Source organism: Oceanobacillus aidingensis (assembly GCF_042654105.1).
Taxonomy (GTDB): Bacteria; Bacillota; Bacilli; order Bacillales; family Amphibacillaceae; genus Oceanobacillus; species Oceanobacillus oncorhynchi.
The window spans coordinates 1-186,666 of record NZ_JBHSFT010000012.1 but is presented as its reverse complement, the minus strand read 5'-3'; the positions used below and the strand labels follow the sequence as shown (position 1 = coordinate 186,666).

Genomic DNA, 186,666 nt, shown 5'->3' with positions numbered 1-186,666 from the left:
TCACCGCGATGACACTCTCTATACTACCAAGGGGGATTCTTTTCTGTAAAATTGATTCTACGCTCATTTCCCCTCATATTTCTTCATTACAGGAATGCTTTCTAATAATAGGATAAAACATGACGTGACGTAAGGTTCAAGCTTCATTTGGAAGAGTGTAAAAAGGAAGAACGGTCTTTTACAATATGGACAGTTCATCTTAAAATAGAATTAACAGGAATAGAAAGCAAAGGAACATTTCAGGTATTTTCATCAGCATGGTTACCGTGGAGGTGATAAAACAGTTGAAGCTTATACATTATTCTGTACAGGAAACAGATACACTTTATGCAGTGAAGGCGTGGCTTCCGGAAGATAGGAGTGCCATTCCAATCGGTAAATTGGGACAATTCGATTTTCCAAAAGGATATTATGTATACGTAGGCACTGCAAAACGGAATATCCGTGCGCGGGTGGACAGGCATCTTCAGATGGATAAAAAGAAGCGCTGGCATATAGATTATTTACGCCCTTATTTACAAATTGAGGCTGTGCAAACGTATCCCGGTTTGGAAGGGGAATGCGGGCTTTTTCAGCGGTTGATGCGGGAAAATGCAGGAACAATGCCGGTAAAAGGCTTCGGATCATCGGATTGCAGATGTTTTTCGCATTTGTTTTATTCTGGTGAGGAAATGCCTGATTTTATTGGTCTTTAGCATCAGCAGCGGAATATTTAGGCAGAGAAAAGGCTGCTGCAGTCAATTCTATTCCTGCAGCAGCCTGTCTTTAATGTTCTCTCCGGGCAAAATCCACGAAACGAAACTTATCTGGACGATGCCTGGATTCGGTATATTGAAATAAGGTGGCATCGTCTAAATAGACATAGTTTTTAATCACCACGATATTATGAAAACCTTCTAAATCTAATAATTCACGGTCCTCCGCTGTTGGTTCTTCTACAATGATTTCTTTTTTGGCAAAGCTGATAATCAGTCCTAACTCATTTTCAAGATAGTTATAAATAGACGTTTCAGCAATGTCTTTGGAAATGTACGGAACCGTTTTTGTGATTAAATAATCCTTGTCCAAAATAATACGCTGTTCAGAGAAGGAACGGGTCCGGATAATTTCCCAGACTTCCTGGTTATCCTTGAGCTTTAATTGCTTCTGGATAAAATCATTTGCGCTGACTTTGGCACATTGATGAACAGTAGTAACTGGCTTTTCTCCCATTTTATCAGCTAATTCTTTAAAGCTGACTAACCCGGATACGGGAAAGTCAAATTTATTCCGTTCAATCACCGTGGATCCTTTCCCGCGGATTTTTTGAATATACCCGTTTTGAGCAAGCAAATTTAATGCTTTCCGAATTGTTTCCCGGGAGGTTTGATACTGCTCAGCTAATTCATTTTCCGAGGGAAGAAATTCATTTGCTTTGAACGTTTCTTTTTCTATTTTTTGGACCATTTCTTGATAAATAAGGACATATTTATTTCGCATCGCAATTAACTCCAGTTATTTCTTTAGATAGTAAACAACAGACTCATATGGCCGCAGTGAAATCTGATCTGACGCTAAAGATGGAGAATCGGTATAGTTTGACAGGATAATCTCGCTGTCTGTAAATGCATGATGAATCGATTCAGGTAAATCCAGCTCTGCTTCGTTTGCGTAAAAATTGTTTACTACTAATAGTTTTATATCCTCATTTTCTCTTATATACGCAAAAATTGCAAAGTCCTTTGGTAAAATCAGCTCATATTTTCCATCTGTTATCACTTGGTAGTCTTTTCGAAGCTGAATAAGCTTCTGATAGTGGTAAAAAATAGATGTTTTATCAGCCACTGCAGCTTCTGCATTGATTTCTTGATAATTATCAGGAAGACCGATCCAAGGAGTTCCTTCTGTGAACCCGGCATTGGCCGAATGGTTCCATTGCATAGGAGTTCGAGAGTTATCACGGGACTTTTGCTGCAGAATTTCAATAATTTCCTGATTAGATAAGCCTTCAGCTTTTTTTATTTTGTACATATTCAGTGATTCGACATCGCGGTATTGGGAAATATCTTCAAAACCAGGGTTGGTCATGCCGATTTCTTCTCCCTGATAAATATAAGGCGTACCCTGCATCATGTGCATCGTTGTTGCCAGCATTTTTGCAGATTCCTTATGGTATGTTGTATCATCTCCAAAACGGGAAACGATTCGCGGCTGGTCGTGATTACACCAGAAGAGCGCATTCCAGCCGCCGCCTTCTTGCATCCCGGTCTGCCAGTCGGATAGCAGCTGCTTGAGATAAAGAAAATCAAATGGTGCTTTTGTCCACTTATCCCCGTTTGGATAATCGACCTTTAAATGATGGAAGTTGAATGTCATATCCAGTTCTTCGCGTTCTGGATTTGTATATTTGATACAATCCTCCATGGAGGTAGAGGACATTTCCCCGACAGTGAGGGTTTTACGTCCTTTAAAAACTTCCTGATTCATTTCATGAAGAAATTCATGTACCCGCGGGCCGTCTGTGTAAAATTTACGTCCGTCTCCTGGTGGTACACTGCCATCATCGTCTGGAAAACGCTGGTCTTTAGAAATTAAGTTGATCACATCTAAACGAAAGCCATCTACCCCTTTATCCAGCCAAAAATTCATCATTTGATAGACATCGTCGCGGACTTTTTCATTTTCCCAATTGAGATCTGCCTGGGTAACATCGAAGAGATGCAGATAATAAGAGCCGGTTGCTTCATCATATTCCCATGTGTTGCCGCCAAATTTGGACTCCCAGTTTGTCGGCAGCTCGCCAGGCTTGCCATCCTTCCAAATATAATAGTTTCGGTAAGGGTTATCCTTCGATTTTCTGGATTCCTGGAACCATTTATGACTGGTGGATGTATGGTTTACAACGATATCCATAATTATTTTTAAACCAAGACGATGTGCTTTTTCCATCATTGTTTCAAAGTCTTCCATGGTTCCAAATTCTGGTTGAATTGCATAGTAATCAGCAATATCGTATCCATTGTCTTTTTGAGGAGAAAGGTAAATAGGGGTAAGCCAAATGACATCAACCCCCAGTTCTTTTAAATAATCGAGTTTTTCTGTAATTCCGTTAATGTCGCCCATTCCGTTGCCTGTCGTATCGTTAAAGCTTTTTGGATAAATTTGATAAACGACGGATTTTTGCCACCATTTTTCTTCCATAATCAACCTCCTAAATGTTGCTGTGTTTCAATTATTTTTATATGAATGGAGGAGGGAGAGAGGCTCCCTCCTCACTTTATTTTTTACCTAAGCGTTTGTACGCGTCTACGCCCATTTTTGTTTTGGATAAAATCACTGTCAAGATGAATGGAATAACAATTGCTGCGACCATTGCTACAGCGAACATCAGCATATGCGGTACCTGAATAGATAAGATTCCTGGTATTCCGCCAACACCAATGGAGTTAGCCATGACACCTGAGCCGACTGAAATCACTGCTGCAACGGCAGATCCTGCCATACCAGCGAAAAGCGGGAACAGATATCGTAAGTTAACACCAAACAATGCCGGTTCAGTAACTCCCAAGTAACAGGAGATTGCTGCCGGGATGGTTACTTGCTGTTCTTTCTTATCTTTTCGGTTAAGATAAATCATTGCGACAACGGCAGAACCTTGGGCAATGTTTGATAAGGCAATCATCGGCCAGAGGTTTGTTCCCCCGAATTCACTCATCAACTGCAAATCAATGGCATTTGTCATATGATGCAAACCAGTAATAACAAGCGGTGCGTAGGCAAATCCAAATACCGCTGCAAATAACCAGCCGACTGCAGAAGTTAATCCGTCATATACAATATTTGAGATCCATGTACCGATTGTCCAGCCGATAGGGCCTAAGATTACATGGGCAATAATTACTGTTGGAAGTAATGCAAAGAAAGGTACAAAAATCATGGATACAACCTGCGGGATAATTTTTCGCAAGCCAATTTCTAAATAAGCTAATACAAAACCTGCTAAAATAGCCGGGATAACCTGGGCCTGGTAGCCAATCATTTCAATTTGGAAGAAGCCAAAATCCCAAACCGGTACTTCGGATGTTTCGACCACACTATAGGCATTTAAAAGCTGTGGAGAAATTAATGTAAGACCTAAAATAATTCCGAGTACTTGTGTCGTTCCCATCTTCCTGGAGATAGACCAGGTAAGAGCAACAGGGAGGAAATGAAAGATTGCTTCAGCAATCAGCCAAAGAAAATCATATAAACCTGCCCAAAATTGGGAGGAATCAGCCAAGGTCAGCGTTCCATTATTCAGCATCTCAATATCACCAATTACGTTTCGGAAACCTAGGATTAGTCCTCCGACAACCAATGCGGGAATAATCGGCGTGAATATATCTGCTAAATGAGATACTAGCCGCTGCATGATATTCATATTTTGCTTTGCAGCTTCTTTGACATCTTCTTTAGAAGTGTCACCAACCCCAGAAATTTTTGTGAATTCATTATAAAAGGAAGCAACTTCATTTCCGATAATTACTTGGAATTGTCCAGCCTGTGTAAAGGTTCCTTTTACCATATCAATATCTTCTATAGCTTCGACATCTGCTTTTTCCGGGTCATTTAAAACAAACCGCATCCTGGTAGCGCAGTGTGTGACCACAGATATGTTTTCACTTCCACCGACTTTTTCCAGCAGCTTCTTTGCGTCGCCAGTAAATTTACTCAATGTCTTACCTCCTCTTTGTATCTTGTATATACAAGTGTTATCGCTTACAGTTTAACTTGTATATACAAGTTTGTCAATAAGAAGTTGAAGGATAAAATGAAACTTCTTTCAGTGGGGGTTTTTTTATCCCCGCTGAAGATTAGTTGAACGAATCGAGCCGTTACTGGCTGTTGGATCTCCCACTTAGAATTTTTGATTTCCCTCCATTCTTGAAGTGGGAGTCTTACAAAACCCTTCGGTGGGTCGAGTAATCGCAGCTCCAGTCCCAGCCAGTTACACTGCGATAAATTGTTATCATTTTGTGAATCTTGTATATTGAAGGCAGGAAAACAGGGAGGGTAATTAAAGTGGATTCAAATAGGAGGGGGCATGATGGAGATGCAAGAAGAATATCTGCATGTCGTACGCAAAAGGTTTCAGAGTGTGAAGGAACTTGGCGATAAAACGATCAATCAATTGGCGGAAGAGCATATTCATTGGAGTTTGAATGAAGCATCCAACAGTATTGCTGTGATTGTAAAGCATTTGCATGGCAATATGGTATCGAGATGGACCAATTTTTTAACATCAGATGGTGAGAAGCCAACCAGAGACCGTGACCACGAATTTGAAGAGACAATATATTCTTTGCAAGAATTAAGAAACACCTGGGAAAACGGCTGGAAAGTCCTCTTTCAAGCATTGCATGAAGTAAGCGGTGATGATTTATTAAAGACTATTCTGATTCGGAGTGAAGAACACACAGTAATAGATGCGATTGAAAGACAGCTGGCTCATTATGCTTATCATGTTGGACAGATTGTTTATATAGGTAAACAAGTAAAAGGGGAGGACTGGGAAACACTGAGTATTCCTAGAGGGGAATCGGAAGCGTATTTAGAAGAAATGCGGAGAAAATATAAATAAAAGGCTTTTGGGTGGCTTCTTCTTGCCACTCAAAAGCTTTTTAGAGAGAGAACACTATATTTTGAATTAATGGAGTTCAGGCCAATAATCTTTATTCGCAATCAACATTTCATCAAGGACTTGTTTAGCTGCTCGCGCAGACGGTACGGTTTGATTTAAGGTAAATGCTTGTAAGGCTTTGTCATAGGAATTCTCAAAAAATGCATCCACAAGCAGTTTTTCTGCTGCAACCTGTGCTTCCATCATTCCTTTATGAAAATCATTGATAGGATGTAAAGCAAGCTGTTCTACACCGGTGGCGCCGATATAGGCAGGGACCTCTACAACTGCATCTTCTCTTAAATTTGGAATTGACCCTTTATTAGGTGTAATAACCATAAAACGTTTCGGTTCATCATTTAAAATCGCAACAGCTATATCTACAATATAGTTACCATGTTCACCAAAGTTGAAATGCAGAATATCTTCTGTTTCTCCATTTCTGATTTGTTCTGCCATTTTACGTGTGTTTGCTTCACGGCCCTCCATCACCATATTGGCTCTGGTGAAGTTTTTATCTTCATTTTCAACCATAAGATCGGGGAACCAGTAATATTCTAAATAATTATTAGGCAGTGCCTCAGGGAAATATTTCACCATGGCAGACATCAGTTGATACGTCTTCGCCCAATATCGATCTCCTTCATTAAATTCGGCAACGTCCATATTAACTTGACGCAGCTTGTCAATAATTTCAGGCATAACATCCCGTTTTAACGACGTATCATATATTTTGCTATACCAGCCGTAATGATTTAGACCATAGTAAGTTGGTATCCAGTTTTTTCTGTCGTACCCAAAGTTAGATGCAATGGTCTCTTCCAGGGATATGGTCATATCACACACATTTATCATATTGGCATCAGGATATTTTCTCCGTATTGCTTCGGAAATGATAGATTCCGGGTTCGTGTAGTTAAGAATCCAGGCATCTGGAGCATATTGCTGTACATAGCCTACAATCTCCAATATTCCGCCAATGGAGCGTAACCCGTATGCAAAACCGCCCAGTCCGCATGTTTCCTGGCCTACCAGGTCGTATTTTAACGGAATTTTCTCATCTTGTTCTCGCATAGCAAGACCGCCAACACGAATTTGGGAGAAAACAAAGTCCACATTTGTGAATGCTTCTTCTGGATTTTCTGTTACAACCAGCTTCATATCTTGTCTGTCCTTATCAATCAATAACTGATTGATAATTAACTTCATATCTTTATTTCTTTTTGGATTGATATCATATAACCGCATTTCTGTAATAGGAAATTTACTGCTATTACTTAATAGCGCAGAGACGATACCTGGTGTGTAGGTACTTCCGCCGCCGGCAATGGTTATGATTAAATTATCCTTCATTCTTTATTCCTCCAGTACATGACTAAACTTTTTATTCTGTTTCTTTTCCGAGATAATTATCTACATCCTCTTTGAGATTTTGCACAGATAATCCGATGATTACTTGAATGGCATTTCCGTTTTTAACGACACCTGATGCGCCGAGGCTTCTAAAATGCTCATCAGAAGCTATTTTTTCAGGATCCGTGACGAGCACTCTTAACCGGGTAGCGCAATTTGTAACATGCTCAATATTTTCTGGTCCGCCGAGAAGGTCCACATATTCACCAGCCAGATTCTTTTCTGTGGATTCTGCGCTTTTCTTTTCTTTATAGTCTTCTTTTCCATAAAGTTTGACTTCTTCATCAGTACGTCCTGGTGTTTTAATATTTAATTTCAAAATCATAAAACGGAATACAAAGAAGTAGATAAAGAAGAAGACGATACCAATGGCGATTTGGATTAAATAGGTCATCCAGTGATTGCTAAATAAAGGTATCCAGTTCATGGACATGAATTCCAGCAGTCCGCCGCCAAAATTTCCAGTGACGCCAAATATATACATCGTTGTAGCCAGAAAAGCATCCAGAACAGCTTTTACAGCAAATAATAATGGTGCAACAAAAATATACGTGAACTCAAGCGGCTCGGTAATTCCTGCCAAAACAGCCGTTATGGTTGCGGGTATTAATAATCCGGCGACCACTTTTCTTTTTCCTTTTTGTGCTGTTACATAGATAGCTAAAGCGGCAGCTGGTAAGCCAAATATATTGGAATTCCCCTGCATGGCGAATCCGCCTTCTGGGAATAGTTCTTTCAAGGAAGCAGTAGATTGGGCGAAATCACCCATATTTGCTGCCCAATTGGCATAAGTTCCGCCGTCAATAATAGCTGGTCCAAACTGGAATGGTCCGTAAATAAAATGATGTAATCCTGTCGGAAGCAAAATCTTTTCTAAAAAGATATAGAGCCATACACCGAAATTCCCCGCGTTAGCTAAAAATCCTTGAAGGGATGCAATCCCCATTTGGATGTAAGGCCATAACCAGGCAGTTAAGAAAGCAACCGGCAGCATAGCGAAGAAACCGATAATGACTACAAATGCAGACCCTTGAAAAATACCGAGATAGTCTGGCAGTTTCGTATCATAGTATTTATTGTGCAAATATACCGCAATAGCGGATATAATAATTGCACCAAGAATGCTGGTATCTAATGTTTTAATCCCTGCAATCTCTGCTAGCCCGCTGACACCGCCGGCCTCTTGGCTGAAATCAACATTAAAAAATCCAGGAAAGCTTGTTAACATCGCATTAATGAAATAATTAAAGGTGAGAAAAATGATAATTGTTTCCATTAACGCTCTGCCATTTGCTTTGACAGCCAATGCTACCGGAATGCCCATTGCAAAAATGAGGGGCATTTGATTAAATACGGTCCAGGCACCTTCTTCAATGATGAACCAAATCTTAGACCATGCAGTGCCTTCTTCTGCAAGACTGCCCATAATAAGAGGGTCATTAAAAAGTGTCGAAAAGCCTATGACAATCCCTGAAAATGCGAAAAATAAAACCGGAACAAACATAGCGCTTCCAAACCGTTGGAATTTCTGCATCATCTGTATTTCCCCCTAACTTAAAATAGTAATAGATAAAAGTTGTTACTTTTTCTGCTCCAAATAATCTAAATACGACCGGAAAAGCGCCTCAACCATAACGAAAAAGGTAGAAAATGTTGTAATCTCTAAAGCGAGATGGCTTTTTTGCGGATGAGCAAACGCATACATTCTTAAATCAGTTAATTGAGCAAGCTTGTTATTCTTTAAATCTGTAATTGACATCAATGGAATCTTTTTAGCAGCAATCCGCTGTGCAAAAGGAAGCATGGAAGGCGTATTGCCTGAAAGTGAAATAATAATAATTAAATCGTTTTCAGTTAAATCGTCCATTAATACATGAAAATCCATTTCGTCATCAATCACATGGACATATTTATTGAGTACCCAAAAATATCTTTTCAGTTCATTTGCACACAATTTTTGTTCTGTTCCTGTTCCGTATACAAATAAACGCTCGGATGATTCAATGGCTTCGCATATTTCTTCAAAGTCCCAATGCTGCAGCTGCTCAATATTCATTTGTATATCAGTGATGAGGCTTTTTTTATAAGACTTTTCTGAAGTCTCCTTTTGTTCCTGCCATTTTATTGCATATTTCATTTCGCTAAAACCCGCGAATCCAATCTTCTTAATAAATCTGGATATCGTTGATTTTGATGAATGACATGCATCAGCCAGTTCCCTGATGGTCATCTTCTCTACAGCTTCACGATGCTTCAGAATATAGGAGGCTATCGACTTATCTGTGGCATTAAATGTTTCATAATATTGGTTAACTGCTTCTTCTATTAAATCCATTTTTATCACTCCTGTAAGTCTTCCTTTACAAGGAGTATAATTTAAAAATCTGTATAAAAGCAATCACCTCACTATCCATAAATTTTTTCCTGCCGGCGATGGAAGGGGTTTCAACTGATTTTAATTTTAAATGCTGTTTTCAAGAACAACAATAGATGGAAGCGATTATGGATGCTTTTACTCATGCTGACACATGCGTTCATTTTCCGGGACATGTCCCAATGAAAAAAGCATTTATATGAAGCTGGGATTTTAGAGAGGATGAGAAATCCTTTTTAGAGCAGCTGATTGAAAATATTATGGTGGAGGGAACAGAGAGCGGCGTTTTTGAAGAAAATAATAAGAAGCCCCAGGAGGTTACCTTCACAGAGAGCTTCATTATATTCAGAGTAATATTTTGTTTATATTAAATATCTTCTATAAAATGTTCAGCGTACATATTCCAATACTTTTTAAATACGCGATTTTTCTTATTATCCCAATTAATCTGCTGATACATCCGGAAAGTAACGAGAATATCCTTATCCAATGAGGTAAATGGCCGCAGAATCAATTGTTCTGTTTGAATCTCCAAGATAACTTCACTCCCTTAATTATGTTCTTTACTCGCACTAAAGGTTATGAGAGAAGGGTCATTTTCTTGACCATAACCAATGTCATAATCGATGGAACTGAAACCGATATGTTTTAATAAACCTTCTAATTCCTTCAATCCATACCAGTAAAGAATGAAATGGGAGATTTCGGTTTTCTTTACAGCACCTTTATGCAGCAGTTCATATTTATGGATATAGGAAATTTTTTGTTCCAGCCAGTCGATGCCTTTGCTTATACTTGTAAATAATACCCCTGAATCCTCTGTTATAGGATAATTGCTTATTTCCATATCACCCGTTTGAAAGCCGATTGGCAATAAGGTATCAAAAATAAATAGTCCGTCTTCCTCCAGATGATGATAGATTCTTTGAAGGAAGGTATCGATTTGGTTTCTGGAAAGCAGACAAAAACTCCCTGAAGGCATAATGATGGTGCTATACTTCTGTTTTAAATCAAGCTGTATCAAATCTTGATTAAATAAATTGGTGTTTACTTGATATTTTTGCATATTGGTTTTGCACTGCGTCAGCATCTCTGGTGAGATATCTACGCCGTCTATGGCTATTCCTTCTTTTAAAAGGGGGATTAGCATTCTGCCTGTACCAACACCGGCCTCCAGTACCGAACCCTGTCTATTTTTTACTTTCTCAAGATAATATTCCATGTCGCCGTTCAATGAATGTCCAACTGGTTTGGTAACTTCATATAATTTTGTACTTAGTTCCCCGTACTCTTTGAACATACCTATCCCTCGATTCTGTCATATTCTTATTTCAAACTGCAGCATTCGTGAAGCATATATTACCATTCTATAATAAAATGGAGGAATAATCTAAAAAAGGATAAAAAGGCAGAAGTATTGCTAGTAATGTTATTCGAAAAAAGCTTGCCCTATATAACAAAGGCAAGCCATTCTGTGTTAAGAGGCACTTTCAACAGCTATTTGCAATGCGTCTATTGGATTGTCGATGCTCTCATCAATTTCATAAACAGTGTTTCCTTGCTGCCTGCGGATAACGGTTCCTGTTCGTCAAAATCGTCAATTTCAATTACTCCGCGCTCATCAGGCGCAGGAGGATAATTGGTTTCCAAATAATCTACGACATTCCGGGCAAGTTCTTCGCTGTTTTCGTATTTTCCGGTTGCAAATTCAGGGTCAGTTGGAGCATTTACCCGAATCAGCCATTTCCCTTCATTCCATGAAACATAATTGTGCCCGGTAGCTCCTTCTGCAAGAGCTTCGATGTCATGACCAAGATATATATTTGTCTGTTCTACTTCTTCATAGTTTTCAATTGCGTTAACTGCTTCCTGTTCACTGGAATAATCGGTTTCTTTTATGTTACTGTTAGAAGCGGCTTTGCTGTCTGTGTTTTCTCCCGCCCTAACTGTAGCTGTGTTATTTGCATCAGCGGATTCTGCGTCATTTTCTTCCGTACTATCCGTCTCAGAAGCAGTTTCTTCATCCGATTCCTGCTCCTGCTGTGAGGTGTCTCTTTCTGCCTGTTAAGCGCTCTGACATGCCCCCAGGATAAGTAAGAGTGCCATGCCTGGTGCTGCAAAATATGATTTTTTCAGTCTCATGCTGTATCACTCCTTCTAATGTATATATTTAACTTATTTTTTAAAATGAATCCTGAAGTTCAAGATTGCTTTTGACAAATAGACAAATAGCAAAATGTTAGGTTGAAAAAGTGATATACTGGCTGTAGCTTTCTTTTTAAGGAGGAATCGACATGGAAGCATTCTTTGATAATGCTTGCTCTAGACTAGGCACCTTTTTGGTCTGAGAGGTCTGAATATAGTAAGCCGGAATAAATAATGAATGATCTCTTTAGGCCGTAAGTTTTAATAAATAGCCTAATATAATGGAGTGAATTCGAATGGGAAAACAAGTAATTGAGCCGTTTTTAACAGTAGCGAATTATCGTTTTATAGAGCAGCAGGCACATAAAATTTTAAGAGCCTTAACCACCACGAAGGATAAAAATGTCATTCTGGCAGTACGCGGAATTGTAAAAGCAGATGTCATCGATTCCTTTACATGGTCTGAAGAAGAAGAAAAAGTAATCCAACCGTTGATAGATATAACAGACCGGACAGAGGGAGAAGCTTTTTTAGAACAGCTAACATCCTATATTGTTCCATTTAAAACAGTAGAAGCAAGTAAATTAAAAAGCTTATTTAAAAAGGAGAAAAAGTTGAAGCTTCCAACCCTTGAGGAGATGGATTTTCAGCACATTTCTTATTTAGCTTGGGATGATCCCGGGAAATTACGCAGATATATGGTGATAGAGCAAGATAGTGGGTTTAAAGCACTTAAGGGTACTTTTACACACCCTTCAACGAAAGGTATTTGTGCGCTTTGCAATCAGCACTCAGATGTTGTTCGTTTAACCACTTCCGTAAAAGGAGAGGTTCCCGGAACATTTACCAAACACTATAATTATATCTGCGCTGACAGTCAATTATGCAATCAGCAAGTAACGGATATAGAGAAGGTAAGAACATTCTTTGACAGAGTCACTAAGTAACTTTTATGAAAACAATTTAAAAGCAGACAGGTAAAGAAGGTGCGTACTTTCTTTGTCTGTCTTTTTTAAAGAATAGGAAAGTATATAAAAAATGCTGAATATAGCCGCTTTAGAAATACACTACGCTTTCCGTGGGCCCCGAGCTCATCTCCTCTAAAGAAGACTTGCTGATTGGCAAGCCGTCAGGCGCAGACAGAAGCATAGTCGCACTTATGCCCTACGGGTAGAAAAAAAAGAAAAACACTTTTTTCCTGCGGGGTCTTCCCACTGGGACTGGGACTGCGATTACTCGTCCCATCGAAGAGCTTTTGCGATTACTCGCCCCATCGAAGATCACTGCGCATTCCCACAAGAGTCTCCGTGTATTTCTTCCGCTAGAATTATGTTTTATTTCCTTGTAAAAAAGCAAATAAAACATAATTCCACTTGGATGAGAGCGGATGTTGTCGACTCCTGCAGGAAAAGCAACAGGTAGACCTGAGCAGGAAGCGATTTTCTTCCGAGGAGATTTAAGCGTTGCCCGCGGAAAGCGACTTCCCGTAGCGGACATCTGCTCGAAAAGAATACCATTATTTTAAAGACCAAGTGATTTTCTTGGTTTTTCTTAGAATGAAAACGCTAAAGAAAAGCCATTCCAGATCCTGTAACAGATCTAGAACGGCTTCAATTCGATTAATTACTTTTCAGAAGGGAATACATTTGAATATCAACAAAACCTTTGTTTACCTTTTCATATTGCCGTAATGTTCCTTCAAAGCTGAATCCCAGTTTTTTCAGGACTTTCACCGAATTCACATTTGCAGGCTCCACTTTCGCTTCGATCCGATTTATTCCCAAATTCTCAAAAGCTTCATGGATCAGTACCTGGATTGACTCAGGAGCATATCCATTTCCCCAATGCGCTTTCGCAATATCATAGCCAATCTCAACCCGGGCATTTTCAAGGTCGATAGCATTGAAGCCGCAGCTGCCGATAATTTCCTGTGAATCCAAATCAATCACACTGTAGCGGATGGCTTGATTGGTTTCAGCTAATTCATTCAATGTGTTAATCATTTCTATGGCCTGCGATTCGTGTGTGAAAGCAGAGATATTCATAAATGCTGCTACTGCCGGGTCAGACCAAATATGAAATAGAGCATTGGCGTCAGATGTCTGCATTTTTCTCAAGACTAATCTTTTTGTGAATAGTTCTTCTTTCAATACTTTTACCTCCAATAATCATTTAAATCTATTGTAAAAAGTATTGCTATCTGCGCATCATTCAGTCCCTTCAAGGTTTTCTGGTTAATTTACTTTTTCTTTTTCGGTTTTTCATCCAAAATCGATTTTAATTCTTCAATTTCTTCTTCAGACAAAGAATCTTCTTCAATAAACTGTACAAGCATGGATTTTACCGTGCCGCCATAGATTCGCTTGATAAAGGATTCCGCTTCGGCACGCTGGCACTCATCCTGTGAATAAAGGGGGTAAAAGGTATAGACCCGCTGTTCTTTATTTACACCGGCAACGCCTTTCTGCACTAACCGATCTAACAATGTGCGTACGGTTTTCGCCTTCCAATCTTTTTGCCCCTGCAGGGAGGTAATCACATCATTTGCTGTTTGCGGTGATTTTTCCCACAGGACATTCATTACTTCCCATTCTGCTTCAGAAATACTTGGTACTTTCTCCGTCATGTTCCTCACCCCGGTTTTATTCCTCATAAATTTGTTTATCTTTTAAAATCGCTAAGGTTATTTCTGTTGCTATACTTCCAGAGGCATTATCTTCGTCCTGTACATTTGTTGCGAAGAAATACGTGTTTGTTTCTGTTTCAACAAATCCGACAAACCAGCCATTGATATCCTTGCCGTTTACATTACCTGTTCCCGTTTTTCCGTAGAGAGCAGCACCGTCTTTTTGGTCCATTTGCAGGGCCTCTTTGACAGCTTGGATATGCTCTTCCTGAAAGTCAAAGCGATTGGTATAAAGTTCCTGCAACAGCTCTACCTGCTCTACTGGTGAAATTTTTAAAGTAGATTCCAGCCAGTATGGGTTCGTTCTGTCAGAAATATCCTGGTTTCCGTAATGAATCCGGCTTAGATAGGATTGAATGCTGTTTGCACCTAATTTTTGATCAAGCTGCTGGAAATACCAATTGACAGAACGGTTTAAAGCCGTCTCCAGATTTTGGTCCTGATTCCATTGGTCATAAGGCTGTTCTGTGCCATCCCATTCGATGGTGCTTTGTTCGGTTGTGATGATGTTTTCTTCTAATCCGAATAAAGCACTATAGATTTTATAAGTAGAATCAGGAGAAATCCGCAGTGTGCTCTGATCTTCATTATAGATATGGTATGCATCCTTCTGCATATCGTACAGAACAAAACTGCCCTCGTAATTTTGGAAATAAGAACTCAGGTCTTCCTCGTTTGTCTGCTCAGGCTTAAAGGAAGTATAACGATTATTGTCATTTGCCATTACAGAAGCAAATGGAATCTGCGTGATTACAAATAATCCAACCAGCAAAAAGATTCCCATGCTTTTGGCACGCTGTAATTTAGAGTCTGCTTGAAAGGAAGCAATCTCTACAATCCGTTTCTTTATCTGCTTTTTAGAGCCATTTAATTGATTTGCCAGCTTATTGTACGGAGGGCTGGAGGATTTATCGATAAAATGAATGATGGTATTTCCGTATTTTTTATGATTTTTGTCATCTAAAGACAACAGTACTGCGTAATCACAAGCAATTTCCCGGTCGAGACGCATTTCTTTAAATGCAATCCAAATCAACGGATTAAACCAGTAGATGATTTGAAAGAAAACCATCAGATAATTTGTAGGGATATCCTTGTATTTATAATGGTTTAATTCATGCAGGAAGATATGCCTGATATCATCCTCAGATAACCATTCTTCAAAATTCGCCGGCAGCACAACAAAGGTTTTACGCAAGCCGAATGTCAACGGGGAATGTACTTCATCGGAAACTCCCAATGAAATATTTTTTGAGATATTTAACTGCTGCTTCGCTCTTTTGAAAAGGTCAAGAATAGCTTTATTTTCCACCGCGGAAATAGATTTTCTTATTCCTTTTAATTTCAGCCATGCATGTATGGAAAGCCCGGTAAATACGAGAGCACCTGCAATCCAGATCCCGCCGGCAATTCCATTGAACAGATCCGTATTTGTCTGCGTTACAGTTACAGAAAAGTCCTGCATCCAATTTGTATTGGTTCCCCCGGATTCGGGCGCTGCAGTATTTATCGAAGCGGTACTTCCTTCGCTGGACGGGCCAGTAAATGAATGGAATAGGTTGCCGGCAGGAAGAAAGTGCGCAGGGATAAATGGAATGACCAAAGCAGCAAGCAATAAATACCATAGGTTATATTGCCATTTCGCAGATAATTGGCTTTGGAAAAGCTTTTTTATAAGCAAAATAAATCCGACTGTAATGGAAGAAATGATGAAACCTGTAAGAAGCGTTGTTACAAACATGCTTTTCGTCTCCATTCTTCATTTACGGTAATAATATATAAACAATTTACCGAAAGATATTTGACGTAAAGAAATACATCCATATTTCTTTCTGCATAAGTGCATCTGAAATTACATCTGTAATACGTTAAAGTTTAGCACGCTGAGGTAAAGTTATCAAACGTTGAATAAGAATGGAAAAATAGGAATTGACATATGAGGACTACATATGTAGTATTGTATTACAGTTGTAGTCAAAAAGAATGTTTAGGAGGAATTTAAACGATGTATATTCAAGGTGTTTTTAATAAAAAAGGATTGGCCTTATTGTTATTGATTGCTGTGATAGGGTTAGCAGGCTGTTCCAATGAAGCGGGAAACAGTGATAAAAATCCTGAAGCTGCGGAGCGTGAAACGCAAAGTGAAGAAGTTTTTAAAGAGCTGGAGGATGAATTTGATACAAGACTTGGCGTATATGCGATAGATACGGAAACAAATCAGACTGTTGCTTATCGCGCGGATGAAAGGTTTGCTTATGCTTCTACGTTCAAGGTCTTAGCAGCAGCTGCCATTTTACAAACCGCATCAATGGAAGACTTGGAGAAAGTCATTACGTATACGGAGGATGAGTTAGTAACTTATTCTCCTGTGACGGAAAATCATGTAGATGATGGAATGAAATTAAAAGAAATCATGGAGGCTGCTATTCGCTATAGTGACAATACAGCTGGAAATCTGTTATTGGAAGAGCTAGGAGGGCCGGATGGACTGGAAGAAAGGCTAAGAGAAATTGGTGATGAAACAATCGAAGCAGACCGGATGGAGCCGGATCTAAATGAAGCAGCGCCGGGAGATACCAAAGATACGAGTACACCCAAAGCACTTGCTGAAAGCTTGCAAAAATATGTGCTCAGTGATTTGCTCTCTGAGGATAAGCACGATTTGTTAATTGATTGGATGACCGGGAATGAATCTGGAGATACATTGATTCGTGCTGGCGTACCTGAAGGCTGGGAAGTTATCGATAAGAGCGGAGCCGGGGGCTATGGTACAAGAAATGATATTGCTGTGGTATGGCCGCCTGACCATCAAGCACCGATTGTTATCTCCATTTTGTCCAGTCGTGATACAGAAGACGCAGATTTCGATGATGCAGTCATTGCAAAAGCAGCACGAGGTGTCATCGAGCAGATGCAGAATGAAGAATAGGAAGGTGGAAGAATGAAAGGTTATCGAATGATTCTCCTCCTGCTGGTGATGCTGCTTTTGATAATCGTTGGATGCTCCAAAAAAGAAGAGCCGTCAGAGGTACTGGATGATTATCTTTCCAACTGGGAGAATAAAGATTTTTCTGCTATGTATGAACAGCTTTCTGACGAAGTAAAAAATAAAATAACAGAAGAAGCGTTTATCGAACGCTATGAAAATATATATGATGGGATAGAAGCAGAGAATTTACAAGTGACATCGCAGGTAGATTCCGAGGAGCAGTTAAAGTCTGATGGAGGTGTTATGACTCTTCCATATAAGGTAGAAATGAACACCGCTGCTGGTCCAATTGAATACAGGCACCGGCTGACATTAGAACAGGGAGATGAGGGAGCGTGGCTGGTTAAATGGAATACCTCACAGATTTTTCCGCAGTTAAGTACAGGAGATAAAGTAAAGGTCAACACGTTAGAGGCAGAAAGAGGAGAGCTGCAGGATAAGAATGGAAACGGACTTGCCGTTAACGATGATGCGAATGTTATAGGGGTTATCCCGGGCATGCTGGAAGAAGGAACCCAAACAAAAGAGAAGCTGGCGGAGCTCTTGGATATTTCGGTGGAAGAAATAGACCAGGCGCTGGATGCATCCTGGGTAACACCGGAAGTGTTCGTGCCAATAAAAACCTTGCCAATGGAAGAAGACGATATAGAAGCCTATGTGGAACTTCCAGGAGTAAGCTCCCGCGTGGAAACCGTACGTACCTATCCGTTGGGAGCTTCGACCGCTCATTTAACAGGCTATGTCCGGGAAATATCGGCAGAGCAGCTGGAGAAGCTCGATGGTTATGCTGCTGGCGATGTAATTGGAAACGCAGGGTTGGAAAAGGTATTTGAAGATAAATTACGGGGAGAAAAAGGCGCTCATATTTATATCAGCAATACAGATGGAGATGTAAAAGAAACGCTTGCCAAAAAAGAACCTGTCGATGGAGAAGATGTACAATTAACCATTGATGCTGCACTGCAGCAAGAAATATATAATCAGTTTGACGGGGATGCTGGAACCTCCATTGCGCTCGATCCAAATTCAGGAAAAGTATTATCACTTGTCAGCTCACCGAGTTACAATCCAAATGCTTTTGTAAGAGGACTGTCAGACGAGCAATGGGAAAAATGGAGTGAAGACCCGGATGAACCATTCTTAAATCGTTTTATTAGCCGTTATGCTCCGGGGTCTGTATTTAAAACGATAACTGCATCGATTGGATTAGAAACCGGCATTACCAATCCGGAAAAGGTCCGTCAGATTGACGGTCTTCATTGGACAAAGGATGATTCATGGGGAGATTATTATGTCACTCGTGTTCATGACAAAGCAGATGTCAATCTGCGAGATGCTTTTGTTCATTCTGATAATATTTATTTTGCGCAGGAAGCTTTAGAGATGGGGAAAGACAGCTTTTTAGAAGAGGCAGCTGCTTTTGGATTTGGCGAAGAAATCCCGTTCCCATTTGCTATTCCAGCTTCGAATCTGACGAATAATGGAGAAATCGATCATGAAGTACAGCTTGCTGATACAGCTTATGGACAAGGGCAGGTAATGATGAGCCCACTCCATCTTGCGTTAACATACACGCCCTATCTTAATGAAGGAAACATGCTATACCCTTCTCTGGTTGAAGCGGATGAACCTGAGGTTTGGAAGGAAAAACTTATCAGCGAAGAAACCGCTGATTTGGTAAAAGAGAATTTGATTCAGGTCGTCGAAAGCCCGGATGGTACTGCACACAGCACGTATATACCAGAAGCGGTAATTGGCGGGAAATCTGGAACAGCGGAGATAAAAGGAAGCAAGGAAGATGATAATGGAAACGAAAATGGCTGGTTTGTCGGATTTGAAGAGGACGATTCTGACATATTATTGGTAATGATGGTGGAAGATGTGAAGGACCGCGGCGGCAGCGGTTATGTGATATCCAAGGCGAGAAGTATTTTTGAATATATGCAATAAAGAATAAAAATGAGCATTCACCTGAATCCGGCAAAGAGGATTCAGGTGAATATGTTTTAGATAGGTTTTTTATTCCCCGCCTTCAAAAATGTCCTCCACCTTGTCCTCATCTGATCCACCTTCGTTATCATTTTTCTCTGTATCTTCTGATTCCGCTCCATCTTCATTGTCATTTTCTTCTTGACTTGGTTCTTGATTATCCGGTTCTTCATTTTCATCGTCCTGACATGCTCCAAGAAGAAGCATCAATGAAACTCCTAAGGCTGCAAGGTAAGATTTTTTCAATCGCATGATGTATTATCACTCCTTCTAATGTATGCTCTTACCCGATTTTAACAAAGAAAATCAGAAAAATTGCTTTTGTTAATAATTTGTAAAGGGATTTAGGTACAACATGTCATATTTCGTTTCAAATATGGACAAAATGTTCATATAGCTTTATTTATTTCTCCGTCAACTTCTTCATAAAAGTATCCGTATTTGTATAACTCAAGGACGCTTATCCCAAGGCTCTAATGTTCCAATAATTTTTATTTCCTGATTGTGAACAACAGCATCAATCACTCCATCGCTGATTTCCTGATGTGTTAGCCATCTGGAGTCTTCTTTCTCTAAAATAAATCCAAGCTGAATTTGTCTGTACTGGCAGCCTGGATATTTCTTTACAGCAGCATCTTTTATTTGATTTAAACTGGAGCTGCTCCCTAAGATGTGATAGAGTTTCCAAGCTGGAATTTCCTGTGCAACTTCATGACAGATAATATCTAACGCATGGTGCGCATCCGAATGAATCCATGCAATAACCAAATCGATTGGACCGTTCTGAAGGATGGCTGCTTTAATCCTTTCTTTCAGCCCCGCCCTATCTTTGTAGTTAACAAATAACGGGGTAATAGAGGAAGCCGCATCCGACTTGTTAAGTACTCTCTCCATTTTAGTCTGATTGCGTGCGATAATGGAAACTTTATCTGAATGATCAGCAAGCCATAAAGAAGCAGTGGATAACATTCCTGTTCCGCCGATAACCAAGGTGTGGGCAGGGAGGTCTTTCATTTTATTATGGATGATTTCCAGCCACGGATGCTTCCCGTTAAATTGCTGACGTAATGAATAATAAAGCCACTTTATTTCATTCTTTTTCAGAACGGGAAGCAGCCGTTCTAAATCTTTATGATCCTTCTCTCTGATAACAGAGCTGCCGCCCTTATATAACAATTGTATCTCTGGCTTTATATAGGGTATACCATCGTCTGTGAGTGCTCCAATCCTGCTGATAGACCGTTTGATTTGGTTCTCTCTTTTGTAAATCCATTCGTCATTCTCTGAATCTATTAGCATGATTTCGAATAACCAGCTTGTTCCCTGCTTCTTTCTGACCCAAAGACTGCCTGATGCTACGCTTAGGCTTTCAGAATCTTCCAGCTGTGTCAACATACTGTTATCAGCAATAAATAATTCATAGCTTTCTCCTAAATACTTTTTTAGTGCATCTAAATCTTCGCTTCTAATCAAAATATCCATATCGCCATGCTCTCTTGTCTGCTGTCCATAATGCAAATCAAGCGCCCAGCCTCCAGCAATCCACCATGACACAGAGACATCTTTCATCAGGTGATTTATTTCTTCCACTGTCAAAGCTTCCCAAGGATAATGCTGCAAAAAATCTCTCCTCTCCTTATATTTTCTAGCAGGACCTTTTATGTTTATTGTAAAAGCGTTTGCGCGAATCAGCAATGAAACCTATTCATTTTTCCTGCTAAATAAATTGTTATTTTCTGAAATTAATCTTTGTGTTACATTAAAGTGGGGGGAGTGGTAAAAAATGGACTTCGAAACGGAAGAAGTATCCACAAAAGAAGCATTTCAAAAAAAAAAAAAGAAATTGCTTCCATTAAGTATACGATTTTTTAGTGTGTTCTTATTTGCTTCCTTGTTGATGATGGTTATACGAAGTAATTATGCTAATGTAATTGATTATATTGGGCCACCGGTGATTGGCTTTTTTATATATTATTTTGTACAGTACGCTGAGGTAAAGAGAGCTTGCGGTAAAACAAGAAATAATTTTAGAAAAAGAAAATAAAGAAAGTTCAGAATGTATTTTATAAAAACGTTGACTTTGTATGCGCTTTCGTGTTATTTTAATTTTACGTAAACGTTTACTAAGGAAAATGGAACTGGAGGTAGATTATGAGCCAGGAAAACCTAATTGAACAAGAACCTGTTCATGAATCCAATATTAGGCGCCTTCCTTTTAAAGATTTAATGAAGAGAATTGGCCCGGGTATAATATTGGCTGGGATTGTTATTGGACCTGGAGCGATTACAACAGCTTCTATGGTAGGGGCGATGTATGGATACTCGTTACTTTGGATTATGATACCAATTGCTTTTATGGGTATATCTTTCTTATTAACAACATATAGAGTAGCTCTTTTGACTGGCATGCCAGCGTTACATGCGATTAGACATTATTTTGGCCCTTTAGCTGCTCAGATTGTTGGAATAACAACTTTTTTATCTTGTGTATTTTTTACTATAGGGAATATTTCTGGTACAGGTGCAGGTATGAATCTGCTATTCGGGATAGACTGGAAAATAGGTGCGTTAATTATGTTGGCCTTCCTAGTGTACTGTTATTTTTCTAAAGGTGTATATTCGAAAGTGGAAAAGATATCAATGTTGTGTGTTATTGGGTTAATATTGGCTTTTTACGCCACAATATTTCAAACTGGAGGACCAAATTTAGTTGAATTAGCGTACGGAATAAGCCATTGGACTTTTCCGGTTGGAAGTTTAGCTTTAGTATTAGGTTTTATTAGTACAAATGCTTCTATTACAACTGCGTTATATGGTACTTATTTAAGCAAAGAGAAAAAGTGGAAAAAAGCTGATTTATTTAATGGCGGTATGCTGGCTGATTCGATAGCGCATATAGCGGGAGTAATATTAGTGAGCGGCGCAATAGTTCTAGTGGGCGCTATTGTGTTATTTCCTAATCAAGTAATAATAAGCTCTCCTACGCAGCTAGCGGATATGCTAGTTCCTTTTATGGGAAGAGCTGCAAGTATAGTTATGGGACTTGCCCTAGTTGCTTGTGCGTTTTCATCACTTCTGGGAAACACACACAGATCAATTGTATTATTAAATGCAGGTTTTAATAAACCGACTGGCTTAGAAGAAAAAAGTGTCCGTTGGGGGTCTCTTGTTGTCTTGGTTATTTCTGCAGTTGTTAGTTTCAGTTATGGAGGGTCACCAATACAATTGATATATGTGGCAAATATAGCTACGGCTGTTGCTGCGCCGTTTGGAGGCCTTTTTATGTGTTTGCTTTTATATAACAAAGAAGTAAATAAAGGCTTGAAAAAACCAAAATTATTGCAAGTATGTATGACCATAAGTTATTTATTTTCTTTAATATTAATTACTTTTGTAATTATAGATGTAATTTCTAAAATATTCAGTTAATAAACGGAAGGATTTATATAAGGTCATTATTTATTATTGACAATATAATGAAACCGTTTTACCATTATTACGTAAACGTTTACGTTAAAAACAGGAGGAGATTATAATGAAAAATAAAGAAAAATGGAGTGGAGTATTTCCTGCAGTATTAATTCCTTTTAAGGATGATTATTCAATTGACGAACCAGAATTTCGTAAATTAGTTAGATGGGTGGCAAGTCATGAAGGTGTAAATGGAATAGTGGTTAATGGGCATACGGGAGAAATCATGACTTTATTACCGGAAGAGCGTGCAGAAGCAGTAAGGATAGCAGCAGATGAATTACAAGGGCGTATTCCAGTAATCTCTGGTGTTTCTGCAGAAGGGTCAATTGAAGCCATTCAACATAGTCAGGCAGTTGAGCAAGCTGGTGGGGAAGGAATTTTATTAATGCCTCCACATTCATGGTTACGCTTTGGAATGCAGCCGGATTCACCTGTTGAATTTTTTAAAGATGTAGCTGAATCGGTCAATATTGGAATTGTAGTCCATCAATATCCTACATGGACTAAACCATCATATACGACGAGTCAATTATTGGAAATGGCGAAAATACCTAATGTGGTCTCCTTTAAAATCGGTCAACGTGATATGGCACAATATGAAGTAGACGTAAGAGCGCTTAAGGAGCATGCGCCAGATGTTTCACTGTTAACATGCCACGATGAATATTTGTTACCGACACTTGTACAAGGTATTGACGGTGCATTAGTAGGATTCGGTTGCTTTGTTCCAGATTTGATTGCAGAACTGGTCAAACAAGTTAAGAATCAAAATTTAGCAGAAGCTAATAAAGTATATGATCGTATTTACGAATTAAAACAGGCAATCTATAAGATGGATGAACCTTCATCTACCTCACATTTAAGAATGAAAGAAGCAATGTATCAACGTGGTTTAATCAGCAGTTCTCTAGCTCGTCGTCCAGTATTACCATTAACTGAGGAAGAAAAACAAGAAATATCTGATGGACTTAAAAAAGTAGGGTTATCTGTAGAAGTATAAGTATTATTAATTAAAAATGTTTTATGATAAATAAAAAGCTAGTATGTTCCTGGAAAAAGAACATATTAGCTTTTACATATATCCCTATTCTATGAATTGGTGTAAGAATGTTTTATAATAAAAACAACAATCATTAAATGGGGGATAAGATAGTGACTGTCAGTATGAAAGATGTTGCATTAAAGGCAGGAGTTTCAATTGCCTCGGTTTCACGAGTCATAAGTGGAAAACCAGGTGTAGGCAAAGAAACTGAAAAAAAAATACGCGAAGTCATGGATGAACTAGATTACCGTCCTAATATGGGTGCTCGTGGGTTAGTTATGAAATCGACCGGAAATATTGCTATAGTAATACCCAGAGGTACATTTACTTTAAATAACCCTTTTTTTTCTACTGTACTAGAAGGTATTGCGAAAGGTTTAGATAAAACAGATTACAATATGGTGATGTCTTTTACTTCCCTGCAGCAAAAAAGGTTGCTGGAAACTCAATCAGTTGATGGAGTAATATTATTTGCTCCGAGATACAAAGAGTTGAAATTAGAATGGTTAGAAAGTATCGGATTGCCGATTGTAGTAATCGGTAGTTATTTAGAAGATTCGCCATTCCCTTGTGTACGGCCAAATGACGAGATGGGGACCAAAAAAGCGGTAGAAGAACTCTACAAATTAGGACACAGAAATATTGGTTTTATAAATGGGCCTATGGACTCTATGCATAGTGTGAAATGCTTGAGAGGGTATAAAAATACAATAGAGTCATTAAATATGGAATACACTAAAAATAATGTGTTTGAAGTGGGTGAATTTGAAATACAAGCAAGAAATCAGGATTTAGAAAAATTTTTAATTGAAAATTCAAGAATAACTGGATTTGTTTGTTCATCTGATTATTTAGCAATTGGTTTAATCAAAGCTGCCGGAAAAGTTGGTTTAAAGATACCTGAAGATTTATCTGTTGTTGGATTAGATGATGTGCCATTATCAAGCCATATTACTCCTGCGCTATCGACCGTGCATGTTGATTTGATTGGAATAGGAAAAAGAGCTTCAGCAATTTTAATTAATTTGTTAAAGGGTAAACAAATTCGCAAAAAAGAGATAGTTTTTGAAATGGATTTTATTTCAAGAGACACAACTGGAATTGTGAAGGATTAGTTTGAATATAATAATTAATTAAGAACGAACAGAATTTTCCCGGTGCTATTGTCATTTTACAAAAAACCTTTTTGTAAAATGACATGCTTAGCTCTATAAAAGAAGGTGTATGAAGATGACCGTTATAATAGAACGAGCAAATAACCTTGAATTATTAGTTGATTTTCTTGCGGATATGAATCATCAAAAGACCAATCATATTGGTTTCTGCGGAACAGATAAAGCGGATATTTTACAAGCGCTTAAAGAAGACTTTGTGAATGAGAAGGGAGAAGTTTCCTTTCTAATAGCTAAACGCAATACGGGAGAAATGATGGCTGCCTGCGGATTGGATATAGAGAATAACGAAGCAGAAGTCTGGGGTCCGTTTAATAAGACGGAAAGAATGGAATGGGATGTTCAGCTTTGGCAGCGGTTAATCGATCGATATCCATCTGTTCAGTATTTTTCCTTCTTTATTAACGAAGAAAATAGAAAGCAGCAGGCATTTATGAAACAGATTGGAGCAAAACAAGGAAGGAAACACTTATATTTAGTTATTTATCGGAACCGTTTTGAAAACGCTGATGAACGAAAATGCCGTTTCTTTACTGAGCCTGATTTTCCAGCATTCCGGCAGCTGCATGACAGCATTTTTCCAAATACATATTATGACGCAGAAACAATTCGGAACAGGTTAAACAAGAATAATGTACTGAAGGTTTTGAAGGATGATCATGGTGATTTCGTTGGTTATGCTTATTTTGAAATAAACAAAGAGCTTTCAGAGGCTTCATTAGAATATATTGCCGTAGCAGACAGGTATCAAAATAAAGGATTTGGAAGGCTTTTATTAAAGGAAGTGTTAACAGCTATATTTGCTTTTCCTAAAATAGATGAGATACATCTCACTGTGGATGCCGACAACCATCATGCGAATCATGTTTATGAAAAAATAGGATTTAAAAAGGGAGATACATTGATTCATTATAAAATTCAGTACTAGCGGATATACAGTGAGTAAGGAGTAAAAGCAGTCTTTTCCAGGAAAGGCTGTTTTTATTTATTTAAGAGACTGTTCAAAAAGGTAGGAATGACCTTCCGTTAATTCCTGCTTCGTTAAATAAGTTTAGAGGATATCACTATACAGGCCATTAGTAAAAATCACGGCTTTTTCATTTTAATAATCAAATTGAGATAGGGGGCCTTGTAGCGGGCTGCCTTAGCCGTCTTGTAAATAACAGGATGAAATACAAGATCATCCCCCGAATTAATCTTTCATCCCCATCAATTCCTTCAGTTCCTCTTCATTCTGTATTAAATCCTCTAATGTATATTCTTCCAGCACTTTAAAAAATTGAAATAACGCTTTATTCAAGACATGCTTCAAGGAGCATCCTGGTGAAATCACACAATGGTTGGTTCCTTTATCAAAGCATTCGAGTAAATTGAAATCACTCTCCAGCGAGCGGATCAATAATCCGATATTGATGTCAGCAGCAGGCTTAGCAAGACGAAATCCCCCATTTCTGCCTCTTACAGAGGTCAGTAATCCTCTTTTGGTTAAATCATGGACAACCTTTCTCAGATGCTCTGGTGAGATGGCATACACATCGGATACTTCTTTAATTGTCGAAAGTTCATCCCCTGACTTTAAACCTGCCAAAATCAAGACGCGCAAGGAGAAGTCTGTATATTTTTTTAAGTTCATGATATCTCTCCAATTGTTAATTGTTTCACATAATTGTAACATAAATTTGCTTTTGACACATTGAATTCACATTTTAACCGTATTAAAATAAAAGATGTATTCAAAATACATCTTTTAAATGATCAAGATAAAATGTACCTTGGTGCAATCGTCTGTAACCTCTCTGTTTCAAGGATTAAGGTGATTTATGAAGAGAAAACGGGAAGCAGCGGACGTGAATACCCCGATTGATTTAGCTAAAACTCTGTAAGAGGGAAGCAGCCCTCCATGGAGTGAATTTTCACTATTTAACAAAGGAGTGTTTTATAATGGCAACAACAACAGCGGGATTAGATCAAAAAACAATAGAAACAATAAAGGCAACGGTTCCTGTCTTGCAGGAGCACGGAGAAGCAATCACAGGACACTTTTATAAAATTATGTTAGAAAATCACCCGGAACTGAAAAATGTTTTTAATCAGACCAATCAGCGGAAGGGCGGACAGCCAAAAGCGTTGGCAAATACAGTATATGCAGCAGCGGCAAACATCGAGCATTTAGAGGATATCCTGCCGCATGTAAAACAGATAGCGCATAAACACACAAGCTTAAATATCAGACCAGAACAATACCCGATTGTAGGAAAATATTTATTAATTGCCATCAAGGATGTGCTTGGAGATGCTGCTACAGATGACATTATTAATGCATGGGAAAAAGCATATGGCGTGATTGCAGATGTGTTTATCAGCGTAGAAAAAGAAATGTATGAAGAAAAGCAAAATACGCCAGGAGGCTGGGTTGGATTTCGTGATTTTACAGTTGCTAAGAAAGTTCCGGAAAGTGAAGTCATTACCTCTTTTTATTTAAAGCCTGCAGATAACGGAAAGCTTCCACCTTATCAAGCTGGACAATATATTACTGTAAAAGCACAAATGGAAGGGGAAGCCTATGACCATTTACGTCAATATAGTTTATCCACTGCGCCGGGACAGGATTTCTTGCGAATCAGTGTGAAGCGGGAAGATGAGCATCATCCGGAAGGAATTGTATCTAATTATCTTCATAACCAAATAGAAGAAGGTGCTATTCTGGCAATTAGCGCGCCAGCTGGAGATTTTGTATTAAACGAAACAGAACAAAAACCACTAGTGTTAATCAGCGGAGGAGTTGGATTAACCCCATTAATGAGTATGCTGGAAACAGTGGTAGAAGAACAGCCGGAGAGAGAAGTTATCTTTATCCATGCGGCAAGATCTCGCGCCTATCATGCAATGAAGGATAAAATAGCCTCTATTGCAGAATCCAATAAACAAGTAACGCAATATACGGTTTATGCGGATAATACAGACGCAGGGGTATGTGATAAAGAAGGGCATATTGACTTGGATTGGCTAAAAACAGTTATTCCAACGGTGGACGCATCTTTTTATTTATGCGGTCCAAAAGGATTTATGGGTGCGATGCATGGTCATTTACGAGAAATGAATGTGGCAGATAATGATATTCACTTTGAATTATTTGCGCCAATGGATGAGATAGCGAATTAAACAATGGGAAGGCTGGTTGAAAAAACCAGCCTTTTCAACTTGATAATAAATTTTAGAGAACCTCCTCAATTGCCTTTGTTTAATCCTTTCCTTAACCAATAACATCTCCTCCAAATATAAAGGTCATTAAAGCACTGCTGACAAATCCAACAAGAAGGGCAACGATTATACGTTTTTTGAAATAAGGTTTATCTTCCGCTTTCCCGTCTATTTTGGTAAGAACAATGCCAATACCTAATGAAGCTGCTATCCCGGCGCTGATAAAATAGCTTACTGCATCCGGAAGCTGGAAATAACTTAAGAAAGTCGGAAAGACGAGCATTCCAACAAATAATATAAATAAAAACACAAGCACCCCTTTAAAGCTGATACGAGGTATTAATTTGGACTCTTCCATTATATTTTCCTCCCTGGGAGAGGAAACCTGCTGATTTCCTCTCTTGAATTTATTACGGAGAATCGTCCGTAAAGCTCCCGCTGAGTGACGTTTCGTCTTATGGAGCTGTATTATCTTCTTCCGTTTCTAAATCCACCATTTTTCGATCATAGACTTTAAAGAATGGGAAATAGATTGCTACGGATATCGCGATATTGACAAGAACCAGGAGGATAGCCCGCCAATCACCTCCCGTTGCCAGATAAGCGCCGATTGGAGCCGGCAGCGTCCAGGGGGCTCGTATAAATGTCGGCGATACCAGACCTATGGACGTTGCAAAATAAGAAATAATTGCAAGAACGATAGGTGTAATGATAAAAGGAATAATCAGTATCGGGTTTAAGACAATCGGCAGTCCGAAAATAACCGGTTCATTAATGTTGAAAAGGGCAGGTACACTCACTGTTCTGCCTAGATTTTTTAAATATTTTGATCGTGCAAATAAGATCATCACAATAACAAGACCAAGTGTGGCGCCTGAGCCGCCGACCCATATGAACCATTGGTATAAAGGCTCAGGGGCAACATGAGGCAGAACCTCTCCTGCGGCGGCGGCTTCTCCGTTATTTAACAAATATACTTCCCATACCGGACGTGCGACCGATCCGACAACCGAAACACCATGGATACCAAACGACCAGAAAAAGGTAATGAGAAAAACAGGGACTAATACACCAAATAAACTGTCTCCAGCTGTAACGAGCGGAGCGGCCAGCTTTTCAACAACTGTATGCAAATTCACTCCGATAACTACCGTAATAAGAGTCATTAATACGATAACGATGGCTACCGGAATAAGTGCTTCAAAGGATCTGTTGACAGATTTGGGGACGGCATCCGGTTAGATATGGGGTTTACCGGAAATGAAGAAGCAATGATGACATATAATCCTTATGAATTGAGCATCGAGATTAATATGAGTAATTCCAATAAATATTTGGAAAACCTGTTAAGCTATCAGCTTAATCTATCTAAATTGACAGGATGCCATAACTTTTACCCGCATCGCTATGCCGGGCTTTTCTATGAATTTTTATAGAATACAGCCAAAGATTTAAACAGCATGGTTTGAGAACAGCAGCTTTTGTCTCTTCCAATGCTGCTGCTTTTGGGCCTTGGCCAATTGTAGAGGGTCTGCCGACAGTTGAAATGCTTCGTGAATTGCCAATTGACGTGCAGGCAAAGCATTTATTTGCCACAAACGTTATTGATAATGTCATTATCAGTAATGCGTATGCATCTGAAGCGGAAATGGAGCGCCTCAGTGAGATAAACAAGGAGAAAATGATGTTTACTGTCGATACGGTTTCTGCTGCAAGTGATTTGGAAAAGGAAATTATCTTTCATGAGCCGCATTATTATCGGGGAGACGTTTCTGATTATATGATCCGTTCTACGCAGAGCAGAGTGAAAAATCGCGGGCTTTCCTTCCCGGCCCATCATACGCCGGATATAAAAAGAGGGGATATCATTATCGAAAGTGATTTATCAAAAAAGGAGAGAAAACTCCCTCTTCAAGCGCGTAGAGGTAAGGGGGAGATGAATCTCCCATGTACAAAAGATTGCTTTTGAGTGTCTCGACTGTCCAACATTGAATCGAACGAACGTTCCGGATCCATCCTTCTTCTGATATAATAGACAGGAGGAGGTAAGAAGCTATGAATGTAAAAAAAGCATTTTGTTTTCGTATCTATCCGAACAAAAAACAAATCACCTTCATCCATAAGACAATCGGCTGCTCCCGCTTTGTCCACAACTATTTTACAGGAAAACAAAAAGAAAAAGATCACTATTGGCATACGGTGAATGAAATGGTACAAAACGGACAGCTTCTTCAAAATAATTGGAAGGGCGAATTTTTCAATAAAAATAAGGCAATCAAAGCGGTTCCAGAATTGAAGAAAACGNGCCCTTCAAAAAGCCGTTGAAAACGTGAACGATTCCTATACACGTTATTACAAGAAACAGAACAAGGCTCCTCGTTTTAAATCAAAGAAGAACCCTATTCAATCGTATACAACCAAATATGTCAATGGAAATATTGCTGTATTGGATAAACATATCAAACTGCCCAAACTCGGGCTTGTCCGTTTTGCCAAAAGTCGGGAAGTGGAAGGGCGTATTATCAATGTAACAGTTAGGCGCAACACATCAGGAAAGTACTTTGTTTCGATTGTAGCGGAAACGGAAGTTGCATACGATGAAAAGACAGGTTCCTCTGTAGGCATCGATGTCGGATTAACCGATTTTGCAACTCTTTCCAATGGGACGGTGTATGAAAATCCAAGATTTTTCCAGACATTAGAAAAAAAGCTGGCAAAAGCGCAAGTGATTCTGTGCAGGAGACAGGTAGGCTCAGCAAATTGGCAGAAACAAAAACGAAAAGTAGCCCGGATTCATGAAAAGATTGCGAATAAAAGAAAAGATATGTTAGATAAAATCTCCACCGAGATAGTCAATAACCACGATATCATCGGGATAGAAGATTTGTCTGTGAAAAACATGTTAAAAAATCGAAATCTTGCAAAAGCAATTAACGATGTATCCTGGTCAGCGTTCCAAACGATGCTGGAATATAAAGCGGCCTGGTATGGAAAGCAGGTTGTTGTAGTTTCGAAAAGCTATCCATCCAGTCAGTTATGTTCTCATTGTGGACACCAAAACCAAGACGTTAAAGATCTTGCTTTGCGTGCATGGACGTGTGATATCTGTCAATGCCATCACCAAAGAGATAGGAATGCAAGCAGGAATCTTCGTAAAGAAGCATTGCGAATAACCGCAGGAACTTCGGGGCTAGCCTAATCCATAACTGACCAATGGGTCGGTGTTCTTAGGAATCTCCCACTTCAATCAATCGTTAAGGTTGCTAAGTGGGGGTAGTTCAAATCAACAGTATGCCGGAGAATTGCAGATTGCTTTAAAAGATATGGTCAATTCCGGTAAATCCAACGTAGTTGCAAGAATTAGAGAGGAAGAGATTTTCTTAATTGATTATTTAAAGCCATGGGAAAAGTTTGCATTTACGGCAAGAGCATAAGCGAAGAATGAAGGATATCTTATCAGATGTTTAGGTAAACAGTGTGACGGAGGCTGTGGCGCTTTTTCTGTTGTGTAGCATGAAAACTTTCGTAAAGGGGAGATGACATGAGTAAATTGGTTGCAGGGTTAATGTCCGGGACCTCCTTAGATGGTCTGGATGCGTCACTTGTAAAAATAGATGGTTATGGCACCGATACAGAAATCGATATTATAAAAAGCATTTCATGGCCCTATGATGGTGCTTTAAAACAAGAATTATTGGATGCTATGGACGTTGATAAATCAAATGTTGAAAAGCTGTGCAGCTTAAATGTGAAATTAAGCTATTCCTTTGCAGAGGCAGTTAAAAGGGTTTGCAGAGAGGCTGGGGTCAATTTAGAAGATGTTGATTTAATCGGCTCTCATGGGCAGACGGTCTATCATATTCCTGAAGCAGATGGCTCCAAGGTGCGGTCCACCTTACAAATAGGAGATTCCTCGGTGATTGCTTATGAAACCAAAACAATGGTTGTTTCCAATTTTCGAATGATGGATATTGCTGCTGGAGGGGAAGGTGCTCCCTTAATTCCGTATATTGACTGGTTATTATATAGAGATCAGCATAAGGGAAGAATTTTACAAAACATTGGCGGCATTGGAAACTGTACGGTTATGGAAAAGGATTCATCTTTAGAAACGATTTATGCATTTGATACAGGCCCGGGGAATATGATTATTGATGCCCTGTGCAGAAAATTGTTTCAGGTGGGCTATGATGCAGAAGGTGCAATTGCGAAAAAAGGAACGGTTCATCAAGCTATCGCAGCAGAATGGATGGAACATGATTTCTTTGCTCTTCAGCCGCCTAAATCAACAGGAAGAGAACAGTTTGGAGAAACGTTTACCTCTCGAGTTATCAAGAACCATAAAGATTTGCCATACGAGGATTTAGTAGCGACTGCCACCTATTTCACGGCATATTCTATTGCGGATGCTTATCAGAAATTTGTGTTTCCCAAAACAGATATTACAGACATTATTATCAGCGGAGGGGGAGGAAATAATAAGACATTAATCACAATGCTCCAGAGTTTATTGCCTTCTAAAAATGTGTACACAGCGGAACAGATAGGGATAACTGCAGATGAGAAGGAAGCAGTCGGATTTGCTGTTCTGGCGAATGAGACCATTCATCAGCAAAAAACGAATGTACCTAACGCGACAGGTGCCAGAGAGCCGGTTATATTGGGGCAGATAACGCTTCCTCCTTATGGAGTTAATCCAAATTTCCTTCTATAATAAATCTATACGATGCACAAGTCGAAAAATTAACAATGAAAGGTTTTATAAAATGAGAAATAATGATGGATTAATCCGAATTAGAGAAGCATTGAATATCATCAAACCAGCTGAAAGAAATGCCGCAAATTATATATTAGAGCAACCTGAAGAAGCAGTCCGGCTGTCGGCTGTCAATCAAAGAACTCTCTGAAAGAAGCGGATCCAGCGAAGCAGCTATTATACGCCTATGTAAGAACATAGGCGTATCCGGATTTCAAGATTTAAAGCTGCGAGTTGCTGGGAATTTGCAAACTAGTGAGCTGAGCAACTATCACAATACAGAAATTTCCTCAGGGGAAAAGGTAAGCTCCATTATGGATATCATTTCACAGAAAAACATACAATCTATTGAGCAGACATTGAAGATACTTGATTTATTCAGTGTGGAGAGAGCCATTGAAGCATTAAATAAGGCAAATCGAATTGATTTCTATGGAGCGGCTGCTTCACAGGTTATTGCACAGGACGCACAGCAGAAATTTTTAAGAATTAACAAATATTGTACCGCATTTGAAGATGCGTACTTACAGTTGACCTCCTCCGTTACATTAACAGAAAAGGATGTGGCAGTCGGGATTTCTTATTCAGGAGAAACAAAGCATGTCAATTCATCGATTGAAAATGCGAAAAAAAATAATGCAATGGTGATAACGATTACAAGGTACGGAAAGAATACTCTGTCTGAGATGGCTGATATTCCTTTATATGTATCCTCTGTTGAGTCAGAACTGGTTAGAAGTGCAGCAACTGCATCACGGATGGCACAGCTTAATATCATTGATATTTTGTTTACCGGCGTTGCTTCAAGAAGTTATGTCCACCTTATATTATCTTAATAAGACACGAGAAGTGTTGCAAAAGGAATTTCGGAATCCACATAAAGGGTGATGATAAATGTATATCTTGGGAATCGATGGCGGTGGAACGAAAACGAAAGCGTTATTGTTTCATAAAACAGAGGGGCATGTATGGGAAACGGAAGCAGAGGCTGCAAATCCCCACAGTACCAGCTATACTCATTCTGCTAAAGTCATCAGCCAAATCATAAGCGAGGCTTATGAACACAATCATTTTTCGGATAATACAGAGGTATCGTTAGGTTTGGGTATAGCAGGCTTAGGCAGAGAAGCGGACCGGAAAAAATGGGTCGAATACTTTCAAAAAACAACACCGCCTAGCTTCCCCATTAATGAAATCGTTGTGGAGCATGATGGAACCATTGCTCTTTATTCAGAAACATTCGGCGCAGATGGTATTGTGTCTATCTGCGGAACAGGAGCAATAACGCTTGGGGTGCATCAATCAAGGACTGCCCGGGTTGGCGGCTGGGGTCACGTGATTGGAGGAGACCCGGGCAGCGGCTATGATTTAGGCTCGCAAGCCTTGATAGCTGTATTCAATGAATTAGACGGGCTGGGACAAAAAACTGCGCTGACAGACCTTATTTTGGATGGAGAAGAAATCGTTTGTATAGAAGAATTGATTCCTATAATCTATCAACATTTTGAAAAACAGCGTGTGGCTGCATTCGCAAGCTATGTCTTTCAAGCGGCTGAAATGAAAGATGAAATCGCAATAACAATTATTCAAGAAACAGCTAAACAAATAGCGAATCGAGGTCAGGTGTTGTTTGAAAGGCTGTTTCAAACAACGGGCGAGGCTGTTTCATTTGTACTGGCAGGAGGCATTTTTCAAAATGATTTCATTGTCGAAAAGGTGAAAGCGGAACTAGCTGCAATTCCCTCATTAAATGTTTTGAAATCACAAAATTCCCCAGTGATTGGAAGTATAGCTCTTGTTCTAAAGCAGCAGGGCTATTTGCCGGAACAAATCAAACGAATGCTGTCAGATACAGGGAGAAGAGGTGCCATAAATGAAGGCTTATGAACGGTATTTAGAGGAATTAGTTACAAAGGATGAGATTCCTGCAGCTGTTTATCTTGTCAGGCATCATCAACAACAAAAAACGTTACGAAGTGCAGGCTCCTTTTTGAATAATGAAGGAAAGAGAATCCCTGTTACTACAGAGACTTACTTTGACCTGGCTTCTTTAACAAAAATTATGTGTACACTGCCGAGCATTCTATTTTTACATGAGCGAAATGAGCTGCATATAGACGATGCAGTAAATAAATATATACCCGCGTTTCCGCAAAAGCAGATCAGCATTCGCCATTTTTTACAGCATACCTCAGGTGTTTCAGCAGATTTATCTGTTAAAAACCGGTATCAGCAAAGAGACGTATGGAAGGAAATTTTAAACTGTACAGCAGTTCACCCGCCAGAGACTCAGGTTTTATATAGTGATATTGGCATGATTGTTTTAGGAAAAGTTGTCGAAGCAATAACAAACCAGCGGCTGGATATTTTTGCGGATAAGGAGCTGTATCAACCTTGGGGGATGAAAGACACAGGCTTTCTTCCTGACAAAATAGAAAAAAATAAGATTGCTGCGACAGAAAAAGTTTCCGGAAAATACGTTCATGGTGAGGTACATGATGAAAAAGCCTATCATTTGGGTGGCGTTGGCGGTTCAGCAGGTTTATTTTCTAATATTTCGGATGTAGCGACCTATGCTGCTTATTGGCTGTATCCAGAAAAGCAGTCGATATTAAGACCGGAGACAATGGCGTTAATCAAAGAAAATGTAATTCAAAATCGAGGTTTAGGCTTTGAAGTATTATATGATAAAACGCTTGGAACAACTTGTGGATCAGCCTGGTCCATCGGCTCGTTTGGACATACTGGATTTACAGGCACAAGTTTATGGATTGACCCAAAAGAAGAAATCGTTACGGTCCTGCTTACCAATATGGTGCACTATGGACGACAGCATCGATTGTCTGAAATCAGAAAAAAGTTTCACACGATGGTTTATGAAACGTTGCTTACCTAGTAAAAATTAACATTTGGAAAGGGAGTTAATATATGCTGACGGAGAAGAGAAATAAACATTCCTATCATTTACATGAACAATCTACCTATGACATCTTACAATTGATGAACGAACAAGATAAGAAGGTGCCTGAAGTTGTTGAGAACGTGCTGCCTCAAATAGAGAGGGCTGTAGAGCTAATGGTTGCAGCGATAGAAAAAGGGAATAAAGTCATTTATTTAGGGGCAGGAACAAGCGGGAGGTTAGGTGTTCTGGATGCTTCCGAATGTCCTCCGACTTTTGGCGTTTCCCCTGACGTCATTCAAGGTATTATTGCTGGAGGAGATGGCGCACTGCGTGTAGCTGTAGAAGGGGCAGAGGATGATGAACAGCTTGGCGGAAAAGATGTAGAGGAGGCTGCAGAACAAGGAGATGTCATTGTCGGTATTGCATCCAGCGGCGGAACACCCTATGTATTAGGTGCTGTGTATAAAGCCAAATCATTAGGGCTTTCAACGATTGGCATTTCTTGCAACGAGGATACAAAACTATCGCAGGATGCGGATATAGCTATCGAACTCCCCGTTGGTCCGGAGGTTGTCACAGGTTCTACAAGGCTAAAGGCGGGAACGGCTCAAAAACTTGTTTTAAATATGCTGTCCACAGCAACAATGGTGCGGACTGGAAAAGTCTATGAAAATTTGATGGTTAATTTGCAGGCAAAGAATCATAAACTGCGCAAGAGGGCAGTCTCTATTATCAAAGAGTTGACGCAGGCAGATGATAAGGAAGCTGCGCAAGTTTATGATAAAGCAGGTGGTAATACAAAAGCAGCTATTTTAATGCAGATGTTTGGCGTTGAGTTGGAAACAGCGCAGGAAAAACTGGACAAGTACAAGGGGAATTTTGTCAAAGCCATAGGAGAATTGAATAGTGTATAATATGTCCGAAAAAACCTTGAACCTGCAGATACATATGGTTATCTGCAGGCTTGAAATTCCAGATTCATACTCATATTCTCTGAAAATAGTTCCCTCAGCCGAAGTGCATCTACTTTATTCTCTCTGCATAGTCAGCTCTATCGGTTCATTATCATCCATCGTGGCTTGATATAATGTAATATTTCCATTCTGCCGCTCTGGTGTATCTTCATTAACCTGAAAATTTTCATCCAAAGAGACAGTCCAGGCAGCCTCGTTGTTTTTTTCTAAAACGATAGCAAGCGTTCCGAACTGATGGATATCGTCCCATTCAAAATGTTCGGATTCGCCATCAGCTGTGATAGAAATCCCTTCTGTATCACTGACCAGCTGTACGTTTTCCCCCTGCCAAGTACCGTGAAGCTCAGCACCTACATAATAGTAGCTCGTTCCGCCTCCGCGATCTCCATAGGTAGCGATAAATTGCTGCGTGTTGTTATCAACAGTTTGATACGTAACTGCCGCCGCATCATTAGCCAGCCATTCTACTTTAAAGTCTCCTTTTACTGGAGACCGCAGTCTTTCTTCCGGCCGACCAATAATACCGAAATAAGGCCGATAATAAACGACCTCAGTCGTCTGCAGATTTTCTTTAATAGATAAAACATTTTTCCGGTCGGGAGACAGACTTGTTACGCTTTTAATCAGGTTATTACTATTGAAGAGCATGATAAGCTGTACCACGATGAGAAGAAGTACAATACCTGAACCAATGATTTTCAACCTTCTTGTCGTGGAAATAAAAAGAAAAACCCCAGACGTGAGAAAACCCATACAGGCGATATTGATAATGTAAAAAAGCCTGTGATCAAGATAATCAATTAAACGGCTGGACCGGATAAAGAGGTAGCCCATCTGCAAACAGAAAAAGCCAATTGCAAGAAGTAATAAAATAGCACCAATGATTTTTTGCCACTTTCTATCTTTATTCTGACGCTGTTTCATCAGGATCCACCTCCTCTAAAAAGTCCCATGTTTCTCCATTGTCTTCAGATACAAATTTTCCTTTTACGAAACCGCCGGCATAATCGCCATTAGGGCCCTGGTTCACTAAAACAGTCAATTGGTCTTCTTCCTGTACGGGGGTTTCGGCGATAACAAAGACATGATTGTATTCCTCAGGAATATGAAATGCAGCTTCTTCCCAGTTATTTCCGCCATTTTGTGTCACATAAAGCATTGGTTCTGCGGGATCAATGGTTCCAAATGATAAAAAACCTGTTGATTCATCTACAAATCCGCCGTCTGCAATCATTCTTGATACTCCTGAATTATTGGTCTCCTCCCAAGTTTCTCCGCCGTCATGGGTTAGGAAGACGGTAGAAAATTCCTGAGACATCGTGCGATCACCCGAAACGATGACATAACCAAATTGATCATTTACAAAATCAACTTTTCTAAAACGCATTGCTGGAAAAGCATCGGTTATTTCAAACGTTTCCCATGTCGTTCCCTGATCTAAAGAATAAGTGAGAAAAATGCTTCGCAGACGTTGATTTGATGATTCTGCATGTAAGAAGGCAGCCCGGTCTTCCGTCAGTATATAGCTGTGCTCCATCAATTGTTGCTTGTTTCCTTGATATTCTCCGGAAAATAGCTGTTCTTTCTCGACTGGTACGTTCACCCAATCTTCCCCCTGATTATAGGTGAGACGCAGCTCATCGTTTTGCAAGGAATAACTAATGGAAGCTTCATAATCAACTGGGCGCAGGGCGTCAGCTGCTGGTCCTCCAGGTGCTGAAACAGTGGTATCGTCTATTTCAGAAAATCCTGGTGGAGAGGTTATAAAAAAATCAGATTTTTGGTAAACGAAAATACTGATGATAGTTAATAAGGCAATCATTAAAGCAGATATACCAAGTACAAAAGATTTCACGAAGAAGACTCCCTTTGGACGATTTATTTTTAAATGAAACATTCATTCTAAATTAGAACACAAAAAAGTATAACATAGTTAAAAAGATGAAATATATGTGTAACGAAAAAACTTCTTTTATTTTTTAACGGCTCTTCACCAAAATCTATGGGTGACATAGTAGATATAAATTTGCTGTAAGCGACCGCTACGGAAATACACTACGCTTTCCATGGGCCCCGAGCTCATCTCCTTTAAAGAAGACTTGCTGATTGGCAAGCCGTCAGGCGCAGACAGAAGCAAAGTCGCACTTATGCCCCGCGGGTAGAAAAAAAGAAGTTCGCTTTTTTTCTGCGGGGTCTTCACACTGGGACTGGGACTGCGATTACTCGCCCCATCGAAGACCATTGCGCTTTCCCATAGGAGTCTACGTGTATTTCCTCCGCTAGCTAGTTGCTTTTATCACATTTAATTATATTTTCCAACCATAGATTTTGGTGTTGATCCTTTTTAACAAAACTATTTTTCTTTCTGGAGTAGGTTATTTGTTAAAATAATAGCATGAAAAATATCGTGTAAGAGAGGGAAGGATTTCCGATTACACATACAGCAGTAAATGGAGGAGGAGCGGCATGCTATTACCTAAAAGTAACCAAGAACTGGATTTGCATGTAAGCAGGGTCGAATTAAAAGTAACTTCAATTTATAAGTTGCTCTATCAGTTAAATGATTTGATTCTCGGACTCGTCTTTTTGACTGGCAGCTTTCTGTTTTCAGTGACAATACAATGTTTGCCGGGACCGTTTTGTTTGTGATCGGAAGCATTCAGATGCTGGTACGTCCAATCATTTCGATTATCCATGATTTTCATCTGTCTAAGGTGAAACAAAAGCAGAAGCGGGATAAAAACATTTGACTGATGATATAGCAGCTAAACATGATTTTAACTGCTATATCATTTCTGTTCTTTAAAACCACTTTTTTAATTTGAAATAAATGATTAACCCCATGCTGATAAGCAGCATAACAACAAGCACTGCAACGTACCCATAATCCCATTGCAGCTCCGGCATATGCGAGAAATTCATGCCGTAAATACCGGTAATTAACGTGAGCGGCAAAAATATAACTGAAACGAGAGTTAATATCTTCATTACATTATTTAAACGGTATGAGCTTAACGAATCATAATTATCGCGGATATCACTGGTCATTTCCTGTGCAGATTTAATGATGTTCATTTGTTTAATAATATGGTCTTCAATATGATGAAGGTAGAGCTGCTGTTTCTTGGTTTTGGTGAAGGCTGTTTCATCTTTTAAATGCTGTATCAATTCCTGCATCGGCAGAATAACACGCTTTAATTTAATCATCACCGCCCGGATTTGAAAGACGTCCTCCATCAGCTTATTATCGGCTGTATCATTGACATGCCGATCTTCAAAGGAAAATACTTCATCTTCTACGTGGTACACGTATTCAAAATAGCTGTCCACAATAAAATCTAAAATAACAAAAGCGACATCTGCCGGAGTAAGAGGCTGGGACGGATAGCGTTTTTGAATTTCCTCTCCGATAGTGCCCAGCTTGTTTAGATCATCCTGATGATAGGTTACAAGAATATGATCTTTCATAAACAGGTTTACCGCCCGTGCGCGATAATCATCTGCATTAACAAGATGACAAACTAAAAAGTGGTATTCTGGGTATTCTTTCAGCTTGGGCCGTGACACTGTTTTAATCGTATCCTCAATGGCCAGCGGGTCAAAATGAAATTGGGTGGTAAGCAATTCACTTTCCTCTGTACTGGCTTGTACAAAATCATACCAAATAAAAAGGGCATCACTGGGAACCGTTGCATCACTTTCTGCCTGCTTCCATTCTTTTGAAGCTGTTTGGTAATGTATTGAGATGGGCATAATGAAACTCCTTTTTTGCACTTTTTAAAAGTATATAATAAAAGATAATTATATGGAAAGCGGGTAAAGTATTAATTTTAAAGCTGTGTGCCAAGGTTACGGTTATATTACCATCGATGAATTTAAGTAGACAGGAAGGCGGTAAGGGTTTATTGATAGTAGATTGATAACCAATTTTCAACTATCTAGGAAACTGCTATAATAATGAGAGCGTTTTCGAGATTTGATTAAAACGGAAGGGAGCATTATCATGTTTGAATTATTAATTACGTTAGTAGAAAGAGTTGGAATTATTGTAACAATAGCCTTTGTGCTGACAAGGTTTCGCTTCTTCCGGAAAATGTTTTATCAGGATCAGCTGAATCGTCAGCAGCATCTTACAGCTATTCTTTTTTTCGCCTTTTTTGGGATTATCGGTACATATACAGGGCTGAATGTAAATACGGACAGCCTGCAATTTAACCGTTGGGCAACGGACTTGATGTCAGAAGAAGCGATTGCAAACGCAAGGGTTATTGGCATCGTTATCGCTGGGTTACTCGGAGGGCCTAAGGTTGGTATTGGAGCCGGGGTGATTGCCGGAGTTCATCGCTTTACGCTGGGAGGGTTTACAGCAATAGCCTGTGGTGTTGCCACAATGATTGCAGGAATTATTGCAAGTCTGTTCTATAAGAAAAATAAACGGATTAAACTGCAAACCGCTTTTTTTGTGGGGGCGATTGCTGAGGCAGTACAAATGCTGGTTATTCTGGCTTTAGCCCGGCCGATAGAGCAGGCTTGGGCTCTAGTTAATTTAATTGGGCTGCCAATGATTTTAGCTAACGGCATCGGCTCAGTGCTTGTTCTGCTGGTTATTAAAAGTGTATTGAAGGAAGAAGAGAAAGCAGGTGCTGTACAGGCTCAAAAAACGTTGAGAATTGCAGATCAGACACTGACGCATTTACGTAAGGGCTTGCAAATAGAAGCAGCAGAGGCAGTTTGCCGTATTATTCATAAAGAGTTAAACACAAGCGCTGTATCCATCACAAATAAGACAGCTATCCTTGCACATGTCGGACTTGGACACGACCACCATCAGCAGGAAAACCCAATTCAGACAAAAATTACTGCAGAAACCATAGCAAGCGGGAAAATCAAAATGGCAACAGCGGAATCGATTCATTGTACAAACCCAGATTGTCCGCTGGAAGCTGTTATGATTGCTCCTCTTAAAGAACAGGGTGAAATTATAGGTACACTAAAATTTTATTTTCAGTCAGAAAATGACTTGACCAACGTTAATATGGAATTGATTACAGGGTTAAGCTCCATGATCAGTCATCAGCTGGAAATTGGTCAGGCAGAACGTGTATATCAGCTGGCCAAAGAAGCAGAAATAAAAGCGCTTCAGGCTCAGATTCATCCGCATTTTCTATTTAATACATTAAATACAATTGTATCACTTATCCGTCTTCATCCGGGGAAAGCTCGGAAAATGCTGATTTCCCTGTCTCATTTTATTAGGCAGAATCTATCCGCTACCACACAAAAAATAACGACTTTAGACCAGGAATTAAAACAGGTCCAGGCTTATCTGTCCTTGAATGAAGAAAGATTTAAAGATAAGTTAACGGTGAATTATCAAATTGATGAGAAGGCGCTATCGGAAGTGATTCCGCCTTTAACCCTGCAGCCAATCGTTGAGAATGCAATCATGCATGGGTTTAAAGATAAAGAAAGCGATTGTGTCTTAGAGGTTACGATGAAAAAACACCCAGACAGTGTTTATATCGGGATTAAGGATAATGGCATGGGGATGAGTGAAGAAGCAGCAAATCAAATACGTCAAGCACCGATAGATTCGACATCAGGAAATGGCTTAGCGCTTTACAATGTAAATCGGCGGCTGCGTATTCTGTTTGGCGAGGAAGCGTTACTTCAAGTAAGAACCAACGAGGAAGGGACCAATATTTATTTTGTCCTGTCGCATAAGGAGGAAGAGAAGCAATGGATCAGTTAATGCAAGTGCTTATCGTTGATGATGAACCATATAACCGGGAAGAATTAAAGCATTTACTAAGTGAATTCACGCAAATACAATCTGTTCAAGAAGCAGAATCAGGTGAGGAAGCTATCATGAAGACTATGCAGCATCAACCGGATGTTATTTTCTTAGATGTTGAAATGCCAAAAGTGAGCGGAATGGAAGTAGCGAAGGCGATACAAGAACTGAAAAAGCCGCCGCTGGTCGTTTTTGCTACAGCATATCCGCAGTTTGCTGCAGAGGCTTTTCGCTATGATGCTGTAGATTATTTATTGAAGCCTTATGATGAAGAACTGTTGAAAGAAACAATCGGGCGGCTGGAGAAAAAACGTGGTGTGAAAGAGCAGACAAATCAAGGGAAGGAACGTGGAAAGCTGGCGATAGAAGTGGAAGGAGATATTCACTATATAGATCTGAAAGATATTTTATATATGTCACGAATAGAAAAACGGACAAAATTAATCACAAAGCAGGGAGAATTTGATACCAAAATGCCGCTGAAAGAACTGGAAAATCGCTTGTTAGCGTATGGCTTTTTCAGAATTCATAAAAGCTTCTTAGTTAATCTGGAGCATATTCAACGATTAACTCCATGGTTTAATGGCGCTTATCATTTGCAATTAGAAGGAAGTAAAGACACGCTTTCCGTCAGCAGAAATTATATAAAAGCATTACGTGCTAAATTAGAAATCTGATGCTTTCTTTCCATGCATCTTAATTTCTTGAAAGAACATCATAACGCTTAAAAATAACCTTTTGTTCCTGATTTCCCCTTCTCCTGCTTTGTATATTTTATACTTATTGAAAACGTATTCATTGATGGTGGAAGAGGGGGAGAAAGTTTGTATACATTTCTAGCAGGAATTGTTTTATTAATTATCGGTTATTTTACGTATGGGAAATTTATTGAGAAGCTTTTCGGAGTCAAAGAAAGCCGGCCGACACCTGCCTATGTGAACGGTGACGGCATGGATTATATTCCGATGAGTACACCTAAAAATTCGCTGATTCAGCTTTTGAATATTGCTGGTACCGGGCCGGTTTTTGGTCCGATTATGGGAGCGTTATATGGACCGGCAGCATTTATCTGGATAGCAGTGGGATGCATTTTTGCAGGGGCCGTCCACGATTATTTAACAGGGATGATTTCTATCCGCAATCGGGGAGCGCATCTGCCGGAGCTTGCGAGCAAGTTTTTAGGAAAGGTTATGAAGCATGTCGTTAACGGCTTTGCAGTCCTTTTACTATTGCTGGTTGGTACGGTATTTGTTTCTACACCAGCAAGTCTGCTTCATTTGTTGGCGGACGGGCGTGTCGCCCTAGGTATCTTTATTGCATTTATTTTTGCTTACTATATTTTGGCTACGATGCTTCCAGTCGATAAAATTATCGGCAGACTGTACCCTTATTTTGGAGCATTGCTTTTATTGAGTGCAATTGGTGTTGGGATTGGTTTAGTAGTAACGGGAGCACCAATTCCAGAGCTTTCTTTCCAAAATTTTCATCCTGAAGGGGCAGCTATCTTTCCATTATTGTTTTTTACTATTTCATGTGGTGCTTTATCAGGTTTTCATGCTACACAAACACCGATTATATCGCGGACAACCAGAAAAGAAAAAGAAGGACGTAAAATTTTCTATGGCATGATGATTGCAGAAGGGATTATTGCAATGATATGGGCTGCAGCTGCCATGAGCATGTTTAACGGCTATAATGGATTGAATGACATTTTAGCGGCTGGCGGACCAGGAGCCATTGTAAGTGAAGCTTCCACTACGCTTCTGGGAGCAATTGGCGGAACACTAGCCGTGCTGGGTGTTATCATACTTCCAATTACTTCTGGAGATACAGCATTTCGCAGTGCGCGAATGATTATTGCAGACTACTTAAAAATTGGACAGAAAAAGTTCTCCAGCCGTTTGTGGATTGCCTTGCCATTATTTGCAGTATCGATGATTTTAACGCAAATTGATTTTGAATTATTGTGGCGCTATTTTAACTGGGCAAACCAGTCAACGGCAGTAATTGCTCTATTTGTTGGTTCGATGTATCTCTATATTGCAGGAAAAAATTATTTCGTCGCATTGATTCCGGGAACATTTATGCTGATTATGGTTATTACCTATATTTTGTCACAGCCAATCGGTTTTAATTTACCTATGAATATATCATGGGGAGGCGGCTTTATTGGAGCAGCGCTGCTAGTAGTTCTATTTTTTAAAGCAGCTGCAAAGGCACGTGCTAATAATATTCCGCTTGAAGTGGATGTCTCTGATTGGAAGCAAGCTTCTTAATTATAAAAAACAAGATGACTGGAAGCGGTTATCTTGTTCTTTTTTTATAAATTTTACAAATTCATTTCATTTTATTTAATTATTTGTGAATATTAACCATAATTATGAGGATATCCCTTAAAAATTAAAAGAATGCTTCTACTTCCCATTGAAATTATGTTACATTTAAACTAGGTAAAAAATTTCATGAAGAGGAGAGAGGATTTTGGATTTAGGGCAAAAACTTAAATTTTTACGAAATAAGCAGAATTCTACCCAGCATGAGATTGTTGAAGGTATTTGTTCTGTATCCTATTACAGCAAGATTGAAAACGGTAATGTCGTTCCTAATGAAGAGATTCTACAATTGCTTGCTGAACGGTTTGGAATCGCCCCTGAAGAATTAGTACAAATAGAAGAAGTGGTGAATGATCAGGTTGTTCAAGAAGCAGAGAATATCTATAATTTGATTAAAGAAGACCAAGCTGCAGCCAAAGAAGCTTATCAATCATTTTTGGAAGACTTCGAAAATTCATCAGATCCTGGTATCAGACTGCTGATCAGCTTAATAGAGTTGCGATTTGCTTTAAGATTTTCAACAATAGAGGAAATTGAAGAAAAATTTCAAGAGGCAGAATCTTTACAAGATTATAGTAATTTGAAGACGATGCCTTTATTTAATAGAGTTTGTGGCTTATACTATTATGAAACAGGTGATTACGATGCTGCATTAGAGTTATACCTGGGGCTGGCAAACTCTTTAAATTATCCGTATAAAGCAGATATTCACTATGAACTTTCTTTGGTTTACAACCGGAAAGGTAACATATATAAATCGATTAAGCACTTGGAAAAAGCTTTAAATGAGTATTTACAGGAAATGAACTATGATAAATGTACAGTTTGTTATTTTTTGCTGGGTATTAACTACTTTAAGATGGGCAATTATGACGAAGCGATTGATTATTATGATCGTATAGAGAAGGTTATAGAGGATGATAAAAATTTACTTCGGAAGGTCTATCATAATCTGGGACTGGCCTTTGAAAAAAAGAAGGATATTGAAAAAGCAATTGACTATTATCAAAAAAGTTTCTCCGTCTCTGTAGAAGAACAACATAGTATGAAAACAATATATGCCTTAGCAAAATTGTACTTGAGCATGGAGAATAAAGAAAAAGCGATGCAGTATATTACGGAAGGACAAGAAGTGGCAGAAAAAAAGGGATTGGAAGAGTATATCATTAAGTTTCATGTACTTCATTTACAGTTGAATGAAGAGAATATTAAAGAATACTTAGAAACCATTGCCATACCGTTTTTGGAAAAGAAAAATGATAAAGAGTTTCTAATACATTATAATGTATTGCTATCTAACTACTATTCTCAAAATAAGCAATATAAACAGGCTTATTTTAAGATAAAAAATGTTTTGGATATGAAAGGAGGGATTTGATGAAGAAATTATTAATTGCTGCATTAGCCGTATTCGCATTTTTCAGTGTAACGATGTCTGTAAGCGCTGCAGACGAAATCGAGTACCCAGATTCAACGCATAGCCTTGATCCGAAAGATTTTTAAGAGAGTATGTGAAGGATGAAAAGCTGTCTTGTACCATTAGATTGGTGGAAGATGGCTTTTTTTGCAGAGCAGATGAATTTGGATACTTTTTTAGGGAATAGATACATATCGTAAGGAAGCGTTGGAAGTTAGAGAGCGGTTTATCGAAAAAGAGATTGTTTTTATTTATATTTCATGGTAAATTAATAATATTTCCATTACAAATCGTAATGATTACGTTTTGGTGAATTATTTTATGGGGGCGTTTAAAATGGAAAGCTACATAGAAGCAAAACTTTTGAATAAGGTGATCAGCCGATTTCTCTCAAACGAGGAGCAGTTATTATATGAAAAAGTAATAAATATAGAAAATATGATTTCTGAAAAAGCACTAACACCCGAACATTTTATAGATTTAATCCGAGCTGAATCTCCTCATAAGCATGTAGCTGAAGCGTTCAATTTATCCTTACATGAACTTTTGGAAGTGTTAAAAGAAATAGAAATAAAGATAGAGAAAAGAACGAAAATGATAAAAGCAGAAGCACGTTGGCTTGATTGTACAAATGTTGTTTCGACTGCCTTTGAAAAAGATGAACATAGAAAATATTTTTATACAGAAGGATTGTAATGAAAGGTAATAGAGAAAAACAACTATTCGGAAGCGGATATGGGAATCAAATAGGGAGGAATCTTAAGAAAAAATTTTAACTTTTTCAACCGTAATGATTACGCTTTTGGGAAGGAGAGGAACAGGTATGTATAAATGGATAGTGATTGGTGGAGGAATCCAAGGAAGCTGTGTTGCTTCCCGGCTGCTTGAAGAGAAAAAAGCAGAGGTAAAAGATGTACTGATTATTGATCCACATAAACAGCCATTGGAAAGATGGCGCACAATCACAGAGAAGATTGAAATGAAATATTTACGCTCTCCTTTAGTACATCATTTGCATACGGATCCATACAGTTTAAAAAAATACTCTTCTGAAAACAATTATGCCTCGGGTTTGAAAGGACAGTATCAGCGACCGCGTTTGGATATGTTTAATCAGCACAGTATGGATTTGTTAGAAGAAACAGGCGTCATGGAATGTTGGCTGCAGGGAGTGGTAAACGGACTGTCATGGACGGAACAGGGATGGGAGGTTTGGGTGGAAGACGGACGTTGTTTCTTTAGTGAGAGAGTGGTGCTTGCTATGGGAGTGAATCATACCCCTCATTATCCCTCATGGATTGACTCGTATAAGGATCATAAAGCAATAAATCATGTGTTTGAAATGGATAGCAGCCTTCCGGAAACGGGGGATGTGATTGTAGTTGGCGGCGGGATGACAGCAGCACATCTTGCCTATGCACTTACACAAAAAGAATCTATTCATTCTGTCACCATGGTGAAGCGGCATCCGTTACGTGTTCACCATTTTGATAGTGATCCAGGATGGCTCGGGCCTAAGTATTTGAATAAGTATCATAAATTGACCAGCTATAAGGAACGAAGGCTGGTTATACAAGAAGCAAGGAATCGAGGTTCCATCACCAGAGATTTATATTTGAAATTATTGAAGCAAAAGAGAGCAGGAAGGCTGGATATTCATACAGGCTGTATTCAAAAGATTAGAGAAGACACGGATGGAAGTATGCAGCTGTTTATGGAAAATGAAGCAAAGCTGGAAGGAACCGCTATTTTACTGGCAACCGGTCCAGCCATTGCAATGCCGGGAAAGGAATGGTTAGATCCGGTAATTGAGCAGATGCAGCTGCCCTGCGCCCCATGTGGTTTTCCGATTGTTCCTAGATCGCTGGAATGGAAGAATGGTTTGTTTGTGGCAGGAGCGTTAGCTGAGTTGGAGATAGGTCCGGTTTCCAGAAATATTGCAGGAGCAAGGAAGGCTGCGGAACGGATTTTGCAGTTTGCTTAAGGAAATAGAATAGGGAGTTAGAACCGCCTCATTGCCTGTGGATTATTGTGTGAGGCGGTTTTTTTGGTTGGATGACGAGATGAAATTAGCTTTATTTTTATCATGTACCTAATGATAGCTAAAGATTCGCTTGAAAAATAATATACTTATTATTTACGCTTTTTCTTGCGATTAAATACAATTGTAGCTCCAATAATAGAAAAAATAAGCAAACCAATAAACCAGATAATCGTAATCCATACATTATTATGAAGGGGTGTTCCAGTGAGTAAACTGCGTAATGATTCTATAAATGGTGTCATTGGCTGATTCTCTGCAAAAGTATGGAGCCATTTAGGCATGGTTTCTGTTGGCACAAAAGCACTGCTTAAATAGGGGAGGAAAAGCATTGGAAATGTTATCGCATTAGCAGTCTCTACACTTTTTACAATAAGGCCAAACAGTACAAATAACCAACTAGCAGCGAACATAAATAATGCTAAAATACCGACAACTCCAAGCCATTCTAATAATCCAGCAGTTGGTCGGAATCCAATAATAACTGCTACGAGAATAGTAATGGCTGTAGCGAGCCCATTTCTAGCCATTCCTCCAATAACATGACCTGCTAATAAAGCGGAGGGAAGGATAGGCATCGTACGAAAGCGTTCAAATAAACCTCCAGTCATATCATCAGCAACTTCTACAGCAACAAGCGAACTCCCAAAAGCGACACATGTTACAATAACGCCTGGAACAACGTAATTTATATAAGATGTTCCTGTGTCTATTGCACCACCAAAAATATAAACAAACATAAGCATAAGCGCAATGGGGAGACCAATACTCATCATCAGTGATTCTATATTTCGGAAAATATGTTTTAATGTACGCTGTGTCATTGTCCAACTATCCAGAATAATCCAAGTCCATTTTGATTCATTCATAAAATTATCAGCTCCTTTCCTGTTATTCATACTTTTTGTTTTTTGTTATCTGCATAAATACATCATCTAAGGTTGGTTTACGAATACTTATCGAGGCAGGTTCAATTCCATTTTCATGAAGGAGTTGTAATTGTTCGCGCAAATTGTTTACGGATGATAACGGAACAAGAATAGTAAGATTCTTTTCATCTGCTTTTCCAGCCAAAAGCTGCTTGGCAATGGACCAATTTTCTTTTTGATTAGCAAGGTTAATTTCTAGTTTTTCCTCACCCACTAATTTTTTCAATGCTTCTGCTGGACCTTGTTCTACAATTTTTCCCTCATGTAAAATAGCAATTTTATCAGCGAGTTGATCAGCTTCTTCCAAATACTGCGTTGTAAGAAAAATCGTAACACCTTTATTGGAAAGTTCTTGGATAAGCTTCCACATGTTGTTTCGGCTTCTTGGGTCTAGTCCAGTTGTAGGTTCATCGAGAAAAATCACCTCTGGAGAAGCAAGCAGACTGATTGCGATATCGAGGCGTCGTCTCATTCCTCCTGAATATGTTTTTACAGATTTATTTGCTGCATTTACTAAATCAAACTGATGTAAAAGCTCGACGGTTCGTTTTTTTACTGTTTGTCTGTCTAAATGATTCAAGCGTCCCATCATCATAAGATTTTCTTTTCCAGTCAGTAATTCATCTACAGCAGCGTATTGTCCAGTTAAACTGATTCGTTTTTTTACGTTATCGGTATCTTTGCGTGTATCATATCCTCCAATCAGGACAGAGCCGCTAGTAGCGGAAATGAGTGTAGAAAGTATATGAACAGTAGTTGTTTTGCCGGCCCCATTTTCCCCCAATAAAGAAAAAACACTCCCTCGCTCTACTTCGAAGCTTATTCCTTTTAAAACAGAATGATTTCCGTATACTTTTTCTAAATCCTTCACTGAAATAACAGTTTCCAAACTAGAACCTCCTTTTTGTTGATTGACTAATTCAATCAATCAATAATTTATAATAAACTCCTCCTTTTGTCAAATCTTTTTTGGAGGAGTTTTGTTTTTAATTTTAGGGTTTGGAAGTCAGGGGAGAGGTTATCGTGTAGTAATCATTCTGAGCAAAATTTCTACTTTGCGCTCCATGTCCTCTTGCCAAAATGTAATATCATCAGCAATGACACCTGATAAAGTTGTAAGGAAAATCCCGACAAGTTCTTCGGAATCTTCTTGGATAATTTCTCCGTATTCTTGTCCTTCTTTTATAAGAGGTATAAGGAAATTGATATACATTGTCCCAAGACTATCCACATAATTTTTAACTTCTTGCGGAGTTTCTTCTTTATTATCCAAATTTTGTATAATTCGAAACACGTAACTAGAAGTGGAGTCTGTGGAGGAAAATGCATATAGAACAAATTTTTTAATTTTTTCAGATGGAGACAGGTCATCTTCTTTTAATTTTTCTAAAAAATTAGTTGATGTATTGACAGCAGTTGCCCATTTTAAGCTTTCATACAGAACTTCTTCTTTTGAAGAGAAATAATGATATATTAATCCATGGCTTACCTTTGCAGCTTTTGCTATCGTGCTTATTTTTGTCAGCTTAATGCCATTGTCTGCAAAAACTTGAAGTGCTGCACTCATAATCTGTTCTTTTCTTTCATGACGAATCTGTTCTAATTGATTTTCGTTTAAAGGTGCCATCAGCAGTGACCTCCATCTTCTTTTATTAAAGTAATTATTATAATTTAGCCAAAACCGGGTAAAGATAATCGCTCTTAAACATACGAACTTCAGAATCTACAAATACGCACTTATATAAATACAAACAGCGTACTCCAGATGCCCTATATAAACAAGGCTTCCAAACCAGAAAAGTGCTAACCTTCCTAATAACTTATATTCGTTTAGGTTAGCGCATAAACAAATAAAAATAAGGTGAAAAGTCCTTTAAATTAAAATGTTTAAGATAATCATACTTTATCATAAATTACTTGATGAAAAAAATTCATTAACTTTTTTCATCAAGTAATTTAAAAATAATCCCCTTATTAAATTTTAATAAATTATGAAAGAAAAGCTAAATTAATGTTTAAATTTTGTTTAAAAATAGAAATTGTCTCTTCTTTTCATTCGCAGAATTGCTATGATTGTTTATAAAGGAATAATTATGTTTAATTTAAGAAACAAACTTGAAAAGAAGAAGCAGCCATAAGGAAATGCATTAGATTATGAGGTGGAATAAATGGCACATATCCTATATATCGAAGACGAACAAGAAATCGGGCAATGGGGAACAGAGGACTTAACAGGAAGAGATCATCAAGTAACTTGGCTAACATCTGGGAATGAATTAGAAAAATATATAAATGATATAGATCTTGCCATTTTAGATATTATGTTGCCGGGACTTGATGGTTTCTCTATTGGTAAACGAATAAAAAAAGCAAACCCAGACACACCAATTGTGATGTTATCTGCGCGTTCAGCTGTGGAGGATAAGATTGAAGGTTTAAGCTTTGCAGATGATTATGTCACAAAGCCATTTCATCCAGATGAATTAGCTGCGCGAGTCGAAGCATTACTCCGCCGTTTCCAAAAGAAAGAGGACACGATTGAAATCGGACATCTGCAAATCGATACGAAATCATTGGTTATTACCAATAAGCATACAGCAGAAGAGATTTTGTTGACAGGAAAGCAATATCAACTGTTTCAATATTTCATTCGTCACCTGAATCAAATTTTGACGAAGGAGCAGCTTTATGAAGGCGTATGGGGAGAGCGTTTTATGGAAGGAGATAAAACGCTGATGGTGCATATTCGCTATTTGCGTGAAAAAATTGAAGCAAATCCGGCGAAACCAACAATTATTGAGACAATTCGCGGGATTGGATATCGGGTGAAAAAATGAAGCGGTTTTTGAAATCTTTATTAGCGAAATATATATTGATTATCCTCATTGCTATTTTTTTAATACAAGCAGCCTACTTCATTATCATTTTTGTTTTTTTTAATTTAGTAGATGATTCAGATTCACCGGAGGATGGGAAAAATACATTTACAGAAATAGAGGAGAAATGGCATCAGGAAGCCAATGCCGTAGTATCGGAAGACGATGTGAATCAACTATTTGAAGAGTGGCGGGAGGTCTATTCAAACGCATCTATGTTTTGGGTGAATGGGAACGGTATTTTGTCTGTACAAAGCAACCTTCAAGAAAACTTACCTGTGGAATGGGACGCAACTTATACTGCAGATTTCTTAAAAAGAAATTACAATAATGATCCATTTACTGTTGTTGCTTTTGCAGGAGAAAATGAGGAAGATGGCTTTATTGTCTTTCAACTGGAGCGGGAAGCGATGAAGCCTCAAGGACAACGCCTTTTTGATCAGTATAGCTGGGCTATTGTTATGTTAACGATAGGTGTTGTGTTTTTGTTTATTTTTATATCTCTATGGTTTTTCAGAGGAATTCGTAAACGTCTTGTCCACCTGCAAGAAGCAATGGAAATTCGAGATACAGATGGGTTACCGATTCCTATTGAAGAAAAAAAACAGGATGAGATTGGTGATTTAGAGAAGTCTTTTAATCAAATGGTACAGGAATTAAGAGAGAGCAGAGAGCGTGAACAAGAAGAGGAACAACTGCGTAAAGAACTGATTGCTAATTTGTCACATGATTTACGAACACCTTTAACTAAAATAAATGCACAGGCGTATACATTGCAGAAAATGAATTTGCCAAAAGAGGCAAAGCATTCCCTTAAGTTGGCGACAACCTCTATTGAAGATGTGGATAAATTGATCGAAAATTTAATGTCTTATACGTTGCTTATGGCGAGTAAATATAAGAAGGAATTAAAAGAAATAGATATGATGCGTTTTCTCCGCCAATATTTAGCGACCTGGTATCCGGTTTTTGAGAAGGAAAGGTTTGAAGTTGATATTGACATAGAACCTTTTGAACAAAATATGTGGAAAGTAGATTCATTGTGGTTCAGCCGGATTTTAGATAATTTGTTACAAAATGTGCTGCGTCATGCGGCAGATGGCAAATATATCGCAGTGCGGACAGAGTCAACAGGGCACAACGATGCCATTGTTATTATAGATAAAGGAAAAGGAATGCAGACGAGTACAAATCAAAACGGTGCTGGGATCGGTCTTTCTATTGTTGATATGATGGTAAAAGGTATGGACCTGGATTGGGAGATGGATTCTACGGAAGAAGGAACAACGATAAAAATTATTAGAGTAAAAAGAGCTGATGTTTAGGCCTTGTTTTGAGTAGAGAAATTCTCTTAAGGGAGAAGTGATAATGAAAAGTGCTTACGTATATTGGGGAAATGGAAAAGTAAAATTAACTTGGATACAAGTTAACGAACTTCCAGAAAAGGAATTGATAACAAGTGCACACGGTTTATGCTTCAATGATAATAAATTGCTCCTGATGAATTTAAATCACAGGGGCTGGGATATACCGGGCGGGCATATTGAAAAAGAGGAAGCGCCTGCAGATTGTTTTAAACGTGAAGCTTATGAAGAAGGCTATATTACAGGCAGTTGTTCGCTTTTAGGATATATCGCAGTAAATCATACCGAAAATATCGAATGGAATTCGGAAGGACATTACCCAAAAGTTGGTTATCAGATTTTTTATCGCATGGATGTGCAGCAAATTTATGAATTTAAAGCCGCTCATGAATCGAGAGATAGAATATGGATAAATCCGAAAGATATAAAAAAATATAATAAAAATTGGAATACATTACATCAAAGTATTTTAGATGTTGCAATGAAAAGAGACGGGTGATATAAACTGTCTCTTTTTTTGGCATTTCACCAAGCAAGATAACTTAAAAATTCCGGCTTTTTTAAACAAATTTTAAACAAAGCACATACTTTATTTTAACCTTCCATCTTTAACCTTGAAAGTAGAGGTGATAATCATGGAATATATCGTAGAAACAAAGAACTTAACAAAATCATTTGGAAAAGAAAAAGCAGTGTCAAATTTGGAAATGAAGATACCAAAGGGAGAAATCTATGGCTTCCTTGGTCCTAACGGGGCTGGTAAAACGACAACAATTCGTATGCTGTTAGGGTTGATGCGGCCAACTTCCGGTTCTGTTCAATTATTTGGCAAAGATATGAAAAACAACCGGATAGACATTTTGAAAAATGTGGGTTCGCTGGTAGAAAACCCTTCGTATTATCCGCATTTAACTGCCAAAGAAAATTTAGAAGCAAGCAGAAAAATTCTTCATGCACCAAAGGAAAGAATAAATGAAGTATTGAAGCTGGTCCGCCTGCATGGAGTTGGGAATAAAAAAGTAAAAGGTTTTTCCCTTGGAATGAAGCAGCGCCTCGGGATTGCTGCTGCCATGCTGCATCAACCGGAACTGCTCATTTTGGATGAGCCTACAAATGGACTGGATCCGTCCGGTATTATTGAAATGCGTGAATTGATTCAAAGTTTGCCAAAAGAATATGGGATGACGGTATTGATATCCAGCCATTTATTATCTGAGATTGACCAGATGGCTACAAGAGTTGGTGTTGTTTCGAAAGGGAAAATGATTTTTCAAGATTCTATCGAAAACATGCGTAAAATTGCACAAGCTTCGATTCAAATAAAGGTAAATGATAATGAAGCAGCTTGGCGTTCAATGCTTGCCAATGGACAAAAAGCCGATTTAGGAGAAGAACATATCAATCTGCAAGTGGAGGACGATGAACAGGTAGCTGCTTCCATTGACTACCTCGTCCAGCAAGGCTTCTCTATCTATCGGGTGCAAGGAGAAACACGGTCTTTGGAGAATATCTTCTTGGAGATGACAAAGGAGGAACATGCAGAATGATTTTTCCACTGATACAATCGGATTTTTTAAAGATAAAGCGTAAAGGTATGTGGTTGTTGTGTCTGATTGGCCCTTTGGGCGTGGTGGCATTGCAGATGGTCAATTATGGAGTGCGAAAAGATTATCTGTTTGAGCAGATGGATGATCGCTGGCTTTACTATCTTTTGAATATCAATACATTTACCCCGCTTGCGATTGTTTTGGGGATTGTGATTTTAACATCTTTTATGTCGAGTATTGAAGATGAAACCAATGCATGGAAGCAGTTAGTTGCTTTGCCTGTATCCAAACGGTCAGTATATCTATCTAAGTTTACGGTAATCAGCTGTATCTTATTTTTGTCTTCCGTCCTTTTATTCCTGTTTGTATTTGGTTACGGTCTGACATTGGGATTAGGAGAAGATATTCCGTATTTACGGTTAATGGAGTACAGTTTTTTACCTTTCTTTGCTGCGCTGCCGGTGTTAGGACTGCAGCTCTGGGTGGCTACGATAAGTAAAAATCAGGCTATCCCGGTAACTCTAGGCGTGATTGGTGTTATTTTTGCATATTCTGCTCCGCTTCTACCTGATTGGATGATGTGGAAATGGCCGGCTCTATCTAATGATTGGGGTCATACGTATATCAATGCCTTGTTAGGAATCGGCTTTGGAGTGTTGCTTTATTTGCTGGGAATGATTGATTTTAAAAGAAGGGACGTTAAATAAATGTTTTCCGTAATAAGTTCTGAATGGTATAAGCTGCGAAAGTCAAAAGTACTACTACTTCTATTAGTGGCACCGCTGATTGGATTATTTATTGGAATGTCCAGTCCGCTAGGCGATATAGGGGCACCCAATCCATGGTATGAAAAATTGATAATGATGAATTTTACCTACGCTGTTTTATTCCTGCCGTTAATTTCAGGGGTCTTAGCTAGTGTGATTTGCCGGTACGAGCATCAGGAAGGAGGTTGGAAGCAGCTGCTGGCGCTGCCAGTGACAAGGAGAAAAGTTTTTCTATCTAAATATCTATTGCTGCTGCTTCTGGTGTTTGCGATGCAATTATTGTATCTGGTCTCTATTTATCTGGTTGGAATGATAGAGGGGATCACTGATCCTTTTCCGATGGATATTGTCTGGAAAACGATTGTAGGAGGCTGGCTGGCCACTTTTCCATTAATTGCTTTACAGTTATGGGTTTCGATCGCATTTAAAAGTTTTGCCGCCCCATTCGCGATAAATGTTATTTTTACATTACCAACGATTTTAGTTATTAATTCGGAGCGTTTTGGCCCATATTATCCGTGGGGACAGCCATTTCTAATGATGAATATTGGCGGAAGTACAGGAGATGTCTTTTTTGTTCCCTGGAATCAAATATTAATGGTGATTGGCGGCAGTTTTCTATTGTTTTTCATTGGAGGCTATCTGTATTTCCAGAGAAAAGCGATTTAATAAGAAGAAACACAAAAGGAATGGCAGTCGTCTGCTGTTCCTTTTTCCATTATAATAGGGAGAAGGCAACGTTTTAAAAGAGAGGATATCTTAAAGTGCGAAACAGATATATTTATTGTGATTCATTTGGTAATCCTAATGAAGTATTAAAAATAACAGACAAAGAAATCACTCCCCCTGAAGCAGGAGAAGTACTTGTACGCATGTTAGCCAGACCAATTAACCCATCAGACTTAATCCCGGTAAGAGGAAGCTATTCACACAGAATTCCTCTGCCCTATATTCCGGGCTACGAAGGCGTTGGAGTTGTAGCGGATGTTGGTGCTAATGTCAGCAAAGAGCTAATAGGCAAGCGTGTTTTACCATTACGGGGAGAGGGGACATGGCAGGATTTTGTCCGGGTGCCTGCTGCATTTGCTGTACCTGTACCGGAATCCATTGATAAGATACAGGCTGCACAACTATATATTAATCCTTTGACGGCGTGGGTTACGCTGACAGAGATATTGAAATTACAGTCAGGTAGTGTGCTGTTAGTTAACGCTTGTGGGTCGGCAATTGGACATTTATATGCGCAGCTTGCAAGAGTTTTAAATTTACGTTTGATTGCAGTTGTGAGAAATGATAAACATACACAGAAGCTTTTAGAACTTGGCGCTTCTGAAGTGGTAGATATCTCAAGCCAATCCCTTTTTGAAATGGTGATGGACAAAACAAATGGAAAAGGAGCCGATGCGGCGATTGACTCATTGGGAGGCAGTGCTGGTTCTGATTTAGCTGGCTGTTTGCGCAATCAGGGACGTTTTTTGAGTATCGGCTTGTTGTCTGGACAGCAGATGGATTGGGGAGGCTTTGCAGATAAAGTGAAAATGAATATTTTTCATTTAAGACATTGGAATAAGGGGGTAAGCCAGGGGAAATGGCAGGGGGCCTTCCAGCAAATTTTGAGGCTTGTGGAGAAGGAAGAGCTGCTGCTGGGTATTGAGAAAGCAAATTATGATTTGGCAGATATAAAGCAGGCATTGGATACACTTACCGATGGCAGAAAGGGTAAAGTAATCTTATCCGGCAGCTGACGATGTTTTTCCGATAAAACCCGTTTCTTTTTTGTCGAGTGATTTACCGAAGAAGTCTCTATACTTGAATCAATGGAAGGAGGGAAAGGAAATGCAAAGCAGCATGAACGAAGCATTACAATATATTGAAGAGAACTTGGATACAGAAATCGATGAGAAAGAAATTGAAAAAATTACTGGTACGTCGATTTATCATTTCCGGCGAATGTTTTCTTTCTTGGCCGGGATGACTCTCACAGCCTATATTCGCAATCGGAGGCTTTCCAATGCAATGTTTGATCTGCTGCGGGAGGATGTTAATGTGACAGATATGGCTTTTAAGTATGGTTATCATTCTGTTGATGGTTTCTCCCGCGCATTCCGGGAATGGGCAAGATGTAAACCTTCTGAAGTGAAGCATCAGCAAAAGCACAAACTTAAAGCTTTTCCGAAACTAACCTTCCAACTAACGATTCAAGGAGGAGCAGATATGAATTATCGAATTGTGGAAAAAGAAGCATTTAAAATAATTGGTGTCAGTAAAAAAGTGCCAATGCAGTTTGAAGGAGTTAATCCGGAAATTGAAAAGCTGGCGCAAAGTATTACGGAATCTCAAAAAGGCAAAATGCATGAACATGCTAATCTAGAGCCTAGACAAGTAATTAATGCTTCGTATCATTTTGATGAAGGCAGAATGAAAGAAGAAGGATATTTAGAGCATATGATTGGTGTATTGACAGACGAAGAAGGACCGTTTGGCGGGCTGGATGTGCTGGAGGTACCTGCCCATACTTGGGCTATTTTCTCTTCACAAGGACCGTTCCCTCAAACGATGCAGGAAATATGGGCAAAAATTGCTGCTGAATGGCTTCCTTCCTCCAGTTATGAATTAGTGGAAGCACCTGAAATCTCTTTTGTAGAAGATTATAGCAATCTGGATAATGTATATAGTGAGATTTGGATGGCTGTAAAGAGAAAGGATTAGAAGGGACACAAATGTGAAAAACGAGGTGCTGCTTTAGAGCGCCTCGTTTTTCATAATGATGATATTTGTTTTGGAGATTCATAAAGGATGCTTCCCTTACGATATGTTAACCCTCCAAATTATAATCAACCCACATCCCGTAATCCGGAAATGTAAGCAGGGATGGATTTGGAAAAAGCAGCTGAACATCCTCGACATCATCACTGACTATTTCATAATAGACGGTTCCTTCCAGCGTTTCACCTGGACCAATTTTTCCCTCAGGTCCTTCATATAAATCTTCGACAGGTTGTCCATCGATTACAAGGTGATTAGAACTGTTTGCTCCTTGACCATCTACCAGGCCTTCTACATGCGGCTGTGGAAATTTATGATATAAAGTTACATCTTCATCAAGTTGATTTTCAAATGTCATATCAACAGCAAGCACAGATTCCGTTTCATCTCTTAAATCAAGATTTTCATTCCCTTCATTGATTTCCACATTGCTGATATTCACCTTGAAAAATGTATCTTCTCCATAATCGTTTAAATACATGTCTTCTCCAATATCATAAGTGCCAATCTGATCTCTGCGCTCATCCTGAGGAGTGTGGAAAACAATTTCAGGTATATCCTGCATGAAATTCCACATGAGTGCACCGGCATAGAGTGATTTTTCATCTGCCGCAACAGCTCCGACCAAATCCATGGATTCGCCTTCGTCTAAACTTTCCTGGAAAGACGCCAGCTGGTCAGTGAATGTATCGTTTTCAGGGTAACTTAAATCAAGGTCGAAACTTCCATTAAGAGCTGCATATTCCGGTATAACGTCCCCCATATTAATGGAACGATCCCCGATATTTTCTACGGTATAATCAACAAACGCAACAGCGTCATCCTCTGATGGGGAAGCGATACTTTCTTCAATAAATGCTTGATGATCATCTCCGTCCTCTATCCATATCTCATTAACGGTAATTTCTGCAGGGACACCAGAACTGTATCCCTCGATTTCAAATGTTTCTCCCATTTCATGATAGAACTCAGAACCTTCTGATTCATCATTTGTAGCTTCTTCCTCCGTACCGTTAGCCGCTGTATCTTCCGTCTCTTCATTTTGATCTGCTGCGGCGCTCGAGTCTTCATTGTTTTCATCGGAATTAGAGCTGCATCCAATCATCAAGACTGCGAAAGCAATGAATAAAAGGAGCGTTCGTAAAAAACCTGCTGTTCTTGCTGTTTTGTACATTGCCGTACTTCCTTTCTTAATAATTTTTAGAAATTTGAGCAAATAATCCTTTGTTCTTACCTTATCATTTAAAGACAATGGCATCAAATAATTCAAAAATATGTGAATAATATAATTATGTTATGGATATCCCAAAAGGGCAGTATGTGATAAAATTTTAGTATATAAAATGAACAGGAGCTGTTAGGCATGATTAAACATATCGTACAATGGAATCACCGTGAAAATTTTAGTGAAGCAGAGAAGAAGACCAATGCAGAGAAAATTAAGAACGAGTTAGAGAGTTTAAAAGAGAAGATAGATGGTGTTGTTTCTATCAAAGTCATTATTGATCCGCTGGCGACAAGTGACCGTGATATTATTCTGGATAGTGAATTTGAAACGGAAGAGGCGTTACAGCAATATCAAATACACCCGGAGCATGTCCGTGTATCCGAATTTGTAAAGGAATGCGTGCAGGATCGAGTTTGTGTCGATTATCAACTATAATCACGAATAGAAGCAGTGTAGAAAGGTTTTCTATGCTGTTTTTTCTGTGTGCAGCAAGGGTTACATAAAATGAATCTGAGAAAGGATGCAGTTGGATGAGTGACAAATGGCTAGAGTGGGCAAAGCAAATCCAGTCGTTAGCACAGGCAGGATTAACTTTCACAAATGATATGTATGATAAAGAGCGGTATGAACAGCTGCGTACCTTAAGCATCGAGATAATGAACGAATATACGGACCACAATTTTGAATCTATCCGTGATTTATTTGCTAATGAAACAGGATATCAGACTCCAAAAGTAGATGTGCGGGGCGTAGTTTTCAAGAATGACCGTATTTTAATGGTACGTGAAAAACATGATGATGCTTGGGCGTTACCAGGCGGTTTTTGCGATGTCGGTGAATCGCCAAAAGAAAATGTTACCAAAGAAATTCTGGAAGAAGCGGGGTTTCATGTTGAAGCCAAGAAGCTGCTCGCTGTTTTTGATACGAATAAGCATGCGCATCCGCCACAGCCTTACCAATATTATAAATTATGTATTCAGTGCGAGATTATCAGCGGGGAAGCCAGCTTAGGTATGGAGACTAAGGGGATTGATTTTTTTGCAGAGGATAACCTGCCTAATCTTTCATTAAACCGGAATACGGAAATACAAATCAAACGTTTATTTGAATTTTTAAGAGACCCGGAGAAACCGGCATTATTTGATTAATACCATACGGATGAAGCATTGCTTCTTGGGAAGAAGAGAATATTTCTGCTGTTCTAAATTTCTTGTAAAACACGTCCATGTCCTTTAGAATAGGGATGTTTTCTTATATGATGAGGCATGCACAGGAAGAAGAGAATTCCTGGCAATCCGAAAGTAAATGGAATAATCAAAAGTGGAAACATATTGATATAGAAGCAAAAAGGAGAGTAGACATGGACCGGACGAAATTAAGCTCGGAAAGTAATCGATTTATCGAAAAACTGCGGCTGTATTTATTTTCTCAAGGGATTGAGCAGTCGGATATTGAAGATGTTGCAGATAATCTGGCACAGCAGCTTTATGAGATGGAACAGAATAATGAGCCGATTGAACAAATTACCAATCAATCCCCACAGGAATATGTAGACAAGCTGAAAAAAGAAGTGGATGAAAAAAAGAATCCGTCGGTATCCTGGCTGATACCTTATATTCTGATCGGCGCGATTGTTTTTATGCTGTTTGGGGACGCCTTACGCGGGGTATTGTATGGAGAAATTGTAGCGTACAGTCTTTTTAGAATCCTGAGTACCGTTGTTATTGGGCTATTATTTATCATTGGTTCTGTATTTGCAGTGCGGTATACTTCTGGAAATCAGTTATCTGAATCTAAAAAATATGCCATGCTCGCTATTCCGGCAGTGATAGGCATGCTTTTATTTATAGCGGCTTATTTTATAGATGGTTATGTGGAAACGTCGCTTGTTACGATTCCATTCGCAGGTAGTATGATTTTATTAGGAGTTGTAACAGCAACGGCGATACTGCTCTCTGTTTGGGCGAAAACATGGATATTGCCCGTTATTTTAATAGCTTGGAATTTTCCGCCCTTGATTTTGGAAAATACACCGCTTGGAGTAGATATGCAAGCGTTTCTGGGTATTATTTTAACGGTGTTGATTGTAGGGGCTTATATTTATTTAGAGTTTCAAGAAGAAAAATAGCTGTAACCAGACATATTTTGTTAGAATGTAAGCAATGAAAGATAAGCAGGAATCAAAATAGATAAGAGGTGCTTGAAGTGAAGGGTTACTTGGCAAATGGGTTATTTTCAATGGGCGATCGTTATGTGAATGAACAGCTGGCAAAGGCGATTCGTGAAGCTGTTCCAGAGATAGATTTATATCTCCCGCAGGAAAATGCTGCAATTAATGATAAAACGGCTTATGCCAATAGTGAGATTATTGCAGAAGCGGATTTATCCAAATTGGAAAAGAGTGATATTTTAATCGCAGTACTGGACGGTGTAGAGATAGATTCTGGTGTAGCTGCTGAGATTGGTGCTTTTTCGATGTTGAAACGTCCGATTGTTGGTGTATTTACGGATACCCGCCAGCAGGGGAGAGATAATCAGAAAAAGATAGATGCGCTTGTGGAAGATGCTTTAGAAAATCAATTTGTTTATCGCAATTTATTTTTAGTAGGCTTAGTTAAGCGGAATGGTGTGATTACCTCTACGATAGAAGAGGCTGTGGAAGCTGTATTAGAGGTAAAGAATAGACAGCTATAATGCTTTTAGAGAAAATCAAAATTGTCCTTCATGCTGCTATGATGGGCGGGTTTGGTTTTCTCTTTTTTATTGATGTCCTCCATCCTATTTAATGAATAAACAGATAATGTTGAAGGAGAAGGGTTATGTCAAAAACGGAAAGAATCACCTTAAAGCTTTTATCCGAAGAATACATGGATCAGCTGTATCAATCCTGTTTCTAGGTATTGTAAAAACACAGGACAATTGTATTGTTATTGAAAGAAAGTAAAAGAATAGAATGAAAAATCAGTTCTTTTTCCCTGTTGATTTCCAATCTCGCTATGCTATTTTTAAAAGGAAAAGACGGGAGGAAGAAAATGAAAAAAATACTTGGTTTGATGACAGCGGGAATAATGGCTTTATTTGTACTGGCTGCGTGTGGAAATGATGAAGGTAATGAGAATAATGCTTCTGACAATGAACAGGCAGAGGAAAGTGAGCAGGCTGAAAGTGGCGAATCTGCCGTTGATGGAGAAGAGAGTACAGAAGAAGAGCAAGAGCAGGAAGAAATCCAGCCGGGCGATGTAGAATCAGATATATTTTCCGCGCTTGTGGCAGGTTCGGAGACGTATTCTGTTCAGGAAAACGGCGTTGATATTTTAGAAGATGGTTCTGTACATAGCCGCTTAAAGGTAAATCTGGAGATTGATGATGGTGACATTGATTTTGATTATATGAAACAAACCGCAGAGGATGATACGGAGATAATTGGAGAATTATTAGGGGAAGTGGAAGCCGTTGAAACAGCTGAACTGACGTGGTTATTTAATTACCATGGTCCGTTTTACACCTTTCAATTAGAGCGGGATGGCGATAAATTAATGGTTACGGAAGAAGATTTTAACGGAGACCAATTAAATGATCATATAGAATCGTATGTCCCTGCGTCAGAAGTAGAATAAGATTTAGATTATCTGCAAATATAGAATTCATTGCTCCGACAGGCGGGAAGACACCTTTTTCAAGCGTGTGAAAGGTATAGACTAAGTGAGGGGGAAACGAATATGAGTAACGTATTTACTGCATACGAAAGTACGATAGCCGCTGTTTCCGAACTGAAAAAAGTAGAGGAACAGACATTGAACACTCCTATAAAAGAAGATGCCTGGTCGATAAGAGAAATTATTGGTCATATGTATTATTGGGATGACTACAATCTTCATAATATGGTTTCCCAAATGCAGCAGGGAGCGAACCTGCCGGCATTTCCAGACCACGATACGCAGAATGAAAAGGCGATTCAATCACTTGAGGGAAAAACCGTTGATGAAATAATAGAGTTATTTATGGAACGGAGGAAGCAGCTGTTAGAGAAGATTAGAACGGTAGATAAAAATGATAGATTTACCATCGGAAGCGGAAAGCGGAAATTTTCAGCAGAGAGCTTCCTTAAAATTTTTACAAAACATGATGAGCATCATTTAAAACAGATAAAAGATTTTCTGGCTGCGGCTTAAGCGGCAAAAAGCGATCCGGCGGGCAGGTTGATTCATTGCTTGTTGGATCGCTTATTGTATGAAAACATTCATTTAAAGTTAGCATATACTTTCAGCTTCCCGATGGTTTCAAAGCCGAGCTTTCGATAAATACCCTCCGCTTCCGGAGAGGCTTGAAGGGTGCAATATTCAGCTCCTGCAGCTATAGCAGACTCTATCAGATGGTACATCAGCTTTGTACCCAATCCGCGTCCTCTTTCCCTTTCTAACACAGCAATATCATGAATTCCTGCTGTGTTTTCCGTAAACAATAATGAACCAATAGCAACCGGTTTGCCCCGGTAATAGCCAAGAAAATGCTGTGACTGTTTATAATCTGTAAAGCTATGCTGTGCAGCACGATGAAAATAATGATTGATTTGTATTTCTTCCTCGGTCTCCTCATATAGACTGGCCAGAATTGCACCGAAAGTAATCAGTTGTTCTGGAGCAGTAACTTTTTTAAATTGCATCGTTGAATCTTTATGAGGACCCCCAGGATGAAAAGCTGTCAAATCAGCAATCATTCCTAAATAATCCGTTTCGTATTCAACTAACCCCGCTTTTTTAAACATACTGGTTATCTCTGGTTGGTCTTCCCATCCCCATACATTCATGGGGTATCCTTTATTTTCATACATAGCTATGATTTTTTGAACATGTTCCTCTTGCGGGAGCGGGGTATCTTCGGATAAGGTAACGACATTAAAATTATAGGATGGAAGCTGGGCATCGATATATGTAAAGCCATGTTCTTCGTAAAGCACTGCTTCCTTTGTTTTTCTTGCTGCTGCTTTTGATTTCTCGGTTAAGTTATGCATCATGATTTGCTTCTGCTTTTTCTTATCCATCACGTCACTCCCTTTCCTGATAAAGCTTGCTTTTATTCTATCAATGATAAGTTTGCGGTGTCCATTAATCGTGAAAAGAAATCCAATCATCTCTCTTGACAATACCTATAAGGGGTATGTTATGATAGATATAGAATGTAAGGGAGGTTAGAAAAATGGCTAACGAAACAATTCAAGTTCAAGGTATGTCTTGTCAGCACTGCGTGAGTTCTGTTGAAGGAGCGGTAGGCGGTCTGGATGGCGTAGATACAGTGAACGTTCATCTTCAGGAAGGTAAAGTGGATGTTGCCTTTGATGAAGGGAAAGTTAAGCTGGACGATATTACAGAAGCAATTGAAGATCAAGGTTATGATGTTGTTTAAATAGGAACACATCTTGTCTAGATATTTTAATAAAGGTCGTGCGAGAGATTCCGCACGATCTCCTTTTTAAAGGATTACATACCCTGTATAGGTATGGGAGGCGGTTTGGATGGAAGCTAAAAAAGAAGTCACATTGCCTATTGAAGGAATGACCTGTGCGGCTTGTGCTACCCGAATTGAAAAAGGCTTGAAGCGGGTAGATGGTGTAGAAGATGCTAATGTTAATTTTGCAATCGAAAAATCGACGATTCACTATAATCCAGAGCAGACATCGGTAGCGGATTTTGAGAAGAAAATCGAGCAGCTGGGCTATCATGTCCAGCATGAAAAGCAGACCTTTGATGTTGAGGGAATGACGTGTGCAGCATGTGCGAATCGGATTGAGAAACGTTTAAACAAAATGGATGGCGTGACAGAAGCCAATGTCAATTTCGCATTGGAAAATGTGGCGGTTGAATATAATGAAAATCAAGTAACGTCCCAGGATATGATGGAGGTTGTGAAGAAGCTCGGATATTCCCTTAAACCTCAGGTATCCAAGGAAGAGACATCAAATCGGAAAGAAGAGGAGATTCGTCATCAGACCGGAAAATTTATCTTCTCCGCTATTTTGACGCTCCCGTTATTATGGACGATGGTGACGCATTTTTCCTTTACATCGTTTATTTATTCACCGGATATGCTGATGAATCCATGGGTGCAATTAGCGCTGGCCACTCCCGTGCAGTTTATTGCAGGGAAGCAGTTTTATGTAGGAGCTTATAAAGCATTAAGAAATAAAAGCGCGAATATGGATGTACTCGTTGCTCTAGGAACATCGGTAGCCTATCTCTATAGTATTTTTCTCGGAATAGAGTGGCAGATTCATGGCGCAGCTGGCATGCCTGAACTTTATTTCGAAGCTGCTGCGGTGATTATTACGTTAGTTCTGCTTGGGAAATTATTCGAGGTTCGTGCAAAGGGACGTACCGGTCAGGCAATTAAAAAGCTGTTAGATATGCAGGCGAAAACAGCCCGTGTTATCCGTGACGGGGAAGAGCTGGAAATTGCCATTGAAGAAGTAGCTGTCGGCGATCAGGTTATCGTCCATCCAGGAGAGAAAATACCGGTTGATGGCGCGATTGTCAAAGGCAAATCAGCTGTGGATGAGTCAATGATTACCGGAGAAAGTATTCCAATCGATAAAAATATTGGGGATACGGCAATTGGCTCTACCATCAATAAAAATGGCATGCTGACAATCGAGGCCACGAAAATTGGAAAGGATACCGCACTTGCACAAATTGTAAAAGTTGTAGAGGAAGCGCAGGGAAGCAAAGCGGATATTCAGCGAGTAGCAGACCGTGTATCTGGAATCTTTGTTCCTGTAGTTGTCAGTATTGCGGTTGTGACATTCCTTGTCTGGTATTTCTTGGTTGCTCCAGGAGATTTACGCGCAGCTTTAGTTCCTGCAATTACGGTCCTGGTTATTGCTTGTCCCTGTGCACTTGGGCTGGCGACGCCGACATCGGTTATGGCCGGATCAGGCAGAGCTGCGGAATTAGGCGTTCTGTTTAAAGGCGGAGAGTATCTAGAAAATACACGTATGATTGAAACAATTGTACTGGATAAAACAGGAACCGTCACTAAAGGAGAGCCTGCTTTGACAGATGTTGTTCCTCAAGGAGATATTACCAAGGAGGAGCTGTTAAAAATGGCAGCTTCTGCTGAGAAGCATTCGGAGCATCCGCTCGCAGAAGCCATTGTGAAAGGTGCAGAAGAAGAGCATATTGATTTAATCGAAACAACAGATTTTGAATCGGTGCCCGGAGCAGGTATTCAAGTAACCTGGGAGGGGGAACCTCTCTATATTGGTACACGAAAATTGATGAAGCAGCAAAATATCGAAATTGGTTCCATCGAAGAAAAAATGACGGAGCTTGAAGCAGCAGGAAAAACGGCAATGCTTATCGGTTATAGAGGTGCACTGGCAGGAATGGTTGCTGTTGCCGATACAGTAAAAGAAACATCGAAAGAAGCAATTGAACGTTTGCATGAACAAAACTTGGAAGTCATCCTGCTTACTGGAGATAATGAAAGAACAGCGCAGGCCATTGCCAAAGAGGTTGGTGTCGATCGTGTCATTGCAGAGGTCTTGCCAGATCAAAAAGCAGATGAAATTAAACGTCTGCAGCAGGAAGGCAAGAAAGTAGCAATGGTAGGCGATGGTATTAACGATGCTCCCGCCTTGGCAATTGCCGATATTGGAATGGCAATTGGTACAGGAACCGATGTCGCCATAGAAGCAGCAGATGTGACACTGATGCGCGGTGATTTACACAGTGTGGCTGACAGTATTGAGCTAAGCGCCAAAACAATGCGGAATATCAAGCAAAATCTATTTTTCGCCTTTGCCTATAATTCTGCATCTATTCCAGTTGCTGCGATTGGACTGTTAGCCCCATGGGTTGCTGGCGCAGCGATGGCGTGCAGCTCCGTATCCGTCGTGCTCAATGCACTCAGACTTCAGCGCTTGAAGCTGAAAAGGGAGGCGTAATCGATGTCGATTAAAAAATGGGTAAGTATCGGGATTATTTATGTATGTGCTGTAGTTATTGCATATGGTGTGATCACAGGGGATAATCCATTTGAAAGCAATGATTTAGAGCCTCATGATCATGCAGCAGCACAAGTTGTAGAAGTAAATTCAACTGATTTTATATAGAAATAGATAACAGCCTGTATTCTTTTATCGAGAATACAGGCTGTTTTTTTATTAGGAAGATGTCCAGCTTCCTCCGTTAATATGAATAGCTTGTCCAGTCATATAAGAAGCTTCCTTGGAGGCAAGCATCACATAAGGCCAAGCGTGCTCTGATGGCTGACCGGGCCGTCCCATTAAAGAATCTTGTCCAAATTGTTCCACTTTCTTTTCGTCAAATGAAGATGGAATCAACGGTGTCCATACAGGTCCAGGAGCGACGGTATTCGCTCGAATTCCTTTTTTAGCAAGACTTTGTGCAATACTTCTAGTGAAAGCAGTAATCGCCCCTTTGGTTGCCGAATAGTCCATTAATGTAGCATTTCCTTTATAGGCATTGATGGAAGAGGTATTAATGATTGAATCCCCTTGTCCCATATGCGGAACAGCTGCTTTCGTCAGATAAAATTGCGAGAAGAAATTCACGCGGAATACTTCTTCAAACTGTTCAGAAGGAATATCTTCTACATTTTCCTGGTCAAATTGGATGGCAGCATTATTGACTAAAATATTGATGCCGCCAAATGCTTCTACTGTTTTTTGGACTAAATCAATACAATGAGCTTCTTCTTTGATATCTCCAGGAAGAAGGAGACATTGGACGCCCTCTGCTTCGACTAGCTTTTGCGTTTCCTCTGCATCTCCGTGCTCATCTAAATAAGAGATGGCAACATTTGCTCCCTCTTTCGCGTATAAAATAGCAACAGCACGGCCAATTCCGCTGTCACCGCCGGTGATCAGCGCATGTTTTCCTCTTAGTTTATCTGTACCTGTATAATCTGTTGGCTGATGCGGGAGCGGGTTCATTTTCGATTCAATTCCCGGCTGCTTATCTTGTGTTTGTCTTGGTGTACTGCCTTTTTGCATTTCTGTCGGTTTCATCATACGTTCCTCCCTTTTTTCAGTTTCCAAGTATGTATCAACATTTTTCCACTTACGAGCGTTTTATAAACCTTTTAATTTGAAAGGCATATCAAAGAGATGAATAGAAGCTGCAAGTTTTTAAAATTTTAATTGTATCAAATTAGAAGAGAGCTGATTCTAGAGAGCGCGGAGCAGGAGTATTCTTTTCTTTTTAACTCATATCATCTTTTATACAATCAAAGCTCTTCGTGATAGCACTATATGATGATGTAATACATTTCATAAATATAAAATATTAAATTCTATATTTATGGAATATGTGTTAAACTAAAATAAATAACATACGAGGAGTGATCAAGTGGATGTTCTGCAAACAACAAGCAGAGAAAGAGAAACGTATCAAGTCAAGCTCCATTATTCTATTTTGTGGGAATGTGCGTTAGGAATTGCGGCAATAACAAATACCCGGCTGCTGGATACATTAGATAAGCCTAAAGAATATTGGATGCAGATAAGAGAATCTATTTCCGCAGCGTTATCGGAGGAATTGGAATTTGTTGAAAAAAATAATACGTGGAAAGCATTGCTCCAAATACTTCATCAGCAGGAATTTTCAAGTCTAGAAACGTTCGAGCAATATGTACAAGGTTTAACAGATACAGAGCTGAAGTTTATCTGCCTGCCTTTTGTCGGAGGTCATTATCAGACCGACCGGGAGCAGGCTGCGCAAGGAGAGACAAAGGCAGTCAAAGAGCTGATGCGTGTTACAGAACATAACCCGTTCTTTCCAGCATATATCGAATTTATCAGTACCTGTGAAGCGGAATCTTTAAAAAAGCATCTGACAAAGGTAATGAACAGCTGGTATCAAGAAGTAGGGAAGGAGAAACAGCAGGAAACCGAAGCAATTTTAGAAAAGGATTATCAATCAAAAAAAGAGAGGCAGCAGAAAGTGTCTTCGGAGGAACTAGTGCAATGGGCGACCGGCGGGGTGACTTATATACCTGAACCCAGTGTCCACACCGTCTTATTGATTCCTCAATATATTTATCGTCCGTGGAATATTGAAGCAGATATCGAAGGAACCAAAGTATTTTATTATCCGGTTGCGAATGAAAGTGTGTCTCCAAGCGATCGGTATATGCCGGATTATTTTCTCGTTCAGAAATATAAAGCATTAGGTGACGAGGTACGCTTGAAAATGGTTAAATTATTATCTGAACATCCAAGGACGCTGCAGGATATGACAGAAAGACTAGATATCGGGAAATCGACGATTCACCATCATTTAAAAATATTAAGAGCAGCAAAAATCGTAGAAATACGCGATTCCAAATATTGCTTGAAAAAGAATGTATTTTCCCTTTTAGCGAAAGAATTTGACTGGTATCTGGAAAAATGAAGGGGATAAAGCAGAAGGAAATGTCCATTTTTAAGAATAGATCTTTTCTGTCCATATGGATTGGCAATGGAATTTCAGAGCTAGGCGGTGCTTTTGGAACCTTTTGTAACTCCATTTTGATTTATCAATTAACCGGCTCGACCCTCGCCCTTGGGAGTATGTGGCTGTTATATTTTATCCCTTCTTTGGTGCTCCAATTATTTATCGGTCCGTTTATTGACCGCTGGAGCCGCAAGTGGATATTGATATTCTCCCAGATGGCAAGAGGCTTTGTCTTTCTTGTGCCGCTGTTTGCTTTATGGACAGATTCGCTTTTGCCATGGCATGTCTATTTCGTGCAGATTATCATTGGCTTAATTACACCGCTGTATGTTCCGGCAAATCAGGCAATCACGCCTTCCATCGTGGCAAAGGGGCAATTGGAAACAGCGAACGCCTATCTGGAAGGAACAGCACGGCTCATGACCTTTACCGCTCCTTTTTTAGGGGGAGTCGTGATTGAATATCTGGGTGTCTTGCCTACGATGGTTCTAGTAAGTACATTGCTTTTGTTAAGCGGTTTCACGTTGCTTTTTATCCAAGAGACGAGAATCCAGCAAAAAACAAGAGCGCCGTGGATAAAGGAATTTACAGAGGGTATCACTTACTTTTTTAGAAAACGGGTGATTGTCTGGTTAGGAATATTTCTTGGCTTTGTCCAATTTGGTGTTGGGGTGACAATGGTTACAACGCTTCCTTATATAACAGAGGAGTTATCTGGAAGCTACGCAGCATACGGTTATTTTATGGCCGGTTTTCCTGTTGGTTTTATCTTAGGTTCTATTTTGGTTGGTAAGATAAAGTATAAAAGCCGGAGAAAACTCATGCTCGGCGCTTTGTTTATCGGCGGGCTGACCTTTGTATTTCTATTTTTTAATACAAGCATTCTATTGGGGATTCTGACAGAGGTAATTGGCGGAGTAGCTATGGCTGTTTTCGCGATACATAATACGACAATCTGCCAAAAAATCATCCCGCATCATTTAATGGGGAAAATATTCTCTGTGAGGCTGTTAATTATTCGATGTATGATGCCATTAGGTGTCCTGGCCGGTGGTTACTTAAGTGATATGTGGGGCGTCCGGCCATTATATTTATTGATAGGGATGGTGATAAGCACCACTTCTTTATTGGGAATCTTGCTTCCATATTTTAAATTTATAGATGAAGATGCAGACAAAGAAAAAGAAGCTGTATGAAACGAGATTTTCATACAGCTTCCTTCCATTACTGTATGCTCTTCCTTCATTATTAGCTGGAATGCTTTACAGTTCGCGTATCGACTTATCCGCTAATTGCATCACCGTCATATCATCCATCGGCGGATTATGCAATCCGGCGCGGACATCACGGTAATAGCGTTCAAAATTATTTTTCAGCTTGAGGCTTTGCGCGCCGGCAACACGCATGGCAAGGTCTACACCTTGAACGGCTTTATTGGTGACAGACAGCTTGACTGCTCCTAATTCCGGGCCCATTGTATTTCTGGTTTCTTCATCGCCTTTATCCCACTTATCTGCAATGGCATGCAGGAAGTATTCAGATTCTAGTAAAAGAAGCTCTAAATCACCCAGTTTTTGTTTCACATTCGGCAGCTCGGAAATCGTCCCTTTGATACTGTTTGGTGAATAGCTTGTAGCAAAGGCGACAGCATCTTTTTGAGCAGCCTGTGCGATGCCGAGATAGCATGCCGGTATATGCAAGAGCCAGCCTGCTGGTTTTCTTTTCTGATTGGATATGATTTCAACGAGATCTTCTTTCTCTAAATGAACCTCTTCTAAAACGAGATCATGGCTGCCAGAACCGCGCATCGCAATCGAATCCCATGTTTCTTCTACGTTAACACCTTCCAAATCATGCTTTACCAGGAAGTTACCGACGTCATCTGTTCCATCAATAGAAGCACTAACGACAAAGTAAGTTAAGATTGGCGATAACGTCGTAAAGGTTTTTCGTCCGGTAATCACCCAGCCACCGTCTTTTTTGACAGCAGTTGTTTCCGGTTTGCCGCCGCGCGTCGGGCTTCCAGTTGCCGGTTCTGTTGCGGAATTGTTTAATAATGCACCATTTTCAACCACGTCCTTGATTACCTTCGTATACATCTGTTCGTCCCAGGGCTTGCTTTCCCCTAAATGTTTTATGATTCCCATATGCCAGCCGATAGATAATGCAGTGGAACCGTCTGCCCGGGCAATTATTTGCTGATAGGTAAGCAGTTCATCCAGCGGAATACCCGCTCCGCCATCTTCCTTAGGTACAGTGAGTGCCGGGTAACCGATTTCTTGCAAGTCTTTAAAGTTCTCATATGGAAAAGCGCCGTCGGGAAGCTCCCGAACACGTTCACCAAAGGGCTCCACTGTTTTGGATAAAAGCTGGACCCGCTCCTCTTTTGTTTTTAGGGCTGTTATAGAACTCATACCAGTATTCCTCCTTGAAAAAGACAAAGTATATTCATCAGATTTGTTTTATTTATATTATTTCATTGTTTGCAGAATAGTTCAATTATCTTGAATGGGCCGAAATATATTTTGCGCCGTAAGAGGCACGGTGGAGTTATTTAAAGGGGAATGCTTAACAATTAACTAAAATGGGGTAAACTTATAGAGGAGATATAAGAACGAGGAGTGTATACGATGAAACAAGATCCTAATCTAACCCCATTACCAGACGCATTTTATCAGTATCCGACCTTACAGTTAGCAGAAGAATTGCTTGGATGCATTTTAGTAAAGCAAACGGAGGAAGGAACAAGCGCTGGATATATTGTAGAAACGGAAGCATATCTGGGAAATGCTGACAGAGCAGCGCATGGATTTGGAAATCGGCGAACGAAACGGACAGAGATTCTCTATGCAGAGGCTGGAATGACCTATACGCATCTCATTCATAATCATTGCTTAATTAATGTGGTCAGTGCGGAGAAGGAAGTACCGGAAAGCGTATTAATTCGGGCAGTGGAGCCTTATACAGGAATCGATCTGATGATGGCCCGCCGTCCAGTGAAAAAATTTCAAAATCTAACAAGCGGGCCGGGCAAACTATCGCAGGCTTTAGATATTAATATGAGAGATTATGGACGGTCTCTCAAGGAGCCGCCGCTGTTTATTGCGGAAGGAAAAAAGCCGGAGAAAATAAATCGCGGTCCGCGGATTGGTATTGATAATTCTGGAGAGGCCAGAGATTATCCCTATCGCTTTTGGGTAGCCGGCAATAAATTTGTTTCTAAATAACCCTTAAAATTCCCGTTATCATTTGTACGATAACGGGAATTTTTATGTAGCGGTAGCTATTAATATTAAATTCAATTTATTATAGTAAGAAAATAAAAACAGATAACCTGATAGTCTAAACAAATCTGGGAATGGATGGTTTGAGGAAAATATATACTTACATTATAATAATACTAGGTTTTGAATAGGATATGGCAGCTTAAAATGGTAGGCTGGTCATGTTTATAATAGAGAATGTACACAGGGGAAGATTTGGTCTAAAAAATATGCAGAGGAGCATGCGGCATGAAACAGATAGACATTGCAGTAACGGGGATGGGCGCTGTCTCGCCATTTGGCATGGGAGTACCCGCGTTTTGGGATAATTTAATTGCGAATCATTCTGCGGTAAGGGAAATAACCGATGAAAATATACGAAAGTGGACAAAAGCAGGAGCTCGTGTACCTGATTTTGAAGTGTCTGATTTTCTATCTAAAAAGATTATCCGAAATACGGATTATTTCACCCAGCTGGCTTTGATAACAGCAGATGAAGCATTAAAGGATGCCGGATTGTTAAAAAATGATGGAGAATCCTTCATAGATGGGGTAGACCGAAATCGATTCGGAACAGCGATTGGAACAGCTTTTGGCGGGATTCAGTCGTTGGAGCAGGCGTCTGAAAAATTAGCGACGGGTAAAGCAAAAAGAGTCGGACCGCGTATGATTTCTAAATCGATTCCGAATGCAGCGGCAAGTACGATTTCGATTCAATACGGATTCCGCGGTCCGTCGAATACATATGTCACTGCATGTGCTGCTTCGGCTAATGCTATCGGAGAATCTGCTTACTGGTTTTTCCGTGATGATGTGGATTATATTCTTGCTGGAGGCGTGGATAGCTTATGGTCGAATGTCTTTTTATCCGGTTTAGGTGATGCGGGCGCATTGGCAGCAAAAGGTCCGGAAGATATTTCCACATGGTCCCGGCCGTTTGATGCAGCGAGGACAGGAATGGTTATGGGAGAAGGAGCAGGTTTATTTGTTCTGGAACCGCTGGAGCGTGCCAAAGCAAGAGGAGCGCATATATACGCAACGTTAAAAGGATATGGAGCTTCGAATGATGCGTATCATGACACCTCTCCTGACCCGGAAGGAACAAGCGCCGCTTTGGCAATCGAGCGGGCGCTCCGTTCCGCACAGTTAAAACCGGAGGAGGTTGACTATATTAATGCGCACGCAACGTCGACTCCGGCTGGAGATATTGCAGAGACGAAAGCATTAAAGATGATATTTGGAGAGAATTTGGATAACATGCCGGTCAGCTCCATTAAAGGCAGCGTCGGGCATTTATTAGGAGCGGCTGGAGCCATTGAAAGCATTGCATCGATTAAGGCAATAGAGACGGGAATATTGCCGGCAACCCTTCATTCAGAAAATAGGGACGAAGCGGCTCCGCTGGATATTGTTCCAAATGTAAGTCGCAAGCAGCAAATCCAGACAGCAATGAGCAATTCCTTTGGCTTTGGCGGACAAAATGGAATTGTGATTTGGCAGGCACCTCAAGGTTAATCGGGCAAAAGAGGAAACGAATAATGAAATGGAGAGATAAGAATGCTAGAAGAACGGCAAGGCCATGGAAGTGTAGTGGAGCGGCAGGCTGCACTGGAAAAGATGTATCCAAGCTGGGAGAAGCGGACGATTGCGACGCATTTTCATAAGCAGTGCCAGCAATATAGCGATAATCCTTTGATTATGATGCCGAATCAGGCTGTAACTTATGGGGAAACGTGGGAGCGGGCACGTGAATATACAAAGGCAATGCTGCATTTAGGCGTTAAGCCGGGGGACCATATCGCAGTTTTAATGGAAAATGAACCGGAATACGTCGCATTATTTGTAGCTTCCTCGATGGCAGGAGCAGTGATGGTCCCGCTGAATACGCAGCTGCAAAAGGAAGAATTGACCTATATGCTGCGTCAATCCGATACCAATTGGCTGATTACGCATCAATACGCTGGAAAACAGCATCATGCCGAAGGGTTAAAGAATATTGTTTCTGAACTCCAAGCGGATGCAGAGAGCCCTTTTACTAAAGCAGTTTGTATTCCCAACAAAGAAGCAGATGTACCGGAAATCTATATGACATGGGAAGTATTTTTACAAGGTGCACGAGCAGTGGAAGAGACGGCGTTAAACAAACGCTGGAAGGAAACAGATAATCCAGACACAACTGCAGCTATTATTTATACCTCCGGCTCTACAGGCTTGCCGAAGGGCGTGATGCTGACGGATGATATGCTGCTCCGTTCTGGTTTTGCAACGTGCTTAACCAGAGGATATGAGGTAGGAAGACGTATTTATGCTCCGCTGCCGATGTACCATGTTTACTTTCTGCAGGAAGGCTTGTTTGCCGCTTCCTTTGTAGGAGGAGGGATGGTGACCTGTCATGCGTTTCAGCCGCTTCAGTCACTGGAGCTGATGGAGAAATACCAGGTTCATGATTTTCTGGCTGTTCCATCGATGCTTGTTGCCTTATTAAATCGTCCGGAAGTAAAGCATACCAATCTAAAGTCTCTTTATGCGCTATTATGCTGTGCCGCTCCTTCGCCGGTCCCGTTATGGAAAAGAGCAGTAGATGAATTAGAAGTGACCGAAATTGGTACAGGCTGTGGCGCGACAGAAGCGGGCTCTACTACGATGCTGACTGAAATTGGAGCCCCGTTGGAGATTATCTCTACCACAGTCGGGAAAGTAAAAACAGCAGGATCTGCTGCTCATCCGGAGTTTGGAGATAAAAGTGTCACGTACAAAGTGATTGATCCCGATACAAGAGAAACACTGCCAAGCGGTTCTGCCGGCGAGTTAGCGGTGCGGGGAAATGTGGTAACAGAAGGGTATTATAAAAAGCCGGAAGAGACAGCTTTTGCCAAGGATGAGGACGGATATATCCGCAGCGGAGACCTGGGGACGATTGATGAACAAGGTTATATTCGGCTGTTAGGAAGAAGTAAGGATCTGTATAAAGTATCTGGAGAAACCGTAGCTCCCAAAGAGGTAGAGGATGTGATTTCCATGCACCCGGCAGTAAATCAAGTTTATATCGTCGGCGTGCCGGATCAATTAACAACAGAAACCGGTGCCGCGTTTGTGGAATTAAAACAAGGCGAAACGTGCACGAAGCAGGAAATCCGAAAGCTGTGCCGGGAGCATGTAGCACGATTTAAAGTCCCGCGTTATATCTGGTTTGTAGAAGCGGCGGATTGGCCGCTGACGGGAACAGGTAAGATACAGAAATTTAAACTGCAGGATATAGCGGAAGAAAAACGGAAGAAATAACGTGAAATCCCGATATGGCGGGGTTTACTGTTCATGAAACTGGGATGAAATAAACCTGCTGCGAAACCTGTTAAAACAGCTTTGAGCAGGTTTATTTGATGTGCTAAAGGAATTAAATTCCTGTACCTAAAATAAAAAATTGCGATTGATTGTAATTGTAAGTAACCTTGGAGTAATCGAAGGGTATTCCATTTGTCAGGTAGAAGATGCTTTCCATCGTGAGCTTAGGTTCACCGTTCTTTAATTTCAAATAACTTGCTTCCTGTTCAGTCAATTTGCCAGTTTGCATATACATATCAGAGAATCCAACTTTTAGACCATGTTATTTATGTAATTCCCTGAGTAATGGAACAATTATGGAAGGAAAGTTATGGCATGGCTTCCCAAACGAACTAATGTTTGATATAATTAAATTGCGAACAAAAGTTCGCTGAAGGTGTTTCATATGGCTAACTTACTCTGAGCTAATGGGATAATCCTTTTAAGAAATACATGGACAACCAAAAATTGAAAGGGTGATCATATTTGGGGAAAAATGATCGGAAAAAATCTGTATTTCTATTCGGAAAGCCAACCAAGAACAAATTGGAACGTTTGATAGAAACAGAACAAGCCTATACAAATTTGATGAATAGATTTATCAAAGAAATGGCTAATGACAGCAAGTACTACCTTGACTTAATGAATAATAACAAACAAGCCCCCAAGATTCGTGCACTTGAAAAAAGTGTAAGACACACACATCAATTAGGATCTGCTTATGGTCAAAATGCGATTGATCAGGCAGTTAGCCTGCTTCATAATCATTTCATGCAAATTAAAAATAATTTATATGGGTATATTTTCCACCATGATAAAGGTATAATTCCTTATGTATCGTTCATATCTCTTTTGAATGCTTCTGTTCAGGATGAAAATGAATTAGCTGTATTAAGGGCATTGCAGCAAAGCACCAAAAATAAGCAAGCTGCAAAAACTTATGAAAACGCATACATGATATTATCTAGGTTAACGGAAGAACAACGCACTTCAAAAAGGGAATACATCCGTGCGTTATTCTACGATAAACTGGATCATTGGAAACTTCCCTTTGTCCATAAGGCTACACTACAATTGGATTCGAGAGTTTCTAAAATCGAGAAATCCCATTCTACGACAGAAGATTTTGTTGTATCCTTAAAATTGCTAAACGAAAAAAAGTATGTGGAAATACCAGTCAGCACTAGTGAAAACAGTTTAAGGAGATTAAATCAATATAAAAATGGCTCCATGACTGCCAAAGTTGTGAATGGAAAAGTTAAAATCGGGATCCCTTTCACGAAAAAGGTGAACAAAAGAGCACAAGAGGAGCTGCTGGGAATCGATCAAGGAATCACGGATTTATTTTACACCAGTAATCACACCAAATATGGCTCTTTTTCCAGGATGGTCCATGTATATGAGGGATCGCTTGAGAAAAAGTTGGGCAACCGTTCTTCGTTAAGGAATAAATTAAGAGCGTATCAAAAACAATTAAAGAAAACGGATAACCAGTTTGAAAAAGAACTATTACGAAAAAAAATCAAACACATAGCCGATAATTTAAACGGTAAAAAGTCGCTCCAAAAAGAGCGCAGGCGCTATCATGCGGTTGTAGATTACGAGATAAGCCAAGCTGTCAAACGTCTATTTGAAGAAATCACAACGAACAGTTATTTACCTATATTTGAGGATCTGGATATTGTGAAGTTTGATCGGGGCAAGAAAGCGAATAAACGGGACAGCTTTTGGATTCGCGGGAAACTGATGCGAAAAATAACCGCAAAACTGGATTGGCATGGCTACCATTATAAAACAGTAGATCCTGCCTACACGTCGAAAATGTGCGGGAAGTGTCATCATGTTGACGAGGATAATCGTAAAGGCAAAACTTATACTTGTACCGTGTGCAAGTATAAGGCTGATGCGGATTATAACGCTTCCGTAGTCATAAAAAACCGTGCTTTGGATACGGAAATTACTGCTATCGTAGAAAAATATAAAAATAACACTAAAAAGCGGCACAAGGAACTTCGCGAATTATTATATAAACGTCACTGCAGCTATATGAAAAAGGTTCAATTCGTATAGCCAAATGAACCTCTTACCTTTCATTCGGGGAAAAGCTTCGAGATTGATGATAACGTATTTGTTATCCGCTGGCCGAAGATGCATCTGTATGACGATCGGGGAAGTTTGTGATGCTGTTTATGAACGACTTTCTTGAGTAATCAGAAGATGCCTGGTATTTCAATGCCCGGAGGTTCACTTTGGATATTATCCTATGTGGAAAAATTCTTGAACAAGAAAATTCCAGAAGTCATTCGTCCCTTGTTTGTACCGTTCTTTAGTATTTTGATTATGGTACCGCTCATTCTTCTAGTGATCGGACCAATAACAACAGGCGGCGCAAATGCGATTGCGGACGGATATAATTATCTGGTTGATGTATTCCCTGCACTTGCAGCTGCCATCATCGGCGGGTTTTGGCAGATTATTGTTATTTTCGGAGTGCATTGGGGCGTTACGCCAATGGTACTTTTCAACTTTGAACAATATGGAATGGATTCTTTCCAGGTCTATCAAACGATCGCCGTTGTAGCGCAGGTCGGAGCTGTTATTGGTGTGCTGCTTAAAACGAAAAACAGCGAAACCAAAAAGGTGAGTACCTCAGCAGGGATCACCGGTATATTCGGGATTACGGAACCAGCCATTTACGGGGTGACGTTGCGATTTAAGAGCCCATTTATTTACGGATGTATTTCCGGAGCGATTGGAGCGATTGTAGCGAGCTTCTTCAGACCAAGCTATTTCGCTTATGCAGGTCTGCCGAGCCCGATAACAATGGTAAACGCAATTAACAGCGAATATCCAATGTCTATCTGGGGGATTTTGATTGGGGCTGCGATTGCTATTGTTCTGCCAATTGTGTTGACGCAGATTCTGGGTTATGGTGAAGATACAGCAAAACAAGCAGATGAAGCACTTGCCTCTGATCAAGGAGAGTCTGAAAAGAAAGATGGATCAGAAAACACTGTTCCAAATGAAGAAGAAATTGCGGCTCCGTTAAGTGGAAAGCTAATGGCGTTATCCGAGGTTCCAGATGACGTATTCAGGGCTGGTGCTATGGGACAAGGGGTCGCTGTAGAACCATCCAGCAATGAAGTGGTCTCTCCGGCTGACGGCAAGATTGTTTTCATTGCCCCTTCCAAGCATGCGGTTGGAGTGCGTACGAACAGCGGTGTGGAATTATTGATTCACGTCGGTTCGGAGACAGTGGAATTAAACGGGGAGCCTTTTACAGTTCATGTGGAAGATGGGCAAAATGTCCAGCAAGGCGATAAGTTAATAACATTTAATCAAGACATGATCCGTGAAAAAGGACTGCCGACGATAACTCCTGTTATTATTACGAATATAGGAGAATATGAGGAAGCGATTGTAGAAGGTACAGCAGAAATAAATACAGGCGAAAGACTAATTAGTGTTGTTAAATAAAACGAAGGAGGAAGAACAATGAGTGAATTATCAAAGGATTTCTTATGGGGCGGTGCTTTTGCTGCCCATCAATTTGAAGGCGGCTGGAATGAAGGCGGAAAAGGACCAAGCGTAGTGGATGTACTGACTGCTGGTGCCAATGGTGTGCCAAGAAGAATTACGGATAAGGTAGAGACGGACGAATTTTATCCAAATCATGAAGCGGTGGATTTTTACCATCACTACAAAGAGGACATTGCGTTATTTGCAGAAATGGGTCTGAAATGCTTGCGTACATCGATTGGCTGGTCCCGCATTTTTCCAAAAGGGGACGAGGCGGAGCCAAACGAAGAAGGACTGCAATTTTATGACGATGTGTTTGACGAGCTTATGAAATACGGTATTGAGCCGGTAATCACCTTATCTCACTTTGAAATGCCATTGCACTTAGCGCGCGAATACGGCGGTTTTCGCAGCAGAAAAGTGGTCGATTGTTTTGTGAAGTTTGCGGAGGTTGTGTTTGAACGTTATAAAAACAAGGTGAAATATTGGATGACCTTTAATGAAATCAATAATAAAATGGATGTCCGTAACCCGCTGTTCCTCTGGACAAATTCAGGTGTCCTGTTAAAAGAAGGGGAAAATGCAAAGGAAGTGATGTATCAGACTGCGCACCATGAGCTGGTAGCAAGTGCATTGGCTGTTGCAAAAGGAAAGGAAATCAACCCGGCGTTTGAAATTGGAGCGATGGTTTCTCACGTGCCAATCTATCCATCTACTTCGAATCCAGAGGATATCATGCTTGCCGAAGAATATATGCGCGACCGCTATTTCTTCCCGGATGTACAGGTGCGCGGATATTATCCAAGCTATGCATTAAAAGAATTCGAACGTAAAGGCTACAATATTGTCATGGAAGAAGGAGACGATGAGATTCTCTTAAACGGAAAAGTCGACTACCTAGGCTTCAGCTATTACATGTCTACAACCGTAAGCAGTGAGGTGGAACCGGACGAGTCTGCAGAAAAAACGGATGGCGGCCTGCCACATGGGGTTGATAATCCATATATTCAATCCAGCGACTGGGGCTGGGCAATTGATCCGACAGGCTTGCGTTACACGCTGAATCGCTTTTATGACCGCTATCAGCTGCCGATGTTTATTGTGGAAAATGGATTTGGAGCGGTTGATACAGTCGAAGAAGATGGATCCATTCATGACGAAGCAAGAATCAATTATCTTGGCGCTCATATCGAAGCTTTAAAAGCGGCTGTGAATGAGGATGGCGTAGACTTAATCGGCTATACTCCTTGGGGAATTATGGACATTGTATCCTTTACAACCGGGGAAATGAAGAAACGCTACGGCATGATTTATGTAGACCGGGATAACGAAGGTAATGGAACCATGAAACGCTCGAAGAAAGATTCATTTGATTGGTATAAGAAAGTAATTCAATCAAATGGGGAAGACTTACATTACGAAAGATAAAATGATATAGTGACGAAAAAAGGGGCTTACTTAACTTGATGGGTTAGGAAAGTCCTTTTTTCTGTTGTAATGGCTATCTTTCACAGCCCGAAACGATTGACCTCTTAAATTTAAATGAAAAAAATATAATAAAAGCGTTTACAAGATGGAAATTACATGTTAGGATACTTGTATACAAGTATTCGAACTAACAAATTATATGTTTTGTAAGCCCTTTATTTCAGTGATATAAAAAGGGTGAATGGATTAAATAAATGGCAGAGGGATATGTCATAACAATACACAGTTTCTAATAAAAGATAGTGAGGGATGAATGTGAATCAACATAAATTTATGCTCGGAGTCGACATTGGCACAACAAGTACAAAAGGCGTTCTTTACCGGGAAACAGGTGAAATTATCGCGCAGAGTAATCAGGGATATGATTTGCATACGCCGGATGTACGTACAGCTGAGCAAAATCCGGACGATATTTATCAGGCGGTGCTTCATGTTATCCGAGAAACAGTAAAGGAATCAGAGATAGATAAAAAAGACCTTTCCTTTATTTCTTTCAGCAGCGCAATGCACAGTCTAATTGCAATGGATGAAGATAATAAAGCCATTACACCATGCATTACTTGGGCAGATAACCGCAGCTCGCATTGGGCAACGAAAATTAAAAATGAATGGAACGGCCATGATGTTTACCTGCGAACGGGAACCCCCATCCACCCAATGTCTCCGCTTAGCAAAATTACATGGCTGGAGCAGGAGCAGCCAGAAACAGCTGAAAAAACAAAGAAATACATCGGCATCAAAGAATATGTTTTCTATCAATTCTTCGGCGACTATGTGATGGATTATTCTCTTGGTTCCGCTACGGGGATGATGAATTTGGAGGAGCTTGCTTGGGATAAAGGAGCTCTTGAAATGGCTGGTATTTCAGCGGATAAACTCCCAAGACTTGTTCCTACAACAGAAAGCTTTACAAACTGTCATTCGGAGATTGCGGAGGATTTAGGCATTGCACCAGAAACGAAATTTATTATTGGAGCAAGTGATGGGGTGCTGTCCAATATTGGCGTAAATGCGATAAAAGAAGGAGATGTGGCGATTACCATCGGCACGAGCGGGGCTATCCGCACCGTTATTCCTAAACCGCGCACCGATCAAAAAGGCCGAATTTTTTGCTATGCATTAACGGAGGATCATTGGGTCATCGGCGGGCCGGTAAATAATGGCGGCATGGTGTTGCGCTGGATTCGTGATGAGCTTGCTGCAAGTGAAGTCGAAACAGCAAAACGATTAAACATTGATGCGTATGAAGTATTAACTGCTATCGCAAAGCAGGTGGAGCCCGGATCAAATGGATTGTTATTCCACCCGTTTTTGGCTGGAGAGCGTGCACCGCTTTGGAATGCGAATGTCCGCGGTTCCTTTATCGGTTTAACATTGAATCATAAAAAAGAGCATATGGTACGTGCTGCGTTAGAAGGCGTTATTTTTAACTTATACTCTGTTTTTCTGGCATTAGTGGAAGTAATGGATGTGCCGGTGAAATCGATTAAAGCAACGGGCGGTTTTTCAAAATCAGAATTGTGGCGGCAAATGATGGCTGATATCTTTGACCAGAATGTCATCGTTCCGAAAAGCTATGAGTCCTCCTGCTTGGGAGCTTGCTTACTGGGATTGTATGCAGAAGGGAAAATTGATTCCTTCGATGTAGTAGAAGAGTTGATTGGTTTTACACATGAGCATGAACCGAACCCGGATCATGTTTCAACGTATCAGGAATTAATGCCGATTTTTATCAATATTTCCCGTTCGCTTGAACAGGAATACGAACAAATTGCGGCTTATCAGGAAAAGAAATCACTGGAAAATAAACAGAATGAAGAATAGGAGCTGAGAATAATGGAAAATATTTATCCGCTTATTATTGTTGCGCTGGCAGTAGTGACACTATTGCTGCTAATCATGAAGTGGAACTTAAATACGTTTATTGCATTGATTGTTGTTTCTTTACTAACGGCATTGGCACTGGGCATGTCTCCAGGTGAAATTGTTGAAACGGTCCAAGGAGGACTTGGAGGCACACTTGGCGACATTGCGCTTATCTTTGTTTTCGGTGCAATGCTAGGGAAGTTACTGGCTGATGCCGGCGGTGCCCATCGTATCGCTTTAACATTAATTAATGTATTTGGTAAAAAACGAATTCAATGGGCTGTTGTTGTTGCTTCTTTTATCATTGGTATCGCATTGTTCTTTGAAGTAGGACTTGTTTTATTAATTCCGATTGTGTATCAGATTGCTAAAGAAGTTAAATTGCCTTTATTATATCTGGGTGTGCCGATGACGGCTGCATTATCCGTCACACATGGATTCCTGCCTCCTCACCCGGGCCCGACAGTAATTGCACAGCAATATGAAGCAAATATCGGCATGGTGCTGCTTATCGGTATTGTGATTGCTATTCCGACGGTGATTATCGCCGGACCGTTATTTACGAAAGTAGCTCAGAAATTGGTGCCGGATGCTTTTTCACGAATCGGCAATATTGGATCACTTGGAACGACAAAAACATTTGAAGAAGAAGAAACACCTGGATTTGGTATTAGTGCCTTGACTGCACTTTCTCCAGTCATATTGATGGCGGTTACAACGATTGTACAGCTGGTTCAGGAAATTGCCGGACTTGCAGATAATTTGTTTTTTGAAATCGCACGCGTCATTGGAGACCCGACAATGGCTCTCCTTCTCTCCCTGTTATTTGCGATTTACACGATGGGGATTGCACGTAAGATTCCGATGAAAACATTGATGAGTTCAGCAGAGGAATCCGTTCGCGGAATTAGTATTGTTCTTTTAGTTACTGCAGGCGGCGGTGCGTTAAAACAAGTATTGATTGACGGCGGTGTCGGTGATGCTGTAGCAAATATCTTCTCTGGTTCAAATATGTCGCCAATTCTGCTTGCGTGGCTGATTGCTGCTATTTTAAGGGTTTCCTTAGGTTCGGCAACCGTGGCAGCTTTAACAACTGCTGGAATGGTGATTCCGTTGATTGAAGGAACCGATGTGAATCTGGCGCTGATGGTGTTAGCTACAGGCGCAGGAAGTTTGATTGCTTCCCATGTAAACGATACCGGATTTTGGATTTTTAAGGAATACTTCAATTTATCGATGAAAGAAACATTTGCAACTTGGACGTTACTGGAAACGATTATCTCTGTATCCGGACTTGTATTTACGCTTTTAATAAGCTTAGTTATTTAAAACTTGGGCAAGCTGACAGTACAGGAATTCTGTCTTAAGCTTCGACTGAAATATTTGTGTGAAAGGTGTTCGGGCTCTCTTGATTTTATAAAGCGCTTGAACACCTGGCGAAAGGAATGGAATGAAAAAATGAATTCAATTGGCGTTTTTGGACTGGGAGTCATGGGAGCGAATCTTGCTTTGAATATGGCGAATAAGGGTGAAAAGGTCGCAGTCTATAATTATACACCTGATTTGACGGAAGCATTTCAAGAAAAGCATCCGCATGAGAATACAACAGCGTATTATGAGCTGACGCAGTTTATCCATTCGCTGGAAAAACCAAGAAAAATCTTTTTGATGGTAACAGCTGGAGCTGTTGTAGACTCCGTCATCAATAGTCTTCTGCCTTTGCTGGAACAGGGCGATATTATTATGGACGGAGGAAACTCTAATTTCCAGGACTCTAACCGCAGATACGGTTACTTAAAGGAAAAAGGTTTTCATTTTATTGGTGTGGGCGTATCCGGCGGTGAAGAAGGCGCATTAAACGGTCCTTCATTAATGCCAAGCGGAGATAAAGAAGCCTATCAGCACGTTGCTCCTATTCTGGAAAAAATTGCGGCACAGGTGGATGGCAAGCCGTGCTGTTCGTATCTTGGCAAAGAAGGATCCGGCCATTACGTCAAAATGGTGCATAACGGTATCGAGTATGCTGATATGCAGCTGATTACGGAAGCCTATCAATTCCTGCGGGAAAGGTTAGGGCTCAATGTCGATGACATTGCCGCTATTTTTGCAGAGTGGAACAAAGGCGAGTTGGAAAGCTATCTGATGGAAATCACAGCTGATATTTTGACACACGTGGATGAAGAAACCAAAAAGCCGCTGGTTGATGTTATTTTAGATCAATCAGGACAAAAAGGAACCGGCAAATGGACAAGTCAAAATGCGCTGGATACGGGAGTACCTTTATCTATTATTACGGAATCTGTATTTATGCGTTTCCTGTCCAATGTGAAGGAAGAGCGCATGATGGCAGAGCAGGAATTAGCAGGGCCAAACCAATTAGCAGATGCAGCTGACAAGGGTCAATGGGTCGAGCTGGTCCGGCAAGCACTGTTTATGGGGAAAATCATTACCTATGCGCAAGGATTCTATCAATATAAGCAGGCATCAGAGCAGTATAACTGGGATTTGCAGCTGGATGAAATTGCGCTGATTTTCCGCGGCGGCTGCATTATCCGTGCCGGTATTTTAAATGAAATCAGTAAAGCATTTAAGGAAGACAAAGAATTATCCAACCTTCTCCTGTCTCCATATTTCAAAACAATTTTGAATAACTATCAGGCATCGATGCGAAAAGTGGTTATCAAAGGAATGGAAACTGGATTAGCATTACCGTGCTTTAATGCTTCGCTGGTATATTATGATGGCTACCGTTCTGCCAAAAGCGGCGCCAACCTGATTCAGGCACAACGCGATTATTTTGGAGCGCATACGTATCAGCGTGTGGATAAAGAAGGTCATTTTCATACGGAGTGGTAAGCTAGGCTTTAGGCAGAAGCGTTTCGTTTTATTCTAAGCGTTCCTGACCAACTTCTTTTTCTCTAATGTATTTTTAAATTCTGAAGCAGACACGGTAAAAAATCTCTGTATCGATATTCCTTTTATTGAACAGCAGTCTGCATTTTTGTTCCGTACTGCGATTCATCCGCGGGGGCGGGAGCAGTATATGACAAACTATTAAAAGAGAGACATTCTAATAAAGTATTGCAGCGTAATCGAAATGCGCTGCAATACTTTTTTGCGTATCCGTGAAAATCGGTGCTTTTCAGGTACAGCAAAAAGGAATCATGAACGGAAGAGAAAGTCAGCTTGCTAATTAAGCTGCAATTATTTGAATATAGATGACCCATAGAAAGGTATGATATAATAAACTTGTTACTATAGTCACAAACTCTATTGGCAGCCGTTATATATAGAAATTTTAGGATGACAGATTCAATATTGTGCTAACTAGGAAGTGATTACGTGAATACACGATTACAAAAGATACTTGAGGCGCTGCGATTAGCACAGGAACCTTTAACCAGTTCGGATATAGCGTCCTTATTACAGGTCAGTTCTAAAACGATACGTAATGATATCAAAGTATTAAATGAACTTTTAAAGCCGTACGGGACACATATCGTATCTTTAAAAGGGAAAGGCTATCAGCTTACCATTCGGAATGAACGCTTATTCTATGAATTCATTCAGGAGCAAACAAATTACAAAAAAGATGATGTTCCCTCAAATCATCCAGATCGTGTCAAATATCTGATGGAGAAACTGCTGATGACCTCCGATTATATTAAAATAGATGACTTAGCAGAGCAGTTGTTTATAAGCCGCTCTACCCTGCAGCATGATTTAAAATATATCCGTGCTATACTGAAAGAGTATAAGCTGGCTTTGGAGCATAAGCCGTATCATGGGATTAAAATTATAGGCGATGAAACGCAGATCAGATACTGCATCTCTGAGTATTTGTTTAATCAACAATCTGTCTTAAAAGACAATATGGCTGACTGGTTAGGTATTTTACCTGAAGAAGAGTTAGAGATGATTAAAAACAGTGTATTGTTTAATCTGAGAAAGCATCATATTATTATTTCAGATATTAGCCTGCAAAATCTAATCACACATATTGCAATTGCTTGTAAGCGGATTCGTGAGAGTCATTCTGTTCAAATGATTCATCCTCATTTTCAAGAAATAGAGACATCAAAGGTTTTTTTAGTTGCTCAAGAAATTGCAAATGCTATTCAGGAAAAACTGTATATTTCCTTTACTGAACACGAGATTGCATACCTGGCGATTCATTTGCAAGGAACAAAGATTACCGATTCTTCGATTCATCATACAGAGGTTATTTCTGTTATTGATGATGAGATTCAAGAAATGGTCAAAGAAATGCTGAAACGGATTGATGCAGAATTTGGATTTCATTTAGCTGATGACAAAGAACTGCTGTTGGCGATGAGTCTGCACTTAAAACCAGCAATAAGCCGATATAAATTCAAGATGAATATTCGAAATCCAATGCTGGAAGAAATCAAATCGAAGTACCGATTATCTTTTGATGCAGCATTAATTGGAGCGCAAGCCGTACAAGAAAGAATGGGCATTGCAATAGATGAGAATGAAGTTGGTTACCTGGCGCTTCATATTGAGGTAGCGCAGGAAAGAAAAAAGAAGAATAAAGAAGACGTACCGGGCTGCTTAATTGTCTGTGCATCTGGCCTGGGCAGTGCTCAGCTTTTAATGTATAAACTGCAAAATGAGTTTGGGAATCAGTTAAATATTATGGGTACAACCGAATACTATAATTTATCCCAGCATTCGTTTGATAACATTGATTTTATTATCAGCACGATTCCGATTGAGAAAAAGATGCCAGTCCCTGTTATTCATATAAGCACGATTTTAGGAGAAACAGATTTAAATAAAATCAATCATTTTGTAATTCAGGGAGATGTTATTTCCAATACGTATCTGCGGGAAAAATATACGTATCTACAAAAGGGCTTTGCTGAGAAAGAAGAGGTTTTACGCTTTATCTGTGAAGCACTGGAATCTGATGGAGAAGTGGATGCGCACTATTTGGAATCGGTGCTTCAACGGGAGAGCTTTTCTCCAACGAGTTTTGGCAATATGGTTGCCATTCCTCATCCGATTGAACCGCAGACGGAGGATACATTCTGGTCAATTGTTACACTTCAAAAACCGATTCAATGGGGAGATAAGTATGTGCAATTAATTGTCCAATTAAATATCAGCAAAGATATAAAAAATGATTTAAAACAAATGTATGAGGGATTAATGGAACTGTTGGACGATAAAAATATGGTGAGAGAAATAGTGCAATGTAAGACGTATGAACAATTAATTGAGATAATCAAATAGAGTAGCACTAGAACACCCCGGGGTAAACACTGTCCGGGGTGTTTTCGTGCTATTCAAAACTTGGTGTTAGTTATTTCCTGTACCAGCGGAAAAAGAGTCTCTGTAATTGAATGCGCTTACATATTATAATTTAAGTAAGAAATTTATAAAGGTAAAAGCTAGATGAAAGGCATGAGATTGCTGTTTAAGTCCTTTATGAATTTCCTGACGATAGAAATAGAGCAAGGTGCTAAAAAATAGAATTTCATGGAGGAATGTAAAATGAAAAAAGCGTTAATTATTTGTGCAGGTGGTATGTCATCTTCTTTATTAGCAAAAAAAGCAACAGAATATCTAAAAGGAAAAGAGCATGATATTGAAGTGGATGCTGTTTCAGCGACAGAGGGCGGGAAGAAAATAGAGAATAGTGATTTTGATTTATTCTTAGTGAGTCCACAAACAAAAATGTATTATCAAAATCTGAAAAAGGCTGGCGATCGCGTTGGTAAACCAGTGGTAAATATTCCGCCTCAAGCGTATGTTCCGATTCCAATGGGGATAGAAAAATTAGGTAATTTAATTTTGCAGGAGCTGCCGGAATAATCATTCGTTATTAATAAATATTTATATTGCTTTATATCAACTATAAAGGGGGATATTCAATGAATCAGGAACAAATACAGAGCGTAGCCTTTGAAATCATTTTGCACAGCGGGTCATCGAGAACCATGATACATGAAGCCTTTGCAATGATGCGAAATAACGAATTTAAAAATGCTGCAGACAAGCTGGATGAAGCAAATGAAGAAGTATTATTAGCGCACCAGTCCCAAACGGCGTTATTGCAGCAGTATTCATCCGGAGAAACAATCAATATGGAAATTATTATGGTTCATGCACAGGATCATTTAATGACTACGATGACATTAAGAGAAGTTGCGTTAGAAATGTTATATCTATATGAAAAACTCGACAAAGATAAATGAGGGGTTTGAATATGAAAAACGATGCGAGGGCACAAATCGAACTAAATAGGAAAAAGCTAAGTATTAAATCGATGTACTTTAATCGGTATTTATTAGTTAGATATGTTTCCGCATTATTCTTTTTTACTAATTTATACTGGTTCATGTCATTGTTGATGAGTGATTCATCACTGTATTTTATCCCGTTGATATTAATGGTTGTATTGGTTATCAGTACCATCGAGCAAGTGAAAATATATGGTCATCATTCTAATATTGTCAAATATACAAAGTATTGCTTTACCATTTTACTTGTTACAAATGTGCTTTTAATTGTACCGGCATGCTTTACTTCATCATTCAATCAATTATTCCCCTTTCTTGTAGCGGAAGAGAAATCTAAAATATTGGTTTTAAGTATTTTGATTGCCGGTGTATTACTGAGTGCGTTGATCCTCTATCGTTTAAATCAGATTAAACATAATGAAGACAAGCATTATGAACGAATTAAAAGTTTTGAAAGGGCTGTCAATTAATAAAAAGAAATGAGGGAGTACGATGGCTTCAGAAAACGGAGAAAATAAAGTATTTGCTTTTTTGGAAAAATATTTGATGGGTCCCATGGGGAAAGTTGCATCTTTTCGTATTGTACGTGCCATTATGGCTGCAGGGATGGCTTCGATTCCGTTTGTAATTGTAGGTTCGATGTTTTTAGTGTTAAACGTATTGCCGCAGACACTTACATTTTTACAAGGCTTTTTCGATAATACATTTTTTAGAATCAGTGATTTATATATGTTAGCGAATAAAGCAACGATGGGAATATTAGCAATCTATTTCGGTCTTGTTATCGGTTACGAATATACAAAAATTTATGCCGAGGAGGAAGAGCTTAATCTAAGTCCTTTAAACGGAGCTTTACTATCTATGTTTGCCTTTTTCATCACTATTCCGGAAATCGTATTAGAAAATGGCATGATGTCTCTCGTGCATCAGATTGATGAAAATAATACAACAGTTCATGGATGGCAAATGGTTGAAGACGGTGTCAGCCGTCTAGGGGCGACAGGAATATTCACAGCAATTCTGATGTCTGTCTTAGCTGTGCAAATATACCGGCTCTGTGTGAAGAAAAATTGGGTTATCAAAATGCCTGAAGCGGTACCAGAGGGTGTATCCAGATCGTTCACTGCATTGATTCCGGCGTTTTTAGTTGCCTTTGCTGTATTGGTGGTCAATGGTATTTTAATTGCATTAGGCACGGATATATTTAAATTAGTAGCAATTCCGTTTGGATTTGTAGTGAATATTACAAACAGCTGGTTAGGTATACTGGTTATTTACTTTGTTGTGCATGCGCTTTGGATTGTAGGTATCCATGGAGCAACCATTGTATTTGGATTCTTGACACCAATCTTTCTTTCCAATATTCAATCTAATATCGATGGAGCGAACATTCCGCTGGCAGGAGAATTTAATAATGCGTTTGTAACGATTGGCGGATCTGGAGCAACATTAGGTTTATGTATATTTATTGCATTTATGGCAAAATCGAAGCAATTGAGTGTTTTAGGTAAAGCGGCACTTGCACCGGGGATTTTTAATATCAACGAACCATTAATATTTGGATTACCGATAGTTTATAATCCATTCTTAGCTATTCCGTTCTTCTTAGCTCCAATGGTATCAGCTTCCATCGGTTATTGGGCAATTAAATTAGGGTTTGTTGAATCGATTATCGCTATGATGCCTTGGCCTACTCCAGTTGGTATCAGCGGATTTATTAGTACAGGCGGAAGTTATATGGCGGCAATTGTTTCCGTGCTTTGTGCTTTTGTAGCATTTCTGATCTGGCTTCCATTCATTAAAATGTATGATAAGAAATTAGTTGATCAGGAAAAAGGGGAAGATGCGTTGATTTAATTTAGCACAAGAAATAATTTAACAAGAAATATTGTGAAGGCGTTGTCGTTATCGACTACGCCTTTCAAGTTTATCTTGCATTAGCCATTCAGCTTATATGTCTCATGTGCCATTGATTCCAAAATATAAAGCACAGGTACCTGTGTGGTAATATTTGCGTTCTCAAACCACTCTTCCGTTACATAGTAAGGGATATTGATATCTGATATTTTAGCAACCGTGGAGTGTTTGTTGTTGGTAATGCTAATAATTTTACTTCCTTCTTGTTTCATTTGATTAAGATGCGTAACTGCAAAATTTGTTTCTCCAGAGACAGATAGAGCAATGACAGTGCTATTATATCGCAGACTGGAATGGACCGGGAAAAGCGGGTCTTTAATATACATCGAAAATTTACCTAAGCTTGAAAAATACCTTGACCCATATTCGGCCAGGATCCCTGAGGTGCCTATTCCAATGAAAATAACACTATCTGCTTTACTTACCAGCTTAGCAGCTTCTTTAATGTCTTCTTCGATATCGCCCTTCAGTGTCCGATCAAAAAATTCTGTTACAGCATGCTGTGTATCCTTTAAAATTGTCTTTTTATTTTCTTCCAGATACATTTTCAGCTTTACTTTAAATTCGGAAAAACCTTCACAATTTATTTTTCTGCAAAAGCGCAGGATAGTAGCTGTGGATACATGGGTTTCATCAGCAAGCTCGCGAATGCGCATATAAGCAACCTTTTCACTATTTTTACTGATATAGTTATACAAAGAAGTCTCTAACTCATTGAATGAAGCAATCATCTCGTGTGTAAACATGATGCACACTTCTCCTTTTAATAAGAAATTAACTCTATAAACAAGTATAACACAGGTTGTTACATCCTTGTAACAAATGACTTCTCTTGTTATTAAAAACGAAATGCTTCCTTTCTATTTATATCTGATTAAATATTGGTACAATTAATATATAAGTTCAGTTTCTTCTTTAATAGAGTTAAATAGATTGAAATGTTTTTTAAAATTTTTGGAGGTGTAAAGGATGGCAAAAGGTATAAAAATTGCAACAATTGGTGGCGGATCAAGTTATACTCCGGAATTAGTAGAAGGATTTATTAAACGGTATGATGAATTTCCATTAAGTGAACTGTGGTTGGTTGATGTGGAAACAGGAAAAGAAAAGCTGGAGATTGTCGGAAACCTTGCAAAACGAATGATCAAAGAGGCTGGTCTTCCAATCGATGTACATTTAACATTGGACCGCAGAGAGGCTCTCAAGGATGCTGATTTTGTAACAACTCAATTTCGTGTCGGCGGTTTAGATGCACGTGCTAAGGATGAGCGCATTCCAGTGAAGTATGGTGTACTTGGTCAGGAAACAAATGGAGCTGGCGGACTGTTTAAAGGGTTACGTACAATTCCAGTGATTTTGGGAATCACAAAAGATATGGAAGAGCTTTGCCCGAATGCATGGCTGATCAACTTTACGAACCCGGCCGGCATGGTTACCGAAGCTGTATTACGCTACTCCAATATTGATAGAGTAGTCGGTCTATGTAATGTGCCAATTGGTATGGAGATGGGGGTCGCTAAATTATTAGATGTCGATCATTCACGAATTCGGATTGATTTTGCAGGACTGAATCATATGGTATATGGGTTAGAAGTTTATCTGGATGGAGTGAGTGTGAAGAAAGAGGTAATTGAAAAATTATCTGATCCGGAAAACTCCAGCTTTGTTAAAAATATTGATGGCATGGGCTGGGAGCCTGAATTTATTCAAGCGTTAGATGCCTTAACATGCCCATATCATATGTATTATTATAAATCGAAAGAAATGTTAGATAAAGCGATCGAAAGCTCTAAGACAGAGGGGACACGTGCTGAGGTTGTTCAGGCATTGGAAAAAGATTTATTTGAACTTTATAAAGATGAAAACCTTAGTATCAAACCACCTCAATTAGAAGAGCGAGGCGGAGCATATTATTCGGATGCAGCAGTTCGGTTGATTACATCTATCTACAATGACAAACGTGATATTCAACCAGTAAACACAATGAACCGTGGTGCCATTGCGAGTATCCCTGCTGAATCAGCGGTTGAAGTCAGCTGTGTGATTACAAAAGACGGTCCTGTTCCATTGGCAGTTGGAGATCTTCCTGTTGCTGCCCGCGGACTTGTACAGCAAATTAAGTCCTTTGAGCGTATTTCAGCAGAGGCAGCTGTGACAGGGGATTATAATAAAGCGGTACTTGCTTTAACAATTAATCCGTTAACGCCAAGTGATAAGATTGCGAAAGAAATTATTGATGAGATGATGGAGGCGCATAAAGCACATCTTCCTCAATTTTTCCAAGAAGAAGTAAGCGTGAATTAATACAGGTGCCAGGATTTGAAAGGTGAGAAAAAGTGCAGAGCAAAATGCTGCACTTTTTCTTGCATGAATGGATAAAAACAAATCTCCGCCACGTTGTAATAGTTGCGTAAAGTAAGGGGATATTCACATGATTAAATTAGTACTGACGGATATGGATGGAACGTTCTTAAATAACCGCGGTGATTTTAATAGAAATTTGTACAATGATGTAAAAAAGATAATGCGTGAAAAAGACGTTTTTTTTGCTCCTGTTACGGGCAAACAATGCGAGCGTGTCGAGGAACTGTTTGGTGATGATGTAAATGATTTATGGATTTTAGGAGATAGTGCCACACGAATTAAGCACAATGGTGAATTTGTTTATGAATCATTGCTGGGCAATAAATTAGGGTTGGAAATTATCCAGCTGCTTGAGGAAATAAGTCTGGAGCATACGATTATTGCATGCACAAAAGAGGCAGCAGTCGTTAAACAGGACATTTCACAGGAAGAAGCAGCAATTGTCAGAGGGTCCTATGCGCAGGTCAGGCAGGTTGCTGATTTTAAGGAAATAACGGATGATTTTGTTAAGATAACGATTCATGACCCTTCCTTGAATTGTTTTGAAACAAGAGAAAAATTAGCACCTTTTTTTGAATCAGCTTATATTGTGGCTTCCGAAGCAGCCTGGATTGATATTGCAGATGCAAATGTTCATAAAGGAACGACTGTCGAACAGCTGCAGCGGATGTTAAATGTTTCTCCGGAAGAAACGATTGCCTTCGGTGATGGTTATAATGATATAGAATTGATGAACAGGGCAACATATAGTTTCGCAGTTCGAAATGCAGTGCAAGAATTAAAAGATACTGCCAATTTTATCACGCGTTCTAATGAAGAAGATGCCGTGATGAGAACAATTATTCAATTATTAGCTTTGCAGGAAAGTACAAAGGTTACAGAGTAGAGGACATTTAAAGTCTGGGTTAGGCTGGACTACAATTATATAAATAGATGAGAAGGGAAAAGGGGCTGCTGTACGATCAGGTAACCGATTGTGCAACAGCCTCTTTGATTTATTTAAAATAATAAACCTTCTTTAAAGCAACGCAAATTGGGATAGCTATCAGAATGCCCAGGACACTTTGGACGATATCCCCAGGTATAGAAGCCAGTGGTGTAATCCAGTTTCCGTATAGAATGGACTCACCAATGTAATAAATAGCAATCATAAATGGAACAGAAACAATTGTCGCTGTCATGTTTAAAGCGATGCTATTTCCTTTGCGGCCTTGAAACCAGGCAATTTTACCAACGATGTAACCTTGCAGCCCGCGCGCTATAATTGTTATAGGAGTCCACAATAGCCAGCCCCCGATCATATCAAATAATCCCATTCCGATTGCTCCGGCCAAGGCACCTTTTTTTGGTCCGAATAAAATAGAGGCAATAAAAAGCATAGCTGTACCCATATGTACTAGCCCTCCATTTGCAGCAATCGGCAGTCTGAAATTTAGGAATGCGGTAGAAATAAAAATGAGTGCGATTAGCATAGAAGTAATGATTAAGTCTTGTGTTTTTTTACGTGTCATTAAATAAGCTGGTGTATTCTCCATATTTAAACCTTCCTTACTTGAATTATTTTTATTACTTTAGCAGAATATTGACCTATCTTTAAGTGTCAATTCATGAAAAAATAACAGGGTCAGTTAAACGATGAGCTGAAAACGATCATGTAATCTGAAATAAACGATCCGTTCCCGCCAATATCGCCTATTACCTTTAATGACAAGCCAATCTTCAAATGATAAAATAGAAAAAGTTTCAGTTCGTTCAAGGAGGTTCATATGAAAAAAGTTGCTGTGCTTCAAGATTTATCATCCTTTGGGAAATGCTCTTTAACTGCTGCAATCCCTGTTCTTTCCGTCATGGGTGTTCAAGCCTGCCCTTTGCCAACAGCAGTTTTATCTGCACAAACGGCTTATCCGAGTTATTTTTGGGAAGATTTCACTTCTAGAATGAACTATTTTACAGAGGAATGGGACAAGCTCGGGGAAACATTTGATGGGATATTTACTGGATTTGTAACTTGCGGAGAGCAAATTAAAAATATTTTTCATTTTTTAGATACGTTTTATACGAAAGAAACAAGGTTGCTGGTAGATCCGGTCATGGGGGATGATGGAGAAGTCTATAAGATTTTTACCGGGGGATTATTGGAGGAAATGAAAGAATTAGTGAGACATGCAGATGTGATTACACCAAATGTGACAGAATGCTGTTTATTGTCTGGATTATCTTATGAGAAGTTACATAGCTATTCAAATGGCAAGGATTATATACAAGCGTTGAAGGAAGCAGGAAATAACCTGCAGCAAGCAACGGGTGCTGAAGTCATTATTACTGGCGTGAATCCTCCGTCAATTGATTCAAAAGAGCAGTTTATCGGTAACTTGTATTTAGATAAGAATAAAACGTTTTACCATGAGATGGAGTATAACGGGAAAAGCTATTCAGGTACTGGCGATTTATTTGCTTCCGTCATGATGGGGAGCATCATGCGTGAAGATAGCCTGGAAAATGCTGTACAGCTTGCTGTCGCATTCCTCAAAGAAGCTATCCAGGATTCATCGAAAGAAAAGGTTCCTGAAATAGAAGGGGTCAATTTTGAAAAATATTTGGGGATGTTGATTGAAAAAAATACGTAAGGTATTTCTTCTTCATTTGCCTACTTTATTTAAAAAAGCGGCAGGATCACTGGTGATGCTGTCTGTGATAAATTCAGGCAAAGATAACGATTCCTTTTTCAGCTTTACCTGCAAAATAAGAATTTCAAACACAAAAAACCCCCGAAATCCATTCGGGGGTTTTATCGTTATTACAGCTCTTCGCCATTGGTCGCAATGACATTTTTATACCAGTCAAAGCTTTTCTTTTTCTTACGGCTTAATGTGCCGTTTCCTTCGTTATCACGGTCTACATAAATATAACCGTAGCGTTTTTTCATTTCACCAGTGGACGCACTGACAATATCAATTGGGCCCCAGCTGGTATAACCGATGATGTCCACGCCATCCTCGATTGCTTCTCCCATTTCGTTAAGATGTTTTTTCAAATAATCGATGCGATAGTCGTCGGTGATAGTGCCATCTGCATTTATTTCATCCTTCGCGCCAAGGCCATTTTCTACAACAAACAATGGCTTTTGATAGCGGTCGTACAGCTGGTTAGCTGTAATGCGGAAGCCTTTTGGATCAATGGTCCAGCCCCATTCCGATTTAGAAACATATGGATTCGAAACGGAACCAAAGACATTGCCGCTTGTAGCATTTTTTAGAACTTCAGGGTCGGTACTGGTTGTCCGGCTGGAATAATAGCTAAATCCAATATAATCCACAGTGTTGTCTTTTAAGATTTGCTCATCTTCCGGTTCCATTTTGATATTCAGGTTATGATCTTTAAAGAAACGTTTCGCATAGCCCGGGTATTCTCCTCGTGACTGCACATCAATGAAGAAGAAGGATTCACGGTCTTTTTCCATTGCTTTGAAAACATCATCCGGATTGCTTGTATATGGATAGAACATACCCGCAGCAAGCATACAGCCGATTTGTGCATCTGGAATAATCTCATGACATGCTTTTACCGCTTTGGCGCTTGCTACAAGCTGGTGATGGGCAGCCTGATAAAGTACTTGATCGCGGTTAGCTCCTTCTTTAAGGACGATGCCTGCTCCCATGAATGGAAGGTGCAGCAGCATATTGATTTCATTAAATGTCATCCAGTATTTTACTTTATCTTTGTATCTCTCGAAAATCGTAATCGAATATTTTTCAAATAAATCAACGAGTTTTCTGCTTTCCCAGCTGTTATACCGTTCAATCAGGGATACAGGTACATCAAAGTGTGCGATGGTTACAACGGGTTCAATATTGTGTTTACGTAACTCATCAAACAAATCATCATAAAATTGAAGACCAGCTTCATTAGGAGCTGCGTCATCTCCATTCGGGAAAATACGTGCCCATGAGATAGAGAGTCTAAATGATTTGAAGCCCATCTCTGCGAACAATGCGATATCTTCTTTATAGTTGTGATAAAAATCAATCGCTTCGTGACTAGGGTAGAAATCTTCTGGATTCGGCTTGAGATCGGTAATATGGCCTTCCATTATCCCTCTTCTTTTCTCTCCGGTAGGGAGTAAGTCAACGTTTGTCAGTCCTTTTCCATCTTCAAGATAAGCTCCTTCTACTTGGTTAGCAGCAATAGCGCCGCCCCATAGAAAACCTTCTGGAAATCGTTTGTTATTTGTCATGAAAATTCCTCCTTGCATTTTTATAAATATTCTTTTTACACTTTTGTAATAATTAATACATCTTCTTTCATTATTGTATCACCCGACACAATTTCAAGCTCATTATAAGCCTTTGTATTCGTGATGACGATAGGGGTGACGACAGAATATCCAGCCTGTTTGATTTGATTGATATCAAATTCAACCAGCAAATCTCCTGCTTTTACTGTATCCCCTTGCTTCATACGTGCTTCAAAGAATTTTCCATCTAATTCTACGGTATCCATTCCAATATGAATCAGAATTTCTGCGCCATTGTCTGTGGTCATACCGATAGCGTGATTCGTTTTAAAGAGTGTGGTAATGACCCCATTTGCCGGAGCATACATCCTGCCTTCACTTGGTTGGACCGCAACGCCTTTACCCATTGCTTCGGAAGCGAATACGTCATCAGGAACGGACGTTAATGGAATGATATCTCCATTTGCAGGGCTTAAAATATTTTCGTTTTGGACGGTAATCTCTTGATTGGTCTGCTTCACATCATCTTCAACCAATGCTTGGTCTTGAACTTCTTCTTGCATTTTTTCATCGCCGACGACCGCTTCGGTATTTTCTTTTTGATTAATACGTCCGAAGAAGTATGTTAATACGAAGGCAACGATAAATGCTACAATGATGGATACCAGCATACCCCAGAAACCGCCGTCAATGCCGTTTTCCGGATGGATAAATGTCGGGATTTTAAATACACCCAAAGGTCCTGCACTGTAAAGCGCTGCACCTGTCATAGCAATAATCGCACCACCAGCGGCAGATCCGATACAGCTCATAACAAATGGTGTTTTCAATGGCAGGGTAATCCCGTAAATCGCAGGCTCTGTTACACCAAAGAACCCGGAGATAAAGGCAGGGAAGCTGAGCCTTTTTAGTTTTTTATTCTTTGTTTTTATCCAGACAGCAAGTACTGCACCGATTTGTGCGAAGGAAGCAGCAAATGTCATCGCGATGAGCATATCAAACCCTTGCACAGCTAAGTTATTATAATAAATTGGAATAATACCCCAATGAATACCGAAAATAACTAATACTTGCCAGAACCCGCCGACAACGATACCGGCAATGACCGGGACGGCTTCATAGCCTGTTTGGATGGCATATCCAATGGATTGTGCCAGCCATGTTGCGATAGGACCAATAACAATAAATGTTAATGGAACAATGATAAGCAATGTTAAGAATGGCACGATAAACGACTTCACAACTTGCGGAATAATCGACGCAAACCAGCGTTCTATTTTCGCCGCAAAGTAAGTGGATAAAATAATCGGTACCACGGAAGCGGTATAGCTCATTAAGATAATTGGAATTCCTAAAAAGGATACTTGTACGGGTGATTCTAAAATCGTCCCGCTGAATAATGTCATGAATGGTTCGCTTTCTCCGATTCCTGCGAGGTTCGGGTGAACAAGCGCAGCAGCAATGGCCATACCAAGGAAAGGTGTGCCGCCAAATTTTTTCATGGCTGTGTAACCTAAGAATATAGGTAAGAATGTGAAGAAGCCATCACCAATCACATTCAGTATTTGCGACGTACCACTGGTATCTTCTAACCAGCCCAGCGCGATGAACATTGAGTTAAATCCTTTGATAATACCTGTTGCCATCAGTAAAGGAAGAACTGGGATGAAGATATTCGAAATAATATCGATGAAGCTGGAGAATAACCCTTTTTTCTCGTCATCCTTAGCTTCATTGTCATCTTCTTGTTTCTCATTTTCGAACCCGCCTACAGCAACGACTGCTTTGTAAACATCCGGAACATGGTTGCCGATGACGACTTGATATTGTCCGGAACTTTCCCGGACAGTGACGACATCCTCATGATTCTCTAATGCCTTTCGATCCGCTTTTTGGGAGTCCTTTAATCGGAAACGGAGTCTTGTCACACAGTGTGTTACGCTATTTACGTTCTCTGTGCCGCCGACTAATTCAATAATCTCTTTAGCTAACTGCTCGTACTTCATCTTTTTCCCCGCTTTCTAATTATATTTGAATGACTAATTGCAAATAAAAAACCTGAACGAATTAGAATAGACGCAAAGAGATTGCATCCTTCCATTCCGTTCAGGTTATGCCCAAAATAGGTAACATTCCTAAATTTGTATATACAATTGTGTTGTTAATTAACAACTATAACTTACCATGGCTTTTATAGGAAGTCAACAATTTTTTAAGCGTTTTTAATAATTGGTTACTTTTAGTATTATCTTGGAAGTTTGACGGTTGAAGAATGGAAAAAATGCTCTAAAGCTTTGATAAATGAGAAAGATATTCAGCCGAAAATACGCCAATATAGATTCCTTCAAAAGGAGTTATTCTCTTATCCGGAGTTTTTCACCATTTGTCGCGATTATATCTTTAATACTTATAAAATGAATTTTAAACTTCTTTTAATCTAGCGGCAGAGAAGGAGGGATGATTGAATATAAAAGCCGCGGTCCCTGAATGAAAGGAACCGCGACTTTTATATAACCTATTCTGATTTTCTAATCGTATAAGAATCAAATTCTTCCATTGTATCAGTGCGGTAAGATGTGATCGCAAATGTGTCTTCAGTAAAGCTGATATGAGAGAAGGTTGGTACATAAAATTGCTCTCTGAAAGCCAAGTAGTCGTATTCTTCTACTAAATCATAATACTTACTGCCGCTGGCAGAGCTGCTTGTTATATACAATGTTCCTTCTGGATTCACAGCAGCTGTCTGATTCTCATCTTCAAATTCAACATCTTCAACCGGTTCAAAGTTATGCATTTGATGGGTTCTGGCATAAGCATGATCATGCCCCATTAATACAACATCAATGCCTGACTCATCAATAGCAGGGACTAAAACATCACGTCGAATAGGCACGTCCTCACTCTCCGATTGTTTGCCGGCTGCGTAAATAGATTGGTGGAACATCAACACTTTCCAGTCAAATTCTTGATCGGCTGTCTCTTCCATTGTTTCTTCCAAGAATTGGACATGTTCTTCGTTATTCATATTATTGGCATTCAACACCAAGTATAAAACATTACCATAAGTGAAGTAGTAATCACTGCCTGCCTCATCTTCACCATATGACGTTAAATTGGGCTCATTAAAGTGATTTTTATAGTTTGGAGCAACATCATGATTTCCTACGGCGGATGCAGTTGGATAAGAAGCTAGAATCTCTGGCTCAAAATATGCATCATATTCACTTTCTTTATCTGGTGCATCTACAAAGTCACCTGCGTTTAGAATCATACTAGCATCTGGCGCAGTTTCAAACGCATGCGCTAATGTTTCTTCCCATCCAAAAACATCGGTTGGAATCGTGCCGGTACCAATCTGAGCATCTGCTAAGAAAATTGCCTCGTAACCATCCGCGATATCTTGTGTACGCAGTGGAAAGACTTGCGAGTAGCCGTCTTCGTTACCGACACGATAGAGGTAATCGGTATCACGTTCCACTTCGACAGTTGCTTTGTTAGTGTAATAATCTGTCTCTGTAAATTTCGTATAAGCTAGTTCTGTGGAATCTGCTTCATAAACAGTGGCATCTTCTATAGAGAATGCTTCAGGATCTGTTCCTTCAACAACTTCTACATATCCTGTTTCAGAGGATAAAGCATTCCAAGTGAAATTAATGCTGTCTTCGTCTGCCCCTGTATTGACAGAAACATTCTTCACAGCTTCACTGTCTGCTGCCAGCTCGGTCTCATCCGGATTAAGGATGACGTCCACTAATTCAAAACTGGCTTCGTTATCATCTGGGTCATACGCATGTAATTCAACAGCGATAGTAATGTTCATAAAGGTGTTGCCATCATCATCTGTTGTTGCTTCACTTAATTCATGCGTTATCATATCATTCTCTTCATCGTAAACTTCTTCATACTCACCGGGTACATAACCATTGGTAATACTTGAAACGTCATCTACAATAAAGGTTTCTTCAATAAATTCCCCATCAGCAACTTCTTCTTGTGCCCCGTATTCCATATTTTCAGAATAATTATCAGTTGGGATATTGTGGAACCCCCCTACAGGACTTCCGTTGATATACATTGTCATTGCATCATTGTAACGAGCGGTAATTTCAAGTGCATAAATACTCTCCGCTTGTTCTTGGGTTAGTGTGAACGTATGGCGTAAGAAGTAAGTACTTTTTGCTTTACTATCCTCCGTTGTCGCTAACACTTGTCCATCTGTTTCGGGGCTGGTACTAAATACAGTTCCTTCATAGGTTGGCCAATCTTCTTCTGTAAACTCCATTGGAATGGTGCCCCAGTCTAACCAGCCTTCAGGATATGCCCAGCCATTACGCTTATTCCAACCTTCATACCAAGTTCCGGCATTTGGGTCCTTGTCATCATCGTAATAGCGCCATTCCATATCTTCATCCACCACGTTAACAGTTTCCAAGCTTGTAATATCAGTATCAAATAATGACTCTAGCGAAGTGGCACTCTTATTCGTGGTCTCCGTTTTCTCTGCTGCTTCCGTTTCTTCTGGACTGTCAGTCTCTGCATCATCAGAAGATGGATTGGTGCAAGCTCCTAATACTGCTGCTATTGCCAATAAACCAATTAAAAAAAGAATTAACTTTTTATTCTTCATAGCTACCATCCTTTTTTATATTTTATATAATGAATATCTCTTTTGCTCAGAATAGCTTCACAAACGAAGGCTTGGCATTCAAAATGAATCTTACCTCCTTTCACAAGTAATTTTCTGCGCATGAATCTAGTCATCATCCTTTTTTGGATTTAAATGGAAGCGCTTTCCTTTTTTGGGAAGCGAACATAATGTTTTTTTTGAGACAAAAAACATGTAAGCTTTATCTGTTTGAATATAAGAAATGCCGTTCCTGACCAACCGTTACAGCAGTCGAGAAAACACGCATAAATCTTACAACATGGGTTTTAACTATTTAATCAAGGCTTATTTAGAGATACAACAGATGAAAGTGAAGAGGCGAATAATTCAGCCGTTTAATGTCTTTATGCACAACTTCCAAGATGATTCCTTATTCTGAGCTAATGAGATGATCATTTTTACAAATAAAAAACCTGAACGAATAAGAATAGACGCAAAGGGATTGCATCCTTCTATTTCGCTCAGGTTATGCCCAAATAGGTAACATTCCTAAAATTATATAAATTATTTTTAATTAACACATATAATCTATCACGACTACATCATGAAGTCAACAGAGATTCAAGCGTTTTCATGAGTTGGTCACTTTTATCGCTGTCTTTAGTTAATTTACTCAGTGGATGTGACAGAGTTAAACATTCTAGCCGCCATTATTTTTAATAACCCTTATTGCTATTTAGACAAATTCATCCAATCCAATTCAGGCATCCACTGCGTCATATGGGCTTGCATTTCAGAATAAACGTCATCAAGATTCTCTATCTGCTCCTTCGCTGTTTGTTCTAATGGAACAACTTGTATATCTTTCATGGTACCACCATCTTCTTCAAACTCCACAAAGGTCGGCAGGAAGCGGGGAGCCTCGACGTGTACTTCATCTGCCTTCTTCACCAAATCAAATTCAAAAATTCCGCCAATACGATTGTAAAACTGATATTGACCGGAAAGGAAGTTTCCTAAAGAATAAGCTACCAATGTCTGGTTTCCTTCTTTTCCTTCCAGCCATTCTATCGGCTGAAGAACATGCGGATGATGACCAATCACGACATCCACGCCAAGATCCGCAGTATACTGTGCTAAATCCTTTTGTTCCTGATTAGGCATTCGCGCTTCCTCTTCGCCAAAATGCAGACTGATAATTGTTGCATCTGCCAGCTCGTTTGCTTTTTCAACTTCTTGTTTGATCTGCTCCCGTTGGATCAAATTAACGAGATAAGGTTTTCCCTCTGGGATAGGCATGCCGTTCGTTCCATATGTATAACTTAGAAAAGCAACTGAAATGTTCTGATCTGTTTCTATTACTCTGATTTCAGACTGATCCTTTTTACTTTGGAAGCTTCCCGTGTAAAGCATTCCTATTTCTTGATAATAGGCAATGGCGTTTTGTATCGCTTCTTCGCCGCTGTCTAATGTATGATTATTGGCCATGGTGACGATATCGACGCCAGCATCCTGTAAAGCATCTCCAATTTCGACTGGACTATTGAAATTAGGATACCCTGATAAGCCGATAGATTCCCCGCCCATAATGGTTTCTTGATTGGCAACAGTGATTTCCGGTTCTCTTAAATAATCGGCAGTTTCAGCAAGCATCGGTTTAAAATTATATTTTTTCCCATCCCAGGCATCGTCGTATACACGGTCATGGATTAAAATATCTCCAATAGCGGAAACTGTAATTTGTGAATGAATCCAATCCGTTTCCTTCTCGCTCAGTGAGATGTTTCTATGAGAGTGGGGGCTGCTTATATTCGAATCAGTAGCGGGTGTACATGCTGTTAAAAGAAAAAGGGCGATGAAAAAGTAGGTTAGTTTATGCATAGAAGTCTCCGCCTTTAGCTGTTAATTAGATACATTCTACCACATAATTATTTTGAAACAAATAATGCTTTCATTTATAGAAAAGATTATAATGAAAGAACTTCCTTCTTCTTAGATAGTAGAAAGGTCAATGAGAACAGATGGAAAGAGGTGCGTGTATTTGATATATTTTATTGCTTCCATACCGCTATTATTTTTAATTCTATTTCTAATCAGTTATCTTCGGGACCCGCGTAAGTTGATTAACGGGTTTTTGTTTAATGGGTTTTTAATCACTTTCTTTTTCTTTTGCGCATTCTTTTATATTTACATCGATGGGCCTTATCAGTATATCGTGCTGGTTTTTCCTGCTTTACTTTTGATTTTGATGATTCCGTTTGGCGTGCTCGCATTAATAGCCGGGTTATTTTACAATGCCAAAGTGTTAATGGAGAAGGAGGGGAAACGATTCAGGAACTCCTTAACATTGATCATGGCCATAGGCATACTTACATTGATTATTTTCAATATGGTCAATCCGACACAGTTTTTCCCGGAGTATTTGCATCCGTTATTTGGAGGAGCCAGCTTGGTTGTTATCTATGTTTTCTTGCATATGTTTAACTTTTTAACAGCTTATGGACTGAATCAATGGAGCCGTCCAAAACGAAACCAAGATTTTATCATTGTGTTAGGAAGCGGCTTGATTAATGACCGGGTGTCTCCATTGTTGGCCAGCAGAATTGATAAAGCGATTGAATTTTATCATCAGCAGAAAAAAGTTACGGTTCCGCCGAAAATTATCTTTTCCGGGGGACAGGGCCCGGATGAAGGACTTCCAGAAGCCGAAGCCATGCAAAACTATGCTGTAGAAAAAGGAATACCAGTGGAAGATACGATTCAAGAAGACAAATCAGTCAGCACGTATGAAAATATGAGGTTTTCCAAAAGAATCATGGATAACTTGAGTGGAGAAGGAACGTACCAGAGTATTTTCGCAACGAATAATTTTCATTTATTCCGTGCTGGGATTTATGCACGAAAAGCTGGATTGGACAGCCAGGGGATTGGTTCAAAAACAGCATTTTATTATTGGCCAAATGCCATGGTCAGGGAATATATTGCTGTTGTTGTCATGGGACGCCGCCGTCATTTTATGGCAGTCAGCTGTATTATGGGCTTTGCGTTGCTTTTATCCATTATCAGCTATTTTTTTACCTGAGAACATACTTCATAAAAAAAGAAATCCAAACGTTATCAACATTCTTTCTACAGAATTTGAGATGTTTGGATTTCTTTTTTTATCAAAGAGAATTGGCCGTGAAACCCCTCATGAATGGGGGGACGCTTTATTTTTTCTCTGCCCAATCAGGAACTTTTATCCTGCTGAGAATTTCTATTTCCTTCTCGCGGTCATCCGTGTACGAGCTGACTTTCCTTAAATCGTCATCCACTTGCCCGGGATGGGTCATTACTTCAATTGATGTTCCATTTTCTTCGTGAAGAACATCAAATAAATCATCAGTGATTCCTTCTTTATAAAAACCAGTCCACAGCGTATCTGTCCAGCATATTTCCGGATGATCCGCTATGGAATCAACATAACGCACAGGAACATCGTATTCTTTGGCAAGCTGGATGACTAGATTTTTTAAAGGAGGCCAGCCATGAACGTGATGATGGCTGTCGATATGATCAAGTGGCAAACCTGTTGTTAAATAAGCATCCAGCTGTGCGCGCCATTCCAATTCGACTTCTGAAATATTCGGAGCTTCCATATCGCGATAGCCGCTGGTGAATCGAAAGGTGCCATCGGATTTAACGAGGTTTGGCACAGATGAATGAAGCGGTTTTCCCCAAGTTAATACAAGATGAATGCCAACCTTTAAATCGGGATTTTCCAGCGCCTTTTCGACAGCGTAATCGGTTGCAAGTCCATTCATCATTAAGGTTGTTGATGTTACGCAGCCGTCTTGATGCGCCTGGATGATTCCATCTGTCACTCCTTTTGTCAATCCGAAATCGTCTGCATTGATTTCTATTCGCATGAAAACCACTCCTGATAGATTTTTTAATTACTTCGAATAAGTACGTTCAATCGAGAAGTTTGTTTTATCTCCCCGAAAAAAAGATCTGGAAAACTCAACTTTATTTCCGTCTTTATCTTCCGCCAGTGTTTCAATGTAAAAGCAGGGCAGACCTTGCTCACACTCCAAAAATTTGCAAATTTGCTCATCTGCAAAAGCTATTTCGATATTTTCTGAGGTTTTCGCAATCCACACATCAAAAAATTCATTTAATGATTTATATAGAGAATGGCCGGCATGTTCTGCAGTAATCCCCGGAGCAACAGACCAGGGGACATAAGCTACTTCATACTGTGTAGGCTCTCCATTCGCTTTACGGACACGCTCAATACGTTGAATAGGATCCTGGAGATTCACATTTAGCTGATCAGATAATAATTCATTTGCAGCAACGACAGAAATATCTGATACTTCAATTTCCGGATGTTTCCCCTGGTCGGCTAATTGGTCACTATATCTTCTGACTGTCTGGGATAAAGCCTGTTTTACTTTCTTATCTGCAACAAACGTGCCCCGTCCTTGCTGACGAACTAAATATCCTTCTAATGTAAGCTGATTTAAAGCGGTACGAACCGTGGTACGACTGACATTAAAGCTCTTACATAATTCCAGTTCGGGAGGGATTTTCTCGCCGGGCTGATATTGATTTGTCTTAATACGATGTAACAATTCTTCTTTGATATAAGTGTGTAGCGATTGGTTTCTTTCCATAGATTCCGTACTCCTTTAGCGACACTTTTAAAAAATCATACCCTTTTAAGTGTAAAAGTACAAGGGATAAAGCAATGAATAGGACTAAAGACACGAAAAAGTGATTTTATCCATAGCATTCTTTAAGAAATCAGTATCTAAATTCTTATGAAAGTTTCTACTATAAAGATAGTTTACTAGATAATTGATAAAAACACAATTGTTACAACAATTATATTTTATTTTATATAGACAAATAAAAATTTGTATGATACATTTAAAACAGGTAATACAGATAAAACAATTAAAGCGATTACAAAATAGAATTAAAGGAGAAGTCGATTATGTCTTTAAAAGTAGTAATTATCGGTGGAGGTTCCAGTTATACGCCAGAAATTTTAGAAGGACTTATCGAGCGGCAGCCGACACTTCCTGTTTCAGAAATTGTTCTGGTGGATGTGGAAGCCGGGAAAGAAAAGGTAGCTACAATTTGTCAATTAGGAAACAGGATGATAGAAGAGGCGGGTGCAGCTATTGAGTTAACTTGGACGCTGGACCGGAGAAGTGCTTTAAAAGGAGCAGATTTTGTCTCGACACAGATTCGGGTTGGCGGATTAGCAGCAAGAGCCCAAGACGAGCGAATTCCGTTGAAGCATGGAATGATTGGGCAAGAAACAAACGGTGCTGGTGGAATAATGAAAGCGTTTCGAACGATTCCAGTATTAATGGAAGTAGCTAAAGAAGTCCAGGAGCTTTGTCCAGATGCGTGGATGATTAATTTTACCAATCCGGCAGGTATCGTTACGGAAGCGCTGCTGAATCATTCGGCACATAAAAAGGTTATTGGTGTCTGTAATATTCCATTTAATATGCGACATTCTACGGCTGAACTATTACAGGTCCCTCCTGAGGATGTATGGATTCAATTTATCGGGCTGAATCATTTTGTGTTTGGAGACAAGGTCTATGTCAGCGGAGAGGATCGGACAGAGGATGTATTCCAAAAGCTGCTTTCAAAAGAGTTTGATTACAGTCCGGCAAATATTATGCCATTAGATTGGTCAGAAACATTTATTCAATCTGCCAGACTGTTGCCGAATCCATACCATCAGTATTACTTTCAATCAGAAAAAGTATTGGAAAAAGATCTAAAAGCTTATGAAGAGAATGGGACACGTGCGGAAGTTGTTCAAGCGTTAGAAGAATCTCTGTTTGATCTATATAAACAAGAAAGTCTCCGAGAGAAGCCAAAAGAGCTGGAACAGCGCGGTGGTGCATTTTACAGTCAAGTTGCCTGCAGTTTAATGGATTCTATTTATAATAACAAAGAAGATATCCAAACGGTAAATACGTGGAATCATGGCACGATTCCTGATTTACCTTATGACGCAGTGATTGAAGCAAATTGCGTGATTACAAAGAATGGTCCGAAGCCGATTGCGATTGGGGAAATTCCTGCACCGATGCGGGGGATGATTCAAAATATGAAAGCAATGGAAGAGCTGGTAATCAAGGCGAGTATGTCAGGAGATTACAAGGACGCCTACAATGCCTTTCTGGTAAATCCGTTAATTCAAGATGAGAAAAAAGCAAAAGTGGTTTTAGATGAACTGTTGGAAGCACATGAAGATTACTTGCCACAATTTAAACGCTAGGGGGAAGAAAAATGAATAATACATTTATGCAAAAATTTATTGAAATTGCCGGCCGCATCGGCTCACAACGTCATTTAGTTGCTGTTCGTGATGGTTTTGTAGCGATTATGCCTTTAATTATTATCGGTTCGTTAGCCGTATTGATTAATAATTTCCCTGCCTTTGGAAGCTTTGATATGGTGAAGATTTTAAATAATATTTTTGGGGAAGGGAACTGGCAGACGCTGGGTGGAAGTGTTTGGAATGGAACATTTGCCGTAATTGGACTACTCATTTCCTTTACAATCGCTTATAATTTAGCTAAGTCTTATGAAATAGATGGATTATCGGTAGGTTTAATCTCTATTGCTTCCTATATTATCTTAGTACCAGAAACAGCAGATTGGGGATTGAATTTTGCCTGGCTGGGTGCGCAAGGATTATTTGTAGCCATTATTATTGCGCTGCTGATAACCGAGTTATTCCGTCTTCTGGTGAAGGCGAATATTACAATCAAAATGCCGGATGGCGTTCCGGAAGGGGTAACCCGTTCCTTTGCTGCATTGATTCCAGCAATGATTATTCTTGCATTAGTCGGTTTATTCCAGGCACTTATCAGTGTATTCGTAGGAATCAGCATGTTTGAGGTTATCTTTAATGCAATACAAGAACCGCTGCAAGGTCTGGGAAATACATTACCTGCAGCACTGGTTGTTTCGTTCTTAAATCATTTGCTTTGGTTCTTTGGTTTACACGGTACCAATATTATTGGATCGGTTATTGAGCCGGTTTATCTGCCGTTGATTGAGCAAAATGCAAGCCTTTTCCAGCAGGGGATGTCTGCGTTTGATGTACCGAATGTTGTGACCAAGCCATTTTTAGATTCTTTTGTCTTCATGGGAGGTTCAGGTACAACGATTGCGCTCTTGATAGCTATCTTTATTGTGATAAGAAGAGAAAAGAACCATCCATATCGGGAGGTCGCCAAGGTATCTGCTCCAGCAGGGTTGTTTAATATCAATGAACCGGTGATTTTTGGGCTGCCGATCGTTTTAAACCCAATTTTCTTGATTCCGTTCATTCTTGTACCAGTTACATTAACCGTTATTTCTTATATCGCGTTATCCACAGGACTGGTACCAAAAACAGTGGCTATTCTGCCGTGGACGACTCCACCGATTCTAAGCGGATATCTGGTAACGGGCGGCAGCGCCAGAGGAATTATTCTTCAGCTTATTAACCTGACTGTTGCGGTGGTTATCTATATCCCGTTCATTATGGCAGGCGTACGTGCGATGAAAGAGAAAATGGGAGGTCAATAAAACATGACAATGACAAAAGAAGAAGTGCAAATGCTTTCCTTTCAAATTATTTTACATGCAGGGAATGCCAAATCCGATGCAATGGAGGCGTTATTGCTAGCTAAAAAAGGGGAATTTGAAGAAGCGGCTAAAAAAATGGATGCAGCGGATGAGGCATTTGCAGAGGCGCATTATATGCAGACAAGCCTGTTGCATGACGAGGCGAATGGGAAAGCAACTCCGCTTTCCGTAATCCTGATTCATGCGCAGGACCATTTAATGAACGCATTAACGGTGAAGGATTTAGCCGTTGAAATGATAGATATGCATCAAAAAATAATTCGTCTGGAGGAGAAATAATATGAAAATACGTTTAGTTTGTTCAGCGGGGATGTCTACGTCGATGCTTGTAAAGAAAATGAAGGAAGCAGCAGAAGCACAGAATGTAGCTGCTGATATTGAAGCGGTTGCAGAATCGCAGCTGAAGAATCATTTAGATCAGTTAGATGTTGTTCTTATCGGGCCCCAAGTTCGCTATCTAGAGGGGAAAATCAAAGAAAAGGTAGAACCTCAAGGTGTTAAGGTAGCTGTCATTGATCAGATGGCATACGGAATGATGCAGGGGGATAAAGTTCTGAAGCAGGCCATTGAATTAAATGGAGAAAACTAGAATAGATATAAAAACTCGTATCTGCGTCTTTGCAGGTACGAGTTTTTGTGTTTGAAGATATTTTCAGCGTACCAGTACATTACCCTTCCGCTATAAACGATTACGTTCTATGATAAAGAAGCAGCTAAAAAAGGGGAAGGTACTTTTGTCACATTAAAACATAGATGAACAGCTTATTTTAAAATATAATGGAACAATAGCTATGTATTGGAAAAGATAGAAGGAGATACCTGAATAACGTTGCCTACATCGGGAAAGGTTGAAACATAATTTGAAAATAAAAAAGCAGAACTGAGGAGACAGATCATGAAGCCAAAAGCCATATTATTAGATTTAGACGGGACCTTACTGACAAATGAAAAAGTAATTTCGCCAAGAACAAAGAAAGTATTAATGGCAGCGCAGAGACAAGGGATACAGCTTGTTTTAGCATCCGGCAGACCATCAAAAGGGATGGAGGATGTTGCAAATGAATTAGAAATGAGTGCTTATCAGGGGTTGATAGTATCTTATAATGGAGCAAGAGTAGTTGAATGTGAAACAGGGAAAGAATTATTCAGCCAGCCATTGCCTGTCAAATACACAAAAGCTGTTTTAGAGCATCTGCGGAAATTTACAGTTAAAACAATGATTGACCGGGACGATTATCTGTATGTAGAAGATGTGTATGACAATGTGATTCATTATGAAGGAGAAGCAATCAATATTATTAGATATGAAGCCAGAGGGGCTGGACTGAAATTATGCGAGGTGGATGATCTAGCTGATTTTGTGGATTTTCCAGTACATAAAATTTTAGTAGCAGGAGAGCAGGATTACCTGCAAGCCCATTACCAGCAAATGCAAGAGCCGTTTCAAGGCGAAGTAACAGCAGCATTTTCTGCTCCATTTTATTTTGAATTCACGGACAAGGATATTGATAAAGCCAACGCGATTGAGCAGTCACTTTCTTCCTTAGGGGTTGCGGCAAAAGATACTATCGCATTCGGTGATGGACAAAATGATTATACGATGCTGCAGTACGCTGGCAGAAGTATCGCCATGGGGAATGCAAAGGATGAACTGAAACGTGCAGCAGATGAAATTACTTTAACGAATGAAGAGGATGGCATTGCGGTTGTGCTGGAAAAGTTAATAGACGAATGACTCCGGACAGGATGGTGAGCGGTGATGAGAAAAGCGGTAAAATATATTTTGGTATTTTTGCTGGGGATGCTGACTTATTTCATAATTTCAACCATTTATTTTGTCTTTTTCGGGTGATTTTATAATTTATCACGGAGAACCGCCCGTAAAATTCCCGCTGAATGAAGTTTCGTTTTATGGTCGCATGAGCGTTTGCAGTTAATTCTTACTGGGCATATGGTATAATAGATTGGTAGACAGAGTGTGTTTGCTGAAAAAAATAGGTGTATTTAACTAGGTGTGTATTTCATTTAGTGAAAGCAAACTCTGCCTTTTATAAGAAAAATTATAGAATGGGAGAGAGTTTCTATGAAGGCAGCAAGAATTTATGCCGAAAAAGATGTCCGTGTAGAGGATGTCGAAGTAAAAGAAGTCGGGGCAAAAGATGTGAAAGTAGAAGTAGCATGGACTGGTATCTGTGGTTCAGACTTACATGCTTATTCTCATTTTGTTGGTATTCCGACAGAAGAGCATCCAATATCAAAAAGACAAGCTCCGCTGACATTGGGTCATGAGTTTAGCGGAACGGTGACAGAGGTAGGCAGCAGTGTTACCTCGTTCAAGCCTGGCGACCGCGTTTGTATCGAGCCAAACCTTCGCTGCGGAGAATGCAAGGAATGCCGGGAAGGAAATTACCACCTTTGCAGAAATAGTAATGCCGCATTTATCGGCCTTGCTGATGATGGCGGGTTCGCAGAATACTGTGTCATGGAAGAACAATATTGTCATCAAATCCCGGATCATATGACATTGGAGCAGGCAGCGCTTGTAGAGCCGACTGCAGTAACCTATCATGGGGTTGAGATGGCAGGTGTGAAAGCAGGGGATGCGGTACTGGTTACTGGTGCAGGACCAATTGGCCTATTAACGGTTTTGTCAGCTCGTGCAGCAGGTGCGAGTAAAGTATTTGTCAGTGATGTTTCGAAAGAACGTTTAGCACTAGCGGAGACCTTTGGGTTTGTAAAAACATTAAATCCAGCGGAAGATGATGTGATTGGCACAATTATGGAAGATACGAATGGTGATGGTGTTGACGTGGCATTAGAATGTGCAGGCGTTCAGCCGACATTTGATACATGTCTGGAAGCTATTAAACGTACAGGTACCGTTTGTGTGTTAGCGATTTTTGGGAAAAATCCGGAAATCAATGCCTTTGCATCAACAATTAAAGAAGCTAACATTAAATTTTCCCTGGCATATTCCAATATCTACGATCGTGTGATTAATTTAATTGCCAGCGGACAAATCCCTGCTGAAAAAGTAGTGACGAATAAAATTAAATTAGATAATATCGTAGAAGAAGGATTTGACTTACTTCTTAACGATAAAAGTCAATCTAAAATTCTGGTCAGTGCAAAATAAGAGGATTTATAATTGAAAGGTCCACAGGCATGTCTGTGGACTTTTGCTTTTCATCTGTTATCGCTGTTCAGCCATCCGGAACCGCCAAAGCAGAGGTTTTTTATAAGAACCTGGTTGTTTAAAGGCTCACTTTATTTCTATATTGGGGTTTTGTTTTAATAAATGATGGATTAATGTCTGCTTATCTTTGGGAGAAATGGCAATAACCTTAAATGAATCGTAATTAATTTCAAGTTTGTCCATAGATAGAGCTGGAGCAGTAAATGGATCTTTCGTTTGCCGAATGCTGCGGATATCATCTATTTTTACTTTTTTCTTAAAAGGTCCGCAAGTTATTTTAAGTGTTTTTTCTTCAACCGTGTAATTGGTTTTGAACCAAATCCATAATAAAAGAATGCCAGTAAAGCCCAAGATGATTACTTTTATCCATTGCTTATCTAAAAATGCAGGAGTCATCCAAACACCGAAGTTTGGGAAGAAAACAGGCGGTATAATAAGAAGCAGAGCCGCTCCCCAGATAACAATTCTCATCCACCAATCTTTTTTTGACGGAAATACCATATAAGGTTCCCCCTTCCTACTACATCTACGTTTGTCAGGATGGTAAGTTTCATTTTTATTTTTTGTGCTATAAGAAAGGATAGTGCAAAGTTTCCTCCCTGTTTTAGTAAAGCTGTCTCATGTGAAGGGTACATTGAAAGCATTCGCGTTTTCCGTTTTCTAAAAAAACTAGATATGGAATTCACCCCAATTGGACGAGGGGATGTTTAGAATCGTTAACGGAAAAATAATGCCCCCATATAATCAACTCCCGCGTACAATCTTCTAAAATAAATATATGGCAAAGAACCCTATAAAACAGAATAGAGTGGTTGTTTTTTTACCGTATCTGTTTTATAGGGGCCAGTTTATGAAGCATGATTTATCTGCATTTTTTTTATTTAAACTTTTTTATTGCCACGGAATTAATTTACCTTCCAGCCATTTAAGAACTTTATTAAAGGTCAATCCTAGTAATGATAAAATCAAAACGCCGACCATCAGTTTTGATATAATCATCAGGTTTCCATAGTGGAGAACCATGGATCCAAGCCCCTCCTGAGCAGCAATCATTTCAGCAGATACAAGTAAAAGCAGGGAAGTCCCGGCAGCAAGCTTGAGTCCTGCAAAAATCATCGGCAATGCACCGGGAAGGATCACCTTGCGAATAACATTGAAACGGCTGGAACCGAATGTGACAGCAGCTTTAACCAAGAGCGGGTCAACATTCTTTACCCCGGAAAAGGTATTGATAACAACTGGGAAAAAGACCCCAAGCGCAATAATGGTTACCTTGGATAGCTCGCCAATTCCAAGCCACAGGATAAATAATGGCAGTAAGGCAATTTTGGGAATCGGGTAAATGGAATAGACAATTGGCGTTCCGATAGCATCAGCAGTTCGAAAGAAACCAAGAATTAACCCAACTAAAATACCGAAAACGGAACCAAGCGCATACCCCATTAGAATCCGGTATAAACTGGCGCTCAAGTTACTTATAATTTCCCCGTTAGTGAGCATTTCCCACCCAGTTGTTATAATCACTGACGGGGCAGGAAGAAAGAGCGGGGAAACAAATCCCAGCTGCGCAATCAGCTCCCACAATAGGAGCAATCCAAGGATACCTACAAAAGGAGTGTAGAAAGGAACTTGTTTATCGAGATAAGCAACACGGTTTTTAATGACTTTTCGATTTGTTTTTTGAGATGTTTGTTCTATTGATTTTTCCATAACGAATCACTCCTTCAAGGCTTTCTGGGCATCGTGCCGGATGAGCTCCCAAATCTCTTCGGAATAGCGGTTAAATTGCTGTATATGCTCTTCGCTATTTCGTTTTGTCTTTGGCAGATCAATATGAATAATTTGTTTTATTTGCCCGGGATGCCGGGATAAAACAATAACACGGTCGGCAAGATAGACAGCCTCCTGGATGTTATGCGTTACATAAAGCGTGCTTAGACGGGTGCGATTCCAAATGGTAAGTAATTCTTCCTGCATTAATGTCCTTGTCTGAGCATCGAGCGCAGAAAATGGTTCATCCATCAGGAGTAAATCCGGTTCTACAGCAAGAGCCCGGGCGATTCCTGCCCGCTGTTTCATCCCACCGGACAGCTGTTTAGGATAGGCATCTCTAAAGTCAGCTAAGCCGACCATATCAAGGTAGTGATTACCGATTTCCTTCTGCTCTTTTTTGCTTGCACCCCGTTCTTCCAGTCCATAGACAACATTCTGAAAAACGGTTCGCCAAGGAAATAGGGCGTTTTCCTGGAACACGATGCCAAGTGTTGGGTCCTGTTCGATTCCATCAAAGTATACATCACCGGAAGTAGGCGACAATAAGCCGCCTACAATATTCAAAAGCGTCGATTTTCCACAGCCGCTTGGTCCGACCAGTACGACGAATTCCTCTTCATTGATGGAGAAATTGATATCGTTCAATGCGGTCACTTCATTTTTTTTGGCATCGATAAATTTTTTTATAACATTTTCAATGACGATTTTCATACGGTCACTACTCCAATTCGTTTAAAGCTTGTTCAAGGAACTCGGTATTTACGATATCTTCGGCATTGACATTCGCATCTATTAAGTTTTCCTTTGCGTACCAGTCGATTTGTGTTTGGATATCTTCTGAGAGCAGTACGCCGTCCCGATCCATATAAGGCAGCCCGCTTTCAATCAATTGCGGCTCTTGATCTGTATATTCTGCAATAATATTAATGACTTCCTCATAATTTTCCCCTGGAACGATTTCCCCGTCTTCTTTGACAAGAACAGCATCATAATAATATTGGGTTGCTTTTGCATAAGCTTTCATGAAATTAACTGCCGTTTCCTCATCCTCTGCAAAGGCATTGGAGAAAAAGATTCCGGATGTCTGATAGTCAAAAGCATCGCCAATTTGTTCAATCACTTTCCCGTAGCCTTCTTCCAGCACAAGCGAAATGTTCGGTTCATTTAAAAGGACAGCATCTACTTGTTCACTTTCCAATGTTTCCATTAATCCAGGAATGCTGTTTAATGGAACAAGTTCCACATCATCTGTTGTCAGACCGTGTTCCTCAAGCAATCTCCCGGCCATGTAGTGGTAAGTCGACCCGGTTTGAGTAATTCCAATTTGTTTCCCTTTCAGTTCCTCAACAGATTCGATATCTGAATCATTATGTACTAATAATGCAGTGGAGGAATAGCCTTCCTGTTCTCTTCCTTTATCAGCTACGATTAATAATTCCTCTCCGCCCGCAACCATATTGTATAGGCTTGCAGTAATTCCCGTTGCACCGACGTCAATATCCCCGCCGGTTACGGCGACAGCAATTGGCTGTGCCGCATCGAACCAATTTACTTGAAGATCGATTCCTTCTTCTTCAAATAATCCGTGCTCTATTCCAATAAATAGTGGTGCTGAGCTCGTCAGTTTTAGCATTCCGAGTTCAACAGTAGTTAATCCTTCTGAGTCCGATTGCTGTGCATCATCCGAATTTGTACCAGATGCATTATCTCCACAGGCAGCAAGCAAAACTAGCAATGCTAAGAGTGCCATCCATAACAGACTTTTTTTCTTTCTCATTAATATTTCCCCCTTCATAATTAAGTACCAGCACTTGTCCGAATTTTTGAAAAACCGTATGTATACTTGATATATAGATAATAGAATAGCACAAATAAGTGCTTAATTCTATACGAATTTTTGGAAAATTACAGAAGGAAGATGCCTCTATTTATCGCCATGTAATAAAAATCAGCAAATCACGTAAGGAGCACGTCCATACGGGCAAGCTCTTTTTTCTATATCTTAAATGGAGGGAGGAATTCTATATGGCGAAGATTTACTTGGATCCTGGACATGGAGGAAGTGATACAGGAGCTGTAGGGCAAGGACTTCAAGAAAAAAATGTCACGCTGGCGATTGCTTTGAAAATACGAAATATCTTGAACAATCGTTATCAGGGGCATCAAATTCGGATGAGCCGTACGTCGGATCGAACCGTTTCATTGACTGCACGGACCAATGATGCGAACCAGTGGGGCGCAGATTATTTTGTTTCCATTCATATCAATGCCGGGGGAGGTTCTGGGTACGAAGACTTTATTCACTCCAGTCTTTCTAATCAAGGAGTAACCGGAAGATATCGGCAAATCATGCATGAAGAAGTCATGAAGCAGGTGAATTTTCAAAATCGAGGAAGAAAACAAGCGAATTTTCATGTACTGCGCGAGTCGGCAATGTCAGCTGTTTTAACAGAAAATGGATTCATCGATCATGCGGCAGATGCAGCAAAATTGAAATCGGATGCATTTTTGGAGCAAATTGCTTTAGGACATGCAAGAGGAATCGCGAGGATATTTCAATTATCCTCTAAAAGCAGCTCAGGGTCTTCCGGTAATTCCGGCGGCTCCAGTAATAACCAGGGAGGCGCTTCATCAGGTGCAGGCAAAACGAATTCCATTGTAGATTACTTGAAATCCGTTGGAACAGATTCCAGCTTTGCCAATCGTGCCAGGCTGGCTGGCTCTTATGGTATTCAAAATTATACGGGAACAGCTGCACAGAATACACGGCTATTAAATGCCATCCGATCTGGAGGGAATTCTGGTAATACTTCTACCGGTTCCTCAGCCAAACGTGTTCATTTGCCAGCATCTGCATCCACCTGGCGAACGTATCCGTTAAATGTTACTCCTGTAAAGAAAAACAGTGATTGGAGCCTTACACCGTCAGCTTTTGGAGGCTTGACTTATACGATTTTAGCAGAGCCGTATCCAAATGTCGTGACGATTCAAACAGGCCGGGGAAGACGTAATATTTATATTGGACCAGATACGAGCGCACGCAGATTATAAAATAAAACTTCATTCAGCAGAGACGTTGATTCTCTGCTGAATGAAGTTTTATTCTTCCTGATCTATAAAGTATTTTGAAACAGGTTCTAAATTGTCATCTAATTCATAAACAAGTGGAACTCCGGTAGGGATGGAAACATTTACAATATCCTCATCGCTGATATCTTCAAGGTATTTCATTAAACCTCTTAAACTGTTCCCGTGTGCAGCGATAATAACACTTTTCCCTGCTCTTACAGATGGTTTTATTACTTCCTCCCAGTAAGGGATAACGCGTTTGATGGTAGTTTCCAGACTTTCACCGAGAGGGATTTCATCTTCGGGTATTTCTTTATATTTTTGCTCATGTCCAGGATAACGTTCATCTTCTTTTTCTAAAAGCGGAGGAGCTGTATCAAAGCTGCGGCGCCAGATATGCACCTGCTCGGCTCCGTATTTCTCTGCCACTTTCTGCTTGTTTAATCCTTGTAAAGCGCCGTAATGCCTTTCGTTCAGCTTCCAGGATTTATGGACGGGGACCCACAGGCTGTCTGTTTCCTCTAAAACATAATTCAGTGTTTTAATGGCTCTTTTTAAATAGGATGTATAGGCCACATCAAAGTGGAATCCATGCTGCTTCAATGCTTGACCTGCATGCTTCGCATCTGCAGCTCCATGATCTGTTAAATCCACATCTGTCCATCCAGTGAAAAGATTGGCCAAATTCCATTCACTTTGTCCATGTCTGATCAGTACAAGCTTCATATATAATCCCTCACTATCCTTTTACATATAACATACCACTGTTTGGAAGGATTTACACATTATGCGATGGAATAACTTCTAAAAAATTTCTGAAAAAAACAGGAAAAATTTGCAGAAAGGAGAGAATACGATAAGCTAGTAAATAAAAGAGAGATGGAGGTTGCAGGTAATGGTAAAAGTTAATCCAATTGAACAGCTGCTGGATCAATTTGATACATTAATTTTAGACGGTGCATTGGCAACAGAATTAGAAAAGCTGGATTGTGATTTAGAGGATCCCTTGTGGTCAGCTCGTGTTTTGCTGGACGAGCCTGAAAAAATCAGAAAGGTTCATTATGCTTATTTTGAGGCGGGGGCAGATATTGCAATCACAGCAAGCTATCAGGCAAGTATAGATGGTTTTAAAAAGCGCGGAATAAGTGAAGCGGATGCGAGAGCACTTATGAAAAAAACAGTAGAATTAGCACAACAGGCGCGGGAAGATTACTGGATGGAAAAAAAAGAAGCATTCCGTCCCTACCCATTGATAGCCGGTTCTGTCGGGCCATACGGTGCTTATCTTGCAGATGGGTCAGAGTACATCGGGAACTACGGCGTAAGTGATTCGTTTTTATATGAGTTTCACAAGCCGCGTATAGAAGCTTTGGTGGAAGCGGGAGCGGATTTATTAGCGGTGGAAACCATCCCATCACTTCAGGAAGCTCGAGTTATCTGTGATGTACTGAAAGAATTTCCTGATATTTCTGCATGGATGACGTTTTCGTTGAGAGATGCGGTTCATATAAGTGAAGGAACGTCTCTGAAAGAATGTGCAGAAGTTTTAAACGCATGCAGCCAGATTGCAGCTGTAGGGGTAAACTGTGTGACCACGGAATTTGTTAGTGATGCCGTTCAAGCATTGCATGCCAGTACACAAAAACCTATTATCATCTATCCGAATTCTGGCGAACATTATAATCCGGAAACGAAAACATGGAATGGAGATAACGATGTACATATGGATGCCGCGGCTGCTGATTGGGCTAAAAAAGGAGCGAAAATTATCGGCGGCTGCTGCCGGACAGGACCAGAGGATATTAGAGGTATCCATAAGATATTGAGGGGAAATCAGTAGAAATCAGACTTCTTTTCATCATAAAAGCAACGGACAAAAATAATGGCTTTCCAAACAAGGAGAGCCATTATTTTTTATCCAATCCCCCCTTGACAATTTCAGTAATAAAATGTATAGTTACCTAGGTTAATAGTTACTCTTGTTAATTATGTGTGGAGGTTAGCAAATGGAAGGATTATTTCGGCATTATATACGTACACACCGGTTGTTAATGAAACATTTGAATGACCTTTTAGAAAAATATCAGCTTTCTTATTCCCTGTGGCAGGTTATTGTTTATTTAAAGGATAGCGGTACTTCAACGCTCGTTGATATTTCCAATTATTATCAAGTAGAAAAACCGGGTATTACCAGGCGGGTTCGTCGCCTGCAGGAATCTGGCCTGATTAAGGAAGTACCAAGTACCAACCGCAGAGAAAAAATTATTGAGCTGACCTCGGAAGGAAAGCGTGTCTATCAAGTATGCAGAGAAGAGATTACGGCATTAGAGCATAGCATTTCCGAAGGGTTGACAGAAGAAGAGAAGCAAATTGCTTTTCAATTTTTAATGAAAATCCAAGATAATATTTTAAGTAAAGAAGGGTTTCGTAGTGAGTAGTGAATCGAAGTTATGGACAAAAGATTTTATTATTGTGTCCGCAGTTAATTTTTTATTAACACTTGTTTTTTATCTGCTTGTCGTTGTGATGGGAGTATACGCAGCAGAAGAATTTAATGCAACTGCAAGTCAATCCGGACTAGTAGTCGGGATTTTTATTGTCGGTGCACTGATTGGACGCCTGTTTATTGGTCGTTATATTGAAAAATTTGGTCAGAAAAAAACACTGTTTATCGGGGTTATTATATTTATTGTAGCTACATCTTTATATTTCTTTAATTTTGGTATCGGCTTTTTACTCTTTAACCGATTTATTCATGGGATTGGACTTGGTTTTGGAAGTACGGCAACGGGTACGATTGTAGCGCAGATCATTCCGGCAGCACGCAAGGGAGAGGGAATCGGCTATTATAGTATGAGTGCGACCTTATCTACTGCATTAGGACCGTTTGTCGGTCTGTATATGAGTCAGCATACCAGCATGAAAGGAATTTTTGGGCTCTGTTTAGCAATTGGTGTTATCAGTTTCTTTACAGTCTTTTTTGTGAAAATCCCGGTTATTGAGGAAACAAAAGCGGAAAAAGAGATAGAAAAAGAGGAAGAAAAGCATTTTATTGCTCAATTTGTAGAGCCTAGAGCTGTGCCGATTGCAATTATCACATTGATTTTAGCTCTTTGCTACTCCAGTGTGCTGTCTTTCCTTAATTCCTATGCGATAGAACTGGATTTGGTAAGCGCAGCAAGTGTATTCTTCCTTGTTTATTCCATTGCTGTATTACTTTCCCGTCCTTTTACTGGCCGTTTAATTGATTTAAAAGGGTCAAATATTGTAATGTATCCTGCATTTGTCCTGTTTACGATTGGTATGATTGTTTTAGGGTTTGCACATAGCAGCTTTACACTATTATTAGCGGGTGTATTGATTGGCCTTGGTTTTGGTAATATGCAATCCTGTACACAGGCGATTGCAGTCAAACTGACGCCCCCGCATCGGATGGGGCTGGCAACATCTACTTTCTTCATCTTTTTAGATGGAGGATTAGGCTTTGGACCATATATCCTCGGATTTATTGCGCCAGCCATTGGGTTTAGCACGCTTTATATAGTGTTAGGCCTGGTTGTACTTGTAACAGCAGGGCTGTATACCATTTTACATGGCAAAAAAGCCGCTTCTGCTCAAAAGCAAGCATTAGCATATAAATAAAAAGAACCTTCATTCCAAAAAGAGACTCTTTTTGGAATGAAGGTTTTTTACATTAATATCTCAACTTTCACACATTAAAAAGTAACTTCATTTCCATAGAAACAGGAGTTGATCATTCCTTTGATAACACCCTTGACAAAGATATAGAAGGCGAAGTGTAAAGCGCCGCTGCGGCGGAAAGCGGAGTGGTTGTCCGGAGCGGAGCTATGCACCATCACCAATTTCAAAATGGCCGGATAGTTCACCAAAATGCAAGCACGGTAATGGAGAACATGTTCACCCTGGAATAGCAAGATATATATGCTTATTCTTAGGTGCGAAAGTTGAGTTAATATCTAGTATTTTTGAGACGGCTGCTAAAAACCATAATGACATCGAATTTGTCAACGATAGATTTTGGCGAAAAATGTTTTAAGTGTACTGTGAAAATTTGTAGAAAATATACGATAAAAGTCGGTTGCTGTTATGTAAGATAATAAAAGTAAATTGATTCCAATGGATTATGATAATAATATGAACTTTACTCCTTTTTCTTAAATTCAATGTATAATTATGTAAGGATCTATAGTATAATGAACTCAAGTAACCTTCTTACTGCTATATAAAAATGAATAGATTCTAGTTATATGATAAGTTGGTTTTCAAAATCAGATTTTAGAAAATTTAGTTATTTCATCTAGAACGTAAATAAAAGTGAAAGTAACAGCAGCAGACAATAGAATAGACTATATTTTAAGAGACATTTATTATATAAACGTAAATAAAAACATCGCAGTCATGTGTTATCAATTTATAACATAGAACCATTCCATATATATGCAATATATAATGATGGGTTACAGCGATGTTTTTTTATATCAATTTTATTTGTCTGCGCAGGAATATAGAGTTACTGTTACTTGGCAGTAAGATCATAGATTTTAATGTAGAAGGGGGCATGTTTATGTCATATCAAGATACCTATGAACAATGGAAGAATGAAGAGACTCTGGATAGAGAACTAAAAACAGAATTAGAGAGTCTTTTAAACAATGAAACAGAATTGGAAGATGCTTTCTCACACCCTTTAGAATTTGGAACTGCGGGTATGCGCGGAATATTGGGCCCGGGCATCAATCGGATGAACATTTATACGGTGAGACAAGCTACAGAAGGTCTGGCCCGATTTATGGAAAGTCAGTCAGAAGAGGATAAAAAAAGGGGAGTGGCGATTGCCTATGATTCCAGACATAAGTCTCCTGAGTTTGCGTTAGAAGCAGCAAGAACACTCGCAAACCACGGGATTCCGTCCTATGTATTCGAATCATTGCGTCCGACACCGGAGCTCTCCTTTGCGGTGAGACATTTAAATACATTTACCGGCATTATGATCACGGCATCCCATAATCCTGCAAATTATAATGGCTACAAAATTTATGGAGAGAGCGGTGGACAAATGCCGCCGAAAGATGCGGATGCTTTAACATCATATGTCCGTTCTGTAGAAAATCCGCTGCAAATAGATGTATTATCCGAAGAAGAAGCGAAAGAAAAAGGGCTTCTGACAATTATCGGAAAAGAAGTGGATGATGCCTATTTACAGGAAGTAGATACAGTAACGATTAATAGAGAGCTGGTAGCGAAAGAAGGAAAAGATTTAAAGCTTGTTTTTACACCGCTGCATGGCGCCGGAAAAATGCTTGGTGAAAAAGCGTTGGAGCAAGCAGGATTTACAGGATTTTCTTTCGTCCCTGAGCAAAGTATTGCTGATCCGGATTTTACGACTGTCAAATCTCCTAACCCGGAGGAACACTCTGCATTTGAATATGCGATTTCCCTGGGGGAAAAAGACGGTGCTGATTTGCTGGTGGCAACAGACCCGGATGCGGACCGCTTAGGTGTTGCTGTGAAGCTGCCGGACGAAACCTATAGAGTTCTCAGCGGTAATCAAATTGGAGCCTTGATGCTGGATTATATTTTAAAAGCGCGAAAAGATGATGGTACACTGCCAGACAATGCAGTGGCATTGAAATCAATTGTTTCCAGCGAGCTTTCCACTGCTATTGCTGAAAATTATCAAACTAAAATGGTTAATGTACTGACAGGCTTTAAATTTATCGCTGAAAAAATTCAGGCATATCAAGAGGACGGCTCGCAGACATTTCTGTTTGGTTTTGAAGAAAGCTATGGTTATCTGGTAAAACCCTTTGTCAGAGATAAAGATGCCATTCAGGCGCTGGTGTTGATTGCCGAAGTAGCTGCTTTCTACAAGCAAAAGGGCGAAAACCTTTACGACGCATTACAAACGATTTTTGAGGAATATGGCTATTATCAGGAAAAAACAATTTCTATTACCATGAGCGGTTTAGAAGGTTCGGCGAAAATAGCTTCCTTAATGAGACAGCTTCGTGAAGAATCTCCGATAACTTTTGGAGGGATAAAGGTTGTCAGCACAGAGGATTATAAATTACAGGAAAAAGTACATGCAGATGGTTCCGTAACTGCGTTGAACACGCCGCCCTCAGACGTATTGAAATATTTCTTGGAAGACGAAAGCTGGATAGCTGCACGCCCTTCCGGAACAGAGCCTAAAATCAAGTTTTATATCGGTGTTAAAGCTGGGAGTGAAGAAGCGGCTGAAGAAAAAATCAAAGCCTTTTCAGCAGCTATTTCGGAAATAACCAATGTAACCAGCTGAAAATCACTTCAGGGACAAGCTTCAAGAGGATGTTCAAAAATCATCAGCTCCTTTCGATGAGGGGAGTAATCGAAAGCATCGGCAGCTTTTTGAACACGCACTTCAATAGGTGGTGAATGAAGAAATGCAAACGAATGAGTATTTGGAATTGGAAACAGAAGATGCAATAAAAAGATTTCACTCGGGTGAGAACTTTTATAGTCAGCATGTTTTCGGATATCACCAGGAAGACCAGGACGGGGAGACAGGATTTGTCTTCCGTGTCTGGGCTCCGAATGCACAGCAGATATGGTTGGTAGGAACGTTTAATGACTGGGACGAATCCTTGCCAATGGAAAAAAATGAAGTATATGGCTATTGGGAAGTGTTCACCGGCAAGCCTTCCGAGAATGATTTGTATAAATACAAGGTGCGTCAGGCAGACGGCAGAGTAGTTTATAAAATTGATCCATTTGCCATTGCATTTGAGAAGCGTCCGGATAATGCAGCTGTGATTCATCATGTTCCGGAGAAAAAATGGAAGGATGGTTTATGGTACGGGAGAAAGAAGCGTTCTAATTTCTTTCAGCGTCCCATAAATATCTATGAGGTACATGCCAGTTCCTGGAAGCATCATGAGGACGGGACGCCTTACTCCTTTGCGGATTTAAAGGAAGAATTAATTCCATATGTCAAGAAAATGGGATATACCCATATTGAATTTATGCCGTTAATGGAGCATCCTCTCGGGGCGTCTTGGGGATATCAATTGATAGGTTATTTTGCTTTAAGCTCTTATTACGGCAAGCCGGAAGAATTTCAAGATTTTGTGGAAGCATGTCATAAGGAAAATATAGGAGTATTTGTGGACTGGGTCCCCGGTCACTGCTGTATTAATGATGATGCTCTTCCGAAATATGACGGCACACCTCAATTTGAATATGAGAATCCGGATCGGGCAGCAAATATTCGCTGGGGCTCTGTTAATTTCGATTTAGGTAAACCAGAGGTACAATCATTTCTAATCTCCAGTGCTCTATTCTGGTTAGAAATGTACCATATTGATGGAATACGTGTCGATGCGGTTTCCAGTATGCTTTATTTAGATTATGACGATGGGCCTTGGGAACCGAACCATGAAGGCGGGAATCGTAACTATGAAGGATACTACTTCCTGCAAAAGCTGAATGCAGTTGTCAAGCTGGCTCATCCGGAAGTGATTATGATTGCGGAGGAGAGTTCATCTGACACACAGATTACTGGATTAATTGAATCAGGCGCATTGGGCTTTGATTATAAATGGAACATGGGCTGGATGAATGATGTGCTGGACTTTTATAAAATGGATCCAGCTTTTCGGAAGGACCATTTTAACTTAATCACCTTCTCCTTTATGTATATGATGCAGGAAAACTATATCCTTCCGCTTTCTCATGATGAAGTTGTACATGGAAAAAGGAGTTTAATGCATAAGATGTGGGGAGACAGGTATAAACAATTTTCGCAATTGCGTAATTTATATACGTATATGATTGCTCATCCTGGAAAAAAGCTTTTATTCATGGGAAGTGAATGGGGACAATTCTTAGAGTGGAAGTACGATGAAGGATTGGAATGGCGTGATTTAGATGATCCAATGAACAACAGCATGCAGCATTTTACTACTAGTTTAAATGCTTTGTATAAAGAACAGCCGGCATTATGGGAACTGGAGGAAAGCTATGACACGATTTCAATTATCGATGCCGACAATCGAAATGATTCGGTTCTTAGTTTTATCCGGAAAAGTAAGAAAAAAAAGGATTTTCTGATTATTATTTTAAATATGACCCCTGTAGAGCGTCAGGATTTTCCGATTGGTGTTCCATACCAAGGGAGCTACAAGGAAATTTGGAATACAGAAATGCAAGAATTCGGCGGGACGTGGAAAGAGCATAATCCTGACCAATTAACGGAGGAAGTTCCTTTTAAGGAATATCCTTATCGTATTAAAACGGTTGTACCGGCATTGGGAGCGTTGATCTTACAGCCTGATAAAATAAAAATACCAAGAAAACGTCCATCTGCTAAGTAATTTTTCATCATGGGAAATATCATTTTTATTGGAATTTTTTGTATCCTCTAAAAATATATTATAGAAACACACCAGGTTTTACTTTTTAACGTAAATTTTTGAAGAAGTAATCGAAAGGGGGACAGGTGAAAGGCTGCTTTCACCGAATATATGAAAAATGAGATGCTAGCAATGATTCTTGCAGGAGGTAAGGGATCGCGATTAGGAAAACTGACAAAAAATATCGCTAAACCAGCTGTTCCTTTTGGAGGAAGATATCGTATTATTGATTTCACATTAAGTAATTGTGCCAACTCTGGGATTAAAAATGTGGGTGTAGTCACCCAATATCAGCCACTCGCTTTAAATAACCACGTAGACAATGGGACAAGCTGGGGGCTGGATGGAATTAATTCCGGCGTCACGATTCTTCAGCCTTATGCTGGTTCAGAAGGCGGTAAATGGTTTGAAGGAACTGCACATGCGATTTACCAGAATATTGCTTATATCGATGAGATGAACCCCGAATATTTACTTGTATTATCAGGAGACCATATTTATAAGATGGATTATGAAGAGATGCTTGAGACACACAAAGCAAATGAAGCTTCTTTAACAGTTGCCGTGCTGGAAGTCCCTGAAAAAGAAGCATCTCGTTTCGGAATTATGAATACAGACGAAAATGACCGGATTATAGAATTTGAAGAAAAACCGGAAAATCCTAAAAGTAACCTGGCCTCGATGGGAATTTACATTTTTGACTGGAGCCGGTTACGGGAGGTGCTGTTAAGCAGCTATTCCAAAGATGACCATATGCTGGATTTTGGCAAGCACGTTATACCCTCTTATTTAGAAGGCGGGGAGAATGTATTTGTCTACCGATTTGCTGGATATTGGAAGGATGTTGGAACCATTGATTCGCTCTGGGAAGCAAACATGGAATTTATTAATCCTGAAATGAATCTGGATATCCGGGATAAATCATGGCGTGTCTATTCCAGAAATACAATTTCACCGCCAAACTTTTTAACAGATACCGCTTCGGTGACAGACTCTCTAATCGTTGATGGATGCTATGTAGCTGGGCAGATTGAAAATAGTATTCTATCGAATGATGTGCAGGTAAAAGAAGGCTCGAAAATAACGGATAGTTTTATTATGCCGGGAGCAAGTATCGGCAGGGACGTAACCATCCATCGGGCAATTATTGGAGAAGGAGCGGTCGTGGGTGACAATACAGTAATTGACGGAACGGAAGAGGTCGGCGTAGTAGGCTATTCTGAAGTGATTGGAGTGACGATGGATGAGGGCTAATAAAATTTGTGCGGTTTTAGGGAATATTCAACGCTATAATGCTTTACTTCCATTAACAAATGAGAGACCACTGGCAACCTTGCCGTTTGCTTGTAAATACAGACTGATTGATTTTCCGCTTTCCAGCATTGTCAATGCGAATATAAATACGGTTTATATGATTTTTAATGAAGGAGAAACACAATCTGTATTTGATCATATCGGCGGAGGGAAAGAATGGAATTTAGACGGCGTGCATAATCGTTTCTTTATCCACCTCTATCAAGACTTTTTGAAATTAAAAGCACATAACCAAAGCTATTATCGTCCGCTGATCGACTATCTTGAAAAATCAAAATCAGAGTATACGGTTTATATGAGCAGTAAAATGATTTGTAATATCGACTTGCGAGCTGTTTTAAAAATTCACCAGCAGCAAAACAATGAAATGACGGTAGTTTATAAAAAGGTAGAATCTGAAAAAATATGCCAGACAGATGCTGTATTATCTCTGACAGATAATGGCCAAATTACCGAAGTGCGCCCATATATGGAGCATTTGCAGACATCCGAGCAGGAGAATCTCTGCATGGATATTTATATCGTCCAGACAGATTGGCTGATTCGGGAATTAAAAGAAGGACAGCAGGAAGGAACTCCCGCGGATATCCAAGATTTTCTGCGTAAAAAAATCCATACCGTAAAAAGCTCTACCTACGAGCATACGGGTTATTTAAGTAATATTTTTGATATCAATTCATACTATAATGCATCACTTGATATGCTGAACCAGCAAAAATTCAGTTCGCTTCTCTATTCTAATCAAAAAATATATACAAAATTAAAAAATGAAGTTCCAACCTATTACTCAGAGTCTTCTGAGGTGAATAACAGCCAATTTGCAACAGGATGTATCATTGAAGGAAAAGTAGAAGGATCCTCTATTTCTCGTGGAACAGTGATAGATAAAGGGACAGAAATCATCGATTCAATCATTATGCCAAGTGCAAAAATATGTGCCGGAGCCAGGGTGCAAAACGCTATCTTGGATAAGGAAGTTGTTGTGGATCCAGGGGTACAAATAATAGGGACAAGAGAAAATCCGGTAGTCATTGAAAAATATCAGCACGTAACCAATGATATCCTTGCGAATGGGGTAGCAGTTGGCGATATAGAGAGATAGGAGGAAAAATATGAAATTATTATTTGCTAGTGCAGAGTGTGCACCGTTTTTCAAAACAGGCGGACTCGGAGACGTTATTGGTGCACTCCCGAAAGAATTAGCAAAAAAAGATGTGGAAGTGGCAGTTGTACTGCCGCTTCACAAAAAAATGCCGGCTGCATATAGAGAGAACTTAGAGCATGTGACGTCCTTCTCGATAGACGTCGGCTGGAGAAGTCAATTTTGTGGAATCGAACGTTTAAAAATGGATCATGTCACCTATTATTTTATCGATAATCTCTACTATTTTGACCGCGATGATTTATATGGTTTTTATGATGATGGGGAACGCTTTGCTTTCTTTCAGATGGCTCTGATTGAAATGATGGAGGCAGTTGATTATATTCCGGATATCCTTCATGTACATGATTTTCATACAGCAATGGTACCATTTCTCTTAAAAGAAAAATATCATTGGATTGAAGCATATCAAAACATTCGAACCGTGCTGACCATTCATAATATTGAGTTTCAAGGTCGGTATCACCCGGAAGTGCTGTCTGATTTATTCGGAGTCGGCGACAGAAAATATCATGATGGTACCATTCGCTTCAAAGATGACATTAATTTTCTGAAGTCGGGTATTGTATATGCAGACAGAGTAAATACGGTCAGCCATTCTTATGCAAGAGAAATCCAGACTGCTGAATTTGGCAATGGCTTAGAAGGCATTCTCAGACAGGAGCAGGGAAAGCTGTCAGGTATTGTGAACGGGATAGACTATGAGATAAATAATCCGGAAACAGATCTGGCGCTCAAGTCTACCTATTCTTCCGCTGACTTATCAGGCAAAAAAGAGTGTAAGCAAGAATTGCAGGAACGAATGGGACTTCCTGTGAAGAAGGATGTTCCGGTCATTGCGGTGGTCAGCCGTCTGACACATCAGAAGGGTTTTCATCTTGTTTTGGAAGAGCTGGAGAATCTATTACAATATGATGTCCAGTTTGTTCTGTTAGGGACCGGAGATCCAGCCTTAGAGCATCCATTCCAGCTGATTTCTGAATGGTATCCAAATAAGTGCGCAGTGAACATTACATTCGATGTAACACTGGCTCAAAAGATTTATGCCGGCGCGGATATCTTCCTGATGCCTTCAAAATTCGAGCCATGTGGATTATCACAGCTGATTTCCATGCGGTATGGCACGTTGCCGGTGGTTCATGAAATAGGCGGATTGAAAGATACGGTAGAACCATATAATCCGATTGAAAAAACAGGGACAGGGTTTGGCTTCTCCTTATTTACACCATACTACATGATGGAAGCATTGAAAAAAGCAATCCATGTCTATCAGGAAGAGAAGGATGTATGGGACAGCCTGATTCAGTCTGCAATGGTACAGGACTTCAGCTGGGAGACGTCCAGTGAGCAGTACTATTTGCTTTATAAAGAAATTTTATAGGAAGCGGTGTGTGTTCAAAGAGCTCAAGAAATAATGCATGTTATTGAGTTTTTTGAACACCTTCTTATAGGCCCAAAACATAAACGCATCGGTTTAAGTGAGATGAGCAGCTTCTTCCCTAAAATGTAGTGTGTAATTACATTTTCAGGGAAGAAGAACTTTAAGCTAAACTTAGATAATGCAGAGAAGGAGCTTAATACATGGCTTTAGATAAGGAAATTTTCAAAGAAGAATTGAAACAGAGACTGAGAGAGAATTATGCAATGGAATTGGAGGACGCAAGCGAGCAAGAGATTTTCTATACATTAGGAGCGCTGGTAAAAGCACGTTATTCGGATGCATGGAGAGATACATGGAAGTATTATGTGGATAAAAATAAAAAACAGGTTTATTATTTTTCCATTGAATTTTTACCTGGCAGAATGCTGAAAAGTAATTTATTGAATCTGGGAATATTGGACACTGCAAGAGAGGCTTTAACGGATCTTGGTATTCATTTAGATGATCTGGCAGAAGTGGAAAAGGATATGGCATTAGGAAACGGTGGCCTTGGACGATTGGCTTCCTGTTTTATGGATTCGATCGCATCTGGCGGATTTCCAGGTAACGGAAATGGCATCCGGTATGACTATGGGCTTTTTAAACAACGCTTCGTAGATGGATACCAGGTAGAGCTTCCGGATGAGTGGCTGCAGAGCGGGAATATCTGGGAAGTTCGCAGAGAAAGTAAAGCGGTAGATGTCCGTGTCGGCGGGCATGTTTATTTAGCAGAGACAAACGATGGGAAATTAAAGCCGGTGTATGAGAATGAAAGAGTTCTCCGGGCCGTTCCTTACGATACCGGGATGGTAGGCTATGAAAATAATGTTGTCAACACACTACGGCTCTGGGCAGTAGAGATTCCTGATTCGGAAGAGGATAAATACCAAAGTATTCAGGGACGCAGAGAATTGGAGGATTTAACAGCTGTTCTTTATCCGGATGATTCCAATGAGCAGGGACGCTTAATCCGTTTAACACAGGAATATTTCTTTGTGTCAGCAGGCATCCAAAGTATTATCCGTCATTATAAAAAGTGGTTTCAAAAACCGATTTCCAAGCTCAGCGAATATGTTTCTATCCATATCAATGATACACATCCTGCTTTATGCGTGCCGGAGATGATGCGGATTTTGATTGATGAAGAAGAATTGTCCTGGGAACAGGCCTGGGATATTACTGTAAAAGTAATGAGTTATACGAACCATACCATTATGGCGGAAGCATTAGAGAAATGGTCCATTGATTTAATGCAGCGCACATTGCCGCGGATGTATCAAATTATGGAAGAAATCGATGCACGTTATGTGCAGACGATGCAGGAGCTGCACCCGCATGATTTAGTAGAACGTACGCGGATTATCCGTAACGGGCAGGTACATATGGCGCACTTATCTATTATTGGCAGCCATAGTACAAATGGTGTGGCCAAATTGCATTCTGATTTGCTCAAATCAGTTGTTCTGCATGATTTCTATATTATTTATCCCGACCGGTTTAATAATAAGACGAATGGAATTGCACAGCGCAGATGGTCACAAATTGTGAATGAACCGATGTCAAACGTGTTAGATGAAACGATTGGAAAGACATGGAGACAGGATTCTGGCGATTTGAAATTACTGAGGAACTATCAATCGGATCAGGCCGTTTTAGAGAAACTGGCAGAAGCAAAGAAAATAAATAAACAAAAATTAGCTGATTATATTTTGGGAACAACAGATATTGAGGTTTCCGCAGATGCCATTTTTGATGTGCAGATTAAAAGACTGCATGCCTATAAACGTCAGCTGTTAAATCTATTGCATATTATTAAGCTGTATCAGGATTTAAAAGAAAATCCAAGCTTAGAAATGCAAAAGCGTGTGTTTATTTTCGGGGCAAAGGCAGCGCCAAGCTATCATTATGCCAAAGTAATTATTAAATGTATTAATGAAACAGCGAATCTAATTAATAATGACCCGGATATCAAAGACCGGATTAAAATTGTTTTCCTGCCAAATTACAATGTCAGCCTAGCAGAGAAAATTATCCCCGCAGCAGACGTCAGTGAGCAGATTTCCCTTGCATCAAAGGAAGCTTCGGGTACGAGTAATATGAAGCTGATGCTGAATGGTGCGATTACACTTGCGACGCTGGATGGCGCTAATGTTGAAATCAGAGATGCAGTCGGCGATGATAATATTTATATCTTCGGTCTCACCGAGAAAGAGGTTTATGAATATTATGAGAATCAGGAGTACTCCGCCCAAAGGCTATATGATGAAAATGCCGTTATCCGCCGTGTATTAAATGCATTTATTGATGGTACGATTCCAAACATTGTTTATGAAGGACGTGAAATTTTTGATTCCCTCATAAAATATAATGATGAGTACTTCCTGCTGCGCGACTTTGATTCTTATGTAGAAGCGCAGGAAGAAATTGATAAAGCTTATGGAGATCAAACCTTCTGGCAGAAAATGAGCCTCATCAATATTGCGAATGCCGGCAGATTCTCCTCTGATGAGACGGTCAGCCGTTATGCAGAGGATATTTGGAAAATCGAGTCAAAAGATTCATTTGTTACTGAGAAAGGATAGTATTATGCCACATGTTTATTATAATTCATGGATAAGCGATTATAAAAAACCATTTGGAGCGGTACAGCCGAACGAAAAGATTACCTTTCAAGTGGATGTCCATGAAAGTCATAGAAGCGAAGTACAATTTATGGTTCGAAAAGAAAATGGGGCGCATGATGAAAAAGCTTATTTAATGAAGGGTATAGGCGATAATCGTTTCTCTTATAGCTATGCGCCTCATGAAGGAAAGGGTCTCTATTTTTACTATTTTGCTGTGAAGTGGAAGGATGATAAAGGGGAGGAAATGTCTGCTTTTTGGGGTGCGTCATCTGTAAAAGGGGAAGGGAAACTATATCATAATCTGCATGAGGTGATTCCTTACCAGCTGACCTGCTTTGAAAAAGAAGAAAATACACCGGATTGGTATCGGGAGGCTGTTTTTTATCAGATTTTTCCTGACCGCTTTTATAATGGCAATCCAGACGGGCAAGTAAATGCGCCAAAGCGGAATAGTTTCCTATATGGGGATACGCGTGATACACCGCTGTATGTGCGCGGTCAAAAAGGAGAGATTCTCCGTTGGGATTTTTACGGCGGGAATTTAGAAGGAATCCGGCAAAAGATACCTTACCTGAAGGATTTAGGAATCAATGCCATATATCTGAATCCCATTTTCCAAGCAGCAAGTAATCACCGTTATGATACGGCAGATTATATGAAAATCGATCCAATGCTCGGTGATGAGAAGCTATTTAAAGAAATCATAGAAAAGTTGCATGCGGAAGGCATTCATGTCATTTTGGACGGCGTATTCAGCCATGTAGGAAGAAATAGCATTTATTTCAACTATGATGGTACGTATGGAGAGGATGAGGGAGCCTGCCGAAATCAAGAGAGTCCGTATTATCCCTGGTTTACATTCACTGACTATCCGAATAAGTATGCGTCGTGGTGGGGGATTGATGACCTGCCGGAAGTGGATAAGTTTAATAAAGAATTTCAAGATTATATTTATCAGGATGACGGCAGTGTAATTGATAAATGGAGCAAACTGGGTGTAGATGGATGGCGTTTAGATGTAGCTGATGAGCTCCCGGATGAATTTATTGCCGGCATCCGTCATAAGCTGGAACAATATCCAGAAAAAGTGCTGATTGGCGAGGTTTGGGAGGACGCATCAAATAAGATTTCTTATGACGAACGTAGGCAATATATCCTGGGAAATCATTTGCATGGTGTAATGAACTATCCGTTCCGAAACACGGTCTTAGATCTGCTGCAATTAGAAAAAACGCCAAAAGAGCTCTGTCAGCGATTAACGCAGCTTCACGAAAATTATCCCAAGGATATTCTTTTTAATAATTTAAATAATATCGGGACACATGATACGAAACGAATCTATACATTTCTTGGAGAGGATAAGGCAAGGCTGAAGCTTGCGCTGAGCTTTTTATTGATTGCTCCGGGAATTCCTTGTATTTATTATGGGGATGAAGCTGGTGTGACAGGAGAACAGGACCCCGATAACCGTAAATTCTTCCCATGGGAGGATATCGACCAGGATATTTTCAAGCATTGTCAAAGGTGGATTACGGAAAGAAAACAAAACAGTACGTTAAAATACGGTGATTTTGTTCTTTTTCATACCGATGATATGTTAGGAATGCTTCGTTTTACAGATGAGGAATATACCATTTATATGATTAATCCGCATGATGAAGAAAAGACCTGTCATGCTGATAAGCTTCACTTCTTGCGGAAAGTACCATTAACCGAGGAAGTGATAAAGGGTATTTTGAAGGATGTCACGATAGACGGAAAAAGTGATTTCTTTGTAACAGGAAAAATATAGTTGTGTATTTAATAAAAGCAGGCTGTCTCGATACAGCCTGCTTTTAAAGTTATTAATCTACCTTTTCAAAGCCTTGTTCTTCCAAGGTTTCTACCGCATCATCCAAATTTAAATTCCCTTCTTCATTTTCTAGCAGTTCATCAAGCCCCGGCAGCTCTGAAATATCTACCACGGCGAAATCAATGGTAATTGTTTCAGTGAAATGATCTTCTTCAAAAGCGAGGCTATATTCCAGCCCCTCAATCCCTTGTAATGGTTCAGCAGAAGGGACAAGAAGCGCCTCTGCATCCTCTTTTGATTCAATGCCTCGGATACTATCATAAGAGGTGATGCTCTGACTGGATTGTTCAATGATTTCTCCATCATCAGCTACAAAGGTTGTTTCGATCGAATTATTGTCTTCCTCTAATTTATATGTTACGGTTTCCTGTTCGGAGCTGCAGGCAGCCAAGGTGAGAAAGGAAATCAACAAGACGAAAAAACCGGTCATTTTAAAGTTATTATTCTGTATCATCTTTGTTTCTCCTATTCTTATGTAATTAACTCAACTTTCGCACATTAAAAGTAACTTTATCTCTATAGAAACAGGAGTCAATCGTTCCTTCGATAACACCCTTGACAAAGAACAGAAGGTGAAGTGTAAAGCACCGCTGCGGAAAAACACTACGCTTTCCATGGGCTTGCGCTCAGCCTCCTCAAAAAAAGAAGTTCGCTTTTTTCTGCGGGGTCTTCCCACTGGGACTGCGATTACTCGCCCCACCGAAGAACATTGCGCTTTCCCATAGGAGTCTCCGTGTTTTTCCTCCGCTAGTAGGATATTCTGTACATGGAAAACACCTCACCAAAATGCAAGCATGGTAATGAAGAACATGTTCATCTTGGAATATAAGATATATTTGCTTATTCTTAGGTGCGAAAGTTGAGTAATTAAGCTAATCGTATCGAATTAGAATAGGAAAGTCAAAATCGAAATTCGTGAATAATAGACTAGTAAAAATAGTGGAAAGATAAAAATAAAGCCGTATCTGCGCTCAGATACGGCTTTACTTTCTTCCTATTCTTCTTCTACTACTTCTAAACCGTTATCTTCCAATTCGCTGACCATTTTTTCTAAGCTTAAATCTTCCTCATCAAAAGCATCTTCATCGATACCGAAGCCAAGCGTGTTCAGTTCTTCTGGGCCAGCTGTTGTCAGATCGATATTGATGGCTACCACAATTTCTTCTTCTTCATAAGTAAGTTCAACCTCTACACCATCTGCTTCATTTGCATCCTCAAATTCGGATTGAAGCATCTCATCCATAGACTCTGCTTCTTCCTTTGACTCGACTCCGATTAAGGCATATGGTATGGTCATTTCAGCTGCCATGGATTGAACTTCATCGCCCTTTGCCTCTAATGTAATTTCCTGCTGCTGCCCCATTTCTTCTCCTTGAAGCGTTACCGTTTCGTTAGATCCGCATGCTGCCAATCCAAAAATAGCAATCAATAAAACTAATAGTCCAGTAATTCTGAAATTTTTCTTTTTCATCTGTGTCATTGCTCCTATCCATGTCATTGCTCCTATCCATTTTTTAATACAGTTGCCATCGTACCGAATTAAACGATTAAAGTCAAACGAAAACCGTACCTCCGGGTACGGTTTTACTCTCAAACTATTCTTCTACTACTTCAAATCCTTGCTCTTCAAAATCGCTCACTGTTTCTTCCAGACTAATATACTCATCGTCTCCAGTGTCTGGGAAACTAGCGCCAGGAATACTGTTGATTTCTTCAATATCGGCAACAGTTAAATCAACAGAAATTGTTTGAGTTAATTCTTCTTCACCATAATCCAAATCAAATTCGATGCCATCGATATCCTCAAATGGTTCAAATTCTGAACGGAAAAGCTCATCCATCGATTCTGCTTCTTCCTGTGAAGCGGCACCTACCATAGAATAAGGAATGTTAGCTTTAACCGTTTGTTTTGTCATTTCATCATCTTTTGCATCCATGGTTACTTCCATGGTCATTCCCATTTGTTCCCCTTGAAGTGTTACTGTTTCTTCGTTCCCGCAAGCCATTAGTCCAGCTATAGCAATAAATAAAAATAATAATCCGGTAATTCTAAAAATTCTTTTTTTCATTATGAAATTTGCCCCAATCTATTTATTTGTAAAATTAGCGTACCGAATTAAACAGTCAAAGTCAAAGCAAATTGGATAAAAAATAAAGAATTAGACTATTATCCTGCGCTTGAAGTAGGTTTTATTTGCTTTTTTTGGATGTTCATTATGAAATTTGGTTTGTTTTGGATATTACTGGATTTAGCGGTTTAGAGGCTGGGATAAGCTTTACTTTATCATGAACTATTTTCAGTGAAACTTCCGTCAAAGGAGGTTCGTTTTATTAAGCTATTGTAAGTTCCTTTAATGAAAAATGAAGTATTGGTATTGGTTTGGTAAATTTCCCGATTTCATGAAAAAGATATGTTTTAATGTACTTGAATGAAGGGAGGAAAAGAATGAGTTATATCGAGTTAAAAGATATCACGAAGTCGTATCATGCGGGAAATAACATATTAGAGCAAATCAACTTAACAATCGAGAAGGGGGAATTCTTTGTATTGGTAGGGCCCTCCGGATCTGGGAAAAGTACCTTGCTGCGGATGATTGCCGGACTGGAGGATATTACAGACGGCGTATTGAAAATGAATGAAAAAGTAGTCAATCACCTGCAGCCGAAAGACAGAAATCTTTCGATGGTTTTTCAAAATTATGCTTTATATCCGCATTTATCGGTCGAACAAAATATCCTGTTTGGTTTGAAGGCGAAAAAGGTTTCTAAAGCGGAACAGCAGAAAAGGCTGAAGGAAACAGCAGAAATGATGGGATTATCGGAGCTTTTAGACAGGAAGCCGCGTCAGCTTTCAGGAGGACAGCGACAGCGAGTTGCTTTGGCCAGGTCGGTTGTCAGTGAAGCGCCGCTTTGTTTAATGGATGAGCCGCTATCTAATTTAGACGCTAAATTGCGTGCGCAGATGCGTGTGGAAATTAGAAGGCTGCAGAAGCAATTAGGCTTAACCTTGATTTATGTAACACATGATCAGGTCGAAGCGATGACGATGGGAGACCGGATTATGGTTTTAAATGATGGAGAAATCCAACAGGTAGGTAAACCAATTACATTATATAATGAACCGGCCAATTTATTTGTCGCTTCTTTTATCGGTTCTCCCAAAATGAATATGGGAAAAACGGAAATAAAGGATGTCTCGAATTTTCTTGTGAACAAGACACTGTCCTTTTCGGCAGATGTCAGGATGCAGAAGGCGTTTCAGGTACATAAAAACATCATCGCAGGAATAAGACCGGAGCATATCCAGCCGGCAATCCATCAGGAAGCAACGCATTCTTTAGAAGTGATTCATGTAGAGCAGTTAGGGAATGAGACATCGCTCGCTTTGGATGTCGGCGGCGAATTATGGACAGCAAAATGGCCGGGGCAATGGGATATCACAGCAGGTAACCAGCTGGAGGTGTATATATCGACAGAGCACCTGAGTTTTTTTGATGCACAGACGGAAGCATTAATTCGTCCAGCTTCCTTCAGCGGGCATGGGGAGGTTCAGGCGATATGACGAATATGACTGCGGTCATTACACAAGAGGACCAAGCTTTATTTGTGCGGACGAAGCGGAAACAGCGTTACAAGCAATTTATCAAAGGTATCCTATTTCTATTGCCATCCATTGCTCTTTTTTCTGTATTTTTATTCTATCCTTTGCTCCGGACAATTTATTTAAGCTTTTTCCTTACTGATGCGAGCGGGGCCACAACGGTATTTGTAGGATGGGATAACTTCGTGACATTATTTCAATCAACTATTTTTCAGCAAAGCATCAAATCGACGTTTCTATTTGTTCTTTATACAGTGCCGCTGACCATTGTGATCAGTTTATTTCTAGCTATTATTGCAAATGAAAAATTAAAAGGGATTGGCTTCTTTCGGACGATATTTTCCTCTACCATGGGAATCTCCGTAGCCGCGGCATCTGTATTCTGGCTGTACTTATTTCATCCGACAATCGGCTTTTTAAATATTATCATGGACACCTTTGGGCTGGAGAAGGTTGGCTGGCTGACAGACCCTTCCTGGGCACTGATTGCGGTAGCTGTGACAACCATATGGATGAATATCGGTTTTACCTTTTTGATATTGCTGGGCGGATTACAATCGATTGATAAATATCTTTATGAAAGTGCGGATGTGGATGGTGCAGGGTATTTTTATAAATTAAGAAGGATTACGATTCCCATGCTGTCACCAACCCTGTTCTTTGTTGTGACGGTAACAATTATCAATGCCTTTCAAACGTTTGGGCAGGTGGATATTTTAACGCAGGGCGGTCCGCAAAATGCAACCAATTTAATGGTCTACTCGATTTACCGGGAAGCCTTTACTAACTATCAATTTGGCTCGGCGAGTGCGCAGGCAATCATTTTGTTTATTATCATTCTATTAATGACAATCATCCAATTTAAATTGGGAGAAAGGAAGGTTCATTATCAATGAGAATTCCTTTCGGACGAAAAATTGTAACCTATCTTTTATTGATTGCTGCAGCATTTCTTGTTTTCACACCGACGATGATGGCTGTTGTCATGAGCTTTATGACAAATCAGGATATTATGACGGGAAGCTTGCCTTCTGCTTTTTCACTCGATAACTATCGTCGGGCATTTGAACAATTTCCGCTGCTGCATTATGTCATCAACAGCTTTTTAGTTTCGATTGCCATCATGATTGGCCAGCTGATTTTAGCCAGCTTAGCAGCGTACGCCTTTGTTTTTTTAGAATTTAAAGGCCGGGATTTCTTGTTTTATCTTTTTATCGCAACGATGATGGTGCCATTTGAAGCTTCGATTATTCCAAACTTCCATACGATTCGCGACCTTGGCTGGATTGATCAATATACCGGACTGACGATTCCATTCTTTGCGATGGCTTTTGGAACATTCTTGTTACGGCAGAATTTCAAACAAATTCCTAAGGAACTGCGCGAAGCAAGTCAGATTGCCGGTATGGGAGATGTGAAGTTTTATTTGAAAGTGGTCCTGCCGGTAGCGAAAACAAGCCTGATCACCTTAGGCGTGTATGGCTTTTTAACGTCCTGGAATATGTATCTGTGGCCGCTGTTAGCTACAACCAATGATAATGTCAGAACCGTACAGATTGGTCTGCGCCAATTACAATCACAAGAGCAGATGAACGATTGGGGAGTGATTATGGCGGGAGCGGTCATTGTCATTATTCCAACATTGATTTTATTATTTTTAGGACAGAAGAAGTTGCAGCGTGGTTTAACAGAGGGAGCGCTAAAATAAAAAAGAATGTGAAAAAGGAGTCGTTTTTTTGAAGAAAATGTTGTTATTCGTCGTTTTGAGTATGACTATTTTTATGGCAGCCTGCGGTTCCAATGATGCAGAAGGGTCTAGTGAAGCAACAGAAACAGAAGATGGCAAGCAAATCGTCACCTTTTGGCATGCAATGGGAGGTGCTTCACAAGAAGCGTTGGACAAAATTGTCGCATCCTACAATGAATCGCAGGATGAGGTAGAGGTCCGGGCGGAGTTTCAGGGAACCTATGATGAGGCATTAACGAAGTTTCATAGTGTAGCTGGGACAGATAGTGCGCCGACGATGATTCAAGTATTTGAGATAGGCACGATGTCGATGGTAAACAGCGGTCATATTGAGCCGATTCAAAAGTTTATTGATGAGGACGGCTATGATATGGGGCATTTAGAAGAGAATATCGTTAACTATTATAAAATAGACGATCAATTCTATTCGATGCCATTTAATTCTTCGACGCCGGTGATGTTTTATAATAAAGATGCTTTTGAGGAAGCTGGTTTAGACCCGGAAAATCCGCCTCAGACATTTGAAGAGGTAGAAGCAGCTAGTAAAGCTATTGTCGAATCAAATCCTGAGATGAAAGGTTTTGCGCTTCAGGCGTATGGCTGGTTATTTGAACAATTATTGGCAAACCAAGGAGCATTATTATTGAATGAAGATAATGGACGTTCAGGAGTAGCAACAGAAATCGGCTTTACCGAAGAACAAGGAAAATCAATCTTTGAATGGGTAGAGCGGATGAATACAGATGGAACATTTGCAAACTATGGCACCAATGGCGATAATATGCTGGCTGGATTCTTAGCAGAAGATGTATCGATGTTTTTGCAATCCTCTGCTAATTCTCGTGATTTAATCGATAATGCACCATTTGAGGTAGGCGTCGCGTTTTTACCGCATCCGGAAAATGTGGAACGGGAAGGTGTGGTTATCGGTGGAGCAAGTCTTTGGATGAGTGAGGGCAAGGAGGAAGCAGAGCAAAAAGCAGCGTGGGATTTTATGAAGTACCTGCAATCGCCTGAAATTCAGGCACAGTGGCATACAGATACAGGCTATTTTGCCATTAATCCGGCAGCTTATGAAGAGGAGCTGGCTGTAGAAATGCATGAAGAAAACCCACAATTAAAGGTGACAGTGGAACAGCTGCAAGCAACCAACCCATCTTATGCAACACAGGGGGCTGTCATGGATATGATACCGGAAGAACGTAAGATTATTGAAACGGCATTGGAGAGCGTATTTAATGGCGGAGATGTAGATACCACGTATCAGACAGCAATCGAACAATTGAATGCAGCCATTGAAACAGCAAATAAAGCTCGTGGAGAGTAATAAGTAACAGAGGAAAGCACGATGTAAGTAAGAGGTTCATTCAGCGGAGGTTTTGGGCTGAACAGAAGCAGGGAACCTCCGCTGAACAAAAGGATACTTCATGATAACAACTCAATTTTCAGGAGGGATTTTCTTGACAAAAGTATATGGACATCGCGGCATGATGGGATTATATCCGGAGAATACGCTGCTAAGTTTTGAAAAAGCACTGGAAGCTGGAGTGGATGGTTTGGAAATAGATGTGCACATGACAAAGGACGGTGAATTTGCGGTAATGCATGATGCTACACTAAATCGGACAACGAATGGAATTGGATCCATAGCAGAATATACCTTTTCAGAAATTCGGGAATTACATTGGAATCCAGCCTATCTATCCTCATTCCAGACTTATGATAAGAGCTGGGAGGAAGAAAAGGTTCCCTCCTTAGCAGAAGTCCTTCAGCTGGTTAGTCCATATCCAGATGTTGCATTGAATATTGAATTAAAAACGTGTAAAAATTTATATGAAAATATCGAAGAAAAGCTGCTAGACTATGTTGCTAAATATCCGGATGTAAAGAATCGTGTCATTTACTCCAGCTTTCATCTGCCTACACTGATTCGTTTACGTCATTATGACAGGGATGCCCGGCTGGCATGGATTATTAACCAGCCGATTTCCCACCCGGAGGATTATATTGATATTTTGGGTTTAGAGGCACTGCATGTTGAGGCGGATACATTTTTAAAGCATATTTATCATTGGAGTAAATGGAAGAGACTGCTGCGTGTGTGGACTGTCAATGATAAGGATACGCTGAAGCAATTACTGGACGTGAAAGTAAAAGCCATTGTGACAGATTATCCGGATCGTGCCATCTTTTATCGGTGTGAGCGCTATGCCATGGCGTAGTATCTTACTTACTTTGGTAATTGCCGTCTTTATAATATCTGGTTTTTTTGAAGCAAAGCCGCAGGTACTTAAGGATTCGGAAACATATGGTGCGGAGACATTATATGCAAGTGCAGCAGGAAGGCCTGAAGCAGTTTTAACTGATTTAGAGGTGATTGCCCATCGTGGTGCGAATAATTTCTTTAATGAACATACGCTGACTGCTTACGAAATTGCTTCGGAGGCTGATGCAGACTCAATAGAGATTGATTTACGGATGACCAAAGATCATGAATTAATCGCACTTCATGACACGACCTTAGATCGTACAACAACAGGAGCAGGCGTCCCAGAAGAATTTACGTTGAACGAAATCAAGCAATTCGATACCGTAGCCGTATTCGGGCAGAAAACCTATAAAGAGCCCGTCCCGACATTAGAAGAAATCGTTACGGCATTTAAACAGGAAGAGCATTATTATATTGAGACACGTCTGGTTGATGGGGAAACAAAAATGGAAGAACCGTTAATCAATCTGCTTCAGGAAAATGATTTGCTGGATCCAAAATATGTGAGCTTTCAATCCTTTTCTAAGGAGAGCTTGAAAAAATTGCAGGAATTCGCACCGGAAATCCGTTCGACGCTGTTATATGGCACAGATAAATTTGATTTAGAGGATGGGCTTGAAGCAGACGCAGATGTAATTGGAATCGAATCAAGAAATGTGACGAAATGTGTTGTTGATACGCTTCATCAGCAGGGGAAGGAAGTTCATGTGTTTTTTACGGATGAGCGTACGCAGCTTGTTGAACAGCAGCGTGTCATGATGTATGGAGTGGATGGGATTTTTACAGATGATATTGATTTTACGAAGCAGGTATTGAAGGAGTAGAGTATGTCATTATTTATATAGAACCTTGCAGAGTAGGCTATTTGACTTTGTGAGGTTTTTAAAATAGCCATTAGCTGCAGTACGATAAAAAATCACAGCTAACGGCTATTTTAAAAAATAAAAGCGAATTTACTTTTTTGTACAGGAATCCAAATCTCCGTTTTCATATCATGGATGCTTTTTACAATCTCGGGAGCTTCTGCAAGTTCATATCCCGATGTTGGAAACCAGTCTGTGTAAATTCTACTCCAAGTGCTTGTTAAGGCATGAGGCATCTCACCCTCCGCATCAAAAACAGCCCATTGTTGTTTAGGTATTTCTAACGCAGCGAGATGATCTGGAGCAGTTTGATTTGTTACAACAGCAATATAGTATTCCAAGGCTTCTTCGCTCTGCTCTGGACCGTGGCAGGTATTGACGGTGATATTTAGTATGCCGCTTAAATTCGGATCTTCTCTCTCAAGTGTTCCAAGTTTTGCATAATCTGCATCGGTAAGTGTATTCCAAAGAGTAGGGTTAAAATCTCCATCCTCTGGATACATGACTTCCTTATGCCCTACAATGTGAAAAGCATCTTTTTCGACAAAACGATATTTCATCTCAACATCTCCTTTAATAGAAATTTGGAAGGAAATCGGTGGATAAGCTTTAAGAGAAACTCCTGTCTGCTTTACTGTACTAGGCAAGGTATGGTGCAATTCCTGAAAGGCTCTGGAGAACGAATCAGGGGACTGGTAACCATATTTCAATGCTATATCAATTACCTTCATGTTATTCTCCTGCAGTTCTAATGCTGCCAATGTTAGTCGACGCCTGCGTACGTACTCGGATAAAGGGATACCGGCAAGAAAAGAAAACATTCGTTTGAAATGATGTTCCGAAAAACAGGCGATTTGAGCCGCATGCTGGTAATTGATTTTTTTATCTAAATGCTCCTCTATATATTCGATAGCAGCATTCATGGAATCAAGCGTATTCATGTGATAACCTCCTCTTCTCATTTTAAGGATACCAATTGAAATCAGCTGTTTCCCGACAATATGCGTTCCAATTTGTCGCAGGGTAACTGGTTGCAAGACTCCCATTTCAAGAAATGAGTAAAAAATTATATTTCTGAGTGGAAGATCCAACAACCAGTAACGGCCCGGTTTGTTCCTTTCAAATTCAGTGGGGAATGAAAGAAAACCCCTACTGAAGGAAGCTTCACTTTATCGGTAAGCCGGTAAAGCAGTATACTATTCAGAAAATGCTTCCGAATAGTGAACCACACCACTGGCATCCTTTAACGCACCCGGTGTTAACTCCAAAGCCATAAATGCTCCATCTGGAACATCGAATGGAGCTTGAATTCCCCATAGACTAGCTGGTTTAAAGCCGAAGCGGGAATAATAATCGGCATGACCAAGTACAATCACAGAGGGATATCCAGCTGCCTTTACCTTTTCTAATCCTTCTTTTATCAACATAGACCCAATCCCTTGCTTTTGATAGTCTGGATGAACAGAGACGGGTGCAAGAGCCAGCGATGCTGTTGTTTTTTCGTTGTTTTCAACCGTTATTTTTGAAAAAAGAATTTGGCCAAGGATGTTATTTTGTTGATTTACTGCAATGATAGATAACTCTGGAATAAAAGCGTTGGACGTGCGGATACGTTGTACAAGCAAATGCTCTTGTTGATCACTCATCTCTTCGTTTCGGAAAGCTTGTTCAATGAGCGCTTCTGTTTTTTGATAATCTGTTGATTGTTCTTTACGAAGGTTTATATTCAAGGAAATCCTTCTTTCTTATTATAATGGATTGTAGTAATGGCTTCTTGCTTATCTTACTATATAAGATGGAAATAATAAATGATGGTGAGGGACAGCGAAGATGGAAAACGAAAATACATTTACCGTACAAGTCCAAGTTTATTTAGATAATCTGTTTCATGAGATAAAGCAAATTACAGGAAATCAATTTGTTATAATTCAAAAGATAGTGTTATGATTTGAATTATTCCAATAAGAAGTAAAGTTTACGTTAAGAGGAGGAATAATAGATGAGCAATCAGTATCCTATTATCAATGGAGCAGAATCGTTTTATTTTGAAGGGAATCGTGCAGGGGTTCTAATAATCCATGGTTTTATTGGAACGCCTCAAGCGATGTATCCGATTGGAAAAGCTTTCGCAGACGCAGGATATACTGTTTGTGGACCGAGGTTAAAGGGTCACGGGACAGCTCCTGAGGATCTGGAAAAATATACATACCAAGATTGGATAGATTCTGTTGAGGAAGCATATAACTGGCTTAAAGAACGATGCGATAAGATTTTTGTTTGCGGTTTATCTATGGGAGGCACATTGACGCTATATACCGCAGCAAAGTACCCGCTTGCCGGGATAATTACCGTCAACGCAGCAGTGGAATTACCTGCAATGTATGAAAATCTCAAAGAGCGTTTTATTGCGGATGATGGACCAGATATCAAAAAGGCAGATGCTATGGAAATCACTTATGAAAAAATACCAGTTAAATCAATTAAAGAGTTAGAAAGCCTGATAAAAGAAACAAAGGAAAATCTGGAGAAAATAACCTGTCCTGCACTTATTTTTAGTTCCGAACAAGACCATGTTGTCTCACCTGATAATGCTCAGAAGATATTGGACAGCATATCTGCTAATTCAAAAGAAATCGTCACTCTGAAGGAGAGCTATCATGTAGCAACCTTGGATAATGATCAAGGTTTGATTATTGAAAAGTCTCTGCATGCATTGCAGTCATGGGAAGAAGATGGAGAATTATAACAATTTAATAAGGGATGACATCGAAGCTGATGTCATCCCTTTTGTCATCTTAAAAGTAAATGCTTCTGCACTTGCATCTAAGACGATTGTGTTTGATTCTGTCCTCCGCTAGCACCTTGATTCATTGCTTGGCCGCCGCTTGCAAGCATATCCTGAAGCGGTTTAGCAATATCCTGCATGGTGGAGCTATTCATGGAATTGGAAAGCTTTTGTGACATGTTTTGAAAGGAACCATTTTGCATTCCCATGCTTATACCATAGGCTGCCGCACCTGCTACACCTGCAGCGATCAGTGACGTGGTCATTCCTTTTTTATTATTCATCATTAATTATCATCCCTATCCATTTAGAATGTGAATCAACAACGATACTTAGTTTGGGATTAAATTTGAAAAATATACAGGGGTTTTGATTTTTAATTGGATATTTCAATAGCTGTCGTTAAAAAAAAGTTAAAGAAATAGCGAGTTTTCTGAACTAAAAAAGGAATTTAGAACATTTGTTTCTTTTGGAGGGCTGTGTTAATATAATTCAGAACTTATTTTCGATTCAGTCATTCAATGATACCAATGAAAGGACTTGATCACTTTGCAGATTCAAAACCCGCATGATAGAATTTTTAAAGAAACATTTTCTAATGTGGATGTTGCTAAGGATTTTATTACCTATTTTTTACCGCCCTCTGTGCACGAAACCATTGATGTAGCATCTATTCAGCCTCAAAAAGACAGCTTCGCCACGGAGAACCGTCCGTAAAACCCCCGCCTCGAAATAGAGAGTGAAAATAAATTCATTTAAGCGGGGGATAACGGACGCTAACTCCCTGAATCACTCAACTAACATTCTGTGGGAGAAGAGCGAAAACCCCACAGAAAGAAGTTTCGTTTTATCAGTCACGACCTTCAAGAATATTTCTCCGATTTGCTATTCCAGACAAAAATTCACCAAAAACCAGCCTACGTCTATTTTCTATTCGAGCATAAAAGCTATCATGATTACTATACTGCTCTACAGTTACTGCGATATATGGTGGAGATATGGGAAATCAAACGGGATAATAAAGAAGACAATAAGCTGCCCATCATTATGCCGATTGTGCTGTATCATGGCGATACGGATTGGTATGCCGGTACTTCCTTTCAACATCTGCTGGAAGGGTATAAGGATTTCCCGCCCGATCTGCAGAAATATGTCCCTGATTATGAATTTTTTCTATACGATGTATCTGGTTATAAAGACGAAAATGTCCAATTGAATGTGTTCCTGCGAATTATTCTGATGGTGTTTCGGGATATCCGCAAAAAGGATATCCACGCCGTGGTAAATACCATCTATCAGGCAGTCGATTTCCTGCGGCAGCTGCAGAATCAAACAAGGGCAATAGCGTACCTGAAGACGTTGTTTTATTATATTTTCCGTGTCCAGCGGCATCTTACCAAAAAACAATTTTATGATATAATCGACCATATAGGAAACACTTATCAAGAAGGGAGCGAATTGACAATGACATTAGCAGAGATTTTTCGGAATGAAGGAAAGGAAGAAGGCAGAGCAGAAGGAAAAGCAGAAGGAAAAGCAGAAGCAAAAGCAGAAGCAAAAGCAGAAGCATTAGCCAATACCACAATTCGATTAATCACAAAGTTTGTAGCTCCACCTTCAGAAGATATAAAGAAAAAGATATACGAACAGGAAATAAACACACTGGAAGCAATAGTGGATCACATAGATGAATTGAAAACCATAGAAGACGTCAAACAATACTTGAAATAGAAAAAACACGGGGGAAATCCGTGTTTTTTCTATTAACAACAAGGAAGAGAGCTCCCTGCCTCTTATCAAGTTTGCTGGATTCATTTGCTGAAAATAACTTTAGGAAGCTGCCTGTATCGCCGTGTTTTTGTCAGCAAAATGAATCGCGTGGTTTTGGCACAGAAAGACCGAATAGCGGGCGCAAATATAAAGCAAGGAAGGTACCTGCAAGAGCCATTACTCCCCAAATGTAACCATGTGCACTAAAGGAAGCAATGCCGCTGAAATAAGCGCCGACGTTACAGCCGAATGCAAGGCGCGCGCCATAACCCATCAGAAGACCGCCAATAATGGAAGCGGCAGTATTTCCTTTTGTAACTCTTGTAAATTTGAATAGGCCTCCTGCTGCGGAAGCGATGAAAGCTCCTAAGATGACACCGAAATTAAGAGCGGTTGTTGTATCTGCGAAAATAGAAGCATGGAGAGCTTCTGTATTTCCGGCCCAGTAGCCCCAGCTTTCCACATTAAAGCCAAGTGCTCCTGCTGCTTTTGAACCCCATAGTGTAAATGCAGCTGTCACGCCCCATGGGCTGTCACGAGTGAGCAGCGTAAGAGCGTTCAAAACAGCTAGTGCAGCACCCGCTGCGAAAAGAGGCCAGGAACCCCGGAAAATTCGTTTCCATCCCTTTTCGGAAGGGAGTGCCGCCATTTTAGGAGGCTTGCGTTTTTTCTCAATCAGAATAGTTATCCCGGCAATGATGGCAAAAATCAATAAAGAAACAACCCATGCTCCGCCGTAACCAAGCCCTGTTGAGGTTGCCAGAGAAAAAGGTTCTGCAGCTGGTAAATCGTCCATCCAGAATGTGGAATGGGCTGCACCAATAGTTGAGCCGACAATAAAAAATAACAGGGTAATAAACATAACAGTCCGGCCGCCGCCGACTGCGTAAAGTGTGCCAGAAGCACAGCCGCCGCCAAGCTGCATGCCGATGCCGAACATAAATGCCCCGACAATCAGGCTAATGCCGATCGGTGAAATATTACCGGCAGGTGTTCCTCCAAAAAAGGAAAACCCGAATGCTAAAATAGGTGCAAATAATGTACATGCAATAGCCAGCATGAACATATGCGCCCGCAGAGACTGGCCATTCCCTACTGAAGCTAGTCTCCGGAAGGCTGAAGTAAAACCGAAACGTGCATGAAACAATGTATATCCAAGCAGTAATCCAATCAATAACAACAATGGCTGAACGACATGCTGTGTGGCTGCTAAATAAATCGTCAAAATAAATGTAACAATGATTCCGCCAGCAACCAGTTTTTTCTGTGGAGGATTTAATTTTGGCGCATCTTCCACTTTTGCTGGTTGATCAGAAACCGGTTGTGCCAATGTAGACATTTAAAAACACCTCTAATTCCTATCAATTTAGTTTGTTATGATTTTTTAGTGTATGCCTCTTTGGAAAAAATGTCAATGGGTTATTAAAAATGATTGAAATGCACTTTAAAGCCGGGAAAGGTTTTAACTACTTTTTGAAAAATCGATAAAGAGAAGTGGAGTTTTGATGAAAATGTAGATAAGGTAGAGGATAAAATAAAAACATTTATAAAATGAAAAAGGGCCCTTCGAAATACATCATGAAAAACTGTATCTCGAAGGGTTCTTTTCATCATGAAGCGTTGAGAACAATTGAAAGAAAATACGGCAGCTCAATCAAACAAACGGTTTTACCAGTTTCCCTTCACTGCCAACCATTTTGATTTTAGAAGCAACCATTTCTATTGCCGCATCTTTTGCTTTTTGTAAATATTGTCTTGGGTCTAATTGGTCTGGATATTCTTTAAAATGATCAGCAATTGCTTGGGAATAAGCGTTTTTTAATTCGGTAGAAACATTTACCTTTGCCATACCGAGTGAGACACATTGACGGACATCTTTATCAGGCACAGCGGAACCGCCATGTAATACAAGAGGAACGTCGACAATCTCAGCAATTTTTTGGATACGGTCAAAATCAATATCCGGATCCCCTTTATAGATTCCGTGTGCTGTACCGATGGCTGGAGCGAGTGTCGGTACGCCAGTTTGTTCTACAAAGGCAACACATTCTTCAGGCACTGCTTTTTGAGCATCTTTCTCGTCTACCACGATATCGTCTTCTACGCCGCCTACTTTGCCGAGCTCTGCTTCAATGTTGACATGTAATGATTTTGCTAAATCCACTACTTCTTTGGTTCGCGTTACATTTTCGTCAAATGAATGCATCGAGGCATCGATCATAACAGAAGTATAGCCTGCACGGACGCATTGCTTGATCAGCTCATAGTCTGTGCAATGGTCCAGATGTAAGCCGACAGGAACATCAAAATAGTTTGATGCAGCAGTTGCCGCTTCGACAATATTTTTTGCGCCTAAGGATTTGACCGTTCCCATCGTTGTCTGCAAAATAACAGGGGAATATAATTGCGCTGCTCCTTCCACTACCCAGAAAATACTGTCAAAGGAATGGACGTTAAATGCGACAATGCCATAGCCTTCCTTTTTTGCTTTATTTAGCATTGGTGTTGTAGAGTATAAAGTCATTGAAATCTCTCCTCATTAGTTTATAGTTCTTCCAATGTAATCTGTTCTTTTATTGCATTTACATCGTTTATATCAATATGCGGGTACCAATATAAGCAGTTTGAAGCAGCAAAACTGCTTGCCTCTATGAGAGCAGTCTGGATTACTTTATTCGATTGAAACGCTTCTAACAATTTTCCTAGAAAAATATCACCGGAGGCCGTTGCATTTTTTGCTGTGATGTTTGGCAAAGTAATGCGATAGCATTTTCTGTGAATTTTTGCAATGGAGCCATCTCCTCCCAATGTAATAATAATATTTTCCAGTGCTGTATCATTCTTTAAGAGGGTAATGATTTCTTCCGTTGTTTCCGCTGTTTTGTTTTTTAACTCTAAATATTCCGATTCATTGACTTTTAGCAGCCATGGCTTCGCTTCGATGCTTTTGGATAGAGCTTCCCCGCTGCTGTCTATCACGCATTTTGCTCCTTTATCCTGCAAAGAAATAATTAAATCCCGATAAAATGATGAGGGTAATCCATCTGGCAGCGATCCGGAAAAGACAACATAATCTTCCGGTTTTACCGAATCCAGTAAGGTATCCTCAAATGCCTGTTTTTCAGATGTGGAGATAACCGGTCCTTTTTCATTAATTAAATGTGCGTGCCCTTTTTCGTTATCTACAATAATGGAACAGATACGCGTATTTTCTTTAATAGGTGTTACTGTCGTAGAGATATGCTGGTCATTTGCCAAGCTTTGCAAATGTTTGCCAATATATCCGCCTAAAAAAGCGTATGCTGTGAAAGCGCTGTTTGGATTTTGAAAAGAAAAAGAACGAATCACATTAAACCCTTTTCCTCCTAATAGCTCCTTCGCCTGATGTGACCTGCTGACACCGTTAACATCAAATTTCTCTAAAAAAATTGTTCGATCTAATGCGGGGTTCGGACAAACAACATGCAACAAACTATCACCTCATTTTCATGTTCGATAGATTTATCATAAATCCTAAAGCAAAAAAAAGCAAAGAAAAATTTAAATAAAGCAAAAAAATAATAAAAATATGTTTGCATTATTTTGTTTTATGTCTTATAATCAATTTAAAGCGTTTGCAAGTTATCCTTTAGGAGGTGTTTAGATGCTCTCACAAGATCGTCAAGAAATTATCATGCAGTATCTGCAAACAAATAAAAGCGTGAGAATTGCAGATTTAAGTAATGATTTAGGAGTAACTCGGGAAACCATCCGCAAAGATCTCTATGAAATGGAACAGGAAGGCATTGTTCGGAAGGTTCATGGGGGAGCGATACTTAATAAAGCCAATCTGGAGACAAAGTATGTAACGAGAAAAACAGTGAATGAAGAGGAAAAGAAGGCTATTGCTAAAAAAGCTGCTGAACTCGTGGAAGACGGGGATACCATTTATATAGACTATGGAACAACCGCTTTATACTTCTCCAGAGAAATAAATAACAAGAAAGATTTAACGATTATTACCAATTCGTTGCCGATTGCACAGGAGCTCATCGATTATTCTGATTTTGATGTCATTATTATCGGCGGGAATGTAAGGAAAAATGAAAACTCTTTATTTGGACCAATTGCTTATCGTGGGATTGAAAAGCTTTTTGTAGATAAAGGATTTTTTGGAATAGGCGGTTTAGATTTGCAGGCAGGCTATACCAATATGCATATGGGAGAGTCGGAAGTATCCCGGTTGATGATGAAACATAGCCAGCTAAAAATTATGATGGCTGATTTCTCCAAATTCCATTCTACTTCGATGAACCAAGTAGCTGCCATTGATGAAGTCGATATTTTAATCACAGACACAACATCTGATGCAGAAGCAGTAGAAACCATCAAATCACTGCAAACGAAAGTCTATACCGTTGAAGCGGAGAGGAGTTATAAAGATGAATAATTATCTTGATAAAGGTTTGATTCTTTTAAATAGCAGCGCAGATTCAACAGCTGCCATTTTTGAAGAGATTGGAAGCGTTATGATTACGAAGGGTTATGCCAACAGTGAATATGTCGAGGGATTAAAAGCAAGGGAAAAAGAATTCCCGACTGGTGTTCCGACAGGCGTAATCGGAGTAGCACTTCCACACACAGATGCAAGTTATGTAAATGAAAGTAAAATCGGTTTAATGACGCTGAAGGAGCCCGTTTCTTTTCGGATTATGGGGAGCGACTCTGACGAAATTGAAGTGAAAGTCGTCTTTCTGCTTGGGTGCTCTGATGGAGAAGAACATATTCAAGTATTGCAAAAAATAGTGGAGCTGGTGCAGCAGCAAGCATTTTTAGATCAGCTATTACAGCTTCAAACAGTAGAGGAAGCGTATCAATTACTGGAATCAAATTTAGATTTATAAATAAAAATATTATTTAACCAAAATTGGAGGAATTTAAAATGAAAAAAGTATTAGTAGCATGTGGTGGAGCAGTAGCAACGTCAACGGTGGCAGCAAATAAAATCAGAGCTTTATTAAAGGAAAATAACATTGATGCAGATGTATCACAATGCCGTGTAAGTGAATTAGGGTCGAAAGTCAGCGGTACAGATTTGATTGTAACCACAGCTAAGGTGGACAAGGATTACGGTGTTCCGGTTATTCATGGATTGGCATTTATCTCAGGAGTAGGGTTAGACAAAACAAAAAAAGAAATTTTAGAGGTTCTGCAGTAGAGCAATCTCTTTATTAAAAGGAGGAAATTCCGTCCATGCAAATCTTACAATATATATTAGATCTTGGGCCGACCGTAATGCTTCCATTAGTTATTTTTATATTGGGAATTTGTTTAAAACAAGGCATTGGAAAATCCCTTCGTTCCGGGATAACCATTGGTGTCGGATTTGTCGGGATTAATTTGGTCATTGGTCTCTTAACAGATAATTTAGGACCAGCTGCACAGGAAATGGCGGACCGCTTTAATTTAGGCCTTTCCGTGGTTGATGTCGGCTGGCCGGGAGCTTCCCCGATGGCATGGTCATCAACGATTGCTATGGTAGCTATTCCTGTAGCCATTCTTGTCAACGTGCTAATGCTTGTAACGAAAATGACCCGTGTGGTTAACGTCGATATCTGGAATATCTGGCATATGACGTTTACAGGAGCCATTATTTTGGCAGCAACCGGAAACTTCTGGTTTGCAATTATTGGTGTTGTTGTTCACTCTGCCTTTGTTTACAAGCTGGGTGATTGGTTTGCACCGACAGTGAATAAGCATTTTGGCTTGGAAGGGATAGCGATTCCGCATGGTTCTGGAACCTGGTCCGCTCCATTTGCAGTGGTCATTGATGCCATTATCGATAAAATTCCAGGTGTAAAAAAAGTGAATATTAATTCCAGTAAGATTGAAGAGCGTTTTGGGGTTGTCGGCGAGCCAGTCATTATTGGCGCTGTATTAGGTATCGTCATTGGATTTTTGGCAGGCTACCCTGTATCTGACGTGCTGCAGTTAGGTATTCAAATGGCTGCTGTTATGGTCTTGATGCCGACAGTTGTTAAATTTATTATGGAAGGTTTAATGCCGATAGCAGAAGCTGCGCAGGCTATATTAGACAAACGCTTCCAAGGACAGCAATACTATATTGGGCTGGATCCAGCATTACTATTAGGCAATTCCCAAGTAGTAGCAGCAAGCCTGATTTTTGTTCCATTAACATTGGTTATTGCTATTTTGATTCCTGGCAACCAAGTCCTGCCGTTTGGTGACTTGGCTACCATTGGATTTTTTGTATCGATGGCAGTAGGGATCCATAAAGGAAACTTATTCCGGACGGTTATTTCCGGAGCGTTTATCATGAGTATCACTATCTGGATCGCGAATATGATGGTAGGCGTGCATACGAAGCTGGCAACAGATACAGGAAATATTTCAAGCGGCCAAGTTGCTTCTCTGGACCAAGGCGGAGCACCAATCACATTTATTTTGAAAGAATTATTCCAGCTTCAAAATTTAGTCCCATTGTTAATCATTGGCGGAATTTATGTATTCAGTATTATTTTTACGTACGTTCAATTTAAAAGAGAGAAAATATGAGGGAAATTTTAGATAGGAGATGTCGTTGAAATGAAGGCGTTAGTGCTGGAAAGTAAAGCAAACTTCTCCGTAAAGGATATGGAAATACCAGTTATTAAACCTAATCAAGTGTTAGTGAAAGTAGCTTATGTGGGAATTTGCGGTTCCGATTTAGCCCGTTATTTTGATGGGAAGGTGCATCATTACCCGACCATTTTAGGGCATGAATTTTCAGGTGTTATTACGGAAACAGGAAGCGAAGTGCAGGGATTAAATGAAGGAGACCGCGTGGCAGTAGCTCCATTAGTTCCGTGTGAACAGTGTTCCAGCTGTGCGAGCGGCCATCCGGCGCTTTGCGAGAATTATAGTTTTATTGGTTCCCGAGAGCAGGGGGCAATGGCTGAATACGTTGCGGTAAATGCCAAAAATATCCTGACTTTACCGGATGAAATTACAGACCAGGAAGCGGCGTTAATTGAGCCATTAACTGTTGCTATCCATGGAATTGAAAAAGTCGATATTCACGCCGGGGCAAGCGCCGTTGTTTTTGGAGCAGGTACAATCGGCATGATGTCACTGCTCGCACTGCAGGCAAAGGGTGCAGGAGAGATAACGGTTATAGATATTGACAACGCAAAGCTGGAAATGGCGAAAGCGTTAGGAGCTACAGTTATCGTCAATTCATTAGAAGTTGATTTAGATGATTATTTTAAAGAAAATCAAAGACCGGAAATCGTAGTCGAAACAGCAGGGGTGCCGCAGACTCAGGTTCAGTCATTGAGTGTAGTGGAGAAGCTTGGTCAGGTTGTATATGTTGGCACAGCCAAGAAAGAGATTACATTCCCAGCAGATGTATTTGAAAGAATTCTAAGAGCAGAATTAAAAGTATACGGTTCTTGGATGTCCTATTCCGCTCCTTTTCCAGGATTTGAATGGACAGCAGCTTTACAATACATGAAGGATGGAAAAATCGATGTAAAAGCCTTGATTCATGAAGTGAACCCGCTGGAGGTCAAAGAAGAACCATTCCAGAAAATGATTGATCCGGATAATCATTCGATTAAGTTTTTATATGATGTAAGACAGTAGGAAGGAAGCCTTGAAGGGTACAGTTTCATTGTATCTTTCAAGTTTTTTTCGTCACCACAACTTTAAGATATAGAAACTCCAGAAGAAAGATGTACAACCAAATAGATGCGGCCAGCTTACTTAATAAATTAAATTAACTATGGTATGATATTTCTAAAACGATGAACGGAGAATCTGGATGCAGCGAGGCACTTTTCAATTAATGAAATCGGTCAACAAATCACTTGTTTTAAATAAAATTCGTACCTTTGAACCGATATCAAGAGCACAAATAGCGAAAGAAACAAAACTCACCCCGCCGACCGTCAGCAGCATTGTCAAAGAATTAATAGAGGAAGGGCTGGTGATCGAAAAAGAATTGGGAGCTTCGCAAGGCGGAAGAAAACCAACCTTGCTTTATGTGAACAGCAGTGCGTTTTACGTCATTGGAGTAGATGCAGGACCAGAAACAATCCGATGCATCCTTTCTAATTTATCCGGAGAAATTTTGGAGCAGTCATCTGCCATCATTCAAAAGCCGATAACCAATCAAGCCTTTATGACGATGCTAAAAGACGGTATTCACAACGTATTACAAGCCTCCTCTGTTGAAGACGATAAAATTATCGGCATCGGTGTAGCCATGCATGGGGTAGTCGAAGTTGAAACAGGCATCGCTTTATTTGCGCCGAACCTGGAGCTGAAAAATATTCAAATAAAAGCAGAGCTGGAGGAAGCATTCAATCTGAACGTCAAAGTGGAAAATGACGGCCGTGCCATGGCTTTAGGAGAATCCTGGTTTGGCGGTCATGCGAATGTGGAAAGCATGGTAGCTGTTAATCTTGGACGCGGTGTAGGTGCGGGTATCGTTATCAATGGGAAATTATATCATGGAGCACAGGATATTGCCGGCGAACTGGGTCATATGATCATCGATCTTCATGGAGAACGCTGTACCTGCGGGAATAGAGGATGCTTACAGACTTTTGCGACCGGATCAGCAATTGTTGCGTATGCGCATAAAAAAATAAAAGGTGCTTCCCAGGATGCAGATACAGCGGAAACTATCTATGAACGTGCGATAGCAGGCGAGCAAGAATATATCGAGGTTTTTCAAGAAATTGCGGAAATTATCGGCATTGGCTTGACCAATTTAATTCATATTCTGAATCCGGATAAAATTATTCTGGGCGGAGGCGTTATGAACAGCCGGGAAATAATGCTTCCTGTTATTAAACAAACGATTCATCAGCGTGCCTTGACAGGGAAAGCAAAGGAAACACAGGTTGAGGCGACGAATCTTTATGATAATGCCACGGTGCTTGGAGCTATATCCTTACTTTTGATTGAATTATTTAATCCAGTATAAAAAACGGACTGCATTTTATCAGCAGTCCGTCCGGTTTTTATATGAATGATTCACGTATCCAATGCCGCAATAAACCTGTCAAACGCAGCTTTTTCTTTAAATACCCCGGCATCTTCCAGTACCCGCTTGAATTTCAAGCCGAGTTCCTGTTGTAATATATCTTCTGCTTGTTCCTCGCTGGAAATCGTACCGTATTTATCTTTTATTTGATTGGCCCATTCCTGATGGTAGTCAGCGATATTACTTGGCTTTCCGCATAAATCATTTTTGATCTCCTGCAATTCATCCTTTAACCTTGCTGGAAGAACGGCAAGCCCCATGACTTCAATCAGGCCGATATTTTCTTTTTTAATATGATGGACATCTGCATGCGGATGGAAAATCCCCAGCGGATAGTCGCTGGATGTCCGGTTATTGCGTAATACCAGGTCCAGTTCATAGCTGCCTTCGCGTATTCTGGCAATTGGTGTAATAGTATTATGCGGTGTATCGTCCGTAAATGCGTGTACTGCTGCTTGTTCATCTGAATAATTTTTCCATGTTTGCAGAATATGATCGGCAGCTTCAAGCAAGGATGATTTATTCTCGCTCTGCAGCCGAATCACAGATAATGGCCATTTTAACACGGCTGCTGAGACGTGATCGAAGTCTGGAATCAAAAATGAAAAAGCATTTTCAGCATGCGTCATCGCGAATTCGTAATTTCCAGCCTGATAATGGTCATGGCTTAAAATAGAGCCTCCGACAATGGGCAGGTCTGCATTGGAGCCAATAAAGTAATGTGGGAACTTTTCCGTAAACGTAACCAGGCGTTCAAATGCTTGCTTATCGATTTTCATATCACGATGCTCTTCTGCGAGTAAAATACTGTGCTCGTTGTAATAAACATAAGGCGAATACTGAAAATACCAGTTTTCATCTCCTAACGGAACCTTGATTACACGATGATTTGCTCTTGCCGGATAACCAGTCCGTCCGGCATATCCCTCATTTTCAATACATAAAAGACATTTAGGATAGGAAATCGTCTGCTTAAGTGCGCGTTCTCTTTTGATTTGCTCCGGATCTTTTTCAGGTTTGGACAGGTTGATGGTAATATCAAGATTGCCATAACCTGTTTCCGCTTTAAAATGAATATTTTTACGGATACGGTTCATCTGGATATAGTTATTATTTTTGCTTAAGGCATAGAAATAATCCGTCGCTGCTTTTGGTGATGCTGCATATTTTTCTTTAAAAATAGCATTTACAACAGAAGGGCGGGCGACAAAGCAATTCATCACATTAGCTGATAGGATTTCCTTCGCATCAAAAACATCCTCAATGATGTGATTTTCTACCGCGTAGTCTACGATTTTATCGATCAGGTTAGGGATGGAATCTTCTGTCGGCTCTACTGTCTGATCCGGAAAATCCGCTATTTTTAGCAAGGACATGACTTGATTTCGTGCATAAATTTCATCGGAGCCTTCGATTAATTCTTTTTCTATCGCTTTGTCGATTAATCCTTGGATATCATGGTAAATCATTTTAAATCGTCTCCTCCTGCATAGCCATTTGGATTACTGCTGTGCCAATTCCATGCGTCTGCTATAATTTTTTCAATTGAGGTGCGGGAAGGCTGCCAATGCAATATTTCCTTTGCTTTATCAGAGCTGGCAATAAGAACACTTGGATCACCGGCACGGCGGCTGCTGATTTGGGAAGGAATTACTTTTCCAGTTACTTTACGAGCAGCTTCAATCATTTCCTTCACAGAAAACCCTTGATTGCTTCCGAGGTTGAAAATATCGCTTTGCCCGTTTTCTTTTAAATAATCTAATGCCAGAAGATGTGCTTGAATAAGATCCTCCACATGGATATAATCTCGTATGCAGGTGCCATCCGGTGTATCGTAGTCGTCTCCGAATATAGTGATTGCTTCACGCTGCCCAAGAGCTGTCTCTAAAATAATGGGAATCAGATGCGTTTCGGGAGAGTGGTCCTCGCCGATTTCTGCTGTCTCTCTTGCTCCGGCCACATTAAAATAGCGTAAGGAAACGTAACGGATGCCATGTGCATGTTCTGTCCATTTCATGAGCTTTTCCATTGTCAGCTTGGTTTCTCCATAAGCATTGGTCGGATTGGCAGGCAATTTTTCCGTTATCGGAATTGTTTCCGGTTCTCCATATGTAGCGGCAGTGGAAGAAAAGACGATTTTATCCACTCCGAATTCGACCATGGCCTGGAGCAGCACCTGCGTACCGTAAACGTTGTTATCAAAGTATTTAAGCGGATTTTCCATGGATTCTCCAACGAGTGAATTGGCTGCAAAATGAACAACGGCATCAATCGATTCTTTTGCAAAGACGCTTCGTAAAAAATCGATATCCCGGATATCTCCTTGGTAAAAAGAAGCGTCAGGGTGGATTGCTTCTTGATGTCCTGTTTCCAGACTATCCACGACGACGACATGCTCGCCGCGGTCGATTAATTGGTAGACGGCGTGAGAACCGATATATCCTGCTCCACCTAAAACGAATATGCTCATTTTATCTCCTCCTCCGTTACTTCTTTGGCGCCATCTGCAATAGAAGCAGTGTAAAATGTTGGTTCATAGCCGATTTTGTCCTGATAAATTTGCTTGAGATGATGTTTGAAGTCCCTTACTGCATCCTGATGGACAATAGCGATGGCACATCCTCCAAATCCGGCGCCGGTCATACGTGCACCAATGACGCCCTCCTGTTCCCAAGCCGCAGCTGCAATCGTATCTAATTCGATTCCAGTCACCTCATAATCCGATTGGAGCGAAAGATGCGATGCATTCATGAGCTGGCCAAAAGCATGTAAGTCGCCGTTACGCAGTTTCTCTAATGCTTCCAGTGTCCGCGCATTTTCATATACAATGTGTTTGGCCCGTTTTTGATTAACTGGATCTGTGATCAGGTGCTTCGCTGCTTCAAATTGTTCCGTCGATAATTCACCAAGGTGCTGGATGGAAAGTTCCTTTTGCAAATCCTGGAGCGCCTGCCGGCATTGCGCAAACCGTTCATTGTATTTAGAATCTGCCAAGGATCGCTGTTTATTGGTGTTGATAATGATAATCTCATAATCCTGTAAATGCATTGGTGCATAGCTGTATTCCAGTGTTTGGCAGTTTAAGAGAATGGCATGATTTGTTTTTCCCATCCCGACAGCAAACTGATCCATAATCCCGCTGTTGACCCCAATATAATTATTTTCTACTTTTTGCCCGATTTGAATCAGCTGAAGCCGGTCTATTTCCAAATTAAAAAGTCCTTCCAGCAATACACCGGTCGCTAATTCTAAAGAAGCGGATGAAGAAAGACCGGCACCATTTGGGATATTTCCATAAAATAAGATATCTGCACCGGACGTGATGGCATAGCCTTCTTGTTTCATATATTGGACCATTCCTTTTGGATAATTCGCCCAGCCGTGCGCTTTCTGGTAAGAAAGATGATCGAGGTCACATTCTATTATTCCGTTTTCAGAAGCGTTTAAAGAATAGAAACGTAATTTTTGATCATTTCTTTTTCTGGCAAGTGCGTACGTTCCAAATGAGATAGAAGCAGGCAGGACATAACCACCGTTATAATCCGTATGTTCACCAATGAGATTGATTCGCCCAGGGGCGAAAAAGCGGCGAGGGGCTTCGGATGTATCAAAAATCTGGTGAAATGCTTGGGTTAGATTTGTCATAAGGACCTCCTGATTTATATTTTTTATTGGTATGCTTATCCATATTGCAACTTTATTAATTTAATTAACTAAGTTCATTTTATAGTTTTTCCTCCTATTCTGCAAATGTTTCTATTAAAAAATTCATCAAATGAAAATAGATATCCCGAAGAAAGCTCCCTACGATAGAAATTATCGCAAGAAGCTTTCTTTTATTCTTTTACCGATCCTGCTGCAAGTCCTTGTACAAAGTGTTTTTGCAGAAGGAGGAACAGGATTGCCATTGGTAAGGTAGCAATAATTGCAGCGGCAGCAACTAAGTTTAAATTATTCGCATTTTCTCCAAAGAATTTGGATAAAGCAACTGTCATGGTTTGAACGGACTCATCCTGAAGGAAGAAAATCGCAAATTGATAATCATTCCAAATATACACACAAGCAATAATCAGAATCGAAGCAGTGATTGGTTTTAATAACGGAAATACAATTTGAAAGAAAATCCGAAATGTCCCTGCTCCATCGATTCGAGCCGCTTCTTCTAATGATTTTGGTATGGTAGACCGGATAAATCCAGCGTATAAAAAGATAGTTAAAGGCAGATAAGAAGCAACATTATTAAATATGGCAACCTGGTGTGTATTCATCAACCCTAAGTTGACTACTAATTGATACAGTGGAACTAACGCAGCCAAAGGCGGTACAACCATAATAGCGATAAAAAACATGTACATAAAACGATTCAGCTTTGTCTGTCTGCGTGCTAATGGATAGGCGGCCAAAGAACCTACAATAATCAATATGGCCGCTGCAAAAAATGTAATGATACCTGTATTTAATAGGGCATTCCCTAGATTTGCTGCCTCCCAGGCTTCCCTGAAATTAGACCAGCTAATATCGAAAGGGAAGACCCACTTTGAACTGAAGTCACTTTTTTCCTTCAGCGCAGTGGTGATTAGCACATAAAAAGGAAGAAAATGAAGCACCGTAATGAATAAGGCGAGTGTCGATAAAGCAATTTTTTTTCTATTTGAACTATAATCCATTATGCTTCAACCTCCTTGCGTCGGAAATAAATCAATGCAGATAAACTCAGGATGAGAATAATAACCATCATCAGAACACCTTGTGTAGCAGCATAGCCGGCATCTTCTCTTCCAAAATATAGATCGTACATAAACGTAGACATCGATTGAGATGAATTTCCGGGACCGCCGCCTGTTAATGAAATAATGACATCAAACAGCTTGAGGCCGCCGATAATGTTAATCACCATATTGATCGTAATGGAAGGCATCAATAAGGGAAACGTAATATTTTTGAACTTCTGGAAGGAAGAAGCACCATCAATTTCTGCTGCTTCATAAAAATCTCTCGATACACTTTGCAGTCCGGCCAGATAGATAATCATTGCGATACCTACGAATTGGAACGTGTTTACGAAAACAATAATCCATATGTTGATATCTACATTACCAAGCACATTGATTCTTTCTAATCCTAATCCAATCAGGACATCGTTTAAAGCTCCCCCTTGATAGGAAAAGAAGAAGTACCAGATATAGCCCATAATCAAAGGACTGATAATAACAGGCAAATAAACAATGGTTCGTGTAAGGGTCTTAAAATGGACACTTTGATTAAGTAATAAAGCATAGGCGAGTCCAAGAACATTTTGGAAAATGGTGCTGCCGATGCCGTATATTAATGTGTTGCGGACTACCGTCCAGGTATCGGGGTCAGTCAACATTCTTGTATATTGTCTAAATCCGATATAATCAAAAGTTTGTGAAAACCCGTTCCAGTTTGTAAATGAAATACGAATCCCGTTTAAGAAAGGATATACAATAAAAAAGACAACAAACAGGAGGGCTGGTAAATACATCCACCAAAGGGATGAATTTTGCTTCGTTCTTCCTATTTTTTTCGTACTTACCGTCATTTATATTCAGCTCCTATAAAAACAAATTGATTTCCAGCTCCGAACGCCACAAACTAAGAGATTTCCCGTTGTGCCCTACGATAAGTCATCATCAGTTCGTTACCTCATTGTGATTCCTTTATCTCTTTAAGTAATGGAAGTTCGACCAAGGTCGAACCACCCCAAAGTTCGGGGCGCAATCTCTACGCTTTTGTTATTTATTCAAAGCCCGCCTGTTCTATTAAACGTAAGTATTCATTTTTCATTTTTTGAGAGACGCCTTCAGGAGAAAGGGCGCCAGATAGTAACTCTTGTCCGCTCATTCCCAGTGGTTTCCACATGCCATTTGGTAAATAAACTCGATCAAAATATGGCTCTACCAAGATGTCATCATATTGCTCATAGTAATCCTGGTAATAGATATCAGCAGTAGCGTTGGTAAGTCCAGCTGCTAAAGAGGTTCCTTCTGCAACAGCTTTTACATTCTCAGGTCTGGCTAAAAAATCAATAAACTTTTTTGCTTCCTCAGGATGCGCTGTATCCTTCCAGATGGCAACCGTATGCCGCTCGCCGCCAATCCAGGTCGGGTCATCACCTTCATGGATAGCCGGTACAGGCATGATGCCCAGTTCGATATCCGGGTTTAACTCTTGAATCACATGGATAGGTACAGTTTGCATAACAAAAGCAATTTTGCCTTGAGCAAGTAATTGATTTTTTTCGTATGGTCTTGCAGTGAGCACGTCTATATTTAATAATTCTTTTTCATGCATTTCTAACAATTTTTCAGATAAGTAGTCATAAGGTTCCCAATCAAAACTGCCATCTAGTAATTCTTCACTGTAATCATGGTCAGGATGGGTGATAAGCAGTGGGCTGGCAAATTGATCATAGTACTGACCAAAAGCATTTTCATTAGAGCCCTCGAACCAAAGAGGCGCAATTTCTCCGTTGCTTTTTTCTTTTACTGTTTCTAAAGCTTCCATAAATTCATCAAATGTTTCTGGTACTTCAATATCGTACGCATCAAGAATCTCTTTATTATAAGTTAACCCATCCATTGCCTGATTGAGCGGGTAGGCGTACACCTTGCCTTCCTCATCTACAAAGTTTTGCTCCAGTGCGGGATCCATGTCGTCTACCCAGTCCATGTCCCGCAAATCCATGGTATATTCTCCATATCTGTTCTGGGCCCAGCCATGCGTATCGAATAAATCGGGCAAATCATTTGCTGCCATTCGAATTCGCAGCTGACTTTCATAGTCTTGTCCCGGCATATTTAAATTAATATTGATGTCCGGATATTCTGCTTCAAAATCGTTGACAACGCTCTGCATCGCTTCTTGCTCTGCTTCATTGGATACAGTAGAGAAAAAGGTTAACGTTACTTGGTTTCCCGGTTGTGTACTCTCCTCCGAATCGGTTTTATTTTCAGCATCATCATTCGAACAGCCTGCTATAATAAGGCCGGTCAGCATCAACAACAATAATGTTTTAAGGCATAATCGCATAAGGATACTCCTTTTATCAGTAATTTGAATCGGTACAGTTGCAAGGAGTACGAAATATTTCCTATAATAGATGAAATAGCGTACGCTTGCTATTAGTATGCTATGGATAGACCTAGATCTGTTCCGCCAAAAACGATTCTAGGTCTATTGCTTGTTTAGCAGGTAAGAAAGTATAAACTTTTTTACTGCATAAGTGTAACTAAGGTTGTCACCTAAAGGCTTGGTGACAACCAAGTTTTCTAACAAATTATGAAAAAATGCGTCTTGATAGAAAAATAGGTTTCCTTGATATATCGAAAGCTAGTTTGGAACATGCCGTGTTTTTGCTAGTGCACCGCAGCTTTCGCGCTGCACAAATGTGGTAGGGACATTCACTTTTAATGGAATGTCTCTGCCCTGTAATCGGTCAAGCAGCAGCTTTACGCTTGTTTTTCCCATCGTATCTGTTGGAACATGAATGGTTGACAACGGACAGCTGGCAAATTGGGCCATTTCTACATTATCAAAGCTGACAATAGCGACATCTTCAGGGACTTTTATTGCTGCTTCCTGTAAAGCTCTTAATGCACCTACTGCCATCGGGTCACTTGCAATAAAATAGGCTTCCGGTAAATTTCCTTTTTGGATGGCTTCTTTCATTAAACGGTAGCCATCAGACATCGTAAACTCTCCTACAAATACATGAGCATCATTATAGTTACCCAGTTCCTTCATTTTCTTTGTGAAAAATACATAGCGTTCATCCTCTATCTCCCGCTTTTCATTTGCTTTGATATGTTTTCCTTGCATTCCGCCGATATATCCAATATTGGTATAACCTAGAGAGAATAGATGCTCCAAAGCAATCCAAGTGGATTTCTCAAAATCAATTACAATAGAATCGAAACGATTTTCATCCGGAGAATGATCGACAAAGACCAGATGCTTGATTTGCTCATGGATTGTATCTACAAGGCTTTCATCGATTTTTCCAGCAATAATGAGACCATCCAGATGAACATTCAGCTGATGCAAATGGAAATCGCTCATCCGATAAACTTCATTAACTTCGATGTTGAAATGCTTGCATTGACTTTCAATACCATGTCTGATGGATAAGAAATACGGATCACTAAGTTCTTCCTCAAGGGACTGACACATCAGTATCCCAAATTTATAAGTCGGACTAGAGTTTTGAAGCTGTTTTTTTCTGCCGCGAACCGTTTGATAATTTAATTGATTAGCTGCCTCGATAATCCGTTGGCGTGTTTCTTCCGTTACAGATAAGGATGTGTCATGGTTTAAAACTCTTGATACGGTTGTAATAGAGACATTTGATTTACTTGCGATATCTTTAATTGTTGCCATAGGTTCCCCACCTTTTTTTACTAAACTTTACTATGCTAATATACTATCAGGTGAGTAAAACGCTTTCAATAAGGTGAAATACAAATAGAAAAAGCGTTTATGATGTTCTTGGAAAAACAAAGTGAATCAGCCTGTATACTACAAGAAAGCTTTTAAGATTCCCTCTCCTTACCATAGCAAGGAGAGGGAATCTAACTTATTCATACGCTGGAAGCCAATCTCCATGTGCTTCAATCAAATCATCACATAATGAGATAATGTCATCCATAGATAATTCCGCGGATGTATGCGGATCCAGCATTGCAGCTTGATAGATTTTTTCTTTCTTTCTCGTTAACGCAGCTTCTACGGTTAATAATTGAGTATTGATATTCGTCCGGTTTAATGCAGCGAGCTGTTCCGGCAAATCACCTACATACGTTGGTGCAATCCCACTTGCATCTACTAAGCAAGGCACTTCCACAACTGCATTCTCTGGCAGGTTGCTGATCAAACGTCCTGTATTTAATACATTTCCGCCAATTTTAAATGGCTTGTCTGTCTCCATCGCTTCAATAATATAAGAGCCATATTCGCGAGAGCGCTCATGTGTCAGGTTTTGGTCGTTTACTAAGTCATCACGCATTTTTTTCCAATCTTCAATCTGATTCACACAACGGCGCGGATACTCGTCCAATGGAATGTTAAATTGTTCGATTAATTCAGGATATTGACTCTTAATAAAGTATGGATGATATTCGGCATTATGTTCAGAAGATTCTGTAATATAATAGCCGAATTTATCCATTAATTCAAAGCGAACCATATCATCATGCTTTTCTTTTTGCTTCTCTTTCGCACGTTTCTTAATTTCCGGATAGAGGTCTTCACCGTGCCGCGTGATTTCTAACAGCCAGGCCATATGATTGATACCGGCGATTTTCCATTGCACATCATCTGTCGGCATTTCTAAAGACTTCAGCAGCTCGCTCGCACAAACCTGTACGCTATGACAAAGTCCGACTGTTTTAATGCCTTCCTTCAGCATGATATTCGTTAGAACAGCCATCGGATTCGTATAATTAAGGAACCAGGCATCCGGGCAAACTTCTTTGATATCACGTGCAAATTCCTGCATGACAGGGATGGTTCTTAAGTTACGGAAGATACCTCCAATCCCTAAGGTGTCTGCAATGGTCTGACGCAATCCATATTTCTTCGGGATTTCGAAATCTGTGATGGTAGCAGGATCATAACCGCCTACCTGAATCGCATTAATGACATATTTTGCGTCGCGTAATGCTTCTTTACGATCCTGATACGCTTTTACCGTAACCGTAGCATTCAAGCTTTTCTTCAGGTTGTTTAACATCATTTCAGAATCTTGAAGCCGTTCTTCGTTTATATCAAATAAAGCAAATTCAAAATCCTGCAACGCATCGACTGTCATGCAGTCACCTAATACGTTCTTTGCGAAAACGGTACTTCCTGCACCTAAAAATGTAATTTTGGACATAAGCTATTTCCTCCTAAAGTAGAATCAAAATGTAATATGAGAATGTCTTTCTACTGAATACATAGTTGCTTTCTTTTTAGTAAATACTTTTACTGAAAAAGAGTAAAAAAGAAACAAGGTCTCTTTTTGAGTACGATTAAATTGCTATTGCTTATGTACATATTAATAGATGCATAAAGCGTTTTCAACCGTAAAATAAATTGAAAACGAGTAATATATTGCTCTTTGTTAATCGGTGAATAACTGGTTAACTGGCATGATATCTGTGTTTTGCCGGTAATTACTTGGGGTTTCTCCGATGGTTTGCTTAAAAACTTTACTAAAATAATTACTGGATGTATACCCGACTTCTTTTGCAATATCCTCGATACTTTTCTTTTCAGTAATCAATAAGTGAAGCGCCTTTTTCATTCTGATTTTTGTCAGGTAACGGATCGGCGTCTCATTTATAGACTTTACAAATTGGCGTGTGAAATAATATTTGGATAAGCCGGATACGCTGACGATTTCATCTAATGTAATATCTTCACTATAATGATTCTCTATAAATTCGATTGCCTTTGAGATAGAAGGAGGGATTGCTTTAGATTGCTGCTGGTTATATTCTAAGTATCCGAGAAATTCCATCAGAAAAGAATAGGCGCAGGAGGAAGCCTCGTAGCCATGAGAAATCCCTGCCGTTTCTATTCTCTTTAAGGTATTAAAAATATAATTAACGGGGCTTGAATGAATGGACAATTGGAATAAATGACCATGCTTTTTCGTTATTTGCTGATATAACTTCGCTGCCTCTGTACCAGTAATGGTAAAGAAAATAAATTCCCATTCCTCTGCATCAGCAGGGAGATAATACCGATGATCGCTCGGAACATCAATAAAGAAAGCATCTCCTTTTGTTAATTCATGCGTGGTACCCCCGATGGATATTGCACCGTTCCCATGCAGCGTATATTGAAAGATAATAATATCCTTTTCTCCTCTTTCCAGCCCATGCCAGCTGTAATCAGCGGGGTTTTGATGATGTTCGAAGCCAATCGCATGCAAATCTGCTACGTTATCTTGATAAGCTCTTTGAAAACGAAATCCATATGAGTTGTGGCTGATATCTTTATACAAGGAAATACCTCCTTCATTTTTTACATTGTAACATGGGTTATCTTACTGGAGGATGAGTGACTGACAAATCTCTTGTTCAGAGAAAAACGAAATAACTTATATCTATCTGCCAAGTAACTGGTGAAGATAGGTAATAAATGATGATAGCCTAATGAAAAAAGAACCCATTTCTGATAGGGTTAAGAGTATAACCAAACTATCGGTAAAAAGGATATGGATAAGAATTGTTTTATTTAATGCAGGAAAGGCAGGACTAAAGATGAAGGAGTTATTCAAATCAAGCAATTGGTTTTCGGGTCTTCAATGGCTCTTTTTTATCAAAAACAGGAGAGAAAACTCCCTCTTCAAGCGCGTAGAGGTAAGGGGGAGATGAATCTCCTATGCACAAAAGCTTGCTTCTGGGTGTCTCAATTATTTAATATCGAATCGAACAGATGTTCCAAAATCATCCTTCTTCTGATATAATAGACAGGAGGAGGTAAGGAATCATGAAAGTAAAAAAAGCATTTCGTTTTCGTATCTATCCGAACAAAAAGCAAATCACCTTCATCCATAAGACAATTGGCTGCTCCCGTTTTGTCTACAACTATTTTACAGGAAAACAAAAAGAAAAAGACCGCTATTGGCATACGGTGAATGAAATGGTACAAAACGGCCAGCTTCTTCAACATAATTGGAAGGGCGAATTTTTCAATAAAAATAAGGCAATCAAAGCGGTTCCAGAATTGAAGAAAGCGCATCCCTTTCTCAAAGAAGTTGATAGCATTGCTCTTCAAAAAGCCGTTGAAAACGTGAATGATTCCTATACGCGCTATTATAAGAAGCAGAATAAGGCACCTCGTTTTAAATCAAAAAAGAATCCTGTTCAATCGTATACCACGAAACATGTCAATGGAAACATTGCGGTATTGGATAAACATATCAAACTGCCTAAGCTCGGATTGGTTCGTTTTGCCAAAAGTCGGGAAGTGGAAGGACGTATTATCAATGCAACGATCCGGCGCAACCCTTCAGGCAAGTACTTTGTTTCGATTGTAGTTGAAACGGAAGTCAGGCACTATGAAAAGACAGGTTCCTCAGTAGGCATCGATGTTGGAATAACTGATTTTGCAACTCTTTCCAATGGGACAGTGTATGCAAACCCCAAATTTTTCCGGACATTAGAAAAGAAACTGGCAAAAGCGCAGGTGATTCTGTCTAGACGACAAATAGGCTCAGCAAATTGGCAGAAACAAAAAAGAAATATAGCCAAGATTCACGAAAAAATCGCTAATAAAAGAAAAGACATGTTAGATAAGATCTCCACCGAGATAGTCAAAAACCACGATATTATCGGGATAGAAGATTTGTCTGTAATAAACATGTTGAAAAATCATAATCTTGCAAAATCAATTAGCGATGTATCCTGGTCAGCGTTCCAAACGATGCTGGAATATAAAGCGGCCTGGTATGGAAAGCAGGTTGTTACGGTAGCTAAAAATTATCCATCCAGTCAGCTGTGTTCCAATTGCGGACACCAAAACCCAGACGTTAAAAATCTCGCTTTGCGTGCATGGACGTGTGATAGCTGTCAATGCCATCATCAAAGAGATATTAACGCAAGTAGGAATCTTCGCAAGGAAGCATTACGAATAACCGCAGGGACTGCGGGGGTAGCCTAATCCATAACTGACCAATGGGTTGGTGTTCTTAGGAATCTCCTGCTTCAAGCAACCTTTAAGGTTGATAAGTGGGAGTAGTTCAATTGGATGCCAATTAATCGGGATATTTTTAAAAGGTATGCTGGGCATTCCTTTTGGTAACGAAGCCGAAAATGCCCAAATCGATTTAGCTATTTCGCTGTTGTCTATTATGATTGCAATCATAGTGGCTATTATTAGTATTAAAGCTCCAGCAAGCATTAAACGCTACGGGTTATTAATCGGAATAGTTATTGGTTGGATTGCATTTAATCTCACTTTTGAGCAACAGGGAGCGGTTAGCCAAACTGCCTCATCGAGTATGGCATTATTCCCGCTGGGTAAACCAACGTGGGATACGGGTATTGTTATAACGACAGTGTTAGCTGGACTGCTGAATACAGCGAATACGTTTGGAGCGTTAAAAGGGACGGATAGTATCTATCGTGCAGAGACAAGCGATTCCCAATACCGTTCCTCATTTACGATAACAGGGATTTTTACCGGGCTGTCTGGGGTGCTTGAGCTTGTCCCGTATGCGCCGTATGTCTCTTCCATTGGTTTTTTGAATCAGACAGGGATTATTAGGCGGTTACCTTTTATTCTCGGCAGTTTCATGTTCTTCTTAATGGGCATTATTCCACCAATCGGGCACTTTTTTTCTATGCTGCCGTTGAGTATAGGCAGTGCAGTATTATTTGTTTCTTATTTACAGCTGTTCAATTCATCATTAAGTTTCTTTCGTCAGGTTGAATTTAATACGCTCAATATTTATCGGTCGGCTGTTCCCTTATTTGTCGGTATCATTATTATGACCTTCCCTGCTTCATATTTCGATACCTTGCCTGACTTTCTTCGTCCGTTGTTAAGCAGCGGGTTATTAGTAGGTATTATTTTAGCACTTATACTTGAGAATGGTTTTGATTGGAATCGCACATAAGGACAGGTTATAGATAAAGAAGCGGTGAATAAATCAATGGACGTTTTTTAAGGAGCTGTCGCTAACTGAATGGTTTGTATGGGAAGACAGCTCCTTTGTTTAAGAAAATAATGTTTACAAAAGCCATGTTTCTAGCGAACAGCATGGGATAGCAGCATAAACTATTCAACTTAATAGCTTATTCAGGAGGGATTTTAATGATAGAAATCCTATTTCCCAGGCACTTTCACACCAGGTATAAACCATTCTGACTTAAAAGTTATCATATAGATTTCCTTGTCGAAAAATGATATACTATCAAAAATAATGATAGGGGTTTCATTTTATTTCCGAGATTATCTCTTTATTTTTTCGGAATTTTAAATCAAATGTACATAGGAGCTGGAGAGGTTTCGGTGATGTGGAGGGGATAACATGCTTTCATCCAGACAAAAGAAAATTTTAGAACGGTTAATTGAAGAAGAAGCGTTTGTTTCCTTAGCTGACTTGAATAAAGCCTATCAGCTTTCGCCGCGGACGATTCGGCAGGATTTACTTGAAATCGAGACGTGGCTGATGGACATTGGCGCAGGGTTTAGCCTGGAGAGACATCGCAAGTATGGGGCACGGCTGATTTTAGGAGAGAAGCAGAAGCAGGTGCTTCAGGAGGCAATGTACAAGCAGAAGGATTATTTAAGTGCAGTGCAGCGCCGGCAAGATATGCAAAAGCTTCTATTACTAAATTCATCTATCCATGTGGAAGAATTATGTGAGGATTACCAGATTAGTATGAATACGCTCCAGAATGATTATAATCAGTTAAAGACGGAAATGGAAGATTATCATTTAATGCTGTCCAGAGAGAATAAACAAATTTCGCTGGTTGGGGAAGAGAACAATAAACGCATGTTATTTTTAGATTTTTTGAAAGAACAGTGGACAGAGGAAGAGATACTGGAGCTGTATGTAACAAGGCGAATCTCCGCTTCCATGAATGAAACGGATTTAGAAGATATGATTTCAGATGTGGATGTTCATGGGGTAGTATCTTGGATTGAGCAGGTAGAGGAGCTAAGCGGGATTGCTTTTATCGATGCGAGTAAATACGAGCTGTTTCTGAATTGCGCTGTTCAATGGAAAAGAATCCAGTCAGGGCAATTTATTGCAGACTTTGATAAAGATGATGAATTAAAAATCTTTGAGGATGAAAAGTTTACTGCAGTACGAGAACAGTTTAGGCGATTAATGGGCTTGGAAGATGCATCTCTTCAGCTCTCCAATGAATTAGCTTACATATCCATGCATCTGCTGGGGGCAAGGCGTTTAAGCGGGGAAGGAGATTATTGGCTGAAGTGCCAGTCACTATCGCGGGAGATTGTAGAGACCTTCGAGCAGGCGAACCGCTTTCGTTTAAGCAATCGGGAGAATATTATTATTGCCCTGTCGACGCATTTGCAATCAGCAATGTATCGCATGAAGTATCATATTCATATTGATAATCCTTATTTCGATAATCTGGAAAAAGAGTATCGTAAATATATTGAACAAGTAAAAGCGTTTATTGAAAAAAATCCGCATTGGGGTTTAACGACACTTCATAGACATGAGATTGGTTTTATTGTAGTACACTTATGTGCCGGATTAGAGCAGGAAGCGTTTCTGCCGAGTAAACGAATTGCGATTGTCTGCAGCTCCGGCCTCGGAACATCCAGACTGCTTGAACGGACAGTAAGAAGATTGTTCCCGCAAGTATTTATAACAGGGCAATTTTCCGTAAAAGAGGCGTATGGGCTGACAGATAAAGATGCCGATTTGATTGTTACAACAGTTCCATTTACCCAGCAGCTGCAAGTCAATCATGTGAAAGTAAATCCGTTATTGTCGATAGCTGATCAGCAAAATCTGGAGCGGATTATTGGAAGAGGAACCTATCAGGCAAACACCGAATTGCCGATTGTCGAGACAGTAATGACTATCTATCAGTCTGTTAAAAAGCACACGGTGGTGTTGAATGAGGGAGAATTGTTCAATGATTTATACAGGTATTTCAGCGGGAATCAAGGGGCAATGAGTTCGGAGGTTACTTCATTAACGGCGCCTTCGTGTATCCATTTAAGAGAAAAAGTCTCTGATTGGAGAGAAGTATTATCTATATTGAATCAATCTTTAGTAAAACAAGATGTCGTGGAGCATACATATGAAACGGAAGTGGCTCAAATCATCAATGAACAGGAGCATCATTTTATCGTGGCGCCAGGCGTTGCTTTTCCTCATTTGAGCAGTACAGCGATTAAGAAAACGGGTTTTGCTTTTATGACGTTGGAGGAACCGATTTCTTTCGGCGGAACAGAGGAAAAAGTATGGTGGATTATTTTGCTTGCTGCCAAAGATAAAATCCAGCATGTCACTGCAGTGGAGATGATGCTGGAGGTTGTTAATTCGAAGGAGTTATTAGACAAGCTGCGCCATGAAAGAAATATCGACGTGGTATGGAAATGGATGTTGGAGTATGAGGAGGGTAGCAAATGAAAAAAGTGCTAGTTGTTTGTTCAGGCGGTTTAGGGACAAGCCTTGTTTTAAAGCTTCAAGTAAAACAGCATTTTCATGAATGGGAATTAGATGACGTCATTGTGGAACAATCGGATGTAAGTGCCGCCTCCTTCATGAAAGCAGATTTGATTATCGGGGCAAAGCAGGTGGTACAGCATTTGCAGGTAAAAGAAACAGAAATTCTTGGACTTTCCTTTATTGCAGATAGAGCCTTAGTAAAAGAAAGCTTGGAAAATGCAAATACTGTGAAGCGGTGGCGTGAACGTGTATGAATATTTTTGAAAGTTTTACAAGGGGGTTTATCGGGGAGCCTGCGATTTTATTAGGAGCGATAACATGTATTGGGCTATTACTTGCCAGAGCAGGTTTTTTTCGGGTTCTCAGCGGAACCGTGAAAGTAATGGTAGGGGTGACATTGTTACAGATAGGAGCATCTGCTGCCAATGTGTCCCTTTCCAATTTAGCAGTGATGATTCAAGACAGCTTTAATATGATTGGCATGATTCCGCATAATGAAGCGATAACGGCATTAGTACAGATTAATTACGGAAGAGAAATTGCGATAACCATCTCGATTGGAATGGTCGGGCACCTATTAATAGCACGCTTTACAAGATTGAAGTATGTCTTTTTGTCAGGACATCAGGTCCTTTTTATGTCCGCAGTGATTGTTGCTGTTTTACATGCTTCGCAATATGGCTGGTGGCTGTATATTTTCGGCGGCTTCGTGTTAGCGCTGATGATGTCCTGCATGCCTGCGCTGGTTCAGCCGTTTGTCAAACGTGTGACAGGGGATGACTCGATTGCGATTGGTCATTTTAATAGTGTTGGCTACTATATGACAGGTATGTTAAGCACCAGTCTATTTAAAAGAAAAGAAGAAAAAGCAGATTTTCCGAAATTCATCCGAAAACTGGAGCCTTTTATGTATGATCATGTGCTGATCATTAGTATATTTTCATTTCTGCTCTTTTTTATTGCGGCTATTTTTGCGCAAAGAGATGCGATTCAATACTTGTTTAATGATCAAAATTTTATCATTTTTGTGATTGTGCAATCTTTGTGGTTTACAGCTGGAATGTACTGTATTCTGACCGGTGTACGGATGATGATTGCGGAAATTCTGCCGGCGTTTGAAGGAGTCTCAAGCAGATGGATCAAGGGCTCCGTTCCAGCGTTAGATGCGCCGGTATTATTTAATTACGCTCCATTAGCTGCAATGGTTGGATTTATCCTCAGCTTTTTGGGCGGACTTGGTGTAATGTTTGGCATGGCCGCAGTGCAGTATACGATTATTATTCCAGGCGTCATTCCGCATTTCTTCTCCGGCGGCGCTGCGGGAGTTATTGCATATAAGTTACGAGGAATCAAGGCGCTGGTTTGTATGAGTATCGTGCATGGGATGGTTATTACTATTTTGCCGATTCCGTTGTTAAGTTATTTGCGGGATTTAGGTTATACGCGAACGACATTTGGAGATACGGATTTGCAGTTGATTGGGATTTTGATTGGGTGGCTGGTGCAGTAATAACTGAATTTAATATGTCCTCTTCTATTAAGCAGAGAAAAATGATGAAAATTTCTAACCTGCATAATAAAAGAGGATTTTTTGTTTTGTATACCTTAAGGCATCTATTTTAAATTACATAGTCTATAGTAAATATTCAATACCAATTTACTGCCATTTAAAAAGGAAATTAATTACTATTGATAGTGTAAGCGTGTACATATAGAGTTATATACATAATATAAGGAAGTAATGAAAACAAGGGAGTTAATTTAATGGCTAGAGCGGAAGAGTGGATAGGTTATTGGAAGTAAAGGTATGAGGTAACTGAAGCTTCGGCTTTTAGCATAATCCTGTAGCAATAAACCATTTAATAGACTGCTATTCTAAACAAAGAATACATATTAAAACAATATTTAAAGAATATATAGGGAGGGGGGACGTAATGAGAAAAAGTATTTGGAGGTTATCTCTATTATTAATCGTAAGTATACTAGCCGCTTGTGGAAGTGACGATTCTAGTGATGAGCCAGATGATAAGTTAGAAGGTAAAATAACGGTTTATGCTGGTTCGGATGAAGAGCGTGCTATCGAAACAATGAACCTTTTTACAGAAGAAACAGGAATTGAAGTTGATATGGTTCGGTTGTCTGCTGGGGAAATTCTATCAAGAGTTCGTGCGGAAAGTGCGAACACGCAGGCAGATGTCTGGTTTGGCGGACCGGCAGAAACATTTGAAGTAGCTAAGGAAGAGGAATTGCTTGAACCATATGTATCGCCTACAGCGGAATATATCTCAGATGAATACAAGGACGATGAAGGATATTGGACTGGAATGTTAGTTAATCCTTTAGGTTTTGTAGTGAATCAAAATTTCTTAGATGCCAATGGACTAGAAGCACCTACAACTTGGGAAGATTTACTTGATCCAGCGTATGAAGGGGAAATCGTTATGCCTCATCCAGCTTCATCCGGTACGGCTTATACAATACTTTATAATATATTGCAGTACTTTGATAATGAAGAAGAGGCTTATGATTATTTGGAAGCATTGGATGGACAAGTACAACAATATACAACTAGCGGGGTCGCTCCGGCGAGGATGGTGGGAATGGAAGAAGCGGGAGCAGGGATCTTATTCTACTATAATTCTGTTAAAAGTATGGAAGAAGGATTTGATAATTTAGAGCCTACTGTGGTTGATGGAGCAGGATATGAATTATTTGCAGTAGCTAAGATTGCAGATGCTCCTAACCCTGAATTGGCTGAGGCATTTATTGACTGGGTATTAGGACCAGCAGGGCAAGAAGCAGCACAAGATTTTGGAAACTATAATAATGTAACCCATCCAGAAGCTGCGGATGCGGAACAAGCTATAGAACTTTCAGATTATCATTTAATAGATTTTGATTTAAGCGATGCGGCAGAATCACGTGATGAGATTATTCAAAAATGGGAGAATGAAATTTATGATCAATAGTCATATAAAGAAAATGTAAGTTAATCACTCAAAGACATTGCTTTATATCTTATTAGAAATTTTATCTGAATGTTTGATGCAATATTCATAAGCTAAAGTTCTACCATTTTAAACGGAAATAATTTGGTGTGGAGCGTTCCATGAAATGATTATAGTCTTAAGTATAGTAATAATTAGAAAAGAGCATAAGAATTCATCTATCTTTTAGAGGAAGGAACTAAAAAAGGAGGCCAAAATGAGCTACCGTGCAATTTTTTTAGATATTGATGGAACGATTATAAAGCCAGACCACACTTACGATGCTTCAACCAAGGAAGCCATTCGGCAAGCAAAAGCAGCAGGTATAGAAGTATTTCTATGTACTGGCAGACCTTTAATGGATATTGTTAATTTGACAAATGACTTTGGAATCACCTCATCGATTACTTATAATGGATCCTATGCAATGCACGAGAATGAAATGATTTTTAAAGCTGCGATGCGTAAAGAGGATGTCGAGAGAATGATTTCTATCTCCTGCCAAGGAGAAAGTGAACTTGCGCTTTATACCACAGAAAATAATTATTTTACTTCTCTAAAGGATGCACACGTTATTTATTTTAGTAAAGTTTCGCAAATGAAGGAATTTAAACTGTTTACAGAAGATGTTGCTGATCAGATTGTAGCTGCGACGGCAATCAATGTGTTTGACAGCAAAGGAGATTTTAGTTTAATAGAAGGTTATCAGCTGTCTAAAGTTAATATCAAACATTCTACAGAGTCCTATGATCTAATTCGTACTTCCGTGAATAAAGGAGAAGCAGTTAAAAAAATGATAGCACATTTGAATCTATCACCTTCTGAAGTGATTGCTTTTGGTGATGGAATGAATGATAAGGAAATGCTGCAATTTGCTGGAGCAGGCGTGGCAATGGGAAATGCGGACTCGATGCTTGTTCCATATGCAGATTTTCAAACAACAACCGTTGAGGAGAATGGCATTTTTAACGGACTGAAGAAGCTTGGAGTTGTGAATTAAAGTAAAGAAAATGAAAGAAAGGAATTCATCGTATGAAAACTACAAAAAAGATAATACCGCTATTTTTATTTTTAGGATTGATTCTTGCTGCATGTGGTTCTGATGATACAGAAGAAACAGGTGGAGCAGAAAACGATGGTACATTGACTGTTTATGTCGGTCTCGAAGAAGAGCATGCCATTGCGTCAATTAATCAATTTACAGAGGATACAGGAATTGATGTTGATATGGTTCGTATGTCTACAGGAGAAATATTGGCTAAAATTCGCTCTGAGCAGCAAAATCCACAGGCAGATATTTGGTACGGCGGTCCAGCAGATACATTTGTTGCTGCGAAAGAAGAGGATTTACTTCAGCCATATCAATCCCCAGAGGCAGAAGCAATCCCTGAAGAATACCGGGATGAAGAAGGATATTGGACAGGGATTTATTTAGGACTTATTGGTTTTGCGACAAGCCAGGACTTTTTAGATGAACATAACTTGGAGGCACCTGCAAGCTGGGATGACTTATTAGATCCAGCATATAAAGATATGGTAGTCGTTGCTCATCCAGGTTCTTCAGGTACGGCGTATACGGCACTTTATTCTATTCTTCGTGCTAAAGGCAGTGATGATGCTGGTTTTGACTATTTGAAAGAGCTGGATGGTCAGGTTCAGCAGTATACAACGAGCGGTTCAGCTCCAGGGAGAATGGTAGGGATGAATGAAGTAGGAGCTGGAATTCTATTCTCACATAATATCATTAAGTTCCAAAAAGAAGGCTTTGATAATATCGTATTAAGTTTTCCAGAAGAAGGAACAGGGTATGAGGTTGGCGGCGTCGGGATTATTAACGGTACTCCAAATGAAGAATTAGCGCAAGAATTTATTGATTGGGCTGTAAGTGCGAATGCACAGGAAGTGGGTCAGGAAGCAAATGCATTTAATAATTTAACTCATCCAGATGCTGTAGAGCCAGAGGAAGCAGCTGACTTGGAAGAAATTGAATTAATTGATTCAGATCCAATCGAGGCAGGAGAACGTCGTCAGGAAATTCTTGATCGTTGGGAAGATGAAGTGAATAATTAAAACAAATCATAGTTCTATGTGAGTAAGGTCGAATGGTTCAACATTCTTATTTTAGAATTTGGACTTATTCGGCTTTTTTGTTGATGTTATTGGACATTATCTAATAGATGAAGCGTATGTATTTCCATCTTTCCACCTAATTTTTAGTGGATGAAGTTAGACAACGATTATACACAAACAGATTATAATGACATGTTTTATATTACTATACCAATTCTATGCCATTTCAAAAGGAGAATATTTGGTGTTGTTTATGTAAACGCATACAAATAAACTGAAAACATAAAAAGGGGGAGAATAACTTTGAAGAAATTGATGCAATTAATACTAATACTATTCGTTGTTTTTCTACTTGTTGCATGTGGGTCAAACGATTCAAATCAAGCTGACGGAGCAGATGAAGGGGATAGTCCAAGTGGAACGTTAACGGTTTATTCGGCTTTCAATGAGGATCATGCAATAGCGGCAATGGAGAGATTTCAAGAAGAAACAGGAATTAATGTTGATATGGTTCGTCTGTCGGCTGGAGAAATTTTAGCAAAGGTGCGTGCGGAAAAAGATAATCCGCAAGCAGATATTTGGTTTGGAGGACCAGCAGATACATTCGAAGCTGCAAAGACAGAAGATCTCCTACATTCATACCATTCAGAGGTTGCTGAAGATATTTCAGAAGAATACAAAGACCCAGAGGGAGATTGGACAGGGATATATGTTGGTGCTATCGGTTTTGCGACAAACCAGAATTTTTTAGATGAAAATAATTTGGAAGCACCGACAAGTTGGGATGATTTATTGGATCCCGCATACAACAATGAAATTGTCATGGCGCACCCAAGCTCTTCAGGGACTGCTTATACAGCGTTGTATTCCACGCTTCGTGCAAAAGGTGGAGATGAAGAAGGCTTTGCATATTTGGAGGAACTTCACCCACAGATTCAGCAATATACAACCAGTGGTTCAGCTCCAGGAAGAATGGTTGGCTTAAATGAAGTTGGTGCAGGAATTTTGTTTGCTCACGACATTATAAAGTTTCAGCAAGAAGGTTTTGATGACATTGTTCTTTCCTTTCCAGAAGAAGGAACAGGATTTGAAGTAGGAGCGGTTGCTATTATTGAAGGAGCTCCAAATGAAGAACTTGCACAAGAATTTATTGATTGGGCAGCTGGAGTAAGCGCACAAGAAGTCGGGCATGAGGCAAATAGCTTTCAGAGTTTAACTCACCCAGATGCAACGCCGCCTGAAGGAACACCTGATTTAGATGAGATTAATTTAATCGATTCAGATCCAAAAGAGGCTGGAGAGCGTCGTCAAGAGATTCTAGACCGTTGGGATAATGAAGTGAATAATTAAAATATAAAATAGCACAAATAATGATAAAAAAAGTATAAACGAAGAATCTATTTAAAAGTCACATCATTATAGAAGAAAAAATAAAAAAGAGAAAGCCAAAATATTTCAGAATCTTTAATAGAATTTGAAGTAGTTCGGCTTTCTTTTTGCCTAAAATATCACTATTTAACTTTAATATATTTCATAAAATATGAATCATACATGTATTTCCACCATACCAATTCTATACCGCTTCAAAAGGAATTCATTTGGTGTTGAATATGGAAGCGTATACAAATAAACTTAAGACATAAGAAAAAAGGAGGTAGTAACATTGAAGAAATCTATAAAATTATTATTTATATTATTAGTTGTTTTTCTGCTTGCCGCATGCGGATCAAATGATTCAGATGGAGCAGACGGGGAAGATAGTCCAAGCGGAACGTTAACAGTTTATGTTGGATTCCAAGAAGATCATGCGATTGCTGCGGTTGATAGGTTCCAACAGGATACAGGAATTGATGTCGATATGGTTCGTATGTCAGCTGGAGAAATCTTGGCAAAGGTACGTGCGGAAAAAGATAATCCACAGGCAGATATCTGGTATGGCGGTCCTGCAGATACATTTGAAGCTGCTAAAACGGAAGACTTATTACATCCGTATGACTCACCGGTAGCAGCAGATATTCCAGAGGAGTATAAAGATCCAGATCATTATTGGACAGGAGTTTATGTAGGTGCAATTGGTTTTGCAACAAATCAGAACTTCCTGGATGATAATGGTCTGGAAGCACCGACAAGCTGGGAGGATCTGTTAGACCCTGCTTATCAAAACCAAATAGTAATGGCGCATCCAAGTTCATCAGGTACAGCTTATACTGCATTATATTCCATTCTTCGTGCGAAAGGCGGAGATGAGGAAGGATTTGAATACTTAAAAGAACTTCACCCACAAGTTCAGCAATATACGACTAGTGGCTCTGCACCAGGTAGAATGGTTGGACTAAATGAAGTAGGAGCAGGAATTCTATTTGCACATGATATTGTTAAATATCAAGAAGAAGGATTTGACGATATTGTTCTTTCCTTCCCGGATGATGGTACAGGGTTTGAAATTGGAGGAGTCGGCATTATTGAAGGAGCTCCAAATGAAGAGCTGGCGCAAGAGTTTATCGATTGGGCTGCAGGTCCGGGAGCACAAGAAGTTGGACAAGAAACAAATAATTTCCAGAGTCTTACACATCCCGACGCAACTCCGCCTGAAGGGGCACCGAATTTAGATGAAATTAATCTATTAGATTCAGACCCGAAAGAGGCTGGGGAACGCCGTCAGGAAATTCTTGACCGCTGGGATAATGAAGTAAATAACTAGAGTCAGAGAACGTTGAAAAAAGGAGCCTCATCAGCTCCCTTTTTTAACATAAAAGGAGTGAAAGCTTTCTATGAAGGAAAATATACGTAAATTAGTCAAGCAGCCATTACTTCTTATATTAGTTGTATTGATTATGCTGACACTAATCATTTTTATTGCTTTTCCGATGTTTCAAATTTTTCTATCTAGTTTCCTCTCAAATGGAGAAATTAATTGGCAAGGTTATGAAAGGGTTTTTGCTGGAGGGCAGTTAACTAGTGCTTTAACGAATTCACTAGTATTAGCCATCATTGTTTCCATTTTATCAACAGCTATTGCTTATTTCTTTGCCTATACTTTCGCTTATATTGAAGTACCGTTTAAAAAAATATTTAACGGGATTGCTATTTTACCGGTTATTTCACCTCCGTTCGTTATTGCTCTATCAGCAATTTTACTGTTCGGAAGAGGCGGGTTTATTTCGGAAACATTATTAGGGATAGAAAATGCGAATATTTATGGCTTGCATGGTCTTATCCTAGTACAGACATTAACTTATTTCCCAGTTGCTTTCTTAGTATTGGCTGGATTGTTACGATCCATCAGCCCATCTCTAGAAGAAGCAAGTGATAATCTTGGTTCTACAAAATGGCAGACATTTAAAAAAGTTACATTACCTTTATCTGTACCGGGAATCGGAAATGCTTTTCTACTTGTATTCATTCAATCTATGGCGGATTTTGGTAATCCGATGACAATTGGTGGAGACTATAACACCGTTGCAAGAGAAATTTATATGCAGGCAGTAGGAAGTTATAATATGCAAGCTGGAGCTGCTTTGGCAATGGTTCTGCTGACAGTAACGGTTATCCTTTATGCAGTTCAAAAATTCTGGGTTGGAAAGAAGAGTTACGTTACGGTTACTGGAAAACCAACCTCAGCCAGGAAGATGGTTTCAAAAGGTGTCTTCCGGAGAATAATGATTGGGATTTGTTATGGTTTATCGGCAACCGTTATCTTATTTTACATTTTAGTTCCAATTGGTTCGTTTATTCAACTATGGGGTGTAAATTACAGCTTTACGTTAGACCATTATAGCTATGTATTTTCCATTGGGCAAAAAGCAGTAGTAGACACATTACAGCTATCGATTATTGCCACTCCAATTGGCGGATTATTTGCAATGATTCTTGCCTTCTTAATTGTTCGAAAAAGATTTGCGGGAAAGAAATTAATGGAAGGTATCAGCATGCTTTCGATAGCAATTCCAGGAACAGTAATTGGTATCTCTTACATTTTAGCATTTAACCAAGCTCCTTTGGCAATTACGGGGACAGCATTAATTATTATCGCTGCATTTATTGTTCGTGCGATGCCGGTGGGGATCAGGTCCGGAATTACTTCTCTCCAGCAGATAGACCCTTCCATTGAAGAAGCGGCAACGAACCTGGGAGCGAGCGGTTCCAAAACATTCTTTTCGATTGTACTGCCTTTGATTCGACCAGCATTTTTCAGTTCATTAGTATACACTTTCGTAAAAAGTATGACAGCGATGAGTGCTGTAATCTTCCTTGTTTCGGCAAGATATAATCTGATTACTGCTTCTATACTGGCACAGGTAGAATCGGGAAGAATTGGTGTTGCGAGTGCTTATTGTACATTACTAATTATCTTAATGATTGCAGCAATGTTAGTTTTAAATGGCTTAACTGCTTTATTTACAGGTAAGTGGAAATTAAGAAAAGACAAACAAACAGGTGCAGAAATTATTTCAAAAGACGCTGCTAATGCAGATTCTGTGAATGCTGCCTAAATACTTGGAGGGATAATACATGTCAGCAAAATCCGTAAAGTTAGAAAATGTAACCAAACAATTTACCGATGATGAAGGAAAAGTAATGACAGCTGTTAAGGAAGTCAGTTTGCATATTGAAAAAGGAGAATTTGCAACACTACTAGGTCCTTCCGGGTGTGGAAAGACAACCACATTGCGTATGATTGCCGGGTTTGAGGAATTATCGAACGGTGCAATTATGTTTGGTGAGGATAACGTTCAAAATATACCTGCAAATAAAAGAGACTGTACGATGGTATTCCAATCATATGCATTGTTTCCGCATATGTCTGTATATGAAAATATTTGCTATGGACTAAAACTGAAAAAGTTAAGTAAAAGTGAAATTGAAAAACGAGTGACACCTATAATGGATATTATGAACTTACATGTAAATAAAAACAGAATGCCAAACCAATTGTCTGGCGGTCAACAGCAGCGTGTTGCGCTTGCCCGGGCGTTGGTAATGGAGCCTGGAGTGCTGCTTTTCGATGAACCATTATCCAATTTAGATGCGAAACTTCGGATTACGATGCGTGATGAAATTCGCCGTATTCAGAAAGAACTTGGTATTACAGCAATTTATGTAACACATGATCAAAGTGAGGCGATGAGTTTGAGTGATCGTATTGTTGTTATGAATGAGGGTCGTATTGAACAAGTAGGACCACCGATGGAAATTTATCAAAAGCCAAAAACAAAATTTGTTTCTGATTTTATTGGTACGGCAAACTTTTTAGGAGGGGTTGTAGATAAGAAAGATTCGGATCGTCTCTTTGTAAAAACGAAACAAACCACCATCGAAGTTTTACAAAAGGATGCAGATACATTTCATGAAGGACAATCTGTTTCTGTTGTTGTTCGTCCAGAGGCAATCAATCTCAGTAAGGAAGGAACAGAGTCTGCGAAAGTTCTAAAGAGTGTGTTTATGGGACAGATACAAGAATATGAGCTAGATTTTAATGGTATTCAATTGTATGCGGTTGTTGCAGATCCAGGAGGGAAAGAAGTTTATTATGACGGCGATAGTGTGAACCTGACATTTTCACAACGCTCGTTGCATGTTGTACCAGCATAAGGTTAAATAGAAGGAGGGGGGAATTGCTATGCGAAAAATAACAATGCTATTGTTCGTAGTCCTTCTCCTTCTTTCTGGTTGCAGCAAGGCTGGGCAAAAAGAAGTATTACAGGTTTATACTGGAATGGATACAGCTTATATGATCCGAATTGCAGAGCAGTTTGAACGGGATACGGGTATCCATATTTCTTTTCAAAGAAAAAGTAATCTTGAAATTCTTCAATCATTGGAGAATGGAGAAGAGGAATTTGATATTTGGTATGGGGGATCGTCTTTTTTAATGGAAGAGGCGAAACAGCAAGGACTCTTGGAACCATATATTTCGGACTATAGAGAAGAAATTGACGAAATATATAAGGATGAAGAAGGGTATTGGACTGGAATTAGTGTAGGGGTCTTGGCCATTGTAACCAATCGTCAATGGCATGTGGAACAAGGGGTAAGTAACCCGCAGCGGTGGAGTGATCTGCAACGGGTAGAATATAAGAACTGGCTGACATTGCCAAATCCAGAATCAACAGAAGCAGGGTACCTTACGATTGCTCTCTTTGATGAATTATATGGAGATTTGCGAACAAGAAGTGTGCTGCAAAATATCAATCAAAATGTAACTGATTACACTTTGGCAGAAGATTCAACTGGAAGGTTTATAGGTTATAAGGAAAGTGCTGCAACGATTATGTTTGCTCACGATGCCATGCGCCTGAAGAATGAGGGATTTAATGAGTTGAATATTATCTACCCGACAGAACCGACAACGTATGAAGTCGAAGCCATCGCTATGACGACAGATGCCCAAAACCAAGAGGCTGCACAGGAGTTTATCGATTGGTCATTAACAAAGGAAGCACAGGAAATAGGACAAAGAATAGGAAATTATCATATGCTGACCAATGTGAATGCAGTAAATCCGCCACAGTCCGTATCGTTGGATGAATTATTGATTATACCTGTTGATGAGGAAGAAGCAGTGGAAAGCCGATCAAATTTAATTTCTGATTTTAAAGAAGTTATCCAATTTAGAGAGTAAGGGGGAAGATGCGAAGTGACAAATATAATTTTTGATTTACATACGCACCATGATAGGTGCGGGCATGCAGAAGGAAAAATAGAGGATTACATTAAGGCTGCAATAGATCGTGGTTTACATTATATTGGAATCTCAGATCACTCTCCTTATTTTTATTCGAAGGAAGATCAGCTATATCCGGGAATTGCAATGGCGAAGAGCGAACTGGATGAATACGTAAATGAAGTGTTGACGCTGAAAGAAAAATATAAGAATAAAATTCATGTGCTGCTTGGAATGGAGAGTGATTACTTTCCTGAATATGCAGATATGTATAGAAGCATTTATCAAAAATACCCATTTGATTATATCATTGGCTCTGTCCATCATGTTCACGATAAAAGTATTTTTCAAAAAGGCAGATGGGATTATTTAACAGAGGGAGAACGTCTCGAGGAAAAAGAAACCTACTACCATTCGATTCAGCAATCTGCCAAAAGCGGTATGTTTCAAGTCTTGGGACATATTGATGCGATGAAAGGATATTTATTAGATTTTCATGATGTCAAAACATCAGTGATAGAAGAAACATTAAAAGTCATTGCAGATGAAGGTGTTGCTATTGAAGTGAATACATCCGGTAAAAATAAGGATTGCGGCGGATGGTATCCTTCCCATGAAATATTAGAAAGGGCATGCCATTACGGTGTAGATATATCTTTTGGTTCAGATTCTCACGTACCTTCCAGAGTAGGGGATGATTACTTAGAAGTACAGGAAACTTTAAAACAAATTGGCTTTCAGGAAATGGTGTATTTTGTTAACAAGAAAAGATATACGGTGTCACTTTAATTGTGTGGAGTATGAAGAAACCCCCGCATACGCTCATTCTTTAGCGGATGCGGTTTTTTCTAAAATTAGGATGTTATCGTTCAAGAATATAAGATAACCTATTCAATCTGTTTGATGAAGATAAAAATAAAATAGTCTATATAAATTGAAGTAAGAAATTACACTTTTGTTTTCTTATAAAAATGACAAAATGATGATTGAAAACAGTAACTAGCGGAAGAAAAACACGGAGACTCCTGGAGCGACCGAGCATAGGTCGTGATATATAGCGGGTGGGATTCCCGCCGAGAAAGAACTAGCCATTCACTCGTAGCGAGTCTTGGA

The 186,666-nt window shown here is 39.8% G+C and carries 164 protein-coding genes and 9 pseudogenes; 113 read left to right on the top strand and 60 right to left on the bottom strand.

Going from position 1 to position 186,666, the window contains the following annotated elements:
• Positions 1 to 284: 284 nt before the first annotated feature.
• Positions 285 to 695, top strand: coding sequence for a GIY-YIG nuclease family protein (locus tag ACFO3P_RS09365; RefSeq protein WP_289584702.1), 411 nt, complete (start codon positions 285 to 287; stop codon positions 693 to 695).
• A gap of 70 nt (positions 696 to 765) precedes the next feature.
• Here the strand turns inward: ACFO3P_RS09365 and treR are convergent, their stop codons facing one another.
• The 3 genes from treR to treP form a co-directional block, all read right to left on the bottom strand.
• Positions 766 to 1,479: a trehalose operon repressor gene (gene treR / locus ACFO3P_RS09360; protein ID WP_289584703.1), complete on the bottom strand. Its 714-nt coding sequence runs from the start codon at positions 1,477 to 1,479 to the stop codon at positions 766 to 768.
• A gap of 15 nt (positions 1,480 to 1,494) precedes the next feature.
• Complete coding sequence (treC, locus tag ACFO3P_RS09355) at positions 1,495 to 3,180, bottom strand: alpha,alpha-phosphotrehalase (RefSeq protein WP_289584704.1); 1,686 nt, start codon at positions 3,178 to 3,180, stop codon at positions 1,495 to 1,497.
• Positions 3,181 to 3,256: 76 nt separating this feature from the next.
• A complete protein-coding gene (treP, locus tag ACFO3P_RS09350) occupies positions 3,257 to 4,693 on the bottom strand; it encodes a PTS system trehalose-specific EIIBC component (RefSeq protein ID WP_042531356.1) in 1,437 nt (478 codons plus the stop codon).
• A 372-nt stretch (positions 4,694 to 5,065) separates the two neighbouring features.
• Between treP and ACFO3P_RS09345 the strand changes: the two genes are divergently transcribed.
• The gene (locus tag ACFO3P_RS09345; RefSeq protein ID WP_042531357.1) at positions 5,066 to 5,599 is read left to right on the top strand and encodes a DUF1572 family protein; all 534 of its coding nucleotides are present in this window, start codon (positions 5,066 to 5,068) and stop codon (positions 5,597 to 5,599) included.
• A gap of 66 nt (positions 5,600 to 5,665) precedes the next feature.
• Here ACFO3P_RS09345 and ACFO3P_RS09340 read toward each other — a convergent pair whose 3' ends face one another.
• The 7 genes from ACFO3P_RS09340 to ACFO3P_RS09310 all read right to left on the bottom strand — a co-directional run bounded on the left by ACFO3P_RS09340 (position 5,666) and on the right by ACFO3P_RS09310 (position 11,449).
• Positions 5,666 to 6,991, bottom strand: coding sequence for a family 4 glycosyl hydrolase (locus ACFO3P_RS09340; protein ID WP_289584705.1), 1,326 nt, complete (start codon positions 6,989 to 6,991; stop codon positions 5,666 to 5,668).
• Between the two features lie 31 nt (positions 6,992 to 7,022).
• Positions 7,023 to 8,588, bottom strand: a complete 1,566-nt coding sequence (locus ACFO3P_RS09335) for an alpha-glucoside-specific PTS transporter subunit IIBC (protein ID WP_289584706.1) — start codon at positions 8,586 to 8,588, stop codon at positions 7,023 to 7,025.
• A gap of 42 nt (positions 8,589 to 8,630) precedes the next feature.
• Positions 8,631 to 9,386: a MurR/RpiR family transcriptional regulator gene (locus tag ACFO3P_RS09330; protein ID WP_042531364.1), complete on the bottom strand. Its 756-nt coding sequence runs from the start codon at positions 9,384 to 9,386 to the stop codon at positions 8,631 to 8,633.
• 406 nt (positions 9,387 to 9,792) lie between these two features.
• Complete coding sequence (locus tag ACFO3P_RS09325; protein WP_175297024.1) at positions 9,793 to 9,960, bottom strand: hypothetical protein; 168 nt, start codon at positions 9,958 to 9,960, stop codon at positions 9,793 to 9,795.
• Between the two features lie 15 nt (positions 9,961 to 9,975).
• The gene (locus tag ACFO3P_RS09320) at positions 9,976 to 10,725 is read right to left on the bottom strand and encodes a class I SAM-dependent DNA methyltransferase (RefSeq protein WP_193062637.1); all 750 of its coding nucleotides are present in this window, start codon (positions 10,723 to 10,725) and stop codon (positions 9,976 to 9,978) included.
• A gap of 212 nt (positions 10,726 to 10,937) precedes the next feature.
• The gene (locus ACFO3P_RS09315) at positions 10,938 to 11,075 is read right to left on the bottom strand and encodes a hypothetical protein (protein ID WP_193062639.1); all 138 of its coding nucleotides are present in this window, start codon (positions 11,073 to 11,075) and stop codon (positions 10,938 to 10,940) included.
• A gap of 245 nt (positions 11,076 to 11,320) precedes the next feature.
• Entirely contained in the window at positions 11,321 to 11,449 is a 129-nt protein-coding gene (locus tag ACFO3P_RS09310) for a hypothetical protein (protein WP_256705588.1), read from the bottom strand.
• Between the two features lie 417 nt (positions 11,450 to 11,866).
• Here ACFO3P_RS09310 and ACFO3P_RS09305 point away from each other — a divergent pair, with 417 nt between their 5' ends.
• Positions 11,867 to 12,517: a FusB/FusC family EF-G-binding protein gene (locus ACFO3P_RS09305; protein ID WP_042531369.1), complete on the top strand. Its 651-nt coding sequence runs from the start codon at positions 11,867 to 11,869 to the stop codon at positions 12,515 to 12,517.
• Positions 12,518 to 13,189: 672 nt separating this feature from the next.
• Here ACFO3P_RS09305 and ACFO3P_RS09300 read toward each other — a convergent pair.
• The 3 genes from ACFO3P_RS09300 to ACFO3P_RS09290 form a co-directional block, all read right to left on the bottom strand.
• A complete protein-coding gene (locus tag ACFO3P_RS09300) occupies positions 13,190 to 13,720 on the bottom strand; it encodes a GNAT family N-acetyltransferase (protein WP_084612891.1) in 531 nt (176 codons plus the stop codon).
• An 89-nt stretch (positions 13,721 to 13,809) separates the two neighbouring features.
• The gene (blaI, locus tag ACFO3P_RS09295) at positions 13,810 to 14,196 is read right to left on the bottom strand and encodes a penicillinase repressor BlaI (RefSeq protein WP_042531371.1); all 387 of its coding nucleotides are present in this window, start codon (positions 14,194 to 14,196) and stop codon (positions 13,810 to 13,812) included.
• Positions 14,197 to 14,212: 16 nt separating this feature from the next.
• A complete protein-coding gene (locus ACFO3P_RS09290) occupies positions 14,213 to 15,997 on the bottom strand; it encodes a BlaR1 family beta-lactam sensor/signal transducer (protein ID WP_193062641.1) in 1,785 nt (594 codons plus the stop codon).
• A gap of 264 nt (positions 15,998 to 16,261) precedes the next feature.
• Here ACFO3P_RS09290 and bla point away from each other — a divergent pair, with 264 nt between their 5' ends.
• Together bla and ACFO3P_RS09280 are read left to right on the top strand one after the other, a co-directional pair.
• Positions 16,262 to 17,185 carry a class A beta-lactamase gene (bla, locus tag ACFO3P_RS09285; RefSeq protein ID WP_289584707.1) on the top strand — a complete coding sequence of 308 codons (924 nt, stop codon included), beginning with the start codon at positions 16,262 to 16,264 and terminating at the stop codon, positions 17,183 to 17,185.
• Positions 17,186 to 17,197: 12 nt separating this feature from the next.
• On the top strand, positions 17,198 to 19,195 hold the full coding sequence (locus ACFO3P_RS09280; protein WP_289584708.1) for a penicillin-binding transpeptidase domain-containing protein: 1,998 nt from the start codon (positions 17,198 to 17,200) through the stop codon (positions 19,193 to 19,195).
• A 69-nt stretch (positions 19,196 to 19,264) separates the two neighbouring features.
• On the opposite strand, the gene ACFO3P_RS09275 is transcribed toward ACFO3P_RS09280, so the two are convergent.
• Together ACFO3P_RS09275 and ACFO3P_RS09270 are read right to left on the bottom strand one after the other, a co-directional pair.
• The gene (locus tag ACFO3P_RS09275; RefSeq protein ID WP_193062647.1) at positions 19,265 to 19,486 is read right to left on the bottom strand and encodes a hypothetical protein; all 222 of its coding nucleotides are present in this window, start codon (positions 19,484 to 19,486) and stop codon (positions 19,265 to 19,267) included.
• Positions 19,487 to 19,684: 198 nt separating this feature from the next.
• Positions 19,685 to 20,854: a short-chain dehydrogenase gene (locus ACFO3P_RS09270; protein ID WP_289584709.1), complete on the bottom strand. Its 1,170-nt coding sequence runs from the start codon at positions 20,852 to 20,854 to the stop codon at positions 19,685 to 19,687.
• Positions 20,855 to 21,017: 163 nt separating this feature from the next.
• Here ACFO3P_RS09270 and ACFO3P_RS09265 point away from each other — a divergent pair, with 163 nt between their 5' ends.
• The 5 genes from ACFO3P_RS09265 (at position 21,018) to ACFO3P_RS09245 (ending at position 25,850) form a co-directional block, all read left to right on the top strand.
• A complete protein-coding gene (locus ACFO3P_RS09265; protein WP_289584710.1) occupies positions 21,018 to 21,278 on the top strand; it encodes a hypothetical protein in 261 nt (86 codons plus the stop codon).
• Between the two features lie 107 nt (positions 21,279 to 21,385).
• On the top strand, positions 21,386 to 22,663 hold the full coding sequence (locus ACFO3P_RS09260) for an Nramp family divalent metal transporter (RefSeq protein ID WP_193062653.1): 1,278 nt from the start codon (positions 21,386 to 21,388) through the stop codon (positions 22,661 to 22,663).
• 106 nt (positions 22,664 to 22,769) lie between these two features.
• Positions 22,770 to 23,708: a dihydrodipicolinate synthase family protein gene (locus ACFO3P_RS09255; protein WP_042531385.1), complete on the top strand. Its 939-nt coding sequence runs from the start codon at positions 22,770 to 22,772 to the stop codon at positions 23,706 to 23,708.
• Between the two features lie 152 nt (positions 23,709 to 23,860).
• A complete protein-coding gene (locus ACFO3P_RS09250) occupies positions 23,861 to 24,865 on the top strand; it encodes a LacI family DNA-binding transcriptional regulator (protein ID WP_042531387.1) in 1,005 nt (334 codons plus the stop codon).
• Between the two features lie 115 nt (positions 24,866 to 24,980).
• Positions 24,981 to 25,850, top strand: coding sequence for a GNAT family N-acetyltransferase (locus tag ACFO3P_RS09245; RefSeq protein ID WP_289584712.1), 870 nt, complete (start codon positions 24,981 to 24,983; stop codon positions 25,848 to 25,850).
• 264 nt (positions 25,851 to 26,114) lie between these two features.
• Here ACFO3P_RS09245 and ACFO3P_RS09240 read toward each other — a convergent pair whose 3' ends face one another.
• Complete coding sequence (locus ACFO3P_RS09240) at positions 26,115 to 26,555, bottom strand: RrF2 family transcriptional regulator (protein ID WP_193062659.1); 441 nt, start codon at positions 26,553 to 26,555, stop codon at positions 26,115 to 26,117.
• A 308-nt stretch (positions 26,556 to 26,863) separates the two neighbouring features.
• Here ACFO3P_RS09240 and hmpA point away from each other — a divergent pair, with 308 nt between their 5' ends.
• The gene (gene hmpA, locus ACFO3P_RS09235; protein ID WP_193062661.1) at positions 26,864 to 28,084 is read left to right on the top strand and encodes an NO-inducible flavohemoprotein; all 1,221 of its coding nucleotides are present in this window, start codon (positions 26,864 to 26,866) and stop codon (positions 28,082 to 28,084) included.
• A 91-nt stretch (positions 28,085 to 28,175) separates the two neighbouring features.
• Here the strand turns inward: hmpA and ACFO3P_RS09230 are convergent, their stop codons facing one another.
• Positions 28,176 to 28,481 carry a hypothetical protein gene (locus ACFO3P_RS09230; RefSeq protein WP_289584713.1) on the bottom strand — a complete coding sequence of 102 codons (306 nt, stop codon included), beginning with the start codon at positions 28,479 to 28,481 and terminating at the stop codon, positions 28,176 to 28,178.
• 97 nt (positions 28,482 to 28,578) lie between these two features.
• A pseudogene (locus tag ACFO3P_RS09225) lies at positions 28,579 to 29,361 on the bottom strand (PTS sugar transporter subunit IIC); the annotation flags it as partial.
• A gap of 6 nt (positions 29,362 to 29,367) precedes the next feature.
• Here ACFO3P_RS09225 and ACFO3P_RS09220 point away from each other — a divergent pair.
• The 11 genes and pseudogenes from ACFO3P_RS09220 to murQ all read left to right on the top strand — a co-directional run.
• Positions 29,368 to 29,726: pseudogene (locus tag ACFO3P_RS09220) on the top strand (MupG family TIM beta-alpha barrel fold protein); the annotation flags it as partial.
• A 45-nt stretch (positions 29,727 to 29,771) separates the two neighbouring features.
• A complete protein-coding gene (locus tag ACFO3P_RS09215; protein WP_379542367.1) occupies positions 29,772 to 30,092 on the top strand; it encodes a phospho-sugar glycosidase domain-containing protein in 321 nt (106 codons plus the stop codon).
• A gap of 86 nt (positions 30,093 to 30,178) precedes the next feature.
• A pseudogene (gene tnpB, locus ACFO3P_RS09210) lies at positions 30,179 to 31,322 on the top strand (IS200/IS605 family element RNA-guided endonuclease TnpB).
• A gap of 88 nt (positions 31,323 to 31,410) precedes the next feature.
• Positions 31,411 to 31,557 (top strand): annotated as a pseudogene (locus ACFO3P_RS09205) (phospho-sugar glycosidase domain-containing protein); the annotation flags it as partial.
• A gap of 107 nt (positions 31,558 to 31,664) precedes the next feature.
• Entirely contained in the window at positions 31,665 to 32,837 is a 1,173-nt protein-coding gene (gene anmK, locus ACFO3P_RS09200) for an anhydro-N-acetylmuramic acid kinase AnmK (RefSeq protein ID WP_289584715.1), read from the top strand.
• A 52-nt stretch (positions 32,838 to 32,889) separates the two neighbouring features.
• Positions 32,890 to 33,030, top strand: a complete 141-nt coding sequence (locus ACFO3P_RS09195; protein WP_289584716.1) for a hypothetical protein — start codon at positions 32,890 to 32,892, stop codon at positions 33,028 to 33,030.
• Positions 33,008 to 33,073, top strand: a pseudogene (locus tag ACFO3P_RS09190) (hypothetical protein); the annotation flags it as partial. The gene ACFO3P_RS09195 and the pseudogene ACFO3P_RS09190, both read left to right, overlap by 23 nt.
• A gap of 120 nt (positions 33,074 to 33,193) precedes the next feature.
• On the top strand, positions 33,194 to 33,715 hold the full coding sequence (locus ACFO3P_RS09185; protein WP_289584717.1) for a MurR/RpiR family transcriptional regulator: 522 nt from the start codon (positions 33,194 to 33,196) through the stop codon (positions 33,713 to 33,715).
• A gap of 58 nt (positions 33,716 to 33,773) precedes the next feature.
• A complete protein-coding gene (locus ACFO3P_RS09180; RefSeq protein ID WP_289584718.1) occupies positions 33,774 to 34,766 on the top strand; it encodes an N-acetylglucosamine kinase in 993 nt (330 codons plus the stop codon).
• Positions 34,753 to 35,775 (top strand): serine hydrolase domain-containing protein, encoded by a 1,023-nt coding sequence (locus tag ACFO3P_RS09175; protein ID WP_289584719.1) that lies wholly within the window; start codon positions 34,753 to 34,755, stop codon positions 35,773 to 35,775. Before ACFO3P_RS09180 ends, ACFO3P_RS09175 begins: the two co-directional genes overlap by 14 nt.
• Positions 35,776 to 35,807: 32 nt before the next feature.
• Positions 35,808 to 36,695 carry an N-acetylmuramic acid 6-phosphate etherase gene (murQ, locus tag ACFO3P_RS09170; protein ID WP_289584720.1) on the top strand — a complete coding sequence of 296 codons (888 nt, stop codon included), beginning with the start codon at positions 35,808 to 35,810 and terminating at the stop codon, positions 36,693 to 36,695.
• A gap of 114 nt (positions 36,696 to 36,809) precedes the next feature.
• Here murQ and ACFO3P_RS09165 read toward each other — a convergent pair whose 3' ends face one another.
• Entirely contained in the window at positions 36,810 to 37,679 is an 870-nt protein-coding gene (locus tag ACFO3P_RS09165) for a hypothetical protein (RefSeq protein WP_193062676.1), read from the bottom strand.
• Positions 37,660 to 38,610: a WD40/YVTN/BNR-like repeat-containing protein gene (locus ACFO3P_RS09160; protein WP_193062678.1), complete on the bottom strand. Its 951-nt coding sequence runs from the start codon at positions 38,608 to 38,610 to the stop codon at positions 37,660 to 37,662. Before ACFO3P_RS09160 ends, ACFO3P_RS09165 begins: the two co-directional genes overlap by 20 nt.
• 611 nt (positions 38,611 to 39,221) lie before the next feature.
• On the opposite strand from ACFO3P_RS09160, the pseudogene ACFO3P_RS09155 reads away from it, so the two are divergent.
• Positions 39,222 to 39,505 (top strand): annotated as a pseudogene (locus ACFO3P_RS09155) (YrhK family protein).
• A 52-nt stretch (positions 39,506 to 39,557) separates the two neighbouring features.
• Here ACFO3P_RS09155 and corA read toward each other — a convergent pair.
• Entirely contained in the window at positions 39,558 to 40,508 is a 951-nt protein-coding gene (gene corA, locus ACFO3P_RS09150; protein ID WP_289584721.1) for a magnesium/cobalt transporter CorA, read from the bottom strand.
• 250 nt (positions 40,509 to 40,758) lie between these two features.
• Here corA and ACFO3P_RS09145 point away from each other — a divergent pair, with 250 nt between their 5' ends.
• The 7 genes from ACFO3P_RS09145 (at position 40,759) to ACFO3P_RS09115 (ending at position 48,283) form a co-directional block, all read left to right on the top strand.
• Positions 40,759 to 42,507 (top strand): sensor histidine kinase, encoded by a 1,749-nt coding sequence (locus ACFO3P_RS09145; protein WP_289584722.1) that lies wholly within the window; start codon positions 40,759 to 40,761, stop codon positions 42,505 to 42,507.
• Positions 42,495 to 43,226: a LytR/AlgR family response regulator transcription factor gene (locus ACFO3P_RS09140; RefSeq protein ID WP_193062686.1), complete on the top strand. Its 732-nt coding sequence runs from the start codon at positions 42,495 to 42,497 to the stop codon at positions 43,224 to 43,226. Before ACFO3P_RS09145 ends, ACFO3P_RS09140 begins: the two co-directional genes overlap by 13 nt.
• Positions 43,227 to 43,373: 147 nt before the next feature.
• Complete coding sequence (locus ACFO3P_RS09135; RefSeq protein WP_193062688.1) at positions 43,374 to 44,825, top strand: carbon starvation CstA family protein; 1,452 nt, start codon at positions 43,374 to 43,376, stop codon at positions 44,823 to 44,825.
• Between the two features lie 205 nt (positions 44,826 to 45,030).
• Positions 45,031 to 46,260, top strand: coding sequence for a helix-turn-helix domain-containing protein (locus ACFO3P_RS09130; RefSeq protein ID WP_193062690.1), 1,230 nt, complete (start codon positions 45,031 to 45,033; stop codon positions 46,258 to 46,260).
• Positions 46,260 to 46,385, top strand: coding sequence for a hypothetical protein (locus ACFO3P_RS09125; RefSeq protein ID WP_256705596.1), 126 nt, complete (start codon positions 46,260 to 46,262; stop codon positions 46,383 to 46,385). The genes ACFO3P_RS09130 and ACFO3P_RS09125 overlap by 1 nt, the downstream gene beginning before the upstream one ends.
• 250 nt (positions 46,386 to 46,635) lie before the next feature.
• The gene (locus tag ACFO3P_RS09120) at positions 46,636 to 46,995 is read left to right on the top strand and encodes a hypothetical protein (protein ID WP_379542362.1); all 360 of its coding nucleotides are present in this window, start codon (positions 46,636 to 46,638) and stop codon (positions 46,993 to 46,995) included.
• Between the two features lie 127 nt (positions 46,996 to 47,122).
• Positions 47,123 to 48,283: an FAD/NAD(P)-binding protein gene (locus tag ACFO3P_RS09115; protein ID WP_289584724.1), complete on the top strand. Its 1,161-nt coding sequence runs from the start codon at positions 47,123 to 47,125 to the stop codon at positions 48,281 to 48,283.
• 149 nt (positions 48,284 to 48,432) lie between these two features.
• Here the strand turns inward: ACFO3P_RS09115 and ACFO3P_RS09110 are convergent, their stop codons facing one another.
• The 3 genes from ACFO3P_RS09110 to ACFO3P_RS09100 form a co-directional block, all read right to left on the bottom strand.
• Entirely contained in the window at positions 48,433 to 49,209 is a 777-nt protein-coding gene (locus ACFO3P_RS09110) for an ABC transporter permease (protein ID WP_193062696.1), read from the bottom strand.
• Positions 49,210 to 49,231: 22 nt separating this feature from the next.
• The gene (locus ACFO3P_RS09105; protein ID WP_193062698.1) at positions 49,232 to 50,158 is read right to left on the bottom strand and encodes an ATP-binding cassette domain-containing protein; all 927 of its coding nucleotides are present in this window, start codon (positions 50,156 to 50,158) and stop codon (positions 49,232 to 49,234) included.
• 129 nt (positions 50,159 to 50,287) lie between these two features.
• Positions 50,288 to 50,896, bottom strand: coding sequence for a TetR/AcrR family transcriptional regulator (locus ACFO3P_RS09100; RefSeq protein WP_193062700.1), 609 nt, complete (start codon positions 50,894 to 50,896; stop codon positions 50,288 to 50,290).
• A 541-nt stretch (positions 50,897 to 51,437) separates the two neighbouring features.
• Between ACFO3P_RS09100 and ACFO3P_RS09095 the strand changes: the two genes are divergently transcribed.
• The 8 genes from ACFO3P_RS09095 (at position 51,438) to ACFO3P_RS09060 (ending at position 58,532) form a co-directional block, all read left to right on the top strand.
• Positions 51,438 to 52,106, top strand: a complete 669-nt coding sequence (locus tag ACFO3P_RS09095; RefSeq protein ID WP_193062702.1) for a response regulator transcription factor — start codon at positions 51,438 to 51,440, stop codon at positions 52,104 to 52,106.
• An 8-nt stretch (positions 52,107 to 52,114) separates the two neighbouring features.
• Complete coding sequence (locus tag ACFO3P_RS09090; protein ID WP_341172452.1) at positions 52,115 to 53,470, top strand: HAMP domain-containing sensor histidine kinase; 1,356 nt, start codon at positions 52,115 to 52,117, stop codon at positions 53,468 to 53,470.
• Positions 53,471 to 53,513: 43 nt separating this feature from the next.
• Entirely contained in the window at positions 53,514 to 54,008 is a 495-nt protein-coding gene (locus ACFO3P_RS09085; protein ID WP_193062706.1) for an NUDIX hydrolase, read from the top strand.
• 136 nt (positions 54,009 to 54,144) lie between these two features.
• Positions 54,145 to 55,056 carry an ABC transporter ATP-binding protein gene (locus tag ACFO3P_RS09080; protein ID WP_193062708.1) on the top strand — a complete coding sequence of 304 codons (912 nt, stop codon included), beginning with the start codon at positions 54,145 to 54,147 and terminating at the stop codon, positions 55,054 to 55,056.
• On the top strand, positions 55,053 to 55,763 hold the full coding sequence (locus ACFO3P_RS09075) for an ABC transporter permease (RefSeq protein ID WP_193062710.1): 711 nt from the start codon (positions 55,053 to 55,055) through the stop codon (positions 55,761 to 55,763). Before ACFO3P_RS09080 ends, ACFO3P_RS09075 begins: the two co-directional genes overlap by 4 nt.
• The gene (locus tag ACFO3P_RS09070; protein ID WP_193062711.1) at positions 55,764 to 56,492 is read left to right on the top strand and encodes an ABC transporter permease; all 729 of its coding nucleotides are present in this window, start codon (positions 55,764 to 55,766) and stop codon (positions 56,490 to 56,492) included. It abuts the gene before it with no gap.
• A gap of 95 nt (positions 56,493 to 56,587) precedes the next feature.
• Positions 56,588 to 57,568: a zinc-dependent alcohol dehydrogenase family protein gene (locus ACFO3P_RS09065; protein ID WP_193062713.1), complete on the top strand. Its 981-nt coding sequence runs from the start codon at positions 56,588 to 56,590 to the stop codon at positions 57,566 to 57,568.
• A gap of 91 nt (positions 57,569 to 57,659) precedes the next feature.
• Positions 57,660 to 58,532 carry an AraC family transcriptional regulator gene (locus ACFO3P_RS09060; protein WP_193062714.1) on the top strand — a complete coding sequence of 291 codons (873 nt, stop codon included), beginning with the start codon at positions 57,660 to 57,662 and terminating at the stop codon, positions 58,530 to 58,532.
• Between the two features lie 106 nt (positions 58,533 to 58,638).
• On the opposite strand, the gene ACFO3P_RS09055 is transcribed toward ACFO3P_RS09060, so the two are convergent.
• Positions 58,639 to 59,763, bottom strand: coding sequence for a DUF4352 domain-containing protein (locus ACFO3P_RS09055; protein WP_193062716.1), 1,125 nt, complete (start codon positions 59,761 to 59,763; stop codon positions 58,639 to 58,641).
• A 189-nt stretch (positions 59,764 to 59,952) separates the two neighbouring features.
• Between ACFO3P_RS09055 and ACFO3P_RS09050 the strand changes: the two genes are divergently transcribed.
• The 6 genes from ACFO3P_RS09050 to ACFO3P_RS09025 all read left to right on the top strand — a co-directional run bounded on the left by ACFO3P_RS09050 (position 59,953) and on the right by ACFO3P_RS09025 (position 63,989).
• A complete protein-coding gene (locus ACFO3P_RS09050) occupies positions 59,953 to 60,252 on the top strand; it encodes a Dabb family protein (protein WP_193062717.1) in 300 nt (99 codons plus the stop codon).
• 95 nt (positions 60,253 to 60,347) lie between these two features.
• Entirely contained in the window at positions 60,348 to 60,965 is a 618-nt protein-coding gene (locus tag ACFO3P_RS09045; RefSeq protein WP_193062719.1) for an NUDIX hydrolase, read from the top strand.
• A gap of 107 nt (positions 60,966 to 61,072) precedes the next feature.
• Entirely contained in the window at positions 61,073 to 61,945 is an 873-nt protein-coding gene (locus tag ACFO3P_RS09040) for an HAAS domain-containing protein (RefSeq protein ID WP_193062721.1), read from the top strand.
• A 77-nt stretch (positions 61,946 to 62,022) separates the two neighbouring features.
• On the top strand, positions 62,023 to 62,511 hold the full coding sequence (locus ACFO3P_RS09035) for a nucleoside 2-deoxyribosyltransferase (RefSeq protein WP_042531475.1): 489 nt from the start codon (positions 62,023 to 62,025) through the stop codon (positions 62,509 to 62,511).
• A gap of 338 nt (positions 62,512 to 62,849) precedes the next feature.
• Positions 62,850 to 63,434, top strand: a complete 585-nt coding sequence (locus tag ACFO3P_RS09030) for a hypothetical protein (RefSeq protein ID WP_193062723.1) — start codon at positions 62,850 to 62,852, stop codon at positions 63,432 to 63,434.
• 102 nt (positions 63,435 to 63,536) lie between these two features.
• Positions 63,537 to 63,989: a DinB family protein gene (locus tag ACFO3P_RS09025; protein ID WP_042531483.1), complete on the top strand. Its 453-nt coding sequence runs from the start codon at positions 63,537 to 63,539 to the stop codon at positions 63,987 to 63,989.
• A gap of 68 nt (positions 63,990 to 64,057) precedes the next feature.
• Here the strand turns inward: ACFO3P_RS09025 and ACFO3P_RS09020 are convergent, their stop codons facing one another.
• Positions 64,058 to 64,858, bottom strand: coding sequence for a GNAT family N-acetyltransferase (locus ACFO3P_RS09020; RefSeq protein WP_256705597.1), 801 nt, complete (start codon positions 64,856 to 64,858; stop codon positions 64,058 to 64,060).
• A gap of 155 nt (positions 64,859 to 65,013) precedes the next feature.
• Here ACFO3P_RS09020 and copZ point away from each other — a divergent pair, with 155 nt between their 5' ends.
• The 3 genes from copZ (at position 65,014) to ACFO3P_RS09005 (ending at position 67,924) form a co-directional block, all read left to right on the top strand.
• Positions 65,014 to 65,220 (top strand): copper chaperone CopZ, encoded by a 207-nt coding sequence (gene copZ / locus ACFO3P_RS09015; protein ID WP_042531487.1) that lies wholly within the window; start codon positions 65,014 to 65,016, stop codon positions 65,218 to 65,220.
• A 109-nt stretch (positions 65,221 to 65,329) separates the two neighbouring features.
• The gene (locus ACFO3P_RS09010) at positions 65,330 to 67,756 is read left to right on the top strand and encodes a heavy metal translocating P-type ATPase (RefSeq protein WP_193062726.1); all 2,427 of its coding nucleotides are present in this window, start codon (positions 65,330 to 65,332) and stop codon (positions 67,754 to 67,756) included.
• A 3-nt stretch (positions 67,757 to 67,759) separates the two neighbouring features.
• The gene (locus ACFO3P_RS09005; RefSeq protein WP_193062728.1) at positions 67,760 to 67,924 is read left to right on the top strand and encodes a hypothetical protein; all 165 of its coding nucleotides are present in this window, start codon (positions 67,760 to 67,762) and stop codon (positions 67,922 to 67,924) included.
• A 51-nt stretch (positions 67,925 to 67,975) separates the two neighbouring features.
• Here the strand turns inward: ACFO3P_RS09005 and ACFO3P_RS09000 are convergent, their stop codons facing one another.
• On the bottom strand, positions 67,976 to 68,842 hold the full coding sequence (locus ACFO3P_RS09000; protein ID WP_193062907.1) for an SDR family oxidoreductase: 867 nt from the start codon (positions 68,840 to 68,842) through the stop codon (positions 67,976 to 67,978).
• Positions 68,843 to 69,182: 340 nt separating this feature from the next.
• Between ACFO3P_RS09000 and ACFO3P_RS08995 the strand changes: the two genes are divergently transcribed.
• Positions 69,183 to 70,226 carry an ArsR/SmtB family transcription factor gene (locus tag ACFO3P_RS08995; RefSeq protein WP_042531493.1) on the top strand — a complete coding sequence of 348 codons (1,044 nt, stop codon included), beginning with the start codon at positions 69,183 to 69,185 and terminating at the stop codon, positions 70,224 to 70,226.
• Between the two features lie 20 nt (positions 70,227 to 70,246).
• On the top strand, positions 70,247 to 71,464 hold the full coding sequence (locus tag ACFO3P_RS08990; protein WP_193062730.1) for an MFS transporter: 1,218 nt from the start codon (positions 70,247 to 70,249) through the stop codon (positions 71,462 to 71,464).
• A 66-nt stretch (positions 71,465 to 71,530) separates the two neighbouring features.
• On the opposite strand, the gene ACFO3P_RS08985 is transcribed toward ACFO3P_RS08990, so the two are convergent.
• Positions 71,531 to 72,682, bottom strand: a complete 1,152-nt coding sequence (locus ACFO3P_RS08985) for an acyl-CoA dehydrogenase family protein (protein ID WP_193062732.1) — start codon at positions 72,680 to 72,682, stop codon at positions 71,531 to 71,533.
• A gap of 216 nt (positions 72,683 to 72,898) precedes the next feature.
• On the opposite strand from ACFO3P_RS08985, the gene ACFO3P_RS08980 reads away from it, so the two are divergent.
• The 3 genes from ACFO3P_RS08980 to ACFO3P_RS08970 all read left to right on the top strand — a co-directional run bounded on the left by ACFO3P_RS08980 (position 72,899) and on the right by ACFO3P_RS08970 (position 76,813).
• Positions 72,899 to 73,495 carry a DNA-3-methyladenine glycosylase gene (locus ACFO3P_RS08980; RefSeq protein WP_042531497.1) on the top strand — a complete coding sequence of 199 codons (597 nt, stop codon included), beginning with the start codon at positions 72,899 to 72,901 and terminating at the stop codon, positions 73,493 to 73,495.
• A gap of 285 nt (positions 73,496 to 73,780) precedes the next feature.
• Positions 73,781 to 75,046, top strand: coding sequence for a beta-ketoacyl-[acyl-carrier-protein] synthase family protein (locus tag ACFO3P_RS08975; RefSeq protein WP_193062734.1), 1,266 nt, complete (start codon positions 73,781 to 73,783; stop codon positions 75,044 to 75,046).
• 42 nt (positions 75,047 to 75,088) lie between these two features.
• Positions 75,089 to 76,813 (top strand): class I adenylate-forming enzyme family protein, encoded by a 1,725-nt coding sequence (locus ACFO3P_RS08970; RefSeq protein ID WP_193062736.1) that lies wholly within the window; start codon positions 75,089 to 75,091, stop codon positions 76,811 to 76,813.
• 112 nt (positions 76,814 to 76,925) lie between these two features.
• On the opposite strand, the pseudogene ACFO3P_RS08965 reads toward ACFO3P_RS08970, so the two are convergent.
• Positions 76,926 to 77,132: pseudogene (locus ACFO3P_RS08965) on the bottom strand (UTRA domain-containing protein); the annotation flags it as partial.
• A gap of 206 nt (positions 77,133 to 77,338) precedes the next feature.
• Between ACFO3P_RS08965 and ACFO3P_RS08960 the strand changes: the two are divergent.
• The 11 genes and pseudogenes from ACFO3P_RS08960 to celB all read left to right on the top strand — a co-directional run bounded on the left by ACFO3P_RS08960 (position 77,339) and on the right by celB (position 91,851).
• Complete coding sequence (locus ACFO3P_RS08960; protein ID WP_289584725.1) at positions 77,339 to 78,922, top strand: zinc ribbon domain-containing protein; 1,584 nt, start codon at positions 77,339 to 77,341, stop codon at positions 78,920 to 78,922.
• Between the two features lie 177 nt (positions 78,923 to 79,099).
• Positions 79,100 to 80,329: pseudogene (locus ACFO3P_RS08955) on the top strand (glucose PTS transporter subunit IIA); the annotation flags it as partial.
• A gap of 18 nt (positions 80,330 to 80,347) precedes the next feature.
• Positions 80,348 to 81,799: a 6-phospho-beta-glucosidase BglA gene (bglA, locus tag ACFO3P_RS08950; RefSeq protein WP_193062740.1), complete on the top strand. Its 1,452-nt coding sequence runs from the start codon at positions 80,348 to 80,350 to the stop codon at positions 81,797 to 81,799.
• 333 nt (positions 81,800 to 82,132) lie between these two features.
• The gene (gene gntK, locus ACFO3P_RS08945; protein ID WP_256706269.1) at positions 82,133 to 83,683 is read left to right on the top strand and encodes a gluconokinase; all 1,551 of its coding nucleotides are present in this window, start codon (positions 82,133 to 82,135) and stop codon (positions 83,681 to 83,683) included.
• 12 nt (positions 83,684 to 83,695) lie between these two features.
• Positions 83,696 to 85,054, top strand: a complete 1,359-nt coding sequence (locus ACFO3P_RS08940) for a gluconate:H+ symporter (RefSeq protein WP_042531511.1) — start codon at positions 83,696 to 83,698, stop codon at positions 85,052 to 85,054.
• A gap of 129 nt (positions 85,055 to 85,183) precedes the next feature.
• Positions 85,184 to 86,581 (top strand): decarboxylating NADP(+)-dependent phosphogluconate dehydrogenase, encoded by a 1,398-nt coding sequence (gnd, locus tag ACFO3P_RS08935; RefSeq protein ID WP_289584726.1) that lies wholly within the window; start codon positions 85,184 to 85,186, stop codon positions 86,579 to 86,581.
• A gap of 486 nt (positions 86,582 to 87,067) precedes the next feature.
• The gene (locus ACFO3P_RS08930) at positions 87,068 to 88,984 is read left to right on the top strand and encodes a BglG family transcription antiterminator (protein ID WP_256705600.1); all 1,917 of its coding nucleotides are present in this window, start codon (positions 87,068 to 87,070) and stop codon (positions 88,982 to 88,984) included.
• 261 nt (positions 88,985 to 89,245) lie between these two features.
• Positions 89,246 to 89,566, top strand: a complete 321-nt coding sequence (locus ACFO3P_RS08925) for a PTS cellobiose transporter subunit IIB (RefSeq protein ID WP_042531517.1) — start codon at positions 89,246 to 89,248, stop codon at positions 89,564 to 89,566.
• Positions 89,567 to 89,625: 59 nt separating this feature from the next.
• The gene (locus tag ACFO3P_RS08920; RefSeq protein ID WP_042531519.1) at positions 89,626 to 89,949 is read left to right on the top strand and encodes a PTS cellobiose transporter subunit IIA; all 324 of its coding nucleotides are present in this window, start codon (positions 89,626 to 89,628) and stop codon (positions 89,947 to 89,949) included.
• A gap of 11 nt (positions 89,950 to 89,960) precedes the next feature.
• Entirely contained in the window at positions 89,961 to 90,464 is a 504-nt protein-coding gene (locus tag ACFO3P_RS08915; RefSeq protein ID WP_256705601.1) for a hypothetical protein, read from the top strand.
• Between the two features lie 22 nt (positions 90,465 to 90,486).
• Positions 90,487 to 91,851 (top strand): PTS cellobiose transporter subunit IIC, encoded by a 1,365-nt coding sequence (gene celB / locus ACFO3P_RS08910; RefSeq protein WP_193062748.1) that lies wholly within the window; start codon positions 90,487 to 90,489, stop codon positions 91,849 to 91,851.
• An 80-nt stretch (positions 91,852 to 91,931) separates the two neighbouring features.
• On the opposite strand, the gene ACFO3P_RS08905 is transcribed toward celB, so the two are convergent.
• Positions 91,932 to 92,657 carry a MurR/RpiR family transcriptional regulator gene (locus tag ACFO3P_RS08905; protein WP_042531525.1) on the bottom strand — a complete coding sequence of 242 codons (726 nt, stop codon included), beginning with the start codon at positions 92,655 to 92,657 and terminating at the stop codon, positions 91,932 to 91,934.
• 223 nt (positions 92,658 to 92,880) lie between these two features.
• Here ACFO3P_RS08905 and ACFO3P_RS08900 point away from each other — a divergent pair, with 223 nt between their 5' ends.
• Together ACFO3P_RS08900 and ACFO3P_RS08895 are read left to right on the top strand one after the other, a co-directional pair.
• Positions 92,881 to 94,215, top strand: coding sequence for a 6-phospho-beta-glucosidase (locus ACFO3P_RS08900; protein ID WP_289584727.1), 1,335 nt, complete (start codon positions 92,881 to 92,883; stop codon positions 94,213 to 94,215).
• A 127-nt stretch (positions 94,216 to 94,342) separates the two neighbouring features.
• Entirely contained in the window at positions 94,343 to 95,161 is an 819-nt protein-coding gene (locus ACFO3P_RS08895) for an HAD family hydrolase (RefSeq protein ID WP_289584728.1), read from the top strand.
• Positions 95,162 to 95,270: 109 nt separating this feature from the next.
• On the opposite strand, the gene ACFO3P_RS08890 is transcribed toward ACFO3P_RS08895, so the two are convergent.
• Positions 95,271 to 95,810 carry an ECF transporter S component gene (locus ACFO3P_RS08890; RefSeq protein WP_193062754.1) on the bottom strand — a complete coding sequence of 180 codons (540 nt, stop codon included), beginning with the start codon at positions 95,808 to 95,810 and terminating at the stop codon, positions 95,271 to 95,273.
• A gap of 231 nt (positions 95,811 to 96,041) precedes the next feature.
• Between ACFO3P_RS08890 and ACFO3P_RS08885 the strand changes: the two genes are divergently transcribed.
• Positions 96,042 to 96,902: a pyridoxamine kinase gene (locus tag ACFO3P_RS08885; protein ID WP_289584729.1), complete on the top strand. Its 861-nt coding sequence runs from the start codon at positions 96,042 to 96,044 to the stop codon at positions 96,900 to 96,902.
• A gap of 170 nt (positions 96,903 to 97,072) precedes the next feature.
• Here the strand turns inward: ACFO3P_RS08885 and ACFO3P_RS08880 are convergent, their stop codons facing one another.
• The 4 genes from ACFO3P_RS08880 to ACFO3P_RS08865 form a co-directional block, all read right to left on the bottom strand.
• A complete protein-coding gene (locus ACFO3P_RS08880) occupies positions 97,073 to 98,509 on the bottom strand; it encodes a 6-phospho-beta-glucosidase (protein ID WP_042531541.1) in 1,437 nt (478 codons plus the stop codon).
• 35 nt (positions 98,510 to 98,544) lie between these two features.
• Positions 98,545 to 100,515 (bottom strand): beta-glucoside-specific PTS transporter subunit IIABC, encoded by a 1,971-nt coding sequence (locus tag ACFO3P_RS08875; protein WP_042531543.1) that lies wholly within the window; start codon positions 100,513 to 100,515, stop codon positions 98,545 to 98,547.
• 509 nt (positions 100,516 to 101,024) lie between these two features.
• Positions 101,025 to 103,136, bottom strand: coding sequence for a purple acid phosphatase family protein (locus ACFO3P_RS08870; protein WP_042531545.1), 2,112 nt, complete (start codon positions 103,134 to 103,136; stop codon positions 101,025 to 101,027).
• A gap of 711 nt (positions 103,137 to 103,847) precedes the next feature.
• Positions 103,848 to 104,996, bottom strand: a complete 1,149-nt coding sequence (locus ACFO3P_RS08865; protein ID WP_289584731.1) for a CapA family protein — start codon at positions 104,994 to 104,996, stop codon at positions 103,848 to 103,850.
• Positions 104,997 to 105,156: 160 nt separating this feature from the next.
• On the opposite strand from ACFO3P_RS08865, the gene ACFO3P_RS08860 reads away from it, so the two are divergent.
• Positions 105,157 to 106,197, top strand: a complete 1,041-nt coding sequence (locus ACFO3P_RS08860) for a YdcF family protein (RefSeq protein WP_042531549.1) — start codon at positions 105,157 to 105,159, stop codon at positions 106,195 to 106,197.
• A gap of 127 nt (positions 106,198 to 106,324) precedes the next feature.
• On the opposite strand, the gene chbG is transcribed toward ACFO3P_RS08860, so the two are convergent.
• The gene (chbG, locus tag ACFO3P_RS08855; RefSeq protein ID WP_042531551.1) at positions 106,325 to 107,023 is read right to left on the bottom strand and encodes a chitin disaccharide deacetylase; all 699 of its coding nucleotides are present in this window, start codon (positions 107,021 to 107,023) and stop codon (positions 106,325 to 106,327) included.
• Between the two features lie 27 nt (positions 107,024 to 107,050).
• Positions 107,051 to 107,773, bottom strand: coding sequence for a GntR family transcriptional regulator (locus tag ACFO3P_RS08850; RefSeq protein WP_042531552.1), 723 nt, complete (start codon positions 107,771 to 107,773; stop codon positions 107,051 to 107,053).
• Positions 107,774 to 108,096: 323 nt separating this feature from the next.
• On the opposite strand from ACFO3P_RS08850, the gene ACFO3P_RS08845 reads away from it, so the two are divergent.
• The 6 genes from ACFO3P_RS08845 (at position 108,097) to ACFO3P_RS08820 (ending at position 113,904) form a co-directional block, all read left to right on the top strand.
• On the top strand, positions 108,097 to 109,407 hold the full coding sequence (locus ACFO3P_RS08845) for a 6-phospho-beta-glucosidase (RefSeq protein ID WP_042531554.1): 1,311 nt from the start codon (positions 108,097 to 108,099) through the stop codon (positions 109,405 to 109,407).
• 11 nt (positions 109,408 to 109,418) lie between these two features.
• A complete protein-coding gene (locus ACFO3P_RS08840) occupies positions 109,419 to 110,708 on the top strand; it encodes a PTS sugar transporter subunit IIC (protein WP_084612899.1) in 1,290 nt (429 codons plus the stop codon).
• Between the two features lie 3 nt (positions 110,709 to 110,711).
• On the top strand, positions 110,712 to 111,047 hold the full coding sequence (locus ACFO3P_RS08835) for a PTS lactose/cellobiose transporter subunit IIA (RefSeq protein WP_042531556.1): 336 nt from the start codon (positions 110,712 to 110,714) through the stop codon (positions 111,045 to 111,047).
• A gap of 1 nt (position 111,048) precedes the next feature.
• Positions 111,049 to 111,357, top strand: coding sequence for a PTS sugar transporter subunit IIB (locus ACFO3P_RS08830; RefSeq protein ID WP_042531558.1), 309 nt, complete (start codon positions 111,049 to 111,051; stop codon positions 111,355 to 111,357).
• Positions 111,358 to 111,663: 306 nt separating this feature from the next.
• Positions 111,664 to 112,503 (top strand): Cof-type HAD-IIB family hydrolase, encoded by an 840-nt coding sequence (locus ACFO3P_RS08825; RefSeq protein ID WP_042531560.1) that lies wholly within the window; start codon positions 111,664 to 111,666, stop codon positions 112,501 to 112,503.
• Between the two features lie 348 nt (positions 112,504 to 112,851).
• On the top strand, positions 112,852 to 113,904 hold the full coding sequence (locus ACFO3P_RS08820; protein ID WP_042531562.1) for a 2,3-butanediol dehydrogenase: 1,053 nt from the start codon (positions 112,852 to 112,854) through the stop codon (positions 113,902 to 113,904).
• A 126-nt stretch (positions 113,905 to 114,030) separates the two neighbouring features.
• Here the strand turns inward: ACFO3P_RS08820 and ACFO3P_RS08815 are convergent, their stop codons facing one another.
• From ACFO3P_RS08815 to ACFO3P_RS08800, 4 genes are all read right to left on the bottom strand, one after another.
• Positions 114,031 to 114,465, bottom strand: a complete 435-nt coding sequence (locus ACFO3P_RS08815; RefSeq protein WP_042531564.1) for a PH domain-containing protein — start codon at positions 114,463 to 114,465, stop codon at positions 114,031 to 114,033.
• A gap of 390 nt (positions 114,466 to 114,855) precedes the next feature.
• The gene (locus ACFO3P_RS08810; protein WP_042531566.1) at positions 114,856 to 115,674 is read right to left on the bottom strand and encodes an ABC transporter permease; all 819 of its coding nucleotides are present in this window, start codon (positions 115,672 to 115,674) and stop codon (positions 114,856 to 114,858) included.
• Positions 115,675 to 115,680: 6 nt separating this feature from the next.
• Positions 115,681 to 116,448, bottom strand: a complete 768-nt coding sequence (locus ACFO3P_RS08805; protein ID WP_042531568.1) for an ABC transporter ATP-binding protein — start codon at positions 116,446 to 116,448, stop codon at positions 115,681 to 115,683.
• Between the two features lie 7 nt (positions 116,449 to 116,455).
• Positions 116,456 to 117,514, bottom strand: coding sequence for an ABC transporter substrate-binding protein (locus ACFO3P_RS08800; RefSeq protein ID WP_193062772.1), 1,059 nt, complete (start codon positions 117,512 to 117,514; stop codon positions 116,456 to 116,458).
• Between the two features lie 248 nt (positions 117,515 to 117,762).
• Here ACFO3P_RS08800 and ACFO3P_RS08795 point away from each other — a divergent pair.
• Positions 117,763 to 118,317: pseudogene (locus tag ACFO3P_RS08795) on the top strand (N-acetylmuramoyl-L-alanine amidase family protein); the annotation flags it as partial.
• Positions 118,318 to 118,836: 519 nt separating this feature from the next.
• Here the strand turns inward: ACFO3P_RS08795 and gpmA are convergent.
• Entirely contained in the window at positions 118,837 to 119,532 is a 696-nt protein-coding gene (gene gpmA, locus ACFO3P_RS08790; RefSeq protein ID WP_289584732.1) for a 2,3-diphosphoglycerate-dependent phosphoglycerate mutase, read from the bottom strand.
• A 169-nt stretch (positions 119,533 to 119,701) separates the two neighbouring features.
• On the opposite strand from gpmA, the gene mmuM reads away from it, so the two are divergent.
• The 10 genes from mmuM (at position 119,702) to ACFO3P_RS08740 (ending at position 135,529) form a co-directional block, all read left to right on the top strand.
• On the top strand, positions 119,702 to 120,646 hold the full coding sequence (gene mmuM / locus ACFO3P_RS08785; RefSeq protein ID WP_042531574.1) for a homocysteine S-methyltransferase: 945 nt from the start codon (positions 119,702 to 119,704) through the stop codon (positions 120,644 to 120,646).
• 166 nt (positions 120,647 to 120,812) lie between these two features.
• On the top strand, positions 120,813 to 121,244 hold the full coding sequence (locus ACFO3P_RS08780; protein WP_042531576.1) for a MarR family winged helix-turn-helix transcriptional regulator: 432 nt from the start codon (positions 120,813 to 120,815) through the stop codon (positions 121,242 to 121,244).
• Positions 121,237 to 122,448 (top strand): MFS transporter, encoded by a 1,212-nt coding sequence (locus ACFO3P_RS08775; RefSeq protein WP_289584733.1) that lies wholly within the window; start codon positions 121,237 to 121,239, stop codon positions 122,446 to 122,448. The genes ACFO3P_RS08780 and ACFO3P_RS08775 overlap by 8 nt, the downstream gene beginning before the upstream one ends.
• A gap of 943 nt (positions 122,449 to 123,391) precedes the next feature.
• On the top strand, positions 123,392 to 125,125 hold the full coding sequence (locus ACFO3P_RS08770) for a phospho-sugar mutase (protein ID WP_289584734.1): 1,734 nt from the start codon (positions 123,392 to 123,394) through the stop codon (positions 125,123 to 125,125).
• 124 nt (positions 125,126 to 125,249) lie between these two features.
• A complete protein-coding gene (gene glgB / locus ACFO3P_RS08765; RefSeq protein WP_042531582.1) occupies positions 125,250 to 127,178 on the top strand; it encodes a 1,4-alpha-glucan branching protein GlgB in 1,929 nt (642 codons plus the stop codon).
• Positions 127,179 to 127,328: 150 nt separating this feature from the next.
• Positions 127,329 to 128,471: a glucose-1-phosphate adenylyltransferase gene (locus ACFO3P_RS08760; protein WP_042531584.1), complete on the top strand. Its 1,143-nt coding sequence runs from the start codon at positions 127,329 to 127,331 to the stop codon at positions 128,469 to 128,471.
• A complete protein-coding gene (glgD, locus tag ACFO3P_RS08755) occupies positions 128,461 to 129,633 on the top strand; it encodes a glucose-1-phosphate adenylyltransferase subunit GlgD (RefSeq protein WP_042531586.1) in 1,173 nt (390 codons plus the stop codon). Before ACFO3P_RS08760 ends, glgD begins: the two co-directional genes overlap by 11 nt.
• A gap of 10 nt (positions 129,634 to 129,643) precedes the next feature.
• On the top strand, positions 129,644 to 131,074 hold the full coding sequence (gene glgA, locus ACFO3P_RS08750) for a glycogen synthase GlgA (protein WP_193062782.1): 1,431 nt from the start codon (positions 129,644 to 129,646) through the stop codon (positions 131,072 to 131,074).
• 200 nt (positions 131,075 to 131,274) lie between these two features.
• Positions 131,275 to 133,695: a glycogen/starch/alpha-glucan phosphorylase gene (locus ACFO3P_RS08745; protein ID WP_042531591.1), complete on the top strand. Its 2,421-nt coding sequence runs from the start codon at positions 131,275 to 131,277 to the stop codon at positions 133,693 to 133,695.
• A gap of 4 nt (positions 133,696 to 133,699) precedes the next feature.
• Positions 133,700 to 135,529: a glycoside hydrolase family 13 protein gene (locus ACFO3P_RS08740; protein ID WP_042531593.1), complete on the top strand. Its 1,830-nt coding sequence runs from the start codon at positions 133,700 to 133,702 to the stop codon at positions 135,527 to 135,529.
• Positions 135,530 to 135,581: 52 nt separating this feature from the next.
• On the opposite strand, the gene ACFO3P_RS08735 is transcribed toward ACFO3P_RS08740, so the two are convergent.
• The 3 genes from ACFO3P_RS08735 to ACFO3P_RS08725 all read right to left on the bottom strand — a co-directional run bounded on the left by ACFO3P_RS08735 (position 135,582) and on the right by ACFO3P_RS08725 (position 137,658).
• Positions 135,582 to 136,043 (bottom strand): DUF1307 domain-containing protein, encoded by a 462-nt coding sequence (locus ACFO3P_RS08735; RefSeq protein WP_042531596.1) that lies wholly within the window; start codon positions 136,041 to 136,043, stop codon positions 135,582 to 135,584.
• Between the two features lie 540 nt (positions 136,044 to 136,583).
• Positions 136,584 to 137,183 (bottom strand): DUF1307 domain-containing protein, encoded by a 600-nt coding sequence (locus ACFO3P_RS08730; RefSeq protein ID WP_379542361.1) that lies wholly within the window; start codon positions 137,181 to 137,183, stop codon positions 136,584 to 136,586.
• Position 137,184: 1 nt separating this feature from the next.
• Positions 137,185 to 137,658 carry a DUF1307 domain-containing protein gene (locus ACFO3P_RS08725; protein ID WP_042531600.1) on the bottom strand — a complete coding sequence of 158 codons (474 nt, stop codon included), beginning with the start codon at positions 137,656 to 137,658 and terminating at the stop codon, positions 137,185 to 137,187.
• Between the two features lie 377 nt (positions 137,659 to 138,035).
• Here ACFO3P_RS08725 and ACFO3P_RS08720 point away from each other — a divergent pair, with 377 nt between their 5' ends.
• The 6 genes from ACFO3P_RS08720 (at position 138,036) to ACFO3P_RS08695 (ending at position 144,030) form a co-directional block, all read left to right on the top strand.
• Positions 138,036 to 139,151 (top strand): ABC transporter ATP-binding protein, encoded by a 1,116-nt coding sequence (locus tag ACFO3P_RS08720; protein ID WP_042531602.1) that lies wholly within the window; start codon positions 138,036 to 138,038, stop codon positions 139,149 to 139,151.
• A 5-nt stretch (positions 139,152 to 139,156) separates the two neighbouring features.
• The gene (locus tag ACFO3P_RS08715; protein WP_084613020.1) at positions 139,157 to 140,086 is read left to right on the top strand and encodes a carbohydrate ABC transporter permease; all 930 of its coding nucleotides are present in this window, start codon (positions 139,157 to 139,159) and stop codon (positions 140,084 to 140,086) included.
• Positions 140,083 to 140,898: a carbohydrate ABC transporter permease gene (locus ACFO3P_RS08710; protein ID WP_042531606.1), complete on the top strand. Its 816-nt coding sequence runs from the start codon at positions 140,083 to 140,085 to the stop codon at positions 140,896 to 140,898. The genes ACFO3P_RS08715 and ACFO3P_RS08710 overlap by 4 nt, the downstream gene beginning before the upstream one ends.
• 37 nt (positions 140,899 to 140,935) lie before the next feature.
• Complete coding sequence (locus ACFO3P_RS08705; RefSeq protein ID WP_052485112.1) at positions 140,936 to 142,264, top strand: ABC transporter substrate-binding protein; 1,329 nt, start codon at positions 140,936 to 140,938, stop codon at positions 142,262 to 142,264.
• A 133-nt stretch (positions 142,265 to 142,397) separates the two neighbouring features.
• Positions 142,398 to 143,159 (top strand): glycerophosphodiester phosphodiesterase family protein, encoded by a 762-nt coding sequence (locus ACFO3P_RS08700; protein ID WP_226894742.1) that lies wholly within the window; start codon positions 142,398 to 142,400, stop codon positions 143,157 to 143,159.
• A complete protein-coding gene (locus tag ACFO3P_RS08695) occupies positions 143,146 to 144,030 on the top strand; it encodes a glycerophosphodiester phosphodiesterase (protein WP_052484963.1) in 885 nt (294 codons plus the stop codon). The genes ACFO3P_RS08700 and ACFO3P_RS08695 overlap by 14 nt, the downstream gene beginning before the upstream one ends.
• A 110-nt stretch (positions 144,031 to 144,140) precedes the next feature.
• Here ACFO3P_RS08695 and ACFO3P_RS08690 read toward each other — a convergent pair whose 3' ends face one another.
• On the bottom strand, positions 144,141 to 145,010 hold the full coding sequence (locus ACFO3P_RS08690) for an AraC family transcriptional regulator (RefSeq protein ID WP_042531612.1): 870 nt from the start codon (positions 145,008 to 145,010) through the stop codon (positions 144,141 to 144,143).
• Positions 145,011 to 145,265: 255 nt separating this feature from the next.
• Complete coding sequence (locus ACFO3P_RS08685) at positions 145,266 to 145,799, bottom strand: GNAT family N-acetyltransferase (RefSeq protein WP_042531613.1); 534 nt, start codon at positions 145,797 to 145,799, stop codon at positions 145,266 to 145,268.
• A gap of 269 nt (positions 145,800 to 146,068) precedes the next feature.
• On the opposite strand from ACFO3P_RS08685, the gene ACFO3P_RS08680 reads away from it, so the two are divergent.
• Positions 146,069 to 146,815: an alpha/beta hydrolase gene (locus tag ACFO3P_RS08680; RefSeq protein WP_042531615.1), complete on the top strand. Its 747-nt coding sequence runs from the start codon at positions 146,069 to 146,071 to the stop codon at positions 146,813 to 146,815.
• A gap of 77 nt (positions 146,816 to 146,892) precedes the next feature.
• On the opposite strand, the gene ACFO3P_RS08675 is transcribed toward ACFO3P_RS08680, so the two are convergent.
• On the bottom strand, positions 146,893 to 147,141 hold the full coding sequence (locus tag ACFO3P_RS08675) for a hypothetical protein (protein WP_042531617.1): 249 nt from the start codon (positions 147,139 to 147,141) through the stop codon (positions 146,893 to 146,895).
• A gap of 262 nt (positions 147,142 to 147,403) precedes the next feature.
• Between ACFO3P_RS08675 and ACFO3P_RS08670 the strand changes: the two genes are divergently transcribed.
• Positions 147,404 to 147,571, top strand: a complete 168-nt coding sequence (locus ACFO3P_RS08670) for an Rpn family recombination-promoting nuclease/putative transposase (protein ID WP_175297029.1) — start codon at positions 147,404 to 147,406, stop codon at positions 147,569 to 147,571.
• 90 nt (positions 147,572 to 147,661) lie between these two features.
• The gene (locus tag ACFO3P_RS08665; protein ID WP_289584735.1) at positions 147,662 to 148,585 is read left to right on the top strand and encodes an Rpn family recombination-promoting nuclease/putative transposase; all 924 of its coding nucleotides are present in this window, start codon (positions 147,662 to 147,664) and stop codon (positions 148,583 to 148,585) included.
• 130 nt (positions 148,586 to 148,715) lie between these two features.
• Here ACFO3P_RS08665 and ACFO3P_RS08660 read toward each other — a convergent pair whose 3' ends face one another.
• From ACFO3P_RS08660 to ACFO3P_RS08650, 3 genes are all read right to left on the bottom strand, one after another.
• Positions 148,716 to 149,963, bottom strand: a complete 1,248-nt coding sequence (locus ACFO3P_RS08660) for a YeeE/YedE family protein (RefSeq protein WP_042531619.1) — start codon at positions 149,961 to 149,963, stop codon at positions 148,716 to 148,718.
• A 315-nt stretch (positions 149,964 to 150,278) separates the two neighbouring features.
• Positions 150,279 to 151,148: a class II fructose-bisphosphate aldolase gene (locus ACFO3P_RS08655; protein ID WP_042531621.1), complete on the bottom strand. Its 870-nt coding sequence runs from the start codon at positions 151,146 to 151,148 to the stop codon at positions 150,279 to 150,281.
• A 20-nt stretch (positions 151,149 to 151,168) separates the two neighbouring features.
• A complete protein-coding gene (locus ACFO3P_RS08650) occupies positions 151,169 to 152,095 on the bottom strand; it encodes a 1-phosphofructokinase family hexose kinase (RefSeq protein ID WP_379542360.1) in 927 nt (308 codons plus the stop codon).
• A gap of 172 nt (positions 152,096 to 152,267) precedes the next feature.
• Here ACFO3P_RS08650 and ACFO3P_RS08645 point away from each other — a divergent pair, with 172 nt between their 5' ends.
• From ACFO3P_RS08645 to ACFO3P_RS08620, 6 genes are all read left to right on the top strand, one after another.
• Positions 152,268 to 153,053 (top strand): DeoR/GlpR family DNA-binding transcription regulator, encoded by a 786-nt coding sequence (locus ACFO3P_RS08645; protein ID WP_212929450.1) that lies wholly within the window; start codon positions 152,268 to 152,270, stop codon positions 153,051 to 153,053.
• A complete protein-coding gene (locus tag ACFO3P_RS08640; protein WP_042531627.1) occupies positions 153,046 to 153,507 on the top strand; it encodes a PTS sugar transporter subunit IIA in 462 nt (153 codons plus the stop codon). The genes ACFO3P_RS08645 and ACFO3P_RS08640 overlap by 8 nt, the downstream gene beginning before the upstream one ends.
• 38 nt (positions 153,508 to 153,545) lie before the next feature.
• Positions 153,546 to 153,821 (top strand): PTS galactitol transporter subunit IIB, encoded by a 276-nt coding sequence (gatB, locus tag ACFO3P_RS08635; protein ID WP_042531629.1) that lies wholly within the window; start codon positions 153,546 to 153,548, stop codon positions 153,819 to 153,821.
• A gap of 35 nt (positions 153,822 to 153,856) precedes the next feature.
• Positions 153,857 to 155,179, top strand: coding sequence for a PTS galactitol transporter subunit IIC (locus ACFO3P_RS08630; RefSeq protein ID WP_042531631.1), 1,323 nt, complete (start codon positions 153,857 to 153,859; stop codon positions 155,177 to 155,179).
• Positions 155,180 to 155,209: 30 nt separating this feature from the next.
• A complete protein-coding gene (locus ACFO3P_RS08625) occupies positions 155,210 to 156,247 on the top strand; it encodes a galactitol-1-phosphate 5-dehydrogenase (RefSeq protein ID WP_193062784.1) in 1,038 nt (345 codons plus the stop codon).
• A 178-nt stretch (positions 156,248 to 156,425) separates the two neighbouring features.
• Entirely contained in the window at positions 156,426 to 157,595 is a 1,170-nt protein-coding gene (locus ACFO3P_RS08620) for an ROK family transcriptional regulator (protein ID WP_042531634.1), read from the top strand.
• 50 nt (positions 157,596 to 157,645) lie between these two features.
• On the opposite strand, the gene galT is transcribed toward ACFO3P_RS08620, so the two are convergent.
• The 9 genes from galT to ACFO3P_RS08575 form a co-directional block, all read right to left on the bottom strand.
• Positions 157,646 to 159,124: a UDP-glucose--hexose-1-phosphate uridylyltransferase gene (galT, locus tag ACFO3P_RS08615; protein ID WP_042531636.1), complete on the bottom strand. Its 1,479-nt coding sequence runs from the start codon at positions 159,122 to 159,124 to the stop codon at positions 157,646 to 157,648.
• Positions 159,121 to 160,125, bottom strand: coding sequence for a UDP-glucose 4-epimerase GalE (gene galE / locus ACFO3P_RS08610; protein ID WP_042531637.1), 1,005 nt, complete (start codon positions 160,123 to 160,125; stop codon positions 159,121 to 159,123). Before galE ends, galT begins: the two co-directional genes overlap by 4 nt.
• The gene (locus tag ACFO3P_RS08605) at positions 160,122 to 161,300 is read right to left on the bottom strand and encodes a galactokinase (protein ID WP_212929451.1); all 1,179 of its coding nucleotides are present in this window, start codon (positions 161,298 to 161,300) and stop codon (positions 160,122 to 160,124) included. The genes galE and ACFO3P_RS08605 overlap by 4 nt, the downstream gene beginning before the upstream one ends.
• A gap of 191 nt (positions 161,301 to 161,491) precedes the next feature.
• The gene (locus ACFO3P_RS08600; RefSeq protein WP_042531641.1) at positions 161,492 to 162,322 is read right to left on the bottom strand and encodes a carbohydrate ABC transporter permease; all 831 of its coding nucleotides are present in this window, start codon (positions 162,320 to 162,322) and stop codon (positions 161,492 to 161,494) included.
• On the bottom strand, positions 162,322 to 163,218 hold the full coding sequence (locus ACFO3P_RS08595) for a carbohydrate ABC transporter permease (RefSeq protein WP_042531643.1): 897 nt from the start codon (positions 163,216 to 163,218) through the stop codon (positions 162,322 to 162,324). Before ACFO3P_RS08595 ends, ACFO3P_RS08600 begins: the two co-directional genes overlap by 1 nt.
• Before the next feature lie 197 nt (positions 163,219 to 163,415).
• A complete protein-coding gene (locus ACFO3P_RS08590; protein WP_289584736.1) occupies positions 163,416 to 164,708 on the bottom strand; it encodes an ABC transporter substrate-binding protein in 1,293 nt (430 codons plus the stop codon).
• Positions 164,709 to 165,008: 300 nt separating this feature from the next.
• Positions 165,009 to 166,055 (bottom strand): LacI family DNA-binding transcriptional regulator, encoded by a 1,047-nt coding sequence (locus ACFO3P_RS08585; protein WP_042531647.1) that lies wholly within the window; start codon positions 166,053 to 166,055, stop codon positions 165,009 to 165,011.
• A 196-nt stretch (positions 166,056 to 166,251) separates the two neighbouring features.
• A complete protein-coding gene (gene melA / locus ACFO3P_RS08580) occupies positions 166,252 to 167,550 on the bottom strand; it encodes an alpha-glucosidase/alpha-galactosidase (protein ID WP_289584737.1) in 1,299 nt (432 codons plus the stop codon).
• 228 nt (positions 167,551 to 167,778) lie between these two features.
• Entirely contained in the window at positions 167,779 to 168,666 is an 888-nt protein-coding gene (locus tag ACFO3P_RS08575) for an AraC family transcriptional regulator (protein WP_289584738.1), read from the bottom strand.
• Between the two features lie 488 nt (positions 168,667 to 169,154).
• Here ACFO3P_RS08575 and tnpB (ACFO3P_RS08570) point away from each other — a divergent pair, with 488 nt between their 5' ends.
• The 14 genes from tnpB (ACFO3P_RS08570) (at position 169,155) to ACFO3P_RS08505 (ending at position 186,342) form a co-directional block, all read left to right on the top strand.
• A complete protein-coding gene (gene tnpB / locus ACFO3P_RS08570; protein WP_042531654.1) occupies positions 169,155 to 170,327 on the top strand; it encodes an IS200/IS605 family element RNA-guided endonuclease TnpB in 1,173 nt (390 codons plus the stop codon).
• A gap of 22 nt (positions 170,328 to 170,349) precedes the next feature.
• The gene (locus ACFO3P_RS08565; RefSeq protein ID WP_276325299.1) at positions 170,350 to 171,285 is read left to right on the top strand and encodes a purine/pyrimidine permease; all 936 of its coding nucleotides are present in this window, start codon (positions 170,350 to 170,352) and stop codon (positions 171,283 to 171,285) included.
• 414 nt (positions 171,286 to 171,699) lie between these two features.
• Positions 171,700 to 173,793 carry a BglG family transcription antiterminator gene (locus ACFO3P_RS08560; protein ID WP_042531656.1) on the top strand — a complete coding sequence of 698 codons (2,094 nt, stop codon included), beginning with the start codon at positions 171,700 to 171,702 and terminating at the stop codon, positions 173,791 to 173,793.
• Positions 173,790 to 174,086: a PTS sugar transporter subunit IIB gene (locus tag ACFO3P_RS08555; protein WP_042531658.1), complete on the top strand. Its 297-nt coding sequence runs from the start codon at positions 173,790 to 173,792 to the stop codon at positions 174,084 to 174,086. The genes ACFO3P_RS08560 and ACFO3P_RS08555 overlap by 4 nt, the downstream gene beginning before the upstream one ends.
• On the top strand, positions 174,083 to 175,342 hold the full coding sequence (locus ACFO3P_RS08550) for a PTS ascorbate transporter subunit IIC (protein ID WP_052484965.1): 1,260 nt from the start codon (positions 174,083 to 174,085) through the stop codon (positions 175,340 to 175,342). Before ACFO3P_RS08555 ends, ACFO3P_RS08550 begins: the two co-directional genes overlap by 4 nt.
• Before the next feature lie 424 nt (positions 175,343 to 175,766).
• Positions 175,767 to 176,801: an ABC transporter substrate-binding protein gene (locus ACFO3P_RS08545; protein WP_042531660.1), complete on the top strand. Its 1,035-nt coding sequence runs from the start codon at positions 175,767 to 175,769 to the stop codon at positions 176,799 to 176,801.
• Between the two features lie 235 nt (positions 176,802 to 177,036).
• Positions 177,037 to 177,819 carry an HAD family hydrolase gene (locus tag ACFO3P_RS08540; RefSeq protein WP_289584739.1) on the top strand — a complete coding sequence of 261 codons (783 nt, stop codon included), beginning with the start codon at positions 177,037 to 177,039 and terminating at the stop codon, positions 177,817 to 177,819.
• Positions 177,820 to 177,851: 32 nt separating this feature from the next.
• Positions 177,852 to 178,889 carry an ABC transporter substrate-binding protein gene (locus tag ACFO3P_RS08535; RefSeq protein WP_289584740.1) on the top strand — a complete coding sequence of 346 codons (1,038 nt, stop codon included), beginning with the start codon at positions 177,852 to 177,854 and terminating at the stop codon, positions 178,887 to 178,889.
• A gap of 303 nt (positions 178,890 to 179,192) precedes the next feature.
• A complete protein-coding gene (locus ACFO3P_RS08530) occupies positions 179,193 to 180,239 on the top strand; it encodes an ABC transporter substrate-binding protein (protein WP_042531666.1) in 1,047 nt (348 codons plus the stop codon).
• Positions 180,240 to 180,552: 313 nt separating this feature from the next.
• On the top strand, positions 180,553 to 181,590 hold the full coding sequence (locus ACFO3P_RS08525) for an ABC transporter substrate-binding protein (RefSeq protein WP_289584741.1): 1,038 nt from the start codon (positions 180,553 to 180,555) through the stop codon (positions 181,588 to 181,590).
• Positions 181,591 to 181,660: 70 nt separating this feature from the next.
• On the top strand, positions 181,661 to 183,382 hold the full coding sequence (locus ACFO3P_RS08520) for an ABC transporter permease (RefSeq protein WP_084612905.1): 1,722 nt from the start codon (positions 181,661 to 181,663) through the stop codon (positions 183,380 to 183,382).
• Between the two features lie 19 nt (positions 183,383 to 183,401).
• Positions 183,402 to 184,481 (top strand): ABC transporter ATP-binding protein, encoded by a 1,080-nt coding sequence (locus ACFO3P_RS08515; protein WP_042531670.1) that lies wholly within the window; start codon positions 183,402 to 183,404, stop codon positions 184,479 to 184,481.
• Between the two features lie 28 nt (positions 184,482 to 184,509).
• Positions 184,510 to 185,511 (top strand): extracellular solute-binding protein, encoded by a 1,002-nt coding sequence (locus ACFO3P_RS08510; protein WP_042531672.1) that lies wholly within the window; start codon positions 184,510 to 184,512, stop codon positions 185,509 to 185,511.
• Positions 185,512 to 185,535: 24 nt separating this feature from the next.
• Positions 185,536 to 186,342, top strand: a complete 807-nt coding sequence (locus ACFO3P_RS08505) for a histidinol-phosphatase (protein ID WP_042535964.1) — start codon at positions 185,536 to 185,538, stop codon at positions 186,340 to 186,342.
• Positions 186,343 to 186,666 lie beyond the last annotated feature (324 nt).

Bases quoted from the DNA above. Each gene is read 5' to 3' on its own strand.
- treR (WP_289584703.1), bottom strand. From the start codon at position 1,479: ATGCGAAATAAATATGTCCTTATTTATCAAGAAATGGTCCAAAAAATA.
- treC (WP_289584704.1), bottom strand. From the start codon at position 3,180: ATGGAAGAAAAATGGTGGCAAAAATCCGTCGTTTATCAAATTTATCCA.
- ACFO3P_RS09345 (WP_042531357.1), top strand. From the start codon at position 5,066: ATGGAGATGCAAGAAGAATATCTGCATGTCGTACGCAAAAGGTTTCAG.
- ACFO3P_RS09340 (WP_289584705.1), bottom strand. From the start codon at position 6,991: ATGAAGGATAATTTAATCATAACCATTGCCGGCGGCGGAAGTACCTAC.
- ACFO3P_RS09335 (WP_289584706.1), bottom strand. From the start codon at position 8,588: ATGATGCAGAAATTCCAACGGTTTGGAAGCGCTATGTTTGTTCCGGTT.
- ACFO3P_RS09330 (WP_042531364.1), bottom strand. From the start codon at position 9,386: ATGGATTTAATAGAAGAAGCAGTTAACCAATATTATGAAACATTTAAT.
- ACFO3P_RS09320 (WP_193062637.1), bottom strand. From the start codon at position 10,725: ATGTTCAAAGAGTACGGGGAACTAAGTACAAAATTATATGAAGTTACC.
- ACFO3P_RS09310 (WP_256705588.1), bottom strand. From the start codon at position 11,449: ATGAAGAAACTGCTTCTGAGACGGATAGTACGGAAGAAAATGACGCAG.
- ACFO3P_RS09305 (WP_042531369.1), top strand. From the start codon at position 11,867: ATGGGAAAACAAGTAATTGAGCCGTTTTTAACAGTAGCGAATTATCGT.
- blaI (WP_042531371.1), bottom strand. From the start codon at position 14,196: ATGACGGAGAAAGTACCAAGTATTTCTGAAGCAGAATGGGAAGTAATG.
- ACFO3P_RS09290 (WP_193062641.1), bottom strand. From the start codon at position 15,997: ATGTTTGTAACAACGCTTCTTACAGGTTTCATCATTTCTTCCATTACA.
- bla (WP_289584707.1), top strand. From the start codon at position 16,262: ATGTATATTCAAGGTGTTTTTAATAAAAAAGGATTGGCCTTATTGTTA.
- ACFO3P_RS09280 (WP_289584708.1), top strand. From the start codon at position 17,198: ATGAAAGGTTATCGAATGATTCTCCTCCTGCTGGTGATGCTGCTTTTG.
- ACFO3P_RS09275 (WP_193062647.1), bottom strand. From the start codon at position 19,486: ATGCGATTGAAAAAATCTTACCTTGCAGCCTTAGGAGTTTCATTGATG.
- ACFO3P_RS09265 (WP_289584710.1), top strand. From the start codon at position 21,018: ATGGACTTCGAAACGGAAGAAGTATCCACAAAAGAAGCATTTCAAAAA.
- ACFO3P_RS09260 (WP_193062653.1), top strand. From the start codon at position 21,386: ATGAGCCAGGAAAACCTAATTGAACAAGAACCTGTTCATGAATCCAAT.
- ACFO3P_RS09255 (WP_042531385.1), top strand. From the start codon at position 22,770: ATGAAAAATAAAGAAAAATGGAGTGGAGTATTTCCTGCAGTATTAATT.
- ACFO3P_RS09245 (WP_289584712.1), top strand. From the start codon at position 24,981: ATGACCGTTATAATAGAACGAGCAAATAACCTTGAATTATTAGTTGAT.
- ACFO3P_RS09240 (WP_193062659.1), bottom strand. From the start codon at position 26,555: ATGAACTTAAAAAAATATACAGACTTCTCCTTGCGCGTCTTGATTTTG.
- hmpA (WP_193062661.1), top strand. From the start codon at position 26,864: ATGGCAACAACAACAGCGGGATTAGATCAAAAAACAATAGAAACAATA.
- ACFO3P_RS09230 (WP_289584713.1), bottom strand. From the start codon at position 28,481: ATGGAAGAGTCCAAATTAATACCTCGTATCAGCTTTAAAGGGGTGCTT.
- ACFO3P_RS09215 (WP_379542367.1), top strand. From the start codon at position 29,772: ATGGAGCGCCTCAGTGAGATAAACAAGGAGAAAATGATGTTTACTGTC.
- anmK (WP_289584715.1), top strand. From the start codon at position 31,665: ATGAGTAAATTGGTTGCAGGGTTAATGTCCGGGACCTCCTTAGATGGT.
- ACFO3P_RS09195 (WP_289584716.1), top strand. From the start codon at position 32,890: ATGAGAAATAATGATGGATTAATCCGAATTAGAGAAGCATTGAATATC.
- ACFO3P_RS09185 (WP_289584717.1), top strand. From the start codon at position 33,194: ATGGATATCATTTCACAGAAAAACATACAATCTATTGAGCAGACATTG.
- ACFO3P_RS09180 (WP_289584718.1), top strand. From the start codon at position 33,774: ATGTATATCTTGGGAATCGATGGCGGTGGAACGAAAACGAAAGCGTTA.
- ACFO3P_RS09175 (WP_289584719.1), top strand. From the start codon at position 34,753: ATGAAGGCTTATGAACGGTATTTAGAGGAATTAGTTACAAAGGATGAG.
- murQ (WP_289584720.1), top strand. From the start codon at position 35,808: ATGCTGACGGAGAAGAGAAATAAACATTCCTATCATTTACATGAACAA.
- ACFO3P_RS09165 (WP_193062676.1), bottom strand. From the start codon at position 37,679: ATGAAACAGCGTCAGAATAAAGATAGAAAGTGGCAAAAAATCATTGGT.
- corA (WP_289584721.1), bottom strand. From the start codon at position 40,508: ATGCCCATCTCAATACATTACCAAACAGCTTCAAAAGAATGGAAGCAG.
- ACFO3P_RS09145 (WP_289584722.1), top strand. From the start codon at position 40,759: ATGTTTGAATTATTAATTACGTTAGTAGAAAGAGTTGGAATTATTGTA.
- ACFO3P_RS09140 (WP_193062686.1), top strand. From the start codon at position 42,495: ATGGATCAGTTAATGCAAGTGCTTATCGTTGATGATGAACCATATAAC.
- ACFO3P_RS09125 (WP_256705596.1), top strand. From the start codon at position 46,260: ATGAAGAAATTATTAATTGCTGCATTAGCCGTATTCGCATTTTTCAGT.
- ACFO3P_RS09120 (WP_379542362.1), top strand. From the start codon at position 46,636: ATGGAAAGCTACATAGAAGCAAAACTTTTGAATAAGGTGATCAGCCGA.
- ACFO3P_RS09115 (WP_289584724.1), top strand. From the start codon at position 47,123: ATGTATAAATGGATAGTGATTGGTGGAGGAATCCAAGGAAGCTGTGTT.
- ACFO3P_RS09110 (WP_193062696.1), bottom strand. From the start codon at position 49,209: ATGAATGAATCAAAATGGACTTGGATTATTCTGGATAGTTGGACAATG.
- ACFO3P_RS09100 (WP_193062700.1), bottom strand. From the start codon at position 50,896: ATGGCACCTTTAAACGAAAATCAATTAGAACAGATTCGTCATGAAAGA.
- ACFO3P_RS09095 (WP_193062702.1), top strand. From the start codon at position 51,438: ATGGCACATATCCTATATATCGAAGACGAACAAGAAATCGGGCAATGG.
- ACFO3P_RS09085 (WP_193062706.1), top strand. From the start codon at position 53,514: ATGAAAAGTGCTTACGTATATTGGGGAAATGGAAAAGTAAAATTAACT.
- ACFO3P_RS09080 (WP_193062708.1), top strand. From the start codon at position 54,145: ATGGAATATATCGTAGAAACAAAGAACTTAACAAAATCATTTGGAAAA.
- ACFO3P_RS09075 (WP_193062710.1), top strand. From the start codon at position 55,053: ATGATTTTTCCACTGATACAATCGGATTTTTTAAAGATAAAGCGTAAA.
- ACFO3P_RS09070 (WP_193062711.1), top strand. From the start codon at position 55,764: ATGTTTTCCGTAATAAGTTCTGAATGGTATAAGCTGCGAAAGTCAAAA.
- ACFO3P_RS09060 (WP_193062714.1), top strand. From the start codon at position 57,660: ATGCAAAGCAGCATGAACGAAGCATTACAATATATTGAAGAGAACTTG.
- ACFO3P_RS09055 (WP_193062716.1), bottom strand. From the start codon at position 59,763: ATGTACAAAACAGCAAGAACAGCAGGTTTTTTACGAACGCTCCTTTTA.
- ACFO3P_RS09050 (WP_193062717.1), top strand. From the start codon at position 59,953: ATGATTAAACATATCGTACAATGGAATCACCGTGAAAATTTTAGTGAA.
- ACFO3P_RS09045 (WP_193062719.1), top strand. From the start codon at position 60,348: ATGAGTGACAAATGGCTAGAGTGGGCAAAGCAAATCCAGTCGTTAGCA.
- ACFO3P_RS09040 (WP_193062721.1), top strand. From the start codon at position 61,073: ATGATGAGGCATGCACAGGAAGAAGAGAATTCCTGGCAATCCGAAAGT.
- ACFO3P_RS09030 (WP_193062723.1), top strand. From the start codon at position 62,850: ATGAAAAAAATACTTGGTTTGATGACAGCGGGAATAATGGCTTTATTT.
- ACFO3P_RS09025 (WP_042531483.1), top strand. From the start codon at position 63,537: ATGAGTAACGTATTTACTGCATACGAAAGTACGATAGCCGCTGTTTCC.
- ACFO3P_RS09020 (WP_256705597.1), bottom strand. From the start codon at position 64,858: ATGGATAAGAAAAAGCAGAAGCAAATCATGATGCATAACTTAACCGAG.
- copZ (WP_042531487.1), top strand. From the start codon at position 65,014: ATGGCTAACGAAACAATTCAAGTTCAAGGTATGTCTTGTCAGCACTGC.
- ACFO3P_RS09010 (WP_193062726.1), top strand. From the start codon at position 65,330: ATGGAAGCTAAAAAAGAAGTCACATTGCCTATTGAAGGAATGACCTGT.
- ACFO3P_RS09005 (WP_193062728.1), top strand. From the start codon at position 67,760: ATGTCGATTAAAAAATGGGTAAGTATCGGGATTATTTATGTATGTGCT.
- ACFO3P_RS09000 (WP_193062907.1), bottom strand. From the start codon at position 68,842: ATGAAACCGACAGAAATGCAAAAAGGCAGTACACCAAGACAAACACAA.
- ACFO3P_RS08990 (WP_193062730.1), top strand. From the start codon at position 70,247: ATGTCCATTTTTAAGAATAGATCTTTTCTGTCCATATGGATTGGCAAT.
- ACFO3P_RS08985 (WP_193062732.1), bottom strand. From the start codon at position 72,682: ATGAGTTCTATAACAGCCCTAAAAACAAAAGAGGAGCGGGTCCAGCTT.
- ACFO3P_RS08980 (WP_042531497.1), top strand. From the start codon at position 72,899: ATGAAACAAGATCCTAATCTAACCCCATTACCAGACGCATTTTATCAG.
- ACFO3P_RS08975 (WP_193062734.1), top strand. From the start codon at position 73,781: ATGAAACAGATAGACATTGCAGTAACGGGGATGGGCGCTGTCTCGCCA.
- ACFO3P_RS08970 (WP_193062736.1), top strand. From the start codon at position 75,089: ATGCTAGAAGAACGGCAAGGCCATGGAAGTGTAGTGGAGCGGCAGGCT.
- bglA (WP_193062740.1), top strand. From the start codon at position 80,348: ATGAGTGAATTATCAAAGGATTTCTTATGGGGCGGTGCTTTTGCTGCC.
- gntK (WP_256706269.1), top strand. From the start codon at position 82,133: ATGCTCGGAGTCGACATTGGCACAACAAGTACAAAAGGCGTTCTTTAC.
- ACFO3P_RS08940 (WP_042531511.1), top strand. From the start codon at position 83,696: ATGGAAAATATTTATCCGCTTATTATTGTTGCGCTGGCAGTAGTGACA.
- gnd (WP_289584726.1), top strand. From the start codon at position 85,184: ATGAATTCAATTGGCGTTTTTGGACTGGGAGTCATGGGAGCGAATCTT.
- ACFO3P_RS08925 (WP_042531517.1), top strand. From the start codon at position 89,246: ATGAAAAAAGCGTTAATTATTTGTGCAGGTGGTATGTCATCTTCTTTA.
- ACFO3P_RS08920 (WP_042531519.1), top strand. From the start codon at position 89,626: ATGAATCAGGAACAAATACAGAGCGTAGCCTTTGAAATCATTTTGCAC.
- ACFO3P_RS08915 (WP_256705601.1), top strand. From the start codon at position 89,961: ATGAAAAACGATGCGAGGGCACAAATCGAACTAAATAGGAAAAAGCTA.
- celB (WP_193062748.1), top strand. From the start codon at position 90,487: ATGGCTTCAGAAAACGGAGAAAATAAAGTATTTGCTTTTTTGGAAAAA.
- ACFO3P_RS08905 (WP_042531525.1), bottom strand. From the start codon at position 92,657: ATGTTTACACACGAGATGATTGCTTCATTCAATGAGTTAGAGACTTCT.
- ACFO3P_RS08900 (WP_289584727.1), top strand. From the start codon at position 92,881: ATGGCAAAAGGTATAAAAATTGCAACAATTGGTGGCGGATCAAGTTAT.
- ACFO3P_RS08895 (WP_289584728.1), top strand. From the start codon at position 94,343: ATGATTAAATTAGTACTGACGGATATGGATGGAACGTTCTTAAATAAC.
- ACFO3P_RS08890 (WP_193062754.1), bottom strand. From the start codon at position 95,810: ATGGAGAATACACCAGCTTATTTAATGACACGTAAAAAAACACAAGAC.
- ACFO3P_RS08885 (WP_289584729.1), top strand. From the start codon at position 96,042: ATGAAAAAAGTTGCTGTGCTTCAAGATTTATCATCCTTTGGGAAATGC.
- ACFO3P_RS08880 (WP_042531541.1), bottom strand. From the start codon at position 98,509: ATGACAAATAACAAACGATTTCCAGAAGGTTTTCTATGGGGCGGCGCT.
- ACFO3P_RS08875 (WP_042531543.1), bottom strand. From the start codon at position 100,515: ATGAAGTACGAGCAGTTAGCTAAAGAGATTATTGAATTAGTCGGCGGC.
- ACFO3P_RS08870 (WP_042531545.1), bottom strand. From the start codon at position 103,136: ATGAAGAATAAAAAGTTAATTCTTTTTTTAATTGGTTTATTGGCAATA.
- ACFO3P_RS08865 (WP_289584731.1), bottom strand. From the start codon at position 104,996: ATGCATAAACTAACCTACTTTTTCATCGCCCTTTTTCTTTTAACAGCA.
- chbG (WP_042531551.1), bottom strand. From the start codon at position 107,023: ATGCGAATAGAAATCAATGCAGACGATTTCGGATTGACAAAAGGAGTG.
- ACFO3P_RS08850 (WP_042531552.1), bottom strand. From the start codon at position 107,773: ATGGAAAGAAACCAATCGCTACACACTTATATCAAAGAAGAATTGTTA.
- ACFO3P_RS08845 (WP_042531554.1), top strand. From the start codon at position 108,097: ATGTCTTTAAAAGTAGTAATTATCGGTGGAGGTTCCAGTTATACGCCA.
- ACFO3P_RS08840 (WP_084612899.1), top strand. From the start codon at position 109,419: ATGAATAATACATTTATGCAAAAATTTATTGAAATTGCCGGCCGCATC.
- ACFO3P_RS08835 (WP_042531556.1), top strand. From the start codon at position 110,712: ATGACAATGACAAAAGAAGAAGTGCAAATGCTTTCCTTTCAAATTATT.
- ACFO3P_RS08830 (WP_042531558.1), top strand. From the start codon at position 111,049: ATGAAAATACGTTTAGTTTGTTCAGCGGGGATGTCTACGTCGATGCTT.
- ACFO3P_RS08825 (WP_042531560.1), top strand. From the start codon at position 111,664: ATGAAGCCAAAAGCCATATTATTAGATTTAGACGGGACCTTACTGACA.
- ACFO3P_RS08820 (WP_042531562.1), top strand. From the start codon at position 112,852: ATGAAGGCAGCAAGAATTTATGCCGAAAAAGATGTCCGTGTAGAGGAT.
- ACFO3P_RS08815 (WP_042531564.1), bottom strand. From the start codon at position 114,465: ATGGTATTTCCGTCAAAAAAAGATTGGTGGATGAGAATTGTTATCTGG.
- ACFO3P_RS08810 (WP_042531566.1), bottom strand. From the start codon at position 115,674: ATGGAAAAATCAATAGAACAAACATCTCAAAAAACAAATCGAAAAGTC.
- ACFO3P_RS08805 (WP_042531568.1), bottom strand. From the start codon at position 116,448: ATGAAAATCGTCATTGAAAATGTTATAAAAAAATTTATCGATGCCAAA.
- ACFO3P_RS08800 (WP_193062772.1), bottom strand. From the start codon at position 117,514: ATGAGAAAGAAAAAAAGTCTGTTATGGATGGCACTCTTAGCATTGCTA.
- gpmA (WP_289584732.1), bottom strand. From the start codon at position 119,532: ATGAAGCTTGTACTGATCAGACATGGACAAAGTGAATGGAATTTGGCC.
- mmuM (WP_042531574.1), top strand. From the start codon at position 119,702: ATGGTAAAAGTTAATCCAATTGAACAGCTGCTGGATCAATTTGATACA.
- ACFO3P_RS08780 (WP_042531576.1), top strand. From the start codon at position 120,813: ATGGAAGGATTATTTCGGCATTATATACGTACACACCGGTTGTTAATG.
- ACFO3P_RS08770 (WP_289584734.1), top strand. From the start codon at position 123,392: ATGTCATATCAAGATACCTATGAACAATGGAAGAATGAAGAGACTCTG.
- glgB (WP_042531582.1), top strand. From the start codon at position 125,250: ATGCAAACGAATGAGTATTTGGAATTGGAAACAGAAGATGCAATAAAA.
- ACFO3P_RS08760 (WP_042531584.1), top strand. From the start codon at position 127,329: ATGAAAAATGAGATGCTAGCAATGATTCTTGCAGGAGGTAAGGGATCG.
- glgD (WP_042531586.1), top strand. From the start codon at position 128,461: ATGAGGGCTAATAAAATTTGTGCGGTTTTAGGGAATATTCAACGCTAT.
- glgA (WP_193062782.1), top strand. From the start codon at position 129,644: ATGAAATTATTATTTGCTAGTGCAGAGTGTGCACCGTTTTTCAAAACA.
- ACFO3P_RS08745 (WP_042531591.1), top strand. From the start codon at position 131,275: ATGGCTTTAGATAAGGAAATTTTCAAAGAAGAATTGAAACAGAGACTG.
- ACFO3P_RS08740 (WP_042531593.1), top strand. From the start codon at position 133,700: ATGCCACATGTTTATTATAATTCATGGATAAGCGATTATAAAAAACCA.
- ACFO3P_RS08735 (WP_042531596.1), bottom strand. From the start codon at position 136,043: ATGATACAGAATAATAACTTTAAAATGACCGGTTTTTTCGTCTTGTTG.
- ACFO3P_RS08725 (WP_042531600.1), bottom strand. From the start codon at position 137,658: ATGAAAAAAAGAATTTTTAGAATTACCGGATTATTATTTTTATTTATT.
- ACFO3P_RS08720 (WP_042531602.1), top strand. From the start codon at position 138,036: ATGAGTTATATCGAGTTAAAAGATATCACGAAGTCGTATCATGCGGGA.
- ACFO3P_RS08715 (WP_084613020.1), top strand. From the start codon at position 139,157: ATGACTGCGGTCATTACACAAGAGGACCAAGCTTTATTTGTGCGGACG.
- ACFO3P_RS08710 (WP_042531606.1), top strand. From the start codon at position 140,083: ATGAGAATTCCTTTCGGACGAAAAATTGTAACCTATCTTTTATTGATT.
- ACFO3P_RS08705 (WP_052485112.1), top strand. From the start codon at position 140,936: ATGTTGTTATTCGTCGTTTTGAGTATGACTATTTTTATGGCAGCCTGC.
- ACFO3P_RS08695 (WP_052484963.1), top strand. From the start codon at position 143,146: ATGCCATGGCGTAGTATCTTACTTACTTTGGTAATTGCCGTCTTTATA.
- ACFO3P_RS08690 (WP_042531612.1), bottom strand. From the start codon at position 145,010: ATGAATACGCTTGATTCCATGAATGCTGCTATCGAATATATAGAGGAG.
- ACFO3P_RS08680 (WP_042531615.1), top strand. From the start codon at position 146,069: ATGAGCAATCAGTATCCTATTATCAATGGAGCAGAATCGTTTTATTTT.
- ACFO3P_RS08675 (WP_042531617.1), bottom strand. From the start codon at position 147,141: ATGATGAATAATAAAAAAGGAATGACCACGTCACTGATCGCTGCAGGT.
- ACFO3P_RS08660 (WP_042531619.1), bottom strand. From the start codon at position 149,963: ATGTCTACATTGGCACAACCGGTTTCTGATCAACCAGCAAAAGTGGAA.
- ACFO3P_RS08655 (WP_042531621.1), bottom strand. From the start codon at position 151,148: ATGACTTTATACTCTACAACACCAATGCTAAATAAAGCAAAAAAGGAA.
- ACFO3P_RS08645 (WP_212929450.1), top strand. From the start codon at position 152,268: ATGCTCTCACAAGATCGTCAAGAAATTATCATGCAGTATCTGCAAACA.
- ACFO3P_RS08640 (WP_042531627.1), top strand. From the start codon at position 153,046: ATGAATAATTATCTTGATAAAGGTTTGATTCTTTTAAATAGCAGCGCA.
- gatB (WP_042531629.1), top strand. From the start codon at position 153,546: ATGAAAAAAGTATTAGTAGCATGTGGTGGAGCAGTAGCAACGTCAACG.
- ACFO3P_RS08630 (WP_042531631.1), top strand. From the start codon at position 153,857: ATGCAAATCTTACAATATATATTAGATCTTGGGCCGACCGTAATGCTT.
- ACFO3P_RS08625 (WP_193062784.1), top strand. From the start codon at position 155,210: ATGAAGGCGTTAGTGCTGGAAAGTAAAGCAAACTTCTCCGTAAAGGAT.
- ACFO3P_RS08620 (WP_042531634.1), top strand. From the start codon at position 156,426: ATGCAGCGAGGCACTTTTCAATTAATGAAATCGGTCAACAAATCACTT.
- galT (WP_042531636.1), bottom strand. From the start codon at position 159,124: ATGATTTACCATGATATCCAAGGATTAATCGACAAAGCGATAGAAAAA.
- galE (WP_042531637.1), bottom strand. From the start codon at position 160,125: ATGAGCATATTCGTTTTAGGTGGAGCAGGATATATCGGTTCTCACGCC.
- ACFO3P_RS08605 (WP_212929451.1), bottom strand. From the start codon at position 161,300: ATGACAAATCTAACCCAAGCATTTCACCAGATTTTTGATACATCCGAA.
- ACFO3P_RS08600 (WP_042531641.1), bottom strand. From the start codon at position 162,322: ATGGATTATAGTTCAAATAGAAAAAAAATTGCTTTATCGACACTCGCC.
- ACFO3P_RS08595 (WP_042531643.1), bottom strand. From the start codon at position 163,218: ATGACGGTAAGTACGAAAAAAATAGGAAGAACGAAGCAAAATTCATCC.
- ACFO3P_RS08590 (WP_289584736.1), bottom strand. From the start codon at position 164,708: ATGCGATTATGCCTTAAAACATTATTGTTGTTGATGCTGACCGGCCTT.
- ACFO3P_RS08585 (WP_042531647.1), bottom strand. From the start codon at position 166,055: ATGGCAACAATTAAAGATATCGCAAGTAAATCAAATGTCTCTATTACA.
- melA (WP_289584737.1), bottom strand. From the start codon at position 167,550: ATGTCCAAAATTACATTTTTAGGTGCAGGAAGTACCGTTTTCGCAAAG.
- tnpB (WP_042531654.1), top strand. From the start codon at position 169,155: ATGAAAGTAAAAAAAGCATTTCGTTTTCGTATCTATCCGAACAAAAAG.
- ACFO3P_RS08560 (WP_042531656.1), top strand. From the start codon at position 171,700: ATGCTTTCATCCAGACAAAAGAAAATTTTAGAACGGTTAATTGAAGAA.
- ACFO3P_RS08555 (WP_042531658.1), top strand. From the start codon at position 173,790: ATGAAAAAAGTGCTAGTTGTTTGTTCAGGCGGTTTAGGGACAAGCCTT.
- ACFO3P_RS08550 (WP_052484965.1), top strand. From the start codon at position 174,083: ATGAATATTTTTGAAAGTTTTACAAGGGGGTTTATCGGGGAGCCTGCG.
- ACFO3P_RS08545 (WP_042531660.1), top strand. From the start codon at position 175,767: ATGAGAAAAAGTATTTGGAGGTTATCTCTATTATTAATCGTAAGTATA.
- ACFO3P_RS08540 (WP_289584739.1), top strand. From the start codon at position 177,037: ATGAGCTACCGTGCAATTTTTTTAGATATTGATGGAACGATTATAAAG.
- ACFO3P_RS08535 (WP_289584740.1), top strand. From the start codon at position 177,852: ATGAAAACTACAAAAAAGATAATACCGCTATTTTTATTTTTAGGATTG.
- ACFO3P_RS08520 (WP_084612905.1), top strand. From the start codon at position 181,661: ATGAAGGAAAATATACGTAAATTAGTCAAGCAGCCATTACTTCTTATA.
- ACFO3P_RS08515 (WP_042531670.1), top strand. From the start codon at position 183,402: ATGTCAGCAAAATCCGTAAAGTTAGAAAATGTAACCAAACAATTTACC.
- ACFO3P_RS08510 (WP_042531672.1), top strand. From the start codon at position 184,510: ATGCGAAAAATAACAATGCTATTGTTCGTAGTCCTTCTCCTTCTTTCT.